Here is a 230,686-nt window from a genome sequence, read left to right as displayed (position 1 = left end):
TGGCAACATGAACCTGCAAAGTATGAAATGAATTTTGAAAAAAATCCCGAATCTGCTGATCAAAACATCTTTACAATAAAATCAGTTCAAAGTAAAATAAAGGGTTTTGGTGCTCTTGGGAAATCCGTAAAATCGAATTTGTATCAGGATAAAATGGTCAAAATGACGGGTTATTTAAAAAGTGAAAACGTAAATTCCTGGGCTGGACTTTGGATGCGTGTCGATTATTATTCTGCTCGTGTGCTCGCTTTTGATAATATGCAGAGCAGACCAATAAAAGGCTCAACAGATTGGACAAAATATGAAATTGTTTTATTTGTGCCAAAGGATGCTACATCAATTACGTATGGAGCTTTGTTAGATGGGACTGGTAAAATTTGGTTTAAAGATTTAAAGCTTGAAGTAGTTGAAAATACTGTTCCAGAAACAGGTTCAAATAAAGGACTAGAACCTAAAGAAATTCCATTTGAAGTAAGAGCAAAAGCGATTGCTGATCAAATTAAAAAAATAACAGAGGATGAAAAAAATGCGTTAAAAGTCGAAGTAGATTCATTAGATAATCAAGTTTCAAAAGGGATAATTTCTAAAGAAAAAGCAGAAGAACTTAAATTAAATAAAGCTAAAGTTCACGCTGCTAATATTGAAACAAATGTTGCTATCGAAGAAAATAAATTAAATCAATTAGTCCAAGATAGAGTTGATGGAAAAATTGATACAGAAAATAAAGACAAAAGTAAAGGTACAAAGTTTATAATTGGCGATTGTGATAATTGTGATAATGAGGATAAGACAATCGTTAACCTCACTTCTATGAAAGTGTACCATGGGCAAAAAGATGTTGATAAACGTCAATCAAAAAGAACTACAACTCAATTTGTTTTTGCTTTCGGAGTAAATAATTTAGTGACTGATAATCAAGTCGCCAATTCGGATTTTAAATATTTGCAGTCTCACTTTTATGAGTGGGGGATAACTGGGAATACTAGGATTTTAAAAGAAGATAATTTGTTGCATTTTAAATACGGAATGTCACTGATGTATAATAATCTTCGAGCGACAGATGATCGCTATTTTGAAAAAAATGGCGCTCAAACCGATTTAGTGACAAGTCCTGTGCATCTGGACGAATCCAGATTTAGAAATGTATATGTAATGGTACCATTGCATTTGGAATTTGATTTTACTAAGAAAGAAGTTCGAGATGGTGTTAATTACTTCAAATCTCATAAAAGTGCCAGATTTGGTATAGGAGGTTATGCCGGATTTAGAGTGAAATCAAAGCAAATTTTATGTTTTGACGATGCGGTTGGAAATGATGTGAAGCAAAAAACAAAGGGCAATTTCAATGTAAACGATTTTAATTATGGATTAAGTACGTATGTTGGTTACAAAGCAACAAGTTTGTATTTGAAATATGATTTACAGCCTTTATTTGAAAAAAATACTATTGATCAAAATAATATTTCTTTAGGATTGCGCTTCGATTTCAATTAAAAATAAAATTAAGTTTAGTTAGTAAAAGGGCATCTCGAGAGAGGTGCTTTTTTTGATTTAAAATACTAAAAATTACAACAAGATTTACGTATTTTTGCTAGCTCTCAACTTTAAAAATAAATTTACGTTTTGATTTCACAAAATACAATTGACACCGTTTTTGAAACTGCTCGAGTAGAGGAGGTTATTGGCGATTTTGTCAATTTAAAACGTGCCGGAAGTAACTTTAAAGGTCTGAGTCCGTTCTCAGATGAACGTTCTCCGTCATTCATGGTTTCGCCTGCAAAAGGAATCTGGAAAGATTTCAGTACAGGAAAAGGAGGGAATTCTGTAAAATTCCTAATGGAACATTCGCAGTTTACTTATCCGGAAGCCATTCGATATTTAGCCAGAAAGTACAATATTGAAATCGAAGAAACTGAGCAAACTGATGCTGAAAAAGCCATGACAGATGTTCGTGAAAGTATGTATTTGGTTTCGGAATTTGCGGCGAAATATTTTCAGGATGTTTTAATAAATTCTGAAGAAGGAAAAGCAATCGGACTTTCGTATTTTAAAGAAAGAGGCTTTACCAATGAAACAATTAAAAAATTCGATTTAGGATATTCTCCTGAAACCTGGGATGCTTTGACTAAAGAAGCATTAGGAAAAGGATATAAATTGGAATTTCTGGAAAGTACAGGTTTGACTATCGCCAGAGAAGACCGTCCTTTTGACCGCTTTAAAGGTCGAGTAATGTTCCCCATTCAAAGTATGTCGGGCCGTGTATTAGGTTTTGGAGGACGTATTTTGACTAACGATAAAAAAGCGGCAAAATATCTGAACTCGCCAGAAAGTGATATTTACCATAAAAGTAAAGTGCTTTACGGAATTTATCATGCCAAACAATCTATAGCCAAACAAAACAACTGTTATCTGGTTGAAGGTTATACGGATGTAATTCAGTTTAGTCAGGCGGGAATTGAGAATGTTGTAGCTTCATCCGGAACGGCTTTAACGCCAGATCAGATTCGTTTAATTAATCGTCTAACCCGAAATATTACGGTACTTTTTGATGGTGATGCTGCTGGTTTACGAGCGTCTATTCGAGGAATCGATTTGATTCTGGAAGAAGGTATGAATGTAAGAGTTTGTTCTTTTCCTGACGGAGAAGATCCGGATAGTTTCGCCCGAAAAAATTCTCATGATGATTTAGTTGCTTATCTGGAAAGTAATAGTAAAGATTTCATACAGTTTAAGGCTTCAATTTTGATGAAAGAAGCTAAAAACGATCCAATTAAAAAAGCCGATCTGATTCGTGATATGGTAACGAGTATTTCTAAAATACCGGATCGTATTCAGCGAGAAGTGTATACTCAGGAATGTGCCCGAATAATGGATATTTCAGAGCAGGTTTTAGTGAGTACTTTGGCACAGTTGATTCAAAAAGATATTGCTGAAGCTAATAAAAAGCAAAAACAGGAACATAAACCTTTTGATGTTGTAAGAAACCAGGCTCCAAAAAATACTAATTTTTCTGGAGGAGATCCCGAAGACCCACGAACGGGTCCGCCAGAAGGGTATGACTATCCGGGAGATATGGGATATCCAGTTCAACAGGCAGAGAAAGTAGATATTTTATATGGTTTTGAAAGAAAGATTATTGAAATATTATTGCTTTATGGAAATGTATTGGAAGATTTTGAAGATGTGTTTTTGAGAGCTGATGAAGAAGGAAATGTAAAAGAGGTTTCTGAAAAAAGAAAATATAAAGTATACGAGAAAGTTTATTTGAGTCTGCAGGAAGATGAGGTAGAACTTTCGAATACATTGTTTAAAAATATCTTTACCGGACTTATTGATTTTTATAATCAAAATGAAACATTTAGTTTAGATAAATATTTAATGCATTTAGAACCTGATTTTGCGCAGGAAGTGACTAATATTTTAATGGAAGACGAAAAATTGGTTGTTCATAACTGGGAAGGGCAGAATATTTTTCCAAAGCATAAAAATGAAACGGTTGAGCAAAATGTTTCAGATACAATATTCTCGATGAGATGGTATTTGATTTCAAAAATCATTCACGATTTGAAGGAATCATTGATGACGGATCCTCAGGATGATAACTCTGAAGTGTTGTCGATGGTGATTGATTATTCTAAGCTTTTAAATAATTTTTCAAGAAAATTAGGGCGTGTTGTAGTTCCTTATCATTCATAAATCAAAAAGCTCTATATTTTTCAATATAGAGCTTTTTTTATGGGTTTGATATTGCAAATGCGATATCAATGTGCCATTTAAATAATTTCTAAAGTTTTCGCTTTGTTTACTAAATCAACTAAATTAGTAACGTTCAACTTTGTCAATAATCTTAATTTGTAAGTACTGATCGTTTTTTCGTTCAGATTTAAGATTTTAGAGATTTCATTGTTTTTCTTACCATCACTTAAGTAACGTAAAACTTCAATCTCGCGATTAGAAAGTTTTCTGTACAAACGCTCGCTTTTGCTTTGTTTCGCAATTAGGGCCATGTTTTTGCGTACAGTTTCGTTGATGATAATTTTTCCTTCGTGTACTTTAATAATAGAAAGACCTAAAGTTTCAAGTTTTTCTGTTTTGTGTACGTACCCGGAAACTCCTGCTTTAATTGCATTTGGAGCATACATTTGTTCAGCGAGGTCACTAAAAATTACAATCTTTGTTTTTGGGAAATTTTTCAGGATTGATTTTACTTCGAAGATACTTGAAAGACCTTCTAGTTCTAAATCTAAGATTAGAATATCGATTTCCTTCGTTTGAAGAATATCTCTAACCATTGAAAAATTGCCTACGTTGGCAACAATTGAAATTTGATCGTGGTCTTTAAAATAAGACTTAACGCCAAAGTGAGTCACAGGATGATTGTCTGCAAGACATACTTTAATCATAATTTTACCTTTTTAGAATTGTTATCATGTTTTTGGAGCTGTAAAATTAATAAATAAATTCTGTAATTAATTACACACAAATGTTAAAAAAAATTATTTTAACGTTTTTGGTATCAAACAAACTGGAATCGATTGCATTTTATGCTTGTTGCTGGTGTTTAATCGTTTATAAATTTCAAAAACAGATTTTTCTCTTCCGTCAAAATCACCTGCCGTCTTTCCTGACTCCGCTGCCAACATTGCCCATTCTAACTCGTCATAACTTGCTCCTAATTGGTCTTCATCGGTTCTGTTATCACCAAATAATCCGTCAGTTGGAGCTGCTGTTAAAATTGATGTAGGAATCGTTAAATATTCCCCAAGAGCATATACATCCGATTTCATTAAATCTGCAATTGGACTCAAATCAACCCCGCCATCACCATATTTTGTATAAAATCCTACACCAAAATCTTCTACTTTATTGCCTGTTCCTGCGACTAATAAACCATGAATTCCTGCTAAATAATACAATGAAGTCATGCGTAAACGGGCACGAGTATTAGCAAATGATAAATTAACTTTTGTTTCATCTTTCGTTACCGGCACTGCGCTTTTAAAAGCTTCAAAAGTGGCGGTTAAATCCGTTTCTACACTTGAAACGTTTGGGAAACGTTTTTTTAATTGCTCAATATGTTCCCTTCCTCTTGAAACCTGAGTTGCGGCCTGATGAATTGGCATTTCTACACACAAAACCTGTAAACCAGTCTGGGCACATAATGTTGAAGTTACTGCAGAGTCAACTCCGCCCGAAATTCCGATTACAAAACCATTTACTTTTGCGTTGTTAGCGTAATCTTTTAGCCACTCAACGATGTGGTTATTTACTTTTTCTGTTTGAATAGTGCTTTTTTTAGCCATAATAGTTCAAGTTTTAAAATACAGGGATGTATATTTGCACAAATAATTTTAAGTGTATAATTTTTAAATTTATGCAACACAAATCTAATTAAAATAAAATGAAAATATATCGCTTTGCAGTGGTTCTGTGCTTGTTTTTTTTGTCTTGTGATCAAAAAAGTAAGGTCGAAAAAGAAGTTGAAGAAATTCCGGTTGATATTAAAGTAGAACGTTTCGATAAAGTGTTTTTTGAATCAAAACCGCAAGATCTGGCTAAGATAAAAATGCAATATCCTTTCTTTTTTCCGGCAGGAAATGATGATGCTGTCTGGTTGAAGAAAATGCAAGAACCAATTTGGCGTGAAGTATATACTGAAGTGCAAAAAAAGTATTCGGATTTTGAACCTGTTCGTGAACAATTTAATTCGCTTTTTCAGCATGTAAAATATTATTTCCCTAAAACTAAAACTCCAAAAGTGATTACGGTAATTGGTGAGATGGATTATAATGCCAAGGCAATTTATGCCGATAGTCTGGTTATTGTTGCGTTAGAATTGTATTTGGGAAAAGAGCATAAATTTTATGAGTTTCCAAATTATATCAAACAAAACTTTGAGGAAAAACAAATTATGCCAGATGTAGTTTCGAGTTTTGCTTACAGAAATATTCCGGCTTATGCGGATAAGAATTTGGTTTCTCAAATGATTTTTGAAGGAAAACAATTGTATGCAAAAGATTTGCTTTTACCTGAATACACAGATGCTGAAAAAATTGGCTATTTGCCGGAACAAATAAAATGGTGTGAAGAAAATGAAGCCTATATGTGGCGTTATTTTTTAGAAAAAGAAATGCTTTACAGTGCAGATCCAAAACTTACGACCCGATTTATTGCGCCGGCTCCTTTTTCTAAATTTTACTTAGAAATAGATAACGATTCTCCAGGGCGTGTTGGAGCCTGGATTGGTTGGCAAATTGTACGTTCTTACATGAAAAATAATAATGTTACTTTGCCGGAATTATTAAAAATTAATGCAAAAGAGATATTCGAAAATTCAAAATATAAACCTAAGAAATAATGTCAGATACTATAAACTCAGAAATTAAATTCAATATAGAACTAGATGAAAATCGTGTTCCGGAAAAACTAACATGGAGCGCTCAGGACGGCGGTGTTCAGGCTGCAGAAGCAAAAGCTATTATGTTGTCTATTTGGGACAGTAAGGTTAAAGAAACAATGCGTATTGATCTTTGGACGAAAGATATGCCGGTAGACGAAATGAAGATTTTCTTTCATCAGACTTTAGTGGCAATGGCTGATACTTTTAAACGTGCTACAGACGATGAAAAAATGTCAGATACAATGAAAGACTTCTGTGATTATTTTGCAGAGAAACTGGAGCTTACGAAATAATTAAATTTCAAATAAATAAAATCCCAAATTCCAATCACTAATGGAGTTTGGGATTTTTTGTTTTTATTTTGTACATTGTCTAGGTAAACCAGATAATATGCTGTTTCCATTTATTGTAAGCCTTGTCGGATTGTTTTTTCTACTTGCTAATGCGATACGATTTTCTGTTACCTGCAAAAACAAAGATGCGCTGTATCGTATCGTTACTGCCTATTTGGTTCTTTTGTTTTGTGTAGAATTACTATGTAATATTATCGGTTTCCTTTATCCTAATTCTAATTTTTTCCTTTCGCATTACTATTTTATTTTTCAATTTGTAACGCTGAACGTGTTTTTCTATAAGAGTTTTTCAAATAAAATTTTAAAGAAAATTATACTAATCGTGTTTGTTTCGGTGTTGCTTTTTTTAGGATGTCAATATTATAACCAACCTTCACTTTATTGGGAATTTAATTTGATTGAAGTAACAATAACGTCAATTCCGTTGCTGTTTTATGCTTTATATCTTATTATGTCAAATTTAAAAAGTAATAAACATAATTACTTCTATTTCTGCAATGGATTAATTATTTACGTAACAAGTAGTGCAGGTATATTTTTATCCGGAAATACTGATTCAGTATTGTTTACTGAGCCATTTGTACTTGATTTGTGGTTTTTTAATTCTCTATTTTATATTCTGTATCAGTTTTTGATTTATAGGGAATGGAAAGCTTTAAATTTTAGAAGAACAACGAAGAGAAAACTTCAATGAAAAAATCCCAAATTTCAATTTTATAAAGTTCGGATTTGAGATTCTTTTGTTGGGGTTTGTTTTTTTTATTTCGTGGATCTTTTATCTAAATCTTTGAATATTTTTTTTAAAGCTTTTGTCATTAATTGGTTGGCGTTTCTGTAAAATGCAATATTGTCGATAAGTTTATCTGATTTTTGGGTCCCCCACACTGATTCTGTAGCTTCTTTTCTCGAAACGCCCACTACATTTTGAGTATAAATTATTTGTTGCAGGTTTAAATCGTAAATTTCAACAATTACTGAAGCTTCGTTTTTTCCTGTTTCCCAATCATTCTGGTATAATTCAATTGAGGAGAAGTCGCTTCTGTTCTTTTTTGTAGAAATATTAATAAAGAAGTCAAATCCTGTTCCTTCTTTAAGTTCTTTTAATTTTGTTTTATTTGGATTCAAAGGGATTTTTCTGGGAACAAGAAGCCCATTTACATCATGAATGTAGGATATGCGATCCTCAAGGTTTTTTCTAAAGAATTCCATTGATTCGGTGGTCAATTGATCTTTGGAGTTTTTAGGAGCATCTATCTCGTTTAATAGCCACTTTCCTGAAGTAAAATCTACTCCAGTTTTCTGAGGTGTTAAGAAGAGAAAAGAAGGTGTACTACATGATAAGAAAATCGAAAGAAGTAAAAGTGTAGCAAGTAATTTTGTTTTCTTCATAAAGAATCAGTTAATTCATTCAAAAATAGATTAAAAATTACGAATCCAAAATAATACTAAAACAAAATCCCAAATTCTAATTATAAAACTTAGAATTTGGGATTTTTATTTTTTTGGAATTTAGAATTTCAAAAAATTGGAATTTTATTAAAATCCTGAATTGTTTTTAAAAACTTCCTGATTTACTTCGTCTATATAAGTTAACAGTTCTTCTTTTCCAATTGACTCTGTAGATGAGGTTACAAAATAATGAGGCATTTCGGCCCAATTGTTTGCATACATCTGTTTTTTGTAAGCTGCAATATGCGAATCGATTTTTACTTTACTGATTTTATCAGCTTTTGTAAAAATAATGCAAAACGGAATTTCGCTTTCTCCCATATAGGACATAAATTCAATGTCAATTTTTTGGGCTTCATGTCGAATATCAATTAAAACAAAAGCGCAAACCAGTTGCTCTCTGTTTTCAAAATAATCTGTAATAAATTGCTGGAAAACCGATTTTGTTTTCTTAGAAACTTTAGCATAACCATAACCAGGCAAATCGACTAAAAACCAGTTGCTGTTGATTTTAAAGTGATTTATCAATTGTGTTTTTCCTGGTCTTCCAGATGTTTTTGCTAAATTTTTATGATTGGTAATCATATTGATCAAAGATGATTTACCAACATTTGATCTGCCTATAAAAGCGTATTCCGGCAAAAATTCGGCCGGGCATTTTGATGCATCAGAATTACTGATAATAAATTCGGCGGTATTAATTTTCATGCTTTTTGTTTTTAAAACCTCCTTAAATTCGAAAGTTAGATTGCTATAATTTTTTCTCGGTAAGCCATTTTTCAAGAATCTCATTAAATTCCTGAGGATGTTCCATCATAGCAGCGTGTCCACATTTGTCTATCCAATATAAAGTTGAATTAGGCAATAATTTATCAAATTCTTCAGCAACATTTGGAGGTGTTACAGAATCATTTTTACCCCAAATAATGCAGGTTTCAACTGGCATTTTTGGTAAATCTTTGGCCATATTATGACGAATGGCGCTTTTGGCAATCGTTAAAGTTTTAATTAATTTTATGCGGTCATTAGCTGTTGCATATACTTCGTCAATAAGATCCGGAGTTGCAATTTTTGGGTCATAAAATACATCTTCAGCTTTCTTTTTGATGTATTCATAATCACCTCTCCTTGGATAACTGTCACCCATTGCGCTTTCGTAAAGTCCTGAACTTCCTGTTATTACAAGTCCTGCTACTTTTTCCGGATACAATTTTGTATGATACAATGCGATATGTCCTCCTAATGAATTTCCTAATAGAATAACTTTATCAAAACCTTTAAAGGCGATGAAATCTTTTACGTATTTAGCAAAGCTTTTTACATTCGTTTTTAAAATGCTTTGTGTGTATATTGGCAAATCCGGGATAACAACTTTGTATCCTTTCGTTGGGAAATATTGCGCTACACCATCAAAGTTACTAAGACCTCCCATTAAACCGTGTAAAATAACGATAGGAGTTCCTTCTCCAGCTTCATAATAGCTGTATTTGCCTTCTTTTTTGTAGTTTTTGTCCATCTAGTTTAATGCCAATTTCAATTTCGACAAATATAGGGTTTAATAAACAAAAATGAATTTTTGCTGTCGTTTTTTAACTACATAATTTGAGTAGAATTTATAAGTATTTAAAAATCAGCTTTTAGGGGCGTTTTTGGTGATTTTTGTAAATGTTAAAATTTTTACATTATAACTATTTTTTTAAGAGAAAGCCTATGTAATTTTTAGAATTGTTAAAGGAATTTATTTTTCGGCTGATTTATGTGTAAAGTATTGATTGTGTATTTGTTAAGCAAAGTGGTAGTAAAGTGGTTAAACTTATTAACAAAGTGGTATATAGTGGTAATATGTGGTATTTTTTTTTATATTTTTGCTGTATAACATGTTAAGCTATTTTTCTTGAATACAATTGTGGGAACATATGAGTGTAAAGTTGATGCTAAGGGGAGGCTAATGTTGCCTGCACCCCTAAAAAAGCAGCTATCAGCTTCTCTTCAGGACGGTTTTGTCTTGAAGCGCTCTGTTTTTCAACAATGTTTAGAATTGTATCCAATGGAAGAATGGAATTTGATGATGGCGAAAATTAACAAGTTGAATCGTTTTGTAAAAAAGAACAATGATTTTATTCGCAGATTTACTGCCGGCGTTAAAGTGGTAGAGATTGATGCATTAGGAAGATTGTTGGTGCCAAAAGATTTGGTGACCTTTTCAGGTATTTCTAAAGATGTTGTTTTTTCATCTGCGGTTAATATTGTGGAGATTTGGGATAAGGATTTATACGAAAAATCAATAAGCGGCGAAGATATGGATTTTGCAGATTTAGCCGAAGAAGTAATGGGAAATATTAATGACGACGACAATGGAATATCATAATCCGGTTTTGCTTCATCCAACAGTAGATGGTTTAAATATTAAACCTGATGGAGTGTATGTAGATGTTACGTTTGGAGGCGGTGGTCATTCAAAAGAGATTTTAAAAAGATTAGGGCCAAACGGAAGATTATTTGCTTTTGATCAGGACGAAGATGCACTTGCAAATGCATTGCCAGACGAAAGGTTTACCTTAATTAATGAGAACTTTAGATTTATAAAAAGATTTCTTCGTTTTCATGGTGTTAAAAGTGTTGATGGAATTTTAGCCGATTTGGGAGTTTCATCACATCAGTTTGATGTTCCGGAGAGAGGTTTCTCCACAAGATTTGACGCCGGGCTGGATATGCGGATGAGTCAGAAAAATGATTTAAATGCTTATCGGGTGGTTAACGAATATGAAGAACAGGATTTACGTCGTGTTTTTTTTGATTATGGGGAGTTGAAGAATGCACCAGCTTTGGCAAGAACAATTGTAGAAGCAAGAAGCGGTTACCCAATCAAAACGACCGATGAACTAAAAGAAGTTTTGGCGAAGTATTTACCAGAAAGGGTTAAAAATAAAATACTGGCTCAGATTTATCAGGCGATACGTATCGAAGTAAATCAGGAAATGGATGTTCTAAAAGAGTTTATTGAGCAGTCTTTGGAAATTTTAAATCCGGGCGGAAGATTTTCGGTAATCTCGTATCATTCTCTAGAAGACAGATTGGTAAAGAGATTTATTAAAAACGGAATGTTTGAAGGAGAACCGGAACGTGATTTTTATGGAAACTTTTCAGTTCCGTTTAAAACTATCGGAAAATTGATTGTTCCTGATGATGCTGAAATCAAAATCAACAATAGAGCAAGAAGTGCAAAACTAAGAATAGCGGAGAAGATATAATATATATAGGTAGAAAATGAAGGGTGGAGTATTTGGAATATTAAAAGCTAGATTTCTAATCAATGATGATGCGGTAAAAAACTGGAGATTCATTGTTTTTATAATTCTGCTGGCCATTTTGATGATCGCAAATACGCAGCGATACGAACAAAAGGTTTTTGAAATTGCAAAACTGAATAATGAAGTAAAAGAATTGAGGTCAGAATTTGTAGATCGACGTTCAGAATTGATGAAGTTAAAAATGGAATCAACGATATCGGATAAAATGCTTGAAAAGCAAATTTTTCCATCAACGGTTCCTCCAATAAAAATAGAAGTTAAAAAAGAAGAAGAAAAAAGTTTCTTTAAAAGAATATGGCAGTAGACGATAAACATATATCCTACAGAATTTACCTCGTAGCAGTTTTCATCTTTTTGATGGCAATTGCTATTGTTGTTAAATTAACCAATATTCAATGGGTTGATGGAGATTATTACAGAAAACTGGCAAAACAACGTACCGTTAGAAATTTTGTAATTCCGGCAAATAAAGGAAATATATATTCTGCTGACGGAAGTTTATTGGCAACTTCAATTCCTAATTATGAGATTAGATTTGATGCCAAAGCACCAAAAACAGAAACTTTCGAGAAACATGTAAAAGCCTTGTCTGATTCATTAGTAACAGTTTTAGGGAAATCAGGAAGTTATTACGAGCAGGAATTAAGAAAAGCAAGAGCAAATAAAAACAGGTATTATTTAATCGCCAGAAACTTAAGTTATACTGAATATGTAAAAATTAAAGGTTTTCCATTATTCAACTTAGGTGCTTTTAAAGGCGGAATTATTATCGAACAGGAAACAGTTAGAAAACATCCTATCGGAAAAATTGCTGAAAGAACAATTGGTTACGACCGTATTGATCCGGCAACAGGAATAGAAGTTGGAAAAGGAATCGAGTGGGCTTTTAAAAGCTATTTGAATGGAAAAGACGGAAAAATTCTGAAACAAAAAATTGCAAAAGGACAATGGAAACCAATTCGTGATGTAAACGAAGTAGATCCGATTGACGGTTATGATGTAGTTTCAACTGTTGATGTTTTTATTCAGGATATTGCGCATCATGCTTTATTGAAACAACTTGAGGATTACGAAGCAGATCATGGTTGCGTAGTTGTAATGGAAACGGAAACGGGTTATATAAAGGCAATTTCTAATTTAGGAAGAGGTGAAGACGGATCGTATACAGAAACTGTAAACTATGCAGTAGCAGAGTCTCACGAGCCGGGATCGACTTTTAAGCTGGTTGATTTAATGGCTATTTTAGAAGATAAAGTAGCTGATACCAGTACAGTTTATGACAGTCACAATGGTGTTGTCAAATATTATGGAAGATCTGTACGTGATTCACATCATGGTGGTTATGGAAAGATTTCATTAGCGCGTGGATTTGAGCTTTCGTCAAATACAGTGATGGTTCAGGCAGTTTATGATAATTATAAAAGTAATCCATCAAAATTTGTAAATCATATCAGAAGTTTTGGTTTGGATAAGCCTTTAGGGTTGCATTTTAAAGGAGAAGGAAGACCAATCGTTCCGCATCCTGGTGATAAAATCTGGTCTGGAATTTCACTTCCGTGGATGGCTTTTGGGTATTCAGTTTCAGTTACTCCGATGCAGACGTTAGCATTTTACAATTCTGTTGCAAATAATGGTGTAATGGTAAGACCGCAATTTGTTTCAGAAATTAAAGAATGGAATAAAACGATTAAAAAATTTGATACAGAGGTAATTAACCCAAGGATTTGTTCGCCTGAAACACTTAAAAAAGTAAGAGCAGTTTTAGGAAATGTGGTAAAAAAAGGAACCGCTTCTAAGTTGTATTCAAAAGATTTTTCGATGGCAGGAAAAACAGGGACAGCGATGGTTAATTATAATAAAGCAGGAAGAGAAGGAATGTATTATGCATCGTCTTTCGTAGGATATTTTCCGGCAGATCATCCTAAATATTCTTGTATTGTAGTGGTTCATAAGCCAAATACAGCCAAAAATAATTATTACGGAGCAGATGTTGCGGGCCCGGTTTTTAAAAGAATTGCCCAAAAAATATTTACAGATGCACCATCAACAAATAAAATAAAACAACTGGATTCTAAAATTGCAAAACAAGAAAGCAGTTATGACAAGTATACGGTTGAAGCCAATAAAAAATTAAGTCAGGTTCCTAATTTAAAAGGAATGCCAGGAATGGATGCGGTTGCGTTATTAGAAAATCTGAGCTTAAAAGTAAAAGTTATAGGTGTTGGAAAGGTTAAAAAACAATCCATTCAGCCAGGACAAAATATTAATAAAAATGCAATTATAGTATTAGAATTATCATGAAAATACTAAAAGACATATTATACAAAGTAGCCATTGAATCTGTAACAGGTTCAACAGAAATTGGTGTTCATAAAATTGAGTTTGATTCAAGAAAAATTGAAGCAAATGATCTTTTTGTAGCCATTCGCGGAACACTTTCAGATGGTCATGATTATATCAGCAAAGCGATTGAGTTAGGTGCTGTGGCAATCGTATGTGATACTTTGCCAGAAAATATCGAAAAAGGAATTACTTATATTCAGGTTAAAGATACCAATACCGCTCTGGCTTTTATGGCTGCGAATTATTTTGGAGATCCTTCTGAAAAATTAAAATTGGTAGGTGTTACCGGAACAAACGGTAAAACAACAATTGCTTCTCTGTTATTTCAATTGTTTCAAAAAGCCGGATTTAAAGTTGGTTTATTGTCAACTGTAAAAATAATGGTTAATGCAACAGAGTATAAAGCAACTCATACAACTCCTGATTCTATCACGATTAATCATTATTTAAATGAAATGATCGAAGCAGGTGTTACGCATTGTTTTATGGAAGTAAGTTCACATGGAATTCATCAGAAACGTACAGAAGCTTTGCATTTTGTAGGCGGAATTTTTACGAATCTTTCTCATGATCATTTAGATTATCATCCAACTTTTGCAGAATACAGAGATGTGAAAAAATCATTTTTTGATTCATTGCCAAAAACGGCTTTTGCATTAACCAATATTGATGATAAAAACGGACCTGTAATGTTGCAAAATACAGTTGCGAGAAAATTTACTTATGCACTTAAATCTTATGCTGATTTCAGAGCTCAGATTTTAGAAAGTCAATTATCAGGTTTATTGTTAAAAGTAAACGATAATGAAGTTTGGGTAAAACTCATCGGAACGTTTAATGCTTACAATGTCTTGGCGATTTACGGAACTGCAATTGAGCTAGGGATGGATAGTCTTGAGGCGCTTCGCTTACTGTCTGATTTAGAAAGTGTTTCGGGTCGTTTTCAGTATATAGTATCAGATTCTAAGATTACTGCGATTGTTGATTATGCGCATACGCCGGATGCTCTGGATAATGTGATAAAAACGATTAATGATATCCGTACTAAAAACGAACAATTAATTACCGTTGTGGGTTGCGGAGGAAACAGAGATAAGACAAAAAGACCAATTATGGCTAAAATTGCTTCAGAACTTAGTGACAAAGCAATTTTAACTTCTGATAATCCTAGAAACGAAGATCCTGAAGTGATTTTAGATGAGATGGAACAAGGAGTTGAAGGTCAGAATTACAAAAAGATCTTAAGAATTACAGACAGAAAACAGGCTATAAAAACAGCTTGTCAATTGGCTCAGCCAAATGATATTATCCTAATTGCGGGTAAAGGTCATGAAACCTATCAGGAGATAAATGGTGTTCGTCATCATTTTGATGATATGGAAACAGTAAAAGAAATTTTAGATCAATTAAGTAAATAACAAAATAAAAAGTCCAAAACCCAATTTGAAGTTGGGATTTAATTCGAAATTGGAATTTAAAAAATAGAAAAATATGCTGTACTACTTATTTGAATATTTAGACAAAACATTAGATGTACCGGGAACAGGAGTTTTTCAGTACATCACTTTTAGATCGGCTTTGGCATTGATGCTTTCATTGCTTTTGTCTACGATTTACGGAAAGCGTATTATCAACTTTTTGCGTAATCAGCAAGTTGGTGAGACCGTTCGTGAGTTAGGTCTTCAAGGGCAAAATGAGAAAGCAGGAACTCCGACAATGGGAGGATTGATTATCATTTTTGCAACCCTTGTTCCAGTTTTGTTATTTGCTCGTTTGCATAATATTTACATCGTATTGCTTATTGTAACCACGCTTTGGATGGGAACAATTGGTTTTGTTGATGATTATATTAAAATATTTAAAAAAGATAAAGCAGGTCTTAAGGGAATTTTTAAAGTTATTGGTCAGGTTGGTTTGGGAATTATTGTTGGAGCGGTTCTTTATTTTAACCCGGCAGTGACAGTAAGAACGGATACTGGAAGAACAGATGTTTTTAAAGCATCGCAAAGTACAACTGTTGTTTTACCAGCTCCTATTGAAGAAAAATCTACGGCAACTACGATTCCTTTTGTAAAAAATAATGAGTTTGACTATGCTGAGATATTAGCATGGACAGGTGAAGGATATGAGAAATGGGCTTGGTTGATCTTTATTCCGGTTGTAATTTTTATTATCACAGCAGTTTCAAACGGGGCAAATTTAACAGACGGAATTGATGGTCTCGCGGCCGGGACTTCTGCGGTGTCAGTTCTGGCACTCGGAATATTTACGTTTGTTTCTGGGAATATCATTTTCTCTAATTATTTAAATATAATGTATATCCCCAATTCGGGTGAAATGACAGTCTTTATATCTGCTTTTGTGGGGGCATTAATTGGGTTTCTTTGGTACAACTCCTATCCTGCATCTGTATTTATGGGAGACACAGGAAGTTTAACCATTGGAGGAATTATTGCAGTTTTAGCAATTGCTGTTCGAAAAGAATTATTGATTCCCTTATTATGTGGAATCTTTTTGGTAGAGAATTTTTCAGTGGTATTGCAGGTTAGTTATTTCAAATTTACTAAAAAACGATACGGAGAAGGACGAAGAATATTCCTCATGTCACCTCTTCATCATCATTATCAGAAAAAAGGATATCATGAAAGTAAAATCGTGACCCGATTCTGGATTGTTGCCATAATGTTAGCCATATTATCAATCGTTACTTTAAAACTAAGATAGATGAGGCTAGTAGTTTTAGGAGGAGGAGAAAGCGGTGTAGGTACTGCTATTCTTGGGAAGAAAAAGGGATACGAAGTTTTTGTATCGGATTTTGGAAAGATAAAAGAAAGCTATAAAGAAGTTCTTATCATTAATAAAATTGCGTGGGAAGAAGAACAGCATACAGAGGATTTAATTCTTAATGCTGATGTGGTAATGAAAAGCCCGGGAATTCCGGAAAAGTCACCAATAGTAAAGAAGCTTGTTGCGGCAGGGATAAAAGTAATTTCAGAAATAGAATTTGCAAAACCTTTTACAGAAGCACTCACTATCGGAATTACCGGAAGTAATGGTAAAACAACAACCACAATGCTTACTCATCATCTCCTTAAATCTGCTGGATTAAATGTTGGTTTGGGAGGGAATATAGGAAAGAGTTTTGCCTGGCAGGTTGCAGAGAATAAATTTGATGCATACGTTCTTGAATTGAGCAGTTTTCAGTTGGATGGAATTATAGATTATAAACCGGACATCGCGATAATAACGAATATCAGTCCGGATCATTTGGATCGGTACGAGTATAAGTACGAGAATTACATCGATTCGAAGTTTCGAATTACAATGAATCAAACCGAAAGTGATTATCTTATTTACGATGCTGATGATGAGGCAAGCACAGAATGGTTAAAGAAAAACAAAACAAAAGCAAAACTAATTCCTTTCTCACTAACTAAAATTTTTGAACAAGGAGCTTCTATAAATAACAACAAAATGGAAATAAAGATCAACCAAGAAGAGTTTACAATGGAAACAGAACACATTGCGTTAGAAGGAAAACATAACATGAAAAACGCAATGGCAGCAAGCTCTGTAGCAAAATTGATGCAAATTAGAAATGCAACAATTCGCGAAAGTTTATCTAATTTTCAAGGTGTTGAACACCGTTTGGAGAAAGTATTAAAAATTCAGAATGTACAATATATCAACGATTCAAAAGCTACAAATGTAAATGCAACTTTCTTCGCTTTAGACAGCATGACAGTTCCTACAGTTTGGATTGTTGGTGGTGTTGACAAAGGAAATGATTACAATGAATTAATGTCATTAGTTCGTGAAAAAGTAAAAGCAATCATTTGTTTAGGAATCGATAACCGTAAAATTATTGAAGCTTTCGGTAATGTTGTGGATATCATGGTTGAAGTAAATAACATGAACGATGCAGTGAAAACTGCTCAAAGATTAACAGAAAAAGGTGATGCTGTCTTGTTATCTCCAGCTTGTGCAAGTTTCGATTTATTCGAAAACTACGAAGACAGAGGAAAGCAATTCAAACAAGCGGTACATAACCTGTAAGAATAGTTTTAAGTTTAAAGTTTCACGTTATGTGGGAACTTGAAACCTGAAACAAAGAAAACCAGAAACAAAATAACAATGAAGGAGCTAGTAAACAAACTAAAAGGAGATAGAGTAATATGGTCATTCGTGGCTTTATTAGCACTGTTTTCGTTTATGCCTGTTTTTAGTGCGAGTAGTAATTTAGCATACATAGGTCACGGAACCGGGAATACACTGGGTTATTTGGTAAAACATCTGGCACATATTTGTATTGGTTTTTCAATCATTTATTGGGTACACAGAGTTCCATATCACTATTTCAGAGCAATTTCAAAAATAGCACTGCCAATAGTGTGGTTCTTGTTGCTTTATACTTTGTTGAAAGGAACTGTGATTGCTGGAGCAAATGCAAGTCGTTGGATTCAGGTGCCATTTATTGGGATCACGTTTCAGACTTCTACATTGGCATCTATCGTTCTTTTTATTTTTGTTGCACGTTATTTATCTAAGACTAAAGAAGAAAATGAACCCTTTCAGGTTTCGTTAATTCAGCTTTGGTTACCAGTTTTTATTACACTGGTGCTTATTTTACCAGCGAATTTTTCAACTACCGCACTGATATTTTCTATGGTGTTAATGTTAACATTCATTGGTAAATATCCATTAAAGTATATTGGTTTTATCATCGGATCAGGAATTGCAATGTTGGCGTTCTTCCTTTTAGTTGCAAAAGCGTTTCCAGATTCACGATTCTTTAGCAGGGTATCAACATGGGAAAGTCGTATAATGAACTTTACCACAGATAAACCAGATGAAGATGATTATCAAATCGAAAAAGCAAAAATTGCAATAGCATCCGGAAAATTTGGAGGTTTAGGACCAGGGAAAAGTGTTCAGAAAAACTTTTTACCACAATCTTCTTCCGATTTTATTTACGCCATTATTGTTGAAGAGTATGGTCTTGTGGGAGGAGTAGCGATTTTGGTTTTATACTTATTGCTGTTATTTCGATTTGTTATAGCCTCACACAAAGCAAATACATTATTTGGAAAATTAGTCGTCGTCGGGCTCGGGTTTCCGATGATATTTCAGGCGATGATCAATATGGCGGTTGCGGTTGAATTATTACCGGTAACAGGACAAACGCTTCCTTTGATAAGTAGTGGGGGAAGTTCGATTTGGATGACTTGTCTAGGACTCGGAATCATCATTAGTGTTACCAAAAAAGAAGAAGAAATTGCTGAAGAAAAGGAAGAGAAAGAGAGAAGGAAAGAAGCACTTCAGCGATTAATCGATAAAGAATTAGCAGAAGAAGATTTACCTGCTGATGAAAAAATATACGAGGAAGAAGAAATGTATTCAATAGAAGACAATTCAAGAAATCCAATGAATGCAGTTTTAAATAAATAATTAAAGGATAAAATAGTTTAAACAATAACTATTAAAAATATGACAAAGTATAAATTCATACTAAGCGGAGGAGGAACAGGAGGACATATTTATCCTGCAATTGCGATTGCAAACGAATTAAAATTACAATTTCCTGATGCGGAATTTCTTTTTGTGGGAGCTCAGGATAAAATGGAAATGCAAAAAGTGCCTCAGGCAGGTTATGAAATAAAAGGGCTTTGGATTGCCGGTTTACAAAGAAAACTGACTTTGCAAAATTTGATGTTTCCTTTAAAATTAGCATCAAGTTTATTAGAGTCAAGAAGAATTATTAAAAAGTTCAAACCAAATGTTGTAATAGGAACAGGTGGTTTTGCCAGCGGCCCATTGTTGCAGGCGGCTGGAGGAGCAGGAATTCCAACCGTTATTCAGGAACAGAATTCTTTCCCGGGAATTACGAATAAATTGCTAAGTAAAAAAGCAAATGCAATATGCGTTGCTTATCAGAATTTAGAACGTTTTTTTCCTAAAGATAAAATTGTTTTAACGGGTAATCCGGTTCGTCAGGATTTAATTGATATTGCCAGCAAGCGTGATGAAGCTGTTGCTTTTTACGGCTTAGACCCGAATAAGAAAACATTGTTGATTTTAGGAGGAAGTTTGGGGGCGAGAAGAATCAATCAGTTAATTGAAAAAGAATTGCAAAATTTCCTTTCGCAGGATGTTCAGATAATCTGGCAATGTGGTAAGTTATATTTTGAAGAGTATAAAAAATACAATCAACCAAATGTAAAAGTGGTTGATTTTATAGAAAGAATGGATTTTGTTTATGCAGCTGCAGATGTCATAATTTCACGAGCAGGAGCTTCGTCAGTTTCAGAATTATGTATTGTTGGGAAACCGGTAATTTTTATTCCGTCTCCTAATGTAGCTGAGGATCACCAGACTAAAAATGCGGAGGCAATTGTAGATGAAAAAGGAGCAATTTTGTTGAAAGAATCTCAGTTGGAAAGCGAGTTTAGCATTGTTTTTGAAGCGCTGCTGAAAGATGAAGGAAAACAAAAACAATTGAGTGATAATATTAAAAAACTGGCAATGCCAAAAGCGACAAAAGACATTGTTGCGGAGATTGTAAAGCTGATTAGGCAATAAGCTTTAAGCTATAGGCAGTAAGCTTGAGATTGCTGTCTAAAGTGTAAATGAAGTTTAAAAGGATAAAAGGGAATTAGAAAATAAAGACAAAAGTTATAGGCTTAAAGCCTAAAGCTTACGGCTTATAGCAGAAAAAGAAATGAATTTAAATCAAATACAAAACGTTTATTTTATAGGTATTGGAGGCATCGGAATGAGTGCCCTGGCTCGTTATTTTAAATATATCGGGAAGCAGGTTTCAGGTTACGATAAAACGTCATCAATGCTTACAAGTGAATTAATTGAAAGTGGTATTGATATTCATTTTGAAGATAATATTTGTTTGATTCCGAGCGATTACCATGTAGAAAATACGTTGGTAATTTTTACTCCGGCTGTGCCAAAATCACACTCAGAGTGGAATTATTTTAGTGAAAGAAATTACGAAATTAAAAAACGTGCCGAGGTTTTAGGAATTATCACCAAAGACACTTTTAGTTTCGCTGTTGCAGGAACACACGGAAAAACAACAACATCAAGTATTCTTGGTCATATTTTATACGAAAGCGGAGCAGATGTTACGGCATTTGTTGGAGGAATTGTAGAGAATTACAATTCAAATTTAATTGGTACAGGAAAAACTGTAACAGTTGTTGAAGCTGACGAATTTGATCGTTCGTTTTTACACCTTCATCCAAATATTGCCTGTATAACTTCTATGGATGCCGATCATTTGGATATCTACGGAACAAGTGAAGCAATCGAAGCTTCGTTTGTAGAATTTGCTGCCAAAGTTGAAGATAAAAATAACTTGTTTATCACTAAAGAATTGCCTTTGGAAGGTGTTCAGTGTGCGATAAACGAAGACGCTGTATATAAGGCATATAATGTTCGAATTGAAGATGGAAGCTATGTTTTTGATGTGCAGACGCCATCAGAAATTATGAAAGATCTTCATTTTGGATTGCCTGGAAAACACAATTTAATGAATGGATTGATGGCTATTGCGATGGCAAAAACTTTCGGCACCCCGACCGGGTCAATTGCAAAAGCCATTGCTTCATTCAGAGGAATCAGAAGACGTTTTTCTTATCAGATAAAATCAGATAAGTTAGTTTATATAGATGATTATGCACATCATCCAACAGAAATAAATGCTGTTCATCAGGCAGTTAGTGAATTATATCCGGGACGAAAAGTTTTAGCGATTTTTCAGCCGCATTTATTCAGCAGAACAAAAGATTTTGCTGACGGATTTGCAGCAAGTTTATCTCAGTTTGATGAAGTGTTTTTAATGGATATTTATCCGGCCCGTGAATTACCAATGGAAGGAATTACATCGGAATGGCTGTTGGGTAAAATGACAAATTCGAACAAAAAAATTGTTGCAAAAAATGATTTATTAGCGGAAATCAAAGCCAGTGATGCGCCAGTAATTGTAACAATAGGAGCTGGTGATATTGGAGAAATGGTACCATCAATTAAAAAGATGCTGAATGAAAATATTTAATTGGACAAATATTCGATTAATACTCATTTGTGGGTTGGTACTTTTTTTGTATTCATTCGCGCAACATCGAAATGGAGACAGAAAACTGAAAAAATCCATGGTCGTTTTTGTAGGAGAAAATACTCTTTTTGTGAAGCCGGAAACGGTTAATAAATTGTTGATAGAAAATAAAAGAGACGCTTCCAGTATTAGAAAAGATGAAGTAGATTTGAATAAGATAGAAAAAACCCTTGATACGCAAGACATGATTGAGAAGTCGGATGTTTTTGTAAGTATCGACGGTGTTCTAAAAGCGGTAGTAAAACAGAAGACACCAATAGCAAGAATTTATGATGGTGACCAATCTTTTTATATTGACTATGAGGGAAATAAAATGCCCTTATCTGACAATTTTACAGCGCGAGTTCCTCTTGTTTCAGGGGCAATAATTGAAAAAAATAACGAAGATTTAGCTGCTTTATTTCGCACAATTTATGACGATGCGTTTTTGAGAAAAAACATCATTGCAATTCAAATTATGCCTAATGGCAGCCTAAAAATGTTTAATCGAAACTTTGATTACTTCATAGATTTCGGCAGAACGATGAATGTTGATAAGAAATTTAGAAACTATAAAGCCTTTTTTCAAAAAGCAGTTTTAGATAGTTCGTTATACAAATACAAAAAGATTGACCTTAGGTTTACGGAACAAGTAGTTTGCACAAAATAATAGAAAATGGAAAAAGATAACATTGCAGTAGGTCTAGATATTGGAACAACCAAAATAGTTGCCATGATAGGCAAGAAGAACGAGTATGGTAAACTTGAAATTTTGGGCATTGGCAAATCCAAAAGTTTGGGTGTTGCGAGAGGAGTTGTAAACAACATAACGCAAACAATTCAATCGATTCAGCAAGCGATAATCGAAGCAGAAAATAATTCAGGTTACAAAATAAAAGATGTTGTGGTTGGTATCGCCGGACAACACATCAGAAGTATTCAGCATACAGATTACATCAGCCGTAACAATCCGGAAGAAGTAATTGGCGAAAAAGACATTCAGTTATTAATCGATCAGGTAAATAAACTGGCGATGTTACCTGGAGAAGAAATTATTCACGTTCTGCCACAAGAATTTAAAATCGACGGGCAGTCTGAAATTAAAGAACCAATCGGAATGTACGGCGGAAGATTAGAATCTAGTTTTCACGTTGTGGTTGGACAAGCATCCTCTATCAGAAATGTTGGAAGATGTATTCAGAGTTCAGGAATAGAATTATCAGGATTGACATTAGAACCATTAGCTTCTGCAGATGCTGTTTTAAGTCAGGAAGAAAAAGAAGCTGGTGTTGCGTTAATCGATATCGGAGGCGGAACAACAGATTTAGCAATTTTCAAGGATGGTATCATTCGTCATACAGCTGTAATTCCTTTTGGAGGAAATGTAATTACAGACGATATCAAAGAAGGATGTTCGATTATTGAAAAACAAGCGGAACTTTTAAAAATAAAATTCGGATCGGCATGGCCGGGAGAAAATAAAGATAACGAGATTGTTTCTATTCCTGGTTTAAGAGGAAGAGAGCCAAAAGAGATTTCGTTAAAAAACCTTTCTAAAATAATTCACGCACGTGTTGTTGAAATTGTAGAGCAGGTTTTTGCAGAAATAAAAGCTTACGGACACGAAGATCCTCGCAAAAAATTAATTGCAGGTATCGTTCTTACAGGTGGTGGAGCACAATTAAAGCATATTAAGCAGTTAGTTGAATATATCACCGGTATGGATACCAGAATTGGATATCCAAACGAGCATTTAGCAGGAAACTCAAGTGAAGAAATTTCTAGTCCGTTATATGCAACAGCAGTTGGATTAGTAATGAATAGTATCGAAAACAGTACACAAAGTGCTGTTAGAATGGAGATTGTAAATGAGCAGCCAAAAGTGGTTTACAGAAATGTTCCGCCACCAGTTCAGCAACAACGATACGAAGTAGAAGAAAACTACGTTGAAAGAGTAGAAACTATTGAAGAACCTAGAGAAACGAGAGTAAACAAGGTTGAGGCAGAGTCTACAGAAACAAAAATAAGAAGATCATTTTTTGATCGTTATGTCGATAAAATCAAAGATTTTTTAGACAACGCAGAATAAATATAATAAGAGAAAAGGATTACTTTTTGCCCCAAGTCAAGAAGTAAAAAATGTACTAAATAAGAATTTCAAAAAACCAAAAAGATGATGAGCAACTCAGAATTTGGAAGTATTTCATTTGATTTACCAAAAAACCAGTCAAATGTTATCAAAGTAATAGGTGTAGGTGGAGGTGGTAGTAATGCTATCAACCATATGTTTAAACAAGGTATTAAAGGCGTAGATTTTATCGTTTGTAATACCGATTCACAAGCACTACAAAATAGTTCAGTGCCTAACAAGATTCAGTTAGGTATGAATTTAACAGAAGGTCTTGGAGCAGGAGCAAACCCTGATGTAGGACAACAGTCTGCTATTGAAAGTATCGCCGATATTGAAAAAATGTTGGATCGTGGTACTAAGATGGTATTCATTACTGCTGGTATGGGTGGAGGAACCGGTACTGGTGCAGCTCCCGTTATCGCACAATTAGCAAAAGAAAGAGAAATCTTAACAGTGGGTATCGTGACAATTCCGTTTCAGTTTGAAGGGAAAGTACGTCAGGAGCAGGCACTTTTAGGTATCGAAAAATTACGTAAACAAGTTGACTCGTTAATCGTAATTAATAATAATAAATTAAGAGAAGTTTACGGAAATCTTGGTTTCAAAGCCGGATTCTCGAAAGCGGACGAAGTTTTGGCAACGGCCTCAAGAGGTATTGCTGAAGTAATTACACACCACTATACTCAAAATATCGATTTACGTGATGCTAAAACAGTTTTGGCAAACAGTGGAACGGCTATAATGGGATCTTCGGTATCAGAAGGAGACAACAGAGCAAAAGATGCGATTGTATCGGCATTAGATTCTCCGTTGTTAAATGACAATAAAATTACAGGAGCCAAAAACGTATTGTTGCTTATCGTTTCTGGATCTAACGAAATAACGCTTGACGAAATCGGAGAAATCAACGATCACATTCAGGCAGAAGCAGGTTACAACGCAAATATTATCATGGGAGTTGGTGAAGACGAAACTCTTGGTGAGGCTATTGCTGTAACTATTATTGCAACTGGATTTGATGTTGAACAACAAAACGAAATAGTAAATACTGAGCCTAAAAAAATCATTCATACGTTAGAAGATGAGCAAAGAAGTGTTCATAATTTAACAAACAGACCATTGACTTCTTTTGATTTAAATGCTGAAACACCTACTGCAAAATCTGAAGAAAAAGTTGTTTTTGAATTAATGGAAGATACGGTTGCTCCCGTAGCTCAAACTCCTGTTGCTCCGGTAACAACACCAACAATCAATCAGGAAGAATTAGTGGTAATGTCTGAGTTTATTAAAAACCTTGATGTTACTTTCGAAATTGTTTCGCCAATAACAGATATTGATTTTAAAATTTCAACTCCTGAGGTACCAGCTTATCAAAAAGTAGAGCCAGTACAGCAAAGAACTTTTGAAAGAGAAGAACAAACGACTTTTTCATTTGATTTGCCACTTTTCAGATCAGAGCCTGAAGTTAAAAAAGAACCGGTTGCAGAACAGGAAACAAAAATTTTGTTTGAGTTGTCAAACGAAACACGCAATATTAAGGTAAATGATCCGGTTTCATATGTACCGGTAACGGAACTTTCGGATAACGGAATTATCAAATATTCGTTAGAAGAATATATGGAAGTTGAAAACGAATTGACTGCTTCTAAACCAGTTGAAAAAGTAATCGAAGATGTTGTTCCAGAGGAATTAAATATCACTTTGAAATCAAGAGCTGATTTTGCAAGTCAGGCTGATTACACTACAACTTCTGAAGTTTCTCCGATGGAATTAACAATTGAGGAAACTTTACGCTTAAGAGCTGAAGAAAGAAGAAAGAAATTAAAAGAATTTAATTATAAATTCCATAATAACGTTTCAAGAATTGACGAGTTGGAAAAAGAACCAGCTTACAAAAGATTAGGAATAGACTTGTCTAATTCTCAGTCAGGTAACAACAATTCAAGAATTTCAGTTGGAACAGATAGTAATAATGATTTGCAATTGCGTTCAAATAATTCATTTTTGCACGACAACGTAGATTAATTTTACAATCATAATATTAGGGTAACCCGAAAATTGGATTTAATTTTCGGGTTATTTTTTTTATCTTCGCACAGAATTTAGAAATTTGACTTCTTTAATAGGTTTTTAAAGTGAATCTAATGGTCAGTTCGGGTGAAGTCAAGAATAAATTTCAAATTAATATATCAATTGTATAGGCATTTGCTTATTTAAATAAAAAATAAAAGATGAGTTTACAAGCACAAATTATGGACGAGATCAAAACGGCCATGAAAGCAAAAGATACTGTCGCTTTAGAATCTTTAAGAGCAATTAAATCTGAATTGTTATTAGCTTCAACAGCTTCAGGATCTAAAGAAGAATTAACTGAAGACGAAGAAATTAAATTACTTCAAAGATTAGTAAAAACCCGTAAAGAAAGCGCAAGAATCTTTACAGAGCAAAATCGTCCTGATTTAGCTGAACCAGAATTGGCTCAGGTAGCAGTAATCGAGAAGTTTTTACCAGCACAATTAAGCGAAGAAGAAGTAGAAGCCGTGATTGCAAAAATCATTGCTGAAACAGGAGCTTCTGGAATTGCTTCAATGGGTAAAGTAATGGGATTAGCATCTGCTCAATTAGGGGGAACTGCTGAAGGAAAAACCATTTCTACAATTGTAAAAAAGTTACTTTCGTAATAAATTCCAAATATTAGAAATTCCAAATTCCAATTTAGCGTTGGAATTTGGAATTTAAAAAATTGAAATTTAAAATATTGACCGCGTAGTTCAACTGGATAGAATATCAGATTTCGGCTCTGAGGGTTGGGGGTTCGAACCCCTCCGCGGTCACTTTAACCATTGATTTTAAAGGGTTTTAGTCAACATTTAGTCAACAAGTTTGGTTAATGGAGATTAAAACCTTTTTTTATTCGAGATATTTATAAGTCCAAAGTATGATTTTGTAATTAAATAAGTGTGTAAATTCTTAAAATAAATTATATTAGCTAAATTGTAATTTATATTTTATTAAGTAAAGCTGATTAAGCTATGAGAAAAATTAGAAAGGTAAAAATTGATGGTTTTTGGGGGGATAAAACTGTCGACTTAAAATTTGATGAAGAAATAAACTTCTTGATCGGTGTCAACGGTTCTGGAAAGACAACAATAATTAATCTAATTGCGGCATCTTTAAACGCTGATTTCGCTACTTTAGATAAAATTGAATTTAATAAAATAAAAATTAATTTTTTTGATTTAGAGGATAGTGATGGTAAAATTATTTCATCGTCATATATAGAGGTTGAAAAAACTGATAATATTGCTTCGCCATACAGTAATATTTTATTTAAAATTAAAGCAGACGCAAAAACTAAAATTAAGACATTCAAACTTAATGATATCGAAGAGGAGAATCTTTTTAGATATAGTCATAATTATCTTAACGATTACCGCGTATTTAAAACACAACGAAGTGTTAAAGCTGAGAGGGATATTAATATAGCTCTTAAAGGTTTTGTAAACCTTACTTGGTTATCAATTCACCGAACAAATAATCTAAATAGAAATAACGAAGAAAAAGGTTTTGAATCTACAATAGATTTAAAGGTTAAGGAGTTATCAACAGAATTAGTTAAATATTTTGGTATTCTAGATAAAAGGTATTCTCTGGAAACAGAAAAATTTCAAAAGAATATTTTCTTATCATTAATTGAGGGAGAATCTAAAAGTGATATTTTTTCTATATCAACTGAACTTGAGCCAGAACATGAAAAAGAAGCATTAAAACAGATCTTTTTATTGTTTAAACTTCAAGAAGATGAATTTACCAATAAGTTAGACACTCATTTTAATTACTTTGAGGACTCAAAAAAAGCCATTACTCAAAAAGAAACGGTTACTTTGAATCATTTAGCTTCACTTGTTAGTACCCAAAGAATACATTCAATTGTGCAAGAATGGAAGCTACTTAATGAGATGAAAATAAATATTAATAAACCTAAATTTATTTTTATTGATGAAATAAATAATCTTTTCCAAAGAAAAAAGGTATTTATAAATGAAAGAAATGAGTTACTTGTTGAGACCGATAGCGGTAAGGTTTTTCAATTATCCAATCTTTCTTCTGGTGAAAAACAATTATTAATTATTTTAGGACAAAGTTTACTTCAAGAAAATTGCAGTAATATTTATATAGCCGATGAACCCGAACTTTCTCTTCATGTGGATTGGCAAGAAAAGTTAGTCAAAAATTTAAAGAATGTTAATCCAAACTCTCAAATTATTTTTGCAACACATTCTCCTGATATTGTTGGTCGTTTCTCTGATTTTATAATTAAAGTTGAGGAAGCCATTATATGAGTAGTTTTACAAGAACAAGAACCGGATTAAATAATCAACACTTATTTCACGATGTTGATTTCATTATGTTTTTGGAAGGTGGAAAAAAGAGTTTTACAAAGGCAGAAGCTTTGGCTGGAAGTTATAATGAAGAAACGGAAGATATTATTTTTTGGAAAAACATTTTTGATACATTCGCTAATGATAAAAGAATAAAATTCAAATCAATTGGTTCAAAAGTAGTGATCAAGGATATGTTGGTGGATATTGTCGATGGTAGATTAACTACGATCCTTCTTGCAATGGATAATGAATTTGATGAGATATTTAATAGGCGAATAAATCACCCTCAAGTATATTATACATATGGGTACAGCTGGGAAAATGATGTTTGGAATCATAATGTAGTAAAATCTGTAATTGAAGGTCTTACAGCCGTGAAAATTACAAACGATGATATAGAAAAAAATCTAAATAATTTTTTAGCAAAAATAAAAGTTGCTGTTAATGCTGACGGATATCTATTTAAAAAAGGGGCTTCTTTTCTTCCTCGCAAGACGGGTATCTTTTTTTGTGTAGAATGTGCTCCCGTTGATCTTCCATATGTAAGAACAAATGATGTAAATGAAAGACTTGAATTAAAAGGGTTGAAAAGAAGTACAGTAAATAGTTTTGGAAGAAGATATTTAATAGATCCACATAAGTTTTGCTATGGACATTTATTAGCAGATTATTGTTGTCAGGTGATAATTCATTATATAAGGAAGCGTCATTTACTTCCGACTATGCATAAAGATATAATTTACAGAATGGGCATAAATAAATTTTTTGAATCGTATTTTGAAGCTGGGCATATCTATGACTATTATTCAAATATGTTTCAGCAAAAACAACTTTTAGATTAAATTGTTTAATTAGGATTTGAACCAATGAAATATAATGATGTTGTAATATTTGAGAAGAATAAAGAATATAAATTTATTAAAGAGGTTGGTCAAGGAGGTACTGGGAGAACAATTTTAATGAAAGATGAAACAATTGAAGAAACATAGAATAATTTTAGAGATATAGACTATTTTTTTAATGTTTGGATTTGTAGCGTCTAAAAATCAATCTTTGGAAATTACAAATATTATTAATTTTCAAAAACTCAATTTTTGGAATAGAATCTCTCGTTATAATATTAAAACCGAAAAGCATTATAGTATGAATTCAGACTTGCCTTTAATAAACAGTGAAGACGATAAGTTAGGAAGATTTTCATTTGCAACCGAAATTGCTTCGGGGTTGGTAAAATCATTTAAAGATAATAACGAGAGTATTGTTCTAGGAATTAATGGAAATTGGGGATCAGGTAAGTCAACTTTAATTAATTTTATTATAAGCGAAATAGAGCGATTATCTGAAGAAAATAGTGCAGAAATCATAGTTCTTAAGTTTAACCCTTGGATGTTTTCTGGGCAAAAAGAACTTCAGGGTATCTTTTTGAAAGAATTAATTTTAAAGCTTGAAAATAATAAAGAAAAATTAAAAGGAATATCTAACAAGATAGCTGACTTCTTAGTTCATTTAAATTGGCTTAAATATGTTCATTCAGGTGCTGGTGAGATGGTGGCAGATGCTAAAACATTTTTAGAAGGACTAGGTAAGGAAAAAGACGTCTCGAAATTAAAAGAAGATATTGATCAGATATTAATAAAAGCCAATATTAAGCTATATATTACTATTGATGACATTGATCGATTAACCCCTTCAGAAATAACGGATATTTTTCAATTAGTGAAATTGAATGGTAATTTTGCTAATACAGTATTTATTCTTGCTTATGATCAAGGGATTGTTGCAGATGCATTAAAGCGACAATTTGGTGAAAATGGCAAAAAATATATTGAGAAAATTGTACAAGTCGATTACACACTTCCTTCAATTTCTAAACAAAATCTTTCAAGAATATTTATGGATAGTTTATCTTCTTTATTTTCTGAAACTGAATTAAAAGAAAAAATAAATGAATTTTCCGATACTATAAAGTTTTCTCCCTTTATTGGTTTTTTTACTTCATTAAGAGATATTTATAGATTTAATAATAGTTTAAAACTGAGACTTCCAGCAATTTATATTGATTTAAATGTAATTGATTTCTTATTAGTGGAATCTTTAAGAATTTTTAATTATAATGCTTACGAATTTGTTATTCAAAATAAAGAGATTTTTGTTTATCAAGAGGAAGGAACAGTTAGATTGAATGTTCCTAAGAATAAAGGATCAGTTTCTAATTTTATAACTCAGTTGCCTTATGATGATCTCACAAAACTAATTTTAAATAATCTCTTTGTACATGGTAATTCAGATTCTTTCAATTCAATTAATTCGCATGATTTAATAAGGGGAAAGAGAGTGTGTAACACTAATTATTTTGATAGATACTTTAATCTTCAACTTAGCTCATTTGACATACAAGAAGTAGTTTTTGAAAATTTTATAAATGGTGATGATTTAAAATCAAGCTTATCAACTTTGGAAAAGGTTTTAGTAGAGAAAAAGTTGTTTGGATTTTTAAATTGGGTAGAAATTAAAAGTAAGAATTCAGATTTAGATACAATTAAAAAAATAATTAGTCTATATCTACAATTTTCTAACTCAGTAAAATTTACTAAAGAATCTTTATGGGGACGTGATTCAGATTATTTGACAATTTTAAGGTTTGTTGTGCAAATGTTCAAAAGAATCCCTGATTTGAAAACTCGAAGAGAATTGATATTTAACTATTTTAAAACTTTTAAAGACGACTTTTCTTTTTCTTCTTTTTATATATCAGATCTTCTTTTATATACTAAGGATAAACTAGAAGATAAAGGGTTGTCTGGTAGTGGTTTGTTGAATATATTATTTGATAATGGCTTCGAATCTCTTGAAGAAAGGGGAGAAAAAAAGTTTGAAAAAGAAATAAAAAGAGTTCAAAATTTGAGTAGCCGATCGCTTTTTCAAAAGCAGGTTTTAGATAATGATTTTTTAAGTGAAGATGAACTTTCTTATATTTTAAATTTTGTCAAACAAAATCATAGTAAAATTTATACTGAGAGTTTCTCTTTATTAATTACTAGGGATGAAGATTTAATAAAACTTTTGTGGATGTCAATAAAAAGGAGTTATATGACAGTAAATGATCAAATTGGTTATCAGTTAGCTACATATCAATTTTTCCCTGGAATGAATCCTAAAAAAATCAAATCTAGATTAGCTAAAATTAACAAAAGTAGTTTGACGGAAGATGAAAATATAGTAGTTAATTTATTTTTGAAGGCTTATAAAGATGGTTTTCAGGAAAAAAGATATTATAATATAAAGACTTTAGATATTATGGAAGATTAACGTCTCAGGTCAAATTAATATGTGCGCGCGTGTATTAATTTGTTCTATACAAAAATGTCTTAAAATGCTAATCTTAAAACTTTTATGGTTTTTTAGAAAAAATCAGTTAGAAGATATTTGCAAGCACTTTCGAACAAAATATTTCGAAGTTCTTTTAAATAAATAGTAATGAAAAAATACCTTTTAATTTTTAGTACTGTAGCAATTTTACTTTCCTCTTGTAATAAATATGCTTCTACTGAAAATAATATAGCAGTAACAAAAAGTATTGCACATCCTAAACCTCCAAAAAGCTCCGGACCTCCTCGTATATTATTTATTGGAAATAGCCAGACAGAATATTTTGTAAGTGCTCCAATATTGTTTAAAGAGTTTTGCAACGCAAACAATCTGTCAGTCAATGTTGATCAATTAATAACTGTGGGTGTTTCATTGCAAAAAGTTTATGAAACAAACAAAACAGAAGCGAATCAAATTTTTTCCAACAGGGATAAAGATGGTAATTATTATGATTATGTAATTATTCAGGAGTCAACTACCGTGGTTTTAAATGAAACTGAAAATTTTAAAGCGAATGTAAAAATGATCGTAGAGAAAATACATAAAAATAGTCCGGATGTTGCGGTTTACATTTATCAGGGAATATCACCGGCATCTTATACAGATTCTGATTTTATGAAATACCATAATCAATTGCGCAAAAATGCCATTGCTGTTATGGGATTTATAAAAAACGCTGGTTTATTACGAGTTGGAGATGCTGTTAAAGATGCTTATGATGGCAAAGATGGTTATGAATATTTAGTAGCAGGTAAGGATAATTTACGCTACGGAAAACATACTCTTCACCTTATAAACGATGGTGGCTTTTTGCAGGCTGTTTTACTTTATGCTACTATTTTTAACGAAAAACCAATTATTCCCAAGAAACTTTTATTGATCACAGGAACCGGATATTTTGATAATCTAAGAAAACAAGAAGTTGTCAACGCAATAAGCAACCCAATCGCCTTAGAGAATATAGCTTTCGATAATCGTTAGTTTATTTTTATAGTATTTAAATGAGCGTAAAGTATAGAACTGTATATAAAAAAAGACTTGTTTAATTTTCGATGATTTCTATTTTTACAAAAACAACGCCACCTTTTTTGTTAGATGCAATATCCATAAATGCCTTTTTACTCAGGTCAATTTCTCTTCCATTTACAAATGGTCCTCTATCATTAATTATTACAATTACTGATTTTTTGTTTTCTTCGTTTGTGATTTTAAGTTTTGTGCCAAATGGAAGTTTTTTGTGAGCAGCAGTTAGTTTACTATTATCAAATCGTACTCCGCTTGCTGTTTTTCTTCCATTAAATTTATCATGATAGTAAGAGGCGTGAGCCTTTTCTTTATACAGTTTCAGGTTTTTGATTTGTATGTTTTCCTTTATTGAATCCTGGCATTCTTGTGCAGCAGCAGAAAGAGAAAAAAGGAAAACAATATATAGAAGTAGTTTTTTCATTTCTTAAAATTTGCGCAAAGAGAAGAAATTTAAATAGGTTGAATGCCTCTGGAAAGTTGTATTCATATCAGAAAAAGCCATATTTACATGATATTTTTTATCTTTAAAAATCAGATTTTTTAATCGGAATAGCTTTATCTTTGAGCTTGTAGAAAAATAATAATCATTATGGAACAGAAAATTCATCAGGGAAGAAACGTAAAACGTTTCAGAGAAATGCTTAACATAAAGCAAGAAGGATTAGCTTATGATTTGGGAGAAGAATGGAACCAGAAGAAAATTTCTATGCTGGAACAAAAAGAAGTGATTGAAGAAAATTTGCTTAAACAAATCTCAGCAATATTAAAGATTCCTGTTGAAGCTTTTCAGAATTTTGATGAAGAACAGGCGGTGAATATTATTTCGAATACGTTTAATATTGAAAAAGATGCTTTTATAGGAAATGCTAAGCCCGTATTTAACATCAATCCATTGGAAGAATTAAAAAAACTTCATGAAGAAAAGATCGCTTTGTATGAAAGGATGTTAAAAGAAAAAGAGGAGATGATGCAAAGGCTTGAAAAACTAATCAAATAAATAATTCGAAAAATTATTGCTTCGAATGCTGTAGCCTTCGTGATTACTATAAAATAAAAAAGCCTGAGAATTTATGTTCTGAGGCTTTTTTTATGTTTTCTATAGTTTGCTTTTTAAATCCATCATTCCATGAAGGATTCTTATTATTTCTATTTCGTCATTTGAAATAATAGAGTAGAAGATAATATGTTCGCCTGATTTAGCCATTTGTTTTTTTTCTTGCTTTTAAAATATCAAGATGTTTTTTAGCATCAAAATCTACCGCACGTCCACTTTCGATTCCATCATTGATTGCTTTTCTTAAAGCTAAAATTTTATTTTCCTCATCTTCTAAAAGACGAAAACCTGCTCTGATAACTTCACTTGCGTTATTGAATCTTCCATCATTTATACTGTGTTCGATAAAATTTTCGAAATGATTACCAAGTGATATAGAAGTATTACGTCCCATAATTTTTTTAGCTAAGCTACCAAAAAAATGCTAACTTCTTAAATGTTATTGATTTTTTTAAATGTAATATAACGTTCCAGTACTACAGCAGGTTTAGTAATAAATTAAGCCCATTCTTCGGATTTATAAATTATCCTAAATAAGAAACCATTTTTCCATTAAGCCAATTATTCAAATCTTTTGTAGTAGCTGTTATGCCTAGTATTTTTTGTACTTATAAAAAACAATTTGTCTTTGTGGTAAATTAAGTTTTACTATTCCACTTCTAATTCCTAAATAAACATTTTTCTCATCTATTATTGCAATTGAAGTTGGATACAGTCCACTCCAAAAAGCATCTTTGAATATCACTTCTTTTTTAAAGTTATCAATTCTGTAGAAGTTTTGATAACCAACAATATAAATGTTGTTTTTGTAAATGCTAAACGCTTCTGGCGAATCTTCAAAATGTATAATTTTTTTATAAGTGAATTTATTTTCCGAATAGTTTAGTTGATATAAATCTCCATAATTAAAGCTTCCATGCGCTAAACCTTCAATGAAGTAAATATTATTTTGAAATAGAAAAACAAATTTCAGGTTTCCTTCTTTGATAGCTATTTCACTTTGATTTTTATCATCAGGAATAAATATTAGTTTGCCTCCCCATTCTCCATGATTGCTTCCTATAAGTGTTCCATTCGAAATTTTGAGTATGCTTTTACTATTTGATTCGGCTTTATTGACTTTTAATTTATTATTCAAAATTTGCACGTCAAACCCATCTTTCGAATAATTGAGCTCGCGCTTTTCGGAACTATTTGATTTAGGTTGTTGTGTTTCCACAAAATTTGGAGGAACCATATTCTGACTACAACTTGACAAAGTAAAAAATAGCAAAAGCAATAAAATTATTTGATGTTTCATCTGATGTTCTTTTGCATTAGGTATAGCTAGTATATACTACTGACAACATGAGATATATCACTCTTAAATTGGGTACATATGTCTGATAAACGCCAAGGTATATTTATTATCAAATATATAATAACAAACTTATAAATCATCAAAAAGATTTTTAATTTGTCGAGTACTTTTTTTGTAATAACATTTTAGAAAATGGAGCCATCTAACTTTAAACTTTTCCTATTTTAAAATCATACTATTCAAATAATTTAACCAGTTCTCTTTATAACTATTCCCAATCGGAATTTCTACATGGTTTATTTCAATTTCATTTTTAGAATACGCATTCAGTTTCTTCGTATGGATAATAAATGAACGATGAATTCGAACAAAATCAGGATTCAGCAATTTCTCAAAAACTGAAATATTTTGTTTAATATGATACGATTTTTCGTTTTCAAGATGAATCGTAATGTAATCTTTCAGGCTTTCGATGTATAGAATTTCATCAAAGACAATTTTAATATTTTTATTGCCGCTCGTAACAAAAATATGATTGTCAGTTATTGTATTTGTGTTTTTTTTAGAAACTTGTAATTGCCTGAATTTTTCAATTGAAACAAAAAAGCGATCAAATGTAATCGGCTTCAAAAGATAATCTATTACGTTGAGTTCGTATCCTTCAAGGGCGTATTCTCTGTAAGCGGTCGTAAAGATTACTTTTGGCGGATTTTTCAGTTTTTTCAGAAAATCATTTCCTTTAAGCAAAGGCATTTCGATATCTAAAAAAATCAAATCGACTACATTTGTTTCCAGAAAAGTATACGCTTGTAAAGCATTTTCAAAAGAATCGATTAGCTCAAAACTTTCAAAATTTGCTAAATGCGAAGCAATTAATTCTCTCGCTAAAGGTTCGTCGTCGACAATAATACATTTGTGTTTCATTCAAAAAAGAATAAATAGTTACGAATTCTAAAAATCTAATTTAGCAGTTTTGGATTGTCTTTTGTAATTCTTGCTAAAACTTCTTTTCCGTTTTCATTTTCAGGATTTAGCTCGATAGATTTTTTATACATTTTTATAGCTTCTTCTTTTTGATTTATTTTTAGTAAAGACTCGCCATAACTATCATAGGCATTTGCACTTCCTGGATTTATTGTCAAATTCAACTTAAAAACTTCGGATGCTTTTTTGTATTCATTTTTTGTCAGTAATTGATAACCCCAGGTATTTAAGTCGTCTTCAGAATTATTGAAAGCTAAATCTGCTGCCTTTTCTTCGTTATTGGCTGTAATGGCATATGCTAAAGCACGCTCTTGAATTTCGGTTTTCTGTTTAGAAGTATTCGCATACATTTTTGCAATGGTTGTAATTACCAAAGGCGGATTTCCCATCCAGATTCCGTGACCGCAATCATTTGCCGTAATTCCGGTAACATTTTGATTATTGGCAACGTATTTTTTATGGCATTCTTTCCAGCGCTCGATTTCTTCAGGAGTTTTTAAAAAAGGAATTCCGTTAACAAAATCTACAACAGGAATATTTTGAGGAATCGAAATCTTGCTCATTATTTTGACAGTTTCCAGAATCGTTGCCGACATAAAATAAGTGCCTTTATTATTGATTTTCCATTGCGGAATCAATTTTTCTTGTTTTAATAACTCCTTTTCAATTACGCCATCTTCAAAATAATTATGATTCACATCAATCAGAACAATTCCTTTTACCAATTTAGGATGTCTTGAGGCATAAAGTTTGGAAAGATAACCACCGTAAGAATGCGAAACCAAGATTATTTCTTTATCGTAACCCAACTTTTTCAAACCAATTTCTAAATCTTCAATACTGCTCATAATACCGTGTTTCGATTCGTCAGTCTGCAAAGTATCAATAGTACTTTTGCCAAAACCGGCGCGGTCGTAAGTAATAAGAGTTGCGTTTGTAATTTCGGAAGTTTTGTCTAAAATCGAGTTCCAAACCGATCCGTCATTTCCTCCGCCGGAATCAAAAAGTATCGGAGCACCTTTTCCTTTTACAATCTTAAAATGTAGTTTATGATTTCCAACATCAACCAAAGTATCTATGGTTTTTGATTGCCCATTTGCAGCAATAAAAAAGCATAATAAAGAGATATTCAATAAAAGTTTCTTCATAGAATTAAAGCGTAAGATAAAGTTTAACGGCATATTTGGTTTGGGTTTCTTCAATTTCCAACTGATGCTTTTTGGGATATAATAAATCAAGTTGTTTTTGAACATTTATTAATCCAATTTTTGATTTGTCTGAGATTTTCGAAAACTCATTTTTAGGTTTTGTATTTTCAATGCTAAATATGATTTGTTGTTTTTTGCTTTCTAAATGCAGCCGAATTATTGCTTTTTCGGTTTCATTAATTACACCGTGTTTAAAAGCGTTTTCGATAAATGTCAGCACAATTAAGGGAGAAATTTTATTGTTTTCCTGAATGTCTTTGGTAAATAAAATATTCAGTCTGTTTTCGCTGTAGCGGAGTTTTTCCAGTGCGATATAATTTTCAATTAAAGCAATTTCCTTTTCGATTGATACATAATCTTCGTTGCAGCGGTATAAAACAAAATCCAGAATTTCAGATAATTTGGCAATAACTTCGGGTGCTTTATCGTCTTTTTTTAAGGTTAACGTGTATAAATTATTCAGCGTATTAAATAGAAAATGAGGATTTAACTGATTCTTTAAAACCTTAAGTTCCATTGATTTTTTTTCTTCTTCTAATTTTAAAAGACGTTGCTGTTTGCGGTTAAAACTTATAAAACCTAAAATAATAATGGGATAAGTGATAAAAGAAAACTCTCTTAAAATCAGTTTGCCAGAAGTCAGTCTTTCAGGAATTGTCATTTTATGACCAAGCCAGTCTGCAAAAAAATCAGGAAATTTTGGTTCCAGATAATAAAATTTTAAGATCATTAAAAGAGCAAAAACAAAGTAGATCCAGCCAACTGCAGCTAGAATAAAAAGCAGATATTTTTTCTCATTTAATGTTTCGGGAATGATAAAATAAATCAGACCGTAGCCAGCAGTTGCCTGCGCGATAATTTTAAAGGAATAAACAAAAAGAAACGGATAAGATCCTTCGTCATCAGACTTATTAGAATAATAAAAAAATAAAAAGAAAACCCAGTATAAAAAATGAAATGCGATTCTTTTTAAATCAAGCTTTTGGAGAAAATTCATAGCGTATTTTAATTGTGAGCAAGGTAATAAAATATAGAAGCAAGAATTATTATTCGCTATAAATAATGGGTTTTTGCCTTTAAAAATGGCATCTCAGCATACGAACTCACTTTTCATTTGTTTTACATTATTTGAATGCTAAAATGGCTTTTTTATCTGCGTAAGCAAATGCGCATTCAATATGAATTTATATTCGCTAAAAAATAATTATGATCAAACTTATTCTTTTACTGGTCGCATTTCTCTGCAATGCGCTAAAATGAAAATCTTTAAAATAAAAACTAAAACCGAATGAAAAGTAGAATTAAAAATGGCATTGGAATTCTGATTTTAATGAGCGCAGTAAATTTATTTTCGCAAGAAAGTAAACAGGAAATTAAATACGATACAACTTCAAAATTAATAAAACCCACTTTGTTTGCCGATTTGGGCGAGACTTGCCAAACTCCCGACGGGATGGCATTAGATAAAAACGGGAATTTATTTCTGTCAATCACTAATCCGATTACATTTGATAAATACGGGAGCAAAATTCTAACGTTTGATAAAAACGATAAACCGATAATTTGGTTTGATAAACTGCCATTGCATCCTGTTACTAAAAAAGTGCATCCGATGGGAATGGAATTTGGACCTGACGGAAATTTATATGTTATGGATAATCAAATGTTTGCCGATAAAGAAAATTTTTCAAGATTGATCCGTATCAATGTAAAAGCCGGAAAGCCTTTAAATGCCGAAGTTGTAGTGGAAGGTTTTAATTTTGGAGAAGCGGTAAGATGGTCAAAAGATCGAGTTTATATAACCGATGCATTATTTGAAAATAGAAGAGAAAGCGGAATTTACAGTTTTTCGTTAGCGGAAGTAAACCAAAAAAATATTGTTTTGAATTCATCAAACAAAGAAAAATTTCTGGTTGCCACTTTTACACTCAAACCAACTGTGACAAAAAGAACGATAGGAATTGACGGAATTGCTTTTGATAAAAAAGGCGATTTGTATGCAGGAAATTTTGGCGACGGCGTTATTACTAAAATTGAGTTTTTTAAAGATGGAAAAGTAAAATCTAAAAAGGTTGTTTTTGATTCGGAACAGTTAAAATGTTGCGATGGATTTTATTATGATACAAAACGAAATTCTATTTTTATTGCCAATTATGATAACAATAGTGTGCATCAATTCAATTTAGACACCAATACAATTTCTCTAATTTGGGAAAATGGAAATGAAAATGGAGCAGACGGACAATTGGATAATCCTTGTGAAACTATTATTTATAAAGGAAAATTATTGGTTGTGAATTATGATACTTTTAAAGGAGAAAAAAATACAGAAATTGATAGTTTTCATACTATTTCAAGTTTTGAATTGTAAATTCAGATAACTAAAATAGATTTTTCTTAATATAAATTGATTTGAAAAAAAGCCTGTAAAATCATCTGATTTTGCAGGCTTTCCTATTTTAAAACGGAACATGTTTTTTACAAACAATAGTATTCATTTTAGTCTATTTCGATGTATTCAGATTGTCCTTTTTCGTTTCCATTTGTGAGCCATTGCCAGTTCAAAGCCAGTTTTATTTTGGAATTCTCGGTCAAAGTAATTTGTGCTACAGCTTTACCAGCTTTCAATTGATTGTCTGTTGTCAGACATTGATACAGCATGTTTAATTGATCATCCTTTAATTCAGCAATAATTTTTCCGTATTTTACGGTGCCTCCAAAATAGTCAGCAGTTACAAGGTTTTCTTCTTGCTTATAATTAAAAATGGTTTCGGTATTTACTTGTCCGTTATCGGTATTTTGAATGAGAGCAAATCTTTTATTATTAAAATCAAATGGATTCATTTTGTTGGTTGGTTTTATTCTGATTTAGTATTTAGTTTCTTTTTGCGGAGTTTTTGAAGATGTAAAAAACTGAAAACACAAAAACAATTATATAAATAACAGCCAGTATTGGTTTTTCAAATTTTAGATGCTCAAAATCGAATTGCTTATACAAAACGACACCTAGAATAATTGCGATAATCCAAAAAGCGAATAATATAGATTTTTTATTTTCCATGTTATTAGTGTTTTACAAATTTAACTTCATTGTTTGTTTTTAGTTTATGTGATTTTTACTACTAACGAATATAGGAAATATTATCAGGTCACAATTTAAAATAGTGTATTTTTTGTACATTTAATCGCTGAGAAAAGTACTTTAAGAATGAAATTATACATCAACAATCAGCATTTAATACATACGATTGAATATCCCGAAAGATATCGGGCAGAGAATTTGTTCAAAAGTGCTCTGGTTGTTTTTGTGACTCTTTCTGTTTTTCTTCTGTTGTTTACGCCATTTGGAGTATACGAGCCCGAGCACAAAATGAATTATTTCTTTATTTGTGCGCTGCATGCATTTTCTCCTGCCTTGATTCTCTTTGTTTATTTCTCTATTCTGAATTATTCAAGAAAATTAAATACAACCGAAAATTGGAATTTGCTGAAGGAATATATACATATCGGAACTTTTCTGGTTTTGGCCGGAATTGCTAGTTTTTTAATGCGTGATCTTATCTACAATAATGATGGTAATTGGTCTTTGCGCTATTTATGGGAAGAAATTAGAAATTGTTTTGTTGCGGGAATCTTTTTTTACTTTTTTCTCAGAGTAGTAAGTTTCTATTTTCAATCGCATAAAGATTCGCCGTTTGTTCTCCATTTTAAACCACTTAAAGTTGAACCGGAGAAAAAAGTCATAGAATCAGTGGTTTTTATTCAGACACAGGTAAAACAAGATGATTTTAGCCTGGATACAGACAGTTTGTTGTTTGTAAAAGCGGAAGGGAATTATATTGTATTGACAAAAATGATCAACGGTAAAATTGAGACCGAATTAAAAAGAATTTCATTAACCCAATTTGAAAATCAAATTTCGGCTTGTTCTTATTTTTTTAGATGTCACAGAGCCTATTTAGTAAATATGTTTAAGGTTCAAAAAGTAACTGGGAATTCGCAAGGTTATCTATTGTCTTTTGAAAATACTACCGAAAAAGTTCCGGTTTCAAGAAAACAACTGGATAATTTTAATAGTTGTTACGAACAACTCAGACATAAGGGTTTAGCTTAAACTTGTTCCTCATCACAAAGGCTTGTTGTTGGTAACAAGGCTGATTTTTGTGACTGTCTCTTGTTGTAGGTTTGCATCAGTAATCGATAGACGGTTATAAAAAGCAACTATAAACAACGCTATAATGTCAGCAACAATTTCGACTTCTGGTTCGTCAAACAAATTAGTTTACATCGACAATATCAAAATTATACTTACGATATTGGTTATTCTTCATCACACTGTAATTGCTTACGGAGGTTCGGGTGGATGGTATTATACAGATAAAACCACTTGTTTTGGGGCTCTGGTTCCTATGACCATGTTTGTGAGTATAAATCAGTCGTTTTTTATGGGCTTTTTCTTTTTGTTGGTGGCTTATTTCACAGATTCGTCTTATTTTAAAAAAGGAACTTCCCAGTTTATAAAAGATCGTTTAGTACGATTGGGAATTCCCTTGTTGTTTTATTCTTTTGTTCTGTCTCCAATAATCAGTTATTTGGTGTATTATTTTGAAAAAGGACATCCTATTACATTTCTGGAATATCTTTTTGGTTACGACAGCTGGATTGATTTTGGGGTGATGTGGTTTGTAGCAGCGTTACTTGTTTTTACAATGTTGTATGTTTTGGTGCAAAAGTTTTTTAAAACAGCATCCAATACAATACTACCTGCTCCGAAAGCGTGTAAAATCATAGCATTTGCCGTTGTTTTAGGAATAATCAGTTTTGTGGTGAGAATTGTATTTCCGGTAGGATGGGTACTTGAACCAGTAGGTTTTCAGTTAGGTCATTTTTCACAATACATCGCTTTATTTATAATCGGAATCATAGCATTTAGAAACAATTGGTTGGAACAAATCACAGAGCAAACCAGAAAGCGCCTTAGTTTATCTATAGTATTGTGTTTATTGTTTTTTCCGGTATTCTTTGTTATTCACGCTAAATTAAAAATGCCTATTGAATGGTATTCAGGAGGGTTTCACTGGCAATCTTTATTGTATGCAGTCTGGGAACAATTAATAGGGATTTCTATACTAACCGTATTTTTAATAAAAGGAAGAAGAAGCTGGAATACCTCTTCTGCAATGCTTACAAAAGTATCCCGTATTAGTTTTGCTACTTATATTTTTCATCCAGTAATAGTGGTTTCTTTAACATTGATGGTCAGAAACTGGACAATTGATCCCGCATTAAAATTTCTGGTAATTGCTCCATTTGCGGTTTTAGGTAGTTTTGTATTTGCAGCACTCATTTTAGTAATTCCTGGCGTGAAGAAAATTATTTAAAAACGAGAAAAGGTTTAATCAGCAACAATATGCCGATTAAACCTTTTTTGAATTAAATTAACCTGTTCGTTGGGTGAAATTCTTTAACACATAGATACGTAGTTTTTCTTGTCAACAAAAGGCGTTTCACTTTTTTAAATGGCTATTTCTGCCAAATTTTGATTTTCTTTTATTTTTCCTAACTGAATCGTTTGCAGTTTTCTTTCGGTTACACCATTTTTCGTGATGTAGATTTCAACCATAACAGTTGTAGGGCCATTTTCTGTTAAAGCACTTTCACCATAATAATTCGTTTTAATGATGTAGTTACCTTTTACCGCATTTCTTAATAAATATTGTTCAGGACCATAACCCTGAGTAAAATCTTTAGAGAAACGAGCGCCCATTTCAGTATCGCGATGTCCGTAATAACATTCTTCGTTTGTTGGCTCTATAACATGCAAATCAATATCGGTATCCATTTGATTCCAGTTCAGGATGATTCTCACATCAACCGGCATTTTGTTTAAATATTTTTTATCCAATTTGTCCGTTTTAATGTCTTTGTGCTGTTGTATCATTCGGTTTAAATCCATCAAAATAATATCTTCAACACCGGAATATTGTCCGCTCATTTCTCCGTAATAATTAACCTCCAATGCTTTAATCAATTCATCAAAACCAGCCTGATATTGTTTATTATCTTCCAATGTTAAACCTAAATCTCTATGCGCCTGAGGTTCCTGTTCTCTCCATTTTGCTACTTGGTTTGCGGCAAACAAAGCATCTTCATACGCTTCCCATTGACGTAATAAATACGTTAATGATTTATATAACTGATGATTTTCTAAACCTAAATCAGCAATATTACTTAATACTAATAAAGCTTTTTCTTTGTCACCATTGTCATAAAAATGATTGGCAACATCAAAATAAAAACTCGGATTATTAATCTGATCGTTTCTTAACTCCAGATACAATTCATATTTTTTATCTTTAGGTGCATTAGCCAGAGCTTTAAGATAAACACGATCCGGATTCCATTTATTGATTTTAGTTTTATCAGCAGTAAAATAGCCAGCTTCAACATCATTCATTTCAAGATAATCACCTTTTTTATCTTTATTCTTCGCATTTTCATCTGAAGAAACAACAGCATCAGAAGAAACTGCCACTCCGGCAACTTGTCCGGCCAAAGCTTTTTCAGCATTCATGACAGGAGCAGCCAATGATTCAGATCTTACAGTCATTGCTGAATAGGATACACTACGTTTCACTCTTTGCTGATCATTTGCATCTTCTTCCTGTTCTTCACGTTGCTCGCGGCTCACTCCATATGCTGTAACCACAACTTCCTGTAGATTCTGATCGGAATCAACCAACTGAATGTTATAATTTTCACCTCTTCTTATTTTGATTTCCTTACGTTTCATCCCTACAAAGGAAACTACGATTGTTTGTCCTGCAGTGGCATCAATGCCAAATCTTCCGTCAAAATCGGTACTCGTTGACCTACTAGTTCCTTTTATCTGAATAGTTGCACCAGGTAAAGGACCGCCATTAGAATCAGAAACTGTTCCCTGAACACTGCCCATTATTTTAGGGTTTTTAGGATTTTTAGGTTGTGGCGCTTTATATTTTTTGTCTGAATTCCACCAGGTTAAAAGTTGCTCATAATAGGTTGCTACATTTTCCCAGTTACTGTATTTTTTAGCTTTTGCAGCTTCGATTTGTTGTTTCATCGCCTTGTCAAATTCCTCTCTTAATTCAGCCGGAGGAACAATCTCATACTGAATATAATCGTGCAGACTTTCTAAAACAATAAGTGAGGTATTTTGGGTTGCAATACCATATTTTTTGCCCAGACTTTCAATTTCATCTGCATTGTTTTTGTACTGAATTTCAAGATTAGCAATTTTCTTTTGCGCCCAAAGTTTTTCAATATTAACTTCATTTGAAACTGAATTTGAAGCCACAATATGAATTGTTTTCTCTAATACAGGTTTTTCATCATAACCAAAAAGTAACACAACATCATTAGTATTTTTTAATGAAATTCCGGCAACACTAAAACTTCCTGAAACCGGAGTACCAGCCATTGGATATAAATCGGTTACCATATAATTTTCTTTGATGCCTAAAAACTTCAGACTTTGGTACATCAATTTATCTGAAGCTTCAGTCACTTTAAGCTGATTCAGATTGATGAAACTTCCGCCTGTTTTTATTGCATTAAAATTCAGAAAAGCATAATCAGACGAAATAGACGAGCTTATCGTATAAATTGGTTTTTTTGTAGTTGCAAAAATGTTGCTGCTTAATGAAGATAGTCCATCCGTAAAGAATAAATATTCATCATGAACCGGAAGTTTGATTTTAGAAAAACGGGTTCCTCCATCATAAATCACCTTATCTAAAGCCAGTTTTAAAGCCGTCCAATCCCCGTTTTTAATGACATAAGTATTTTTCTTTTCAAAATTATAACCGGCAAAATACAGGTTTACTTCAACATTTTTTAAAGTGCTGAAATAAGTATCCAGCAATTGTAATTCTTTTTTAAGATTACGGTTTTTACAACTCAAAGACACATCCCAGATTAAACCAATTGAATTTGGATTTTTCTTAAGTATTTTAGGATTATCCAAAATCGTGTTGGCATAAAAATAATGCTGATTATCTTTGCTTTGTACCACAACACTTGGTATTTCTGATCGAATCGGAATTATGATTTGTAACTTATCATTCAGCAAATAATTTTCTTTTTTAACAGAAGTTACATAAAACTGATTGCTGTTTTCGAATGTTAAAATACCTTCGGTAGTAGAAATAGAAGGTTCAGCAATGGCACCCACAACGGCAACATTCAAATCAAATACATCTAATTTTCCAGAATAGCTGCTTAACATTTGATACGATAAATGCGTGGCATCATAACTACTCAATTCCTGCTCGTAGCCAATAATTACAATACGCTCGTTATTGGGCATTAAAGGATAAATGCGGGTTTTAAAATTATTTCCCTCGACTTTTTCAAGCAATCCCGGATCAACTCGTCTGTGTTCTACAGCTTCAAAAACCTGTTTCCCTTTATTTTTATTTACAGGAACTGCTTCGCGCATTTTCCCGTTAATGTCAATTGCATATCTTGAAACCGAAACACCTTCAGGAAGTGGAAACAGTAATTCGGCTTCCATTTGACGATTTGTACCGTTAAAAAAATGCATTTCGGTGGTCGTGTACGCAATATTACCCACGATTTTTACCGAAACTTTAAGCTGATTCAGACGTACTAATGCTGAATCTTTCCCTTTTACATTTAATTTTGGGCTTTGAGCCTGAGTAAAAAGGCCAAGGCAGAATAGCGAGATTAGGAAAATGTTTTTCATAAAATACAAATTTTAGTTTTTTAGCAAAGCGGCTATATAACTATAGAGTTTCTATTTTATAAAAAGGTTGGGAAGGTGAATAAAAATATTTCTTTATTCTGATTCAAATGCTGATTTTTAATGGTTTATGTTGGGATTAATTTTGATAATTTTTAAACTTCGGAAATTGGTTTTTAAAATTTCCGAAGTTATTTTGGTTTTTCAAAGTCCTGATAAATTATTACAGAATACTAAAATGATCTATTTTCCAGAGCAGTTTTGTATATTACTTTGTATTCTCTAAAAAAATATCAATATAATTAACCACCAGATTTACATGTTCATGTTGCGGTGCATGTCCCGTTTGTGGTAACAGAATAAGTTGAGATGTTGGCAACTGACGGGTTAACGGATACCAGTTTTCTACAGCAAAACTCGTATCATGATCTCCGGAAATTATTAAAATTGGTGTTTTTGTTGTTTTTAGTTTCTCCCTAAAATTATCATTATCCTGAGATGCAGCTTCGCCTCCGGCGAAATAAAGCTGAAAAACTTCCATTGTAGAAGGAATTTTTGAAACATCAATTCTTTGAGCAATTCTGTCATGAGAGGCTTTTGCAGCCTTTTTACTTGCTTCAGATTCGGGTTCGAAAAAAAGCACGATTTCATCCTCTAAATCATTAATCGGTTTTAATGCATGATCCAGAAAAGACTGTTCTAACGGGACAACTCTTTTTCCCATCGGACCGGTTCCTAACAATATGGTATGTGTTGTCAGCTCAGGATATTGATGCATTGCGGCCTGCGCTACCAATCCGCCATAGGACCAGCCCATTAAAATGGCTTTTTTAATTTTTAGAAAATCAGCAAGATCTTTTACATCTTTAGCCACTTCTTTAGTATCGGTTGGCAGTGTTCCTGTCGAATATCCAATTCCCGAATAATCAAAAGTAATTACTCGATATTTTTCGGCAAGCAAATCTAAAAATAACGGATCCCAAGTGTCGATTGTTCCTCTAAAACGGTTAATTAAAATAATCGGATTTCCTTCGCCTATAGATCGATAAGCAATTTTTCTGCCCGGTAAATCAGCAAATTCAGTTGCTGCATTTACAGCATTTGTTTTGTGTGCATTCATAATAGATTAGTTTAATGCAAACTTCAAAGAATAGAGAGATTTAAGACCTTTCTGTTTTTGAGTTTTGGTTATTAATGAATAAAATGAAAACAATTTCAGTGCCTTATAAAAAATATTTTAGAAACAGGCACTTAACACAATATGGGAATTATTATTTAGTTTTATTTCGCTTATTAAAATGAGAATTAGCGATATTCAGAAAAATTAAATGTCAATTGTACTTCCAATTTTTGGCAAATAGAGGTTTAAATTGGCATTTGTAAAAGCGTCAGTTGCTTTTTGATGATCCATTACAATAAAACCAAACGTATCATAATGTACGCCTAAAATTTTATTGACTTCAACAAGTTTAGAAGCTTCAATTGCTTCCTCAACACCCATTGTAAGTCCGTCACCAATTGGGAAAACAGCAAAATCTAATTTGGTGAATTGCGGAATCAGTTTCATATCTAAGGTTAAAGCTGTGTCACCGCTGTAATAAAAATTCCCGTCGACAGTTGTGAGAACAAAACCAGTTGCAATTCCGCCATAACTGCCATCCATAAAACTGCTCGGATGCTGTGCAATAACACATTTTACACGTCCGAAATCAAAATCAAATTTACCGCCCGGATTAATCGGATGCGCATTTTCGATTCCGTTTTTTAAAAGCCAGTTGTAGATTTCAAAATTCCCAAGAACTTTGGCTCCAGTGTTTTTTGCGATTCGTTCAACGTCGAGTATGTGATCGTAATGAGCATGAGAAATAAAGATATAATCGGCTTTTATTTCATCGACATTAATGTCTTTTGCTAATTCGTTTGGAGTAATAAAAGGATCGAAGAGAAGGTGTTTGCCATTTGCTAAAACCGAAAAGCAGGAATGTCCATAATACGTTACTTTCATGATAAATACATTTAGAAATTAATAACTATTTTAAAAATCTGGTGAAAACAATTGATAAACACATAGAAACATAGATTTTTTTTTAAATGAAAGAATGTTTAAAAAAAACACGTTTTTAACACATAGCTATGTGCATTTGAATTAGTGAAACGCCTTTTTTTAAGTTTCCAATATCTATGTTCCTATGTGTTAATAATATAACCAACAAGTAAACTTAATGTCAAACGATATGCCTTTTTATTCTTCCAGTATTTTTTCGGTATCTACAGCATTATTTTCCTGATATAATTTTTGACCTATTTTTCCCTGATCTCCTAGGGCTCTTCCTTTTATCAACCAGGCAATTCCAAAAGCAAAAAGTGCAATGGCTTCAAAAACCAAAGTTGAATAGGAGAAGAGGTTTAAATATCCGGAAACGGGAACCATAATTAATGCAGCAAGAATCAAATAGCCACAAACTTTATAGATATTATTTTCGTTTAAAATGCTTTTAGGGGCTCTGGTTTCGTTTGCCTGACCAATAGTAAAAACATTTATAGCAAGCAAAGCCAGTATCAAAAAGAAAATACCGGCAAAACCATAATGAAGCCAGCCCAGCCAACTTTTTGTGGATGGAATAAAAGTGTAAATTTTCTGACAAATTTTTGCCGGATTTGTTGGAACCAATGCAACTCCAATCGCCATGATTCCGGCAATATTAGTAAGGAGATTGTCGTTTTTCCAGAAAGAAATATTACCGTGACCTTTATACCGAATAAGAAACAACCCGACAGCGCACAAAGTCCCTGTAAAGATTTCTCTTAAATTGGTATAATAATAATCACTAATCGACGGCTGTATCCGGGTTTCAAAAAAAGAAATTAAAGAGAATCCAACCAAAAGTATGGGCAGGCTTATACCCAAATACCCAATCGCGCGTCTGATGCGTCTGTAGGTAAAAATATCATAATTTTCAATTTTGATTTCTTTTTTATCCATCCTTTCAATATTGAATTTACAGAAGGATAAAGTTAAGAGATTAAGTTGTAACTAATTGAAAATTAATAAGTAATAAAATTCATTTTTATTTTCTGGAAAATAAATTCTCGACAACCCAGGCTGGTCCAATTAATAAAAACTGAAGATCTTTTAAGAATGAAGGTTTCTTGCCCTCAATGTTATGACCGTAAAACTGACCAATCCAGGCGATTACAAAAACACCAATAGAAAACATCCAAAGAGGAACAAATTGTCCGACATAATAATTTACAATTAGACAAATTGCAGAGAAAACAGCAATTTTTGCCGCCATAGCAACTGACAATCTGATATAGAAAACAAGAACAAAAAGCAGGACAACAAAAGCCCAGTTTTCGATAATTGGTATATTCAATTTTAGAGAACCCGAGATAATACCGCTTGGAATACTCATTATTAAACCCACAATCGAAAAGAAAATCGCCGGAACACAAATATAGTGTATCGCTTTGTTTGTTGGATTCTGATGACTTACGGCATATTCTGCAAACCATTGGTCTAATGTTCTCATTTTTTTGGTTTTAAGGTTAGTTACGTAAATCTAATAAAATTTCTTTTAGGTTTGACTTTGCATTATTTTTAGCAGATGTAATGATAATATCTTTTTTGACTTTTATGTTGTTTTTCTAGTCTGTTAGAAATTATTATTTGATGAGATTAAAGAGCATTAAAAAAGCACAATTTTACAAAAATTGCGCTTTTTTATTCTTTATGTTTAATAAGCTAATTCTTTATGATTTTTAAATTGGAGTCTAAAATTTTCAAGAAATAAATACCAGTTGGTAAATCGCTAATTTGTACTATGGAATGCTCTGATTCTAATTTTCCGGTTTTAAGCAGTTTTGAATATTGATCATAGATTTTATAATTAGAACCGATAACATTTGAGTCTACATTTAAATTAATGAAATCCTTTGTTGGATTAGGATAAAAACTAAAAGATTGACTCACAGTTTTTTCAGGTACTCCTAAATTATTTCCCAGATTTACTATCCAAATGTCATTTTTTCCATTGTTAGTTAGTAAGTCACCATCATTTGATTCCGAATATCCAATTACAGTATAATTTTCATTTCCGGTTTCAATAATTCCACTGGCGGTATCATGATTAGATCCTCCCAAGGATTTACTCCACTCTACATTTCCATTATTTGATAATTTGATTATCCAGAAATCAAAATTAAATTCAGTACCATGATGGCCAGTGGCATCACCATCGTTTGAAGAAGTATCTCCTGCAAGGACATAGCCTCCATCTAAAGTCTGAACAACAGAATATAAGTAATCTCCTCCTAACCCGCCAAGCGATTTTTGCCAAACAATATTTCCATTAGAATTAAGTTTAACCACCCATGCATCTCCGCCATCTTTAGCATTTGTAATATCACCATCACTTGAGCCAGTGTAGCCTGTAACGATATAATTTCCTTCTGAGTCTTGTATTGCAGATACAGCATTATCAAATTTTTTCCCACCAAGTGTTTTTTGCCATTCCATTTCTCCAAGGCTATTAAGCTTAACAACCCAATAATCAAAGTCATCATGATATCCAGTAACATCTCCATCAGATGATGTAGTATTTCCACTTAATATAAAACCACCATCAGAGGTTGGTGCTATAGAATTACATTCTTCTCCATTTTTGCCACCATATGATTTTTCCCAAATAAGATTACCACTAATACTTACTTTCACAACCCAGAAATCAATATTACCACTACCAGGAGGGTACTTAGAACTTTTTACATCTCCATCATTAGATCCAACTGTTCCACCAATTACATATCCATCTGTTACAGCGACTATTCCAACTCCGGCGTCAGTAGCTGAACCACCTAAGCTTTTTTGCCATTCTAGTTGACCATCAGATGCTATTTTAAGAAGCCAAAGATCAGTATAATCTGTGGTACCATGATGTCCGGAAACATCTCCATCTGCAGAATAAGATTCTCCTACAATAATGTAACCACCGTCTTTTGTTTCTATAATTGAGCGGCCTGATTCTAGTTTACTTCCGCCATAAGATTTTTGCCATTCAATAGTTTTTGCACTATTTAGTTTTATAACTACAATATCATAACTACCATGATTATCGGCCATATTGCCATCAGTAGATGAGGAATATGCCAGAACGATATAACCGCCATCTTTGGTTTTAAGTATTTTAGAGCCAACATCTTCTAGTTGGGCGCCAATCGATTTTTGCCATTGTAAGGATGTTTGTCCGTATAAGGTAAAGTTTAATAAGAATAAGAAATAGAGTAAAGTTTTTTGCATAGGTTATTTTAGTTTTGATAATAGTAAGTTTTATCCTGAAAAGGCCTAAGAAAACCAATATTCAGGATTAAGAGGCAAATATCATTATTAACTACTTATTCTAATTACGGGAAACCACATTTTGGTCTTTTTTATTCAACTAATTTCTGATTATACTCAAAAATACTATCCCATAACTGATCAATTTGAATAAGCGCCTGATTTAACGGAAGAACATTCCATTTTCCGTTAGTTTCTATTCCTAAACCAATGCTTTTTAGTTTCAGTAAAGCATCATTAACATCAAAGTCTAAATCGGTTTTGAGATGGGTTTTAAACCAGGATTCAATTTGCGAATCAAGTTCTTCGGCTGTTAAAGGTTTTTCACTTTGATATAAAAAAGTATAAGCAAGAATAGTTTCCTTTAAAACCTCTTCTTCAGAAGAATTCAAAAGCGAATAAAATGCACCGCTATTATTACCAAGATTCTTAAAATACAAACTGTCTGAAAGCATTTTAGAATATCTGATCTTTTTGTTTATAAAGTTATTGTACTGACGAAAGCAGTAAGCCGACAAAAATCCGAGAGCAATTAATCCCTGGTTTAAAGAAGTTTTACTGTTTAGTAAATCGATAGTTTCTCCGGTTTGATACGCCTGATACATATTAATCAAAGCCGGAATTACTTTGGCACTTAATAACGAAAGTCCACCAAAAATTCCCGGAACCCAAAGCAGCATTTTGTCTTTAATAGACATTTTAGGAATTGCATTGGGGAAAATCGTTTCGAGATCATTTTTAGGAACACGCTTAAAGATTTTTAGCGCAATAGAACCCGGATCAATGGGCATTTTTCCTAATTTGACTTTTTTTGCATGTAGAAAATCGGCATCGCTGTAATTCAGGTAAATAAGTACACGATCGTAATATTCGATTTCAACTTCCTTTTTCCAGAAAAAATATTTTTTGACCTTTTCCTTTGCTTTATGATGACCACGGGCATACACTTCGTAATCTTTAAAAGCATTAAAATCAATTGCCAGATTCAAACCAATCAAATCAGATTCTTTAAACGCCGATGTTAAAGTTTCCTGATCAATTCTATAATAGTTACCACGTTCTAAAACCGTAAGCAAAGTTTCCTTAAAAATGGGAAAATTGCTTTTACCTATAAATCGTTTACGTTCTTTTTCGCTTAAATCCGGGTCGAATAAAGCATAGTTTTGCTTTAGGTTTCGGTTTAAATTAAAAGATTCATAATGAAAATAATGTTCGATAATATCGAAAAGATTTTTAAAATCAGCTGCTTTTTCAGGATCTCCGGCAAAAGCTGCTAATTGCTGCTCCAATAAAAATTCTTTATGGAATGGTATATAATGTTCTAGGATCATTTTCAATTTCTGGGCTTTAATATCGTGGCGTTTAGAGAGTGCAAAAATACTGCCTGAAATTTGATTTTGAAAAGTTTTTTTGTGTGATATTGAATAATCTTACACGATTGCAAATAAAATTTGAGCACTTTCAAGTAAATTTTTAAAGCATAAAAAAAGTGGGATTTCGTAACCGGTTCCAGCGATTTGAAATCCCACTTTTGTTCCAAAAAAAAAGTGACAAAATTTATACTGTTTCCTTGCAGAAACAATATTCTAATTAAAAACTATTCGGTGCAATTTTACCACTAAATAATAGGTTGGCTATGCGTATTTATACCTGTTTTTTTAAAGATCCAAAGTTTCATAGTAACAAAGTTTCAAAGTGGCTAAAAACTAAGAGGTTTTGTCTGTGTTGGGAATCATTCGGGGATTTCTTTTTTAATTGAGTTTCGCTTTTTTTAATTCGATTATTCCCTGAATGTATTTTATTAGTTCCTGTTTGTTTACAGAAAAATGCGCTTTTTCTTCCTGAGTATTTAAATATAAATCGGCAATATTTTCGGCATCCATATTTTGAGTTACATATAGATTTTCGGCATATTTTATAAGATTGTCTACAAAAAGCTCGCGCTGTTTTCCTTTTGCAATGGTTTCAGGATCTCCGTTTTTTATTTTTTCGACTTCCAGATCTGGTAAATCAATCGTAAGGTAAGTGCAGTCTACCGAGACTTTAGAAAGCATTTCTTTGTCCGTTTTTCCCGTAGCATTACAATAAGCGCAGGGAGCAGGAGTCCATTTTAATTGTTTATTTAATCGATTAATATCTTCCCAATCAACAAATCCTTTTCCGAGACATCTGGGGCATTCTATCTCTGATTTTCTAAATAAATTAAAAAAAGACATTTTTTTGAAAATTTTGGTTAGTGGTTGATGGGTGCGAAGATACTTATTTATGTAAGAAAATTAGTTTGAAGATGCTCTTTTTTAAAAGAAGAAAGATATCTAGAATATTTCCTGTTATATAAACCTATTTAGCGACGTTTTATTTTATTGATAGTTAAACAAAATAGTATAAATTTTGACGCGGATTAGACAGATTCGTTATCACGAAAACGCGGACAAAAACGGATTTGTAGAAAGAATTTAAAAAAATCCGTTTTTATCCGCGTCTTTACGAAGTAAATCCGTTTAATCCGCGTGCTATTTTATTCAAAGGAGCATTTTTAAATAATTACACCCAACGGGTAGATAGTTAAATTTAAAATTGTACGAAAAGTTATATTTTTGTTTGCTGACTTATTACATATTTGTATCTTACGAATACTAAAGTGGTAATTTACCAAACAGAAAAATTTCTCAAAAAAATTAAATATCTTTGATTTATGGATACAATAGCAAAACCAAAACATATTGGCCGAAATATCAGCCGAATTAGAGAGCTTAGAGGAATGAAGCAGGAAGCTTTGGCAATTGAAATTGGCTTAAGTCAACAAACTATTTCTAACATTGAAGGAAGTGAAATTGTTGATGAGGAAAAACTAAAGAAAATTGCGGAAGTTTTAGGTGTTTCTCCTGAAGCAATCAAGAATTATAGTGATGAAGGAATAATCAATTATTTCAACACTTTTAATGATCCCGATTTTAGTAACAGTCAAGGTGCATTCGGTCAAAATAATAATTGCTCATTTAATCCATTAGATAAGGTTGTAGAACTTTATGATGAAAATAAAAAGCTTTACGAGCGTTTATTAGAATCTGAAAAAGAGAAGATTTCTTATTTGGAGAAGTTAATTAAATAGAAATATATTTTTGTAAAGATTATAAAATGAAAAGAGACTTTTTAGAAAGTCTCTTTTTTTTGTTTTTAGGACAAAAGGTAATTTTATTCATCTTTAACAAACTTCGTAACTTTTTTAAAATAATTAATAGAAAGAATTTACTTATAATTTAGCTTTGATTCTAAAAGTTTTTGCCTAATTTTAAAAAATTAAATGCCACGAGATCTTTTTTTAAGAAAAAGAGTTAAAATAAAAAGTTATGGTTGTTGAGGTTTTTAAAACAAATGTCCAGAAAGAATCAGATAAAAATTATGTCATCGCCGTTATACAAACTCAATTTCCGGATTATAAAATAAATTTTGATCTGGAAGATTGCGATAAAATATTAAGGGTCGAAGGCATAGACCTGCAATGCGATAATATTATAGATTACGTAAATTGTTTGGGATATACTTGTGTTAGATTAGAGTAGATTTTGGTTAATTATTGAAAATCAGGTGTAAGTACGCAGTTGTGTTTTCTTTTTTGTAAGTAATTTTGCGTGCTAATTTATTTTTTAAAATTAATAACTAAGATGATCAGTTTTATTCTTACGGTTTTCATTTTACTTTTAGAACAGTTAGTTTAATTTAGAAAACATAACTTTTATATTCTTTCCTGTTTCTTATTAGTTCCAGAAAGGTTTGTTCTTTTTTTGCGCATTATTTTTTTAATTTTGTGCTCTATGAAAAAAGCATTCCAACTCTTCGATTTTACTCAGAAAGTCAATTACAAAAATGAAATTTTAGCGGGTTTAACAGTGGCAATGACTATGATTCCGGAATCTTTGTCGTTTGCTATTTTAGCCGGATTTCCGCCTTTGGTTGGTTTATATGCGGCATTTATTGCAGGATTGGTAACGGCTATTTTTGGAGGAAGACCGGGAATGATTTCGGGCGGGGCAGGAGCAACCGTGATTGTTTTAATTGCCTTGATGAAATCGCACGGTATAGAATATGTTTTTGCAGCTGTTGCACTTGGCGGTGTAGTTCAAATTTGCATTGGCCTTTTTAAACTCGGTAAATTTATACGATTAGTTCCCCAACCCGTAATGTTTGGTTTTGTAAACGGTTTGGCGGTTGTTATTTTCATGTCGCAGTTAGAACAGTTTAAAACTGTTGTAAATGGGCAGGTTTCCTGGCTTCAGGGAACACCTTTGTATATTATGCTGGGTTTGGTAGCTTTAACCGTTGCAATTGTTTTAATTTTTCCTAAAATTACAAAAGCAGTTCCGGCTTCTTTGGTGGCTATTATGGTTGTTTTTGCATTGGTAATTGTGTTTAATATTGAAACTAAAACAGTAGAAGATATCGCATCTGTACAAGGCGGATTTCCTCCTTTTCATATTCCGAATATTCCATTTTCTTTTGAAACTTTAAAAGTGATATTTCCTTATTCGGTTATTGTTGCAGCTGTTGGTTTGACCGAAGGTTTGCTTACGCTGAATTTAGTCGACGAAATTACCGGAACACGCGGAAACAGTAATCGCGAATGTATTGCACAAGGAAGTTCGAATATTTTAAACGGCTTTTTCTACGGAATGGGCGGTTGCCCGATGATTGCGCAAACATTGGTAAATCTTGGAGCTGGTTCTCGTGCAAGACTTTCAGGAATTATTGCTTCGTTAACCATATTAATTATTATCCTTTTTGGAGCTCCGGTTATAGGCAAATTGCCAATGGCAGCTTTAGTTGGTGTGATGATGATGGTCGCAATTACCACTTTTGAATGGGCAAGTTTCAGAATTATAAACAAAATGCCCAGACATGATATTTTTGTTGGAATTTTAGTTGCCGTAATTACAATTGTACTGCATAATCTTGCTTTGGCGGTTTTAATTGGGGTTATACTTTCGGCTTTGGTTTTTGCCTGGGAAAGTGCCAAAAGAATTCGTGCTAAACATTATATCGATGAAAACGGTGTAAAACATTACGAAATTTACGGGCCATTATTTTTCGGATCTATAACTGCTTTTGTAGAAAAGTTTGATATTCAAAACGATCCTGTTCGTGTTATAATTGATTTTAAAGAAAGCCGTGTTTCTGATATGTCGGCAATTGAAGCTTTAAACAATCTGACAAAAAAATACAGTCAACAAAATAAAATAGTAGAATTACAGCATTTAAGCGAAGACTGCAGACAATTACTAAAAAATGCCGATGCAGTTATTAATGTAAATGTAATTGAAGATCCAACTTATAAAGTGGTTTCTTAGTTAATTAGATAATGTGCCAATTTGAGAATGTGCCAATTTGAGAATGTGTCAATGAGATAATTTGTCAATGAGATAATTAGTAAATGGCTATATAAAAACGTTTATATTCGTTGGTAAACCCGACAGGTTTTTAAAACCTGTCGGGTTTGTTTTTTGAATTGCCTTCAGCTTTAGCTGGAGGAATCAAGATATGATAAGAAAAAGGCTTTAGCCGAACTACAAAGTTTGGCTAAAGCCTTTTTTTGTGACTTTATATGACCTCCAGCTGAAGCTGGAGGCAATTGATCTATCATATTGCTTCGGCATCGTTTAAACTCGTCAAGTTTTATCCCGATGTTTCGGGACTGTCGGGTTTGGTTTTTTATAATTGATTAAGTTTTGTCAGGCTGAGCGTAGTCGAAGTCCACGTGCCAATTGGAGTGCCCTTCGACTACGCTCAGGGTGACAATTATCTAATTCTCTAATTGACAAATTTGCTAATTAGCGAAGCGTCGATTCTACATCACTTAATTTACCATCAATTTCACCGATTTGTAAACCTAAAATATGAGCGATTAAAGGATAAACAGAAACATTCTGAAATGTTTTTACTCTTTTGTTTACTTTAAAAGCGGGGCCTTTTGCATAAAATATAGCGTGCATATCTTTTTCATTATTATCATAACCGTGCGTTCCGCCTTTTATATGAGTGCTTTCTTTGCTTACTAAACTCCATCCTTTATCGGCTTCAACAACAAAATCGTGAACACGAGGATTAGTTCCGTAATGCAATCTTTCAGGAACTTCAGTTGATTTGTAGAATTTAATATGTGGTACTTTTTTCAAAGCATTTGCTATCGAATCCTGAAATCCTGCTTTTGCCTGCAAGCTCATAATTGGGTTAATTACATCTTTGTAACCCAGCCATTCTGGTTTTAAATAATCTAAAACTGCTACTTTTTTATCATTGCTGATATTGGCCATTCCGTGATCAGAAACAATGATTAAATTGATTTGTTTTCCGATTGGTAATTGATCCAGTCTTCGGGATATTTCACCCATAATTGAATCCATTTTGATAACCATTTTTTTATTTTCCGGCGAAAGAGGTCCAAAATTATGTCCCGTATGATCTGGTTCATCAAAATACAAAGTTACCAGATGAGGTCTCTGTTTCTCAGGAAGCTGTAACCATTTCATAACCGTATCGATTCTGGCTCCGTACGGAATTTTACCATCGTATTTTTTGAAATAGCTTGGATTTCTTTGATCAATATCAGAACCCGGCCAGAAGAAAGAAGCCGTTTTTACTCCTTGTTGCTCGGCTAGATTCCAAATCGGATTTCCACCATAAAAACGCGAATCATTTTTTGCATCGCTTGATAACGAAAAGGATTCGTTTAAAGCAGCATCATAAAAAACGTTATTGATAATTCCGTGATGATCGGGATAAAGTCCCGTTACAATAGAATAATGATTAGGGAAAGTTTTACTTGGGTAAGAAGGTTTCATCGATTTGGCATGAGCGCCTTCTTTTTCAATCTGTTTCAAATTCGGAAGATTGAATTGCTTTCCATAATCCCAACGAAATCCATCCATAGAAACTAAAACAACATAATTGTCTTTATTTTGAGCTTGTAAAAAAGTTGTAAGAAGTAAGAATGTAAAAGGTAAAAGGTGAGTGGTGAATTTTCTCATTTTGTAATTTTAAATAGAACTGCAAAGTTATTAATTACAGCGTTTTTAATGAAAAACAGAATGTTAAACAATCATAAATAAAAAAAGTTTGCCACGAATTACACGAATTAGCACAAATTATTTTTTCTAATTATTGCGTATAAAAATTAGTGGAAATTCGTGTAATTTGTGGCAAACAAAAAAAAGCGCCAGATAAAAATATCTGACGCTTTTAAGTTTCAAGAAGAGAATGAATTACATCATTCCTGGCATTCCGCCACCCATTGGCATTCCGCCAGCGCTTTCTTCTTTAATATCAATTAATGCACATTCCGTAGTTAAGATCATTCCAGAAACAGATGCAGCATTTTCTAATGCAACACGAGTTACTTTTTTAGGATCGATAATTCCAGCTTTTAGCATGTCTACGTATTCGTCAGTTTTAGCATTATAACCAAAATCACCAGAACCTTCACCAACTTTTGCTACTACCACAGAACCTTCAAGACCTGCATTTTCAACAATAGTTCTTAATGGAGATTCAACAGCACGAGAAACGATTTGGATTCCAGTTGCTTCGTCAGCATTGTCAGCTTTTAAGTCAGCTAAAGCCAATTTAGCTCTTAATAGCGCTACACCACCTCCAGCAACGATTCCTTCTTCAACAGCAGCACGAGTAGCGTGTAATGCATCATCAACTCTGTCTTTTTTCTCTTTCATTTCAACTTCAGAAGCTGCACCAACGTAAAGAACTGCAACACCTCCGGCTAATTTAGCCAAACGCTCTTGTAATTTTTCTTTATCATAATCAGATGTAGTAGTTTCCATCTGACCTTTAATTTGGTTTACTCTGTTTTTGATAATATCAGCCTCACCAGCACCGCTTACGATAGTTGTATTGTCTTTATCGATAGAAACTCTTTTTGCGTTTCCTAACATTTCGATAGTTGTATTTTCAAGAGTATAACCTCTTTCTTCAGAAATTACAGTTCCACCAGTTAAGATTGCGATATCTTCTAGCATTGCTTTTCTTCTGTCTCCAAAACCTGGAGCTTTTACAGCAGCAATTTTAAGAGCACCTCTTAATTTGTTTACTACTAATGTAGAAAGAGCTTCTCCGTCAACATCTTCAGCAATAATCAATAATGGTTTTCCTGATTGTGCAACTGGCTCTAAAACCGGAAGTAATTCTTTTAAAGAAGAAACTTTTTTGTCGTATAATAAGATGTATGGAGAGTCTAATTCAACTTCCATTTTCTCTGGATTTGTTACAAAGTATGGAGAAAGGTATCCTCTGTCAAACTGCATTCCTTCAACAACATCAACAAAAGTGTCAGTTCCTTTAGCTTCTTCAACAGTAATAACTCCTTCTTTTCCAACTTTAGCGAAAGCAGTAGCGATTAATTCACCAATAACTTCATCATTGTTAGCAGAAATAGAAGCAATTTGTTTGATTTTGTCAGAGTCACTTCCAACAACTTTAGCTTGTTTAGCAAGGTCAGCAACGATAGTTTCTACCGCTTTGTCAATTCCGCGTTTCAAGTCCATTGGATTTGCACCTGCAGCAACGTTTTTCAAACCTTCTTTTACGATAGCCTGAGCTAAAACCGTAGCAGTTGTAGTTCCGTCTCCAGCTAAATCATTGGTTTTAGAAGCAACTTCTTTCACCATTTGAGCTCCCATGTTTTCTAATGGGTCTTTTAATTCGATTTCTTTCGCAACAGAAACACCATCTTTAGTAACCGTTGGTCCACCAAATGATTTACCAATAATTACGTTACGACCTTTTGGTCCAAGAGTTACTTTTACAGCATTTGCTAATGCATCAACACCACGTTTTAAACCGTCACGTGCTTCAATATCAAATTTTATATCTTTTGCCATTTTTATATTGCTTTAGGCAGTAGGCTTTAAGCTTTATGCTTTTCTACTGCTGATTAGTGTTTTATTTTTTGCTTTAGGCTTTATGCAGGCTCTAGGCTTTGTTGGAAAGCTTAAAGCTTATAGCGTATGGCTTACAGCTTAATTAATACTTGCTTTAATTTGTAAATTTTGCTTTTAATATTATTGATTTTTTCTAATTGATTTTCGGCAATTTCATTGTTTAGGTATTGCAAATCTTTAGCTAAAATCAATAGGTATTCTGTTTCATTTGCAGAACCCAAAGCTATATTGAGAAATTGATTAAACTCTTTGTCACTGTTTCTTCCGCATCCTTCACTTATGTTAGTTGGAATTGAGGAGGAAGCCCTTCTAATCTGACTTGTTAATCCGTATAATTCTTCTTTCGGAAATGAAGAAGTCAATTTATAGATTTCTAAAGTTAAAGAATGACTTAGCTGCCAAATGTCGTATTTTTTAAAATCTCTCATTTTTTGTTGGCTTTAAGCTTTATGCAGTAGGCTATACGCTTTTTAGGAAGCTTAAAGCTTATTGCTTACAGCTATTTAAATAATTGCTAAGATGTCGTCTTCGCGCATAATCAAATAATCAGTTCCTTCTAATTTTAATTCAGTTCCTGCATATTTTCCGTAAAGAACAGTATCGCCCACTTTTACAGTCATTGTATGATCTTTAGATCCGTTACCTACTGCAACTACAGTTCCTTTTTGTGGTTTTTCTTTGGCAGTGTCCGGAATAAAGATTCCTGAAGCAGTTTTAGTTTCAGCTGCAACTGGTTCGATAAGTACGCGGTCTGAAAGCGGTTTTATGTTTAAAGCCATGATTTTATAGTATTATAAGTTATACGTTTTTTAATGTTCTATGAACTTTCAGAAATTATGCCATGCTACTAAAACTGACATTTTTTCTTAAAAAAAATGCCAGCTTTGACAGGCTGGCATTTTAATTTATATCAAAATTATTATTTTGCTGCAGGTGTAGCCGGAGCAGGAGTTCCTTGTGCTGGTGCAGCTGGTGTAGTTGCAGCAGGAGCTTCTGTCTTTTCTATAATTTTAGATCCTGTATCGTTTAATGATCCTGTGAAGCTTAAGCTTGAAAGTAAAATTAAAACAATCAAAATAGTTGCTAGTGTCCAAGTACTTTTATCTAGAAAGTCAGTTGTTTTTTGTACACCACCCAACATTTGAGTTCCGCTGATAGTAGAAGATAATCCTCCTCCTTTAGGGTTTTGTACCATAATAACTACGATCAATAGAAAACAAACTATTGTGATTAAAACTAAAAAAATTGAAAATGTGCTCATTACTTAATTATTGTTATTGTTATTTTGTTGTAAAATCTTTATATCCGATATGCGGTCTGCAAAGAAAGTAATTTTTTCTGGATATTTCAAAATTAATATTTCATATGCCTGAATTGCTTTTGTATATTTTTTTTGCTCCAAATATACTCGTGCTAAAGTCTCTGTCATTAAATAGGAACTGTCGTCTTTATTGATGTCAAGCTGAATTGCGGCTGTAATTGCGGTTTGTTTTATCGGAGAAATTTTTGGATTTGTTTCTATAAAACGATCAATTATTTCAGCTTTTTTCTTTTTCTCTTCTTCAATTTCTTCTATTTTTTCGACTTTTTCAACAACTCCAATTGTTTTTTCTGCTTTTTCAATTGGGTTTTCTGTCAAATCTTCGGCTATTGGAGCTTCAATAGTTCTGTCAATAGGTTCATTTCTTGATAATTGCAGCCATTCCTGAAAAGAATGTTTCTCGAACACAGAAAAATCTAAAGGCTTTCCGATCTCTAAATTTTCTTCGGCTGTTTTTACTGTTTCTTCAATTTCTTTAGGATCTTCGATAGCCTCAGTTTCTTCAGAAATTATTGTCGTATCCAGAACTTCAGTTTCCTTCGGTGCTTCAAAAGTTTTTGTTTCCTGAATCTCAATTTCTATCGTTTCTTCAGGAATTTCAGTTTGCTTAACTTCGATTATAGTTTCCGGAATTTTGATTTCTGTTGCTTCTTCCGGAGTTTTAGCTTCTTCAAAAACTACATTTTCTGCTTCCTTAATAGCATTAAATACTGATGCTTCAATTGGATCTATTCTAATGCTTGGAATTTCATCATCTAATCTGTCTTCCAGAAAAGTACGGCTTGGTTCCTTAATTATAGGAGTCTCTTCTTTAACGGGGGTTTCTGTCGCTGGTTCTTCAATTATAGATTCTATTGCTTTTTCCTGGGTAGTTACCGGTTCTTCAAAAGTTACAGTTAGTGTTTCCTGAATAGCATCTAAAGTAGATTTTTCAATAAACTCAATTGGTTTTTCTTCAATTTTAACTGGTTCTTCAAAAGTAACGGTTGTTGCTTCTTTTATAGAATCTAAAATTGACTTTTCAATTGGATCAATTCGTACTTCGATCGGTTTCTTCTTTTCTTCTGCCAGAACAATTTCGCTGTCAAATACAGTAATATTTAAAAGCTCTTTAAGTTTACGTTCATAATATTCTCCTTGTATTGGAGTATAAGATTCTGAGGTAATAAAATCAAATAAAACAGAACGATCTGTTGTATGTGCGGCTGTAACCTTTAAGGCATAATTATACTTAAAGCTGTTTTGATTGTAAAGCCCCTTAAGTCGTAATGCGCGTGCACTCTGAAAATATGGAAATTCATTCAAAACACTGCCTAACGCTTCTGCCTGTGTTTCTGTTACAGTATCAGGGTTGTTTATTAGGTATGTATAATCGGTTACGTTCATTATTTTTTGTTTAATCGTTTTAAATGTTTAATCGTTCATTTGTTAATTGTTTAATCGAGTAAACGGTTTTACGATTAAACGATTCAACAAACAAATTACCATTTAGCTAATGATTCATTGAAAATATCCTGAGTAATTCTCTCAAAAATAGTCTGAATCGCTGTATTTAAAACCGCTCCAGTTGGTAAATCGGTTCCTGGGAAGTCATTATAAAACTCGAAAGTTTTTTCAAAATTGTCAGTATCTTTTTTTCTATTTGAGAATCTTACATTCACTCTAATTGATAGACGGTTTTGTGCTGCTCCTGCTTCACCATTTGCTCCTACAGCAGTTGCAGTCATTGGAGTAATTCTGTAATCTACAATTTCACCTTCATAAACTAAGTCTCCACTATTGCTAACTAAATTTAAATTCGTCTGATTTTGAATTAAATCCTGTAAAGCCAATGTAAAAGTTCTGTCAATACCCGGTTCAATCAAATCGGCATTGTTCTGAAAAAAGTTAACCTGAAATGTTTTGGCATCAATTTTCCCAGTTCCTGTAAAGTTGTAATAACCACAACCGCTTAAAAGGAAAAGAGACATTAATGCAAGTAAAGAATATATTTTTTTCATAATGTGTGTTGGGAAACTACAATTGTTTTAAAATTCCAAATCTGGTCAAATATAATCATTGGAATCTGGAATTTAAAAATTGTAATTTAATTATTTTTATAAATCAAATTGTTTAATTTTTCTATATAAAGTTCTTTCAGAGATACCTAGTTCATCTGCAGCAGCTTTACGTTTTCCTTTGTTTTTTTCTAATGATTTTTTGATCATTTCGATTTCTTTCTGTTCCAGACGTAAAATCTCTTCTTCCTCGATTGTTTCGGCAAACAAATAATTGTCGTCTTGTATCTGGTAATTGTCTTCACGATTTGTTGGAGTCATTACAGCAGTTCTTGGTTCTTCTTCAAAATCAATTTCGCTGTCATTTTCCTGAGAACCGTATATTTTCTGAATTAAATTTGGATTGATATCCTGCACTTTTGAAGAACCATTTTTCATTAATTCTAAAGTCAGTTTTTTCAAATCATTCAAATCGCTTCTCATATCAAAAAGCACCTTATATAGTATGTCTCTTTCGGTACTAAAATCGCTTTCTTTTTTATTGTCGTTAATTACAGAAGGTAAATTGCTTCCTTCGGCAGGTAAATACGATTGAAGTATTGGTAGTGTAATATCACGATTGGTTTCTAAAACAGAGATTTGCTCCGCCACATTTCGAAGCTGACGAATGTTACCGCTCCATCGGAATTTCTGTAAAAGCTGTACCGCTTCATCATCCAGTCTTAAAGGCGGCATTTTATATTTATGAGCAAAATCGGCTACAAATTTTCTAAATAGTAAATGAATGTCTTCATTTCGCTCACGCAAAGGCGGTAATGTAATTTCTACTGTTGTTAAACGATAGTACAAATCTTCACGGAATTTTCCTTTCTCGATGGCATTAAATAAATTCACATTGGTTGCAGCAACAATTCTCACGTTGGTTTTCTGAACCTGAGAGGAACCAACTTTTATGAATTCACCGTTTTCAAGAACACGAAGTAATCTAACCTGAGTTGTTAAGGGAAGTTCTCCAACTTCGTCAAGGAAAATAGTTCCGCCGTCTGCCACTTCAAAATAACCTTCACGAGTGCTTGTAGCGCCTGTAAAAGCCCCTTTTTCGTGTCCGAAAAGCTCACTGTCAATTGTACCCTCCGGAATCGCTCCGCAGTTTACAGCAATATATTTACCATGCTTTCTGTGTGAAAGGGAATGTATAATTCTAGGAATATTTTCTTTACCAACACCACTTTCTCCAGTTACCATAACCGAAATATCAGTTGGAGCAACCTGAATGGCTTTTTCGATAGCACGATTTAATTTCGGATCATTACCAATAATCTCAAATCGTTGTTTTATTGCTTGAACTGTTTCCATGTGTGTTTTGTTTCAGGTTTTTGTTTGTTTCAGGTTTTACTGTGACCTTAAACTAATTGGCTTGTATTTTTTTTGCCACGAATTTCTCGAATTTCACTAATTTTTGAAATAATGGTCAATGAATTACTCTTTTGTGTTGTAATGTCTTTTTATTAAAATTAGCGATAATTCCTAAATCACCATCTGCTAATCTTAAATAATTTATTGTTTGTGCGATATGTTCATCAGCTATTTCTTTAGAAGCTTTAACTTCTAAAATGATTTCGTCATAAACTACAAAATCGGCAAAGAATTTATGTGCTAGAACAATGTCTTTGTATTGAATATCATATTTTTTCTCACGTTCATATGGAATATTATGTTTTCTAAATTCATATTCTAATGCATCTTTATAGACAATTTCCAAAAGACCGCCGCCTAATATTCTATGAACTTCCATGCAAATTCCAACTATTCTGTAATATTCTTCTTTTCTGTATAATTCCATAATTTTGTTATTTAAACAAATCTACAGAAATAAAGAAAGAAAATTCGTGCTAATTAGTGGAATTCGTTGCAAAAGAAAAAAACTAATTCATGCTACTCAATCCCACAGCTTCGCCCTTAAGGGTTCCACTCGTGCAGCTTGTGATTTTTACGTTTACGAAATCTCCAATTTTATAATTCTCTTTCGGGAAAACAACCGTAATACTTTGTGAATTTCTTCCTGAGAATTCTTCTTTTGATTTTTTAGAAACTTTTTCTACTAAAACTTCCACTGTTTTTCCAACAAATTCCTCACTTCTAAACCAAGCGTGTTTTTGTTGTAAGTCGACAATTTCCTGTAATCTTCTTGCTTTTGTTTCTTCTTCAACATTATCTTCCATTTTTCTTCCGGCAAGAGTTCCAGGACGTTCAGAATACGAATACATATAACCAAAATTATATTTTACATATTCCATCAAACTCATTGTGTCTTGGTGATCTTGTTCAGTTTCTGTTGGGAAACCTGCAATCATATCTTGCGAAATCGAAGCATCCGGAACAATTGCTCTGATTTTATCAATCAAAGCCATATATTCTTCACGAGAATGCAGACGATTCATTTCTTTCAAAATTCGGTTACTTCCAGACTGAACTGGCAAGTGAATGTGCTTGCAGATATTCGGATATTTCGCAATTACATGCAAAATACTTTCGTGCATATCCTGCGGATTAGAAGTCGAAAATCGAATACGCATTTTAGGGAAACCAACAGCAACCATTTCAAGTAATTGATCAAAATCAACTGCAGTTGCTTTTTGCATTTCAGAAGCGTTTACGAAATCTTTTTTCAAACCGCCTCCGTACCAAAGATAACTGTCAACGTTTTGACCTAAAAGAGTAATTTCCTTGAAACCTTTATTCCATAAATCCTGAATTTCAGTCATAATACTTTGAGGTTCACGGCTTCTTTCACGTCCGCGTGTAAAAGGCACAACACAGAAAGTACACATATTATCGCATCCACGAGTAATTGAAACCAAAGCTGTAATTCCGTTGCTCATCAAACGAACAGGCGAAATATCTCCGTACGTTTCCTCTTTCGATAAAATTACATTGATGGCGTCGCGTCCTTCCTCAACTTCAGCTAATAAATTTGGAAGATCTTTATAAGCATCAGGACCAACAACAAGGTCGACTATTTTTTCTTCTTCCAAAAACTGACTTTTTAAACGCTCGGCCATACAGCCCAAAACGCCTACTTTCATTTTCGGATTAATTCGTTTTACTGCATTGTATTTTTCCAGACGTTTACGAATCGTTTGTTCCGCTTTGTCTCTAATCGAACATGTATTTACCAAAACCAAATCAGCTTCTTCTAAAACCGAAGTGGTATTATATCCTCCGTCAGATAAAATGGAAGCTACGACTTCACTGTCCGAGAAATTCATCGCACAGCCGTAACTTTCTATAAAAAGTTTTTTAGTATTCTCAGGTTTATTTTCTAAAACAAGACTCTCGCCTTGTTTGCTTTCTTCAATAATCTTTTCCATTGTAAAATTTCAAAGTGCAAAGATAGGGTAATTGTGCTAAATATGACAAGATGGCAGAAAAGAATTTTAGATTTGTAATTTTGGATTTTACATTGAAAAACAAGGAGGTTTTCTCTTAAAATATTTAAGGTGTAGGATTTAAATTCCCAATTTGTGTTTTAAAATAGGAGATCTAAAATCGGAATTAAAAAGCGATTTCTCGGTCATAATACTTTAAAAGTTACACCTATATATATAATAGGTGAGAATACAGATAAATCTGCAATTTTGAGAAACATAATATTAAAATAACTCAAAAATTGATTCATAAGGTTAATATTTAAAAAAAATAAATACTTTTGTTGCAGAAAAATAGAGCAATGGCAAAGAATTTAGTAATAGTGGAGTCACCTGCAAAGGCGAAAACGATCGAGAAATTTCTTGGAAACGATTTTCAGGTGGAGTCAAGTTATGGTCACATAGCCGACTTACCATCAAAGGAAATAGGAGTAGATGTAGAGAATGGTTTTAAACCTAAATATGAAGTTTCTCCGGATAAAAAAGCCTTGGTAAGTAAACTGAAAACACTATCTAAGAATGCCGAAATGGTTTGGTTAGCAAGCGATGAGGACCGCGAGGGAGAGGCTATTTCATGGCACTTGGCGGAAGAATTAAAACTGGATACGAAAAAAACCAAAAGAATTGTTTTTCACGAGATTACAAAATCTGCGATTCTTAAAGCAATTGAGAACCCAAGAGAGATTGATTATAATTTAGTAAATGCACAACAAGCGCGTCGTGTTTTAGACCGTTTAGTAGGTTATGAATTATCTCCGGTTTTATGGAGAAAAATTAAAGGCGGACTTTCTGCCGGACGTGTACAATCTGTTTCTGTACGTTTAATTGTAGAAAGAGAACGCGAAATTCAAAACTTTAATGCAGTTGCAACTTATTCTATCGTTGCTGAATTTGTAAACGAAGCTGGAAAAGCTTTTAAAGCAAAACTGCCAAAAAACTTCAATACTAAAAAAGAAGCCGAAGATTTTTTAAATAAAAACATTGGATCTAAATATAAGGTAGCAGATTTAGAAACTAAACCTACTAAAAAATCTCCAGCAGCACCTTTTACAACTTCTACGCTTCAACAAGAAGCTGCAAGAAAATTGTATTTGCCGGTTGGAATCACAATGCAATTAGCACAGCGTTTATACGAAGCGGGACTTATTACTTATATGAGAACTGACTCGGTAAATCTTTCAAAAGATGCGATGAATGCTGCCGAAGCAGAAATCATAAAATCGTACGGAAAAGAATTTTCTAAACCGAGAACTTTTGCAACTAAAAGTAAAGGAGCGCAAGAAGCTCACGAGGCAATTCGTCCTACAGATATGTCACGTCATACTGTAAATATTGATCGTGATCAAGCTCGTTTGTATGATTTGATCTGGAAAAGAACTTTGGCTTCGCAAATGAGTGATGCACAATTAGAAAGAACAAACGTAAAGATTGAAGCAGATAATCATAATGAGCTTTTTACAGCTTCAGGAGAAGTTTTGCTTTTTGAAGGTTTCTTAAAGGTTTATTTGGAAGGGCATGATGATGATGAGGAAGAGCAAGAAGGAATGCTTCCGGCATTAAAAGTGAACGAAAAGCTGGCTAATAACTATATTACAGCCACAGAACGATATTCAAGACCACCGGCACGTTACACCGAGGCATCTTTGGTTAAGAAACTAGAAGAACTTGGAATCGGACGTCCGTCAACTTATGCTCCAACTATTTCAACGATCATCAATAGAAATTATGTTGAGAAAGGAACTTTAGAAGGTCAGGAGCGTAATTATACACAACTTACTTTGCAAAATAGTAAAGTAGGAGAAAAAGTCTTAAAAGAAAATACAGGTTCTGATAAAGGAAAGTTAGTTCCAACAGATATCGGAACAATTGTTACTGATTTCTTAGTTAAGAATTTCGGAAACATTTTAGATTATAATTTTACTGCAAAAGTAGAGCAGGATTTTGACGAAATTGCCGAAGGAAATATTGACTGGGCAAAAATGATGCAGGAATTCTATAATAAATTCCATCCAAATGTAAAAGAAGTAGAGGCAAACGCTGAACGTGAAAGTGGGGAAAGAATTTTAGGAAAAGATGCTGACGGAAGACAAGTTTCTGTTCGTTTAGGAAAATTTGGACCAATGGCTCAAATTGGAGAAGCAGATGATGAAGATAAAAAGTTTGCCAGTTTAATGGCAGATCAGAATATTGGAAATATTACACTGGGAGAAGCTTTAAACTTGTTTTTGTTACCTAAAAATTTAGGTGAATATAAAGGAGAAGAAGTAGAAGTGAGTAACGGTCGTTATGGGCCTTATGTGCGTCACGGAAGTGTATTTATTTCTTTACCTCGAGGAGAAGATCCTCTTGGAGTTTCAAAAGAAAGAGCTCAGGAATTGATTGACGAAAAAGCACTTGCCGATGCGCCAATTGCAGTTTACAAAGGAGAACCTGTTCAAAAAGGTGTTGGGCGTTTTGGTCCTTTTATTAAATGGAATGGTCTTTTTGTGAATGTGAGCAAAAAATACAATTTTGATAATTTATCGCAAGCTGATGTTGAGGAGTTAATAGAAGATAAATTACAGAAAAACATTGATAAAGTTCTTCATAACTGGGAAGAAGAAGGAATTTTAGTTGAAAAAGCCCGTTGGGGACGCTCAGTGATTACTAAGGGTAAAATCAAAATTGAATTGAGTAAAGATGTTGATGCAACAAAATTGACATTGGCAGAAGTTCAGGAGATGATCGCTAAAAAAACACCAGCAAAAAAGACTCCTGCGAAAAAAACAACAACAGCAAAGAAAGCTCCTGCGAAAAAACCAGCAGCTAAAAAGAAATAATTTAAGTACTATAAATGGAATTTGATTTTCTAGAACCAGTTAACGAAGGGATTGTAAAATTTATCAGTTCGTTGTCTTCGCAAGAATTGGGTAGTAAAATAGTTTTGCATACTCAGGAGCAATTTCCGGATATAAGTAAAATAAATATTGCTATTATTGGTGTTCTGGAAGATAGAAGAAACATTAATATGGTAAATGAAGTTAATCTTACGGCTGTTCGTAAGAAGCTTTATGGTATGTTTCCTGGTAATTGGGATGCTTCAATTGCTGACCTTGGCGATATTTTAGCGGGTGACTCTGTAGAAGATACTTATTTTGCAGTAAAGAAAGTTGTTTCTTCTTTAATTAAAAATAAAGTCATTCCTATAGTCGTGGGAGGTTCCCAGGATTTGACCTATGCTTTATATCGTGCTTATGATGATTTGGAGCAAATGGTAAATATGGTTTCGGTTGATAATCGCTTTGATTTTGGTAAAGAAAACGAAACTATTTCTGCAAACTCTTATCTGACAAATATTATTATCGACGAACCAAACAATCTGTTTAACTACTGTAATATTGGGTATCAAACCTATTATAACTCTCAGGAAGAGATTGATTTGATTGAGAAATTATTCTTTGACGCTTATCGTTTAGGGGAGATTTCAAACAAGATAACTTTGGCAGAGCCTGTTTTTAGAGATGCTGATTTGGTTTCTATTGATTTGAACTCTGTAAAGTCTTCGGCTTCAGCAAATATGATTTCTTTTGAGCCGAATGGATTTAATGGAAAAGAGATTTGTTCTCTAGCCAGATATGCTGGTATTAGTGATAAAGTATCGTCTTTTGGGATTTTTAATCACAATAGCACTATGCCGGAGGCCGTTATTATGGCTCAGATTATATGGTATTTTATAGAAGGATATCATTATCGTTCAAAAGAGTATCCTTTTGGTAGCAGAATTAATTACTTAAAATATATTGTTCTGATAGAAGATGAAGAACTTATTTTTTATAAAAGTGATAAAACAGACCGTTGGTGGATTGAAATTCCCTTTGAATCAAGTGGTCACAATAAATTGAAAAGAAACACGTTATTACCGTGTTCTTACGATGAATATTTGAGCGCATGCAATCAGGAATTGCCAGAAAGATGGTGGAAAGCACAGCGAAAAAATGCTTTATAAAGCATTTTTTTAATGAAAATCTTAAATTTTTAAAGTTTAAGAAAATTTAGTTAACAAATTTAGTAAGAAATAAGCTATATCTATAAAAAATTAACGCTTTACGTCGATTTTTTTAGTTAGTTTATCGATGAAATATTTTTTTTTTATTTTATTTAACATTATTTTTGAACGGTAAAATAAAATTCGCAACTAGTATTGTTTTTTAGATAAATAATAAATACGTTTACGAACTATAATAATGAATAGATAATCCAAATTTATATGAAGAAGTTTATTGCATTTGCGGCAATGTTAACACTGGTAATTGGCTGTGGTAAATCAGGTGACAAAGGTGAGTTAGTTGGTGTTACAGGAGGGAAATGGCATCCTGAAAAACCTTATGGAATGGCTTTGGTTCCGGGTGGATCTTTTATTATGGGTAAATCGGATGCAGATTTAGCTAATGTAGAAGATGCTCCGACTAAAACTGTGACAGTTCGTTCATTTTATATGGATGAAACGGAGATCACAAATAGTGAGTACCGTCAGTTTGTAGAGTGGGTAAAAGACTCTACAATGAGAGTTCGTCTTGCGATCTTAGCAGATGAAACTGGGCAAAAAGCAACCGGAGATTCTAAAGGAAAAAAAGGTGGTAGTATTGCTGATTATGCATTTAATGATTCAGAGCCGGATAAAATGACGGCATATGATAAATATATGTATGATAACTATTATAGTGTAGGAACTAAAGATGATCCTTATGCTGGTAGAAAATTAAACAAAAAAGTAAAGCTTGTAAAAGATACTAAAGCTTATCCGGATGAATATTACACTGAAGTAATGGATTCTATGTATTTACCTATCGAAGAATCATATAATGGTTTAAGAACGATTGATGTAAATAAATTGAAATTCCGTTATTCTTGGATGGATATTCAGGCTGCTGCAAAAGCAAAAGTTGGAAAAAGAAAAGATTTCGTTAAAACAGAGCAAGTAAGTGTTTACCCTGATACTACAGTTTGGATTAAAGATTTCGCTTATTCATATAATGAGCCTATGCACAATGATTATTTCTGGCACAAAGCTTACGGAGATTATCCTGTAGTTGGAGTTACCTGGAAACAAGCAAAAGCATTTTGTGCTTGGAGAACTTTATACAAAAACAGTTTTATTAAATCTAAGAAAAAAGGACGTGACTTAGTAAATGCTTTCAGATTACCAACAGAGGCAGAATGGGAGTATGCTGCAAGAGGAGGTCTGGAATCTGCAACTTACCCTTGGGGAGGTCCTTATACTAAGAGTGACAGAGGTTGCTTCATGGCAAACTTTAAGCCGAGTAGAGGAGATTATGCTGCTGACGAAGCTTTGTATACTGTTGAAGCTAAATCATACGAAGTGAATGGATACGGATTATACAATATGGCAGGAAACGTTTCAGAATGGACAGATTCAGCTTATAATCCAAATGCATACGAATATGTTTCTACAATGAACCCTAACGTTATTGACGGAAACAATCAAAGAAAAGTTGTTCGTGGAGGATCTTGGAAAGATGTTGCTTACTTCCTACAAGTAAGTACTCGTGATCACGAATATGCTGATTCTGCTAGAAGTTACATTGGTTTCAGAACTGTACAAGATTACATGGGAACTCAGGTAACTGGCGGAAAAAAGAAAAAGTAATTTATAAGTAAATTAAATATAATAACCAAATCGAATCTATTTTAAAATTAAAACCTAAAAAAAAGTATTATGGCATTATTAAGTAAAAAAGCAATGAATTTCGCTTATGGTATGGGAGCGGCAGTAGTAATTATTGGAGCATTATTCAAAATTACTCACTTTGAGATTGGACCATTAACAGGAACATTGATGCTTTCTATTGGATTAGTTACAGAAGCATTAATCTTTGCACTTTCTGCTTTTGAACCAGTTGATGAAGAATTAGACTGGACTCTTGTTTACCCAGAATTAGCTAACGGACAAGCTAGAAAAAAAACTGAGAAAGTTGAAACTCCAACTGATGCCCAAGGTTTATTGTCTCAAAAATTAGACACAATGTTGAAAGAAGCTAAAATTGATGGTGAATTAATGGCAAGCTTAGGAAACTCAATCAAAAACTTCGAAGGAGCTGCTAAAGCAATTTCTCCAACAGTTGATTCTATTGCAGGACAAAAGAAATATGCTGAAGAAATGTCTATGGCTGCTGCACAAATGGAATCATTAAACAGTTTATATAAAGTTCAATTAGAGAGTGCTTCTAGAAATGCACAAGCAAACAGTGAAATCGCTGAAAATGCGTCTAAATTAAAAGAACAAATGCAATCTATGACTGCTAATATCGCTTCTTTAAACAGCGTTTACGGTGGTATGCTTTCTGCAATGAGTAACAAAGGATAATTAGTTTTTAACTATTATATTAAAATTATTAATAAGAACTAATTAGAAAAAAATGGCAGGAGGAAAATTAACCCCTAGACAGAAGATGATTAACCTGATGTATCTGGTTTTCATCGCAATGTTAGCAATGAATATGTCCAAAGAAGTTTTATCTGCTTTTGGATTAATGAATGAAAAATTTGAAAGCGCTAATACTTCTTCAGTTGCAAATAACGCAAGTATGTTGTCTTCATTAGATCAAAAGGCAGCTGAAGCAAAAGGAGAATTTGCAACTGCAGCTATTACAGCTCACAAAGTTGAAACAATTTCAAAAGAATTTTATGCATACATCGGTTCTTTAAAAGGAGATGTTTTAAAAGGATTCGAAAGTGATAAAGAAACAGGAAAATTACCTTATGAGTCTATGGACAAAGGTGATAATATCGACAACTGGTTTACAGGTGAAGGATATACTGCTAAAGGTAATGATATCATTTCTCATATCGAGAAATATAAAGCAGATATGAAAGCTGCTTTGGTTGATCCAAAGAATAAATATGGAGCTATTATCGCAGAAGTTGAAAAGAAATTTGATGTTTCTGACGTTAAAAATAAAGAAGGTTTAAAAGATAAATATTTAGCTTACCACTTTAAAGGATTTCCAGCTGTTGCTTCATTAGCTAAACTTTCAGCTTGGCAAAATGACGTTCAAAAAGCAGAATCTGATGTTTACAGTGCTGCTTTAGGAAAAGCCGCTGTTGCTGCTGCTTCTTACAGCAACTATCAAGCAATTGTTGTTTTAGATAAAAATGCTTACTTCCAAGGAGAAAAAGTTACTGGTAAGGTAGTTTTAGGTCGTTATGACGAAAACACTAAACCAACATCTTTCCAAGGTCCTGGACAAATCGTAAACGGACAAGCTGTTATCTCATTAACTGCTGGTGGTGTAGGAGAGCAAGATATCAATGGACAATTTACATTCTTAGAGGATGGAAAAAATATCCCATTAAAATTTAAAGGAACTTACGTTGTAGTACCAAAACCAAATTCAGCTACTATTTCTGCTGATAAAATGAATGTTGTTTATAGAGGTGTTGTTAACCCAATCTCTGTTTCATTCGCTGGTGTTGATGCAAACAAAATCGTTGCTAGTGCTCCGGGATTAGCTTCTGCTGGTAAGCCTGGAAAATATAACATGAACCCAGGTTCAGGTACTGAAACTACAATCGCTGTAACTGGTACATTACCAAACGGAGATAAAGTTACAGATAAGAAAACATTCAGAATTAAAGGTATTCCTGGACCAACAGGAACAATTAGAGGGGAAATGGGAGTTGTTAAAGGTCCTAAATCTAACTTAGAAATTGCTACTATTGGTGCTAAATTACTTGATTTTGATTTCGAAGTTGGTTTAGATGTTGTTGGATTTAACTTGAAAATTGCTGGACAACCTACAGTTGTTGTTACAGGTAACAGATTAAATGCACAATGTAAATCAGTTCTTTCTAGAGCAGGAAGAGGAGATCAGGTTACTATTTCTGAAATTAAAACAAAACTTGTTGGAGCTGGTAGTTATTTATTGCCAAGAACTGCTCCGGTAATTTATGAAATACAATAATAAAGTAGGTAAAACTACGTTCAATATCTTATAATAATACCACGATGAAAGTAAGAAATTTTTTAATAGCTGTTGTTTCTATCGCTGGAGGTCTAACTTCTAATGCGCAATCTAATTTGCTTAATGCGAAAACACCTGCACAGATTGGACTTAAAACTCCTGCACAACTTATCTCAGACAATGATAAGCCTTTAGCTTACGGTTATGTAGATGACAGAGATGTTTTGATGGGAAAAACAACTTGGGAGATTATTGATTTGAATGAAAAAATCAATTTTCCAATGTATTTTCCAATAGATACAGCTAATATTGGGCCTGATAGACGTTCTCTTTATGACGTTTTGACGAAAGCTATCAAAAAAGGTAAAATAACTGAAGTTTATACCGATAGCTACTTCAATACTAAAAAATCTATGAAAGACATCGAAGGATCATTATCTCGTATAGATACTACTGATGCTGGTAGAGAACTTATTAACCAATATCCTGATGACTACAAAAGTCACGTTGTGAAGAAAAAAGTAGTTACAGGAACGGGTAAAAAGAAAGTTGTAACTTATGTAGATGAAACAGTTGGAGCAACAAGAACAGTTCCTTCAGAGTATATCTTGAAGCAAGATTTAACTGCTCAGGATGTTACACAATACAAAATAAAAGGATACTGGTACTTTGACAAACGTCAAAGTGAATTGAAATATCGTTTACTAGGTATTTGTCCTGTAACTCCGGACGTTTATACAATGAATAGTGACGAGAAAGATTATATTGAGTTGTTTTGGGTTTTCTTCCCAAATGCCAGAGAAGCACTACATGAAGCAAAAGCTTTTAACGATAGTAACTCTGCTCTTCCAATTTCTTTTGATCAGATTTTAAATTCTAGACGTTTTAACGCTGTACTTTACAAAGAAGAAAACTTGTACGGAGATCGTGAGATCAAAGAATACATGAAAGATAACGCTCAAAATCAGTTGTTAGAATCTGAAAGAGTAAAAGAGAAGATCCGTAATTTTGAACAAGATATGTGGAATTACTAAGCTTCTAAATAATTTATTAGAAAACTCTTACTACCTTTGTAGTAAGAGTTTTTTTTTGGAGAACGCCCATCTTTAAAAAATCATAGGAATATTGTAAATTTTAATTACTTTTGTGATTTTAATTTATGTAAGAAAAATAGCAATAAACAATTAAATAATGCGTTTAATTTCTTATAATATTTATGATGATGAAAACAAGATTTTTTTTAATAGCTGCCTTTCTAATAGGTGTAAGTTGTACTTCTAGTGCCCAATCTAATTTGCTCAATGCAAAAACAGCCGGAGAAATAGGACTGAAGACACCTGCACAACGTATCTCGGATAATGATAAACCCCTAGCTTATGGCTATATAGACGATAGGGATGTTTTGATGGGGAAAACAACCTGGGAGATTATTGATTTAAACGAGAAAATTAATTTCCCTTTGTATTTTCCCGTAGATACTGCTAATATTGGTGCCGACAGACGCTCTCTTTATGATGTGCTGACTAAAGCAATTCGACAGGGAAAAATTACTGAAGTTTATACCGATAGTTATTTTAACACCAAGAAGACGATGAAAGACATTCAGGGCTCTTTGTCACGAGTTGATACAACAGATGCCGGTCGTGAGCTGATAAATCAATATCCGGATGATTACAGAACGCGTGTTGTCAAGAAAAAGGTGGTTACCGGTACTGGTAAAAAGAAATCTGTAACTTATGTAGACGAAACTGTTGGACCAAAAAGAACAGTTCCAGCAGAGTATATTCTAAAGCAAGATCTGACTGCTCAGGACGTAACGCAATACAAGATTAAAGGATATTGGTATTTTGACAAACGGCAGAGTGATTTGAAATATCGTTTACTTGGAATTTGTCCTGTAACTCCCGATGTTTATACGATGAATAGTGATGAGAAAGATTATATCGAGCTTTTTTGGGTTTTCTTCCCAAATGCCAGGGAAGCATTGCATGAGGCTAAAGCATTTAATGATAAAAATTCTGCAGTTCCAATTTCATTTGATCAGGTTTTAAATTCCAGACATTTTAATGCAATTATTTATAAGGAAGAAAACATGTACGGGGATCGTGAAATCAAAGAATACATGAAAGATAATGCTCAGGCTCAATTATTAGAATCTGAAAGAGTAAAAGAGAAGATTCGCAACTTCGAAGAAGATATGTGGAACTACTAAGTACCTAAATCTAAAATTATACGAAAAACTCTTGCTACCTTTGTGGCAAGAGTTTTTTATTTTATATACTACACAATGCTTGATTATTTAATCGTCGGATCTGGATTAGCTGGAATTTCTTTTGCTGAAGTTGCTTTAAAGAACAATAAATCTATTTTAGTAATAGACAATATGTCTCAGGTATCTTCAAGAGTGGCCGGAGGATTTTATAATCCTGTTATTTTAAAGAGATTTAGCGAAGTTTGGAATGCACAAGAACAATTGGTTATAATGAATGATTTCTATAATCGAATTGAGGATAAACTACAAAAGAAGTTTAATTTTAAACTCCCTATATTAAGGAAATTTTTCTCTATAGAAGAACAAAACAATTGGTTTGCTGCTTCGGATAAAAGAAACCTAGCTCCATTTTTGTCTACAAAATTAGTTCTGAAAAAATATAAAGGAATCAACTCACCTTATGATTATGGCGAAGTTCTGCATACCGGTTATGTAGACACAATGCTGTTATTAGATACTTATCGTGAATATCTGCAAGAGAATGATTTGCTTTTATCACAATCTTTTGATTGGGGATATATTGAGTTTTTAGATTTTGGAATTCAGTATAAAAATATCAAAGCACGTCATATTATTTTTGCAGAAGGATTCGGTCTGCATAAAAATCCCTTTTTTAATTACTTGCCATTAGATGGTACTAAGGGTGAGATGTTTGTAATAAAAGCTCCTGATTTAGATTTGGATGTCATTATGAATACAAGCGTTTTTATATTGCCTTTAGGGAATGATTTGTTTAAAGTAGGAGCGACATACAACTGGCAGGATAAAACAGATTTACCTACTGCAGAAGGAAAACGAGAATTAATAGATCGAATAAAGGAAATTATTGACTGCGATTTTGAAATCGTAGAACATTACGGAGGTGTTCGTCCTACAGTAAAAGACAGAAGACCTTTAATAGGAACTCACGAACAGTTTAAATCACTTCATTTACTAAATGGCTTAGGAACTCGAGGAGTCATGCTTGGACCAGCAATGGCTCAGGTTTTATATGATTATATAGAAAGTGAAGTTCCTTTAGATCGTGAAATCGACATTAAGCGTTTTCATAAAAGATATTTAAAAAGCCTTAATTCTGGCCAGCCTTAGGATCGTAAGAAACAAACATATTAATGTATAAATTTCTGGAAAGTCTCAGGACAAACGGAAATAATAGAATTAATGTAATAACTATCGCAATAAACGATTGTTCTATACTTGCACCAAAAAACACAAACGAAACAATGAATGCGGCAATTCCGACAGCCACATTTAAACCGTAACTTACATACATTGCACCATAAAAAAACGAAGGTTCAATTTGATATTTTAATCCGCAGTGACTGCAATTTTCGTTCATTTTGAGAACTTTAGTCAAATGAAGCGGATTTTTGTCCGAATACATGCTTTCATTTTGACATTTTGGACAACTTCCTGTTAAAATACTATTTAGTTTCGATCCTTTTTTTAACATTTGCAAAAAATTTAGTTTTACCATTAAACTGGTAACGCAAATTTACAATTTTCATTCTCTGTTTAAGGTATCAAAAACATGAAACTTTAAACTTTAAACAACAAATTAATGCTTAATATACACAATCTTTCGGTTTCTTTTGGAGGAACATATTTATTTGAAGAAGTTACTTTTCGTCTTGGTGCCGGAGACCGAGTTGGTCTTGTTGGTAAAAACGGAGCTGGTAAATCGACAATGCTAAAAATGTTGGCAAGGGATTTTGCCCCGGATTCTGGAGTTATTTCTCAGGAAAAAGATATTCGAATGGGTTTTTTACGTCAGGATATTGATTTTGAACGTGGAAGAACGGTATTAGAAGAAGCGTATGAAGCATTTACCGAGATTAAAATTGTAGAAAAAAAACTGGAAGAAATCAATCATCAATTGGTTACCAGAACCGATTATGAAAGCGAAGAATACGGACAAATCATCGAAGATTTATCTGATTATACACACCGTTTTGATCTTTTAGGAGGTTATAATTATGTTGGAGATACTGAGAAAATTCTTTTAGGTTTAGGTTTCAAGAGAGAAGTTTTTAATAACCAGACAGAAACATTTTCCGGAGGATGGAGAATGCGTATCGAGTTGGCCAAATTACTTTTACAATCAAACGATGTACTACTTCTGGATGAGCCAACCAACCACTTAGATATCGAAAGTATTATTTGGCTAGAAAGTTTCCTTCGTAATTATCCTGGAGTTGTGGTAATTGTATCGCACGATAAAATGTTCCTGGATAATGTTACAAACCGTACCATCGAAATTTCATTAGGAAAAGCATACGATTTTAATAAACCCTATTCTCAATATCTTGAATTACGCCATGAAATTCGTGAGAAGCAATTAGCAACTCAAAAAAATCAGGCAAAAAAGATTGAAGAAACAGAAAAATTAATCGAGAAATTCCGTGCAAAAGCTTCAAAAGCTTCCATGGCACAATCGTTAATTAAAAAATTAGATAAAGTTGAAAGAATTGAAGTTGATGAAGACGACAATTCGGTAATGAATATCTCTTTTCCGGTTTCTAAAGAACCAGGTAAAGTTGTAGTTGAAGCAGAGCACGTTACAAAAGCTTACGGAGATAAAGTTATTTTAAAAGATATCGATTTGTTGGTAGAACGCGGTAGCAAAATTGCTTTTGTGGGTCAAAACGGACAAGGAAAATCGACTTTTATTAAAGCCATTGTAAATGAATTTGAATATCAGGGAAATATCAAATTAGGACACAACGTACAATTGGGTTATTTTGCTCAAAATCAGGCAGAATATCTGGATGGAGAAATCACATTATTGCAAACTATGGAAGATGCGGCAACAGACACCAACCGTTCTAAAGTTCGTGATATGTTGGGATCTTTCTTATTTCGCGGTGACGATGTAGAGAAAAAAGTAAAAGTACTTTCAGGAGGCGAGCGTAACCGTTTGGCGCTTTGTAAATTATTATTGCAGCCTATAAACGTGTTGTTAATGGATGAGCCTACGAACCACTTAGATATTAAATCTAAAAACGTTTTAAAAGCGGCGCTTCAAAAATTTGGAGGAACTTTATTATTGGTTTCTCACGATAGAGATTTTCTTCAGGGAATGTCGAATATTGTTTACGAATTTAAAGATCAGAAAATCAGAGAATATCTTGGAGATATCAACTTTTTCTTAGAGCAGCGTAATTTAGAAAATATGCGTGAGGTTGAGAAAAAAGATGTTGTAAAAGCAGCAGCTCCAAAAGAGAATAACAAGACCTCTTACGAAGATCAGAAAAAAGGAAAAGCACTTCAAAACCGATTAAGTAAAGTAGAAAGTCAAATCAAACAATTAGAAAAAGATATTCAGCACGACGACAAAATGCTGGCTTCTAATTACGATAAACACATCGAAGATGCTTCATTTTTCACTGCTTACAACAAAAAGAAAGCAGATTTAGATCAATTATTATCAGATTGGGAAATCGTTCAGGAAGAAATTGATAATTTTAATGCTTAACATAAGTTTCAGGAGCTAATCCAGCTTTCCGTTACTAGTCCTCATAAAAAAAGCAAAGTTTCTAATGTTCTAAAAAGAGCTTCCGTTGGTCGCTTTTTTAGAACAAGAAACTTTTGCTTTTTTTATTCCGGGCTATTCACTTCAATCTGGGCTAGGGAATAGGTTTCAAGTTTCAGATTTCAAGTTCTGTGCAACGTGAAACCTGAAACTTGAAACAAAAAAGTACTATTTAATAATTCCAATAGATTTAGAGTGTGTAATAGCGTCGCTGCTATGTTTAAAATAGCAAACTGCTACATCCAGACTTTCTAGATTCTTCATTATTTTCCGCACCTCTTTTTTTTGAGATTTACCGGTTTGCCTAATATAAACGGCAATTACCGTAACGGGAAATATTTTACAGATTCGTTCGTACAAAGCAGGATCGTGTTGTGAATCATCCCCCAGTAAAACATATTTTAAATTCGGATAAAATTCCAGGACATGTTTTATTTTATCAAACTTATGATCGTGATTTCCGCGGCCGCTCATAAAGAAATCAGTAATTCCTCGTCTAATATCTTTTAGTAAAATAACAGCCCTTGGTAAATTATGAATTCGGGTAAATTTTACAATAAAACGATATAAATTCCATTCGCTGCTAGAAACATAAAAAAAAGCATTTTCTTCTTCTTTTTTGTTTCTTCCGGCAGAACTTAGCGCTTGATAATGCTGAACAACATCTTTAAAAACCCGTCGGTCATTTACATTCTTAAAAAGAAGAATATACATTTTCTTAAAAATGTTAGGAGTATGCGAGATTAAAAAAGTATCATCAATATCAGAAATAATTCCTAACTGACCTTTATGAGGTCGTATAAAAGTACCTTTTGAAGTAATCGTGTTTGCTTCGTCTTTAATAAAAACCTCATATTCAATCCACCCAAAAGAGGTTTCTTTTTCCAATGGAATGCAAAACTTAAAATAGCCGTCATCAAGTGTTTTGGTGTGAATTTCTTTTTCGCCAAACTTCAGGTAAACATCAAAATTCTGAATTGTTTTTATTCGAAACTGGTTAATAATTGAGCTGGCATTTTTAAAGTTTTTCTTTTGAAAATCATAATCATACGTTCTTTTAAAGACATGTCCCATTACAATTAATTCTTCTTCATTGGCATAACCTCGATATAATTGTAAAATTGGTTTCATTAATTGCGTATATTTATGTAACTGTAATTTACTTAATTTAATTGGTTTAAAAATAAAATTTTGAAAAAGAATATCCTCTTTGTTGTCAATCCTATTTCCGGAGATCTTGATAAAAGCGATTTAATCGAGGCAGTGGAAGAGTTTGCGTCTACAAATAATTTTGATTTAGAAGTATATGAAACTACCGGTAAAGACGATTTGCGGAAGATTCAGATTTTGTACAATAAATATACGCCGGAACGAATAATTGTTGCGGGTGGTGACGGCACTATAAAAATTGTTGCCGAAGCTGTAGAGGAATTTGATGTAATTATTGGAATTTTGCCAGCCGGTTCTGCAAACGGACTTTCTGTTGATTTGAACCTGCCAACAGACATAGAAGCAAACCTTAAAATAGCATTTCTGCATCATTACATCGAAATGGACATGATTTGCATCAACGGAAAAAAAAGTATCCACTTAAGCGATTTGGGATTAAATGCAAATCTGGTCAAAAATTACGAGCAAAGTGATGTTCGCGGTTTCTGGGGTTATGCACTACAGGCGTTTACAACATTAACAGAATCTGAAGAGCCATTTGTGGCAACAATTTCAGCGAATAATAAAAGCGTTGAACACACGGCCAGAATGATCGTAATTGCCAATTCTCAAAAATACGGAACAGGTGTAATTATCAACCCTAATGGTGCGATGAATGATGGTAAGTTTGAACTCGTAATTCTAAAAAGCCTTGACTTATTATTAATCGGAAAAATTATTACAGGCAATATGCCAATCGATTCAGACGATATTGTTATTATTTCAACAGATAAAGCAACGATCAAAATAGATTATCCTGTAAATTTTCAAATTGACGGAGAATATTGCGGAGCACAAACAGATCTGAATATTTATATTCTGCATAAGCAAATGAAAATCGCTGTTCCTTAGTTTTTACTTAAAAGGATTTCGTTCCTGCCATTCTGTTTTCGGTTCCAGGTAATTGAAAAATTTAGAAATGTTATGATTAATAAGCGCATTACTATGTGTAATTAAGCCATACATTTTTACAGGTTTTGCACCAACAGAACTTTTAATTTCGAGTGCAGTTCTTGCAAAAACAATTTCCTTAAAACCTTGATTGATTGAATAAGCTATCATATCATAAAGCATGTTTAGGTACAACATTTTCTCACGTTGAATACTTTCGTTGTAACCAAGAAAATAAGTATCCATAACAGCTCCGTTTTTAATAAGTGTATTAAATCCAATCAATTTTCCATCCAGAAAATAGCCATAAAATAAAAAGTTATCTTTCATGATTTCTTTAAAAGTACTGAAATGATTTCGTGCTAAAAAGAAAGTATTAAAAGGAGCGTTTTTAGCCACATGAAAATACAAATCATATATAATATCTTCATATTTTAAAATGTCGGCTAAAGACATTTTTTGTTTTTCGATTCCTTCTGCTTTTTTACGGGCACGTTTGTATTGATCCCGATATTTTTTAGAAAGAGCATCAATATAGTCCTGTTCTGTTTTCCAGCTTTCATTGATATTAAAAATCATATTGGGTTGCGTCGAAAAAGTATAATTGTTTTTAAATTCAGCCTGCAAAGGTTCTATTTCAGCTTTTGTAAAATCTTTTATACTCGTAATATGAACGTTTTTTCCGGTGGCTTTTAAATCCTTTTTTAGTTGCGTAATAGCTTTATGAAGTGTTTTAATAGCTTTGGATTGATTTACGTTTTCATCAAATACAAAAGCATTTTGTCCGGTAAGCATATTATTTCCAACAAACAATACATGCGAAGCAAAATTTTTAAAGGCAAAATTTCGAACCGAAGTTTTTAAGCATTTATCTCGTTCGCCAAATGATTCTAATTTCTCGGCAAATAAAAACTGAGTGACAACAAGACCAACAAGTTTTTTGGCTTCAAATAGTCCAATAAAATGACAAATCATATTTACGGGACAAGAATTTTCAAGAATTTGAAGATACTCTTTGGTTAAAAAAATATTTTCAGAACTAAGCGAGTTCCATTCATTAGGAAGAGAAGAGGCACGATTGTATATTTCGAAAGAATAAGTTGTATTCAAGAGTCTGAGCTAATTTCTTCAAAATTAGATAATATTTATAATAACTCACTTGCTTTAAGTTATTATTAAGAAAAACCCGTTTGCGTTTAAAATCAAACGGGTTTCTGTATTTTATTATTTATGCATAGGCGCAGATAATTCCGCCCATTAGCATAAGAGTCAGTATCCAGTAACCTGCGTGAATGAAGATATATTTCCATGATTTTCTTTCAAATAAGCCATTGATTCCAACAATAGGCAAAGCAAAAAATAGACCCGACATAAAACCATGAAGCGCACCATGCTTAAAAGTTCTGTAAGCAGTACCATAATCGGCCATAAATGCTGCAAACGATGGTTTTGCATTGGCCAGCATTGGAGGTCCGCCAACCATTCCTACAGCTCCGGACTGGTGAATTGTTAAAGCCATTAATATTACGGTAATCATTAAAGAAAATACATACGTAAATCCGAAGATTTTTAGCATATTTCCTGTTTTTAATTGTTCTTGAGTGAAATTATTTTCTCTCATCCAGATCGTTCCAAACACTTTTGGATGATACCAAACAAAACCAGTTACTAATGTGGTAATAGCGGCTAATAATAGCGCGACGAAGTTAATTTCCATAATATGAGGTTTTTATAATTAGTTGATCAAATTTAGGTAAAAAAGTATCAACTTGTAATTTTTCTTTAAAGTAAATAAAATCGTACTAAAAATATACTTATTAACACTTTATCGACATAATATGCATTATAGCTACGAAATGCTTACTTTTGGAATAATAACAAATCCCAAATCTGTTATGAAAAGCGTTATCACATTTTTTTTAATTTTTGCATTTTCCTGCAATTGTTTAGCTGATGCAGTTTCTGATAAAGAAAAAGAGGCTCTCATAAAATTATATTATACAACCAACGGTGCAAACTGGAAAATAAAATGGGATTTATCCCAATCTGTTTCAACCTGGTATGGTGTTCGTGCCGAAAATGGAAAAGTGGTTGCCTTAAATTTGGCAGATAACAACCTGGAAGGGGAGTTGCCGGCAACATTTTGTGATTTAGTATATTTAATTGAGGTCGATTTACATAAAAACAAACTGCAAGGACAATTGCCTGAGGAAATAGGCAAATTAAGCCAGTTGGAAACTCTTGCCTTGTTTAATAATGAAATCGAAGGGTCATTGCCTGCTTCGTTTTATAGTATTACAACATTAAAGGTTTTACTTTTAAACAGTAATAAATTATCAGGGAGTCTGAGCAATGAAGTGGAGAATTTTAAGGCTTTGCAAAATTTTAGTTTGTTTGATAATAGGTTTGAAGGAGAGATTCCGGCAGAACTTGAAAAATTGCACAATTTGTCTGAGATGAATTTGTCTTATAATAAATTTAAAGGTTCGGTTTCAAAAAGCCTTACAATATTAGATTCGTTAAATATGACCATGTTTGACGAGAATGGAAATCCGTTTTTGCTGGAGGTAAACGAAGAAAAAGAACCTGCAAATATTACCGTAAATTAATCGTGCTTATGAATGAATTTTACTCGTTGAAAAAAGTTGATTAAATATATTTAGTTAATTGTTTAAAAACCGCAATTCGTTGCGGTTTTTTTACGTCTAATCGGAAGACATTATTTAACTTTACAGAAAATATTTTAAGTGTAGTTTAATCACTTTTACTTTTTTTTCATAACTTTAAATTAGTATTCAATTTGAAAATTGAAGCGATGAAAAAATAGTCAAACCTTTTTTAATAAAATAAGATCATGGTAATACAATATCAAGGCGAGCAACACGGAAAAGCAACCACATTTACATTACGAATCATTGGTAACAACTTGTCAAAAAGTAGTTCTAATTATCAAATAGATCTTTTGGTTGGAGACAAAAAAGTACCAACTTTTACCAGTGAAATACACCAAAGTCTTTCGAATTGCTTAAAAGAAATTTATTTGTTTAGAAAATATAACGGAATCCAGTTTAATGAAACATCAGAGAAAATTACATCTCTGTATGTGCCTTACGACAGGGTTTTGTTTAACTACAATAAATATGCTTTATTTAGAGCGTAAGTTTTAAGTTTAGTTGAGAATTATAAAGACCGTCCTTTTGGGACGGTCTTTTTTTAAATTTATATTTATTTAAAAGGACGCAAAGTTACTCCCTAAAGCTTTCGGGATTGCGCAGCTTTTCAGTTGAACTCTTTGGAGAGCGGGTTATGTTAAAAATACAGATGGTGCGCTTTCGTATGTATTTCAATACAAAGACCATCTAGGAAACATACGTGTAAGTTATGCCAAAAATGCACAAAACGTTCTTGAAATTATCGAGGAAAACAATTATTATCCTTTTGGTTTAAAACATAAAGCGTATAATGATTTGACGGGTACTGATAATAAGTATAAATACAACGGCAAGGAACTCCAAGACGAGAGTATTGGAGGGAATCAGTTGAATTTGTATGACTATGGTGCAAGAAATTATGACCCAGCACTTGGTCGTTGGATGAACATTGACCCACTAGCTGAGCTTTCAAGGAAATTTAGCCCATATGCTTATGCTCTAGATAATCCTGTCTTCTTTAGTGACCCTGATGGAATGAGTGATTATAATTTTCAAACTGGACAATACGCAAGTGGTTCTTTTGAATCTGCCATGGCTAATTAAGGATTAAACACTGATGGAAGTGAAAAGAAAGAAAATAAAAAGACAGATGAAAATGCAACGGAAGGAATTGACCCTCCTGCTAAGGGACAAAAGGTCAATAATAGAGCATTTAAATCAGCTAGTGTATTTGCAGTTGCTTTAGCCGCTGATGATGTAACGGGAGTCGGAGCTTTAGATGATGTTTTAATACCAGTCGGGTATGGTGTAGCATCAGGTGTATGGCTTTACGACAATAGAGCATTAGCTGCTAAACAAGCATATGAAATTAAGAAAATTTTAGATAAAACAATGAAACCTTCTGGTTTTACCTATGAATTAAGAGTTAATCAAGCAGGAGAATATCTTGATGTTCGAGGAAATACAGTAACTTTGAAGGCAGGTGATGTATGGAAATATGGTGAGACATCTAGCGGTATGAGTAGATATTCGGATAAAACATTAAAGGATATGGTACCAGGTGGTGTAAAGATGTTCCCTATATTTTTTGGAAATCAAGTTGAAATAAAAGTGCAAGAAAAAATTATGATATATGCACATGCAATGTTACATGGAAGTTTGCCACCTGGAAATAAAATATTTAGATAAAAATTATGGAATTTAGTATAGGAACACAGTTTTCGAGAGAGTTTAGCTTTGAAGACACATTAATAGCTGATGATTTAAAGAATACTTTAAATAAATATTTTGATGAAAAGAAATATGACGCTAAAACGCAAAAAATTTATTGTAGTTTTATTTGCGTATCTAAAGGATTCGAGCCCTTTTTTATGGTAAGACCTTTAAAAATATACAGGACAGAACCAGCAATTGAATATGAGATAAAAATTGAGTTTGAGCCTTTTTTTAAATCAAATAATGAAGAAAGAAGTAAAATATTATCTAGTGAGTTCTTGAAGTGGTCTAAGGAAATTCTTAACGATAAAAAAATGAAAAATTTTGACGTTGAAGAATTTGTGAGTGATTTAGAGAGATGTTTATCATCTGTGAAGTAGATTAAAATTCTGATACTCCAAAATAGAATCAAAAAAGCCATTCCATAACGGAGTGGCTTTTGATTTATCATGTAATGATGTTATTACGGAATAGCCGTAAATGTACCTGTAGTGATATCCCGCTCTCCGAAGAGTTCAACTGAAAAGCTGCGCAAATGTCTCTGACTTTGCGCAATTTTTTTACCTCTACTGAAATTTAAATTTCATAAAAGTCTCCCGACTTTTTGCGTTAACTTCTTGAAGAACATAAAAAAATATGTAAAATCTTATATTTTTGTAAGAAAAAACAAAATATGAAAGAAGGCTACGTAATAAGAGACCAAAAATTGCCACATTTTATTACAGCGACTATTGTAGATTGGGTAGATGTTTTTACACGTCAAGCTTATAGAGACACTGTTATAGATTGTTTTGACTATTGCATAAAAAATAAAGGCATGATCTTGTATGGTTATGTCATAATGAGTAATCATATTCACTTGATTGTACAATCTGAAGATGGAAAATTATCAGATTTAATACGGGATTTTAAAAAGTTTATTGCAAAATCTATTTTAGACAAAATACAAAACAGTCCAGAAAGCCGTAGAGAATGGATATTGGATCGATTTCGGTTAGCGGCACAAAAACATCAGCGAAATAAACAATATCAATTTTGGCAATACGGAAATCATGCCGAAGAAATATACTCAAGCAAATTTATGTGGTGTAAACTAGATTATATACATCTCAATCCAGTAAGAGCCGGACTTGTAGCAAAAGCATCAGATTATCTATATTCTAGTGCCGGTAATTATGTAAATAATACAGGTTTACTGGAAATCGAAAAGGTCGATAATCCAATTGTCAATGTTTTAGATTCTTCATCATTTACTAAATATAATCAGTATTAAAATTCTTTATGAAAGATGTTTAGTTAATAAGTCAGAGACTTAAAGAAATTTTCGATTTTAAATTATATTTGTGAAAAAGCGCAAAGTCGGAGACGTTTGCGCAGCCCCTATAAGAACACTTAGGAGAGCCGGTGAAATTATTAAATTCAGTGATATTGCAAAAAAATAGGACTTTAGAACCCAAATTATGAAAAAGAAAATATATTTAATTGCCATATTTTCATCCATACTAAATGGATGTGATGATATTAAAACAGATTGTGGGTTTTTTGAAAAAATTCGTAAAGAAGAAAATTGTATAATGATTGTTGATATTCCTCCAACACCTTCTTCTGTTTATTTTAATGTGGAAGGTAAAAATCTTGATAAAACAAAAGAATGTAAATGTGAAGTAGAAAGTCGATGGTGGGCAATATTTAGTGAAAAAATAAAAAAAGGTGATACGATTATAAAAAGGAAAGGAGAATTAGTTTTCGAAATTCGAAAAAAAGATACTATTTTTAAATTTAGATGGGAATGTAAAGATGGACTGTATGTGGACGTCCCACCAGAAATATTAATTCGAAAATAACGTAGTGTTTCAAAGTTAGTGATATGAGATTTTGAAATTCTTACCCGCTCTCCGAAGAGTTCAACTGAAAAGCTACGCAAATGTCTATGACTTTGCGCATTTTTTTTACCTCTACTGAAATTTAAACTTCATAAAAGTCTCCCGACTTTTTACGTTAACTTCTTGAAGAAGTTTTTTTATATTTCCCGAAACAATTCCGAAATCTCAACATTCAAAGCTTTGCTAATACGTATAAGCTTGTCTAATACTTTATAAAAAAACTGCTCGAATCGCTCTGATAAGCAATTTTAACAGACGTATATGACTGGACAAATACGTTCCTCTTTTTTATTTATATCCTTTATAACTTTGTAAGATAATTACATCTGTATTTGTTTGACAATATATCTGTTGTTGAATCTAACATACAGCACCAACATCTAATGATTAAAAAGTAAAAATTATGGAAGTAGAAAAAAGAGAAACAGTTACAGATTTTGTAGAATTATTAAACAAAGTAAAGTACTTTAAAAAACTAAAACCAGATCCTAAAAACGACAACTCGTTTAATGTATGGGTAAAAATAGCTTCTTGCAGCGAATTAAACCTCACGATTGCGTCTTTGCTTAAATCAAGTATTAGTGTATTAAAAGAAGAGCCAACCGAAGCAGGAATGGATGTATTGCTTTTGCTCGAAATGGCGTTGCAGTTGCTTACCAGCGACGAGATGGAGTTGTTGGATATTATTAATCAACTTCCACCTTCGGCAAAAAGTGCTTCATGAAATGGTATAAAACAAAAAAGCTTCAGATTTCTCTGAAGCTTTTTCTTAGTAGCCCGTAGCGGAATCGAACCGCTCTTACATGGATGAAAACCATGCGTCCTAACCGATAGACGAACGGGCCTGCTTTGTTATTGCGGGTGCAAAAATGCAACTATTTTTAGAATACACCAAACTAATTTCGACAAAATTTTTTGGCAGTTACTAGTAAAACTTCCTATTTATAAAAAACAGAAGTCAGGTAAATGGAGTTAGTGATAATGTATTTGTTTGATTAATAATTGGTTGTTTTATGTGTAGAAACTAAAAAAAGAGCTTTTTTGTTTTTTAGATTAAAGTGAATATTTTTTAATAAAAATGAAGTTATATTGTTTTTTAAAGAATAATCTTATGTGTTTGGAGTCTGTTTTACGATATTATCACAGAGAGAATTTGTGCTAAATCTGAATTTTTATCTAAAATAGTAGCAAAAGGATGAATTACATTTTCTAAACGGGGTGATAAGTTTGTTTAAAAAGCAAAAAAAGCCACAGATTTCTCTGGGGCTTTGTCTGTAAGTCAATTCTCGAACCGTTTATAGGTATGATTTAAAAACTTTACAATTTTAGATGTTATATCGTCCTTTTATTCCTGCCCAATTTAAAATATTATACTCGCTCTATTTTAAAATAGGCTAACTCTTCTTCATTTCTCATTAAATTATTTAATCGTTCAAATCCGGCTTTTTGTAGTACGTTTTGCGATCCGGTATTATCGAGATCTGTTATCGCAACAACTTCTTTAGTGTTTGTGTTTGCAAAACTATATTGCGTTATTGCCTTGCATACTTCTGTAGCAATACCTTTTCCCCAATATTCCTGGCTAAGTACATAGCCAATCTCTATTTGCTTGGTGTTGTGTACAAAAATACGAGCGACACACATTCCTATAAAATTATTATTTGTAGTGTCAAATATTGCCCATCGACTAAGATCTTTCTTTTCGTAATTTTCAAGTAATTCATGAAACATTTCTACATATCTTTCTGGTGAAGTTTCCGGGAGGTATTGTGTAACTTGATTATCTTTAAAAAGATCTAAAAAAGTTTGTTGTTCCTGAGGTAAAAATTCTCGAATAATTATTCTTGGGCTTTGATAAAGAGTAGACATTGATTGTTTTTAGATAAATGATTTAGAAGTTCTTTGCTAAAATTATTAGCAAATTTTTTTTATTTGCAGATAAAATCAAATTTACAAAAAATAAATAGTACAAGTTTTCTGTTCTTCAAACTTTATAGGGTTAAGTATTTTTTTTAAAATTAATACAACGAAAATCAGATATTAAATTTGGATAACTTTGTGTGTAGTTTACCACAAATTTGATAGTAATTTTTAAAAAGACATTATGAAAATACAAATATTTATAATCTCCCTGGCGTTTTTGGTATTTACTTCCTGTAAAGAAGACAATATTGACTGGGTTTTTGTAGATGGAGGGACTTTTGAACAAGGCAAAAATCAAATCATCATTACTCCAAAAGGTGATACAATAAATGGTTTTACAAGTCCAAACCGCATGGTCGAACTTGATGATTTTTATATTAGCAAATATGAAATAACGGTTAAGCAGTTTAGGGAGTTTTGTGAAAACACAAGTAGAAAAATGCCTGAAGCACCTATAGAAAATGCACACGGAGTAAAAGTCTATTATAAATGGATAGATGAAAATCCGATGCTTGCAACTTGGGATGAAGCAAATGAGTATGCAAAGTGGGCAGGAGGAAGATTGCCAACAGAAGCAGAATGGGAATATGCCGCTAAAGGAGGTAAGAAAACTAAAAACTACAAATATAGTGGCAGTAATAATCCAATTGAGATTGGTTGGGTAAAAGAAAACTCAGACGGCATTTTTCATAAAGTTGGACTTCTTAAGCCGAATGAATTGGGGATTTATGATATGACTGGAAATGTTGGTGAATGGGTTTCTGATTGGTATAATCCCGAAAAGGATAGTTTAGTAAGTAAAAAAAATCCACAAGGGCCAACAGAAGGAGAAGGGTCGTATAAAATCTCGAAAGGTGTTAGTTGGTTTTACGAAACCCAAGGTGCAGATGGAAAACCATTAGAATACGGAATTCATATGCCTGAAGTTAGATATCAATCTCCAATAAGCACACGAAATGACGGTTTTGGATTTAGGATTGCGAAAAATAAATAATAAGACTTCACTTATCGCAATGTCTTTATGAAGAGTTTTATGAATATCTTCTAACTTCGAAGCTGAAATCAAAATCAAATTTTCAGAATAAAAAAAGCTCCAGATTTCTCTGAAGTTTTGTTGTTTTTAGTGGGAAGTATTGAAATATCTAACCCGTTTTTTTGAGGATTATTCTATTTATACTTACTCAAATCCAGATTAAGAATAGTGCCAACTCTGCTAAACTCTTCGTTAATCTTTGCATTCAGGATTAGTTGCTCATTTGTTATTGGATGATTAAAAATTAATTGATGTGCATGAAGCATCATTCCTTTCAGGTCATAATTCTCTAGCCATAATTTATTTTGTTTGTTACAACCATGCGGACGACTTCCTAAAATGGGATGAAAAATATGTTTGAAATGTTTTCGTAATTGGTGCATACGTCCCGTTTCGGGAATAGCTTCTACCAGACAATATCTTGAAGTTGGTTTGTTGTTAAATTCTAACTCAATTTCGACTTTTTGCAAGCGATGAAAGTAGGTTATTGCATTTTGTTTAATGTCATCATCATTGGTTAAATCATAATCAATCGTAAGTTCTTCGGGTGACCAGCCACGTAAAATTGCCAAATATTTTTTTTCGACTTCGCGTGTGGCAAAACGATCATTCATAATTTTTAAAACGGCTGCGTCCAATGCAAATAACAAGACGCCAGATGTTTTTCGGTCTAACCGATGAATAGGATAAACGTGTTGACCTATCTGATTTCTCAATTCCTGAATAGCATACACTTTTGCATCGCGTGCATAAAATGATTTGTGAACCAGTAATCCGCTTGGTTTATTAATTGCTATGATATATTCGTCCTGGTAAAGAATTTCTAACATTTGGCAAAAGTAGAAGAGATTTCGATTAAATCACTTTTATAACTTATTTTATTTCTTTGAATACCTGTGCGAATGTCTCTTGACTTTGCACTACTAATCTTAATTTGGAAGTATTCTGTAAATCTAAACAAGCAAAAAAAAGCTTCAGATTTCTCTGAAGCTTTGTCTTAGTAGTTCGCCGCGCGAAGACTCGAACCTGTGTCCGCCGCGGTGGATATGTGCCTACGAATCTGTTAAAACAAAAAAAGCTTCAGATTTCTCTGAAGCTTTTTGTCTTAGTAGCGGGAACAGGACTCGAACCTGTGACCTTCGGGTTATGAGCCCGACGAGCTGCCTACTGCTCTATCCCGCGATGTTTCGGGTGCAAAGATACGCCGATTTTTGAGAAATCCAACGAAAACTTAAAAAAATGTTTTATTTTCTGTATTAACTTGATATGACTACCTTTGCAAAATAAATTATTCACAAATGTCACATAAAGCAGGTTTCGTAAACATCATCGGAAATCCAAATGTTGGAAAATCAACATTAATGAACGCTTTCGTTGGAGAGCGATTGTCGATCATTACATCAAAAGCACAAACTACACGTCATAGAATTTTAGGAATCGTAAACGGAGAAGACTTTCAGTTAGTCTTGTCGGATACTCCCGGAATCATCAAACCGGCTTATGAAATGCAGGAATCGATGATGAACTTCGTGAAATCGGCTTTTGAAGATGCAGACATTTTAGTTTATATGGTCGAAATAGGCGAGCAGGATCTTAAAGACGAAGCTTTCTTTAATAAAATCATTCACGCTAAAATTCCGGTTTTATTACTTTTAAATAAAATCGACAATTCAAACCAGGAACAATTAGAAACTCAGGTAGCTTTCTGGAAAGAAAAAGTGCCAAATGCAGAAATTTTCCCAATTTCGGCTTTACAGAACTTCAATGTACCAGAAGTTTTCGGACGTATTATTGAGTTATTGCCAGAATCTCCGGCTTATTACCCAAAAGATCAGTTAACAGACAAACCGGAACGTTTTTTCGTAAATGAAACCATCCGTGAGAAAATCTTGTTGAATTACAGCAAAGAGATTCCGTATGCGGTTGAAATCGTAACAGAAGAATTTTTTGAAGACGAAAAAATTATCCGTATCCGTTCGGTAATTATGGTGGAACGCGATACTCAAAAAGGAATCATTATTGGTCACAAAGGTGCCGCTTTGAAAAAAGTAGGAACAGATGCCCGTGCCGATTTAGAGAAATTCTTCGGGAAACAAATTCACATTGAACTTTATGTAAAAGTCAACAAAAACTGGAGAAGTAATGCCAATATGTTAAAACGATTCGGCTATAATCAGTAATATTATTTGGGCGTGTCCCTCCGGGTCGGGCTATACGTTGCAATCTTTTGTTCCATTTCATTACACAAAAGGATTTCCACTTCTATCCCTCACGCAAACAGAGTTAGCAAGAAAAGTAGTTTTAAAATAGAATAAATGAAAATTAAAAAGATTACTCTTCTGATAATTTCAGTTTTGGTTGTGGGTTTTGCGGGAATTAAAGTTGTAAAAAAAGCAAATCTAAATCGCGACTATAAAATAGGACAGATACTGGATAGCTTAAATGGAGTGAAAGTATATTATAATGGTGGTGTAGACCATGTTCTGGAAAGAAACGTTACAAAAGATAATTACAATTTAGGTCTTAAATACCAGTGCGTTGAGTTTGTAAAACGATATTATTATGAACATTACAATCATAAAATGCCGGATGCATACGGTCACGCCAAAGATTTTTTTGACCCAAAAGTAAAAGATGGTGATTTGAATTTGAAACGTGGTTTAATTCAATACACCAATTCAAGCAAATCGAAACCTGAAACAGGAGATTTGGTCATTTTTTCAGGATCGGTTTTAAACAGATTTGGACACGTCGCCATAATTTCTAAAGTTTCTGAAAATGAAATTGAGATTATTCAGCAGAATCCCGGACCATTTAGCAGTTCGAGAGAAGTAATTGCGTTAGAAAACCACGACGGAAAATATAAAATCGAGAATAAAAGGCTGCAAGGCTGGTTGAGAAAAGGGTAGATTTTTAGCGAAAATATTCCTGAAACCGGGATGCCCTAGCCCTGATAGTAGTGGAAATCCTTTTGTGACGCTTCTTTAGCGGAACAAAAGATTGTAACGGATAGCAGGATTAGCTCCCGAAATAGCTGGAAAAACAATTAAAATCTTAGTCCCGATAGCTATCGGGATAGAAACTTAGCATCTTAGCGACTTTTTTACTTACCTTTGCAAAAAATTTAAATAAAGCATTTTGGATTATAAGTGATTAGGTTCTTAAGAAATTAAGAATCTGAGATTTGAAATCTAAAATCTAAAATTCAAAAAAATGAGTAATAACATTGTTGCGATAGTAGGAAGACCTAATGTGGGGAAATCAACCCTTTTTAATAGGCTGATACAAAGAAGAGAAGCTATTGTAGATTCAGTATCTGGGGTTACCCGTGATAGAAACTATGGTAAAAGCGAGTGGAACGGAAAAGAGTTTTCTGTGATTGATACGGGTGGATACGTTCGCGGATCTGATGACGTATTTGAAGGTGAAATCCGTAAACAAGTAGAACTTGCTATCGACGAAGCCGATGTTATTATTTTTGTTGTTGATGTAGAAGAAGGTATTACACCAATGGACGAAACGGTTGCCAAATTGTTGCGTAAAGTAACAAAACCGGTTTTATTGGCTGTAAACAAAGTAGATAACGCAATGCGTGAAAAAGATGCGATTGAGTTTTATAATCTTGGTTTAGGAGATTATTATACTTTCGCAAGTATTTCAGGAAGCGGAACCGGAGATTTATTAGATGCTTTAATTGAAGCTTTTCCGGAAAAAGAACCAGTTGAGGTTACAGAAGAATTGCCTCGTTTTGCTGTTGTAGGGCGTCCGAATGCAGGTAAATCTAGTTTTATCAATGCTTTAATTGGTAAAGATCGTTATATTGTTACCGATATTGCAGGAACAACTCGTGATGCGATTGATACAAAATTTGACCGTTTTGGTTTTGAATTTAATCTGGTAGATACTGCTGGTATTCGTCGTAAAGCAAAAGTTAAGGAAGATTTAGAATTTTATTCTGTAATGCGTTCTGTAAGAGCAATTGAGCATGCAGATATTTGTATATTGGTTATCGATGCAACCCGCGGATTTGAAGGTCAGGATCAGAGTATTTTCTGGTTGGCAGAAAAAAACCGTAAAGGTGTTGTAATCCTGGTAAACAAATGGGATTTGGTTGAAAAAGATACCATGTCTTCTCGTGATTACGAAGAGAAAATTAAGAAAGAATTAATGCCATTTACAGATGTGCCAATTTTATTCGTTTCGGCTTTAACAAAACAACGTTTATTGAAAGCACTTGAAGCTACAGTTCAGGTTTTTGAAAACAGAAAACAAAGAATTGCGACTTCAAAATTCAACGAATACATGTTGAAAGTAATCGAAGCTTATCCGCCACCAGCAACAAAAGGAAAATATGTAAAAATTAAATATTGTATGCAATTGCCAACTCAAACGCCTCAATTTGTGTTTTTTGCCAATATGCCACAATATGTTAAAGAACCATATAAAAGATATCTTGAAAATAAAATTAGAGAAAACTGGGACTTTTCAGGAGTGCCAATTGATATTTATATTAGAGAAAAATAAAAATGAAATCCCTGCTAAGTCGGGGATTTTTTTTTGCTTTATAATAGTTGTATTTTTAATATTCGATTTACGATTAAACCTTTGGCTTTTTATTGGGTCTAATATTTTCTAACCAACTTTTTTATGACCAAATACTTCTCGTTTCTACTGTTTTTTCTTTTTTGCTTTGCAGCAAAAGCTCAAAATGATATCGTTATTAAAGGAACTGTTATTGACATAAATACGCAGTTACCACTCGAAATGGCTACAGTTTATTTTACAACCGTAAAAGATTCTGCAGTTATCGAATATGCAACGACAGATAAAAACGGAACTTTTAGAATTCAAACCAAAAAGATAGAGAAACCTGTTTTTCTAAAAATCAACTATATGGGCTATCAGCCTTTGGTTGAAGAAAATAAAGAGATTCTGGAAAGCAAAGATTTTGGAAAACTCTATATGCTTGAAAATGTAAATGCATTAGAAAATGTAATTATAAAAACCGAAGCAGCTCCAATTACAGTCAAAAAAGATACATTAGAGTTTAATGCTTCGTCTTATAAATTCCGTCCCGATGCCAATGTCGAGGCTTTGCTAAAACAATTGCCCGGAGTTGATGTAGATAATGATGGAAAAGTGACTGTAAATGGGAGGGAAGTAACGCAGTTTTTAGTCAATGGGAAAGCATTTTTTGATAAAGATGGCGCACTTCTTCTAAAAAATATGCCAGCTGATATTATCAAAAAAGTGCAGGTTTCGGATTTTAAAACCAAGAAAGAAGAACTCGCAAAACAAGAATCAAGTTCTGATAATTCATCTATTAATTTTACGATTGACGAAAAGAAGAACAAAGGTTTTTTTGGAAAAATGTTGGGAGGTTACGGTTCTGATGATCGTTATGAAAGTAGTCTGATGCTGAATTTTTTTAATAACAATCAAAAGATTAGTGTTTTGGCTTCGTCAAATAACATTAATTCGACTGGTTTTTCTATGGATGATGTTTTTGATAATATGGGCGGAGGAAGAAATAACAATGCCAATCGCGATAATACAACCAGCGGAAAAGGAATTACGCAATCTAATCTGGCCGGAATTAATTATTCCGATGAATGGTTTAAAGACTTTTCGGCGTCAGGAAGTTATAATTTCTCCAACACCATAACCAACAACGACAGTAAAGCAGATCAGTTAAGTTTTTTACCAACGGGAAATATTTTGACCTCTTCTGATTCTAAAACCAGAAATGAAAATACGGGAAATAAAGCCAATTTTGAGTTCGAATACAAACTCGATCCTAACACCCGAATTGTCTTTACACCAAAATTCAATCAGACACGTGTAAACAGTGATTCGGCTTCCTCGAGTTTTTCAGAAGATGAAAACGGAGCATCTTTAAACGAAAGTACAGCCGCATCTAAAAGAGAAAATACAACGACAAATTTTGCAAACACGCTGAACTTTAACAGGGCTTTTGAAAAAAAGAACCGTAATCTGAGTTTTGTTTTTGATAATAATAATTCAAATGCGATTACGGATGCATTGAACCTTTCGGAAACAATATTTTATCAGGATAATAAGCCAAACGACGAAAGAAATCAAAAGAGTAAAAATGATAATACCAATGATGCTTATTCGTTAGATATTGAATACACAGAGCCTATTACAGACTCTTTACGCATAAGATTTGGTTCTGATTTTGACTGGCAAAGAGAAATTAAAGATCAAAAAACGTATGATTTTGATGCCGGAAATCAGTCGTACACCGATATAAATGAATCTTTGACTACCTATACAACTTCAAAACAAAATTCGGTTAGCCCAAAAGTGGGAATCACATTGCAGAAGAATAAATTTACTGTAAATCTGGATACTAAAACTTCAATTATCGATTATGATAACCATGCTTTGTATTTGGATAAAGTAACCGATTTAAATAAGAAATATGCTTTACCTTTTGCCAGCGCTCAGTTTAGATATAAATTTAGCCGCTCAAAAAATATGTCTTTTAAATACGATTATTCTAATGCGCTTCCTGCATCGAGTCTTTTATTGCCTGTTGCCAATTTGAGCAATCCACTGAATACCATTATCGGAAACCCTAACTTAACGCCAATTGAAAAGAATTCGGCTAGTTTTAATTTTAGAAACTTTGATTTCCGTACCCGTTCGGGATATAGTTTATTTGCCAGAGGAGAATATTACAGCAATGATATTTTCTCTACTTCGTTTTATGACGATAGCGGAAAAAGAACCACAACTTATGTAAATTTATCGGGGACTTATGCTTTTTCAGTTGGAGGGAACTGGAATCAATCGGTTAAAAAAGATGCGCATACACTTCGATATGGTTTGGCTTTAAACGGCTCTTACAACTTTGATAAAGGATATACAAATGCAGTTTTGTATAATGCAAAATCTACAGCGGTAACACCAAAAGTATATTTGTCTTATGAATACGGAGATTTATTGGTAATTGCACCATCGTACAGTTTATCATACAACGAAACACAGTATGAAAACTATACCCGTGACGCGACATCAAATGTTGTGCATAGGATTAATTTACAAACAACAAGTTATTGGCCTGATAAATTTATTTTCGGAAATGATTTTGGATATACTTATAATTCGAATATTTCGAGCGATTTCAAAAAAGACTTTTATCTGTGGAATACGAGTTTGTCCTATGGTTTTTTAGACAAAAAACTCTACGCAAAAATTAAGGTTTATGATGTTCTGAATCAAAATCAAAGTGCGACAAGAACTATCTCAGCAACCTCAATTCGGGATGAAGAAAATACAGTTTTAAAGCGTTACGTAATGTTTTCGCTTGCTTATAAAATTGGAAACTTTGCAGGAAATGAAAAAGGAGGTAAGAAGAGACAGAGGGAGTTTTAATTTTAAGCTTCTAAGTTGCTAAGATTCTAAGGTTCTAAGGTTTTAAAATTGAAAGTCTTAATTAAAATTTCATTTGCTTTTTTATCACTTAAAACTTTCGATTTATTCTGTGATAAATTGTAAAGCGAATAATATCACGATCATAAAAGTCGATACCACTGGCGCGTCTCTGAAAGTTTTTCAGATAACCTAATTCCAGTCCTATGTTGGGATTAAAATGATAACGAAGCGCTATGTAAAATCTATTTTGATCAAAGGTATTTCGTTTGTTGTCTTTTCCAAAATTGAACATAACTTCATCAGAAATAGTTCCTTTTAGGCTTCTGTTTTCTTTTTTCCAAAGATCAAAAGTCGATTGTAATCTGTAACGAAATCTAAAAGCAAAGGAAAAATCATCAAGCAATTCGGTTTTATTAGCTTTCTGAATAAAACGTTCTTCAAGCTGAAAACGATTGTGGAAAGTAATTTTAGCAATGTCATTTATTAAAGTAACATCCTGTTGCGCCCGATATTCCGGAATTGAATAATCGGGATCGATATTTGGGTTTTGTGTATTGACATTAAAATAGGCAAAACCTCCGCCTAAATCTACCAATTTAGTAGCGCGATATCTTCCCTGAACTCTTATTACAAATAAATTTTCATGCACCGGATCTAAAAAAGCACGATTATCAAATTCGGAATGCAACGCCCATTTTTCAGATAAAGGTAAAATGTTGTAATAACGAATCCAGGCCAGTGTTTGCTGATCTGTTTTCCTGACATTTTGTGCCGATAAAAAAGGACTTACTAAACCTAGTAAAAATAGTAATTTGAGAATTTTCATTTAACCCTATAAATTCAAGCTGCGAATTTATATAAATGTTACGGGTTTTGGGAAAAATAAAATAGGTTTAAAAAATTAATTTGTGATTTCAATTCAACGCAAGAAAACGAGATCCATTCTTACAATGAATCTCGTTTCATGACTTAAACTAACTAATTTAACTACTTACAGAGAATACTTTAAAGTAACTCCGTAAGTTCTCTGGTCACCAATTACACCAGCATATTGTCCTGCGTTCCCACCGGCAGGCAATAATTGTTCGTAATAATCTTTGTTCAATAAGTTACGTCCCCAGAAGTGAACAGATAACCCTTGTGAAGCGCGGAAACCTAAACGTGCATTAAAAATTGCATAACCCGGTACCACTAAATATTTTGAAGCCGAAGGGCTTGATGAAAATTCTGAACGTGCATAAGAATCAATTGCAAGGAATACTTTTCCTGAATTTCCGAAGAATTGTGCTTTATTAGAAAGTTCACCTCCCAATGATCCTGCCCATCTTGATGCACCCGGTAAATCAGTTCCTGAAACATCTTTAAAAGCTACCGGAGCTCCCGTTTCTTCCAACGGAAGTGGTGCATTTGTAAATTTCACATATTTACCATCTGTATAAGTTGCAGCAGCATTTATAGTTAAATGTGTATTGACAACAAAACTCGCATCTAGTTCAGCACCTCTTACACGTACTTTATCAGCATTTGCTAGATATCCACGGTTTACACCCAATTCAGCTGCCTGAACGTTGGTTTGGAAATCTTTGATATCTGTATTAAAGAATGCCAAATTGAAGATCGAATTTTTGAATGGTGAAGTTTTTATTCCAAACTCATAGTGATATACTTTTTCTGGTTTAATTACAGCAAGATCAAGTAGCGGCTGACCTTTAGAATCAGACGGAAGTCCTGCAACGTTTACCCCAACCGGTTTGTAGCTTTTTGCAAAAGTAGCATAAGCATTAATTCTGTCTGATGCTTTGTAAGTAAGTGTAATATTTCCTGAAAAATCTGTTTTGTCTGTGTCTGAATCAAATGCCTGATCAGAGTAAACCGATTTTTTCAAAGCCAGCAATGCCGGATCTGTAGTTTGTAAACCTCCGTAAGTTGTACGGCTGTAGTGAGCATCTTTCTTGTCGAAATTATATCTCAAACCTGGTAAAACGTGGAAACGCTCTGTAATCGCCCAGTCAATTTGTCCAAAAACTGCCGCACTTGAAGCTCTGATGTTGGCATCGGTTTTGATACCATATCCTTCAAAAAGTCCCGGAGTTTTCCATAAAGGGCTTGTTGAGCTTTGAGAGAATCTCCATTGTGCATTTCCGGATTCTTCTGTACCGTCTGTTTGTGATGTTTGATCAATAAAGAATACACCAGCAACTCCGCTAATTTTTGAAGTAATCTGACCCGCGTAACGAACTTCCTGAGTTATTTGTGTTTGTCTTGTTGGGTTTTGAGATTTAGCTAAAACCTGTAATCCTGTAAAATCTCTGTCATTTGACGGATCCCAGTTCCAAAAACGCCAAGCTGTTGTTGACGTAAGTGTTCCTCCGCCAATTTTGGTATCAACATTCAAAGAGATACCTCCCATGTCTTGTCCGGAACGCCATGGGGTATCGTGATCTATTTTTCGGTCGAAAGCATTTTGACTTGGCAGTTGATAATTTAAATCTTTAATAATGGCATCAAACTGGCGATAAGCAGCTCTTTGTGTTGGTGCAACACCAGCAACAACCTGCGCATATCCGTCAGGACGCTGTGTTGTAATATCAGCAGCTAAAATAACATTTGTGTTTACAGTCGGAGTCCAAAGTAATTGTCCTCTAATCCCTTGATTATTTAATGTATTTGTTGGTCTTCCTGTAGCAATATTGTCAATTAAACCATCTCTTTGAGTTCCTGAAAAAGAGATACGACCAGCTACTTTTTTGCCTAAAGCTCCAGTAACAGATGCTTTGGCCTGTAGAAAATTATAGTTTCCGTAGCTTACTTCAAAATCTGCACCTGTAGTAAAACTTGGTTTTCTTGTCGTGATATTAAAAGCTCCTGAAGTGGTATTTTTTCCAAATAAAGAACCTTGTGGTCCGCGTAATACTTCGATTTGTTCTACATCGATAAAATCTAAAGTTGTGGCAGCCGGACGTGCATAATAAACTCCATCAACATAGAAACCAACACCTGGGTCAATTCCGTCATTTGTTAATCCGAATGGAGAACCTAAACTACGAATGTTAATTCCCGTATTTCTTGGATTTGATGAATATAACTGAACAGATGGAACAAGCTCTTTAATACGGTTTACGTTGAAAGCTCCTGTTTGCTCTGCTTGTTTACCTGTAATAACAGAAATTGCGATTGGCACATCCTGAACTTTTTCAATTCTGCGTCGGGAAGAAACGACAACTTCAACAAGTTCGTTTTCTTCATTAAGCGTTACTTGTAATGGTGCCGTTGGCAAATCATTAAGTTCCAACTCTGTAGTTTTGTAACCTACGTATTGTACCAAAAGTGTTATTGGAAGTTTTCCTCTTGAATCAATGCTAAACTTTCCGTTTGCATCTGTGGTAGTATTTGAAGTAGTTCCTTTTATAACAACATTAGCAGCTTCTAAAGGTGTATTTTCACTGGTTTTAACTACACCTTCGATGTTCTGTGCAAATGAGATTGAGAATATTAAGAAGGCTAGTATTGTAAGTATATTTTTTATAGAATTTTTCATTTTTATATTAAGTATATGTGATTAGTAGAGTTTAAAAATAAATTTTTTTTACCAACACATACACATTCCAAATGAATTGTTTTTCACGTTTGTGAATTGCTTATTTAAGTTTCTTTGCAAAAGATTTGCCACACCTGATGGACTAGAATGTTCTTTCATGGGTTAAAATTTTGTAAATGGTTTGTTAATTATTTTTGGCAAATATATGTATTAATTCTATAGATTTACTAGGAATTAAAAAATATTTTTTTATTTCTTCACTAATGAAGCTATTGTGATGCCTTCCATAGCCTTTAAAGTTTTGTCTCTAATAAGCATCAAACCGTGACGCAGACTGCATTCAGACTCGGTTTTGCAATCAGAGCAAGGCTCGTAAAAATTTAAAGAAGCGCATGGCAAAAGTGCAATTGCACCGTCAAATAATCGGTGAATTTCTGCCAAAGTAATCTCATTTTTGGATTTTATCAGATAATAACCGCCAAATTTTCCTTGCTTGCTGCTCACAAAACGTCCACGTTTTAGGTCTAATAAAATTTGTTCCAAAAACTTTTTAGGAATATTAGCACCATCAGCAATTTCCACAGTTCTGGAAATGTGATTTTCGTCTTGTTCAGCTAAATAAAGTAAGGCCTTAAGGGCGTATTTTGCTTTATGTGATAACATCTACTATTTTTAATTATGAATTGTAAAAGTATGAAAATAAATTAAAGTTTTTCTAAACTTGAAACCTGAAACAAAAGTAACCTGAAACTTGAAACAAATAAAACTTGAAATAATAAAGTTTTACCAGCCTCCGCTAGAACCTCCACCAGAGAAACCTCCGCCTCCAAATCCGCCACCGAAGCCACCGCCTCCGCCAAAACCACCACCAGATGATCCTCCGCCGAAACCGCCAAATCCACCGCCGCCACTTCTTCCAAGATTACTCAGAATAATAACATCGAGCAGGCTAGGGCCGCCACCGCCATTGTTGCCAGAATTTCCTCCTCCACCTCTTTTATTTCGAGAAAGCAGAATCAATATAACAACAACAATAACTATGAATGGTAATATCGGAAAGTCTTTTTGTTTGGTTTGCTTTCTTTCACCTTTAAATTTTCCTTTAAAAACATCAATTATTGCATCGGTTCCTTTATCAAGACCGTTGTAGAAACTTCCGGCTTTAAATTCCGGAATAATAATATTTCTGATTATGGTTCCGCCAATTCCTGCAGTTAAGCGATCCTCAACACCGTATCCTGGGTTTATGGCAATTTTCTTTTCATTTTTAGCCAGTAAGATTACAACACCATTATCATCTTTTGCGGTTCCTCCAATTCCCCAGGTTTGTCCCCATTTTGTAGCTAACTGACTAACATCTTCACCCTTTAGACTCTCAATTGTAATTACGACAATTTGAGTTGTTGTTGAGTCTGAATAACGAATTAGTTTTTCTTCTAATTGTGCTTTTTCAGAAGCACTTAAAATGTTGGCATAATCGTAAACAGAAGTCTGTAAAGTTGGTTTTTCGGGAATGGTAAATTGTGCAAAAATAGTATTGCTGATGAAAAACGCGATAAACAAAAGTGTAATCTGAAAAATTCTATTGGAATTTGGGATTTTATTATTGGAATTTTTCATTATTTATCCTTTTGAGATTTCGTTAGATAATTCATTGGTGTCGTCTTCCGACCACGGAAAGTATTTTTTTAATTGTTCGCCGGCATTCAGAATACCGTCAACAATACCTTGCTTAAAGTTTTGAGCTTTAAATTGTTCTACCATTTTATCTTTGGTACAGTCCCAAAAATCATTGGCTACAAGGTCATTGATGCCTTTATCTCCGCAAATGGCAAAACTTTTATCTTCTACAGCAAAGTAAAATAAAACCCCGTTTTGCTGTTGGGTTTCATTCATTTTTAAATCATGAAAAACTTCTAAAGCCCTTTCAAAAGGAACTTTAGAAGTTGTTTTTTCTATATGTACTCTAATCTCTCCGGAAGTATTTTTTTCAGCCACGCGAATAGCTTCAACAATTTCTTGTTCGTCTTCTTTGGATAAAAAATCTTCTACTTTTGACATCTGAGTAATTTTAGATTATTGATTTTAGATTTCAGATTTAATTTGGAATCTATTTAGAATTTTACTTCAACAGGTTTATCAGCTCCTGCAACAGCTTCGAAGTATGGTTTTTCTTTGTAATCTAAGAACCATTTGTTTGGGATTGCAAGAATATAACCATTGTAATCTTGTACAGCTTCGTTAAAACGAGTTCTTGCTGTTAAAATTTGGTTTTCAGTACTTGCTAATTCATCTTGTAATTTCAGGAAGTTTTCGTTTGCTTTCAAAGTTGGATATTGTTCAACAGAAACCAATAATCTTGATAAAGAGGAAGATACACCACTTTGTGCCTGGTTATATTGCGCTAATTGTTCAGGAGTTACATTACTTGGATCAATTGTAACAGATGTAGCTTTTGCACGTGCTTCAATAACTGCTGTTAATGTTGATTTTTCGAAATCTGCGGCACCTTTTACGGTATTTACTAAATTCCCGATAAGATCATTTCTTCTTTGGTAAGTAGTGCTTACATTACCCCATTCTTTGTTAACTGCTTGGTTTTTTTGCAAACCAGTATTTTTAATTCCAATTGACCAAAATGCGATAATAGCAATAAGTGCTATAATAATTCCTACAGGGATTAACCACTTTTTCATATTTGTTTTGATTTAAGTTTATTTCTATTTTTATTTAATTACAATTCGTTTTTGATGTCGTTTAATTGCGTTTTTATGGACTCTAATTTACGTATTATTTCGAATTTATCTAATGTTTTCTTTTGTCCTTCTTTTAAATGAGTTTTGGCTCCTTCAAGCGTAAAACCTCTTTCTTTAACCAAATGATAGATCAATTGCAGGTTGGTAATATCATCAGGAGTAAACATTCTATTGCCTTTTGCATTCTTTTTAGGTTTTAGAATATCAAATTCGCTGTCCCAAAAACGTATCAATGATGCATTGACATTAAAAGCTTTGGCTACTTCGCCAATGCTGTAATATCTTTTATCTTTTGAAAGTTCAATATGCATGTTTTTTAATTTTCTTTAATTTATTTCAAAAATAGTACTTTTTGTACGATTAATCTAATGATTGGTTTTCCTGATTGGCCATTTGTGAAATTGCCACATATTCTACAGCAGAAATATTTCCGTAATAAAAATTCAACGGATTCACGACTTTTCCATCTTTATGAACTTCATAATGACAATGCGGACCTTCAGATCTTCCGGTACTTCCTACATAACCAATAACATCGCCGCGTTTTACATGCTGACCAGGTCTGCAATTGTATTTGCTTAAATGCGCATACAAACTTTCGTATCCAAAACCGTGCCTGATAACGACATGATTTCCGTAACCAGATGCGTTACTGTCGGCTCTATCAATTACACCATCGCCTGTGGCATAAACGGGAGCGCCGGTGTTGGCAGTAAAATCCATTCCGTTATGCATTTTTCTCACTTTCGTGAAAGGATCAAGTCTGTATCCAAAACCTGAAGCAACACGTTTTAAATTCTCATTCTGCACAGGCTGAATTGCCGGAATTGCCAATAATAGATTCCCTTTTGTACTTGCCAGTTTTAAAATTTCATCTAAAGATTTAGATTGAATAGCTAATTCTTTAGAAAGTTTATCAACTCTTTTAGTCGTATTTAAAACCAATTGCGAGTTATTATATCCTTCTAATATTTTGTATCTCTCGGGATTTCTAAAACCTGCTTTTCTGATTGAATCAGGAATTTCGGTTTTATTAAAATATACTCTGTAAATATTATTGTCACGGTCTTCAAGAGCTTCTGCTGCAGCATCGATTTCGTCCATTTTTTTATTCAAAATAGCATAATTCAGCTTCAAATTCTCAATTTCGCGAGCCTGTAAACGATCTTTTGGAGTTTCGAAGTACGAAGTATTGATTAAAAGTATAAAAACTAAAAAACCAAATAATGCTGAAGCTACCAAAAACAACAATGCATAGCCAAATTTTGCCCTTTTTCTGGTTTTTATTTTCGTATAAGCCAGATTTTCTGAGTCGTAATAATATTTTACTTTCGCCATATTTTAAAATACCCTATTTTTGCAGCTTGTAAAATGAGTTAGTCGAACAAAATTACTAAATGTTTCAGTTGTTCGGGACTTTTTTTCAAGAATAAAAGCAATTAGATAATTGAGTCAATTAGATAATTAGATAATGTATTAAATGGGTAATTTATTGTTTTGAGCTATTAATTTTAGTTTAAAATTATCTAATTGTCACATTATCAAATTGACACCTTTATTTATTGGCATATTATTCAAATTATCACATTATCAAATTGACACATTTTCTAATTTTAATATGAAATCACAAGACGTACGTAAACAATTTTTAGATTTTTTTGAGAGTAAAGGACATACTATTGTTCCTTCGGCTCCTATTGTACTTAAAGACGACCCAACCTTAATGTTCAATAACTCGGGTATGGCCCAGTTTAAAGAATTTTTCTTAGGAAACGGAACTCCAAAAAGCAAAAGAATAGCCGATACGCAAAAATGTCTTCGTGTTTCAGGAAAACATAATGATCTTGAGGAGGTTGGTATTGATACGTACCACCATACTATGTTTGAGATGTTAGGAAACTGGTCTTTTGGTGATTATTTCAAAAAAGAAGCAATCAACTGGGCTTGGGAACTATTGACAGAAGTGTATAAAATTCCAAAAGAGAATCTTTATGTTTCTGTTTTTGAAGGAAGCAAAGAAGATAATGTTCCGTTTGATCAGGAAGCTTGGGATATCTGGAAAACTTTAATCGACGAAGACCGAATTGTTCTAGGAAATAAAAAAGATAATTTCTGGGAAATGGGAGATCAAGGGCCATGCGGGCCTTGTTCTGAAATTCACGTTGATTTACGTTCTGCAGAAGAAAAAGCTCTGAAACCAGGAAAAGGAGAAGTGAATGGGGATAATGCTCAGGTTGTTGAAATCTGGAATAATGTATTCATGGAATTCAACCGTAAAGCGGATGGTTCTCTGGAAAAACTTCCAGCACAACACGTTGATACCGGAATGGGATTTGAACGTTTGTGTATGGCATTACAAGGAAAAACATCGAATTATGATACTGATGTTTTCATGCCTCTAATTAGAGAAATTGAAACGATTACTGGAGCAAAATATACATCTAATGAAGTAACAAACATTAGTGATGAACAAAACAAAATGAATATCGCTATTCGTGTTATTGCAGATCACGTTCGTGCTGTAGCTTTTGCTATTGCTGATGGTCAGTTGCCTTCTAACACTGGAGCTGGTTATGTAATTCGTAGAATTTTACGTCGTGCAATTCGTTATGGATTTACTTTCTTAAATACTAAAGAAGCATTTATCTATAAATTGGTAGAAACTTTAAGCGAGCAAATGGGAGATTCTTTCCCGGAAATCAGAACGCAGAAAGCACTTAGTTCAAATGTTATTCGTGAGGAAGAGAATTCTTTCTTAAGAACATTAGATCAGGGATTAATTCTTTTGGATGCTGTTATTTTAAATAATACAGGAGATACAATTGATGGTAAAAAAGCTTTTGAATTGTATGATACTTACGGGTTTCCAATCGATTTAACTGCTTTGATTCTTTCTGAAAAAGGATTAAAGTTAGATGAAAAAGGCTTTCAGGAGCAATTGCAATTACAAAAAGAAAGATCTCGTGCAGCATCAAAAGTCACTGCCGGAGACTGGAATGTAATTATAGAAGATGATATTCAGGAATTTGTTGGGTACGATCGTTTATCACAACAAGTGAAAATCACTAAATACAGAAGAGTTGAAAGCGCAAAAGACGGAGAGATTTTTCAATTAGTTTTCAATGCAACTCCTTTTTATGGAGAAAGCGGAGGACAAACTGGTGATAAGGGATATCTTGAAGCGCAAAACGGTGACATTATTTATATTATCGATACTAAAAAAGAAAATAACCAAACGATACATTTAGCAAAATCGCTTCCGGATAATATTACGGGAACATTTACTGCTGTTGTTGATGCTGTTCAAAGAGCTAAAACTTCGTCAAATCACTCGGCTACGCATTTATTGCACCAGGGTTTACGTAAGATTTTAGGAACACATATTGAGCAAAAAGGATCTATGGTTCGTAATGCTTCTTTACGTTTTGACTTTTCTCATTTCTCTAAAGTTTCTGATGAGGAATTACTGGAAGTAGAAAACTTTGTAAATGCAAGGATACGTGAGAGTTTGCCATTAATCGAAAAAAGAGCGATTCCAAAAGATCAGGCTCTTGAAGATGGTGCAATTGCTTTATTTGGTGAGAAATACGGAGATTTAGTTCGTACCATTAAATTTGGTGATTCTGTCGAATTATGTGGAGGAACACACGTTGCAAATACATCTGATATCTGGCACTTTAAAATTGTTTCAGAAGGAGCAGTTGCAGCCGGAATCAGAAGAATTGAAGCAATTACAAGTGAAGCTGCAAAAGAATATTTTGAATCTCAGGCACTTTCTTTCATCGAAATTAAAGAAGCGCTTAAAAATGCTCAGGATCCTGTAAAAGCGATTCAGGCATTACAAGATGAGAATGCACAGTTGAAAAAACAATTGGAAGTTTTATTGAAAGATAAAGCTAAAAATATGAAAGGTGATTTGGCTAAAGAATTACAAGATATTAACGGAATTCAATTCTTAGCAAAACAAGTGGATCTAAATCCGGAAGGAGCAAAAGATTTGGCTTACGAATTAGGTAATACATCTAAAAATCTGTTTCTTGTTTTGGCTACAGTTAATGACGGAAAACCAATGTTAACGTGCTATATCTCTAAAGAATTAGTAGTAGAGAAAAACCTAAACGCTGGACAAGTTGTTCGTGAATTAGGTAAATATATCCAAGGTGGAGGAGGAGGTCAGCCTTTCTTCGCAACCGCAGGAGGTAAAAATGCTGATGGAGTTGCTGAGGCGCTTTCCAAAGCAGTGGATTTTGTTAAATAGGTACTAAGATGCTAAGGTTCTGAGGGACTAAGTTTTTATAAATCACAACAAACCCGACAGGTTTTTAAAACCTGTCGGGTTTTGTATTTATAATCAAGAAGATAATTAAAATTTAATAGCGTCCAACTAAAGCAGAAGGCTATAAAAAAAAAACTTAGAACCTTAGCATCTTAGTAACTTAAAAAAAAAAACTATTTACGTTCCCCAATCTGCTGGCGCCACATGGCGTAATACAGACCTTTTTCTACAATTAAATCGTCATGTTTACCTTGCTCGATGATTTTACCTTGTTCAAGAACAAATATTCTATCGGCGTGCATAACGGTAGACAAACGGTGTGCAATTAAAACCGTAATTCTATTTTTGTCGGATATATTTCTGATTGTAGCATTAATTTCCTCCTCCGTAATAGAATCCAAAGCAGAAGTTGCTTCATCAAAAATCAATAAATTCGGATTTCTAAGAATAGCTCTGGCAATCGATAAACGTTGTTTTTCTCCGCCGGAAACCTTTATTCCACCTTCACCAATTGTGGTGTTTAAACCATCTTCGGCACGTTTTAGCAGTTTTTCACAGCTCGCTCTTTTTAAGGCGTCATATATTTCTTCGTCTGTTGCATTTGGTTTTACAAACAATAAATTTTCGCGAATTGTTCCTGAGAATAATTGAGCATCCTGCGTTACAAAACCCAATTGTTTTCTAAGATCCAATAAATCAATTTCGGTTGAATCGATTTCATTATAAAAAACCTGACCTTCGGCGGGCGTATATAAACCAACTAATAATTTTACTAAAGTAGTTTTACCTGAACCAGACGGACCAACAAAGGCAACGGTCTGTCCTTGCTTGATTTCGAAATTAATATTTTCAACCGCTTTAAATTTGGCTGTTTTATGTTTGAAACTCACATTCGAAAACAATAAGGACTGAATTGCTCCAACATGTTTTGGATCTTTAGGACGAAATTCTTTCGGAGCATTTAAAAGTACTCTGAAATTTTCCATTGAAACTTTTGTTTCATTAACCGTAATGATAAAGTTTCCAAGTTCCTGCAATGGACCAAATATAAAGAAGGTAAAAAAGACCATCGTCAATAAATCACCCACAATAATTTTTCCTCCAAACAAGAAATAGTACAAAGTAAATACCACGCAGGTTCTTAAAAAGTGAACGGTTGTTCCCTGAATAAAACTTAAGCTTCGTATGTAGCGAACTTTTTCCAGTTCAAGGTGTAAGATTTTAAAGGTATTTAAGTTCAGACGTTTTTCTTCCTGATACGTTAAACCAAGACTTTTTACAAGTTCGATGTTTCTTAAACTTTCAGTTGTAGAACCTGCCAAAGCATTCGTTTGATTTACGATTTTTTTAGAAACGACTTTAATCTTTTTTCCTAAATAAGAACTCACCAACGCAATAATAGGTGCGGTAATTAAAAAGATTAGCGAAATACGAAAATCAATTCTCGCTACATAAAGAATTACAAAGATGAATCCAATAATAGTTTGGAAAATCAAAGAAATCGAAAGTGTGATTAATTTTTCAGAATCAGATCTTACTTTGGTTAATTTACTTAAAGTTTCACCGCTTCGCTGATCTTCAAATTCAGCATAAGGCAAGTCAAGTGATTTTTTTATACCGTCAGTATACATTTGAGCACCGGTTCTCTGAATTACGATATTGGTGAAATAGTCCTGAAAGTTTTTAGTAATTCTGGAAATCATGGCAGCACCAAGTGAGAGCGCGAGCCAGAAAGACAACGATTTGATAAAACCAGCTGCATTTCCGTCATATTTATGCAGTCCGACACCGCAGTCCTGCATTAATTTACCGGTAATAATAGAGTCTGACAAACTGAAACAAATGTTTATAGAGGCCATAATCAAAGCAAAAAACAAAAGCATTTTATGTTTGATTATATAAGAATATAGTAATTTCATATACGATTTTTAGAAAAGTGCAAGATACAAAAGTAAGGAATTGTTTGGGTTTGTAAAGTTCATTTGGGTTAATTAAAATGTAAATTTATTATTGTTCTATTTTTTAATTTATTGGTTAATAATCCTGTTTCAACTTTAAGAAAAAGGTGTGTATTTATGTACTATTTATTTTTAGTTAAATCTTTTTCTAGTTCTTTGTTTGTATGTTGATTGTTATTAGTCTGTTATGTAATTTCGGAAGTAAGTTTTGTGTTGTAATGAGGAATCCCGTAAGGTTTTAATTTTTGGATGTGTTATGTTTGCGGCAATAATCAATTTTAACAAATCAAAATGAAAAAAGTTTTATGCCTTTTTAGCGCTTTAGCACTAGTTTTAACATCTTGTTCAAGTGATGATAATCAGGAAGGAAGTGCTATTTTACCAAAAACAATTAAATATTCTAGTGTAGCATATCCTTCAGAGAATTCTACGTATGTAGCAACTTACAGTGGTACTAAAATTGTAAGCATGAAAGATGAAGCAGGGAGAACTGACTATACTTACGATGGTAACCTTGTGGTAAAAGAAATTAATTATGATACTGAAAGCGGTAAAGATATTATTAGTGACATAACAACTTATAAATATACAAACGGAAAGCTTACAGAGTCTGCATTTGCAGAAGGTTTTTCGACAGCATTTCCTAATGGTGAATATAAAAGTAAAATAGTATTTATGCATAACGCAGATGGAACAGTAAAAAGAGATCGATATAATATAAATGGTACTACAGAAACAAAAAGTATTTATTCTGAAGTGTTAACTTTTGCGAATGGAAATCTAGTTAAAAGTGTCCAAACAGATTCAGAAACAGGTAGTGTATTTACAGCTGCATATGAGTATGACAATAAGAACAATCCATACAAAAACATTGCAGGATTCAATTTGTTAATAGACCATAGTGAAGGTGAAGGTTCTATATATAGCTCTGTAAACAATATTGTTAAGTATACAGCATCTTATTCAAATGAAACAGCAAATGTATACAAAAGCGAAATTGTATATGATGCAAATAATTTCCCGTCAAAAATTACTAATTTCACAAAAGACGGAAAAGCTGTTGAATCAAATGACTATACGTACTAATTAAAAGCATACTTTATTATAGAAACCAAATACTTTTTGTATTTGGTTTTTTTATTGGTAAAAATTGATGAAATTCGTGGTATAAACTAGAAATCATGCAATTCAGAACTCAAATTCCAATTTCAAAAAGTAATAATCCAATCGATTATAATTCGAAGATACTTTCTGTTGGTTCCTGTTTTGCAGAAAATATGGCGGAGAAATTCGATTATTTTAAATTTCAAAATGAAACCAATCCTTTTGGAATTATTTTTAATCCGGTTTCAATTGAGAATTTGTTTCGAAGAGTTTGTGAACAGAATTTCTTTCAGGAAAAAGACGTTTTCTTCCATAATGAACGCTGGCATAGCTTTGAAGTACATTCCGATTTAAGTAACTCAGACCGACAAGAATTATTAGAATCGCTCAATAAAGCAATAACAGAAACTCATAAACAATTAAAAGAAGCGACCCATATAATAATCACTTTGGGAACTTCCTGGATTTATAGAAATATTGAAAGTGATGAAATTGTAGCCAATTGCCATAAAGTACCTCAAAAGCAATTCTCTAAAGAATTATTATCGGTTGAAGTTATCCAAAAGAGCATTCAAAATACTATTGATTTAATTCAGGGTTTAAATCCTGAGATAAATTTCATTTTCACCGTTTCACCTGTACGCCATATAAAAGACGGTTTTACAGAAAATCAACTAAGTAAATCACATTTATTTACAGCATTGCATAAGACTTTCGACTTTCGACTTTCGGCTTTCGACTATTTTCCTTCGTACGAAATCATGATGGATGAACTTCGTGATTATCGTTTTTATAATGAAGACATGCTTCATCCTAATCAAATTGCCATTGATTATATCTGGAAGCTTTTTAGCGAAAATTACATTTCAGAAAACAGTTTTTTTGTTATGAAAGATGTAGACGAAATTCAAAAAAGTCTTCGTCATCGTAGTTTCAATCCAGAATCAGAACAGCATAAAAAATTCTTAGAAAATCTTCAAAAGAAGATCAGTCTTTTAGGAGAAAAACTGCCACATATAAAATTCTAATTGCCAAAACCTTTGTGTCTTTGAGCCTTTGTTAGAAGTAAGAAATTAACTATTTGTCAGTAAAATTTTAGAATAATTGCGCATAATTGTGTAAATTGTTAAAATATAAATTCTCCAATTTTGTAGAATCGATAATATGGCTTTTCCAAAAGCACAATTTTAATCTAACGTGTTTTGTTGACGTATGAATAAGAAACCGAAACATTTTCTAAAAAAAATACTTCGTGTGCTATTGTGGTGCGTGGTTTCTATAGTTGCACTTTTATTACTTCTCATTGTTTTAATTCAGGTTCCGTCAGTACAAAATTTCGTTAAAGATAAAGCGATAACGTATCTTCAGGATAAGATAAAAACCAAAGTTTCTTTAGATCATATTTCGATAGAATTCCCCAAAGATGTAGTGCTGGAAGGTTTCTATTTTGAAGATCAAAAAAAAGATACTTTATTGGCTGGTAAAAGATTAGAACTTGATGTTGACCTTTTTAAACTAGTCAGCAGTGAGCTTGAAATCAATTCGGTTTCTTTAGAAAATACCAAAGCTAATATTTCCAGAGATAAAAATGGCGTTTTCAATTTCGATTACATCGTAAAAGCATTCGAATCTAAAGAGCCAAAAGTTGAAGATTCCGATGCTAAACCTTTCCAAATATCAGTTGTAAAAGTAAATCTCGATAATGTTAAATTCAATTTTAAAGATGATTTTTCGAAGAACGATATTCGAGTGAATCTGACCCATTTTGATACTAAGTTCAAGAAATTCGATTTAGATAAAATGGATTTCAATATTCCGAATATTAATCTGGATGGATTGAAAGTAGTTTTGAATCAGGATGTTGTGGAAAAAATTGCAGAGGTTTCAGTGAAAACCGTTGATACCATTTCGAAGCGTCAAGATTTCAATTTGAATCTCGAAAAAATTAGTCTTTCCAAAATTGATATTTTATACGATAATAAAGATTCAAAACTAAATTCCGGAATTAGTTTAGGCAATCTGAATTTATCGGTAAATAAAATCGATTTGAATAAGCAGCTTTTAGATTTTGAAACTTTTGAAGTAAAAAACTTAAGCGGAAACTTAAGATTAGGGGCAAAAGACAAACAAATTCAAACTCCTGATTTAGATTCAACAGCCATTAAACAATCTGGATGGAAAGTTAAATTAAATGAAACTAATCTGGAAAATATTGCTTTCAAATTTGATGATATGCAGTCAAAACCAGTTTCGAAAGGAATGGATTACAGTCATCTGGATTTAGATAAATTCAACTTTAAAGCCGAGAAACTATACTACGCAAATGATACCATTTCTGGAAATATAAAAACACTAACGGTAAACGAAAAAAGCGGCTTGCAGATTCAGTCCCTAAAAACCGATTTTTTCTACGGGCCTAAAAATACCTATTTGAATAACTTATATTTAAAAACGCCTCAGACACTTCTTCAGAATAAAATTAAAGCCGAATATAAATCGCTCGAAGCACTTCAAAAAGATATTGCCAATCTTTCTATTGATGCCAATGTAAAAGATTCGAAAATAGGTTTTAAGGACATTTTACTTTTTGTACCCGATTTACAAAAAACAAATCCGTTTAAAAGTAATCCAAAAGCGGTTTTGGCGATAAATGCACGTGTAAAAGGAAAAGTAAAAGACTTGGATATTTCGCAGTTTGAAATGAGTGGAATAGGAAGTACAAAAGTTTCCCTTTCGGGGAAAATAAAAGGATTGCCGGATGCGCAAAAAGCCTATTATGATTTGAATATTAAGAAGCTTTCCAGCACTTCAAAAGATATCAATTCATTTGTACCAGCCGGAACAATTCCAAAGAATATTCAAATTCCTTCACAATTAAGTTTGCAGGGAAAGTTTAAAGGTTCGGTTCAGAATTTCAAAACAAATCTGGCTTTAAACAGCAGTTTCGGAAATGCCAAAATCGATGCTTTATTTGATCAAAGAATTAAAAAAAGAGAAAAATACGACGCCACAGTTTATTTACTGGATTTTGATTTGGGTCGATTAATTAAAAACGATTCCATTGGAAAAATTACGCTTAAAGCGAAAGTAAAAGGAAACGGTCTAGACCCAAAAACGGCAAATGCTGCAATTGATGGTTTGGTTCAGAAAGCAGTTTTTAACCGATATACGTATAAAGATTTAGCGCTGAAAGGAAATATCGAAAACGGTTCCTTTGCTGTAAAATCAGGAATGAAAGATCCGAATTTGAATTTTGATTTAACAGCAAGCGGAAGCACAAAAGATAAATATCCATCAGTTCAATTAAAACTGAATCTGGATATTGCCGATTTGGAAAAACTGAATCTTCATGCCGGGCCAATGAAACTTCGCGGAAATGTTGATGCTGATATTGCCAATAGTAACCCTGATTTTTTAAACGGAAAAGTATTTCTTTCTAACATTCAGATTTTACAAGATACAGAACCAATTGTTTTAGATTCGGTTCGTGTAATTGCTTTTTCAGATAATACCCGAAACAATATCAAAATTTCATCTCAGTTTTTAAAAGCTGAGGTTGACGGAAAGTACAAATTAACCACATTAGCGGCAGCGATAAAAAAATCATTATCGAAGTACATTGATTTGAAAACTCCGAAACATAAAGGAGAATCAGACGAGCAAAGACTGGCATTTACAATTTCGGTAGATAATGATCCGATTCTGTTTAAATTGATTCCGAAACTGACAGGTTTAGAACCTCTTAAAATTACCGGAAAATATAATAATGTCACGGATTCATTAGAAATAAAAGGAACAATTCCGAGAATCGTGTATGCAGAAAATACCATTTCTGATGGAAAAATAAATATTGAAGCCAAAGGAAATGCTTTGGAATATGCCATATCTGTAGCAACAATCGAAAGCGGATCTTTAAAAATTCCGTTTACAAGTTTGTCAGGAAAAGTCGAGAATAATATTCTGGACTATGCACTTGAGGTAAAAGACGCAAAAGACAAACAACAGTATTTTGTTGGCGGAGAATTTAAAGCCGAAGATTCTAAAAACATCTTCAAAATTGATGCAGAGAACTTTGTGCTGAATTATGATAAATGGAATATTGATCCGGAAAATGCTATTGAATTTGGCGAAAAGCGACTTTATATCAACAAGTTCTTTCTGGAAAATTCAGGAAATGAATTAAAAATTCAATCACAAGGAACACAGAATAATGCACCGATTCAGGTTGATTTTGCAAACTTCAAAATCGAAACTATCATGAATATCGTCAAAAAAGACGAATTACTTATGCAGGGTTTGATTAACGGAAATGCTGTGGTCGAAAATGTGATGACAAATCCAGTTTTTACTTCAAACCTAAAAATTGATGATTTTACTTTTAAAGGTGAAAAAGTAGGTGATTTAGAAATAAAAGTAGATAATAAAACCGCCAATGTTCTGGCTGCCAACGTACAATTGAGCGACGAAGGAAATGATGTAAGTCTTAGCGGAGATTACGCAATAGAGGCAGGAACTTTTGATTTTGATGTTGCGATAAATAAACTGAATATTAAAAGTATTCAGGGTTTTAGCATGGATAATATTTCTGAAGGAACGGGTTATTTATCCGGAAATTTTAAAATTCAGGGAAATGCCGATGCGCCTAAAGTTAATGGAGAACTGAACTTTAATGATGCGGCTTTTAGAGTAAAACAGCTGAATTCGTATTTTAAAATAGGAAAAGAAAAAATCACTTTTGATAATGAAACCATTTCATTTGATAAGTTTTCAGTATTTGATGAAAATGACAATGAATTGTTTGTAAACGGAAATATAAAATCAGCCGATTTTAGAAACTATACTTTTGATCTGGTTGTTGAAGCCGATGATTTTAGAGCAATACATTCTAAAGAAACAGACAGCGATTTGTTTTACGGTGATTTGTTTTTGGATACCAAATTAAACATAAAAGGAGATTTGGAAAGTCCGGTTGTTGGCGGAACAATTAAGATTAATAAAGAAACCAAATTTACGGTAGTAATGCCGCAGTCAGATCCTTCGATTGCAGATCGTGAAGGAATTGTAGAGTTTGTTGATGAAGATAATATGTATTTAAAACAGACGGTTGATCTTCAAAACAAACTGGATCAGTCTGAAATAAAAGGAATGAATGTTAATGTCGCGATTTCGATTGACAAAGAAGCCGAATTGACTTTATTAATTGATAAAGGAAATGGGGATTATTTAAAATTAAAAGGCGAAGCGGAATTAGTTGGAGGAATCGATCAGTCGGGAAAAACAACTTTGACTGGGAAATATGAGTTTTCGGACGGTTCTTATGAAATGAATTTTAACGGAATAAAAAGAAAATTTGACATTCAGAAAGGAAGTTCTATCACCTGGAATGGTGAACCCACGATGGCGACTCTAAATATTACAGCAATTTATAAAGTAAATGCGGCACCAATTGATTTGATCGGAAATCAGATTAAAGATAGACCTATTACAGAACAAAATACATACAAGCAAAAACTTCCTTTTCAGACTTTATTGAAAATGAATGGGGAATTACTGAAACCGGATATTTCATTTGGAATTGTGCTTCCGGAAGGGAATTATGATGTTTCGTCGAACGTTGTAGATCTTACGCAAAGTAAATTAAAACAACTGGAACAAGATCCGGCAGAAATGAATAAACAGGTTTTTGCACTTTTAATATTGAACCGATTTGTTGGTGAAAACCCATTTGCGAGCGAAAGTGGCGGCACAAATGCAGAATCAATTGCAAGACAAAGTGTGAGCAAAATTCTTTCGCAACAGTTGAATAATCTTGCGGGTGAATTAATTACAGGTTTTGAGGTAAATTTTGATCTGGAATCTACCGAAGATTACACCACAGGAACGATGGAAAACAGAACAGACTTGAACGTGGGCGTTTCGAAAAAACTTTTAGATGACCGTTTGAAAGTTACTGTTGGAAGCAGTTTTGCAGTAGAAGGTCAGGAGCGTGCTAATGAGCAAAGTACTAATATTGCCGGCGATGTTGCTCTGGATTATCAACTTACTAAAGACGGCCGATATATGCTTCGTGCGTATCGAAAAAATCAATATCAGGTTGCTGTTGAAGGGCAGGTTATTGAAACAGGAATCGCTTTTATTATCACGATGAGTTATAATAAATTCAGAGAGCTTTTTCATCGTACCGAAAAGGAAAAGCAAATGATTAAAGAAGAAAAAGCTCGTAAAGAAAAAAATAAGCGAATAGAGAAACAAGAAAAAAAGCTTGAAGAAAATCAAATTGAAGGCAATGAACAAAAAACATAATCATATAAAAAATCTTTTTATAAAGTGTTCTGTACTGCTCAGCCTGCTTTTTGTTTTAGGCTGTAGTAACACAAAATACCTGCCCGAAGGCGATTTGCTCTATACAGGAGGCTCTGTAACGGTTAAGGATTCGATATTAAAGAAGAAAGAAAGAAAAGCGCTGGAAACCGAATTAGAGGGACTTTTAAGACCAAAACCAAACAAACAATTTTTAGGTTTGCGTCCTAAATTATGGTTTTATAATATTGCCGGAGTGCCTAAAAAACAAAAAGGATTCAGGTATTGGCTTCGAACAAAAGTAGGCGAAGAACCAGTACTTTTTAGCAAAGTCGATTTAGATTACAATGCTTCTCTTTTAAGAAATTTTACAGAAAATAAAGGCTTTTTTAAAACCCGCGTAAGTGCAGATTCTACTGTTCGAAACAAGAGAGTTACCGCTGAATATACCGTAGTACCAAAAAAACAATACATTATTAAAAGCGTGACTTTTCCTGATGATTCGCTTGCAATGTCCAGAATTATAGGAAGATCTAGTAGAAGAAGTTTGCTAAAAGTGGGCAAACCTTATGATCTGGATGTTATAAAAGCCGAAAGAGAAAGAATCGATGCGAGATTAAAAGAAAGAGGATATTATTATTTTAATCCCGATTATATTTTGGCAAAAGTAGACAGCAGCAAAGGCGATCACGAAGTAAAAATAAGATTGGTCATAAAAGATGATGCTCCGCCAAAAGCGCTAACGGCTTATAAAATCAATAAGATCTTTGTTTATCCGAATTTTTCCATTTCAAAAGACAGCGTAAAATACAAGCCTGAAGATGTTGTACAGTACAAAGATTTCACCATTATTGATTCGGCAGATACTTTTAAGCCGAGAGTTTTTGATCGGACCATATATTTTAAAAAAGGGGATTTATACAATCGAAAAGATCATAATCTAACCTTAAACCGATTTGTAAATCTGGGAACTTTTAGTTTTGTAAAAAATGAATTTAAACCTTCAGACAGCATAAAAAATGCACTGGATTCTTATTATTACTTAACGCTTTTACCTAGAAAATTTATTCGTGTAGAAGTTTTAGGAAAAACAAATTCGGCGAGCTATACTGGTTCAGAAATTAATGTAAACTGGAACAATCGTAATTTATTTCACGGAGCTGAGTTATTTACCGTTTCCGTTTTTGGTGGTGCCGATTTTCAGCTTTCGGGAGTAAATAAGGGCAAAAATATCTATAAATTAGGAACAGAAACAAGTTTGACCTGGCCGCGATTTATTACGCCTTTTCATATTGAAGGTTCAAGCGAATATGTGCCAAGAACGAAGGTATCGCTACGTTATGAGTTTCAAAACAGAACTCAATTGTACGCTTTGAATTCATTTAAAACAGCTTTCGGTTATTTATGGAAAGAAAATGCCCGCAAAGAACATCAATTGAATGTATTTGATATTACCTATGTAAGTCCAAATCATGTTACACAGGAATATCTTGATGACATTAAAGATGATCCATCTTTGGAGAAAGTAATTGAAAAACAATTGATTTTTGGTCCAACATACTCATTTACATACACGAATACAATGCAAAAACGTAAAAAAAATACGTTTTACTTTAATGGAGAATTGGATTTAGCGGGAAATATAACGGGTTTAATTACTGGAGCGAATGTCAAAAAGAATGATGAAGTCAAAATTTTTGATGTTCCGTTTAGTCAATATGCAAAAATAAGAGGAGATTTCAGGCACTATTTAAAATTAGGAAAAGAAAGTCAATTGGCCAGTCGTATTATTGTCGGAGCCGGTATTCCTTATGGAAATTCAAGTGTTCTGCCAACAGCAAAACAATTTGTAGTTGGAGGAACAAATAGTATTAGGGCCTTTAGAGCAAGATCAATCGGGCCGGGAAGTTTTGTTAATACAGCAACAACAAACGATTATCTTCCGGATCAATCTGGAGATTTAAAATTGGAATTCAGTACCGAATATCGGGCAAAACTTTTTAGTATCGTTCGTGGTGCCGCTTTTATTGATGCAGGAAATATTTGGCTTGTAAACCCAGATCCTGATAAAGCGGGCGCGGAGTTTTCTAAAAATTTCATGAAAGAAATTGCTGTAGGCGCTGGTGTAGGTTTACGATTTGATGTTTCTTTCTTTATTCTGAGAACCGATTTGGCCTTTCCATTAAGAAAACCTTATTTACCTGACGGAGAAAGATGGGTAATCAAAGATATTGATTTTGGAAGTGGCCCTTGGCGAAAAGAAAACCTGATTCTGAATATTGCAATTGGTTATCCATTTTAATTTTTTTAGCCACGAATTTCACGAATTAGCACAAATTCTTTTTTGTATTTATTTTTAATTTCGCGAATTTGAACTAAATCACATTTGGAGTATAAAAATTAGCGTAATTAGTGAAATTCGTGGCGAAAAAAAAAATCGTGGCTTAAAAGAGCAAAAAAAGAAGTAAATTCGTCTAAATATTATATTAGAATGCAAAACTTAGTTAAAAGAATCATCGGAGTTGGAGTTATTGTTTTAGTCATTGTTCTGGCTTTTAAATATTGCGAGTTTAAAAAAGACGATGATTCTACAATCGATTATAATACCAATTTAATTCAGCAACAGATACTTAATGTTGGAAAATTGGTGGTTACCGAAGGCCATTTTTCTGAAGTTATCACTTATAAAAATCAGCAGAAATATTTAATGGACATGGTTTCTTTTGAGAAGAAAGCACTTGTTGTTGTAAATGCAAATGTTACGGTAGCGTATGATTTGCATAAAATGAAATACGATATTGACGAAAAAAATAAAACCATCACGATTCTTAATATTCCAAAAGAAGAAATTACCATCAATCCGGATATTCAGTTTTATGATGTAGAACAAAGTAAGCTGAATCCGTTTACGGGAGATGATTACAATAAAATCAACAAATCGGTAAAAGCGAATCTGGCGAAGAAAATCGAAACATCTTCACTTAAAACCAACGCACAAAACAGATTAATCAGCGAATTATCGAAAATCTTAATCATGACAAATTCAATGGGCTGGAAACTGCAGTATAATGGAAAAACGATTGAATCTGAGAAAGAGTTGAATCAGGATTTGAAATTATAGGCAGAGGTTCAAAGAGACAAAGTTACAAAGGGTCAAAGCTGTAAAATTTATATAGATTTCGCAATCTTGTCATTTCGACGAAGGAGAAATCACACTAGAAACTCGACAAAGATTGACGATTCTCTTTGCGTAATCCCGCGTGTGATTTCTCCTTCGTCAAAATGACATAAAATGAGGGAAAAACTTCGCGCCTTAGTGTCTTTGTGGCAAAGAATTATCAAAAATCAAATCCAATCCACCGGAAATTAAATGCGCCACTTCAGGACGTCTTTCTTTCAGTTGATCCAAATAAACCAGTACTTCCTGTAAAAGCTGTTTTTCATCTGAATCTTTCAGAAGTTCAGCAATTTCAACAGACAGTAACCAGTCGTTAGCATGATTGGTTTTAACTTTCTCGAATACAGATTGTAATTCTGTTTTTGAATCTTTGTTATTTCGGATGTTTCGAACCGTTGCATACAAAAGTTCTAATTCATCACGTTCATTTGTATGTTTTGCTTTAATAGTTTTAGTTGTCGGAACAATATTGATCAGGTCAAAACTATTCACATCGGCTGGACCGGAAAAAGCAGAAACTACTTTTTTTCCAATTGCCATATCATAATTCCCCCATTCCGGCTGAAACAAAACAGTTTCGCCATGCGTTACAGTACAATTTCTAAAACTAATTAAGATGATTTCACCATGTAGGTTTCGTGAGCCTGTAATGATTTCACCTTCAACCTTAATATTACCTTCAAATTCCAGTTTAACCGTTTCATTTTCAACAATACTGTACGCCTGTAAATCCTTTGGACTCATATCTTCAATCGCTAAATTGAAGCCTTTTAATTTTCCAATCGGACTTCCAAATCCATGCGGATGTGTCAACGTTCCGTGGCCAACTAATTCTTTTTCACGGTAAGAAAGAGCCGTTTTTCCCGTTGTCTGAATGTAAATTGGTTTGCCTTCTTCTTCAATAACATTGGTAAAAACTCCCGAAACTTGTAAACCTGTACTTAATTCGATTGTTCCTAAAGCGTTTGATTGTATTAGTTTCTGAATTCCGGATAAACCACCAGTTCTCAAAGCCATTTTATTGGCAAACTCTTCTAAAATCAAACTTAGGTAAGAGAAGTTTGGTGTTACATAAAGTTGAGGTTGTAACTGCGTAATATCAAAATTCTGATTTGCGGCAGAAATATCGTAAGGGATTTTTTTAACATTATCGGTCATACAATGGGCACTTTCACCAATTGAAGAAAGTAATCCGGCACCGTAAATTTTTGGGTTTTCAACAGTTCCGATTAAACCGTATTCAACAGTCCACCAATGCAAATTACGAATCTGAGCCATTTCAGATAATTCACCCATATTGTTTTGTAAATCGGCAACCGCTTTTTCAGCTTCGTCAATTTTTTCCTGCGGAGTATCTTCAGCTTCTTTCAAAATAGAAAGCAAACGTATTGCTTCATACATTTGATAATCTTTATGAGAGGAAATCGCTTTACAGCCAATTTCGCCAAAACGTCGCAAGTATTCAGCATATTCAGGATTGGCAATAATAGGAGCGTGGCCGGCACCTTCGTGAATAATGTCTGGTGCAGGTGTATATTCAATATGTTCTAATTGTCTGATATCTGAGGCAATAACCAAAACGTTATAGGCCTGAAATTCCATAAAAGCATTTGGCGGAATAAAACCATCAACGGCAACAGCAGCCCAGCCAATTTCAGTCAGAATTCGGTTCATTCCGTACATACTTGGAATAGAATCGATTTCAATTCCCGTTTTACGTAAACCTTCTAAATAAGAACTATGAGCAACTTTAGAAAGATAATCTACGTTTTTACGCATTACATAACGCCAAACCGCCTGATTTATAGGAGTGTAATCGCTATAATCCTGAGGTTTAATAAATTGCTTTAAATGTTTAGGCAATCGCTCTAATAATGGATTTGTTTCTATAGATGCATTCATTTCGAAAACGTTGTAGATTAGAATGTAAAATTACGAATTTAAGACTCGGTTTTTTGCTATTCCTCACAATATTTTTATTCGAAAGTATGTTTTATTGCGTTTTTATAGATTTTGAAGTTGATTTAAAAAGATGCATTTTAACAGTCATTATTCTCATAATTCACTTTTTCCAATGTTTTTTCATGGTTTTCAAGCTCTTTTTTGGTCATTACAGCTTCTTTAAGATCAACCTTTAATTGTTTTTTTGTGTCTGAACTAATCCATAATCCGTTAAAGGCATTTCCGGTTTTTTTCAGAATAAGTACACCGCTAAAACCATGTTCAACTAAAACAAATTCATTTTCATTCTTTACATTCTGAGTAATATCCAGCTGAATCCATTTGTTTGATTTGTTATAACGATACATTGAGGTGTACATTAAATCGGCAGTACAAGGATTTTCTTCTGTTTTGATGTAAACGGTAATCGGAGTTTTTCCGTCCAGAGTACCTTTGTATAAATTTGAAGTTGGAGATGTTTGGGCTTGGGTATGGCTTAAAAAAGAAAAAGTGAATATAAAAAACAGAAGCATTTTTTTCATGCGGAAATTATTTAATTGGTTTTAGTTAGTACAGATTGATTTTTTGACTAACCAAATTTATTCAAAAAATAATAGTTCCGTCTGTTTTTTAAGGTTACTTTTTCAAAGAATTTTTAAGCTCGTTTTCAGCATTTCTAAAGTATTCGATTTTATGACTAAACATAAAAGCCATATTGGTAGCACGCATTTTTGCTTCTTCAGTAACTACACCTGCAAATTGCGCATCAATGTTACTATTGAAAATCTGAATCCATCTGTCAAAATGCGTTTTATCTACAGGCAATTGTTTATGCGGCGGAAATGGCGTTCCTGAATAAGCACGAACATCAAATAAAATAGTCTGCCAGAAACCATACATTTTTTGCAAATGCTCTGCCCAGCGATCTTGCAATTTATCATTAAAGATGGGACCTAGAAGATCATCTTTTCGCACATTGCCATAAAAGCTGTCTACCATTTGTTTAATATCTTCTAAAGTCGAAATATCTTTAAGCGTTTCCATGTTCTTCTGTCTAAATTGAATTACAAAAATACAATTTCGTATACTGTTTATTCCATGATATTTATCATTAGGAAAACATTAACCTATTAATTGTGTAAAAAGATCCTGATTATCATTTAAATACTGAAACTCAAAACCATTTTCAGTCATTTTTAATTTAATTGGCATGATATCATTTTTGTTTTTTAATTCCAGACCTACAACAACAGAACCAACTTCGCGACTGTTTTTCTTTGCAAACTGAAAATAAGTGATATCGTCATCGGGACCTAAAATGTTGTTTACAAATTCTTTCAAAGCTCCGGGACGCTGTGGAAACTGAATCATGAAATAATGCATTAAACCTTCATAAAGTAGGGAACGTTCTTTTATTTCGGCAGTTCTTTCAATATCGTTATTGCTTCCGCTTACCACACAAACCACATTTTTACCTTTAATTTTGTCTTTATAAAAGTCTAATGCAGCAATTGTTAAAGCTCCTGCAGGTTCTACGACCATTGCTTCTTCATTGTAAAGACGCAAAATAGTGGTGCAGACTTTTCCTTCGGGAACCAAAATAATATCTTCAAGATTATATCGGCAGATTTCAAAAGTCATATCACCAACTTGTTTTACTGCGGCGCCATCTACAAATTTATCTATTGTTTTTAGAGCCGTATTTTTATTCTCTTCGATGGAAGTTTTCATAGATGGTGCACCTTTTGGTTCAACACCAATAATTTTTGTGCTCGGACTTAAATGCCTGAAAACTTCTGATAAACCAGAAGCAAGTCCGCCGCCGCCAATCGGGACAAAAACATAATCAATTGGTTCTTTAAAACTTTCAAGGATTTCTAAGCCAACAGTTCCCTGACCGGCAATTACTTTTTCATCATCAAAAGGATGAATAAATATTTTGTGGTTTTTGATCGCGTCTGCCGTTGCCGATGCGTAAGCGTCATCAAAAGTATCACCTGTAAGTACAATTTCAACAAACGATTTTCCGAATAATTGTACTTGTTTTACTTTTTGTTTTGGAGTTGTTTTAGGCATGTAGATCTTGCCTTTTATTTTAAGAAGATTACAGGAATAAGCAACTCCTTGTGCATGATTTCCTGCACTGGCGCAGACTACACCAATTTGTTTTTCAGCATCAGTTAACGAAGAAATCTTATTATAAGCTCCTCTGATTTTATATGATCTTACAATTTGCAAATCTTCTCTTTTTAATAAAATAGTAGACTCGAATTCGTCTGAAAGATTTAAATTCTGAGTTAGTGGAGTAGCAGCAACTACATTTTCGAGTTGCTTTTTGGCATTAAGTACTTCGTTAAATAAATTCATGATGTCTGTTTTTTTGTTTTGCCACGAATTGCACAAATGAACACGAATTATTTTTATTTAGTATGACTAAATTAGTGCCAATTCGTGTAATTCGTGGCGATTTAAATAAAAAGACCTCCCAATTGGGAGGTCTTTATAAATTATATTTTACTTATTTATATAACACCTCGCCATTATTGCTGAATTGCAATAATGCTGATAATAGCGATAATAATGTTACTAAAGTTTGTCATTTTTAACTTATTTGAACAACAAATGTAATTAATTATTTTTTTACCGGAGGATATTGAGCTAAAATTTTGCCCACAAATTCGGCTATTTTTTCGTCTTTTTTATCAACGTTTTTGGTCAAAGTACCAACACCTTCACCTTGCCAGATCATTTCTTTCTTTTTAGCATCAATTAAATCAATATACAAAGTTCCTTCAGTAGAGCTGGAAACAGTAGTTGTTCCTCCGTACATCATGTAAGGATTCCATCCATATCCCCATCCATAACCCCAACCGGCGTTAAATTGGTTTACATCTATTTGCTCTCTTGATTTTGTAAAAATATTTACCAATAAATCAGGATTCTCGCTTTTAGTAAATCCTTTAGCTGCCATTTGATCGTCTATGGCACGAAGAATACGTCTTTTATCCAAATCAGAAATCTCAACCTTATCAATCCCCGGCTTAAAAAAGGCATAAGTTTTATAAGGTGCAAAATTTACGTTTTTGTCATAATCAGAATAAACACTGATGGTATCGCATGACGCTACAAGAAGTAAAAGCAGAAAAACGGGTACTAATTTGAATGTTTTCATATATTTAAAATTTAATGTTCTCATTTTTAATTAAATAAGAAATCTTTAGACTAAAATAGAGTTTCGTCGACTATATTAGGCAAAGTTACTTTTAGTAAAGGCTGAACTTCCATAGCTCTTTTTATAGCAAAAATAGCTTCGTCATTTCTAGCCCAGCTTCTTCTTGAAATTCCGTTGTTAACATCCCAGAAAAGCATTGATGCTAAACGTTTTGAAGCCTCTTTAGAACCATCAAGAACCATACCAAATCCGCCGTTTATAACCTCTCCCCAGCCAACTCCGCCGCCATTATGAATCGAAACCCATGTTGCGCCTCTAAAGCTGTCTCCAATCACGTTTTGAATCGCCATATCGGCTGTAAAACGAGAACCGTCGTAGATGTTTGAAGTTTCTCTGTAAGGAGAATCTGTTCCTGAAACATCATGATGATCGCGTCCTAAAACAACTGCTCCAATTTCGCCTTTTGCAATTGCCTGATTAAAAGCTTCTGCAATTTTAATACGTCCTTCTGCATCTGCATATAAAATACGAGCCTGAGAACCTACAACCAATTTATTTTCCTGTGCACCTTTGATCCATTTGATGTTATCCTGCATTTGTTGCTGAATTTCATTTGGAGCTGTTTTTGCCATTTCTTCCAAAACCTGACTTGCAATAGCATCTGTTTTTTGCAAATCTTCTGGTTTTCCGGAGGTACAAACCCATCTAAAAGGCCCAAATCCGTAATCAAAACACATTGGTCCCATAATATCCTGAACGTAACTCGGATATCTAAAATCGATATTATTTTCGGCCATTACATCTGCTCCGGCACGTGAAGCTTCAAGTAAAAAAGCATTTCCGTAATCAAAAAAGTAAGTTCCTTTTGCAGTGTGTTTATTAATTGCAGCGGCGTGACGACGTAAAGTTTCCTGAACTTTTTCTTTGAATAATTCGGGATTATTAGCCATCATTTCATTTGCTTCTTCAAAGGAAATTCCAACCGGATAATAACCTCCCGCCCAAGGATTATGTAATGAAGTTTGATCCGATCCTAAATCAATTTTGATGTTTTCCTGATCAAAACGTTCCCAAACATCTACAACATTTCCTAAGTAAGCAATAGAAACGGTTTCTTTATTGGCTTTCGCTAAAGCTACTCTGGCAACCAATTCATCTGTAGAAGTAACTACTTCATTAATCCATCCTTGCTCGTGACGAATTTTAGTGATTTTCGGATTAACTTCGGCACAAACCGTGATACAGCCCGCAATATTTCCTGCTTTAGGCTGTGCGCCCGACATTCCGCCCAATCCGGAAGTAACAAATAAATTACCTTCAGGATTTTGTTTTATTTTTCTAAAACCATTCAAAACTGTAATTGTTGTTCCATGTACAATTCCTTGTGGGCCAATGTACATATAACTTCCTGCAGTCATTTGTCCGTATTGCGAAACGCCTAAAGCATTCATTTTTTCCCAATCGTCCGGTTTAGAGTAATTCGGGATTACCATTCCGTTTGTTACCACAACTCTTGGTGCTTCAGTATGCGATGGAAATAATCCCATCGGGTGTCCAGAATACATTGTTAAAGTCTGCTCATCTGTCATTTCAGATAAATACTGCATCGTCAGTAAATATTGCGCCCAGTTCTGGAAAACAGCTCCGTTTCCGCCATAAGTAATCAACTCATGCGGGTGTTGTGCTACAGCATAATCCAGATTATTCTGAATCATGTGCATAATGGCTTTTGCCTGCAATGATTTTCCCGGATATTCGTCAATTGGACGTGCATACATTCTGTAATCCGGACGAAGACGATACATATAAATACGTCCGTAAGTTTCTAATTCTTCAGAGAATTCCTGAATTAATTCGGCGTGATGTTTAGCTTCAAAATAACGTAATGCGTTTTTTAAAGCCAGTTTTTTTTCTTCTGCCGAAAGAATTTCTTTTCGCTTTGGCGCATGATTAATGGCTAAATCGTATTCTCTTTTTGGAGGTAGTATTGAAGGGATTCCTTGTTGTATTTGTTCTTTGAAAGTCATTTTTTTTAAGGTGCTAAGGTGCTAAGATTCTAAGGTACTAAGGTTTTGTACTTAATGTAAAGAAATTAGCTAATGTTTTTTTCTTCTTTTTAAATTATAATCGCCCTGCTGGGGCTCAAATGTGACTGATGATAAAAAATGAAAAATTTGTATAGACGGCGACAGCCATCAATTCAAAAACTTCAATTAAGTAATGTATTTAAATTGTTTATTTCAATTGGAATTTGGAATTTAAAATTTGGAATTTATTTTAATTGTCACATTTTCTAATTAAAAAAAAACTAGGGATAACGGATATCCGACCTGTGATAGGATTTGTGGATTTTAATCCTGAATTTTTGTGAATGGATATCCATATAATATTTATAATTTTAGACTATTGATTTTTAAATTACCTAATTGACATATTGCCAAATTATCTAATTAACTTTTCTTCCTGATTTCACCTGTTCTTTTATCAAATCCGTATGGGCAATGACGACAGCCGCTTTTACAGCAATAACCACGTTTTAGATGGTGTTTTTCGGTAAAGCATTTATAACCTTCCGGTGTATAGTAAAAATCTTCACCTTCGATTAATTTATTTTCATTACTTTGCTCTTTCATAAATCTGCTTACGATTCAGTTTCAATTAGACCTAAAATCAAAAATAAAAATATTTGATTATGATTTTGTTGAAATGAAACAATTTTATAGCTACAAATTTATAAATTTTACAGCCAATGTTTCTGATTGTTGCTAAATATTTAATTCCGAAAGGATATAGGGGAATGGCTGTGTTTCCGTTTGTTGTTATGAAATATGGTTTTGATAAAACGAATGGAACGTTTGTAAACCATGAAAAAATACATTTAAGACAACAATTAGAACTTTTAGTAATTCCGTTTTTTGTCTTGTATTTTGCAGAGTTTTTACTTCGTTTAATTCAGTATAAAAACAAGGATTTGGCCTATCGGAATATTAGCTTTGAAAGAGAAGCTTATGCCAACGAAACCAATTTAAATTATCTAAAAAACCGATCTTTTTTTCAGTTTTTGCAATATCTTAATAGCAATAAATTTTAAAGATATTTATTGTCACTTTCGACTTTCAAACTTAAATCAATGAAACCAGTTTTCAATCAGCCCATTAATATCGATTTCCCGAATGCTATTTCTTTGGCAATTAAGCGGGAAGATTTAATTCATCCGTTTGTTTCCGGTAATAAATTCAGAAAGTTAAAATATAATTTACTTCAGGCGAAATCCGAAAATAAAACTACGTTACTAACATTTGGCGGAGCATTTTCGAATCATATTGCAGCTGTGGCATTTGCAGGAAAAGAACATGGTTTTAAGACCATCGGAATCATTCGCGGAGATGAACTTTCGAATAAAATTGCAGAGAATCCAACGCTGAAATTTGCTCAGGAAAACGGAATGAAATTTGAATTTGTTTCGAGAGAAGAATATCGTTTAAAAAGTGAGGATTTTTTTATTGAAAAGCTGAAAAATAAATGGGGTGATTTTTATTTAGTACCCGAAGGCGGAACAAATGAATTGGCAGTAAAGGGCTGCGAAGAGATTTTAACAGCAGAAGATTCGGTTTTTGATTATGTCTGTTGTGCAGTCGGAACGGGCGGAACAATCTCCGGATTAATAAATAGTGCAGCGCCAAATCAGAAAATTTTAGGATTTCCGGCTTTAAAAGGTGACTTTTTAAAGGATGAAATTCGTATTTTTGCAAGAAAAGATAACTGGAATTTAATTTCTGACTATCATTTTGGAGGCTATGGCAAGATAAATTTAGATTTAATCGAATTTATTAATGCTTTTTTTGAAGAGAATAAAGTACCCTTAGATCCAATTTATACAGGAAAGATGGTTTTTGGCGTTATAGATTTAATCGGCAAAAAATATTTTCCTGCGTATTCAAAAATTTTACTCATTCATACCGGCGGATTACAGGGAATTGAAGGAATGAACATAAAATTGATGCAGAAAAAATTACCAATACTCAAAACCAATGATTAAAAAAATTGTATTACTTGTCGTAATATTAGCTTTAGCAAGTTGCTCCTCAAGTAAGCCTGCTATAGCGACGACTAAAAAAGCGGCAGCAGTTCAGGCCAGAACAGCTTCGACAAAAAGGAGTAATCCTGTTAAACCCATCGGAAAAAATTACCCTTCTACAAATAATACAACTGAGGTTATTCAGTCTACTTCAAAAACAGTTGTTACCAGCGATTTAGTTAATAATTATATTTTGCAGTTTAAAGATATTGCAATGGGAAATATGCAGAAATATGGTATTCCTGCAAGTATTATTCTGGCTCAGGGAATTTTGGAATCGGGTGCAGGAAGAGGAGATTTGGCGGTTGAAGCCAATAATCATTTCGGAATAAAATGTCATAAAGACTGGCTCGGAGAAAGCGTACGTCATGACGATGATTCGGCTCAGGAGTGTTTTAGAAAATATCCCGAAGCTTCAGAATCTTATCGCGATCACGCTTTGTTTTTGGTTGGAAAAAACAGATATGCTTCTTTATTTACTTACGAAAAAGATGATTATAAAGCCTGGGCAAAAGGATTAAGAGCTTGTGGTTATGCTACAGATCCTAATTATCCGGATAAATTAATAAGTTATATCGAGCGTTATAATCTACATCAATACGATTGTCAGATTACAGGGAAAAATTATACGCCAATTAATAAAACAGCTCCAACAAAGAGTTCATCATCGGTAGCAACGTCTTATCCGAAGACAAATTCAAATTCAAACGATCCGAATTTGTATGAAGTTCAAAAAGGAGATACATTATATTCTATTTCAAAGAAATTCAATGTATTGGTTGATGATTTGAAACAGAAGAATAATTTAACTGATAATGCCATTTCAATTGGACAGAGATTGAAGGTGAAGTAATAATTGTGAGTTGTTAATTGTAAATTGTTAATGAAAAAGAAAATTACAATTGGAGTTTTTGCTTTTGCAATAGTCATTACAATTAGACTTTTTTGTGGGGTTTATCATCACGATGAATTTGCAGAAAAATATTTTTTTATAAAATACAGACCGGTCTGGAAATGGACTTTTTATTCACCAATAGGAATGTCGGACAGAAAAATAGAAGAGCTTTCAAAAGAAGAACAATTAGAACAAAAATATTTCAATGAGTTTATAACAGATAAAGGATTAAGTAGATAAATCTAAAATCTGAACTCAAAAATCTAAAATAAAGATGTTATATAAAAGAAGTAGTCAGCTTTTTGCTGAAGCAGAAAAAGTAATTCCGGGAGGCGTAAATTCACCAGTTAGAGCATTTAAAGCAGTTGGTGGAACGCCAATTTTTGTAAAAAGTGCCAAAGGTGCTTATTTATTTGATGAAGATGGGAATAAATTAATCGACTATATCAACTCTTGGGGACCAATGGTTTTAGGTCACGCTTATCAGCCGGTTGTTGATGCTGTGATTGAAAAAGCAAAATTGGGAACTTCATTTGGTATGCCAACAGAACTGGAAACTGAAATCGCTGCTTTGGCTGTTTCTATGGTTCCGAATATTGATAAAATCCGTTTTGTAAATTCAGGTACAGAAGCTTGTATGAGCGCGATTCGTTTGGCTCGCGGATTTACAAAGAGAGATAAAATTGTAAAATTTGCAGGTTGCTATCACGGACATTCTGATTCATTTTTGATTCAGGCAGGAAGTGGAGCCGTAACTTTTGGTTCACCAAACAGTCCTGGTGTTACAGAAGGAACAGCAAAAGATACTTTATTGGCAAAATACAATGACTTAGAGAATGTGAAAACTTTGGTTGAAGTTAATAAAAACGAAATTGCAGCAATTATTATTGAACCAGTTGCAGGAAACATGGGCTGTATTCCGCCTCATGAAGGATTTTTGCAAGGTTTAAGAGATTTGTGTACAGCAAACGGTATTTTATTAATCTTTGATGAGGTTATGACAGGTTTCCGTTTGGCTCGTGGTGGAGTTCAGGAATTATTTAATGTGGATGCAGATATTGTAACTTTCGGAAAAGTAATTGGAGGAGGACTTCCGGTTGGTGCTTTTGCAGCGCGTGAAGAAATTATGAATTATTTGGCACCTCTTGGGCCTGTTTATCAGGCTGGGACATTGTCTGGAAATCCGTTAGCAATGGCTGCGGGATTGGCAATGTTGCAATCTTTAGATAATGACAGAGCAATTTTTACCCGCTTAGAAGAAAAAACAGCTTATTTAGAAGCTGGAATAGACAGGGTTTTAAAAGCAAATAATGTTGTTTTTACCATCAATAGAGTAGGTTCTATGATTTCGGTGCATTTTGATGCAAATCCTGTTACCGATTTTCAAACGGCAGCAAAAGGAGATAACGAAACGTTTAAGAAGTTTTTCCACGGATTGCTTCAGGAAGGTGTTTATATTGCACCTTCAGCTTATGAAACCTGGTTTATTACAGATGCATTGACGTATGAAGATTTAGATTTCACAATTAATGCGATTGATAAAGTTTCAAAAACATTTTAAATAAAAAAAGGAGGCGCTAAGCCTCCTTTTTTATTGGTATTATTTGTTTTCTTTTCTGTATTCTTTCATTTTTTCTTTTGCTTTGTCTTTGTTCTCTTCCTGAATTTTTTTCCATTTTGTGTATTGGTCAGCATTCAGAATTGATTTCATTTTAGCATCATTGGCATCTCTTTCAGCCATTACTTCTTTTTTAAAGGCCTCTTTTTCGGCTGCGGTTGGTTTTACTCCACTGTCTTTTTTGTCTTTACGTGCTTCTTTAAATTTTTCTGCTTTAGCACTTCTGTCAGCCAAAAGTTGTTTAACCTGTGCTTGTTGGTTGGCATCTAAATTTAACTCAGTTGTTAATTTTTTCAGATGTTTTTCGTTACGTTGCTCCGGAGTTAATCTTTCTTTTTGATCTCCAGTTGGTTTTTGAGTGGCGTCTTGTGCAAAATTTGCTACTCCAATGAATAACAAAACTGCCATAAATAATTTTTTCATGATTTACTTCTTTTTTTAAGGTTATAGCTTTTAGACTGGGTAAGCTGAAATAAGTTTAATCTGATTTTTAAAATTATATTTTATTTAACATATTGATAAACAATGTCTTTAGTTGAGAATAGACCAATAGTTGATTTTTAATCTGATATTCTTTCTCTAAGATTATTATAACGCGAAATAAAATACTGTAAGTATTTTATTTTAGATATTTTTTTTTAATTTTAAAGAAAGATTGTTTTTTGTCAAAATCAAGAGACCATTTTTTCGATTTCCCCATACGCAGTAATAAATTTTCCAAAAACAATTTAATACAATATTCTATGGCAGATCTTTCCCAATCTCATCGTATTCTTTTTTTAAACACTTTAGCATTTGCAATTTGTTTCGCCTGTTGGACTCTTAACGGAGTACTGGTTACTTTCCTTGTTGATAAAGGAATTTTTAACTGGAGTGTAGTACAAATTGGCTGGCTTTTAGGAATTCCAGTCCTTACGGGATCTATTATGCGATTGCCAATGGGAATCCTGACTGATAAATTTGGTGGTAAAATTGTGCATTCAGCGTTATTAATTCTGGCTTCGATTCCTTTATTTTTATTGCCCTTTGCGACTTCTTTTACGATGTTTGCCATTTTAAGTTTTTTGTTCGGAATGGTAGGAACGAGTTTTGCTGTGGGCGTAGCTTCGACTTCTGTCTGGTATCCTAAAGAATGGCAGGGAAGAGCATTAGGAATTTTCGGAATGGGAACGGCAGGAGCTTCTATAACGCCTTTTTTGGCACCATCTCTCTTAAGTAAATTTTCAGAAAGTGATCCTGTTAACGGTTGGAAATGGATTCCTGTTATTTATGGTTCAGCTTTATTATTTGTTGGTATCATATTTATAATTTTTGCAAAGAATAAGAAAGTCGATGCTCAGTCCAAAACGGTAAAACAGCTATTGCAACCTTTAAAAAGTGTTCGTGTCTGGCGTTTTGGAACGTATTATTTTCTGGTATTTGGTTCATTTGTGACTTTTTCGCAATGGTTACTTCCTAATTTTATGAATGTTTACCACACTTCATTAATTCTGGGCGGAATTTTCACTTCGTGTTTCAGTTTGCCTGCTGGTGTTGTTCGTGCCTTTGGAGGGTTTCTATCGGATAAATTTGGGGCAAGAAAGGTTATGTATTGGGTTTTAAGTTCTTCGGTTGTTTTAAGCTTTTTATTGTTATTTCCAAAAATGGATATTACCACATCGGGTAGCGGGCTTTTAGCCAGTAACGCAGGAACGGTTACGTCGGTTTCTCCGGAAAAGATTACAATTGATGATAAAGAATATAAAATCAGTAAAAAGGATGAAAGTCACGAGCATTCTAAATTCTTCCCTTCCAAAAAAACATGGCAGGAAGTTGTAGTTGCAGAAAACCAAAAAGTACAGAAAAAAGAACTGCTGGCAGAAGGAATCACACAAATTCATTTTGAGGCCAATATGTGGATTTATTTGGTATTGGTTATTTTAATTGGGATTTCATGGGGAATTGGCTCCGCTGCGGTGTTTAAACATATTCCGGATTATTTTCCAAATGAAGTAGGTGTTATTGGTGGAATGGTTGGTTTACTCGGAGGTTTGGGAGGCTTTTTTGGCCCTATTATTTTTGGATATTTACTAACACTTACCGGATTCTGGACAAGTTCATGGTTATTTATTCTGGCTTTATCATTAACTTGTTTAATATGGATGCATCGTGTTATTGTAAAAATGACAAAAGAAAAATTGCCGGAAATGGCTAAAGATATCGATCGAAAGTAAAGGCATATTAAGAAAAAATAGTTGAGTAGAAAGCTTATAGTTTCTTGTCTGAGTGTCGATTTTAATGTAATTTGGTTAATGTCAAAATTGCATACAAATTAGAGACAAATTAAAATTTAAAAACAGATACATTATGAGCCTTAATTCTATTTCAGAAAACAATAAAATTGCTTTTTTTTCTACGCAACCTTATGATAAATCATTCTTTAATAAATACAATGCAGATTTTGGTTTTGAATTGGATTTCTTCGAAACGCAACTTAATCCGCAAACTGTAATTTTAATTGAAAATGCTTCGATAGTTTGTGTCTTCGTAAATGATATTGTGAATGAAACAGTAATTGAGCAATTAGCAGAAAGAAACGTGAAGATTATTGCTTTGCGTTGTGCAGGCTTCAATAATGTTGATTTAGAAGCAGCAAAGAAATATAATATTAAAGTATGTCGCGTTCCGGCTTATTCACCAGAGGCAGTTGCAGAACATGCAATGGCAATGATTTTAACCTTAAACCGAAAAACACATAAAGCATATAACAGAGTTCGCGAGCAGAATTTTTCATTAAATGGATTATTAGGTTTTGATTTATTCGGAAAAACTATCGGAATTATTGGAACAGGAAATATAGGGAAAGCGTTCGCTAAAATTGCTTCAGGTTTTGGATGTAAGGTCCTAGCTTATGATATTGTTGAGAATGAAGAAATGGTAAAAGATGGAGTTTCATTTGTAGGCTTAGAAGAAATTTTCAAATCGAGTGATATTATTTCGCTTCATTGTCCATTAAACGAACAGACGAAACATGTAGTTAATAAAACATCGCTTTCTTTTATGAAAGACAATGTGATGATTATCAATACAAGTCGCGGCGGATTAATCGAAACATCATCAGTTATTGAAGGTTTGAAGGAAGGTAAAATTGGTTATTTAGGAATCGATGTTTACGAACAGGAAGAAAAACTGTTTTTTAGAGATCTTTCTGCAGATATTATTCAGGATGATGCCATTCAGCGTTTAATGAGTTTTCCGAATGTTTTGGTAACAGCACATCAGGCCTTTTTTACCAATGAAGCTTTAACGCAGATTGCTTTGGTTACTTTTAATAATATCAAATCATTACTAGATAACAACGATATTGAAAACAAGGCAGCGTTGTTGGTTTAAAATGCCTTATTTACAAAACTGTCAGTTTTAGACTTAAAGAAGAATTTAAAATATAAGATTATGAAAAATAAAATTTTAATACTAATTGGAGTTTTGGCTTTGTATTCCTGTCAAAATAAGAATGAGAAAAAAAATATCATTAAAACTATTGTTCAGGATACATTATCCAAAACTCTTGGAGGAACAGCAAATTTAAGTGAAGCTCCGCCCAGAGACGACAAAGCAGTGGAGCTAATTCGTAAACAATTAAATGTTTTGCTGAAAAAAGATCTTCCGGCATTGACAAAAGATGAACGCTTATTTTACTACGAAGAATTTGATTTAAACAATGACAAGAAAAACGAATACTTTGTTGGTTTCTCTAATTCCTATTTCTGCGGAAGCGGAGGCTGTTCAGGTTATATTTTAAATAATGACGGAAGTGTGATTAATCATTTTACAGTAACCGATTTTCCAATTTATGTAACAACTACTTCAACCGAAAATTTTTATGATTTGCTATTTGAAAGCGGTGGTAAATTGCATTATCTAAAAATGAAGAATGGAAAATATCCCTCAAATCCTTCTGTGCAGGAAGTTTATAAAGAAACAATTCCAAAAGAAAGTACAAAGGTTTTGAATATTTTGGATAAAAAATATGAGAAGTATTCATTTTAGAGAATAACTTCATAAACAATAAACCTGACGGTTCCCAAGTTTTGGGGTAAAACTTGTCAGGTTTTTGTTTGAAATAAATGCAGTTTTGCTTTGTTTAATTATAATTCTTTATTTGAACTGGACTGAAGTCCAGCTCTACAATATGTATCGAGCTAAAGCTCTCTTCTAGTTCCGAAGGAACAAACCATATTGTAGAGCTGGACTTCAGTCCAGTTTAGAATAATTAAAATTGAATCTATTTCTATTCCCAACAAAAAACCGATAAGCTAAAACTTTTTTCTAGTTCCGAAGAAACAAACCATATTGTAGGGCTGGACTTCAGTCCAGTCTGGTTGTGGGGTTCCGGTTAGATTAGTCGTTGATTAGATTGAACATATAAAATGTAAATAAAAAAACCCGACAGGTTTTTAAAACCTGTCGGGTTTGAAATATTATAGGTCCAATTGGAATTTGGAATTTTAGGATTGAAATTTACTCAGCTAGTTCCACAAATTTAAATTCACCATCTACAACAACTTTTGTCAAACCATGTTTAGATAAATTCTTCATAGATGCATCCCATTTTTTACCGCTTAAATTAGCCGTAATTTTTAATTGCGTTAGATCCATTCTGTTTTCGTTTCCTTTCAATAAATCAACGATAAATTTCTCTTCATCAGAAAGTTCAACTGTTTGTTTTTTCTCAGGACGCATTTGTGGGAACAATAAAACTTCCTGAATAGAAGCATTATTTGTTAAATACATAATCAAACGATCCATTCCAATTCCCATTCCAGAAGTTGGGGGCATACCGTACTCAAGAGCTCTTAAGAAATCCTCGTCGATAATTCCGTTTGCTTCATCATCACCTTTTGCGGCCAAACGCATTTGATCTTCAAAACGTTCTCTTTGATCAATCGGGTCGTTTAATTCAGAATAAGCATTTGCGATTTCTTTACCGCAAACCATTAATTCAAAGCGTTCCGTCAAGTCTGGATTATCGCGGTGCTCTTTACAAAGCGGAGACATTTCTTTTGGATAATCAGTAATAAAAGTTGGCTGAATATAATTTCCTTCGCATTTTGCTCCAAAAATTTCATCAATCAATTTTCCTTTACCCATTGTGTTGTCAACCTCAATTCCCATTCCACGAGCAGCTTCAAACAATTCCTGTTCTGTTTTTCCAGAAATATCAAAACCAGTAAAATGTTTGATAGAATCTGTCATTGTCACACGAGCATAAGGCGCTTTAAAATTGATTTTGTGTTCACCAAAAGTAACTTCACTAGTTCCATTTACAGCAATTGCACAATGCTCAAGTAAACCTTCAGCAAATTCCATCATCCAGTTGTAGTCTTTGTAAGCTACATATATTTCCATTGCAGTAAACTCAGGATTATGCGTTCTGTCCATACCTTCGTTACGGAAGTTTCTGGAAAACTCATAAACACCTTCAAATCCACCAACAATTAATCTTTTCAAATACAATTCGTTCGCAATACGCATGTAAAGCGGAATGTCAAGCGAATTATGATGCGTAATAAAAGGTCTCGCCGAAGCACCACCAGGAATTGACTGTAAAACCGGAGTATCTACTTCTAAATATCCTGCATCGTTAAAATAACCACGCATTGCAGTAAATAACTTGGTACGTTTAATAAAAGTTTCTTTAACCTGTGGGTTTACAGTTAAATCTACATAACGCATTCTGTAGCGTAATTCAGCATCTTTAAAAGCATCATGTACATTTCCGTCTGTATCTACTCTAGGTAGAGGAAGTGGGCGTAATGTTTTACTTAAGAAAGTAAGGCCGCTAACGCGAACACATTGTGCACCAACTTGTGTTGTAAACAATTCACCTTCAACACCAATAAAATCACCTAAATCGGTTAATTTTTTAAATACTTGATTGTACAAAGTTTTATCGTCACCTTCACACAAAACATCGCGATTCACGTACAATTGAATACGTCCTTCGCTATCTTGCAACTCAGCAAAACAAGCTTTACCTTGATCACGAACACTCATCAAACGTCCAGCAACGATCACCTTCTTACCCTCTTCAAACGTTTCCTTTATCTGCTTCGAAGTATGATTTACAGGAAAAAGATTAGCCGGATAAGGATTGATTCCTAAGTTGCGTAAGTTTTGAAGTTTTTCTCTTCTAATGATTTCTTGTTCTGATAATGCCATTTTGTGCTATTTTTTTACGTGTGCAAAGATAGTTTTTAAGTCGCAAAGTTGCAAAGTCATAAAGTCTAAAGTTTTAGAAAAGAGTAATGTTTTTTATTAGGAGCACAAAAAGAGTTTTTTCAGGAACGTTTTGTCCCGCTATCCGCTTTATCTTTTCCTTGCTAAAGAAGCAAGAAAAAGGATACCGCTTCTATCGGGGCTAGTTTAGAAGTTTTGTTTTTTATAAGAAGTTTGGGTTGGAGTGTTTTTATGATTTTTAAATAAATAGATTCTGTAAGAAATCAACTAAGAATCTTAGTATCTTAGCCACTCAAAACCTTAGTATCTTTAAAATAAATGAAATATTTATCCGCCTTTCTATTCCTAATTTCTTTTGCAAGTTGTCAGATTACAGAAACAATTATTATCAATCCAGACGGAAGCGGCGATATAGAAGTTGTTCAGCTTAGAGATGAAAACAGTTATATGCAAATTGCGGGTGAAGAATATTCTAAAGAGAATGTATTTCAGGATACTACTTATATTTTTAAAGAATACATTAATAAATACAATGAGACATTTTTAAAATATACGCCCGAAGAGCGACAACTATTTCAAAAATATGCCAATGTAAAAGTGCAACTCAAAAAAAGCTCTTTCGAAAAAGAATACAAAAATGTATTTTCACTACACTTTGATAAAGTTTCCGAAATTCCCGATTTATACAAAACCGAAAATTATGCCTCAGACATTCAGCATAATTATGCTTTAACAGCAGAAAATCATTATTACCGAATTGGATATTCTTTAAAAGAGAAAGTTTTTAAACGTACAGTATCCATTATAAATACTGAAGAATTAGAAAAAGCTAAAGTTGAGTGTGGAAAATTTGAAGCGAAATTCGGTTCGATGCCTTTAATACAATCCTATGTTTTAAAATATCATTTTCCACAAAAAATAAAATCATTTTCAAACGAAAAGGCAATTGTCAGTTCGGATAAAAAATCGTTAACGATAGAATTTCAGCTTTCCGCTTTCTTGCGAAATCCTGAAAGTACAAATCTTGAAGTGATTTTAGAATAATCCATTAATATAAATATTTAAAGAAAAGAATGAAGAAAATTTTAGTTTGTTTAGTTGTTGTTTTGACGGTTTCCAGCTGTGTTATGAAAGAGAAAATGGTGATAAATGAAGATGGTTCCGGAAGTTTTGCATACGGATTTGATTTGGGCGGAATATTTAAAATGGGTTTAAAAAGTATTGACTCGGTAAAAAAACAACAGCCAATAGATACTGTTTTTACTTTTAAAGAAGTCTTTGCAAAGCTAAAAGATAGTATTGCCAAATTACCGGAGGCAGACAGAGAAAAGATAAAAATGCTTGAGAATTTTAAAGTAATTGTTAAAGCAAACGAGGAAGAAAAACAGCTAAAAATGGACATGGAATATAATTTCCCGTCAATAGATAGTCTTAAAAACATGATTTCACCTTTAGAAGGTCTTGAAGCAATGCCAAAACTTGGACCGGGTAAACAATTAGGTGCGCTAAATGCTGTTCCTGAAGAAGAGAAGAAAAAAACAAGATTTTCTTATAGCTATGACGGAAAGGTTTTTGAGAAAAAAATTCTGATTCCTGAAGAGAATAAGAAAGGAAATAAAGAGAAAAAGAAAAAAGAAAAAAATCCCGATAATGATTTTTCAAAGAAAATGGATGAGATTTTTAAGGAATGTAAATATTCAATAGAATATCATTTTCCGAAAAAAATAAAGTCAGTTTCATTGAAAAACGCTGTCATTGCAAAAGACAGAAAAAGTTTTACTATGGAAATTCCAATGCAGGATTTTCCCGATGACGAAGAAAAATTGGGATTCAAAGTGTTATTTGAAAATTAATAGCAGACTATAAAATCGAGAATAAAACAATTAGAAATAGAGTTCGTATATTTGATAAAAAATTACACGACGATGAAATTATATAAACTCCTGATTTTTTCTTTCTTATTGGCAACATTAACAAGTTGCACTTTTACCGAAAATATTTATGTTAACGATAATGGTTCAGGTAAATTCTCTGTAGATATGGATGGTTCTGCTTTGATGGAAATGGCAGGAGACCAGATTGGAAGTCAAATGGGAGCCGATGCAAAAAAAGACATCGATTCTACTTTTACATTCAAACAATTATTTGAAGAGAAAAAAGATAGTATTGCAAAGCTTTCGCCGGAAACCCAAAAAGAGCTTAAAAAACTGGAGAACTACGTAGTGGCTACAAAAATGAGTTCGACTAAGAAACAATTCTTAATGACTGTGTCAACAGATTTTAAAAATGTAAACGAGCTTCAGGATATTCTGCAAACAATGGGGACACTTCAGAAACTGGAAGGTGCCGGAAGTGCAAACCCAATGGGAAGTAGTTTTGGAGATAATAGCAGTAAATTAAGTTATACCTACGACGGAAAGAAATTTACCAGAAAAGCAATAATTGATGAACAAAAACGAGCGGCTAAAGCTAAAGATTCTGCTGCTGATATGTCTAAAATGATTTTTGCTTCATCGAATTATATTTTAAAATATCACTTTCCAAAAAAGATAAAGAAAGTCTCTAATCCGAATGCACTGTTTAGTGACGATCGAAAATCAATTACAATTCAATACACTTTTACGGATTATATGGAGAATCCTGACAAACTTAACTTTGATGTTGAGTTTGAAAAATAATTAAAATGAATAAAAAAATCCAACTTCAGGATCTGGGCAACAGAGATTACAAATCGACCTGGGAATATCAGGAAGAACTTTTTAAAGCTATTGTCGATTTAAAAATAAAAAACAGAAGAGAAGAATTAGATCTGCCAACTCCAAATTATTTATTGTTTGTAGAGCATCCGCATGTTTATACCTTAGGAAAAAGCGGTGATTTTGAAAATCTATTATTAAACGAAAAACAACTCGAAGCCAAAGGAGCGACTTTTTATAAAATAAACCGTGGTGGCGACATTACATATCATGGTCCTGGACAAATTGTTGGCTATCCGATTCTTGATCTGGAAAATTTCTTTACCGATATTCATAAATATTTGCGTTTTCTAGAAGAATCAATCATTCTAACTTTGGCAGAATACGGGCTGGAATCGGGCAGAAGTGATGGGGAAACCGGAGTCTGGTTAGGAGTTGGAACGCCATTTGCACGTAAAATATGCGCAATGGGTGTTCGTGCATCACGCTGGGTAACCATGCACGGATTTGCATTAAATGTAAATGCAGATTTAGGTTATTTTGATAATATTATTCCGTGTGGAATTCGCGGAAAAGGTGTTACCTCTTTAAACGTTGAACTTGGCGTTGAGGAAGTAGATGAAGAAGAAGTTAAATCTAAAATCATTAAACATTTAGCAGACTTGTTTGAGGCAGAATTTGTTTAAAGATTTTCTCCTATAAAAAACCGTTTCAGATATTTTTTGAAACGGTTTTTTTATTTTCATTCCTATAGAATTTAACAGACGATAAATTATAATAGTAATGTAATTTTCTCATCTATTTATGCTAAATTTGAGTAGAAGCTTTTTTGTAAAGTTCCAATTAATCTAAATCTATCGGCTTATGAGAAAAATTTACTTTGTTTGTTTCCTTTTCGTGCTAAATGGTCTTTTTGCTCAAAAGAAAGATAAATTATATCCTGTTACCGCATATGAGAAAGTATGGCAGGAAAAAAATAGCGATGCCAGATTAAAATTGATTAAATCGATTTGGTTAGACGATAGTACTTTTGAAGATCCTTCGGCTTCTATAAAAGGAATTATTCCCTTTAACAATGTTATAAATGAGTTTTACAAAAAGAATCCGGATGCTGTATTAACATCAGGAGCTAAAATTGTAAAAGATAATTATGTAACCTGGGAATGGAAAATTCTGGATTCAAAAAATAAGTTAATAATGGCTGGCAGGGACTTTGCCCGATTAAACGGAAAAGGGCAAGTTAGTAAGATTATTAGTTTTTGGGATACTACTGCAACATTATCAGAGGCTGATACTCTTAAAAATCTGGAAACAGAGAATCTTAGTGTGGTTGCAAAGTATTATGAATGTCTATTTAAAACAAGAGATTTTAATACGATGGCAACTTTAATTGAAGATGGTGCCGTTTATAATCAGGCTATTGGTTTGCCTTATGGCGGAACATATGTTGGTTTTAGTGAATGGACTAAAATGTTTACAAAATCAGGTGAGTTTTTTGATTTGCAAATAGAAAAAGAACCGACCTATTTTAGTGATGCTTCCAAAAATGAAGTAATTATTTATTTCACCATAAGCTGTAAAGCTAAGAAGTCCGGAAAAACAATGTCCGTACCCATATCAGAGCATTTTGATTTGAAGAATGGAAAAATTACTGCCGTTAGACCATTTTATTTTGATACTAAACAGTTTGCTGAATTTTTGAAAAGTAAAAAGTAAAAAGTAAAAAGCGAATAAAAAAACGACCTGATTTTATCAGGTCGTTTTTTTATTCGAAGAAATCTAAAGTGAGTTGTTCCGGTAAAAGCCTGAAACTCATTCTGTGATATTTTGTTGGTCCGAACTCTTTTATCGCTTCCCGATGTTCTTTTGTTGGGTAACCTTTATTTTGTTTCCAGTTGTACATTGGGAACTCTTCATGAATCTGATCCATGTATTCATCCCGATAGGTTTTAGCCAAAACAGAAGCCGCAGCAATACTCAAATATTTGGCATCTCCTTTTATAATACTTTGATTTGGAATCGATTTTAGAAGCTCAATTTCAGTTGCTGAGAATTGTTTGCCAAAAGTATTTTTAAGACCGAGTTTAGCATTCAAAGCACGGTTTCCATCTACTATAATATATTCAGGAGTATGTTTTAATTTCAGAATACATTCCTGCATTCCTTTCATCGATGCATTAAGAATGTTTATTTCATCGATTTCTTCAGGAAATAAATGGGTAACGGCAAAGCATAATGCCTCTTTCTCCAGAATGGGTTTTAAAAGCGCTCTTGTTTTTTCGGATAGCTGTTTACTATCGTTTAAAGTTTGATTCTCAAAATCGGCTGGCAGAATTATAGCTGCAGCAGTAACTGGTCCGGCGAGGCACCCTCTTCCGGCTTCATCTGTTCCGGTTTCCAAAACAAATCCTGAGTAATTCTTTTCGAGCATTTTTTAAGTTTTAAAAGACAAATATTACGTTTTTTTTTTCAAAAAAGCATTAGTTAAGATCTAATGCAGGAAAGATAGGTATTTTGATTTTTTAATATTGATTTCTAAAAGTGAAAAATACTGCAAAATTGGTGATAATCTAAAATGATTTTTAGTTTGTAAACTATCGTAAATACTGAGAAACTGTTTAGGTTTTTATGAATTTTTTTGCAGAATAATTAATTACGAATTTTTAAAAATTGAATAAAAAAGGGTGAAATTAAGAGAATGTAAAACTTAGAAGAATTGAATTACAATTTATTACAGTTAAATGATGATTTTTAATTTTAAAAATGGTCAAATAAAACATTCGCAGTCGAAATTGTTTTATTTGACTGTTGTTTTTATAAGATAATAGCTCTTTTTAATTTATTTTTCGCTTCAATTTTTTAAGGTTATTCTTCTTTTAAATGTTAATTAAATGTTAAAAGATGCGTTAACAAAATAGCAGTATTTTATGCTTAAAATTTCATATAGTGCTAATTTAGTGCTAATTAAATGTGCTTGTATAAACATATGTTAAAATAATATTAAAAAAAGGTTAGATTGTATTAAGAAATTGCATTGTTGTTTTAAGAAAATATTATGATGTTTGCCGCATACTAATTCAAAATTTATAAAATGAAACTAAAGTTTAATGGATTCTTAGTGCTACTACTAGTACTTATGGCGCATCTTACTTTTGCGCAAGAAAGAGCTGTTTCAGGAATTGTTTCCGATAATGCAGGAATGCCCCTACCAGGTGTGAGTGTGTTAGTTAAAGGAACAAAAGGTGGAACGCAAACCGATTTTGATGGAAAATATTCTATCAAAGCATCACCAAGCCAAATCTTGGTATTTACTTACATTGGGATGAGAACCCAGGAAGTGGCAGCAAGCTCAACTTCAGTAAATGTAAAATTAATTAGTTCATCAGTTGAACTGGAAGGTGTAGTAGTAACCGCATTAGGGATTAAAAGAGAGAAAAAATCTTTAGGTTATGCTTCACAAGAGATTAAAGGTGCTGATTTGAATTCAGGACTTTCTAGTGGAAACTTTCTTAATGAGCTTTCTGGAAAAGCTGCTGGTGTAAATATTAGAAAAAACACCAACTTTGGAGGTTCTACAAACGTGGTTTCCAGAGGTGTTAAAAACTTAACAGGAGATAATCAAATGCTTATTGTTATTGATGGTATGCCTATCAATAATGCCAATACGAATTCAAGTGCAGGAAAACAAACTGAAGGAGCACGTAACACATACGATTATGGTAATGCTGCTATGGATATTAATCCGGACGATATTGAAACATTAAACGTTCTTAAAGGTGCTGCAGCTGCGGCATTGTACGGATGGCAGGCTGGAAATGGTGTAATCATGATTACAACAAAAAAAGGAAAAGCTAAAAAAGGAATGGGAATTACTATTTCTAGTGATTTTTCTGTAGGTACTGTAGATAAAAAAACATTCCCTGTTTATCAAAACAAATACGGTCAGGGTTATGGACCGACTTACGATGCTAATGGTAATCCTAAAGGTATTCCGGTTGGACCAACTGGTGCTTTCTTTACTATTGACAGTAACGGAAACCAAGTTGCAACAACAACAGATGATGCTTCTTATGGTGTAGCTTTTGATCCAAGTCTTTCTGTTTATCAATGGGATGCATATTCTTTATATTCTCCAAACTACGGTAAAAAAACAGAATGGAAAGCTGCTAAAAATGGTCCTGTTACCTTTTTTCAAGCTGCAACTACATTCAATAACGCTGTCTCTATAGAGGACGGTAATGACAAAACTAATTTTGTTTTGAACTACAATAACTATAAAGAAAATGGTATTTTACCAAATAGTGAATTGAAGAAAAATAATGTTAGTATAAAAATCAATCATAAGTTTACAGATAAATTATCTGCTAATGTATTTGCAAATTATATGACTCAAAATACTGTTGGTAGAAATACAACAGGATATGGTGGAGATAATATCATGGGATCATTCCGTCAATGGTGGGCAACGAATGTTGATATTCAGGCTCAAAAAGATGTTTATGAAAAATCTGGAGGACAAAATATTTCATGGAATATGGCAGATCCTGCAAACGGAAATACTAGTCCTAAGTATGCTGATAATCCTTATTTTACAAGATATAAAAATTATCAGTCTGACGAGAGAAATCGTTTTATCGGTTATGTTCAGTTAGATTATAAAATTGCAAACTGGTTATCTGCAACTGGAAAAGTAAGTACAGACAGTTATTCTGAATTGCGTGAAGAAAGAAAAGCGGTAGGTTCTTTACCTGCTACTTTTGGAATAAACAGATTAGCAGTAGGTTCAGGATACCAAAAATACAGTGGTATGTTTTCTGAGCAAAACTATCAGCTTAATTTGAACTTTAACCAAAAATTAACGGAAGATATTTCGTTAAACGGTTTAGCAGGTCTTAATGCTTTAAGAACAAGACGTACTTCCACGCTTGGTTCTACAGATGGAGGACTTATCATTCCTGGAATTTATTCATTATCAAACTCTTTAAATCCTGCTCCATATTCAATAGAAGCTGAAGATAATTCAGGAGTAAACAGTGCATATGCATCTGCTTCTTTAGGTTACAGAGACTTTTTATACTTAGATGGTACAGTACGTAATGATGCATTTTCTACTTTACCAAAAGGAAGTAATTCAGTAAATACATTCTCTACATCTGCTAGTTACGTTTTCACTAAACTTGTAAACAAAGAATGGTTGACTTTTGGAAAATTAAGAGCAAGTTATGCTGAAAACCCACAAGGAAATATCGACTTGTATGCATTACAAAGTGTTTTTAGTAAATTCAATAACTTCGGATCAAATCCATTGTATTCAAGACCTGACATTAGTGCTAATCCTGATTTACATACTGTAAAAACCAAATCTCAGGAGATTGGTTTAGAAATGCAATTCTTTGATAGAAGATTAGGCTTTGAGACAAGTATTTACAAAAGTTTAAGTTCTGACCAAATCTTCCCTGTAGATTATTCTACTTCATCAGGATATTCTTCAAGATATGCAAATGCTGGTTCTGTTGAGAACAGAGGTATTGAGGTTCAATTTAATGCTACTCCGGTAAGAACAAAAGACTTCCAATGGGATATTTTTGTAAACTGGTCTAAAAACGAGAACACTGTTGAAGCTTTATCTCCGGGAATTGAGACATTAACTTTAGGAACATTCCAGGGTGGTGTAAGTATTATTGCAAAACCAGGTCATGCTTATGGTGATATCATTGGTAAAGATTATGTGTATGCAGCAGACGGACAAAAAGTTACTAAAGGAGGAACTTATTTAATGACTGAATCAGTTACTAACGTAATTGGAAATGTTACTCCGGATTGGATTGGAGGAGTACGTAACAAACTTACCTACAAACAAGTTTCTCTAGGATTCTTAATTGATATGCAAAAAGGTGGTGATATCTTTTCTTTAGATCAATACTACGGACAAAACTCAGGTTTATATGAGTCTACAGCCGGAGTTAACGAGTTAGGAAACCCAGTTAGAAATACATTAGCTAACGGTGGTGGAGTTATTCTTCCGGGAGTAAATCAAGACGGTACACCAAATACAACAAGAACACCATCTCCAGAAGTAGCGGGAGGTATCTACGGATATACTAAAAACCCACAAAAAGCATTCGTTTACGATGCAAGTTATATTAAATTAAGAGAAGTATCTCTTGCTTATAGCTTCCCTTCAACATTGGTTTCTAAATTAAAATTGACAGATTTAAGACTTGCTTTAGTTGGATCTAACTTATGGATCATCCATAAAAACCTTCCAGATGCAGATCCGGAGAGCGGAATGAGTTCAGGTAACTTATCTGCAGGTTATTCAGGAGGATCACTACCTACAACAAGAAACATTGGTTGTAATCTAACATTAAAATTCTAAATCATGAAAAAAATACTTTTATTAATTTCTTTTATCGGTATTGCTACTTCATGTAGTACTGATATTACAGATATGAACGTTGATCCTAAAAGACCAACTTCAACCAAACCAGAATACATGTTTACTAATGCTGAAAAGAAATTAGTAGATCAGATGGCAAGTACAAGTGTTAACTTAAACGTTTTTAGGTTGTTTTCTCAGCAATGGGCAGAAACGACTTACCCTAATGAAAGTCAATACGATCTTACAGCCAGAAAAATTCCTGATAGTCATTTCCGTGTTTTATACAGAGACGTTTTAGCTGATTTTTATGATGCTAAAGGAATGATCAATGCTCAGGTTACTGAATCTGATGAAGCGGCTAACGTTAAACAAAACAAATTAGCTCTTATTGATGTTTTAGAAGCTTATACTTATAGTATTCTTGTAGATACTTTTGGAAATGTTCCTTACTCACAAGCAGGAGATATTGTAAAATATCCGTTACCAGTTTATGATGATGCGCAAACAATTTACAAAGATCTTATTAAAAGATTAATAGCAGACGTTGCGGTATTGAAAAAAAATGCAGCAAGTCCTAACTTTGGTGGTTCTGATATTATTTATGCAGGTGATGCAGCAAGTAATGGAAAGTGGGTAAAATTTGCAAATTCATTAATCGTAAGATTAGCAGTAAATCTTTCTGATGTAGATCAGGCGTATGCAGCTACTCAGGTTCAGGCAGCTATTGCTTCTGGAGTAATGACAGCTAATGCGGATAATACTAAATTAGTTTACTTGACAACTTCAGGAAATCAAAACCCTTTATATGCTGATTTAGTAGTTAGCAAGAGAGATGACTTTATTCCGGCTGAAACTTTTGTTGCTGCAATGGATGCTGTAGTACCAGGTGGTGACCCAAGGATGACGAAATATTTTGTTAATGCAACTAAACCGGCTCCGGTTATTCCTGCAGGAAGAACTTTTGTTGGAGGTACTTATGGTGAAGCTAACGTTTTTGCAACATATTCACATATCACTGCTACACTAAACAATCCGGCTTACCCTGCTACAATATTTGACTATTCTGAATTACAATTTTTATTAGCTGAAGCAGCTGAGAAAAACTTAATTCCAGGTGGTTCAGCTCAGGCTAAAGTTCATTACGATGCTGCGATTACGGCATCTATGACAGACTGGGGAGTTGCACCGGCAAGTATTACAACTTACTTAGCACAGCCTAAAGTAAGTTATACAAACCCATTAAGTGGAGCAACTTATAAAGAAAAAATTGGAATGCAGGCTTGGTTTGCTCTTTACAACAGAGGATTTGAGGCATGGACATCTTACAGAAGATTAGATTTCCCAATTTTGAAATCACCAACTACTGCTGTAAACAAAAACATCCTTACAGTTCCTGTTAGATATACATACCCAGGAGTTGAGCAGTCTGTTAACGGAACAAACTACAAAAAAGCTGCCAGCGATATTGGTGGAGATTTAATGAATACAAAATTATTCTGGGATAAGTTTTAATGTTGCCATAGAATAGTAAACAATAATTATTTTGAATTTTAGGACCCCGGTTGCAACTTATGTGATCGGGGTTCTTGCTTATAGTAGTATAGGTTGAGATTTTATATTATCTATTATGTTTTTTTATTTATACATATTTATCTTTTACCTTTGCTTCACTAAATTTTTCGAAATAATTTTATATAAAGCCATCAAATGAGAATATTCATTTTTCTATATCTATTAGTTGTACCTGCATTATTGTTTTCTCAAGAAAAAACTACTTCTAAAAAGAGTTTAGACATGAATTCAAAATATTCAAGTATAACCGATACAGTAAAAAAGAAAAAAGCAAAAATTGCAACAATAGATCAATATCAAATAATTACATTAGAACACGATACGACTTATGTTGATACCTCTTTAACAATAAAAAGTGCCTACAGACAAAACTATCTTCGAAAAGATAATTTTGGATTACTGTCATTTTCAAACATTGGACAAACTTATAATACATTACAATACAGTCTGACCAGTTTTTCTCCTTATCCGGAAATTGGTTTTTCAGGAAAACATTTTGATTACCTACAGGCAGAGGATATTAGATACTATTCGGCAGCGACTCCATTAACAGAGCTATTTTTTAATACCACTATAAATAAAGGACAAAACGTAGATTCTTTTATTACATTAAATACATCAAAAAATCTTAATTTTTCAATTGCTTACAGAGGTTTACGTTCAGAAGGGGACTATATAAATCAATTAGTAAGTGTCGGGAATTTTAGATTTACAACCAGTTATTTCACAACAAATAAACGATATGCCCTAAATGCTCACGTGACGTATCAGGATGTGACCAATGAAGAAAATGGAGGAATAACGACACCCTCAGATTTTGAAAGTGATAATAAGGACTATAAAAACAGGCAGCGTTTACAGGTTTATCTAACAGATGCACAATCCTTATTAAAGGGACAGCGATTATTTTTTGATCATGCATTTAGGATAAATCCAAATGAAGGAGCTAATAATTTGTATTTAACACACCAATTTAATTATGAGCACAAATATTTTGAATACAAACAACCAACATTACTTTCAAATGTTGGAACAACTTCTGTTCAGCGTTTTGGTACATCATATGTAACGGGTAATATTAATGATCAGACTCGTTTTGAGAAATTATATAACAAAGTTGGTTTGGCATACGAAAATGTACTTTTGGGGAAGTTTAATTTTTTTGTTGACGATTACAGATCCAATTTTGAATACGATAGAATTATTGTGAAAAAAGACGGAACAGTTATTCCTAATAATTTATACCTGCAGATTAATAATGTAGGGGGGCAATATGAATATCAGAAAAACAAATGGAATGGTCGTTTCTTATATACACGCTCCATTACAAATCAGTCACTTTCTGATTTGGATGCAAAGCTGAGATATGATTTAAATGAAAAAATTCAGTTTGATTTCAGATTTAGAAACATTAATAAACTTCCAAACAATAATTACAATTTGTACCAAAGTAGTTATGTAGAATACAATTGGTCGAATAATTTTAAGAATGAAAAAATCAATCAGTTAGGAGCGAACGTTTTTACACCTTGGTTAAATGCTGAAGTACAATATTCAGTACTAAAAGATCATTTATATTTTGCAGATGTTTCGACCCCGGCTCAGGCAGCGGCAAATGTTCAGATTATAAATCCGGCACAATACGGAAATGCAATTAATTATTTTTCTGTAAAAGCAAGCAGAGAGTTTAAGTTCGGAAAATTTGCATTAGACAACACACTTTTATATCAAAAAGTAGATCAGTCTGATTTAATTTTAAATGTGCCTGATTTTGTAACGAGAAATACGTTGTATTACTCAACCCACTTTTTCAAGAAAGCATTGTTTATGCAGACTGGTATTACATTTAATTATTTTACCGAGTACTATGGAAACAGTTATAACCCGGTGGTTGGAGAGTTTTTTGTTCAGAATACAAAAGAAATTGGAAACTATGCCAATTTTGATTTTTTTGTAAATGCAAGAATTCGTCAAACCAGAATTTACTTAAAAGCAGAGCACTTTAATGCAGCTTTTTCACAAAGTAATTATTACTCAGCGCCTAATAATCCTTATCGTGATTTTGTTATCCGATTTGGTTTAGTTTGGAATTTCTTCCAATAAAAAGGCATTGATTTATATTTAAAACCAAATAATAAAATTTAAATAAAATGGACTTTTCAAAAAATATTTTAGAAACAATAGGGAATACGCCACTAGTAAAACTCAACAAAATTGTTGCTGAAATTGATGCATTAGTATTGGCAAAAGTCGAAACTTTTAATCCTGGAAATTCTGTAAAAGACAGAATGGCCGTTAAGATGATTGAAGACGCAGAGGCTGATGGAAGATTAAAACCTGGTGGAACTATTATTGAAGGAACTTCCGGAAATACCGGAATGGGATTGGCACTTGTTGCAATTGTAAAAGGATATAAACTAATCTGCGTTATTTCTGATAAGCAATCTAAAGAGAAAATGGATATTCTTCGTGCTGTTGGAGCCAAAGTTGTCGTTTGTCCGACAGATGTAGAGCCTACAGATCCACGTTCATACTACTCTGTTTCAAAGCGTTTAGCAGAAGAAACACCAAATTCATGGTATGTAAATCAATACGATAATATGTCAAATTCTTTGGCGCATTACGAGCAAACAGGACCAGAAATCTGGAAACAAACAGAAGGTAAAATAACTCATTTTGTGGTTGGAGTAGGAACTGGAGGAACTATTTCTGGTGTTGGAAAATATTTAAAAGAGAAAAATCCAAACATCAAAATTTGGGGAATTGACACTTATGGATCTATTTTTAAAAAATACCACGAAACTGGAATTTTTGATGAAAACGAGATCTATTCTTATATAACTGAAGGAATTGGGGAAGATATTCTACCTAAAAACGTTGATTTTTCTTTAATTGACGGTTTTACAAAAGTAACAGATAAAGATGCAGCGGTTTACACCAGAAAGATTGCACTTGAAGAAGCTATTTTTGTTGGAAATTCTGCCGGAGCTTGTATTAAAGGATTATTGCAGTTGAAAGAACATTTTAAGCCAGATGATGTGGTTGTGGTTCTTTTTCACGATTCAGGAAGCCGTTATGTAGGTAAGATGTTTAATGATGATTGGATGCGTGAGCGTGGATTTCTTGAAGAGAATGTTACCAAAGCAGAAGACGTTATTAAAGATCATATAGATAAAGAATTAATCGTTGTTCGTACAGAAGAACTGGTATCGCATGCTATTGAGCGTATGCGTAAATACAAAATTTCTCAAATTCCGGTTGTAGATATAAACGGATTTGTAGGTTCTGTTGATGAAACGGATTTATTCAGAAGTTATGTAGCAGATAAAAATGTTGCCGAAAAACCAATTAAAGATGTAATGGGAAAACCTTTTCCAATTGTAAAAATGGGAACTCCAATAGAAGAAGTTTCAAAACTTTTTACAAAAGAGAACGATGCCGTTTTAATTGATTTAGGAAATGGACATCATCATATTATTACTAAATACGATATAATCGGATCAATAAAATAGATCTTTAAAAATAGAATTAATCCATAAATCTGATTGAGTACCGCAATTAGGTTTATGGATATTTTTTTAAATATAAAAAATGAATTTTACCGCAATAGATTTTGAAACCGCAACAAGCTATCATCCGTGTTCAGTGGGAATTGTTACTGTACAAAACGGAATAATAGTTGACGAATTTGTAACTTTAATAAAACCACCAAACAATATATACAATCCGTATACTATTCAGGTACACGGTATTTATCCTCGGGATACCGTTAACGCAAAATCATTTACACAAGTATATCCGGAAATCGAAAAAAGATTAAAAAACAGAGTTGTCGTGGCTCATAATGAAAGTTTTGATCGTAATGTTTTAATGAAGTCAATGCTGCTTTACGGATTGAATTATGAAGATTTAAACATTGCCTCAAAATGGGAATGTACTGTTAAAATATACAAGGCAAAAGGCATTAAACCTACAAAACTAAGTGATTGTTGTCGTGAAATGAATATTCAGTTAAACCATCACGAGGCATTATCAGATGCTAGAGCATGCGCTAAATTATATTTACTTCAATAAAATTTATATTTGTAAGAATAATATTAAAATTTTAGTAATTTAGATTTTGTAATAAAACAAAATCTAATATGAGAGAAGACTTTCTTCATTATCTCTGGAAATTCAAAAAGTTTGATACTTTGAATTTAAAGACTGCACAAAATGAATTGATTACCATCATTAAAACAGGTGATTACTTAGAATTGGCAGGTCCGGATTTCTTCAACGCACAAATAAAAATTGGAGAGCAAAAATGGGCGGGAAATATCGAAATTCATTTGAAATCCTCCGATTGGTATTTGCATCACCACGAAAAAGATAACGCCTATGACAATGTAATTTTGCATGTTGTCTGGGAACATGACGCAGAGATATACAGAAAGAACAATTCTGAAATTCCGGTATTAATTTTGAAAGACTATGTTTCATCTGATATTATTGCAAATTATCAGTCCCTAATTAGTGCCAAATCCTGGATATTTTGTGAAAAAGAAATTGCTGATGTAGATAGTTTTGTCTTTAAAAACTGGCAGGAAAGACTATTTTTCGAGCGTTTAGAGCGTAAATCAAAATTTATTTATGACTTGCTCAAAGAAACAAACAATGATTGGGAAGCTGTTTTATTTTGTCTTTTAGCTAAAAATTTTGGACTTAATACAAATGGAGAATCTTTTTTTCAGATTGCAAAAGCTATTCCGTTTACTATTATTAGAAAAGAAAGTTTTGAAATTGAAAATCTTGAAGCTTTGCTTTTTGGAGCTTCCGGTTTATTAGATGCTGAAAAAGAAGATGTCTATTTTTCCGATTTAAAATTTAGATATTTTTATCTCTTGCATAAGTATCAATTAGAAAGGACTTATGTTAATCCGCTTCAGTTTTTTAAACACCGTCCGGATAATTTTCCCACCATTCGACTTTCGCAATTAGCAAATTTATATCATACTTATCAAAACTTATTTTCTAAGGTAGTTCTTTTAAAATCTGTCAAAAGTGTTTACGATTTACTTTCGGTTGCAACGAGTTTATATTGGCAAAATCATTATCAATTCGATAAAGAAAGCCCGAAGAAATTGAAGTCTTTATCAAAGCAATTTTTAGATCTCATTATTATAAATACAATAATCCCGTTACAATTTGCTTATTCAAATGTATTGGACGAATCAATTTCTGAAGATCTGGTCGCATTTATGAATGAAGTATCTGGGGAGAATAATGCAATAATTACAAAATTTGAGACCTTTGGTATTATGCCAAAAAATGCTTTTGAAACTCAGGCATTAATAGAACTAAAAAATGAATATTGTAATAAAAAAGCATGTTTAAACTGTGCAATAGGAATGGAGTTGATGAAAAATAATTAGAAAATTAGAAAATCAAATGAAGAGATAATTTGTATTTTTGTTTTCAAATAAAAAAATAAAAGCAAAAATGTCTGCAATTTTAAAACTTAAATTCTTTTTCGAAAAATACGGTTTTCATGTCTCTTCCAGATTGGCAGATAAGCTGGGAATGCGAGTAACAAGTGTTAGATTATTTTTTATTTATATTTCATTTGTTACCGTTGGTTTAGGATTTGGAGTATATCTTACTCTGGCATTTTGGATTCGCCTTAAAGATTTAATCAGGGCAAAAAGAAGTTCAGTTTTTGACTTGTAAATCGAATTTAAACATAAAAAAAAGGATCAGAAAATATTTTCTGATCCTTTTTTTTATGTTTCTATGTTTCGAAAAATTATTTTTCTGGATTGTTTAATTTACTGTTTTTCTTACCGTAAACAAAATAAATAATAATCCCTAAAGCCATCCAGATTACAAGTCTCGCCCAGCTTTCGTTTGGCAAAGCATACATTAAAGCAAGGCATATTAAAATACCGGCAACTGGTACAAAAGGAACCAAAGGAGTTCTAAAAGCTCTTGGTGCATCTGGCATTTTATGGCGCATAACCATAACTCCAATACATACTAACACGAAAGCCAATAATGTACCAATACTTACCATATGTCCTAAATCACTTACCGGCACAAGTCCTGCAAATAAACTTACGAATACAAGGAAGAAAAGGTTAGTTTTCCATGGAGTACGGAATTTTGCATGTACTTCACTGAAGAAAGGAGGTAATAAACCATCTTTACTCATAGTATAGAAAACACGGCTTTGCCCCATAAGCATTACCAATATTACAGAAGTGTAACCAGCTAAAATTGCAATTATTAAGCCAGTTTGTAAAAAGTCATATCCGGTAACAGCAAACGCAGTCGCAGCAGGTTTCGCATCTCCGGCAAATTTATAATAAGGCACAAGTCCCGTCATTACGTGAGAGAACAATACATACAATATAGTACAAATTACTAGTGAACCTAAAATACCAATTGGCATCCCTTTTTGAGGGTTTTTAGCCTCTTGTGCAGCAGTTGAAACAGCATCAAAACCAATAAAAGCAAAAAATACAGTACCAGCTCCGGCTGCAATTCCTGACCATCCAAATTTCCCAAAAACACCAGTGTTTTCTGGAATGTAAGGAACATAATTAGTTGGGTCTATAAATTTCCATCCTAACACAATAAAGATAATAACGACAGCTACTTTTAAAACAACTAAGAAATTGTTTAATGAAGCCGATTCTTTAGTTCCTTTAATTAATAATAAAGAAAGAAGAGAAACAATAAAGATTGCTGGTAAATTGATAATTCCGCCTTCAATTACTGTTCCGTTACTTAGTGTTAAAGTTTCCCACGGCGAACAAATTAGTTGAGGAGGAAGATGTATGTTAAATTTGGCGAGCAGTTCTAGAAGATAACGAGACCAGCTTACGCCCACCGTGGCAGCTCCTAATGCGTATTCTAAAACTAAATCCCAACCAATAATCCAAGCCATAAATTCTCCCATAGTTGCGTAAGAGTACGTATATGCACTACCGGCAACAGGAATCATTGAAGCAAATTCAGCATAACAAAGTCCTGCAAATGCACAACCTATTGCAGCTAAAATAAAAGAAATTGTAACGGCCGGACCTGCATGATCTGCAGCTGCAATTCCAGTAAGCGAAAAAAGTCCCGCTCCAATAATTGCTCCAACTCCAAGTGCAACAAGCGAACGTGAAGATAAGGTTCTTTTTAATCCTTTTTCAGATTCGGATGCTTCACCAAGCAATACCGAAAGAGGTTTAGTTTTCCAAATTGACATACTATAATATTGGTTTATTTGTTATTAAGCTCCAAATGTATTGTTTTTTGTAAAAAATAAAAACAATTATCATGTTTTAAGTTATAAAATGTTTAAAATGTTAATAAAAGTAAGGCTTTACGATCTTTATAGCCTGTGATTTATCAATTTATGACAGTATAAATTTTGAATAATATAATTCTGTATAAAATTTTAACCAAAGTAATTTTCTTACAAATGTAAAAATAATTTGCTTTTATTTGTAATCAATATGAAATTAGATACAAATGAAGAAAAGTTATTTTAGAGCTTTAAAGCAATATTGTAAATTTACTAGTCAGGAGCGGATTGGACTTTTTTTACTTTTTTTAATCATAATTGTGTTGCAGATGGTTTACTTTTTTGTGGATTTCGGACAGAATACTCAATCTTTTACAGAAAAAGAGGAATGGATGGCTTTACAGATTAAAGTGGATTCTCTTCGTTCAGTTAAATATGATCAAAAGCCCAAAGTGTATACTTTTAATCCAAATTTTATTTCTGACCAGAAAGGATATAAACTAGGAATGTCTGTTGAAGAAATTGACAGATTGTTAAGTTTTCGAAAACAAAATAAATATGTAAACTCAGCCGAAGAATTTCAGGAAGTAACAAAAGTTTCAGATTCGTTATTAAAAGCTATTTCACCTTTCTTTAAATTTCCGGATTGGATTAGTAATAAATCAAACTTTAAAAGTGAGAAAAAGGAGTATCCTCAGAAAACGGATTTCAAAAAGGAAAAGATTAAGGTTTTAGATCTTAATCAGGCAACTCAGGAAGATTTGATTAAAATTTACGGAATTGGTGAAGCACTATCCTCACGGATTTTAAAACAAAAAGAAATCTTAGGTTGTTTTGTTTCTATGGAGCAACTAAATGAAATTTGGGGACTATCACCAGAGGTTTTGGTAGAATTAAATTCTCATTTTAAAACGGTAGTGCCTTCAGACTTAAGAAAAATTGCTGTAAACGATGCTTCACTAAAGGAGCTAGCGCAATTTTCGTATTTTAAATATGCATTGGCAAAACAAATTGTGACGTATAGAAGTATGAACGGAAATTTTGAAAATATTGAGGATTTATCAAAAATTAAAGGTTTTCCTGTTGAAAAAGCAAAAATAATTAGTTTATATTTGGAGTTCTAAAAAAATAGCCACAATGAATTTTGAATACAACGAAACACAGTTAATGATTGCGCAGTCTATTAAAGATTTTGCCGATAAAAACATTCGACCAAATATAATGGAGTGGGATGAAGCTCAAATTTTCCCTATTCCATTATTTAAACAGTTGGGAGAAATGGGATTTATGGGCGTTTTGGTGCCGGAAGAATATGGAGGATCCGGATTGGGTTACCATGAATACATTACTATTATAGAAGAAATTTCAAAAGTTGATCCGTCAATAGGTTTGTCTGTTGCGGCTCATAATTCATTATGTACAAATCACATTTTGACTTTTGGAAATGAAGAACAAAAGAAAAAGTGGCTGCCAAAATTAGCTACAGCAGAATTTATCGGTGCATGGGGATTAACGGAACATAATACAGGTTCTGATGCTGGGGGTATGAATACTACTGCTGTTAAAGATGGCGATTCATGGATAGTTAACGGAGCAAAAAATTTTATTACACACGCGATTTCAGGAGATATTGCTGTGGTAATTGTTCGTACTGGAGAGAAAGGTGATTCAAAAGGAATGACTGCGTTTGTTTTTGAAAAAGGAATGCCGGGATTTTCTTCAGGAAAAAAAGAAAATAAATTAGGAATGCGCGCAAGTGAAACCGCTGAATTGGTTTTTGATAATTGTCGTGTACCCGATGCAAACAGATTAGGTGAAGTTGGACAAGGATTTGTTCAGGCAATGAAAATTTTAGATGGAGGTAGAATTTCTATCGGAGCATTGTCTTTAGGAATTGCAAAAGGAGCTTACGAGGCAGCATTAAAATATTCAAAAGAAAGATATCAGTTTGGGCAGCCGATAAGCAGTTTTCAGGGAATCTCTTTTAAATTGGCCGATATGGCAACAGAGATTGAAGCTTCAGAACTATTATTACATAAAGCAGCATATTTAAAGCAGCAACATAAACCAGTTACAACATTAGGCGCAATGGCAAAAATGTATGCGTCAGAAACTTGTGTAAAAGTTGCAAACGAAGCGGTTCAGATTCACGGTGGTTACGGATATACAAAAGATTTTCCGGTAGAGAAATTCTATAGAGATTCTAAACTTTGTACAATTGGAGAGGGAACTACTGAAATTCAAAAGTTAGTTATTTCAAGAAATTTGCTAAAAGAATAAGGTAAAGTTTCTCTTAGATTTTAAACTCTTTTTTCTTTTTTTGAAAAATAATTGACAATTTATAACTCATAATTAATAATTAATATTTACTTTTGCAGCCTTAACGAGAGGAGGTGTCTATATTATGTTAATTATACCAATTAAAGACGGAGAAAATATCGATAGAGCATTAAAGCGCTATAAAAGAAAATTTGATAAAACAGGAACTGTTCGTCAATTAAGAGCGCGTACTGCTTTTATTAAGCCTTCTGTTATCAAAAGAGCTCAAATTCAAAAAGCTGCTTACATCCAAGGCTTGAGAGATAGTCTAGAAAGTTAATATAAAGCTTTTTAAAAATAAATACCGTTAGTAATCAATATTTTGATGCTAACGGTTTTTTTTATGCTTAATTTTGAGGTAGAAAGTTTTTCGTTTGTTGTGGTATATAATATAGGTTCTGATGAAATCAAATAAAGATGCTTTTCGAGATTATCTTCAATTAGAGAAAAAATACTCTGATCATACCGTTTCTGCTTATTTGAATGATATTGAGTTCTTTGAGGAGTTTAATAAAATGCATTTTGAGCAGGATAATGTGGAGAAAGTGAGTTATGGTCAGATTAGAAGTTGGATTGTTTCTTTGGTAGATCAAAATATTTCTAATGTTTCTGTTAATAGAAAAATGGCTTCCTTGAAGTCTTTTTATAAATTTCTTCTTAAAACGAAACAAATAGAGATTAGTCCTATGTTGAAGTATAAGGCGTTAAAGACTCCTAAAATTGTTCAGATTCCGTTTTCTGAAAAAGAATTAACGGATTTAATGAAGGAAGTGAATTCTCCTGTTGGTTTTGAGGAAATTCGGGATAAGTTGATTGTAGATCTTTTTTATACCACCGGAATGCGTCGGGCAGAGTTGATTCATTTGATGATTTATAATGTTGATATGTCTTCAAATGTGGTTAAGATTTTGGGTAAAAGAAATAAGGAGCGTATAGTTCCGGTTTTGCCTGTTATTATTGATCAGTTTAAAGTTTATTTAGAAGAACGTGCTTTGATTGAAAATATAGTTGATGATGATTATTTTTTTATTTCGAAAAAAGGTTTAAAAATGAGTGAATCTTTTGTGTATCGATTAATAAATTCTTACTTTAGTAGGGTCTCTGAAAAGGTAAAAAAAAGTCCTCATGTGCTTCGGCATACTTTTGCGACTCATTTATTAAATAACGGAGCAGATTTAAATTCAGTTAAGGAATTATTAGGGCATTCGAGTTTGGCTTCTACGCAAGTTTATACTCATAATAGTTTAGCGGAGCTTAAGAAAGTATATGGTGATGCGCATCCTCGAAACAAATAATAGTTTCTGAAATGTTTAACCCTAAAATTAGTATTATGAAGGTAGATGTTCATGCAGTTAACTTTACTGTTGACCGAAAATTGGTGGATTTTATCCAGGAAAGAATGGGTAAATTAGAAAAGTATTATGATCGAGTTGTTTCGTCTGATGTTTTTCTAAAGGTTGAGAGAACAAGTGATAAGGAGAATAAAGCAGTAGAGATTAAGATTAATGTTCCGGGAGATGATTTTTTGGTGAAAAAGCAGTGTAAAACATTTGAAGAGGCGGTTGAACTTTCGGCAGAATCGTTAGAACGTTTGCTTGTAAAAAGGAAAGAAAAAATAAGAGCACATATATAATTGAAATTTTTTTCAAAAAATGTTTTGATTAAAAGATAAAATAGCTACATTTGCAGTCCGTTAGAAATAGCGGACTTTTTTATTGATATTGCCAGCGTAGCTCAGTTGGCTAGAGCAGCTGATTTGTAATCAGCAGGTCGTGGGTTCGAGTCCCTCCGCCGGCTCTAAATATTTCAAATGCGATTTGAAATTGTTCATGCAATTATTGATAAAATAGGGGAGATACTCAAGCGGCCAACGAGGGCAGACTGTAAATCTGCTGTGTGAACTTCGCAGGTTCGAATCCTGCTCTCCCCACAATTTTGATTTCGTAAGTCTGAAATCTAAAATTAAAACTCTGCCGGTGTAGCTCAGGGGTAGAGTGCTTCCTTGGTAAGGAAGAGGTCTCGGGTTCAATTCCCGACATTGGCTCAAGTAAGTAGGAAATTGAAAATTAATATATAACTAAGATTAAAAATTAAGTAAAATGGCAAAGGAGAATTTTAATCGTTCCAAACCGCACTTAAACATAGGTACAATTGGACACGTGGATCACGGAAAAACTACATTAACTGCTGCAATTACAAAAGTATTGTCTGATGCTGGTTACTGTCAAGCAAAATCGTTTGATCAAATCGATAACGCTCCAGAGGAGAAAGAAAGAGGTATTACTATTAATACATCACACGTAGAGTACGAAACTGCTAACCGTCACTACGCTCACGTTGACTGTCCAGGTCACGCGGATTACGTAAAGAACATGGTTACTGGTGCTGCTCAAATGGACGGAGCTATCTTAGTAGTTGCTGCTACAGATGGTCCAATGCCACAAACTCGTGAGCACATCCTTTTAGGTCGTCAGGTTGGTATTCCAAGAATCGTTGTTTTCATGAACAAAGTGGATATGGTTGACGATGCTGAATTGTTAGAGCTTGTTGAAATGGAAATTAGAGATTTATTATCTTTCTACGAATATGATGGAGATAATGGTCCTGTAGTTCAAGGTTCTGCTTTAGGAGGATTGAATAATGATCCTGCTTGGGTACCAAAAATCATTGAATTAATGGAAGCTGTTGATGCTTGGATCGAAGAGCCAGTGCGTGACGTAGCTAAGCCATTCTTGATGCCGGTTGAAGACGTATTTACAATTACTGGTCGTGGAACTGTTGCTACAGGTCGTATCGAAACAGGTATTGCTAATACAGGAGATCCAGTTGAAATCATTGGTATGGGAGCTGATAAATTAACTTCTACTATTACAGGAGTTGAGATGTTCCGTAAAATCCTTGATAGAGGTGAAGCTGGAGATAACGTAGGTTTATTGTTAAGAGGTATTGATAAAGAATCTATCAAAAGAGGAATGGTTATCATTAAGCCAGGATCAGTAAAACCACACGCTACTTTCAAAGCTGAGGTTTATATCTTGAAAAAAGAAGAAGGTGGACGTCATACTCCATTCCACAATAACTACCGTCCACAGTTCTACGTACGTACAACTGACGTAACAGGAGTTATTACTTTACCAGAAGGAGTAGAGATGGTAATGCCAGGAGATAACTTGACTATCAATGTTGCTTTATTAAGCCCAATCGCAATGAGCGTAGGTTTACGTTTCGCTATCCGTGAAGGTGGTAGAACTGTAGGTGCAGGTCAGGTAACTGAAATCGTAGGTTAATCCTATAAAAACTATAAAAGCCAGTGGATTTTCTTAACTGAAGTCACTGGCTTTAATTACGGGCGTAGTTCAAGGGTAGAATAGCGGTCTCCAAAACCGTTGATGGGGGTTCGAATCCCTCCGCCCGTGCAATAAAAAATATATCAAATGACAAAAGTTACGAATTATTTATCAGAGGCTTTCGGAGAGTTAAAGTCTAATGTTACTTGGCCTGTTTGGGCTGAGGTTCAAAAATTGACAATTGTTGTGGCTGTATTTTCGATTCTTTTCGCTTTGGCAACATGGGGAGTAGACGAATTTTTTGCAAAAGCTTTGGCTGGATTTTTTAACTGGTTAAAAGGATAATTTTTTTGTGATGGCAGATAATAATGTGAAAAAATGGTATGTAGTTAGAGCAGTAAGCGGTCAAGAGAATAAAGTGAAAGCTTATATCGAAACTGAAATTGCCAGATTGGGTATGGAGGATTATGTTTCCCAGGTATTAGTTCCTACAGAAAAAGTAGTAACTGTAAAAGAAGGGAAAAAAATGTCTAAGGATAAAGTTTATTTTCCTGGATATGTAATGATCGAAGCTAACTTGGTTGGTGAGATACCTCATATTATTAAATCTATTACAAGTGTGATTGGATTTTTAGGTGAGATTAAAGGAGGAGAACCTGTTCCTTTGAGATTGTCGGAAGTAAATCGCATGCTAGGAAAAGTAGATGAGTTGGCTGTTAATACAGATACTCGTGCTATTCCATTCAACTTAGGTGAAACTGTTAAAGTGATCGATGGTCCTTTCAACGGATTTAACGGAACGGTTGAGAAAATAAATGAAGAAAAGCGTAAACTTGAAGTAATGGTGAAAATTTTCGGAAGAAAGACTCCATTAGAATTAAGTTTTATGCAAGTTGAAAAAGTATAATTTTTTGTTACATATATAATATCCATTGTAATCGCTTCCATTGATTACAGTGTTAAATTTTTTAAAAATGGCTAAAGAAATTAGTAAGGTAGTTAAACTACAAGTTAAGGGAGGTGCTGCGAACCCGTCGCCACCGGTTGGACCTGCTTTAGGAGCTGCTGGGGTAAACATCATGGAGTTCTGTAAGCAATTTAATGCTAGAACTCAGGATAAACCTGGCAAAATTTGCCCAGTGCAAATCACTGTGTATAAAGACAAATCATTTGATTTTGTCGTTAAGACTCCTCCAGCAGCGGTTCAGTTAATGGAAGCTGCAAAGCTAAAATCTGGTTCTGGTGAGCCTAATCGTAAAAAAGTAGCTAGTGTTACTTGGGAACAAATTAGAGCTATTGCTGAAGACAAAATGCCTGACTTAAATGCTTTTACAGTAGAAAAAGCAATGAGTATGGTTGCTGGAACAGCTAGATCTATGGGTATAACTGTATCAGGAGATGCTCCTTTTTAATTAAGAAAAAGACATGGCAAAATTAACAAAAAAGCAAAAAGAGGCTGCTTCAAAAATTGAAAAGAACAAATTATACTCTCTAAAAGATGCTGCGGCATTATTGAAAGTTGTTGCTTCAGCAAAATTTGATGAGTCTGTTGATATCGCAGTTCGTTTGGGTGTAGATCCAAGAAAAGCGAATCAAATGGTTAGAGGTGTAGTTACATTACCTCACGGAACAGGTAAAGATGTTAAAGTATTAGCATTAGTTACTCCAGATAAAGAAGCGGAAGCTAAAGAAGCTGGTGCAGACTATGTTGGTCTTGATGACTATTTACAAAAAATTAAAGATGGTTGGACAGATGTTGATGTAATCATCACTATGCCAGCTGTTATGGGTAAATTAGGTCCATTAGGTCGTATTTTAGGACCTAGAGGTTTAATGCCAAACCCTAAAACAGGTACTGTAACTATGGATGTTGCAAAAGCTGTTCAAGAGGTTAAAGCTGGTAAAATTGACTTTAAAGTTGATAAAACTGGTATCGTTCACGCAGGAATTGGTAAAGTTTCTTTTGGAGCTGAGCAAATTGTTGACAACGCACACGAAATTATTCAAACATTAATAAAACTTAAACCAACTGCTGCTAAAGGTACTTACATTAAAGGTATTCACTTAACTAGCACTATGAGTCCAGCTATTGCATTGGATCCAAAAGCAGTATAATTGGTAGTTAAAAATTTTTAGTATGACTAGAGAAGAAAAATCAATCGCGATTGAAAATTTAACTGCGCAGTTAGCTGGTACAAATATTATTTATGTATCGGATATTTCTGGATTAAACGCAGAAACGACTTCAAACTTACGTAGAGCTTGTTTTAAAGCAGGTATCAAATTAGAAGTTGTAAAGAACACTTTGCTTGCAAAAGCAATGGAAGCTTCTTCTACTGATTATGGTGATTTACCTTCAGTTTTGACAGGTAATAGTGCTATCTTCATTTCTGATGTAGCTAATGCTCCTGGAAAAATCATCAAAGATTTCCGTAAGAAATCTGATAAACCAGTTTTAAAAGGTGCTTTCATTAACAATGAAATTTATATTGGAGATAATCAATTAGATGCATTAGCAACTATTAAATCTAAAGAAGAACTTCTTGGAGAACTTATTGGATTATTACAATCTCCAGCACAAAGAATTATTTCTGCTTTACAAAACAAATTCGCTGGTAGCGAAGAAGAAGCTGAAGCATAATAATTCAAGCAGGGAATATTTCCTTGTTGCTTAAATAGCGCACAATAAACAAAATATAATTTTACAAATCATTTTAAACGATAGAAAAAATGGCAGATTTGAAACAATTCGCAGAACAATTAGTTAACTTAACAGTTAAAGAAGTTAACGAATTAGCAACAATATTAAAAGACGAGTATGGTATCGAGCCTGCTGCTGCAGCTGTAGTAGTTGCTGCTGGTGGTGGAGAAGGTGCTGCTGAAGAAGCACAAACTGAATTTACAGTTGTATTAAAAGAAGCTGGTGCTTCTAAATTAGCAGTTGTGAAATTAGTAAAAGAACTTACAGGTTTAGGTTTGAAAGAAGCTAAAGATGTAGTTGACGGAGCTCCAAGCAACGTTAAAGAAGGTGTTTCTAAAGAAGAGGCTGAAGGTCTTAAAAAATCATTAGAAGAAGCTGGAGCTGTAGTTGAATTAAAATAATTCAACTCGGTTTTAAGAACTAGGTTTAGGTCCTGAGTTAACACTCAAAGGCCTAAACCATTTTTCGTATAATAAAATACATTAAATTTTATTATCAAATTAGTTTAAAATACGAAAAAGTTTTTGATCAATACGAAGAAAAAAAATTGAACTGAATTCTTGGTTTATTTTTAAAGATGTATTGGTTTTAAAAAGAAAGTATAAACTACGCAGTGTGTTTTTACACAAAAAAAATTACTTTTTTTTAATCAAAATTTTGTCCATTGATGATAACAAATCAGACTGAAAGATTGAATTTTGCCTCTACAAAAAATATTCCTGACTATCCGGATTTCTTGGATGTTCAGGTTAAATCTTTTAAAGATTTCTTCCAATTGGAAACGAAATCAGACGAAAGAGGCAACGAAGGGTTATACAATACCTTCATGGAAAACTTCCCAATTACAGATACGAGAAATAACTTCGTATTGGAATTCCTAGATTATTTTGTTGATCCGCCACGTTATACAATTCAAGAATGTATAGAGAGAGGTCTTACTTATAGTGTGCCTTTAAAAGCTAGGTTAAAACTATACTGTACAGATCCAGAACACGAAGATTTTGAAACAATTGTACAAGATGTTTATCTTGGAACAATTCCTTACATGACTCCAAGTGGTACTTTTGTAATCAATGGTGCCGAGCGTGTTGTAGTATCTCAATTACACCGTTCTCCAGGGGTTTTCTTTGGACAATCATTCCACGCAAATGGAACTAAACTTTATTCTGCCAGAGTAATTCCTTTTAAAGGTTCTTGGATAGAATTTTCTACAGATATCAACAGCGTTATGTACGCGTATATCGATAGAAAGAAAAAATTACCTGTTACAACTTTATTCCGTGCTATCGGATTCGAAAGAGATAAGGATATCCTTGAAATTTTCGACCTTGCTGAAGAAATTAAAGTTTCTAAAACTGGTATTAAGAAATATATTGGAAGAAGACTTGCTGCGCGTGTATTGAATACATGGCATGAGGATTTCGTAGATGAAGATACTGGAGAGGTAGTTTCTATCGAACGTAACGAAATCATCCTTGATCGTGACACTATTATCGACAAAGATAATGTTGAAGAGATCATCGATTCTAACGTAAAATCTATTTTGTTACACAAAGAAGATAATAATCAAGCAGATTATGCTATTATCCACAACACGTTACAAAAAGATCCAACTAACTCTGAAAAAGAAGCTGTAGAGCACATTTACCGTCAGTTGCGTAACGCTGAACCGCCTGATGAGGAAACTGCTCGTGGTATTATAGATAAATTGTTCTTCTCTGACCAACGTTACAACTTAGGTGAAGTAGGTCGTTACAGAATGAACAAAAAATTAGATTTAGATATCCCTATGGATAAGCAAGTGCTTACTAAAGAAGATATCATTACAATCGTTAAATATTTGATCGAATTGATCAACTCTAAAGCAGAGATTGATGATATTGATCACTTATCAAATCGTCGTGTTAGAACAGTTGGTGAACAATTGTCTCAACAATTCGGTGTTGGTTTAGCACGTATGGCTAGAACTATTCGTGAGAGAATGAACGTTAGAGATAACGAGGTGTTTACACCAATTGATTTGATTAATGCTAAAACATTATCTTCAGTTATCAACTCTTTCTTTGGTACTAACCAGTTATCTCAATTTATGGATCAAACGAATCCATTGGCTGAGATTACACACAAAAGAAGACTTTCTGCACTTGGGCCAGGTGGACTTTCGAGAGAGAGAGCTGGTTTCGAGGTTCGTGACGTTCACTATACTCACTATGGTCGTTTATGTCCGATTGAAACTCCTGAGGGACCAAATATTGGTTTGATTTCATCTCTTGGTGTTTATGCAAAAGTTAACGGAATGGGATTCATTGAAACTCCTTACCGTAAAGTAACTAATGGTGTAGTTGATTTAGAAAGTACTCCAATTTACTTAAGTGCTGAAGAAGAAGAAGGAAAAATGATTGCTCAGGCAAACATTGAAATGGATGAAACTGGTAAAATTACAGCTAGCAATGTTATTGCTCGTGAGGAGGGTGACTTCCCGGTTGTTGAGCCAACAGTAGTTCATTATACAGACGTTGCTCCTAACCAGATCGCTTCGATTTCTGCATCTTTGATTCCTTTCTTGGAGCATGATGATGCGAACCGTGCGTTGATGGGATCGAACATGATGCGTCAGGCCGTTCCTTTGATCCGTCCTGAAGCACCAATTGTAGGTACAGGTTTAGAGCGTCAGGTAGCTTCAGATTCAAGAGTATTAATCAATGCTGAAGGGCATGGTACTGTTGAGTATGTTGATGCAAATATCATTACTATTAAATACGATCGTACAGAAGACGAGAGAATGGTTAGTTTTGATGCTGATGAGAAAACGTACAACCTTATTAAATTTAGAAAAACCAATCAAGGTACAAGTATCAACTTGAAACCAATCGTAAGAAGAGGTGACAGAGTTGTTCCTGGACAAGTATTGTCTGAAGGATATGCTACTCAAAATGGTGAATTAGCTTTAGGTAGAAACTTAAAAGTTGCGTTCATGCCATGGAAAGGGTACAACTTCGAGGATGCGATTGTAATTTCTGAGAAAGTAGTTCGTGATGATATTTTTACTTCTATCCACGTTGATGATTATTCATTAGAGGTTAGAGATACTAAGTTAGGAAACGAAGAGTTAACAAACGATATTCCTAACGTTTCTGAAGAAGCTACTAAAGATTTAGATGAAAACGGTATGATTAGAATTGGAGCAGAGGTTAAACCTGGCGACATTTTGATCGGAAAAATTACACCAAAAGGAGAATCAGATCCAACTCCAGAAGAGAAATTGCTTCGTGCAATCTTCGGGGACAAAGCTGGTGATGTGAAAGATGCTTCATTAAAAGCTTCTCCATCTTTACACGGTGTAGTTCTTGACAAAAAATTATTTGCAAGAGCCGTAAAAGATAAACGTAAACGTACTCAGGATAAAGATGCTTTAGGCGCTTTAGAAATGGAATTTGAAACTAAATTTGTTGAATTAAAAGACAGATTAGTTGAAAAATTATTCTTGATCGTTAACGGAAAAACATCTCAGGGTGTAATGAATGATTTGGGTGAAGAAGTTTTACCAAAAGGTAAAAAATATACTCAAAAAATGCTTTACGCAGTAGAAGATTTTGCTCACTTAAGCAAAGGTCAATGGGTTGCTGATGACGCTACTAATAAAATGGTTAATGATTTGATTCATAACTATAAAATTAAGCTGAACGACTTACAAGGATCTTTAAGAAGAGAGAAATTTACTATTACAGTTGGAGATGAATTACCATCTGGAATCTTGAAATTGGCTAAGATTTATATTGCTAAGAAACGTAAGTTGAAAGTAGGGGATAAAATGGCAGGACGTCACGGTAACAAAGGTATTGTTGCTAGAATCGTTCGTCATGAAGATATGCCTTTCCTTGAAGACGGAACGCCAGTTGATATCGTGTTGAACCCACTTGGAGTACCTTCACGTATGAACATTGGTCAGATTTATGAGACTGTATTAGGTTGGGCTGGAATGAACTTGGGTAGAAAATTTGCTACTCCAATTTTTGATGGTGCTTCTCTAGACGAGATCAACGCTTTGACTGATGAGGCTAACGTACCACGTTTTGGACATACTTACCTTTATGATGGAGGAACTGGAGAGCGTTTTGCACAAAAAGCGACTGTGGGTGTAATTTACATGCTTAAATTAGGACACATGGTTGATGATAAGATGCACGCACGTTCTATCGGACCATACTCATTGATTACGCAACAACCACTTGGAGGTAAGGCTCAATTTGGAGGTCAGCGTTTCGGAGAGATGGAGGTTTGGGCACTTGAGGCTTATGGAGCTTCTAGTACACTACGTGAAATCTTAACTGTTAAGTCGGATGACGTTATTGGTAGAGCTAAAACTTACGAAGCTATCGTTAAGGGAGAAACTATGCCAGAACCAGGTTTACCAGAATCATTCAATGTATTAATGCACGAATTGAAAGGTCTAGGATTAGATCTTCGTTTGGAAGAATAAATAAAAGTTTTGTAATCAGTCTCATTTTTTAATGGGACTGATTACTCATTTATATCAGTTTTTAAAGATTTATACCCGTAACCCGTTCCGATTTTTTATAACAATGCGATGCATTTTATAACTAGCGCTTCAAATAAAGTTTGAAGTTTAGAGAAGTAACCCGAGGTAGTAGCGAATGATTAACTCTTTTCTTTTAAAGAGTAGATTATAAATCTAAATTCAATTTTTTAATTGTAAATAAATCAATAGTAAAAACTATGATGAATAACAGAAACAATAAAGATAAGAATCCAGTAAAAAGATTTAACAAAATTTCTATTGGATTGGCTTCACCAGAATCTATCTTGAAAGAATCAAGAGGAGAGGTTTTAAAGCCAGAAACTATTAACTATAGAACGCACAAACCAGAGCGTGACGGACTTTTCTGCGAAAGAATCTTCGGACCAGTAAAAGATTTCGAATGTGCTTGTGGTAAGTATAAAAGAATTCGTTACAAAGGTATCATCTGTGACCGTTGTGGTGTTGAAGTTACTGAGAAAAAAGTACGTAGAGACAGAGTAGGACATATCAACCTTGTTGTGCCAATTGCTCACATCTGGTATTTCCGTTCTCTTCCAAACAAAATTGGTTATATCCTTGGTCTTCCATCTAAGAAATTAGATATGATCATTTACTACGAAAGATATGTAGTAATCCAAGCTGGTATCGCTAAAAATGCAGATGGAGAATCATTACAAAGATTAGATTTCTTAACTGAAGAAGAATACTTAAATATTTTAGATACTCTTCCGCAAGAAAATCAATATTTAGATGATATGGATCCTAATAAATTTGTTGCCAAAATGGGAGCAGAATGTATTATGGATTTATTAGCTCGTATCGATTTAGATGAGTTGTCTTACCAATTAAGACACAGCGCTAATAACGAGACTTCTAAACAAAGAAAAACTGAAGCTTTAAAAAGATTACAAGTTGTTGAGTCTTTCCGTGAGTCTAACTTAAACCGCGAAAACCGTCCAGAATGGATGATTATGAAAGTGGTTCCTGTTATTCCGCCAGAATTACGTCCGCTTGTGCCACTTGATGGAGGTCGTTTTGCAACTTCAGATTTGAACGATTTATATCGTCGTGTAATCATCCGTAACAACCGTTTGAAAAGATTAATGGAGATTAAAGCTCCAGAAGTTATCTTAAGAAACGAGAAACGTATGTTACAAGAATCTGTAGATTCATTATTCGATAACACACGTAAAGCTTCTGCTGTTAAAACAGAATCTAACAGACCATTAAAATCATTATCTGACTCTTTAAAAGGTAAGCAAGGACGTTTCCGTCAAAACCTTTTAGGAAAACGTGTGGATTATTCTGCTCGTTCGGTAATTGTTGTTGGTCCAGAGTTAAAATTATATGAGTGTGGATTGCCAAAAGATATGGCATCTGAATTATACAAGCCTTTCGTTATCCGTAAATTGATAGAAAGAGGTATTGTAAAAACGGTAAAATCTGCTAAGAAAATCATTGACAAAAAAGAGCCAGTAGTTTGGGATATCCTTGAAAATGTAATTAAAGGTCACCCAGTATTACTTAACCGTGCTCCTACTTTGCACAGACTTGGTATTCAGGCATTCCAACCTAAATTAATTGAAGGAAAAGCAATCCAGTTACACCCATTAGTATGTACGGCATTCAACGCCGATTTCGATGGTGACCAGATGGCGGTTCACTTACCATTAGGACCAGAGGCTATTTTAGAGGCGCAATTATTAATGTTGGCTTCTCACAATATCTTGAACCCTGCAAATGGTGCTCCAATTACTGTACCTTCTCAGGACATGGTCTTGGGTCTATATTATATGACCAAAGAGCGTATTTCTACAGAAGATCACAAAATTATTGGTCAGGATTTGACTTTTTACTCTGCTGAAGAAGTAAATATTGCATTAAACGAAGGAAGATTAGAATTGAATGCTCGTGTGAAAATCCGTGCAAAAGATTTTAATGACGCTGGAGAATTAGTGTATCAAATTGTTCAAACAACTGCAGGACGTGTATTATTTAACGAAGTAGTACCTGAAGCAGCTGGATATATCAATGACGTATTGACTAAGAAAAACCTTAGAGATATTATCGGACACATTTTAAGCGTGACTGATGTACCTACAACGGCAGCTTTCTTGGATAATATGAAAGATATGGGTTATAAATTTGCATTTAGAGGAGGTTTATCATTCTCTTTAGGTGATATTAGAATTCCAGAACAAAAAACTAAATTGATTGCAGATGCCAGAGAACAAGTTGAAGGTATCTCAACCAACTATAACATGGGTCTTATCACCAATAACGAGCGTTACAACCAAGTTATTGACGTATGGACTTCTGCGAATGCTCAGTTGACAGAATTAGCAATGAAAAATATTAGAGAAGACCAACAAGGTTTCAACTCTGTATATATGATGCTTGACTCTGGGGCGAGGGGTTCTAAGGAGCAGATTCGTCAGTTAACTGGTATGCGTGGTTTGATGGCTAAGCCTAAAAAATCTACTGCCGGTGGTGGTGAGATTATTGAAAACCCGATTCTTTCTAACTTTAAGGAAGGTCTTTCGATCCTTGAGTACTTCATTTCTACTCACGGTGCTCGTAAAGGTCTTGCGGATACGGCTCTTAAAACAGCCGATGCTGGTTACTTGACAAGAAGGCTTCATGACGTTTCTCAAGATGTTATTGTAAACATCGAAGATTGTGGAACTCTAAGAGGTGTTGAAGTTGCGGCATTAAAGAAAAATGAGGAAATCGTTGAATCTTTAGGAGAGAGAATTTTAGGACGTGTTGCATTACAGGACGTAATTAATCCTCTTACTAATGAAGTAATGGTTCAATCAGGTCAACAAATTACTGAAGCAATTATGAGAACTATCGAAGCTTCTCCAATTGAAAAAGTAGAAGTTAGATCTCCATTAACTTGTGAAGCTTTAAAAGGTATTTGTGCGAAATGTTACGGTAGAAACTTAGCTACTGGTAAGATGACACAAAGAGGTGAAGCTGTCGGAGTTATTGCTGCACAGTCTATTGGAGAGCCAGGTACACAGTTAACACTTCGTACGTTCCACGTTGGAGGGGTTGCAGGAGGTATTTCTGAAGAATCTAGTATTGTTACAAGATTTGCAGGTAGACTTGAGATTGAAGATTTAAAAACTGTAAAAGGTGAGGACAGTGAAGGTAATGCGGTAGATATCGTAGTATCGCGTTCAACTGAGTTAAAATTAGTTGATGAGAAAACTGGAATCGTTTTAAATACACATAACATTCCTTACGGTTCTAGTATTTTTGTTAAAGATGGAGAATCTGTTGCTAAAGGAACTGTAATCTGTAAGTGGGATCCATATAATGGTGTAATTGTTTCTGAGTTTACTGGTAAGATTGCTTACGAAGATTTAGAGCAAGGACAATCATTCATGGTGGAGATCGATGAGCAGACTGGTTTCCAGGAAAAAGTAATTTCTGAGGCTAGAAACAAAAAATTAATCCCAACTTTATTGGTTTACGGTAAAGAAGGTGAATTGATTCGTTCATACAACTTACCAGTAGGTGCACACTTAATGGTTGAGAATGGTGAGAAAATTAAAGCAGGTAAAGTATTAGTAAAAATTCCTCGTCGTTCTTCTAAAGCAGGCGATATCACGGGAGGTTTACCAAGAATTACTGAGTTGCTTGAGGCTCGTAACCCTTCTAACCCAGCGGTTGTATCTGAAATTGATGGTGTTGTATCTTTCGGTAAAATCAAAAGAGGTAACCGTGAGATCGTTATTGAGTCTAAATTTGGTGAGATTAAAAAGTATTTAGTTAAACTTTCCAGCCAAATCTTAGTACAGGAAAATGACTTCGTAAGAGCGGGAGTTCCATTGTCTGATGGTGCAATTACACCAGATGATATCTTAAGAATTCAAGGTCCGGCTGCTGTTCAACAGTACTTGGTAAATGAAATTCAAGAGGTTTACCGTTTACAAGGGGTAAAAATTAATGACAAGCACTTTGAGGTAGTTATTCGTCAAATGATGCGTAAAGTAAGAGTTCAGGATCCAGGTGATACTTTATTCTTAGAGGATCAATTAATTCACACTAAAGATTTCATCGTTCAAAACGATAAATTATATGGTATGAAAGTAGTTGAAGATGCTGGAGATTCTTCAGTATTGAAACCAGGTCAGATAATTTCTCCTCGTGAGTTACGTGATGAGAATTCATTATTGAAACGAAATGATAAAAATCTTGTTGTAGCAAGAGACGTAATTACTGCAACTGCAACGCCAGTTTTACAAGGTATTACAAGAGCTTCGCTACAAACTAAATCATTCATTTCTGCGGCTTCATTCCAGGAGACAACGAAAGTACTTAACGAAGCTGCTGTAGCTGGTAAAGTAGATGATTTAGAAGGATTAAAAGAAAATGTAATTGTTGGACACAGAATTCCTGCGGGAACTGGTATGAGAGAATATGATAACACTATCGTAGGATCTAAAGATGATTACAATGAAATGATGGCTAATAAAGAAGAATATATTTATTAATTAGGAAACTATGAGTAATCCGAAACAACAACAAGAGCAAATTAATATTGAGTTAGATGAAACTATTGCAGAGGGGATTTATTCTAATCTTGCAATTATCAATCACTCTTCATCAGAGTTTGTTTTAGATTTTGTCAGCATTATGCCAGGTATTCCTAAAGCCAAGGTAAAGTCAAGAATTGTCTTGACGCCACAACATGCTAAAAGATTATTGAGAGCAATTGGTGAAAATATCCATAGATTTGAAGCCGCTCATGGCGAAATCAAAGAAACGGAACAAGCGCCTATACCGCTTAATTTTGGTCCTGCGGGACAAGCATAAATTTTAAAAGCCCCAGCAATGGGGCTTTTTTTTGCGAAAAATAGTTTAACTGTAGTTTATCCGATTTACCTTTCCGTTTATCGACTAAATTTCATTCTTAGTTGAGATTTCTATATTTTAGTAATTCCTAATTAGAAAGGACTATTTTTTTGGAATGTAAAGACAATGAGGTTGGAATTAATTCAAATAAAGAAAAGCGCTAATGATAAGTTAGCGCTTTTTTTATGCAATAGAATTTAGAAAAAAATAAATTTCGTTCCCAACCTTTATATTGAAAATGTACTCTATATAGTTAAGAATCATTTTGAAAGATTTTAATTTTAAAAAGTACACTATGAAAAAGAAATTCACCTTAGAGATAACAAATCCTTGTTCTGAAAATTTTGATAAAATGATTCCGAATTCAAATGGTTCATTTTGTAATTCTTGTATGAAAAATGTAATTGATTTAAGCAAAAAATCAAATTCGGAAGTGGCCAGATTTATTGCCGAAACTAAAGATAAAAACATTTGTGCCAGAATTAAATCAACACAATTGCAGGAGGAATTTGAGTATAATGAGATTTCTAAAATCAATAATTTAAAATATGCGGCAGTTGCAGCGTCAATTTTATTAGCTTCAAATGTTTCCGGACAGGAAAAAACACCTGTTAAAACCGAGATAAATTCGCCAAAACCGAATAATCACATTGTAGGCAAGGTAGCTTATAATCAAAATATTGAGCAAGAAGTTTCGATTCTGATTAAAGGAAAATTATTAGATGCTAACACTAATAGACCTTTAGATAATAATAGATTTCCAAATTTAGTTTTTACTATTAATGGTTCTCAGAGTGCTTCAAAAATAAATCATAAAACGGGTGAGTTTTCTATTCCAGTTACGATTTTAAAAAATACGAAAACGCTAACCATTACAATTGAAGGAGATGATCATTATTATTCACAAACAATACCTTTTGATATAACGAAAGTTCAAAATAATACATTAATGCAAAATATAGTTGTTCCCTCAGAAGAATTTTCTAAAGTTAAAATAATGATGCAAGGTGGATTAGGAATTAATTATATTGATAAAAAAGAAGTAAGACAGATTTGAGCAATATATGAAATGAAAAAAGACCTTCTAAAATTTACTTTTCAGAAGGTCTTTTTGTTTGTTTAAAAGATCAATTAATCAAATTCTGAAGTAAAGAATAACTTCACTGTTGGATATTTACTTTGCGTCATTTGAATAGTAAAATCAGAATCGGCAAGAAATACCAATTGACCATATTTATCATGTGCTAAGAATTTTTGTTTGATACGCTTAAATTCTTTGAATTCTTCATTTTTAGCATCGTCTGGTTTAACCCAACAAGCTTTATGAACCGGGAAGTTTTCGTATGTACATTTAGCTCCATATTCGTGCTCTAAACGATATTGAATTACCTCATATTGAAGTGCTCCAACCGTTCCGATAACTTTACGGTTATTCATTTCAAGTGTAAATAACTGTGCAACACCTTCGTCCATTAACTGATCGACACCTTTATCTAATTGCTTCGCTTTCATTGGGTCGGCATTATTGATATATCTAAAGTGTTCCGGAGAGAAACTTGGAATTCCTTTGAAACTCATTATTTCACCTTCAGTTAAAGTATCTCCAATTTTAAAGTTTCCTGTGTCATGTAAACCTACAATATCTCCAGGATATGAAATATCTACAATTTCTTTTTTCTCAGCAAAGAAAGCATTCGGGCTAGAGAATTTTAAATTTTTCTTTTGGCGAACGTGATAGTAAGGTTTGTTTCTTTCAAAAGTTCCGGAAACAATTTTTATAAAAGCAAGACGATCTCTGTGTTTAGGATCCATATTGGCGTGGATTTTAAATACAAATCCAGTCATTTTTTCTTCTTTAGGATCTACTAAACGTGTTTCAGAATCTTTTGGTCGAGGAGATGGAGCAATTGTAACGAAACAATCTAAAAGCTCACGAACTCCAAAGTTATTTAAAGCAGAACCAAAAAAGACAGGTTGAATTTTTCCGTCTAAATAATCCTGACGCTCAAATTTTGGGTAAACTTCATCAATTAATTCTAATTCTTCACGAAGTTTTTCAGCAGCTTTCTGACCAACAATCTTATCTAATTCAGGATTGTTTTGAACATCAGAAAAAGCGATTGTTTCTTCTATATTTTTACGGCTGTCTCCACTAAAAAGATTAATGTTTTCTTCCCATAAATTATAGATTCCCTGAAAATCATAACCCATTCCGATAGGGAAACTTAAAGGTGTAACTTTTAAACCCAGTTTTTGTTCCACTTCATCCATCAAGTCAAAAGCATCTTTACCTTCACGGTCTAATTTGTTGATGAAAACAATCATCGGAATGTTACGCATTCTACAAACTGCAACCAGTTTTTCAGTTTGTTCCTCAACCCCTTTTGCAACGTCGATTACAACAATAACACTATCAACAGCCGTTAAAGTTCTAAAAGTATCTTCAGCAAAATCCTTGTGTCCAGGTGTATCAAGGATATTGATTTTTTTGTCTTTATAATTAAAAGCAAGAACAGATGTAGAAACCGAAATACCTCTTTGGCGTTCGATTTCCATAAAGTCACTCGTTGCTCCTTTTTTAATCTTATTGTTTTTTACAGCTCCAGCTTCCTGAATTGCACCTCCAAATAAAAGTAATTTTTCAGTTAAAGTTGTTTTACCGGCATCGGGATGCGATATAATTCCGAATGTTCTTCTGCGTTGTATTTCTTTTAAAAAGCTCATATTTCGTATAAATAGGTTGCAAAAGTACTATTAATTACGGCTTAATAAAAATATTAGTTTCTTAATTAAAGGCTTCAATTTACAAGTGTCAGTTTCGGAATAGTTTTTTTGCCACGAATTATTCGAATTATCACAAATTTAATAGTGCAAATTAGTGTAATTCGTGGCGAAAAAAAGCTACTCAAAATGAGCAGCTTTGTATAGTTATTTTGTAAATTACTGGTTAATCGACCACACTGAATATCCTTTTGGAGGACATTGTATTTTTACCCATTTGTCTGCCTGAGTTGTTGGATACCAGGATGAGTTTCCTGTAAAATCTTTAATTTGAGTATTTGCCCAATTGGTTTGAATCCATCTTTCCTGCCATGAGTCTGAATTGTTAATGTAAACAACCAATCCCGGGTTTCCGTTATATCCGTTTCTTCTGGCAACATATTCATCATTATCAGAATATAAAATAGAAGTTGTTCCGGTTGCTTTATTGTTATGAATCCAGATTAAGTTATTTAACTTGTTTTTATCCAACCATTCTTCATAATCTCTGTAGAATATTGTTGGATATCCTTCATGCGTAAGGATATAAGAATATGCTAATAACTTATTCGAAATTTCATCTGTATCATGATTAGTTACAAAAGTTACTGCTTTATATGGATTTCTTTTCCACATCATGTCGTCATTTAGCAGTGCTAGATTATTTCCATCAAAAGCATCATTCATTTTATAATAACAAGCAAAATCGAAAACAGAACTATTAGCATTATTTGCCCAATCGTTTAATACGTTTACATTAGAATCCCATAATTCTCCAACAGAAAATCCACCAACATTGGCATTCCAGGAATTTACAACCCACGCACCAAAACCTTTTACATAGTCAAATCTCCAGCCATCAAATTTCATGGTATTTTTATAATATTTACCAACACCATCAGTTCTAAGCCAAAGCCAGTTTTGGACGTTTGGAGCCGCGTGGCATAAATCTGGAAAACCTCCAAAAGACCCTTCGTCATTATTTCCATAACTATTTTTATAAAAATCATTATAGGTACGAGGAAATTTACCCGAAGCGACTCCTGTAAAATTAGTCCATGTATTGGTTCCTGTAAAAGGATTTGCCTCCGATTGTCCACCACTGTTATGATTAATTACGATATCGGCATATACTTTCAAGTTTTCAGTATGTGCATTTGTAATCAAACTAACTAGCTCAGCTTTTGAGCCAAATCTTGTTTCAGTACTTCCGTTTTGATTATAATCACCAAAATCAAAATAATCTGTTGGATCATATCCCATAGAAAATGCTCCGTTTTGTGCTTTAGAAGCTGGAGGTAGCCAAATAGAGCCGATTCCTGCATTACCCCAGGCCGTAACTTTACTGCTTACGGTATTCCACCACGTTCCACCTGCAGGAACATCCCAGTAAAAGGCCTGCATCATTACGCCTCCGCCTGGATTATCGACATATTTTCCTGTGGATGAAGTTCCTGTACTAAAAGGTTTTCCACTGTGATGTGTAACGTTAATAATTTCAAATTTCTGACTTTCAGCTTTTGAATCTGTTTCTAAAGTTTCATTTTGCGAACATGAGCTTAAAAATGCCGCAATCATCCCAATGAATAGAAATCTTACTTGTGGTTTTTTCATAATAGATTTGGTTAAGATTAATTAATAAAGTTTGTAATTATTCAATTTTTGCATCTATAATGGTTGATATTCTTAATTTTAGATGTTATAATTTAAAAATTACGCATCTAAAGTATGTGTTTTTTGAGTTGATTGCTTTTTATAAGAAAATATTTATGTTACGAAAACGTTGTAGTGTTGAAAACTTATTTTTATCCGGTTGTAAACTAATAGTTTGCGATTTTGCGTTTACTAAAGTAAAAGGTTTAATGGAAGTGTTTTAATAATCAAATTTTTAAAATTTAATCGAAAATAATCGTCAGGAAATTGGTTCATTTTGAAAAATTAAAATACTCTCCATATAATTTTTTGTTAATAGTATAGCTGATAGTTGTATTATGTAATTGAATTGTTATTTTTGTTCGTTATAAGTTAAAAAGAGCTAGGTCTTAATTCTTTACTATTTTGGAGATAATCCTTAAAATTAAGAATAGAAAGATTTTAGTTTAAAGAAGAATTTCTAAAGCAAGACCTTACATTCAAATTAAATTTAAAATAATGTTATTAAAAAAATTACAGCTAAAAACAATTGATTTCAAGTTAGCATTGACAATGTGTTTTTTACTTTTTTTCAGCTCACTTGTTTCAGCTCAGGAAATTATTCCGGATGTTGTAGCTCAAAAACCAGCAGAAGTTCCTTCTGGTAAAAAGCAAAAAGTTGACGGTATTATTGCTACGGTTGGAGATTATATTGTTTTAGACTCAGATATTGATAAAGGTTTTTTAGAAATTTCTGCTCAGGGTGGTAGTATCAAAGATATTACAAGATGCCAGATGCTTGGTAAACTTTTAGAAGATAAATTATATGCGCATCAGGCGATTCAGGATAGTATTATTGTAAGTGATGCCGAAGTAAGAGGTATGATGGAAGACCGTTTAAACTATATGATTAAGCAGGTTGGTGACATTAATAAAGTGGTAGAATATTACAAAAAAAGTTCTGTAGAAGAGTTTAAAACCTATTTTGCTGATATCCTGAAAGAACAAAAGTTGGCTTCAGAAATGCAGAAAAAGATTGTTGATGGAGTAGAAATCACTCCTGAAGAGGTTCGTAATTTCTTTAAAAAAATACCAAAAGACGAATTACCAACTTTTGGAGCTGAAATGGAAGTAGCTCAAATTGTGGTTGAGCCTAAAGTTTCTAAAGAAGATAAGCAAAAAGTAATAGACCGATTAAACTCTATTAGACAAGATGTTTTAGATGGTTCTAGTTTTGCAACAAAAGCAGTATTATATTCTCAAGATCCAGGTTCTTCTGCAAATGGAGGTTATTATAAAATGACCAGAAAAACCCCTTTCCTAAAAGAATTTAAAGATGTTGCTTTTAGTTTACAGGAAGGTGAAATTTCTCAGCCTTTTGAAACAATTTATGGATATCATATTATAATGGTCGATAAAATTAAAGGCCAAGAAGTAGAGTTACGTCATATTTTAATTTCGCCAACTGTTTCTGAAGCGGCGTTAAAAGAAGCTAAAGAAAGAATTACTAATATTCGTACTAAGATAATCAATAAAGAGATTTCTTTTGCCGATGCCGCCAGAACAGAATCTGATGAAAAAGAAACAAGAGCAAACGGAGGAACTTTAGTAAATCCAAATACTCAGGATACCCGATTTGAGTTGACAAAAATGGATCCGACTTTATATGGTCAGGTTTCAAATTTAAAAGATACCGAAATTTCTCAGCCACTTTTAAATGTAGATGACAAAGGCAAAAAAACGTACAAGTTAATTACAGTTACGAACAGAATTGATGAGCACGTAGCAGATTATGCAAAGGATTATACAAAAATTAAAGAACTTGCATTAAAAGAAAAACAAATCAACGCAATTGCAAAATGGTTTGACACTAAAATAAAAGATACTTATATCAAAATTATTGGTGAATACAGAGATTGTACTTTTACAAACAACTGGTTAAAAAAATAATTTTTATTAAATAAAGAAAAAGAGTTAGTTTTATGAATTCATAGAGCTAACTCTTTTTAATTTAAAAAACATACTTAAATGTCTGACGTAGCAGCAATTCATAATTTAGTTCAAAAGCGAAACGAATTAAAATCAGAAATAGCAAAAATTATTGTAGGCCAGGATGCAGTTGTAGATCAAATTTTACTGTGTATATTTTCAGGAGGACACGCCTTATTAATCGGAGTTCCCGGTTTGGCAAAAACATTAATGATAAATACTTTATCACAAGCTTTAGGTTTAGATTTTAAAAGAATTCAGTTTACACCGGATTTAATGCCTTCTGATATTTTAGGAAGTGAAATTCTGGATGAAAACAGACAGTTTAAATTTATCAAAGGACCTATTTTTTCCAATATAATTTTAGCTGATGAGATTAACAGAACACCGCCAAAAACGCAGGCCGCTTTACTTGAAGCAATGCAGGAGCGTTCTGTTACTATTGCAGGACAGAATTACAAATTAGATTTACCTTACTTTGTATTAGCAACTCAAAATCCAATTGAGCAGGAAGGAACTTATCCGTTACCGGAAGCACAATTAGACCGTTTTATGTTTGCAATCAAATTAGAATATCCAACATTTGAAGAAGAAGTTCAGGTTGTAAAACGCACAACATCGGATGTTAAAACGACAATTAATCCATTGTTTTCAGCACAGGAAATTATAGATTTTCAACATCTGATCAGAAGAATTCCTGTAGCAGATAACGTTATTGAATATGCTGTTACCTTAGTAAGCAAAACACGTCCTGATAATAAACTGGCAAATGATTTTGTGAAAAATTATCTGGATTGGGGAGCAGGACCAAGAGCTTCTCAGAATTTAATTTTGGCTGCAAAAGCACATGCAGCTTTTCACGGTAAATTTTCGCCGGATATTGAAGATGTAAAAGCAGTTGCAACCGGAATTTTGCGTCACAGAATTATTAAAAATTACAAAGCAGATGCTGAAGGAATAACAGAAGATATTATTATTCAGAAGTTATTGTAGATGTAAAGACAATTTATGAAAAAATCCTGGTAATTTATTGCCGGGATTTTTTTTGCTTTTCTACATTCTTTAAATTATGATTAAATTTTCAAATCAGAAAATAGTGTTGAAGTCACGCAAAAAAGTTCAACTATAACGTTATAATTAGTTATTTAGAAAGATTCTTCGTTAAAATAGGGGTAAAATCGTACTTCCTTTTTAATGTTAAATTTCGACTTTGCTAAAGAAAGGATTTTAAAATGCCAAAAATTCATTTTTTTAATTCAAAATTGAGGTTTTGTCAAAAACTAACAGTGAAAATCGTTTTTTAGCAATAATAATTTTTGAAAACACGACTTCTATTATATTATTTTTAATTATCGGCATTAATGCTTAAATTTGCGTAAAAAAATAAATCTGCCTTAATTATGAATATTTATAAGGATTATATCCAGGAAATTGAAGAAAGAAAAAGCCAGGGACTTCACCCTAAACCAATTGATGGCGCTGAATTATTAAGCGAAATCATTGCACAAATTAAAGATTTGAATAATGAGTATCGCGAAGATTCTCTTAAGTTTTTTATTTACAATACTTTACCGGGAACAACAAGTGCTGCTGGAGAAAAGGCAAAGTTTTTAAAAGAGATTATTTTAGGTGAAGCTGCAGTAAAAGAAATTACTCCGGCATTTGCATTTGAATTATTATCACATATGAAGGGTGGACCTTCAATTGAAGTATTGCTTGATTTAGCTTTAGGTAATGATGTTACTATTGCTAAACAAGCTGCTGAAGTTCTTAAAACACAAGTTTTCCTTTATGATGCTGATACAGATCGTTTAAAGGAAGCATTCAGAAATAACAATGAAATTGCTAAAGAGATTATCGAAAGTTACGCAAAAGCGGAATTTTTCACTAAACTTCCTGAAGTAGCAGAAGAAATAAAAGTAGTTACATTTATAGCTGGTGAAGGTGATATCTCTACAGATTTGCTTTCTCCTGGAAATCAGGCGCACTCGCGTTCAGATCGTGAACTTCACGGTTTATGCATGATTACTCCACAGGCGCAAGCAGAAATCAAAGCATTACAGGCACAACATCCTGATGCAAGTGTGATGTTAATTGCTGAGAAAGGTACTATGGGGGTTGGATCTTCTAGAATGTCTGGTGTAAACAACGTGGCACTTTGGACAGGTAAACAAGCTAGTAAATATGTTCCGTTTGTAAATTTTGCTCCAATTGTTGGAGGAACAAATGGTATCTCTCCAATTTTCTTAACAACTGTAGACGTTACAGGTGGTATTGGAATTGACCTTAAAAACTGGGTTAAAAAAGTAGATGCAGAAGGAAATATTCTTCGTAACGAAAATAATGAACCGATACTTGAAGAAGTATATTCTGTGGCTACAGGAACAGTTCTTACTATCAATACAAAGACAAAAAAACTGTATAAAGATAATGAGGAATTAATTGATCTTGCTAAATCATTTACTCCTCAAAAAATGGAATTCATCAAAGCAGGTGGCTCTTATGCTATTGTATTTGGTAAAAAACTTCAAACATTTGCATCAAAAGTTTTAGAAATTGAAATTGCGCCAGTTTTTGCTCCATCAAAAGAAATTACGATTGAAGGACAAGGACTTACTGCTGTAGAAAAAATCTTTAACAGAAATGCTGTTGGTGTAACTCCGGGAAAAATTTTACACGCTGGTTCAGATGCACGTGTTGAAGTGAATATTGTCGGATCACAAGATACAACTGGTTTAATGACAGCTCAGGAATTGGAAGCGATGGCTGCTACAGTTATTTCCCCGATTGTAGATGGTGCATACCAATCAGGTTGTCATACTGCTTCTGTATGGGATAAAAAAGCTCAGGCAAACATTCCTAAGTTAATGAAGTTCATGAATAACTTCGGACTTATTACGGCTCGTGATCCAAAAGGTGGTTATCATGCAATGACTGACGTTATTCATAAAGTACTTAACGATATTACAATAGACGAATGGGCAATCATCATTGGTGGTGACTCTCATACAAGAATGTCTAAAGGTGTTGCTTTTGGTGCAGATTCAGGAACAGTTGCTCTTGCACTTGCTACGGGTGAGGCTTCAATGCCAATTCCGGAATCAGTAAAAGTTACTTTCAAAGGAGACATGAAGAGTTACATGGATTTCCGTGATGTGGTTCATGCTACACAAGCTCAGATGCTTCAAAAATTTGGTGGTGAAAATGTATTCCAGGGAAGAATTATCGAGGTTCATATTGGAACTCTTAATGCAGATCAGGCATTTACATTTACAGACTGGACTGCAGAGATGAAAGCAAAAGCTTCAATCTGTATTTCTGAGGATGATACTTTGATCGAATCTTTAGAGATTGCAAAAGGTAGAATCCAGATCATGATCGACAAAGGAATGGACAATGAGAAACAAGTTCTTCAGGGATTGATCAATAAAGCTGATAAGAGAATTGCAGAGATTAAATCTGGTGATAAACCAGCACTTACTCCAGATGCAAATGCTAAATATTATGCTGAGGTTGTTGTAGATCTTGATCAGATTGCTGAGCCAATGATTGCCGATCCAGACGTAAATAATATTGATGTTTCTAAACGTTATACTCACGATACTATCAGACCATTATCATTTTATGGTGGTGTGAAAAAAGTAGATCTTGGATTTATTGGATCTTGTATGGTTCACAAAGGAGATATGAAAATCCTTGCTCAAATGTTGAAAAATGTTGAAGCGCAAAATGGAAAAGTTGAATTCAATGCTCCGCTTGTAGTTGCTCCACCTACTTACAATATTGTTGATGAGCTTAAAGCTGAAGGTGACTGGGAAGTTTTACAAAAATATTCTGGTTTTGAATTCAATGATGATGCTCCAAAAGGTGCAGCACGTACTGAATATGAAAACATGTTATATTTAGAGCGTCCAGGATGTAATCTTTGTATGGGTAACCAGGAAAAAGCGGCTAAAGGAGATACTGTAATGGCAACTTCTACTCGTCTTTTTCAAGGAAGAGTTGTTGAAGATAAAGAAGGTAAAAAAGGAGAATCATTACTTTCATCTACTCCGGTTGTAGTTTTATCTACAATTCTTGGTAGAACTCCTACTATCGATGAATATACTGCTGCTGTAGACGGAATCAACTTAACTAAGTTCGCGCCTTCTCACAAACAGTTAGTTATGTAATACATAATTTATTAAGCATATTTTAAAGCCCGAGTCATAAAACTCGGGCTTTTTTTGTAATAGTAGCTCTATTTTTTTGTATCTTGTGGTGTTCAAAAAAAAACAACAAAAACAATTATATCTTATGGCTTTTGATATTGAAATGATTAAAAAAGTGTACGAAAACATGCCGGGCCGTGTTGATAAAGCACGCGAAATTGTTGGTCGTCCACTTACTTTAACAGAGAAAATTTTGTACAATCACCTTTGGGATGGAGCTCCGTCTCAGGCATTCGGAAGAGGGGTTGATTATGTTGACTTTGCACCAGATCGTGTTGCTTGTCAGGATGCGACAGCACAAATGGCATTGTTGCAGTTTATGCATGCTGGAAAATCAAAAGTTGCAGTTCCTACAACGGTTCATTGCGATCACTTGATTCAGGCAAAAGTAGATGCTGTAACCGATTTGGCCAGAGCAAAAACACAAAGTAATGAAGTTTTCGACTTCTTGTCGTCAGTTTCTAATAAATACGGAATTGGTTTCTGGAAACCAGGAGCCGGAATTATTCACCAGGTAGTACTTGAAAATTATGCATTTCCGGGCGGAATGATGATTGGAACCGACTCTCACACTGTAAATGCAGGTGGTTTGGGAATGGTCGCTATTGGAGTTGGTGGAGCCGATGCTGTAGATGTAATGTCTGGTATGGCTTGGGAACTTAAATTTCCTAAATTAATCGGAGTAAAATTAACGGGTAAATTATCAGGATGGACAGCCCCAAAAGATGTTATTCTTAAAGTTGCAGGTATTCTTACTGTAAAAGGTGGTACCGGAGCAATTGTTGAATATTTTGGAGAAGGCGCAACGTCTATGTCTTGTACTGGTAAAGGTACGATTTGTAATATGGGAGCTGAAATTGGAGCTACAACTTCAACTTTCGGTTATGACGATTCAATGAGCCGTTACCTGCGTTCTACAAACAGAGCCGATGTTGCTGATGCTGCCGATAAAGTAGCTTCTTACTTAACAGGAGACCCGGAAGTATATGCAAATCCTGAAAAATATTTTGATCAGGTAATCGAGATCGATTTGTCTACATTAGAGCCACACTTAAATGGACCTTTTACACCAGACTTAGCGACTCCAATTTCTAAAATGAAAGAAGAGGCAATCAAAAATAACTGGCCTTTGCAAATTCAGGTAGGTTTAATAGGTTCATGTACAAACTCTTCTTACGAAGATATTTCGCGTGCTGCTTCATTGGCAAGACAAGTTGCTGACAAAAATTTAAAAACCAAATCACAGTTTACAATCACTCCGGGTTCTGAAGTAGTTCGTTCTACGATCGAAAGAGACGGATTTATTGATACTTTTCATAAAATTGGAGCAACGGTCTTCGCGAATGCCTGTGGACCATGTATTGGTATGTGGGATAGAGAAGGAGCTGAGAAAGAAGAAAGAAATACTATTGTTCACTCTTTCAACCGTAACTTCTCAAAGCGTGCAGATGGTAACCCAAATACTTTAGCTTTTGTAGGTTCTCCGGAATTAGTGACAGCTTTGGCAATTGCAGGTGATTTAAGTTTTAATCCATTAACAGATACATTAATCAACGAAGATGGAGAGGAAGTAAGACTTGATGCTCCAACAGGAGATGAGTTGCCTTCTAAAGGTTTCTATGCGGAAGATCCAGGATTCCAGGCTCCGGCTGCAGATGGTTCAGGAGTTCAGGTTGTAGTAAGTCCTACTTCAGAGCGTTTACAATTATTAGCTCCGTTTGTTGCCTGGGATGGTAAAAATATCACAGGTGCTAAATTGTTAATCAAGGCATTCGGAAAATGTACTACAGATCACATTTCTATGGCAGGACCATGGTTACGTTTCCGTGGACACTTAGATAATATTTCTAACAATATGTTGATTGGTGCTGTAAACGCTTACAACCAAAAAACAAATTCAGTTAAAAATCAATTAACTGGGGAATATGATGCTGTGCCAGCTGTTGCCCGTGCATACAAAGCGGCTGGAGTTCCGTCGATTGTAGTTGGAGATCACAACTATGGTGAAGGTTCTTCTCGTGAGCATGCAGCAATGGAGCCACGTTTCTTAGGGGTAAAAGCGGTATTGGTGAAATCTTTCGCTCGTATTCACGAAACAAACCTTAAAAAACAAGGTCTTTTAGGTTTAACATTTGCTAACGAAGCTGATTATGATAAAATTCAGGAAGATGATACAATTAACTTTACTGACTTAACTGAGTTCGCTCCGGGTAAACCTTTAACATTAGAATTTGTTCACGCAGATGGAACAAAAGATGCTATCCTGGCAAACCACACATACAACGCAGGTCAGATTGGCTGGTTTGTTGCAGGTTCTGCATTAAACTTAATTGCTGCTGGAAAAGCTTAATATTTAGATTTATATAGTAAAAGGGCCCTGTGAATAACAGGGCTTTTTTTATGTTTAATGAATTTTGTTGTGTCTGTTTAGTTTATTTTAGAAAAACTCAACCCAGAAGACAAAACTTTGATATGATTAAGTTGTGTTTTGTCAAATTCTTCAATGTCGATACTGTATACATTTTTAGAAGGAGTAGAAGAAAAATCATTTTGAGTACTTCCGCCTAGTATATATAATTTGTTATTATAATAATACATGCTGGAATTTTTTAATTGAATATCGACTAAATATTCTTTCAATTGCTTTGATTTAATGTCGTAAAGATACATTAGATTGTTTTCAAAAAAATAAATGATATTTTCATGAAAGGTTACTGCTGGTTTTTCTAATCCTGTAAATAATTCTCCTTCCGTCTGCCATTTTTCAGTTTTTAAATCAAAAGATTCAATTTGAGACAAAGGGTTTTCGTTGCTTCCTCCAATTAAATAAATTTTATCATTTATTAGAACGCCCGAAGTTTCTTTGGCGATTGGCATACTTGCGAGTTCGTACCAATAGCCAGAAGTGATGTTGTATTGGTGTACTTTATTGGTAAATGTCTTTATGTTTTTATCATTCATTTTTACTGAACCTCCAATTATAATAATATTATCATTGTAAGTAAATGTGGCAGCATTGGATGCTTGATGAGGATTTGTTTTGTCAATTGTAATGGTTTGGTTTTTAATATCAAATACTTCAATTTCATTTTGTAAATATTCGAAAATTCCATTATCAGAAATTTTTTTTCCCCCTAAAATGTAGATTTTGCCATCATAATAGTTTAGATTATGAAAGGCTCTTTTTTTGAATTTTACATTTAAATCTTCCCACGAATTATTTTGTATATCGTATGCCAATAATTTTTCTTTATAAGAGAAATAATTTGGATTAGTGCGAATTTCTCGCAAATAGTCTCTTAAAGTAAAATCTGGTCGTTCTCTTTTAACTTTTTCCCAAGGATCAACTACCAAACTTGCGTCTCCGCCTGTAACGTAGATTTTGTTGTCAATCAGAAGTGATCCAAAGGAAGCGATGTTGTAATTTAGAGAGGCTAACTTGGTCGAGTTTAATTTAGACTTTAATCTTAATTTATGATTAGCTGCAATAACCAGGCCTTTTAAGTTTTCTATATTTTCAGGAAGTAAAACTTTGAAGTTGGAATTTTTTAAATCTTTTAAAGCAATTTTTGTAGTTATAAAACCAACATGAGAAAATTGCAAACTATCAATGTCTTTAAAGTTGGATGGAAGCGTTATAGAAAACGCTCCATTTTTATCAGTCAAAGTTCCGGTGTTGGCGGGTAGCAGAGAAATATTTGTGTCTTCTACAGGTAAGTTATTCTTTTTAGAAATAACAACTCCTTTGATGTTCTGCGCTATTGATAAAAAAGGAAAAAGAATGAGGATTACAAGTAGTTTTTTCACAAGTTTTCTGGTTTTTAAGTTGATTTAAGCTAGTTAATAGTGGTTTTTTTGTAAAATCAACGGTTTCAAAAAGTTGGCTCAATTTCTATGCCGAGCTTGTTAATTTGAGGTGAATTAATTGTTAAAAATCATTGTTTTTATAGTTTTAAAAGTTAAATTCGCCTTTGGAGTAATATATTTGTGATTTTTAAGTTTAGATAGTATCAAATTTAAAAAATGGATGACAAATTTTAAAGGATAAATATGGTTTTTAGATTCATAATAGCATTGTTTTTTTTAAGCGTTGGAGCTTTTGCACAAGATAATTTCGTGAAGCACAAAATCTCGCAAGGAGAAAACCTTTCTGTTATTGCTAAAAAATACGGAGTAAAAGTAAAAGATATTACAGATGCTAACCCAAACGCTCCAAAAGTCTTAAAACTAAATTCAGTACTTTTAATTCCTGGTAAAAGTAAAAAGAAAACGACAGTTGCAACTACAACAAAACTCAAACCAGACGAAGTTGTTGTAAATACTTCTTCAGATACTCACGAAGTTGCACCAAAAGAAACACTTTGGGCAATTTCAAAAAAATATAATGTTTCTGTAGATGAATTGAAAAAAGCAAATCCATCATTAGAATCAGATGGCTTAAAAATTGGACAAAAACTTGCAATTCCTTCCAAAAACGCAATCGCACTTTCTGATAATAAAGTAAAAGCGGAAGAAATTTCAAAAACAGAGATTGTGCCGTCATCTGATGTGGAGGTAATTGTTGAGGTTCAGCCAAAAGAAACCAAATATGCCATTGCTAAAAAATACGGAATTACAGTTGCAGAACTGGAAAAGCAAAATCCTTTTATTAAAGGAAAACTAGCAGTGGGTTACGTTTTAAAAATAAAAACTTCTAAAGAAAAAGCCGATGCGGCTGCTGCTTTAAATCCAGTTCAGGATACCAATGAAATGAAGCCTCTTCAGGAAATTAATGTTCAGGTCGCTGATAATACAAGTGTTAAAAAAGATACAGCGTATGTTCGTGTAAGTAATCATTCAGAATTAATTGACCAGTTAATTTCAAACGCAACGCAAAATATAGGAACCCGTTACCGCTCTGGTGGAACTACTAAGGCAGGTTTTGACTGTTCAGGTTTGATGTTTTGTACTTTTGGTAATTTTGATATTAAGTTGCCTAGAAGTTCTATCGAACAATCGCGTATTGGTAATAAGGTGAATTCAGATTTGGCACAGAAAGGAGATTTAATTTTCTTCAGAACCAACGGAAGACGTCACATAAATCATGTTGGAATGGTTGTAGATGTTAACGATGGTGAAATTAAATTTGTACATTCTTCTACACATGGAGGTGTTATGATTTCTTCTACAAAAGAACCTTATTACGAAAGAGCTTTTTCACAAGTTAATCGTGTTTTAGAAGAAGATCTTAAGAAGCTATAGGATCTTCCCGATAAACTATTTTTTTGAATTCCTCTATAGGAAATGGTTTATTCAGAAGTTTATAGACATATTTGTTTTCATTAATCCGGTTAATTTCATCCGGATCCAGCGTTGAAGAAAGGACATAAATCTGAACTTCCTTTTTTAATTTATCATCAAGTTGATCAAACGCATCTAAAAAATCAAAACCATTCATTAAAGGCATCTGGATATCAAGAATAATGATCAATGGTTTGTTGGTTCTATTGTTGTCCCGAAGCCATTGAAGTCCTTCATATCCATCATTAGTAATGTGGATTTCCTCTATAAAAAGCATTTTTTTCAATAGCTGTTTAATGACAAGCTGATCAATCAAATTGTCTTCAATTAATAAGAATGAGAGTTTAGATTCCATAAAAATTGGGTATTGTTACGGTGAATTTACTTCCTATTGTACTCTGTGAGCATACGGATATGCTGCCTTTTATGTTTTCAACTGCTTCTTTTACAATGTAAAGTCCCAATCCGGAGCCTTTATTTTTATTAGTGCCAAAATACATTTGAAAGATGTTTTCTTTAAATTCATCTTTAATCCCGATTCCATTATCAGATACTTCGATTTTATGAAAACCATCGGTAAGCGATGTTTTAATAGAAATAAACATTTCCTGTTTACTATCATCAGCATATTTAATGGCATTAGAAATCAAATTTGAAATAATGATTTTCAGTCTTAAACCATCACTTTGAATTTCATCAACTAATAATTCTTGGGTAAAAGTAATTTTGTTGGCATTTTCAATATGCATTAACTGAGAAATAGCTTCTTCAAATAATTCTTTTAAACTTACCGGCTCCATGATGATTTGTGCTCTCTTATTTTTTGAGTAATCGATAATGTCGCTTATAAATTGATCTTGTTTCACAAGGCTTTGCTGCATTAAAGTCAGGTAATCTTTAATTTGATCAATATCATCTTCTAATTGCGTAATTTTTATCAAGCCTTTTAATGATGTAATAGGAGATCTTAAATCGTGTGATGCACTATAAACAAAACGATCCAATTCATGATTGGCCAGTATTAGATTTTCGTTTTTTACTTCAATTTCTTTTTTAGAAGTAATTAGGCGTTTTACCATTATAGAGTAATAGAGACAAACACTGCAAACAATAATTAAGATGAAAATAATATTTGCTTTAATAAGTAAATCTTTAATCTTACGGGTTCCCTCTCCTAAAGTATTAGAAAAGTTACGCTCGTTAATGGTAAGCTTTTCGCTGATAGAGCCAATTTGCTCCAGAAATTTTCTTTGCTCTTGGGGAGTTAGTGAATTATGAGTGATTTTTGCATTGATTTGTGTTCCAATAACAAATAATTCAAAGATTAAATTATCGCCTTGTTCCCATTCATGAATTGCTTTTGCTAAAAATGAAACGTGCTTAAAATTGTCGAACAACCAGACGATATCATCTAAATCATCCTGATGATTTCTTCCAATCAGGAACCCTTTTCGGGCAATTTTGTTGTCGCCCACTTTTAGCAACGTTATTCGAGCCAGACCATCACCTTGTGGGACTTTTAATTCTTCAAGATATAATTTCCATTGTTCCTGATCCTGAGTGTATAGATAGGTAATAAGATGTCTTGAAGCATCTTTTTGTCCCTTTGAGTAATGAGATTCGCCATTAACGTAAGCTCGATTGGCAGAAAGTATTTTAATGGTGAAAAAATTGATACAAATCAATAAAGCACAGGAAATAAATACGATTAACAAAAGTATAAATACATTTGGAAATCGTAACTTTTTTATAATTAGGATCTTGCGCATAGCTTTTTTTTGTAGGTTAATAATTTGATATACTTGTCAATGACAAATTTGTTCGCATTCGTTTTTTTTCTATTTAGATAATCGCTGGGGGATTGATTACTTAATAGTGTGAAAAATAAACAAATGTTAATAAAATTGATACTGTTTTATGATTTGATCCTTTCTATCAAATTTAATAAAAAAATAATGCAGTTTAACGAATAGTTGTTAATTTTCTTCTTGATATCGAAATTTCAGAATTAACTAGTTGATTTTAAGTGCGTTGAATTATATTAAGCATTATTCTTTCTCCTTTTTTAATTAAAAGTTAAAAAGAGGAAATACTTTGAATGCAAAAGACAGGGGCGATTTTTCTTCTTTTTTTGTTTAACGACAAAAATGCTTTGAGATTAGATGTTTTTTATAAATGGTGGTTTAGTTTTTATTTAATATAATGAAAAAAGAATGGGATTAAATTGTAGGAATTTGATCGTTTTTATTTTGTGGTAAACTTTTGTAAATGAAAAAGCTGTAAGTTTTTAGACTTACAGCTTTTGTTTTTAAATTGAGTTGGTTATTAAGTTTAATTATTGTCCCAGTATTTGGCACTAAGTTTAGGAAACATGACTTTTAAATCGTCGCTGTTTTCGTTCCATTCATTTCCCGTTGTATCAAATTTTTCCTGAAAAGTATAAGGCATTTTTTGACCTGTAAGTTCTTCAAAAACTATTCCGGGTAAGTAACCAAAACCTTCCCAGTCAAATTCTTCAATTAGATCTGTTTCGATTTCCACAAGAGATTCAGGATCATGTATAACTTTGTAATAAAAATTCTTGCCTTGCGCAATGACCCATTCGCGAAAATCGATAAAGTTATCGTCACTACAACCTCCATGAATAATATAAATTGCACCCCAAAGTTCCCAGGTATTAGCAAGACCTCTAAAATGTCTAAAACTATTGTCAAATAAAATTAACTCATCTGGTGTTAGTTTTCGGAGTTCGTTTGCTAATCCTTCCTGTTGTTCTTCAAAATTACCATTAGAGTCATCTTTTGTTTTTTGAATAATTTCCCAAAATAAATCTTCTTCCATTAATATTTCAAAGGCTGAAACATCTATCGTTTTGATATATTCTGAAGCCTCAGCTTTTTGCGTTTTGCCAAAAAATTTATCAAATATTCCCATAATCATTTTGGTGTTAGTTTTTAAAATATTTGAATATTAAAAGTTTTGTATTTCTATGCTTAACTTATTTGGGTAAATATTGGCTGTTATCTTCGTTTTCGAATTTTGATACTGCAATTTCGTCTTTAACAAGAACTAATTTTGATTGCTTTTGCGCAGCGGCTTTTTCAAATTGCGAACCTTTTATGACCGAATTTTTAATTTTAAACAGATTAATGCAAAAAAAGGCCAGACTTCCTATTCCTATTAATGCAAGTAGTATGTTTATAAAAATATCAGTTCCCGTTCGGTCTAAATTCTGAGCTAAAATAATCAGTCCCAATGCCGTAAAAATTAGACCCCAGTATTCCATTTTGATCCAAAAAAGAGTATGGTTGCTTTTGAAATTAATCTCTTTTCCTGTTTCTTTATCTATAAAAACGCGAAGAGTAGTATTCCATTTGATTCCGAAAATATAGCTAAAAATCCCCGCAATATACAATGGTACAATAAAAGTTAAGTCTATATAAGACTCTGGAAAAATTGAAATGCAAGTAAAAATTGCTATAAATAAAATTAATACAGAAAGAATACCTCTGCCGGACCAAACTATCATATTTGTTGTTTTAGTAAATTTGCTTACTTCTGTTTAAAGTCTTTTTTCAGCTTAGTTGGACTTTTTTGTTGATAAAAGGAAATTATATGGCTTAAGAATATACATTAATGAGGCCTTTAAAAAACTGAATGCCGCCAAATAAAATAGCGCCCCAAAATATAAAACCAATATCTGCAATTGTCAAAATTGAGCCTCCGCAAAACCATAAAGCGCCGTAAAGCATATCTTTTCTCGCTTTTTCATATTTGGCCTCCTGTATCTGAATCTCGAGATTTTCAACGATTAATCCGGGAATTTCTGCGCTTAGTCCTTGCTCAGTAAGTTTAGCTTTGGTTTCATAAGATGATTTGTTTTCATGCAAAAGCATGTTAGCCGCATAACTATAAAATTGATTGGCAACATCATCGTGCGATTCGGGTTTTGTGGTTTCCATGAATTGGTTTGGAGTGGTTTTGGTTTGGTTTATAGTTTTGTTTCCCAAATATAAATAGTTGAAATTACATATTTTTACGGGAAGCCGTAAAAGTAAATTTTTGAGCATAAAAAAAACTTCAAATTTTAAAGTTTGAAGTTTTTTTCCTTATTTATATAGGGTTTCCTTTGATATTTTTTTATAGGAAATTTATCTAATTTTGTTATTTTGTCTTAAAAAGTCGCATACATGAGCAATCGCTTAAAAGCATAAATAGAAGGAACATTTGGAAAAAATTGATTGATTCTTTTCTTAAATTCAGTTGATAATTCATTAAATTCCTCATAGCTTAAACGTTCCTGATAAACGGTTAATGCCGAACCGGAAATAAAATCAAAAAAAGAATCCTGATGAGTAGAAATAAGAGGATATACTTTTTGATATAAGACTAAATCTTTTCCTCCGCAATCAAAAAGAATTTTAGCATATTCATCTAAAGTAAGAACGGGCGAAGGTCTTGTCCAATAGTTTAAGTAAGAACCATAGGGTTCTTCCTGAACTAACTCCAGTAGTATTTTATTAAGAACATTTTCGGTTTGCTGCGGCATCTGTACAGCCAATTGGCCACCAGAATTGAGTCGTGATATTATTTTAGGGAAAAGGTCGTTATGATTATCTACCCATTGCAAAGCAGCATTAGAGAAAATCAGATCCCATTTTTTTTCCTGATCTAGTTGCTCCGGAATTGATAGTTGTTTAAATTGAATATTATCCTGAAGAGGCGTTTTTGCCAGCATTTCAGCAGAAGAATCAATACCTAAGACGTTGGCATTCGTTAACATGTTCGATAACTTCTGCGTTAGCTCACCAGTACCACAACCCAAATCGATAACTTCAAGATTTGGTTTGTCAACTATATGATTTGTCAGATCTTCAAACGGCTTATACCTGTCCTCTTTAAATTCGTTATATTTTTTAGGGTCCCAAGTCATGATTTTTCTTTTGTGAAGTTATAAATGAAAAGATAAGCCACTCTAAAAAGTTAGATTAACATAAGTTTTAATAAATTTAAAGCTGATTTTTTAAAAATCCAAGAATCTAACAATGGAATGATAAAATTTTAAAAAAAAGTATATCTTTAGCCAACCCAAAACCACAAAAAATGCAAGAAAACGACCAAGAACATTTTAAAAGAGAACTCGGATTATTAGACGGAACCATGCTTGTTGTGGGATCTATGATCGGATCTGGAATATTTATCGTAAGTGCAGATATCGCCAGACAAGTCGGATCAGCCGGATGGCTTACACTTATTTGGTTAATCTCGGGATTAATCACGATTATTGCTGCAGTAAGTTATGGCGAACTTAGTGCTATGTTTCCAAAAGCCGGAGGACAATATGTATATCTTAAAGAAGCCTACAATAAATTAATTGCCTTTTTGTACGGCTGGAGTTTTTTTGCTGTAATACAGACCGGAACGATCGCAGCTGTAGGGGTAGCATTTTCAAAATTTGCGGCTTATCTCTATGAACCTTTGAGTGACGAAAATGTACTGTTTCAATTGGGTTCGTTTAAACTCAATGCAGCACAAATTGTTTCAATTTTTACAATTGTATTACTAACGTACATAAATAGTCGTGGGGTAAAAAATGGAAAAATTCTGCAAACCGTTTTAACCATTATTAAAATTTTATCATTACTTGGACTAATCGTTTTTGGATTTACACTAGCTGCAAAAGCTTCTGTTTGGGATGCTAACTGGACAAATGCGTGGACACCTCGTTCTTATAATCCCGAAAGTGGTTCATGGTTTCCAATTGGAGGAAAAGCATTGATTACCGGAATCTCGGCAGCAATGGTTGGATCTTTGTTTTCAAGTGATGCCTGGAATGGCGTTACGTTTATTGCCGGAGAGATTAAAAATCCAAAACGTAATGTTGGTTTCAGTTTATTTTTGGGAACTTTTATTGTTACAATTATATATGTTTTAACCAATATCATGTATTTGGCTGTTATTCCGTTTGACGAAATTGCTACAGCAAAATCAGATAGGGTAGCAGTGGTAGCGTCACAATATATCTTTGGAAATATCGGAACCCTGATTATCGCCATTATGATTATGATTTCGACTTTTGCGTGTAATAACGGTTTAATTATGGCAGGAGCAAGAGTTTATTATACAATGGCTAAAGATGGTTTATTCTTTAAAAAAGCAGCTGTTTTAAATGGATCAAGTGTACCTGCATGGGCGCTTTGGGCACAGTGTGTTTGGGCGTCGGCTTTATGTTTAACAGGTAAATATGGAGACTTATTAGATTTCGTAATCATAATTGTATTGATTTTTTATATTCTGACGATCTACGGAATTTTCATTTTAAGAAAGAAAATGCCAGATGCAGAAAGACCATATAAAGCTTTTGGGTATCCTTTTTTACCATTTCTTTATATTATTACGGCAACTGCAATTTGTATTTCCTTATTGATAACAAAATTCTCAACCTGTGGCTGGGGTGTATTAATTATGTTAACCGGAATTCCGGTTTATTATTTAACCAAACCAAAAGAAGAATAGGGTTTTGTTTGAAATTTAAAGTATCATGTTAAAGACCTTATAGATAAAAAAGGCGTCTTGTTTTTAGCAAGACGCCTTTTTGTTTTATGTACATTTTAAAAGTTTGTTATCTATTTTGATTTGTAAAATTTGCATGTAAAAACAAAAAAAGAACACTTCGGTTAAGAAGTGTTCTTTTTAAATGTAAATAATCTCAACGAGCTTGTAGTTTATACTTCTACAGTCTCGTTTACAGATGATTTTATTGTTGAATTAATAATAGACAAAGTAAGAGGATCTGATTCTCCGGTAAAGAAAGCATCCAGTATTTCCTGAAATACAGGATTCGTATTTTCAACCATAGAAAAAAGTGTCATTGATGAACGTAATTTACGAGCATCTAAATCTCCTAAAATCCCATCAGCAGATTTCATCCTGAAGGTTAACAAAAGTTCTGAAATTTCAATTAGATGTTTTCCTAATATCGGATGTTCCAAAAATTCAGTTGCTTCCTTTAAATCGGCAATTGCATAAAGATTGGCTGTATCACTTTTTCCTAACCCTTTTATTTGCGGAAAAATGAACCACATCCAGTGTGTTTCTTTTTTCCCTTTACTGATTTCAGAAAAGGCGGTAAGGTAAAGTTTGTTCTGCGCATCTAAGAAACGCGATAAATCATTGTTAGAATAAGCCATTATGGTATTGTATTTAAAAAAAGGTTGCAAAAATAGTAAAAAAGAAAGGGTCTGCCTAATAAAAGGTTCATACAGTGCGTGTTTTAACTTTTTAAAGAAGTAATATCTTACGGTTTTTTTAGAACAAAAAAATATTTTAAGCGATTCAATTCTATAAAAATCAAAGATTTCGATTGGTTCTTCTAAAGGTAAGATTGATCCTTGGCAAAACATCTCGTGCTGTTTTCGGAACCTGATGCTGCCAAAAACTATTGGTTGTTCCGGCCATTAATAAAAAAGAACCGTGATGCAGCGGAATCTCAATTTGAGGTATATCTTTCCTGAATTTATGTCGGAGTCTGAACATTCTGGTCTCTCCAAAAGTTACAGAAGCAATAATAGGATTTGGGCCTGAATTATGTTCCTTATCGCTATGCCAGGCTACACTATCATTACCGTCTCGGTACAAATTTAACAAGAGACTATTAAAATCTACTTCCGTTTCTTTTTCTACGCGACCCCGAATAGTTAATAAATCATAGGTCCAGTCGGGACCTTTTTGATCGGCGCCGGGATTGTCTTTGTCTTCATACCAGGAAATCATTCTTGGGGCTGTAACGATTTTATCAAACATTTCCATTTCGTATTCTCTCCATTTGGTTTGGTGGAGTAATTTTTCATAAAAACGATCAGATTCTTCTTTGCTAAAAAAATTATCAATTAAAATTAATTCGCAATCAGGCAGATCGTATATAATTTTGCCACTGCTGCCTGGTGTAAATAATTCGGTATCGCTAAATAGTGTCATAATTCAGATTTTAGTTTTACAGCTCTATTTTAAATTTTATTCGGTTTAGGAAGCTTTATTTAGAAATTGTTTGTTAAAAAACACTTTGCCCGGATGTTTTTCAGCGTAAGCAAAAATTAAATGTTCAATATATTGATTGCTCTTATAAGGCGTAACATAACTTTTTACGTCTTCAGGATCATGAATAGCAACATCTCTCGGAATATAGCCCATTCCATGAAAATGCCCGTTTTCAATCCAGATACAGCTTCGCTCGTCGTTAGATCTTCCTTTGTCAATTATGGCAAAACTCGGTCGGTTGTTTAATAAATAATCAATTGCATTGTCTACTTGTTCGTTATGTATAATTGGATCAGGTAATTCTTTTTGCTCATTATTGTAGAAAAATTCACCTTCTTCGGGTCTTGAATATTTACAAAAGCGATGATCGATTTCAAATTGTTCTGCCAGACTTCGCAATAAATGAATACCGGTATATTGGTTATTAAATTCATGAATACAGATTTGAAATTTACTCACTTTCCCAATTGCCAGATATTTGTAGCCGTTCCGGGCTTCGTATTGATAGATACCAAATTTGGCTTCAAAACGTTTTAAAGCCCTGTTATAAGTCGGCCATAGTTTTTTGATTTCGGTACATTCTAAAAGCAGTGCCATTAACTCGGTTGCACAAACTTCAAAAGAAATCCCATGAATATCTCTTAAAAAATGCTGTCTCTGCGGATTGATATTATTGCCCGTAAAATGCGATGTTACCCGTTTTTTTAAATTAATGGCTTTTCCAACATAAATCACTTTTTTTGCCTGATTGTAGAAATAATATACTCCGGGTTTATCAGGTAAATTATTAAAATCATCTGGCGAAAGATTTGGCGGTAATCGTTGGTCTGGTGCTGTTTTTTTAATCATTTTATCGATTTCTCCAGCATCATCCCATTCCAATAAAAGAGAAAATAATAAAGCAGTTGCATCGGCATCTCCGCCAGCGCGGTGTCTGTTTTCTAAAGCAATATTTAAAGAATTGCAGAGATTTCCTAAACTATAAGAACCTAATCCCGGTTTGATTTTTCTGGCAGCACGAACAGTACACAACTTTCTCGCCGTCCATTTAAAACCCGCTTGTTCCAATTGATGATGTACAAACGAATAATCAAAATTGACATTATGCGCAACAAAAATACGATCTGTCAACATCTCTAAAACTTTCTCAGAAATGTCATCGAAGATAGGCGCATTGGCCACCATTTCGTTATTAATTCCCGTCAATCCAAAAATAGAAGGCGGTATATCCTGCTCTGGATTAACAAGCGTTTCATAACGATCAAGGACATTTGTACCGTCATGAATAATAATGGCAATTTCTGTAATACGGCTTCCACTGGCATTACCGCCTGTGGTTTCGATATCGACTATGGCATATTCCTGATTCTTCATTTGTATATAACGTAAAATGTTCTATTTCTGTTGTTTACTAATTATGGCGCCTAAACCCATAAGTTGTTCTTTTTTAATCTCGCAAAGTCGCAAAGTCGCAAAAGCTTTCTCTTTTTTTCTTTAAGTTTTATAAATAAAAACTTTGCGCCTCTGCTTCCGATAGCTATCGGGATTGCGAGCAATTTTTTTCATCGCTTAAGAATTAAATTTCATTCGATGTCTCGGAAGATTAATTTCATGTTCCGATGGATAAGGCTTTCTGTGTGTCATGCTGATATCTTCTTTAATCTGATTTTGTGTTCGATACTGATCTTTAGCATCCATATATCGCGGATCTGGAATAAAAGGCATTTTTGCCATTTTAGTAATCGTTATGGTAGGGAAGTGGTAATCGACTTCGACATTGCCTAACAAAAGATAACAGCCTCCGCCCTGAAACGGATATTGCGCCAGACTATCTGGAAAATGTACCGTATCAAAATAAGTGCCTTCGTGATCAATCCAGGTTCCAAAATACATTGCTCCTTTTTTTGTCGGAACGTGTTTTCTCGAAATTAAATACGCCAGCATTCTGATTTGCTTTTTATGATATTTTACTAAATCTTTCGCCATAATATCACCGCGATGTTTGGTTTGTAAAAGATCGAAAACCGTACATGAAACCGGAAAACTCAAAAGTTCGATTTCATCAAAAGCATCTTCAAAAATAGAACGTTCTAAAACGGGCAGTTTAAACTCTTTGGCGGGTTCTTGTAAAAGTTTTAAGTTTCTGTTTTCGGGTTTGTAATTGTTTAAAAGCAAACTCGCAACCACCAAAAGCTGATTTTTTGTTTTTCCTGTAAAGCGGAAAGCGCCAATAAAAATCAATATTTTAACACCTTCAATTCCAATTGGAATGCGATTAATGAAATTTTCTAGAGAAAGATATTCGCCATTTTTATCTCTTTCAGATTCTATTAAATGTGCCGTTTTTGATTCTAGACTTTGAACGTGCATAAACCCTAAATAAATGTCTTTTCCGTACAAAGTCGTTTGATATTCGCTTTTATTCACACACGGATTATGGACAGTTCCTCCAGACATTCTGGCTTCGTGTACATAAACTTCAGTTCTGTAAAATCCGCCTTGATTGTTAATTACCGCTGTCATAAATTCGACTGGATAATTGACTTTCAAATACAAACTCTGATAACTTTCAACAGCATAAGAAGCAGAATGTGCTTTACAAAAAGAATATCCCGCAAAAGATTCAATCTGACGGTAAATTTCCTGACTCAGACTTTCGGGATGCCCTTTTTGAGCACAACTTGCAAAGAAATTATCTTTTACTTTTTGTAAAGCTTCCAGAGATCTTCCTTTTCCAGACATGGCACGACGCAGAATATCACCATCAGGAGCGGGAAGTCCGCCGTAATGTTGGGCGATTTTAATTACATCTTCCTGATAAACCATAATGCCATACGTTTCGCCAAGATGCTCCTTAAAAACGTCATGAAAATATTCAAACTGATTTGGATTATTATGACGAAAAATATACTCTTTCATCATTCCGGATTGTGCAACGCCGGGACGAATGATAGAGGAAGCAGCAACTAGAATTTTATAATTATCACAATTCAATCGGCGTAATAATCCGCGCATTGCGGGACTTTCGATATAAAAACAGCCAATTGTATTTCCTTTTGCCAAATAAGAATTGCAAACGGCTTCATCTTTAGAAATCGAAGTATTGCGAATATCAACTTTTACACCGCGATTTTTTTCAATCAGTTTTACGCTGTCGTCAATATGTCCGATACCGCGCTGACTTAGAATATCAAATTTGTCAAAACCAATTTCTTCGGCAATATGCATATCAAAAAGCACAATTGGAAAACCTTTTGGAGGCATTTCCAGCGGTGTGTAATTGGTAATAGGTTCTTCAGAAATAATGATTCCACACGCATGCATACTACGCTGATTTGGATATTTGTTCATCATATGTCCATATTCCTGAACCATTCTGACAATTTTATTTGTAGGATGAAGCTCTTCAGGATTTTTTGCCAGAATATCCAATTCTTCTTTCGGAAGGCCAAAAACTTTTCCAACTTCCCTGAAAATTGACCGGTATTTAAATTCAACATTAGTTCCGCAGAAAGCGACATGATCTTTACCGTATTTTTCGAAGATATATTCTAAAATTACATTGCGTTCCTGCCAACTCCAGTCAATGTCAAAATCAGGTGGACTTTTTCGGTTAAGATTTAGAAAACGCTCAAAATACAGATCGAGTTCGATAGGGCAGATATCGGTAATTCCGAGGCAATAAGCAATAATGCTGTTGGCGCCACTTCCACGCCCAATGTGCATAAAACCTTGACTATTGCTGTATTGAATAATATCCCAGGTAATTAAAAAATAACCACTAAATACCAGTTCATCAATAACTTTTAATTCTTTTTCTACGCGTTTTTTAGCAATTGGATTTTCTTTTCCATAACGCCATTCAAAACCTTTTTCGGCTAATTCAGTTAATTTTTCTAAATCTTTTTCACGGCTTCCAGTAAAGAATTTTTTATTTCTTTTAATTGAAAAATCATATTGAAAATTGCATTCGTCAATGATACGCTGTGTATTCGAAATGATCTCAGGATATTTTTCATAAAAAGGCAAAAGAGCGTCTAAAGGTTTTATAAAATCAGAAGTTTTGCAATAATCCGTTTCGGTAAGTTTTGACAGAATGATATTCGTGTCAATTGCTCGAAGTACTTTATGTAGATTATATTCTCTTTTATTGCTAAAAGTCACGGGTTGTAAAACCACCATTTTAGCGATTTTATTTTTATGTTTTGAAGTTAGAAGCCCTGAAACTTCTTCGGGACGAACTCCGATATATTCATTTTCATGAAGCATTTCCGGAGCATTTTCTAAAGTATAAAACACAAAAGCCGATTCAAATTTTGGAGCGCGGAATGGCAACGTTTCTCCGCTAAAATTACGGTCCGTTAAAAAACGATTCATTTCGGCTAAACCTTCGGCATTTTTAGCCAAACCAATATATCGGAATTCATGATTGCAGCGAAATTCCATTCCGACCAAAGGCTTAATGCTTACTTTTTCACATGCTCTTATAAAATCATAAATTCCCGTAACGGTGTTAATATCAGTCAAAGCCATTGCTCTTAAACCATGCGAGACAGCCTGCTCGATAAGTTTATCAAGCGGAATCGTGCCATAACGCAGAGAATGGAAAGAATGACAATTAAGATACATTATTTGGTACGTTTTAAAATTTCGTCTTTAGTATTAGGTTTAAAATGCGCTCCGGCGCAACGCATTACGGCATCAAAACCGTAACGGCTTTTCATTTTATCCATTGCTTCATAAAGTGCCAGCATTTCCTGAGTATCTTCAAAAAGATCAATTTGATACGTTCCGCGCACCAATCCGCTAAAGCGAACGCCAATCAAGCGCAGACGCATACGACGCTGGTATACTTTTTCAAAAAGCTCCATTACAGCTTTAGTCAAAATATGATCGGCAGAGGTATAGGCTACTCGACATTGTTTGGTTTCGGTATCAAAATTGGCGTAACGAATTTTAACCGTAACCGTTGAAGTCAGCCATTGTTCTGAGCGCAATTGAAAAGCCAGTTTTTCGACCATTCCCAAAAGCACTCTTTTCAGTTTTGCAATATCAATAGTATCTTGAGAAAAAGTATTTTCTGTCGAAATAGATTTTCTTTCGCTATAAGGTTCAACAGGCGTATGATCTATTCCGTTGGCTTTTTTCCAAATATCTAAGCCATTTTTTCCAATCATTTGCTGTAAAACTTCAGCAGGCATTTCGGCTAAAGTTTGAATTTTACGAACACCAATTCGGGACAAAAGCTGAAATGTTACGGTTCCGACCATCGGTATTTTCTGAATCGAAAGCGGATTTAAAAAAGTCTGAACACCTTGTTCCGGAATTTCAAGATTTCCTCTAGGTTTACCTTCGCCTGTTGCAATTTTAGAAACCGTTTTATTAACGGATAAAGAAAAACTAATTGGAAGTCCGGTTTCTTTAATTACTCTTTGTGCCAGTTCATCCGTCCATTTGTAACTTCCGTGAAAACGGTCCATTCCGGTAATATCCAGATAAAATTCGTCGACGCTTGCTTTTTCTAAAACAGGCGCTTTTTCCTGAAGAATTTCGGTCACATCATGAGATAATCGGGAATACAATTCCATATCACCTTTGATAATTTTTGCCTGTGGGCAAAGTTTCATAGCCATTGCAATTGGCATGGCAGAACGAACTCCAAATTTTCGGGCTTCATAAGAACAGGAAGCCACAACACCGCGATCTCCACCACCTACAATAAGCGGAATTCCATCGAGTTGCGAATTTATGAGTCGCTCACAGGATACAAAAAAGGTATCCAGATCCATATGTACAATTGCCCGTGCCATTTTTCCTTTTGTTTTTGTATGGAACAAAATTAGTACAGGTGATAACAATTTTTTGTATATTTGCTGTTCCAAATTATAACAAATTTATTATGTCCTTATTTTCAGACAACATCAGAGCGTTAAGGGTTAAGCATAAAATATCTCAGGAAAAATTAGCTGAAAACCTTAGCATTACCAGAGGCAGATACGTAAAATATGAAGACGGAACTTCAGAAGCTCCGTACGATATTTTGAAGAAGATTGCGTTATATTTTCATATGAGTATCGACTTGATATTATCTGTCGATATTCGAAAAATTGATGTGCAAAATTTGATAAAGCTCGAAGGCAATCGACTTATTTTACCCATTCAAGTGGATAGTTTTGGAGAAAATTTTATTGAAATTGTATCTCAAAAAGCAAAAGCAGGTTATCTAAACGGCTATGCTGATCCGGAATATATTGAAAGTTTACAGCAGATTACACTTCCGTTTTTAGGACCTGGAAAACATCGCGGATTTCCCGTTGAAGGTGATTCAATGCCTCCACACGAAGATGGTTCTATTATTATTGGCCGTTATGTAGAAAAGCTTGGAGAGGTGATGGATGGAAGAACTTATATTCTGATTACCAAAAATGAAGGAATGGTCTATAAGCGTCTCAATAAAAATAAAAAGAACGCCTTGGTTTTAGAATCCGACAATAGCTTTTATCCAAATTATGAAGTGAAAGCTTCTGATATTTTGGAGATTTGGGAATACGAATGCAACATTGGTCGTTCAGATAAAAAACAGGAAATGACAGAAACCGGGGCAATGAAAGATTTGCTTTTAGAATTGAAACGTGAAGTTCGAGAGATTAAGAATAATACTTCGAATACATAAAATGTCAATGACAATTTCAAAAATCAATTTCAATTTTCAACAATAAGAAAATAATCAATTCTGGTTTTAAAGTCCCGGAGGGACGATTTATATTGTAGAGCCGGATTTTAATCCGGTTTTTTTTATGGAACAATATAATCGTCCCTACGGCTTTGTATATTTGACTGGATTAAAATCCAGCCCTACAATATTTACCAAACCTGCGGTTCTTTTATTTAAAATTTAAATTTCATGAATTCTGAAAGATACAAATGGACAATACGATTTTTAATCTTAACGCCCCTTCTTTTATTAGCTACAATGATTATCGCGGGTGGAGGACATGGATTTATTCAGCCTGTTTTTGCTTTGTTTCCATTCGCGACTTTCCAATGTATTTGGTCAAAAGATCTTTCTTTTATAAATTTTATAATTGGGGTTGTTCAGTTTCCTATTTATGGTTTATGTATTGACAAATCAAGTAATAAAATCAAAACATGGATTATAATTTTAATTCTGCATATTTTACTAGCAGGATTGATTTTTGTGTTTGCGAGTGAAAATTGGAAGTAAAATATTTTTAATTCCCCTTCACAATTGCCGATGCAATTTGCCCGCAATGATGCGAATTATGAAAAAGAATGATAGAAAGTAATTTCATTCTGGGAACCGTTCCTAAAAATGAAGTTTCGACATCTTCAAACCAATCCTGATCAGAGGAATTTTTTATCAGATCTTCGAGCGTTTTGTATCCTTGTTCCATAAAAGTATGACTGGTTTGAAGATCATAATTTTTTCCTGTATCAGATTGCCCGATTGTTGTGTTTTCGACATCCGTTTTAACTCCGAAGAACTCTCCTAATATATTTGCCGTTTCGCCAATATGTCTGTAAATAAATCCAACCGAAGCCGTTTTTTCATTCAATCGAAAACGACTGTTTTCAGGAGTTATTTTTTTAAATGTGGCATTACAGACAAAGCGATTATGATCTAAAAGATCAAGTAAGATTTGTTTTTGCATGATTTCTAATTTGTTTAATTAATCTTTCTTTTTATTTAAAATAGTTTCCAGTCTGCTAAGTTTGTTTTCCCAGAACTGGTCAAAATGACTAATAAGCGCTTTAACATCATTAAATCCTTTTTGATTTAAAACACAATGGCGCTCCCGTCCAATTTCCTGAATAGAAATAAAACCTGCCTGCTGCAATATTTTAATATGTTTTGAAACCGCAGGACGGCTCATATCAAAGTTTTCAGCCAACGCATTTATATTATACGTCTCTTTAGTAAGCAATTGCAGAATTTGCCTGCGGCTTGGATCTGCAATTACTTGTAAAGCATCAAGATTAGGTAGTGACATTATTTTTCATTTAAAAGATTCTCTACTTTTTCCATTTTTTTCAACCAGCCTTCTGTCATTCCGGTTAGGATAGAAACATTTTCGTCTTTAAATCCGGTATGAAGCAGATACAATTCGGTACCCTTATCTTTCTTTTCCAAAGTCCATTCGACAATAGTATCAAAGATAGTTTCATCATTTCCTGGTCCGCCTTTCCAGCTGTAAACAAGCTTTTTGAAAGGAACGATCTCTAATATTTTACAATGAAAAATTCCGTCAAGATTTAAACTTGGAATGGGATTGGTGCGAAATGTAAAATGATGCCCTAAAACGAGTTTAAAATCATTTGGCATAATCCATTGTGCAATTAATTCTGTCTCCGTAAGATACATCCATATTTCTTCAGGAGATTGGTTATAAAACCATTTGTGGTTAATTTCTGTTTTCATAGTTAAGTAACTTTAAGGTTACGCAAATTTATATGTAACTTTTGAGTTACGCAAATATTTTTAAATATTTTTTTATGAAGGCTATTCAGTATAAACTATTTAACTTTACTGATTAGATGAAAAAAAGAGATAAATGAACATCCAAAAAGCCATAACCGAAGATAATATTTTACTAACAAAAATCACCAAAAAGTCAAAAGGCTATTGGGGATATTCTGAAGAACAAATTTTGAAATGGAGTAACAATCTAACAGTAACTGCAAATTATATTGAAAAGAATAATGTTTTTAATTTAGTTGATGAGAATCAGATCATAGGTTATTATTCGTATCTAAAATTGGAAAATGATCAGGTAGAATTAGATAACTTATTTATTTTGCCCGAATATATTGGGAAAGGATTGGGTTCGTTCTTAATGAATGATTTTCTGGAAAGAATGCGAAATGAAAAATGCAAAAGAGTTATTTTGGACTCAGAACCCAATGCCGAACAATTTTATCAGAAAATGGGATTTGAGAAAATCGGTGAATTTGAAACTTCAATAAAAAATAGATTTATGTCGATTATGGAAATGAATTTTTAAAGGTTCTAAGGGACTGAGATACTAAGGTTCTGAGGTTTTGTTAGGATTGAATAAAAAAATTTCGCCACGAATTACACGAATTAGCACAAATTTTTATTTTAAAATTAACTAAAAATATAATTCGCGAAAATTGGTGTAATTCGTGGCGAAAAAGACATAAAAAAAAATCTTTGTAATCCTTTTAATCTGTGGCTAAAAAAAATTAAAAAACCTTCACAAACCCCAAACCATATTGCTGTCCATTATAAAAAGGCATAATCATAGAAGTCGATTTATTTTCTGCAGACGATTTGAAGAGTTTTTTTGTGATATACGGATTAATCCAATACGCAATTTTGGTACTCATAATTCCGATTCCCGCTCCGGCAGCAACATCGGTCAGCCAATGGCGATTGTTGTAAATTCTGAAAAGTCCGGTTCCGGTTGCAACAGCGTAACCTGCAATTCCGTACCAAATCGATTTGTCTTTATATTCCTGATATAAAAATTCGGCTCCGGCAAAAGCAGTTGCTGTATGTCCGGAAGGGAAGGAGTTGTTTGAACTTCCGTCAGGTCTTTCTTCATGCACAATCGATTTTAAACCCAAAACTGTCGAAGCCATAATAACATACGAAGTCACAAATATAACCGAACGATCGCGCATATTATTTTTTCCTTTTATACCAAAAGCATTCAAGGCATAAACAGATGCTGCAGGTGCATATTGAGAAAAGTCATCAATTGTGATTTTCTCATCAATATCTTCAGTGACTTCTTTTTTGATCTGCGAGTTAAAACTCAAAAGCTGATCACTTTCTAAACCAATTACGCCATAACCAATTAATACTGTTGGAATAATTAATTGTTTGTAGCTAAATTTTAAAGGATTGGAAGTACTGTCAATTTTTACAATAGAATCATTTTGCTGTGCATTTGCAGAAAATAATCCGAAAAGAAATACCAGAGAAATCGTTTTGTAAAACATCTTTCGTTGTTGTTATATAGTACAAAATTAACGAATGTTCGATCCAAGTATTTTGGCCTTAATTGAACCTTAAGCGAATATTAATCAAGGCAATGGCAATGACAAATTTCAATAGAAAAAAATGTTGGGTGTAATTATTTTGAACACATAGAAACATAGATTATTATAAATATTGCTAAAAAGGTTTTAAAAAGAAACTAGTTTCTAACACATAGCTATGTTTGTTAATGCAAGTGAAACGCCTTTTTATAGGCAAAAAAAGCTATGCTTCTATGTGTTAAAAGTTTTTTTTTAATTACATCCAACGGGTTAGAAAAAATAAATTTAAACTTTCAACGTAAACCAAAAAGTACTGCCTAAACCTAAATTACTTTCTACGCCAACATTTCCGTTTTGAGCTTCAATAAATTCTTTACTAATGGCTAAACCCAATCCTGTTCCGGATTTCTGACTGCCCGGAATTTGAAAATATTTATCAAAAACTTTGTCTTTATATCTCGGTTCAATTCCTTTTCCTGTATCGATAACCTGAAAAACCATCTGACTATTTTCTTCTTTTAATTTAATAAGAATCGTACTTTTTTCAGAAGAATATCTGATAGCATTCGACAAATAATTAATCAAAACCCAGCCTGTTTTTTCGGCATCGGCTTTTACATTTTTAAGATTTTCATTTGCATCAATAATCAATTGAATTTGCTTTTGATCGGCCTGAACTTTTACGGCTTCTACAGCATAATTTACAATTTCATGCGGATTGCTTTTTCCGATATTTAACTGAATATTTCCGGTTTCTAACTGCGATAAATTCAGTAATTCTCCTGTGATTTTCAATAAACGCTGACTATCGTCTTTAATGCTTTCCACCAATTGTTTCTGATCGTCGTTCATATCGCCCGTTTTGGCATTTTCAAGCAATTGAAGACTTAACTTTATAGATGCAATCGGCGTTTTTAATTCATGAGAAACGGTGGCAATAAAATTGGTTTTAGCAAAATCCAGTTCTTTAAAAAGCGTAATATTTCGCAGAATAATAACGTCACCAATATTAATTTCTTTTTCTTCTCCAGTTGGCGTTATCGTGATACTGTGAATTTCTTTTTCGAAATAACTTTCCTTTCCGTGAGCAAAAATTTTGAGAGGTTGTTTTTTCGGAGTTTCACTTTCTTTCAGAATTAAAGAACGAATTAAATCATTAGAAACAGCCAATTCAGACGCAGATTTCCCGATTATATCTTCCGATTTCAAACCAATAATTTTCAACGCTTCATCATTGGCAAACAAAATAAAACCTTCATTATCTAAACCAATAATCGGATCATTCATATTATTGATCAGCGTTTCGAGTCGTTTTTTCTCAAAAAGAAGTTTATAAACATTACTGTCGTGATATTCTTCGAGTTTTTGCGCCATGGTATTAAACGATTTGGCAAGATCTCCAAATTCGCTATGACTCGTAAAATGAACACGTTCTGAATAATTTTTATTAGCAATTTCTTTAATACTCAGCGTTAATTCCTTAATCGGATTTGCAATATTATTAGGCAGATTAACCAATAAATTAAAAGCAATTAAAAAGCACAAAGTTCCCACGATAGCGATCGAAAGATTAGCCGTTTCAGCAGTATGTTTTGCAATATCGCTTTTCTGTTTTATGGCATCGAGATTCAGTTTCATGATCGCAAAAATATCCTGACGAATTTGCGTTTTTACAGCTTCATCAGCACTATTTCTAGCTAAAAGAGTAAAACTTTCTTTCAGTTTTTCGGTCGCTTGTTTTTCGCCTGGTTCCGTAATATTTTGAGTTTGCTTTTCGAGATTCTCTTCAAAATTCTGAATTGTTTCTTTAGAATTTGATTTCATTCCGTCCAAAGCAAAAATCATATTTCTGGAATATTCCAGCGTATTATAATTCGATTTTAGAATATTCTCGGTGTCCTGCTTAATCAAAAAAACAGAATAAGCACTCACTAACGAGAGAATGATGATCATTAAAAATAACAATCCAACACCCAGATTCAATTTGGTTTTAATTCTCATAAGAGTTGTTTTTAAAACAAGTTTTTTTATTTTAACATTAAGGAATTAAGTGAGTTAAGCTTTTCTTTGGTTGAAGATCATTAAACTTAATGTCTTAAGGTTTTGATTATATTCAGCACTAAATCTTAATTTTCTTAATCTCTTAATGGTGAAAAATTAAGACAAAATAACAAGATCGACATTTGATAAAGACAGTTTGTTTAACAGACGCCTGAAAATTGTTGTAGACAAAATTACTTTAAATAAATTCAAATGCGGTTTCCCGATGCAGACAGTTGTAATCTGTTTTTCCACGACAGTTGTCAAAATCGCATTGGCAATATTTGAATTTTCTACTTTAATAACTTCCGCGCCCAGTTGAACAGCGAGTTTAAAGTTATTAATTAAATGCCGTTGTTTATCAAGAGCAATTCGTGTACTGCTTTCCTGTGGAGTTTCGACATACAAAACATACCAGCTTCCGTTGTAATAACTGGCCAATCGAGCTGCTTTTCGAATTATAATTTTAGCGGTTTTATCGTTACTGCTAATACAAGCTAACAATTTTTCGTGCCTTAAAGCATGTAGATTAGGAACTTCACTTTCTACTTTTCGAACCACTTGGCTTGCGACTTCTTTCAAAGCCAATTCACGAAGTTGTAGAATTTGTTCCGACTTAAAAAAGTTCGTTAAAGCCGTCTGAATTTTATCTGCCGTATAAATTTTACCTTCCTTTAAACGGGCAATCAAATCTTCCGAAGTCAAATCAATATTCACTACTTCATCAGCCAGACGCAAAACATTATCAGGAATTCTTTCCTGAACGTGAATTCCGGTTATGCGTTTCACAGCTGAATTTAAGCTCTCAATATGCTGAATATTAACGGCCGAAATCACATTAATTCCAGCTTCCAGAATCTCCAGAACATCCTGCCATCGTTTTTCGTTTTTGCTTCCCTCGACGTTTGTATGCGCCAATTCATCAACGATAACCACTTCTGGTCTAAGGTTGATGATCGCCTGAACATCGAGTTCTTCGAGTTCTTTTCCTTTATAAAAAATAGTCCGCCTCGGAATAATCGGCAGACCAGACAATAACTCATGCGTTTCCTTTCGCATATGCGTTTCGATGTAGCCAATTTTTACATCGATTCCGTTTTTCAATAACGAATGCGCTTCCTGAAGCATACGGAAAGTTTTGCCCACACCAGCGCTCATTCCAATGTAGATTTTAAATTTTCCTTTCCGTGATTTCTGAATCAAATCCAGAAAATGCTGTGCGTTATTTTCGTTTTCCATTTTTTTGGGTTTTAACCATTAAGACATTAAGTGAATTAAGCTTTTCTTTGTGTATAGAACATTAAGCTTAATGTTCTTTATTCTAGATTAAAACTAGACGCAAAAACTTAATTTACTTAATGTCTTAATGGTAAAATAATTTCAATGTTTAGAAAGAAATCGCCAAAGCAGTTGTTACAAAAGTATTCGTATCTGTTGGCAGATTGTTTTTGGTAAAAATTTCATCCTTGCTGGACAAGTTTCTCGCTTCAATTCTAAACATAACATTGTCAGTAATTAAGTAATCAAAGTTAGCTGAAAATCCGTAAGTTTTAAATCCGTTTGGCGTTTCTGTAGCGATAATTACACCTTTTTCATCACTGTAATATTCACCTCGTGCCGCCAGCTGAATCTTATCTGTCGGTTTGTATTGCAGAATCAAAACAGGCGAAAACCAAGTATCATATTTATTACTGTTTTTAGCCGATTGTTGTGAACCAACATCAAAACCAGCCGTTACATTTGTTTTATCGGTTACTTTAAATTGTCCGTAAAAGTTGTTGAAGTAGCGCCATCTTTTATCAATATCTGGTTGCTCATTTCCAACATAGGTACTCCAGTTCAAAATAACTCTGTCCGAAGGTTTGTAGGTAACCTGCGTTCCAAAAGCCGGAGTTTGATTTCCGTCGATTTTCTGAATTCTCTGCCAGCCGTTCAAATACATCGCAGCCAAATACCATTCGCCGGACTCAGATGTATAACCAATTTTCACACCCGCTTCATAATAAGGCGAATTCTCAGCAAGAATACTTCTGGTTAAAGTTGGGCAGTCTTTTCCAATTGCACTTTCAAAACCAATGTGTGCTGGCATAATTCCCGCATCAATCCATAAATTATGCTTTTGAGAAATCTTCACACCAACATTCGCTTCATAAATATTTTTAAGTAAATCCTGTTCAGCCGACATATTATATTGTGCATAAGTTCCCGCCATCAAAGCAAAATTTCCTCGCACATTTCCTTTTGAGTAATTCACTTTCGCCAAACCCAAATTAAGGTTCACTTCATTGCTTCGGTTATAATTATAAAAAAATCCGGGACGCGTATGATCTTCCGGCTTCCCAAAATCATAACTATAATAAACATCTACATATCCCGAAAATGTAAACGGACTTTTAGATTCTTCTTGTGCATTTAAATTGCTAAAACCAAAAGCGATTAAAGCAGTAAGTATAATTTTTTTCATTGTTAATTGTGGTATTCAAACCCAAAAGGGCTAATTAATTATTTAGTAGATTTTTTAGGAGCTAATCCCGCTATCCGTTTCAATCTTTTTCTGGCTAAAGGAGCCAAAAAAAGGATTTCCACTACTATCGGGGCTAGGGCATTTGGGGTAAAAAAGGCGTGTCATTTCCTGCAAGGTTTTTAAAATCTTGTAGGTATTTAATTTTTTAAAGCTTAGTTTTTACGTTTAGTTTGTCATTTCGACGAAGGAGAAATCGCACTAGAAACTCCGCACAGTTAATGGCCAATCTTTGTCGATTTACGAGTGTGATTTCTCCTTCGTCGAAATGACATAAAATGACTGAATAACTTCGCTAAACCTACAAGGTTTTGAAAACCTTGCAGGAGACTTAGAATCTTAGCGACTTAGTACCTCAGAACCTTTATTTCAATTGATCCAAAGCCATATTCAACTCCAAAACATTCACCGTTTCAGGACCAACAACAGCCGTATTAATTTTAGATTCCACCAAAGCTTTTACTTTGGCTTCTGCTAAATGACGTTCTTTCGCAACACGTTTAACCTGAACTAAAGCGCCTTGCGGAGAAATATTCGGATCTAAACCGCTTCCTGAAGCTGTCACCATATCAGCTGGAATTTCAGCCTTTTTCAAGTAGGGATGAACAACAAGGAAAGTATCGATTCTCTTTTGAACCAAAGCTAAATACTCAGCATTGCTCGGACCTTTATTGCTTCCTGCACTTCCTGCAGCATTGTAATCAACAGCAGAAGGTCTTCCCCAGAAATAATTCGATTTATCGAACTTCTGTCCGATTTTTTGATAACCAACTACTTTTCCGTTAACCGAAATAGTTTCTCCCTTTCCTTGATTCGGCGCAATTTGTACGATTCCGTAAATCGCAAGAGGATAAATAACTGCGAATAAGATTAAAGTAACCGCAGTAAGTTTTAATAGTGAAAATATTGTTTTCATTTTTTTTGAGGTTCTAAGGTTCTGAGACGCTGAGGTTCTAAGGTTTTTTCTTTGAACTTAGCAATTCAGAACCAATATTTTTATTTGAGTTTTTAATAGATTCTAGTTTTTTACGATTCTAAAGGAAACCTTAGTCCCTTAGAATCTTAGCACCTCAGAACCTTACATAAAGATTGTAACGATTAAATCAATTAACTTAATCCCGATGAAAGGAACAATTAATCCTCCTAAACCATAAATCAAAAGATTTCGTTTTAAAATCGCGCTCGCACCAATCGGACGGTATTCGACACCTCTCAAAGCAAGTGGAATCAAGATCGGAATGATAATCGCATTGAAAATTACAGCCGATAAAATTGCACTTTCAGGACTGTGCAAATGCATAATATTCAAACCTTGCAATGCCGGAATCGCAGTAATAAAAAGAGCGGGAACAATCGCAAAGTATTTGGCAACGTCATTAGCAATTGAGAAAGTAGTTAACGTTCCTCGAGTCATTAAAAGCTGTTTTCCGATTTCGACAATCTCGATTAGTTTCGTTGGGTCATTATCAAGATCGACCATGTTTCCCGCTTCTTTAGCAGCCTGCGTTCCGCTGTTCATGGCAACACCTACGTTGGCTTGGGCAAGGGCAGGAGCATCATTTGTTCCATCACCCATCATCGCAACCAGACGACCTTCAGCCTGTTCTTTTCTGATGTAATTCATTTTATCTTCAGGCTTCGCTTCAGCAATAAAATCATCAACTCCGGCTTTCTCAGCAATAAACTTAGCTGTCAGCGGATTATCTCCCGTAACCATAACCGTTTTGATTCCCATTCTGCGTAAGCGCTCAAAACGTTCTTTCATTCCGGTTTTTATAATATCCTGCAATTCGATAACACCCTGAACTTCGTTGTTTTTAATAACGACCAAAGGAGTTCCTCCGTTAGAAGAAATTGTAATTACCTGTTGTAAAGTATCTTCAGGAAAAGCATTCCCAGCTTGTTCTGCGATTTTTTTAGCAGCGTCTTGAGCGCCTTTTCGAATGTTGGTTCCGTCTTTCAAAATTACACCCGAAGTTCTGGTTTCAGCAGTAAATTTTATTGTATGTGAAATGTCAGAGGTAGTTTGTAAAAAGCTGGCTTTCGTTTCATTTTTTACATCAATCATTTCGCTTAATTCCAAAATACTTTTTCCTTCGGGAGTATCATCGGCAAGTGAACTCAATACAGCAGATTTCACAAAATCATCAAACGAAATTCCTTTTGTTGGATAAAAATTAGTTGCTTTTCTGTTTCCGATGGTGATTGTTCCTGTTTTATCCAAAAGCAAAACGTCAATATCTCCAGCAGTTTCAACCGCTTTACCCGATTTGGTAATTACATTGGCGCGCAAAGCTCTGTCCATTCCTGCAATTCCAATTGCAGAAAGTAATCCTCCAATTGTGGTTGGGATTAAACAAACGAACAATGCAATAAAAGCAGCAATCGTAATAGGAGCGTTGGCATAATCAGCAAAAGGTTTTAAGGTAACGCAAACAATCACGAAGATTAAGGTAAATGCGGCTAACAAAATAGTCAACGCAATTTCGTTTGGCGTTTTCTGACGGCTTGCACCTTCAACCAAAGCAATCATTTTGTCCAAAAAGCTTTCACCAGGTTCAGAAGTTACTTTTACTTTTATTTTATCCGATAAAACTTTTGTTCCTCCGGTAACAGAAGATTTATCTCCACCCGATTCACGTATTACTGGAGCGCTTTCACCTGTAATGGCACTTTCGTCGATTGTTGCCAGACCTTCAATAATTTCTCCGTCGGCAGCAATTAAATCACCCGCTTCACAAATGAAAATATCGTCTTTTTTTAATTGAGAAGAACTGATATTTTTGATTTCTCCATTTGGCAGAATCTGTCTTGCCGGAGTTTCTTCACGGGTTTTTCTTAAACTGTCGGCTTGCGCTTTTCCTCTGGCTTCGGCAATAGCTTCGGCAAAATTGGCAAACAAAAGCGTTACCAATAAGATTAGGAAAACAATTAAATTGTAAATAAAGCTGCCCTGATCGGTCGCGCCCATTAAGATCGAAACGCAAACAGCAAACATAATTGCAGTTCCTATTTCTACGGTAAACATTACCGGATTTTTTATCATCATTTTTGGATTCAGCTTAACAAAAGACTGCAGTAAAGCTTCTTTTACCTGTTTGCTTTCAAACAATGATGTGGATTTATTAGTTGTCATTTTCTTGTAAAAAGTTAAATGTTATTTGTAAATGTTATGCGAAACAAACGCACAGATGATAGTACATAGCTCACGGTTTCAACCGTTGGGTCGCAACGTATATCACAATCGATGAAATTGTCAGGACGTTATCCTAATCTTTGTCCCCATGGTTGAAACCATGGGCTATGTTTTAAATACTTTGTGGATATTCAAATCGAGCATTATTTCAGTGTAAAATATTCTGCTAATGGTCCTAATGCCAGCGCTGGAAAGAAAGATAGCGCTGCAATAATTGCGATTACAGCAAAAATCATGATTCCGAAAATGGTAGTATCCGTTTTTAAAGTTCCTGCACTTTCTGGAATGTATTTTTTGTTGGCTAATAAACCTGCAATTGCCAAAGGCCCAATAATCGGAATGAAACGGCTTAACAGTAAAACAATTCCCGTAGTGATATTCCAAAACGGATTATTATCTCCCAAACCTTCAAAACCAGAACCGTTATTGGCAGCACTCGAAGTATATTCATATAACATTTCAGAGAATCCATGATTTCCAGGATTGTTGAGCCAGCCCGTTGCATTTCCGCTAAACCAGTAACCCATTGCAGTATCATGTGCAGCAAAATAAGAAGCTAAAGCTGTTCCTGCTAAAATCAGTAAAGGATGAAGAATAGCAATAAAAGCAGCAATTTTGACTTCTCGGGCTTCAATTTTCTTTCCGAAAAATTCAGGTGTTCGCCCAACCATTAAACCAGAAATAAATACAGCCAGAATAATGAAAATGTAGAAGTTGAGGTAACCAACGCCGCATCCGCCATAAAAAACATTGACCATCATGGCCAATAATTGCATGGCGCCAGACATTGGCATCGAGCTATCATGCATACTGTTTACAGAACCTGTAGAAATCACCGTTGTCGCAATACTCCAGAAACCTGAAATAGCGGGGCCAAAACGGACTTCTTTTCCTTCCATTGCTCCATTTAACTGTGAAATTCCCATTTTTTCGATAGCAGGATTTCCGCTGATTTCGCCTGACATTGTTGGAATCACTAAGAGTAAAAATCCAACGGTCATGACTCCAAAAACAATATAAGAGAATTTTCTTTTATTAAGGAAGAAGCCAAGCGCGAAGATCATCGCAAAGGGAACGATCATTTGCGCCCAAAGTTCAACAGCATTTGTAAAATAAGTTGGGTTTTCTAAAGGATGAGCTGAGTTAGCTCCGAAGAATCCACCACCATTTGTACCAATATGTTTAATGGCGATAAAAGCAGCAGCTGGTCCTCGTGAAACTTCTACATGATCACCTTGTAAAGTAGTGATCGCATCTTTTCCTTTAAAAGTCATTGGAGTTCCGCTGAAAACTAAAGAAGTAGCAACAATTACAGAAAGCGGTAATAATATACGAGTACAGCTTTTGATAAAATAATTATAGAAATTCCCCAGTTTGTCTGTGGTTCTTTCTCGCATAGCGGTAAAAACCATTGCTGCAGCAGCGATTCCGACACCAGCCGAAACGAATTGTAAAAACATTAAGACCATTTGCGACAGATAAGAAACACCAGTTTCGCCAGAATAATGCTGTAAGTTGCAGTTCACAACAAATGAAATGGCGGTATTAAATGCCAAATCGGGTGACATTGATGGATTATTATCTGGGTTTAGTGGCAACGAAGCCTGAAATAGTAAAACAAAAAAGCAGAGAAAGAACCAAACCATATTGATGCTTAAAAGCACTTTTAAATGCTGTTTCCAGTTCATTTCTTCAGCTGGATTGATACCGCTGATTTTAAAAATAAATTTTTCAATTGGATTGAAAATCGGGTCAAGAAGCGTTTTATCTCCTAAAAAAACTCTAGCTATGTATTTCCCTAAAGGAATGGCTAAAACAATGGTTAGGAGGAAAATACCAATGACACCTAGTAATTCTGTATTCATAATTTTTTATTTTTTGTGAAATGTGAATCGTAAAAAGTAAAAGGAGAGATTTCTAACTTTTACATTTTACTTTTCACTTATTAAAATTTTTCAGGTTTGATTAATACATAAATCAAATACACGAAAACGGCGATTGAAACAATAAAGAGTGCTGTCATGATTTAGATTTTTTCAAAGAATTCGACAGAAAGAAAACATATAGCAAATAATAAAACGGCTAGTCCGAGTAAAAGAAAAGTGATCATAAGAGGAATTTTAGATTTAAGATTGTAGATTATTGTGCGCAACGATTAAACAATTAAACAGTTAACCGATTAAACATTACACGCCAGAAGTATTAACTTGTTTGATATACTCTGCTTTAAGCGATTGCGGAAAAAGATGAGAAATATTGCAGTGACGCATTTCCATAAAAGAAGAAACTGAAAAAATGTACACATTTGAAATAGCATTTTTAGTTTCGATGCTTCCTGTTATAAACAACCGTTCAGCAAGTGCTAAACACTTTTTAGCACGAACGATATTACCAGATATAATTGATTTTTTTGTGATCTCAGCAAAGCGTTCAGCTTGTTTGTAGATTGAGGTGACTTGATTTTTCATTTGGATGAAATTTTAATGTTCTTCCTCCTTATGCCAAAATATGTTCCGAAAATGTGGTGCAATGTGTAAAGTGTTGTAGAATAAGAGGATATTGTTTTGTGCCAAAAATCAGGTATAAAAAAAGCCTATCAAAATGATAAGCTTTTATTAAAACGATAAGGTTTATTTTTACTCGTCTCCTGCAAGGTTTTTAAAACCTTGCAGGAACGTAAACGATGAAATGATTTTAAAAGTGAAGTATTGGAATTTGGAATTTTAAAAATTTGGAATTTATTCTATTGAATCCCATATTCTTCAATCTTTCGATACAAAGTCGCAATTCCAATTTCCAATAATCTTGCCGTTTCAGCCTTATTTCCTTTAGTATAATTTAAAACCTTTTGAATATGCAGTTTCTCAATACTTTGCATAGAAAAAGCCGACATCGATTTGGTGCTTTTTTCTGTTTGATTCTGAATTTCATAAGGCAAAACATCAGAAGTCAAAATATCTCCATTGCTCAAAATAACCGATCTCTCGATAACATTTTTGAGTTCGCGGATATTTCCCGGCCAGGAATAATTCTCTAGTTTTTCAATAAAATCAGTTGAGGTTTGTAAAGTCTTTTTATTCGTTTTTTCAGAAAACTGTTTCACATAATAATTAGCCAGCAATGCAATATCTTTTACTCTTTCACGAAGTGAAGGTAATTTGATTTCAAAAATATTCAAACGGAAATACAAATCAGAACGAAAACGATGTGCTTCACTTTCTTCTTTTAAATCTCTATTTGTGGCTGCAATTAGCCTGAAGTTTGATTTTTTGGTCGTTGTATCTCCCACGGGAATATATTCGCTGGTTTCTAAAACGCGTAATAATTTTGCCTGAAGATCAATTGGCATTTCTCCAATTTCATCCAGAAACAAAGTTCCACCATTTGCTTCTTCAATAAACCCTTTTTTATCTTTCAAAGCTCCTGTAAAAGCTCCTTGTTTATGACCGAAAAGTTCGCTTTCCAGAATTTCTTTGCTGAAAGTGCTGCAGTTTAAAGCCACAAAAGATTTTCCTGTGCGATTACTGTTTTCATGAATCGCCTGGGCAAAAACCTCTTTTCCGGTTCCGGTTTCTCCGGTAAGTAATACAGTCGAATCAGTTTTGGCCACTTTTTGCGCCAGATCAATAACCTGTTCGATTCCTTTTGATTTTCCTATAATTGTACTGAAAGAATATTTATCGCCAATACGTTTTTCAAGCTGTTTTACTTTTTTCTGTAAATGTACTTTTTCGACTGCTTTATAAAGAAGCGGAATAATTTTGTCGTTATCATCGCCTTTTACAATATAATCGAAAGCACCATTTTTCATGGCCTGAACGCCGTCGGGAATATTTCCGAAAGCGGTTAAAAGAATAACTTCCGTCAAAGGAAAATTTCCTTTTATATTTTGAAGAAAATCAACGCCATTTCCGTCAGGAAGTTTTACATCACACAAAACAACATCAATATCAGTTTGCTCGAGTTTTTTAAAACCCGATTTTAAATCTTTCGCTTCAAAAACTTCAAATCCTTCCGATTTAATAATGCGAACCAATAGACTTCTCAGCTTTTCTTCGTCGTCTATAATTAAAATTTTGTGTGTCATTTGCAGATATGCTAAAACCAATTTTGGTATTTTGATGTACAAATTTAGTTTTAAAATCAGTTCATTTTTTTGAATCAACAGAAATTATTTTAGACCATAATCTCTTTTCAAATATTTGTTTCGAAAAGAAATGTAATTTTAAGACGAAAAAGAACCACTAAAATTTATGTCAAAACAAATACTTCTTATACTAACTGTCCTAATTTTTGGCAGTTTCAATGGTTTTTCAAATGGAATTATTGAACAAGATTCTTCAAAAACGAAAACCATTTCATTCAAAATAAAATTAGAATCGGCTGATAAAATAAAAATTGCCGTTTCTCCTTTAAAATACAACAAACATTTTGCCTATAGTTTTACGCTCGACGATGGATATCGCTCGGCTTATTTAACTGCTTTTCCTTTATTGAATGGCGGAAAAATTAGTTCTTCTTCAATTAATGAATGGAAAATCGATCAAGGCGGAGACGGAACAACTTCAGAAGGTCTTTTCTATTCAGACAGAATGGGAAATAAAATTCCGTTTAAATTAGCATTAGCAATTAATGGAGCAGCGATTCACGATTCTCCAGAAAACCGTGGACATCTTTCATGGCCAGAAGTAAAAGAAATGTACAATGGAGGTTGGGATATTTTGAACCACGGTTTTCATCACGCCACAAAACACGGAACAAATTATTTGACAGAAGTAATCGAAAATACAACTTCAATAAAGCAAAATTTAGATTTCAAAATGTCACATTTTGTAGTTCCAGGCGGAGAAGGCGATGAGAAATATTATTTGGAATACGAAAAAGACGCGCTTAATAACGGACATTTTTCAGTAGCATCTTATTATGGTGTCGGTCCAGTTTTTAAAGTGGATTCAAAAGTAGATTTAGATAAAATGATTTCTGCCCGAACTTTTGTGCAAAGTTCGAAAGATACCACAGATTTTAAAACCATGGATAAATATCTTAAAACTATAGATTCTATAGTAAAGCAGCCAACACCAGTTTGGTTTAATGAATTTACACACGGAACAGGAAATACAAATCTGTGGAATTTAAGCATGCGTTTTCCTGATTTTAAATATTACATGACGACACTTGCCAATAAATACGGATCAAAGGGAAATGACTCAATCTGGATGGCGCCGTGGCAGGAAGTTTACGAATACGTTTGGTTAAGAGACAGAATCAAAATTGATTTTCAGCAGAAAAACAAGGAAGTAATCGTAAATATTCAGCTACCGAAAATTCCGGAAACGTTTAGAAATCGAGATATTTCATTGAATATAAAAACTGTATCAAAATTTGAAATAGAATCCGATAAAGATTTGAAAATAAATGATGACGGAAAAACAACTCACAAACAGATTTTTATTCAATTAAAATAAAAAAATATATAGCCACAGATTTAAAGGATTATTTGGATTTTAATTTCAGTGCAAGCAAAAAAAACTTTTAATCTGTGGCTAAAAAAAACTTAATCAATCTCTTTTTCATTGTCCTTTATAAAAGTATCAATATTCATTAAATAAGGATCAATAACAATTCGTTGAGGTTTGTTTTTGATTTTAATTTTGCCTTCAATTTTATTGTCTTTAACTGGAAAAGTATAACGAAATAACTTTCCGTTTTCATCATAAATTCCAATATCGATTGTTACATCGTTGGCAATTTGTTTCCGAACTCCTGTCGCGTTTTCGAGATATTTTTTAGATTCTGCTTTAAAAGAAATTTCATAAAAACCGTTCTTTTTCAAACTTTCAACTTCAGAAATTTTAGAAGAATAGGTAATGATTTTTTTAAACATTTCGTCCAATTTTGGATAAAGCTTAGAATCTGTAACCAAATAAATCTCTTTCAATAAATCTTCCGAATCCGGAATTGCATTTGGATATTTATAATGACTCAGAAAATTCTGCAAAGCCAGATTTACTTTTTCTTCTCCAATTAAGATTCTTAATTGATGCATAACCAGCATTCCTTTATCATAAGGTAAACACGGCGTTTCGTAATTTGTTTTATGCAATGGCGTTTCGGGATCATAACTTCGGCTGCTCAAATATAAATCGAGATGAATTTTTAAAGTTTCTAAAGCTTTTTCTAAACCATGTTCTTTTTCATACAACATCAATTCGGTGTATTGCGCGAGTGTTTCAGTCAAAATCCAGCTTCCTTCTTTTTGTTCTGGACTTATTTGCGCATTTCCCCACCATTCATGTGACAATTCATGAGCCGTTAATTGATTGATGACATCTTCTTTGTCTTTTGAAAGAGTACTGTAAAAACCGAAATTCTCTTTCATGAAAACCGTCGATGGATAGGAAGTCGCCGCAAATCCATCAGCGAAAGCAGAAACTTCGGCATATCGAATGGTTTTGTACGGATATTTTCCAAAGTTGTTCTGGCAATAATCCAAAGTGTTTTTTAGATCTTTAATTAGTTTGAAAACATTTCTGGAATGTCTCTTATCGTAATAAACTTCAATTGAAATTCCTTTATAATTTGTTTTTTGAATTTGATATTCAGCCGAAGAAAAAGCAAATCGAAATGGAATCTTCCCATTAGATTTATAATGAAAATAATTGCGGTTGTCTTTTTTCCAACTTTGAATTAAATCTCCAACTCCAATTGCCGTTTGATTTTTTGAAGTCGAAACCACAACATCATAATCAATAAAGTCATTTTGGAATTCTGATTTATCTTCAAGTTTTTTAAGAGGTGTCTGCGGTTTTAAATGCCTTTTTGTTCGTTCTTTTTCACTGCTGATTTCATTAGAATCCTGATAACCAAAAGTTGGAAAGTAACGGCTTATTCGCATAAACGAACCATTTTCAATAATCGAATTAAATGCAGTATGACCTTTAAATGGCGACCAGGTTGAGGTAAAAGCAAAACTCATTTTTATTTTTTGTTGAGGTCTTAAAGGTTTTTTAAATCTGTACCAATAATGTTGAAATTTGGCAACATTATCGAGGTTTTTGGCATTTTCAATTTCGACAGAAGTCAGTTTCGAATTTCGATCTATATATAGGAGTAAACTATCAATTGCTTTTTCAGAATTATTGACCAATTCATAAGTGCCTTTCACTTCATAACGATTTTCTTCAGGAAACAAATCGACTTTACTTTTTACAGCAAAAATAGTTGGCTGAGCCAGATTCGTATATTTTTTAAACTGCTTTTCGTACTGCTCGCTCCAATTGTTCTGATCGTCTTTCGTCAAATATGGATATTCAATATTCGTTTTATAAAAAAGATAACTTCCAAAACCAATGAAAAGAATACTTCCAAAAGCAAAAGTCGTTTTTTGAAAAGCATTAAATGAATTTCTGCGAATGGTTTTTAGAATCGTAACATTTCGTTTCCACAGAATTCCAGTTAAAGTAAGCAGAATCAAAGCCAAACCAAAATTGTACAACATCGAAATATGAAACGGAAAAGTATAACTTCCAAAACCATTCAAATCAAAATATTCTCTTTTAAAAGAATCTCCAAATCGAAATAACGGATGAGAAATTCCTAACTGTTCTCCAATTCCCGTACAAAATAAAAGCACGATAAAAGCAGAAATTGCCAATCCTAAATATCTGTTTTTAATGAAAGTCTGAATCGAAATCACTAAAATCGAAATGAGAAATAATGGAAATCCGATATAATAAAACATCGAAAGATAAAGTCCAGTTTCAATTGGAGCCTTTGCATTTATGATTTGAAAACCAATTCCAATCAGAATACTAATTCCAATTAAGATGAGCGGAATTACATAAAGTGCCGTTAATTTGGAAAGCAACACTATAAATGGAGAATAAGGCGCGGTATTTTCAAGCATTTCAAATTTCGAATTCTCACTTCGATTTAATAATTCACTGCTGTAAAAAAGAAGAATGAGAATTAAAATAAAAGGTATACGATCCATAATGGTTGAAATCATCAAAGCCGTATTCGTAATATTTTCAGCCAAACGGATTCCGCCATCAATTTCATCCGAAATCTCAATCATTAATAATCCAGAAAATAAAAGTGCAATCAGTAAAAACGGAATTCCTTTCAGAACCAAATAAATATCCATTTTCAAATTGCTTTTAAAAACTGCCCAATTATGTTTTGAGGTTTTAAATTCTTGTTTCGGAATTGAAACAGAAAAGACTTTTATCTCTTTCGTATCGGTTTTTATCGTCTTTACCTTTTTAGTTTTTGTTTTTCGAAATGAAAACAATTTATACGAAACAAAAAGTAAAAGGAAAGAAATGAAAATCCACAGAATCCGATTGAATAAAAAGTTGCCAGAAAGTGAAATCAGTTGAGTGTTTTTTTGGATGGAAGTCCAATATCTGGTTTGTTCCAAAAAAGCAGCCAAACCAAAAGGATCTATTTTTGCAGCCAAAGACATCGCTTTCGCGGAAGATGGAGAAGCATTTGCAAATAACGGCGAATTAGAAAAAATCGAACCCGCTATATATAATATGTAAATGAATAATCCGCCAACGTAAATAAAAAGTTTACTTCGCGTAAGCCAGGCCAGCGTTGCAAGAATCGAAAGACACAAAAGAATATTGGGAATAACAATTACCAGATACGGCCAAATGTAGTTTAGAATTTCAAAAGGACCAATTTCACCTTTTGGAAACGATGAAAGCTGATGTCCCAAAATCATTCCGATAATAAACATTCCGAACGAAGAAACTGCAATTACAAAAGCCGTGATAAATTTACTTCCTAAAAAATGAAATTTAGAAATAGGAGTAGAGAAGATTATCGCATCAAATTTGGTTTCGTATTCCTTTAAAAAACTTTGTGCAGCTTGAAGCGTGGCCGAGAAAATCGTCATCAGCGATAGTAAACCAATGGCATAAGTCAATACAAACGGACTATTTTTATAAGCGCCCGAAAACGAAAAGTTCGCAAAAGCACTCACAAAAAAGCCAAGAATTAGATATATAATATAGGAAGCATAAAAGGTCCAGTTTCTGGTGTTGTTATGCCATTCAAATTGAATAAATTTAGAAAGCATAACGTTATTTTTTAAGTTGATTTTGAGATAAAATATTGAAGTAAACGTCGCTCAAATCTGGAGAAGTTAATTCAAATCCAGAATCAGGCTGTTGATCAGCAAAAACATGAATGTTGATTTTCCCTGAATTTAAATGAGAAGAAATAATATTAAAATGTTCCTGATGCGTTTTCAATTCTGTTTTATGAATTGCTTTTGTCCAGATTTTATCTTTTAAAGAATTGACTGCATCGTTTGGATTTCCTTCCAAAAGCAATTTTCCATTTGCGATAATTGCCATTTTGGTGCACAGATCGCGTACATCTTCTACGATATGCGTTGATAAAACCACAATGATGCTTTCGCCAATTTCACTTAAAAGATTATTGAAACGGTTTCTTTCTTCAGGATCAAGTCCAGCAGTCGGTTCATCAACAATAATAATCTTCGGATTTCCCAACAAAGCCTGCGCAATTCCAAAACGCTGACGCATTCCACCCGAAAAAGAATGAACCGCTTTGTCTTTGTGTTGTACTAAATTGGTTTGTTGCAATAAGTACAGAATCTGATCGTGACGTTCTGTTTTATTGATGATTCCTTTCAAAATTGCCAAATGATCCAATAAGCGATAAGCAGAAATTTTTGGATAAACACCAAATTCCTGAGGAAGATATCCAAGATTCTCCCTAATAAACATTGGATTTTCGAGAATATTAATTCCGTTAAACTCGATAATTCCCGAAGTTGGTTCCTGCAAAGCGGCAATGGTTCTCATTAAGGTTGATTTTCCAGCGCCATTCGGTCCCAGTAAACCAAACATTCCGTTTGTAATTTCAAGCGATAAATGGTCGATCGCTTTGGTGCCGTTCTCATAGGTTTTGCTGAGATTTTTGATTGATAAACTGTTCATTTTTTGATTGATTTTTGATGATTATATAAATGATGATTTGAAAATTTTAGGCAATAGAATGCCTTTCGGCCTTAAAAGCCGATTTTTAGTTTTAAAAAATTTGATTAAATGAAGTTACTCGCTTACATATTCTAAAATATCGCCGGGCTGGCAATCCAGAATTTTGCAAATAGCTTCAAGCGTGTCAAACCGGATACCTTTTGCTTTTCCGGTTTTTAGAATCGATAAATTAGCAGGCGTTATATCTAATTTCTCTGCCAATTCTTTACTCTGCATCTTGCGCTTGGCAAGCATTACATCAACATTTACAATTATTGGCATAGTTATATAAATAAGTCTTGTTCGTTCTGAAGATTTAATCCTTGTTTAAAAATGGCTGCTAAAAAGTACGCGAAAACACCAAGCATTCCGTGCAATAAAATAAAAATGGAAACTTCATTATCCAGCGGAACAAAAAAGAAAGCCACAAATAGTACCGCACTTGGAATTAATAAATTGGATAAATAGAAACGCCTTAAATGTGAAATTCCGTTTATGGTAAATAATTTTGGCTGATAAAATACTTTAAACACATTACTACTCAATAAAAAGAAAAGCCCATAAAGACTCAACGGAGCAAGAAAGTCAAAAAGAATATACGGCAGATTGTAATCGCCAAGCATTAATGGATGCGTTGTAAAAGGATAACAAATCTGAAAATATTTACCATTGTCTTTAAATGTCAAAAACAAACCTGTTAATAAGGTAAAAACAGAATACGTAGCCAGAAAAAAATAAATGGCGGATAGAATTCGGGTAAAATAAAATAATATCTTCGAAACAATATGCGTGGTCTTCATGGGTTGAAAAGTTAGATTGATATTGCAAATGTATAATTAATTATTGTAAAACGATAATTAATTATTAAAAAATGATTATTTAAGATAACTAAAGAATATTATAATTCTATTAACAGTAGAAAGCAAAAGGCATTCATATAAATGACTTAATTTTACACCTTAGCATTATTTTATATGAAAAACCCAATTTCAGTCTCTTTATTAGAGCTCGCTATCATTACTCAGGATAGCAATGCCACAGAAACATTTCAAAAAACAAAAGACATAGCGCAATTAGCAGATAATCTAGGATACAAACGCTTTTGGCTGGCAGAACATCATAATATGGCGCATGTTGCTAGTACAGCAACAGTTGTTTTAATAGGTTATGTAGCAAGTCATACAAAAAACATTCGTGTAGGTTCTGGCGGAATAATGCTTCCGAACCATTCTCCTTTAGTAGTGGCGGAACAATTTGGAACCCTGGAAACGCTTTATCCAAATAGAATTGATTTAGGATTAGGTCGCGCTCCTGGTACAGACCAGCCAACGGCGGAAGCCATTCGTAAAGACTTTTTCGAACAGGCACAGCGATTTCCGCAAAATGTAAGTAAGCTTCAGGAATACTTTTCAGCTGAAAATGCCACAGGAAAAGTTCGTGCATTTCCGGCTGAAGGTCTGAAAGTTCCAATCTGGATTTTAGGATCCAGTATGGAAAGTGCTGCTTTAGCTGGGGCTTATGGATTACCTTATGCTTTTGCAGGACATTTTGCTCCACGTTTAATGATTCAGGCATTCGAGTTTTACAGAGAAAATTTTCAGCCATCAGAGTTTTTGGACAAGCCTAAAACAATGTCGTGTGTAAATATCATCGCAGCCGATACAAATGAAGAAGCAGAATTACTTTCTACAAGTTTATATCAAATGTTTCTGAACTTAATTAGAAACGATCGCAAAGGATTGCAGCCACCCGTTCCTTCTTTAGATGATATTATGAGCGAAGAAGAACGCTTTCATGTCAATCAAATGACAGCCGGAACCTTTACAGGAAACAAAGAACAATTAATAACCGACTTAAAGAAATTTATTGATTACGCCCAAATAGATGAACTTATGGTTACAAGTCCAATCTTTGATCATCAGGCAAAACTAAAAAGCATTCAAATTACCAAAGAAGTAATAGATGCTATAAATAAATGATACTTATATATAGTATAGTTTTTCTCCACCACATAATATAATAAGAGTAAAAACACATTTTCCAACCCGACAGGTTTTCAAAACCTGTCGGGTTTATTTTTATGTATACATATATAGTATATAAGAGTAAGATGTCCGGCAGATGAAAGCCGAAGCCTTTATGGATTTAAAGATCTGTAATAATATTGATAATAATAAGGAGCTAGATCCCGCTATTCGCTTCAATCTTTTTGTTTTGAACCCCAAAACAAAAAGGATTTCGCTGCTATCGGGGCTAGGGAGTGAGTTTTCAGAAGAAAGAGAAGGGAAAACTTAGCGACTTAGCGCCTTTGCGAGATTAAAACAGAAGAAAAATCCACCTCGAGCTAATAAGAAACGCTAAAAAAAGCGAAGCAAAGCGAGAAAAAGCATAAAACACCACCCGAAAAACGGGCAAAAAATATCAAAACGACACCTAAAACAAGAAAAATCGTACACAGAATCAAAAAAAGACGATCTGTAAAGTATGTGTTATCAGAGTATTAAGAAAAAGGGCAAAAAAAACATTAAAAAAAGGGGATTAAAAAGCTTGCTCAACTGGAATTGTTGTGTACTTTTGCACCCGCAACAACGCAGACGTTCACAGAAATACTGACAAGAAGACTAATTGAGAGAAAAGAAATT

General features: G+C 33.5%; 193 protein-coding genes and 7 tRNA genes (1 of these 200 cut by a window edge). 111 read left to right on the top strand and 89 right to left on the bottom strand.

Translation table 11 applies throughout. From position 1 onward, the window contains the following. Both KHA98_RS01000 and dnaG read left to right on the top strand, forming a co-directional pair. On the top strand, positions 1-1,494 hold the 3' portion of the coding sequence (locus KHA98_RS01000) for a porin family protein (protein ID WP_213254470.1). 105 nt of this gene lie to the left of the window's left edge; 1,494 of the gene's 1,599 nt are visible here — the last part of the coding sequence; the start codon falls outside the window, past its left edge; its stop codon occupies positions 1,492-1,494. 129 nt (positions 1,495-1,623) lie between these two features. Next, positions 1,624-3,696 (top strand): DNA primase, encoded by a 2,073-nt coding sequence (dnaG, locus tag KHA98_RS00995; protein ID WP_213254469.1) that lies wholly within the window; start codon positions 1,624-1,626, stop codon positions 3,694-3,696. 77 nt (positions 3,697-3,773) lie between these two features. Here the strand turns inward: dnaG and KHA98_RS00990 are convergent, their stop codons facing one another. Further along, on the bottom strand, positions 3,774-4,403 hold the full coding sequence (locus tag KHA98_RS00990) for a response regulator transcription factor (protein ID WP_026730588.1): 630 nt from the start codon (positions 4,401-4,403) through the stop codon (positions 3,774-3,776). Positions 4,404-4,496: 93 nt separating this feature from the next. Then, positions 4,497-5,303 carry an NAD(+) synthase gene (nadE, locus tag KHA98_RS00985; RefSeq protein WP_213254467.1) on the bottom strand — a complete coding sequence of 269 codons (807 nt, stop codon included), beginning with the start codon at positions 5,301-5,303 and terminating at the stop codon, positions 4,497-4,499. 98 nt (positions 5,304-5,401) lie between these two features. On the opposite strand from nadE, the gene gldB reads away from it, so the two are divergent. Then, a complete protein-coding gene (gene gldB, locus KHA98_RS00980) occupies positions 5,402-6,358 on the top strand; it encodes a gliding motility lipoprotein GldB (protein WP_213254465.1) in 957 nt (318 codons plus the stop codon). Next, on the top strand, positions 6,358-6,693 hold the full coding sequence (gldC, locus tag KHA98_RS00975; protein ID WP_213254463.1) for a gliding motility protein GldC: 336 nt from the start codon (positions 6,358-6,360) through the stop codon (positions 6,691-6,693). Before gldB ends, gldC begins: the two co-directional genes overlap by 1 nt. A gap of 819 nt (positions 6,694-7,512) precedes the next feature. Here gldC and KHA98_RS00970 read toward each other — a convergent pair. The 3 genes from KHA98_RS00970 to KHA98_RS00960 all read right to left on the bottom strand — a co-directional run bounded on the left by KHA98_RS00970 (position 7,513) and on the right by KHA98_RS00960 (position 9,718). Next, on the bottom strand, positions 7,513-8,142 hold the full coding sequence (locus KHA98_RS00970) for a hypothetical protein (protein WP_213254461.1): 630 nt from the start codon (positions 8,140-8,142) through the stop codon (positions 7,513-7,515). A gap of 147 nt (positions 8,143-8,289) precedes the next feature. Further along, the gene (gene yihA, locus KHA98_RS00965) at positions 8,290-8,910 is read right to left on the bottom strand and encodes a ribosome biogenesis GTP-binding protein YihA/YsxC (RefSeq protein WP_213254459.1); all 621 of its coding nucleotides are present in this window, start codon (positions 8,908-8,910) and stop codon (positions 8,290-8,292) included. Between the two features lie 43 nt (positions 8,911-8,953). Continuing rightward, the gene (locus KHA98_RS00960) at positions 8,954-9,718 is read right to left on the bottom strand and encodes an alpha/beta fold hydrolase (protein ID WP_213254457.1); all 765 of its coding nucleotides are present in this window, start codon (positions 9,716-9,718) and stop codon (positions 8,954-8,956) included. Between the two features lie 378 nt (positions 9,719-10,096). On the opposite strand from KHA98_RS00960, the gene KHA98_RS00955 reads away from it, so the two are divergent. From KHA98_RS00955 to KHA98_RS00865, 20 genes are all read left to right on the top strand, one after another. Further along, the gene (locus KHA98_RS00955) at positions 10,097-10,570 is read left to right on the top strand and encodes a division/cell wall cluster transcriptional repressor MraZ (RefSeq protein ID WP_213254455.1); all 474 of its coding nucleotides are present in this window, start codon (positions 10,097-10,099) and stop codon (positions 10,568-10,570) included. Next, a complete protein-coding gene (gene rsmH, locus KHA98_RS00950) occupies positions 10,545-11,453 on the top strand; it encodes a 16S rRNA (cytosine(1402)-N(4))-methyltransferase RsmH (RefSeq protein ID WP_213254453.1) in 909 nt (302 codons plus the stop codon). Before KHA98_RS00955 ends, rsmH begins: the two co-directional genes overlap by 26 nt. Before the next feature lie 16 nt (positions 11,454-11,469). Beyond that, on the top strand, positions 11,470-11,817 hold the full coding sequence (locus KHA98_RS00945) for an FtsL-like putative cell division protein (protein ID WP_213254451.1): 348 nt from the start codon (positions 11,470-11,472) through the stop codon (positions 11,815-11,817). Beyond that, positions 11,808-13,814, top strand: a complete 2,007-nt coding sequence (locus tag KHA98_RS00940) for a penicillin-binding protein (protein WP_213254449.1) — start codon at positions 11,808-11,810, stop codon at positions 13,812-13,814. Before KHA98_RS00945 ends, KHA98_RS00940 begins: the two co-directional genes overlap by 10 nt. Further along, positions 13,811-15,274, top strand: a complete 1,464-nt coding sequence (locus KHA98_RS00935) for a UDP-N-acetylmuramoyl-L-alanyl-D-glutamate--2,6-diaminopimelate ligase (protein ID WP_213254447.1) — start codon at positions 13,811-13,813, stop codon at positions 15,272-15,274. The genes KHA98_RS00940 and KHA98_RS00935 overlap by 4 nt, the downstream gene beginning before the upstream one ends. A gap of 73 nt (positions 15,275-15,347) precedes the next feature. Continuing rightward, positions 15,348-16,580, top strand: a complete 1,233-nt coding sequence (gene mraY / locus KHA98_RS00930; protein WP_213254445.1) for a phospho-N-acetylmuramoyl-pentapeptide-transferase — start codon at positions 15,348-15,350, stop codon at positions 16,578-16,580. Then, positions 16,581-17,912, top strand: coding sequence for a UDP-N-acetylmuramoyl-L-alanine--D-glutamate ligase (gene murD / locus KHA98_RS00925; RefSeq protein WP_213254443.1), 1,332 nt, complete (start codon positions 16,581-16,583; stop codon positions 17,910-17,912). It abuts the gene before it with no gap. Positions 17,913-17,990: 78 nt separating this feature from the next. After that, positions 17,991-19,304, top strand: coding sequence for an FtsW/RodA/SpoVE family cell cycle protein (locus KHA98_RS00920; protein WP_213254441.1), 1,314 nt, complete (start codon positions 17,991-17,993; stop codon positions 19,302-19,304). Positions 19,305-19,343: 39 nt separating this feature from the next. Beyond that, complete coding sequence (gene murG / locus KHA98_RS00915) at positions 19,344-20,435, top strand: undecaprenyldiphospho-muramoylpentapeptide beta-N-acetylglucosaminyltransferase (RefSeq protein ID WP_213254439.1); 1,092 nt, start codon at positions 19,344-19,346, stop codon at positions 20,433-20,435. A 139-nt stretch (positions 20,436-20,574) separates the two neighbouring features. Further along, entirely contained in the window at positions 20,575-21,924 is a 1,350-nt protein-coding gene (murC, locus tag KHA98_RS00910) for a UDP-N-acetylmuramate--L-alanine ligase (RefSeq protein ID WP_213254437.1), read from the top strand. After that, complete coding sequence (locus tag KHA98_RS00905; RefSeq protein WP_213254435.1) at positions 21,911-22,633, top strand: cell division protein FtsQ/DivIB; 723 nt, start codon at positions 21,911-21,913, stop codon at positions 22,631-22,633. The genes murC and KHA98_RS00905 overlap by 14 nt, the downstream gene beginning before the upstream one ends. Before the next feature lie 6 nt (positions 22,634-22,639). Then, positions 22,640-24,052 carry a cell division protein FtsA gene (ftsA, locus tag KHA98_RS00900; RefSeq protein ID WP_213254433.1) on the top strand — a complete coding sequence of 471 codons (1,413 nt, stop codon included), beginning with the start codon at positions 22,640-22,642 and terminating at the stop codon, positions 24,050-24,052. Positions 24,053-24,136: 84 nt separating this feature from the next. Further along, entirely contained in the window at positions 24,137-26,119 is a 1,983-nt protein-coding gene (ftsZ, locus tag KHA98_RS00895) for a cell division protein FtsZ (protein ID WP_213254431.1), read from the top strand. Positions 26,120-26,325: 206 nt separating this feature from the next. Then, positions 26,326-26,775 carry a GatB/YqeY domain-containing protein gene (locus tag KHA98_RS00890; protein WP_213254429.1) on the top strand — a complete coding sequence of 150 codons (450 nt, stop codon included), beginning with the start codon at positions 26,326-26,328 and terminating at the stop codon, positions 26,773-26,775. Positions 26,776-26,854: 79 nt separating this feature from the next. After that, positions 26,855-26,928, top strand: a tRNA-Arg gene (locus KHA98_RS00885). 198 nt (positions 26,929-27,126) lie between these two features. Next, positions 27,127-28,437 carry an AAA family ATPase gene (locus tag KHA98_RS00880; protein ID WP_213254427.1) on the top strand — a complete coding sequence of 437 codons (1,311 nt, stop codon included), beginning with the start codon at positions 27,127-27,129 and terminating at the stop codon, positions 28,435-28,437. Further along, entirely contained in the window at positions 28,434-29,321 is an 888-nt protein-coding gene (locus KHA98_RS00875) for a DUF4435 domain-containing protein (RefSeq protein WP_213254425.1), read from the top strand. The genes KHA98_RS00880 and KHA98_RS00875 overlap by 4 nt, the downstream gene beginning before the upstream one ends. A 24-nt stretch (positions 29,322-29,345) precedes the next feature. Then, the gene (locus tag KHA98_RS22980) at positions 29,346-29,468 is read left to right on the top strand and encodes a hypothetical protein (RefSeq protein ID WP_262898981.1); all 123 of its coding nucleotides are present in this window, start codon (positions 29,346-29,348) and stop codon (positions 29,466-29,468) included. A gap of 64 nt (positions 29,469-29,532) precedes the next feature. Beyond that, the gene (locus KHA98_RS00870) at positions 29,533-31,788 is read left to right on the top strand and encodes a KAP family P-loop NTPase fold protein (RefSeq protein WP_213254423.1); all 2,256 of its coding nucleotides are present in this window, start codon (positions 29,533-29,535) and stop codon (positions 31,786-31,788) included. Positions 31,789-31,956: 168 nt separating this feature from the next. Next, positions 31,957-32,829, top strand: coding sequence for a hypothetical protein (locus KHA98_RS00865; protein WP_213254421.1), 873 nt, complete (start codon positions 31,957-31,959; stop codon positions 32,827-32,829). Positions 32,830-32,890: 61 nt separating this feature from the next. Here KHA98_RS00865 and KHA98_RS00860 read toward each other — a convergent pair whose 3' ends face one another. After that, positions 32,891-33,295 carry a septal ring lytic transglycosylase RlpA family protein gene (locus KHA98_RS00860; protein WP_213254419.1) on the bottom strand — a complete coding sequence of 135 codons (405 nt, stop codon included), beginning with the start codon at positions 33,293-33,295 and terminating at the stop codon, positions 32,891-32,893. A 168-nt stretch (positions 33,296-33,463) separates the two neighbouring features. On the opposite strand from KHA98_RS00860, the gene KHA98_RS00855 reads away from it, so the two are divergent. After that, on the top strand, positions 33,464-33,871 hold the full coding sequence (locus KHA98_RS00855) for a helix-turn-helix domain-containing protein (RefSeq protein ID WP_213254416.1): 408 nt from the start codon (positions 33,464-33,466) through the stop codon (positions 33,869-33,871). A 199-nt stretch (positions 33,872-34,070) separates the two neighbouring features. On the opposite strand, the gene KHA98_RS00845 is transcribed toward KHA98_RS00855, so the two are convergent. The 5 genes from KHA98_RS00845 to KHA98_RS00825 all read right to left on the bottom strand — a co-directional run bounded on the left by KHA98_RS00845 (position 34,071) and on the right by KHA98_RS00825 (position 38,417). Then, the gene (locus tag KHA98_RS00845) at positions 34,071-34,322 is read right to left on the bottom strand and encodes a type II toxin-antitoxin system ParD family antitoxin (protein WP_213254412.1); all 252 of its coding nucleotides are present in this window, start codon (positions 34,320-34,322) and stop codon (positions 34,071-34,073) included. Positions 34,323-34,520: 198 nt separating this feature from the next. After that, positions 34,521-35,228: a hypothetical protein gene (locus KHA98_RS00840; RefSeq protein ID WP_213254411.1), complete on the bottom strand. Its 708-nt coding sequence runs from the start codon at positions 35,226-35,228 to the stop codon at positions 34,521-34,523. Between the two features lie 219 nt (positions 35,229-35,447). Next, entirely contained in the window at positions 35,448-36,152 is a 705-nt protein-coding gene (locus KHA98_RS00835) for a LytR/AlgR family response regulator transcription factor (protein WP_213254409.1), read from the bottom strand. Positions 36,153-36,187: 35 nt separating this feature from the next. Further along, complete coding sequence (locus KHA98_RS00830; RefSeq protein WP_213254407.1) at positions 36,188-37,360, bottom strand: alpha/beta fold hydrolase; 1,173 nt, start codon at positions 37,358-37,360, stop codon at positions 36,188-36,190. A 4-nt stretch (positions 37,361-37,364) separates the two neighbouring features. Further along, a complete protein-coding gene (locus KHA98_RS00825) occupies positions 37,365-38,417 on the bottom strand; it encodes a sensor histidine kinase (RefSeq protein ID WP_213254405.1) in 1,053 nt (350 codons plus the stop codon). A 291-nt stretch (positions 38,418-38,708) separates the two neighbouring features. Here KHA98_RS00825 and KHA98_RS00820 point away from each other — a divergent pair, with 291 nt between their 5' ends. Further along, positions 38,709-39,791, top strand: coding sequence for an NHL repeat-containing protein (locus KHA98_RS00820; protein WP_213254403.1), 1,083 nt, complete (start codon positions 38,709-38,711; stop codon positions 39,789-39,791). A gap of 128 nt (positions 39,792-39,919) precedes the next feature. Here the strand turns inward: KHA98_RS00820 and KHA98_RS00815 are convergent, their stop codons facing one another. Next, positions 39,920-40,264, bottom strand: coding sequence for a hypothetical protein (locus KHA98_RS00815; RefSeq protein ID WP_213254401.1), 345 nt, complete (start codon positions 40,262-40,264; stop codon positions 39,920-39,922). Positions 40,265-40,628: 364 nt separating this feature from the next. On the opposite strand from KHA98_RS00815, the gene KHA98_RS00810 reads away from it, so the two are divergent. Both KHA98_RS00810 and KHA98_RS00805 read left to right on the top strand, forming a co-directional pair. Further along, complete coding sequence (locus KHA98_RS00810) at positions 40,629-41,534, top strand: LytR/AlgR family response regulator transcription factor (RefSeq protein ID WP_213254399.1); 906 nt, start codon at positions 40,629-40,631, stop codon at positions 41,532-41,534. 124 nt (positions 41,535-41,658) lie between these two features. Continuing rightward, a complete protein-coding gene (locus KHA98_RS00805; protein ID WP_213254397.1) occupies positions 41,659-42,801 on the top strand; it encodes an acyltransferase family protein in 1,143 nt (380 codons plus the stop codon). 134 nt (positions 42,802-42,935) lie between these two features. On the opposite strand, the gene KHA98_RS00800 is transcribed toward KHA98_RS00805, so the two are convergent. From KHA98_RS00800 to KHA98_RS00765, 8 genes are all read right to left on the bottom strand, one after another. Continuing rightward, positions 42,936-46,166, bottom strand: coding sequence for a VIT domain-containing protein (locus KHA98_RS00800; protein ID WP_213254396.1), 3,231 nt, complete (start codon positions 46,164-46,166; stop codon positions 42,936-42,938). Between the two features lie 265 nt (positions 46,167-46,431). Then, the gene (locus KHA98_RS00795) at positions 46,432-47,283 is read right to left on the bottom strand and encodes an alpha/beta fold hydrolase (protein WP_213254394.1); all 852 of its coding nucleotides are present in this window, start codon (positions 47,281-47,283) and stop codon (positions 46,432-46,434) included. Positions 47,284-47,487: 204 nt separating this feature from the next. Then, a complete protein-coding gene (locus KHA98_RS00790; protein ID WP_213254392.1) occupies positions 47,488-48,168 on the bottom strand; it encodes a metal-dependent hydrolase in 681 nt (226 codons plus the stop codon). Positions 48,169-48,405: 237 nt separating this feature from the next. Then, a complete protein-coding gene (locus KHA98_RS00785; protein WP_213254390.1) occupies positions 48,406-49,146 on the bottom strand; it encodes a hypothetical protein in 741 nt (246 codons plus the stop codon). An 85-nt stretch (positions 49,147-49,231) separates the two neighbouring features. Further along, positions 49,232-49,696, bottom strand: a complete 465-nt coding sequence (locus KHA98_RS00780) for an Mpo1 family 2-hydroxy fatty acid dioxygenase (RefSeq protein ID WP_213254388.1) — start codon at positions 49,694-49,696, stop codon at positions 49,232-49,234. A gap of 212 nt (positions 49,697-49,908) precedes the next feature. Further along, entirely contained in the window at positions 49,909-51,462 is a 1,554-nt protein-coding gene (locus KHA98_RS00775; protein WP_213254386.1) for a T9SS type A sorting domain-containing protein, read from the bottom strand. Positions 51,463-51,593: 131 nt separating this feature from the next. Then, the gene (locus KHA98_RS00770) at positions 51,594-52,832 is read right to left on the bottom strand and encodes a TMEM143 family protein (protein WP_213254384.1); all 1,239 of its coding nucleotides are present in this window, start codon (positions 52,830-52,832) and stop codon (positions 51,594-51,596) included. A 420-nt stretch (positions 52,833-53,252) separates the two neighbouring features. Beyond that, positions 53,253-53,717, bottom strand: coding sequence for a hypothetical protein (locus KHA98_RS00765; protein ID WP_213254382.1), 465 nt, complete (start codon positions 53,715-53,717; stop codon positions 53,253-53,255). Positions 53,718-54,196: 479 nt separating this feature from the next. On the opposite strand from KHA98_RS00765, the gene KHA98_RS00760 reads away from it, so the two are divergent. Both KHA98_RS00760 and KHA98_RS00755 read left to right on the top strand, forming a co-directional pair. Then, positions 54,197-54,613 (top strand): helix-turn-helix domain-containing protein, encoded by a 417-nt coding sequence (locus KHA98_RS00760; RefSeq protein WP_213254380.1) that lies wholly within the window; start codon positions 54,197-54,199, stop codon positions 54,611-54,613. 703 nt (positions 54,614-55,316) lie between these two features. Continuing rightward, positions 55,317-56,846 (top strand): SulP family inorganic anion transporter, encoded by a 1,530-nt coding sequence (locus KHA98_RS00755; protein ID WP_213254378.1) that lies wholly within the window; start codon positions 55,317-55,319, stop codon positions 56,844-56,846. A 480-nt stretch (positions 56,847-57,326) separates the two neighbouring features. On the opposite strand, the gene KHA98_RS00750 is transcribed toward KHA98_RS00755, so the two are convergent. From KHA98_RS00750 to miaB, 10 genes are all read right to left on the bottom strand, one after another. Next, positions 57,327-58,523, bottom strand: a complete 1,197-nt coding sequence (locus KHA98_RS00750; protein ID WP_213254376.1) for an alkaline phosphatase family protein — start codon at positions 58,521-58,523, stop codon at positions 57,327-57,329. A 234-nt stretch (positions 58,524-58,757) separates the two neighbouring features. Next, on the bottom strand, positions 58,758-60,386 hold the full coding sequence (gene groL, locus KHA98_RS00745; protein ID WP_213254374.1) for a chaperonin GroEL: 1,629 nt from the start codon (positions 60,384-60,386) through the stop codon (positions 58,758-58,760). A 131-nt stretch (positions 60,387-60,517) separates the two neighbouring features. After that, positions 60,518-60,874 (bottom strand): four helix bundle protein, encoded by a 357-nt coding sequence (locus tag KHA98_RS00740; RefSeq protein WP_213254372.1) that lies wholly within the window; start codon positions 60,872-60,874, stop codon positions 60,518-60,520. Positions 60,875-60,949: 75 nt separating this feature from the next. After that, positions 60,950-61,225, bottom strand: a complete 276-nt coding sequence (locus KHA98_RS00735; RefSeq protein WP_012023920.1) for a co-chaperone GroES — start codon at positions 61,223-61,225, stop codon at positions 60,950-60,952. Between the two features lie 140 nt (positions 61,226-61,365). Beyond that, positions 61,366-61,707: a preprotein translocase subunit SecG gene (gene secG / locus KHA98_RS00730; protein WP_213254370.1), complete on the bottom strand. Its 342-nt coding sequence runs from the start codon at positions 61,705-61,707 to the stop codon at positions 61,366-61,368. A gap of 3 nt (positions 61,708-61,710) precedes the next feature. Then, positions 61,711-63,153, bottom strand: a complete 1,443-nt coding sequence (locus tag KHA98_RS00725) for a tetratricopeptide repeat protein (RefSeq protein ID WP_213254368.1) — start codon at positions 63,151-63,153, stop codon at positions 61,711-61,713. A 95-nt stretch (positions 63,154-63,248) separates the two neighbouring features. Further along, entirely contained in the window at positions 63,249-63,767 is a 519-nt protein-coding gene (locus KHA98_RS00720) for an LptE family protein (RefSeq protein ID WP_213254366.1), read from the bottom strand. A gap of 96 nt (positions 63,768-63,863) precedes the next feature. Continuing rightward, on the bottom strand, positions 63,864-65,120 hold the full coding sequence (locus KHA98_RS00715) for a sigma-54 interaction domain-containing protein (protein WP_213254365.1): 1,257 nt from the start codon (positions 65,118-65,120) through the stop codon (positions 63,864-63,866). Positions 65,121-65,235: 115 nt separating this feature from the next. Further along, on the bottom strand, positions 65,236-65,607 hold the full coding sequence (locus tag KHA98_RS00710; RefSeq protein ID WP_213254363.1) for a GxxExxY protein: 372 nt from the start codon (positions 65,605-65,607) through the stop codon (positions 65,236-65,238). A gap of 82 nt (positions 65,608-65,689) precedes the next feature. Next, on the bottom strand, positions 65,690-67,135 hold the full coding sequence (gene miaB, locus KHA98_RS00705; protein WP_213254361.1) for a tRNA (N6-isopentenyl adenosine(37)-C2)-methylthiotransferase MiaB: 1,446 nt from the start codon (positions 67,133-67,135) through the stop codon (positions 65,690-65,692). Between the two features lie 359 nt (positions 67,136-67,494). On the opposite strand from miaB, the gene topA reads away from it, so the two are divergent. The 8 genes from topA (at position 67,495) to KHA98_RS00665 (ending at position 78,514) form a co-directional block, all read left to right on the top strand. Continuing rightward, entirely contained in the window at positions 67,495-70,011 is a 2,517-nt protein-coding gene (topA, locus tag KHA98_RS00700) for a type I DNA topoisomerase (RefSeq protein WP_213254359.1), read from the top strand. A gap of 14 nt (positions 70,012-70,025) precedes the next feature. After that, complete coding sequence (locus KHA98_RS00695; RefSeq protein ID WP_213254357.1) at positions 70,026-71,177, top strand: formimidoylglutamase; 1,152 nt, start codon at positions 70,026-70,028, stop codon at positions 71,175-71,177. A 261-nt stretch (positions 71,178-71,438) separates the two neighbouring features. Beyond that, entirely contained in the window at positions 71,439-72,839 is a 1,401-nt protein-coding gene (gene porK, locus KHA98_RS00690; RefSeq protein ID WP_213254355.1) for a T9SS ring complex lipoprotein PorK/GldK, read from the top strand. 69 nt (positions 72,840-72,908) lie between these two features. Beyond that, positions 72,909-73,556 carry a type IX secretion system motor protein PorL/GldL gene (gene porL, locus KHA98_RS00685; RefSeq protein ID WP_213254353.1) on the top strand — a complete coding sequence of 216 codons (648 nt, stop codon included), beginning with the start codon at positions 72,909-72,911 and terminating at the stop codon, positions 73,554-73,556. Positions 73,557-73,608: 52 nt separating this feature from the next. Next, positions 73,609-75,153 carry a type IX secretion system motor protein PorM/GldM gene (gene porM / locus KHA98_RS00680; RefSeq protein WP_213254352.1) on the top strand — a complete coding sequence of 515 codons (1,545 nt, stop codon included), beginning with the start codon at positions 73,609-73,611 and terminating at the stop codon, positions 75,151-75,153. A 44-nt stretch (positions 75,154-75,197) separates the two neighbouring features. Next, positions 75,198-76,187 carry a type IX secretion system ring subunit PorN/GldN gene (gene porN / locus KHA98_RS00675; protein WP_213254351.1) on the top strand — a complete coding sequence of 330 codons (990 nt, stop codon included), beginning with the start codon at positions 75,198-75,200 and terminating at the stop codon, positions 76,185-76,187. 188 nt (positions 76,188-76,375) lie between these two features. Then, positions 76,376-77,365 (top strand): type IX secretion system ring subunit PorN/GldN, encoded by a 990-nt coding sequence (porN, locus tag KHA98_RS00670; protein WP_213254350.1) that lies wholly within the window; start codon positions 76,376-76,378, stop codon positions 77,363-77,365. A 75-nt stretch (positions 77,366-77,440) separates the two neighbouring features. After that, the gene (locus KHA98_RS00665) at positions 77,441-78,514 is read left to right on the top strand and encodes an NAD(P)/FAD-dependent oxidoreductase (RefSeq protein WP_213254349.1); all 1,074 of its coding nucleotides are present in this window, start codon (positions 77,441-77,443) and stop codon (positions 78,512-78,514) included. Here the strand turns inward: KHA98_RS00665 and KHA98_RS00660 are convergent. Next, positions 78,495-78,878, bottom strand: a complete 384-nt coding sequence (locus KHA98_RS00660; protein ID WP_213254348.1) for a DUF983 domain-containing protein — start codon at positions 78,876-78,878, stop codon at positions 78,495-78,497. The two genes, KHA98_RS00665 and KHA98_RS00660, sit on opposite strands and share 20 nt — an antisense overlap. 108 nt (positions 78,879-78,986) lie before the next feature. On the opposite strand from KHA98_RS00660, the gene KHA98_RS00655 reads away from it, so the two are divergent. After that, a complete protein-coding gene (locus KHA98_RS00655; RefSeq protein ID WP_213254347.1) occupies positions 78,987-80,900 on the top strand; it encodes an ABC-F family ATP-binding cassette domain-containing protein in 1,914 nt (637 codons plus the stop codon). A 225-nt stretch (positions 80,901-81,125) separates the two neighbouring features. Here KHA98_RS00655 and KHA98_RS00650 read toward each other — a convergent pair whose 3' ends face one another. Beyond that, positions 81,126-82,088 (bottom strand): App1 family protein, encoded by a 963-nt coding sequence (locus KHA98_RS00650; RefSeq protein ID WP_213254345.1) that lies wholly within the window; start codon positions 82,086-82,088, stop codon positions 81,126-81,128. Positions 82,089-82,148: 60 nt separating this feature from the next. Here KHA98_RS00650 and KHA98_RS00645 point away from each other — a divergent pair, with 60 nt between their 5' ends. Then, entirely contained in the window at positions 82,149-83,018 is an 870-nt protein-coding gene (locus KHA98_RS00645; RefSeq protein WP_213254343.1) for a diacylglycerol/lipid kinase family protein, read from the top strand. A gap of 3 nt (positions 83,019-83,021) precedes the next feature. On the opposite strand, the gene KHA98_RS00640 is transcribed toward KHA98_RS00645, so the two are convergent. Then, entirely contained in the window at positions 83,022-84,167 is a 1,146-nt protein-coding gene (locus KHA98_RS00640; protein WP_213254341.1) for a peptidogalycan biosysnthesis protein, read from the bottom strand. A gap of 118 nt (positions 84,168-84,285) precedes the next feature. Then, positions 84,286-84,774, bottom strand: a complete 489-nt coding sequence (locus KHA98_RS00635; protein ID WP_213254339.1) for a DUF1761 domain-containing protein — start codon at positions 84,772-84,774, stop codon at positions 84,286-84,288. Between the two features lie 178 nt (positions 84,775-84,952). Between KHA98_RS00635 and KHA98_RS00630 the strand changes: the two genes are divergently transcribed. From KHA98_RS00630 to KHA98_RS00595, 8 genes are all read left to right on the top strand, one after another. Next, a complete protein-coding gene (locus KHA98_RS00630) occupies positions 84,953-85,666 on the top strand; it encodes a leucine-rich repeat domain-containing protein (protein WP_213254337.1) in 714 nt (237 codons plus the stop codon). Between the two features lie 245 nt (positions 85,667-85,911). Further along, a complete protein-coding gene (locus tag KHA98_RS00625) occupies positions 85,912-86,217 on the top strand; it encodes a hypothetical protein (protein WP_213254335.1) in 306 nt (101 codons plus the stop codon). Between the two features lie 208 nt (positions 86,218-86,425). Continuing rightward, positions 86,426-86,812, top strand: a complete 387-nt coding sequence (locus tag KHA98_RS00620; RefSeq protein ID WP_317192560.1) for an RHS repeat domain-containing protein — start codon at positions 86,426-86,428, stop codon at positions 86,810-86,812. Between the two features lie 288 nt (positions 86,813-87,100). Beyond that, positions 87,101-87,397, top strand: a complete 297-nt coding sequence (locus KHA98_RS00615) for a hypothetical protein (protein ID WP_213254333.1) — start codon at positions 87,101-87,103, stop codon at positions 87,395-87,397. Positions 87,398-87,402: 5 nt separating this feature from the next. Then, positions 87,403-87,804, top strand: a complete 402-nt coding sequence (locus KHA98_RS00610) for a hypothetical protein (RefSeq protein WP_213254331.1) — start codon at positions 87,403-87,405, stop codon at positions 87,802-87,804. Positions 87,805-88,097: 293 nt separating this feature from the next. Next, the gene (locus tag KHA98_RS00605; protein WP_213254329.1) at positions 88,098-88,697 is read left to right on the top strand and encodes an REP-associated tyrosine transposase; all 600 of its coding nucleotides are present in this window, start codon (positions 88,098-88,100) and stop codon (positions 88,695-88,697) included. Between the two features lie 187 nt (positions 88,698-88,884). Next, the gene (locus tag KHA98_RS00600) at positions 88,885-89,268 is read left to right on the top strand and encodes a hypothetical protein (RefSeq protein ID WP_213254327.1); all 384 of its coding nucleotides are present in this window, start codon (positions 88,885-88,887) and stop codon (positions 89,266-89,268) included. Positions 89,269-89,710: 442 nt separating this feature from the next. After that, the gene (locus KHA98_RS00595; RefSeq protein ID WP_213254325.1) at positions 89,711-90,031 is read left to right on the top strand and encodes a hypothetical protein; all 321 of its coding nucleotides are present in this window, start codon (positions 89,711-89,713) and stop codon (positions 90,029-90,031) included. A 49-nt stretch (positions 90,032-90,080) separates the two neighbouring features. Here KHA98_RS00595 and KHA98_RS00590 read toward each other — a convergent pair. Together KHA98_RS00590 and KHA98_RS00585 are read right to left on the bottom strand one after the other, a co-directional pair. Continuing rightward, positions 90,081-90,152 (bottom strand) — tRNA-Glu (locus KHA98_RS00590). Between the two features lie 523 nt (positions 90,153-90,675). After that, positions 90,676-91,176, bottom strand: coding sequence for a GNAT family N-acetyltransferase (locus tag KHA98_RS00585; RefSeq protein WP_213254322.1), 501 nt, complete (start codon positions 91,174-91,176; stop codon positions 90,676-90,678). A gap of 235 nt (positions 91,177-91,411) precedes the next feature. Between KHA98_RS00585 and KHA98_RS00580 the strand changes: the two genes are divergently transcribed. Continuing rightward, complete coding sequence (locus KHA98_RS00580) at positions 91,412-92,224, top strand: formylglycine-generating enzyme family protein (RefSeq protein WP_213254320.1); 813 nt, start codon at positions 91,412-91,414, stop codon at positions 92,222-92,224. A 173-nt stretch (positions 92,225-92,397) separates the two neighbouring features. Here KHA98_RS00580 and KHA98_RS00575 read toward each other — a convergent pair whose 3' ends face one another. Both KHA98_RS00575 and KHA98_RS00570 read right to left on the bottom strand, forming a co-directional pair. Continuing rightward, positions 92,398-93,093: a pseudouridine synthase gene (locus tag KHA98_RS00575; protein ID WP_213254318.1), complete on the bottom strand. Its 696-nt coding sequence runs from the start codon at positions 93,091-93,093 to the stop codon at positions 92,398-92,400. 279 nt (positions 93,094-93,372) lie between these two features. Beyond that, positions 93,373-93,445, bottom strand: a tRNA-Met gene (locus KHA98_RS00570). 116 nt (positions 93,446-93,561) lie between these two features. On the opposite strand from KHA98_RS00570, the gene era reads away from it, so the two are divergent. From era to KHA98_RS00550, 4 genes are all read left to right on the top strand, one after another. After that, a complete protein-coding gene (gene era / locus KHA98_RS00565; protein ID WP_213254316.1) occupies positions 93,562-94,443 on the top strand; it encodes a GTPase Era in 882 nt (293 codons plus the stop codon). Positions 94,444-94,578: 135 nt separating this feature from the next. After that, positions 94,579-95,172, top strand: a complete 594-nt coding sequence (locus KHA98_RS00560) for a CHAP domain-containing protein (protein WP_213254314.1) — start codon at positions 94,579-94,581, stop codon at positions 95,170-95,172. Between the two features lie 304 nt (positions 95,173-95,476). Then, positions 95,477-96,787, top strand: coding sequence for a ribosome biogenesis GTPase Der (der, locus tag KHA98_RS00555; protein ID WP_213254312.1), 1,311 nt, complete (start codon positions 95,477-95,479; stop codon positions 96,785-96,787). Between the two features lie 123 nt (positions 96,788-96,910). Further along, entirely contained in the window at positions 96,911-99,664 is a 2,754-nt protein-coding gene (locus tag KHA98_RS00550) for an outer membrane beta-barrel protein (RefSeq protein ID WP_213254310.1), read from the top strand. An 88-nt stretch (positions 99,665-99,752) separates the two neighbouring features. On the opposite strand, the gene KHA98_RS00545 is transcribed toward KHA98_RS00550, so the two are convergent. From KHA98_RS00545 to KHA98_RS00510, 8 genes are all read right to left on the bottom strand, one after another. Then, the gene (locus KHA98_RS00545) at positions 99,753-100,490 is read right to left on the bottom strand and encodes a DUF2490 domain-containing protein (protein WP_213254309.1); all 738 of its coding nucleotides are present in this window, start codon (positions 100,488-100,490) and stop codon (positions 99,753-99,755) included. A 165-nt stretch (positions 100,491-100,655) separates the two neighbouring features. Continuing rightward, positions 100,656-103,202 carry a TonB-dependent receptor gene (locus KHA98_RS00540; protein WP_213254307.1) on the bottom strand — a complete coding sequence of 849 codons (2,547 nt, stop codon included), beginning with the start codon at positions 103,200-103,202 and terminating at the stop codon, positions 100,656-100,658. 249 nt (positions 103,203-103,451) lie between these two features. Then, entirely contained in the window at positions 103,452-103,865 is a 414-nt protein-coding gene (locus tag KHA98_RS00535) for an RrF2 family transcriptional regulator (RefSeq protein WP_213254306.1), read from the bottom strand. Between the two features lie 120 nt (positions 103,866-103,985). Beyond that, a complete protein-coding gene (locus KHA98_RS00530) occupies positions 103,986-104,822 on the bottom strand; it encodes a TPM domain-containing protein (RefSeq protein WP_213254305.1) in 837 nt (278 codons plus the stop codon). A gap of 3 nt (positions 104,823-104,825) precedes the next feature. Then, positions 104,826-105,263: a TPM domain-containing protein gene (locus KHA98_RS00525; protein WP_213254304.1), complete on the bottom strand. Its 438-nt coding sequence runs from the start codon at positions 105,261-105,263 to the stop codon at positions 104,826-104,828. Positions 105,264-105,316: 53 nt separating this feature from the next. Further along, entirely contained in the window at positions 105,317-105,898 is a 582-nt protein-coding gene (locus tag KHA98_RS00520) for a LemA family protein (RefSeq protein WP_110837347.1), read from the bottom strand. Between the two features lie 38 nt (positions 105,899-105,936). After that, positions 105,937-106,269, bottom strand: a complete 333-nt coding sequence (locus KHA98_RS00515) for a MerR family transcriptional regulator (RefSeq protein WP_111364203.1) — start codon at positions 106,267-106,269, stop codon at positions 105,937-105,939. A 49-nt stretch (positions 106,270-106,318) separates the two neighbouring features. Then, entirely contained in the window at positions 106,319-107,296 is a 978-nt protein-coding gene (locus KHA98_RS00510) for a peptidoglycan DD-metalloendopeptidase family protein (protein WP_213254303.1), read from the bottom strand. Between the two features lie 280 nt (positions 107,297-107,576). On the opposite strand from KHA98_RS00510, the gene alaS reads away from it, so the two are divergent. Further along, positions 107,577-110,216, top strand: coding sequence for an alanine--tRNA ligase (gene alaS / locus KHA98_RS00505; protein WP_213254302.1), 2,640 nt, complete (start codon positions 107,577-107,579; stop codon positions 110,214-110,216). A 191-nt stretch (positions 110,217-110,407) separates the two neighbouring features. Here the strand turns inward: alaS and KHA98_RS00500 are convergent, their stop codons facing one another. Continuing rightward, positions 110,408-112,153, bottom strand: a complete 1,746-nt coding sequence (locus KHA98_RS00500) for an ABC transporter ATP-binding protein (RefSeq protein ID WP_213254301.1) — start codon at positions 112,151-112,153, stop codon at positions 110,408-110,410. A 330-nt stretch (positions 112,154-112,483) separates the two neighbouring features. Here KHA98_RS00500 and KHA98_RS00495 point away from each other — a divergent pair, with 330 nt between their 5' ends. From KHA98_RS00495 to KHA98_RS00475, 5 genes are all read left to right on the top strand, one after another. Further along, a complete protein-coding gene (locus KHA98_RS00495) occupies positions 112,484-113,278 on the top strand; it encodes a hypothetical protein (protein WP_213254300.1) in 795 nt (264 codons plus the stop codon). 95 nt (positions 113,279-113,373) lie between these two features. Then, positions 113,374-114,324, top strand: a complete 951-nt coding sequence (locus KHA98_RS00490) for a GSCFA domain-containing protein (RefSeq protein ID WP_213254299.1) — start codon at positions 113,374-113,376, stop codon at positions 114,322-114,324. A 184-nt stretch (positions 114,325-114,508) separates the two neighbouring features. After that, the gene (locus KHA98_RS00485; RefSeq protein ID WP_213254298.1) at positions 114,509-119,599 is read left to right on the top strand and encodes a translocation/assembly module TamB domain-containing protein; all 5,091 of its coding nucleotides are present in this window, start codon (positions 114,509-114,511) and stop codon (positions 119,597-119,599) included. Continuing rightward, entirely contained in the window at positions 119,583-121,898 is a 2,316-nt protein-coding gene (gene tamL, locus KHA98_RS00480; protein ID WP_213254297.1) for a translocation and assembly module lipoprotein TamL, read from the top strand. Before KHA98_RS00485 ends, tamL begins: the two co-directional genes overlap by 17 nt. A 189-nt stretch (positions 121,899-122,087) precedes the next feature. After that, positions 122,088-122,717, top strand: a complete 630-nt coding sequence (locus tag KHA98_RS00475) for a DUF4230 domain-containing protein (RefSeq protein ID WP_213254296.1) — start codon at positions 122,088-122,090, stop codon at positions 122,715-122,717. Between the two features lie 192 nt (positions 122,718-122,909). On the opposite strand, the gene KHA98_RS00470 is transcribed toward KHA98_RS00475, so the two are convergent. The 4 genes from KHA98_RS00470 to ilvA all read right to left on the bottom strand — a co-directional run bounded on the left by KHA98_RS00470 (position 122,910) and on the right by ilvA (position 127,082). Beyond that, complete coding sequence (locus KHA98_RS00470; protein WP_213254295.1) at positions 122,910-124,676, bottom strand: aromatic amino acid hydroxylase; 1,767 nt, start codon at positions 124,674-124,676, stop codon at positions 122,910-122,912. 137 nt (positions 124,677-124,813) lie between these two features. Then, complete coding sequence (locus tag KHA98_RS00465) at positions 124,814-125,257, bottom strand: hypothetical protein (RefSeq protein ID WP_213254294.1); 444 nt, start codon at positions 125,255-125,257, stop codon at positions 124,814-124,816. A gap of 94 nt (positions 125,258-125,351) precedes the next feature. Then, a complete protein-coding gene (locus KHA98_RS00460; protein ID WP_213254293.1) occupies positions 125,352-125,759 on the bottom strand; it encodes a group III truncated hemoglobin in 408 nt (135 codons plus the stop codon). Positions 125,760-125,837: 78 nt separating this feature from the next. After that, positions 125,838-127,082, bottom strand: coding sequence for a threonine ammonia-lyase IlvA (gene ilvA, locus KHA98_RS00455; RefSeq protein WP_213254291.1), 1,245 nt, complete (start codon positions 127,080-127,082; stop codon positions 125,838-125,840). A gap of 62 nt (positions 127,083-127,144) precedes the next feature. On the opposite strand from ilvA, the gene KHA98_RS00450 reads away from it, so the two are divergent. Continuing rightward, positions 127,145-127,321, top strand: coding sequence for a hypothetical protein (locus KHA98_RS00450; RefSeq protein ID WP_213254289.1), 177 nt, complete (start codon positions 127,145-127,147; stop codon positions 127,319-127,321). A 26-nt stretch (positions 127,322-127,347) separates the two neighbouring features. Here the strand turns inward: KHA98_RS00450 and KHA98_RS00445 are convergent, their stop codons facing one another. The 3 genes from KHA98_RS00445 to KHA98_RS00435 form a co-directional block, all read right to left on the bottom strand. Further along, positions 127,348-127,887, bottom strand: coding sequence for a DUF4136 domain-containing protein (locus tag KHA98_RS00445; RefSeq protein ID WP_213254287.1), 540 nt, complete (start codon positions 127,885-127,887; stop codon positions 127,348-127,350). A 50-nt stretch (positions 127,888-127,937) separates the two neighbouring features. Further along, positions 127,938-129,914 (bottom strand): urocanate hydratase, encoded by a 1,977-nt coding sequence (locus KHA98_RS00440; protein ID WP_213254285.1) that lies wholly within the window; start codon positions 129,912-129,914, stop codon positions 127,938-127,940. A gap of 423 nt (positions 129,915-130,337) precedes the next feature. Beyond that, a complete protein-coding gene (locus KHA98_RS00435) occupies positions 130,338-130,520 on the bottom strand; it encodes a DUF5522 domain-containing protein (RefSeq protein ID WP_213254283.1) in 183 nt (60 codons plus the stop codon). Positions 130,521-130,636: 116 nt separating this feature from the next. Here KHA98_RS00435 and KHA98_RS00430 point away from each other — a divergent pair, with 116 nt between their 5' ends. Genes KHA98_RS00430 through hemL form a run of 5 tightly spaced genes read left to right on the top strand, consistent with a single transcriptional unit; the run spans position 130,637 to position 134,421 of the window. Then, positions 130,637-130,978 carry a hypothetical protein gene (locus KHA98_RS00430; protein WP_213254281.1) on the top strand — a complete coding sequence of 114 codons (342 nt, stop codon included), beginning with the start codon at positions 130,637-130,639 and terminating at the stop codon, positions 130,976-130,978. A 39-nt stretch (positions 130,979-131,017) separates the two neighbouring features. Continuing rightward, positions 131,018-131,926: a 1-aminocyclopropane-1-carboxylate deaminase/D-cysteine desulfhydrase gene (locus tag KHA98_RS00425; protein ID WP_213254279.1), complete on the top strand. Its 909-nt coding sequence runs from the start codon at positions 131,018-131,020 to the stop codon at positions 131,924-131,926. Next, complete coding sequence (locus KHA98_RS00420; protein ID WP_213254277.1) at positions 131,919-132,818, top strand: glucosaminidase domain-containing protein; 900 nt, start codon at positions 131,919-131,921, stop codon at positions 132,816-132,818. Before KHA98_RS00425 ends, KHA98_RS00420 begins: the two co-directional genes overlap by 8 nt. 30 nt (positions 132,819-132,848) lie before the next feature. Next, entirely contained in the window at positions 132,849-133,100 is a 252-nt protein-coding gene (locus tag KHA98_RS00415) for a hypothetical protein (RefSeq protein ID WP_213254275.1), read from the top strand. A 34-nt stretch (positions 133,101-133,134) separates the two neighbouring features. Further along, complete coding sequence (gene hemL, locus KHA98_RS00410; protein WP_213254273.1) at positions 133,135-134,421, top strand: glutamate-1-semialdehyde 2,1-aminomutase; 1,287 nt, start codon at positions 133,135-133,137, stop codon at positions 134,419-134,421. A 39-nt stretch (positions 134,422-134,460) separates the two neighbouring features. Here hemL and KHA98_RS00405 read toward each other — a convergent pair whose 3' ends face one another. Further along, entirely contained in the window at positions 134,461-134,901 is a 441-nt protein-coding gene (locus tag KHA98_RS00405; protein WP_213254271.1) for a hypothetical protein, read from the bottom strand. A gap of 320 nt (positions 134,902-135,221) precedes the next feature. Between KHA98_RS00405 and KHA98_RS00400 the strand changes: the two genes are divergently transcribed. The 3 genes from KHA98_RS00400 (at position 135,222) to KHA98_RS00390 (ending at position 138,507) form a co-directional block, all read left to right on the top strand. Continuing rightward, positions 135,222-136,691 (top strand): MFS transporter, encoded by a 1,470-nt coding sequence (locus KHA98_RS00400; protein WP_213254269.1) that lies wholly within the window; start codon positions 135,222-135,224, stop codon positions 136,689-136,691. Between the two features lie 133 nt (positions 136,692-136,824). Next, the gene (locus KHA98_RS00395) at positions 136,825-137,850 is read left to right on the top strand and encodes a 2-hydroxyacid dehydrogenase (RefSeq protein ID WP_213254267.1); all 1,026 of its coding nucleotides are present in this window, start codon (positions 136,825-136,827) and stop codon (positions 137,848-137,850) included. A 60-nt stretch (positions 137,851-137,910) separates the two neighbouring features. Further along, positions 137,911-138,507, top strand: coding sequence for a hypothetical protein (locus KHA98_RS00390; protein ID WP_213254265.1), 597 nt, complete (start codon positions 137,911-137,913; stop codon positions 138,505-138,507). 471 nt (positions 138,508-138,978) lie between these two features. Here the strand turns inward: KHA98_RS00390 and lysS are convergent, their stop codons facing one another. Next, positions 138,979-140,679 carry a lysine--tRNA ligase gene (gene lysS / locus KHA98_RS00385; protein ID WP_213254263.1) on the bottom strand — a complete coding sequence of 567 codons (1,701 nt, stop codon included), beginning with the start codon at positions 140,677-140,679 and terminating at the stop codon, positions 138,979-138,981. Positions 140,680-141,015: 336 nt separating this feature from the next. Between lysS and KHA98_RS00380 the strand changes: the two genes are divergently transcribed. The 5 genes from KHA98_RS00380 (at position 141,016) to KHA98_RS00360 (ending at position 145,109) form a co-directional block, all read left to right on the top strand. Then, a complete protein-coding gene (locus KHA98_RS00380) occupies positions 141,016-141,741 on the top strand; it encodes a hypothetical protein (RefSeq protein WP_213254261.1) in 726 nt (241 codons plus the stop codon). A gap of 29 nt (positions 141,742-141,770) precedes the next feature. Next, positions 141,771-142,550, top strand: a complete 780-nt coding sequence (locus KHA98_RS00375; protein ID WP_213254259.1) for a hypothetical protein — start codon at positions 141,771-141,773, stop codon at positions 142,548-142,550. Between the two features lie 72 nt (positions 142,551-142,622). Next, a complete protein-coding gene (locus KHA98_RS00370) occupies positions 142,623-143,375 on the top strand; it encodes a hypothetical protein (protein ID WP_213254257.1) in 753 nt (250 codons plus the stop codon). A gap of 5 nt (positions 143,376-143,380) precedes the next feature. Beyond that, positions 143,381-144,079 (top strand): lipoyl(octanoyl) transferase LipB, encoded by a 699-nt coding sequence (gene lipB / locus KHA98_RS00365; protein WP_213254255.1) that lies wholly within the window; start codon positions 143,381-143,383, stop codon positions 144,077-144,079. 178 nt (positions 144,080-144,257) lie between these two features. Further along, the gene (locus KHA98_RS00360; RefSeq protein ID WP_213254253.1) at positions 144,258-145,109 is read left to right on the top strand and encodes a nuclear transport factor 2 family protein; all 852 of its coding nucleotides are present in this window, start codon (positions 144,258-144,260) and stop codon (positions 145,107-145,109) included. Positions 145,110-145,158: 49 nt separating this feature from the next. Here KHA98_RS00360 and KHA98_RS00355 read toward each other — a convergent pair whose 3' ends face one another. Beyond that, on the bottom strand, positions 145,159-145,824 hold the full coding sequence (locus KHA98_RS00355) for a ribonuclease HII (protein ID WP_213254251.1): 666 nt from the start codon (positions 145,822-145,824) through the stop codon (positions 145,159-145,161). 660 nt (positions 145,825-146,484) lie between these two features. Here KHA98_RS00355 and KHA98_RS00350 point away from each other — a divergent pair. From KHA98_RS00350 to KHA98_RS00320, 7 genes are all read left to right on the top strand, one after another. Continuing rightward, positions 146,485-149,772, top strand: coding sequence for a SusC/RagA family TonB-linked outer membrane protein (locus tag KHA98_RS00350; RefSeq protein ID WP_213254249.1), 3,288 nt, complete (start codon positions 146,485-146,487; stop codon positions 149,770-149,772). A 3-nt stretch (positions 149,773-149,775) separates the two neighbouring features. Next, positions 149,776-151,287, top strand: coding sequence for a SusD/RagB family nutrient-binding outer membrane lipoprotein (locus KHA98_RS00345; protein ID WP_246522091.1), 1,512 nt, complete (start codon positions 149,776-149,778; stop codon positions 151,285-151,287). A gap of 195 nt (positions 151,288-151,482) precedes the next feature. Next, on the top strand, positions 151,483-153,450 hold the full coding sequence (locus KHA98_RS00340; protein ID WP_213254247.1) for a putative porin: 1,968 nt from the start codon (positions 151,483-151,485) through the stop codon (positions 153,448-153,450). Between the two features lie 47 nt (positions 153,451-153,497). After that, on the top strand, positions 153,498-154,859 hold the full coding sequence (locus KHA98_RS00335; protein WP_213254245.1) for a pyridoxal-phosphate dependent enzyme: 1,362 nt from the start codon (positions 153,498-153,500) through the stop codon (positions 154,857-154,859). Positions 154,860-154,938: 79 nt separating this feature from the next. Beyond that, entirely contained in the window at positions 154,939-155,421 is a 483-nt protein-coding gene (locus KHA98_RS00330) for a 3'-5' exonuclease (RefSeq protein WP_213254243.1), read from the top strand. Between the two features lie 68 nt (positions 155,422-155,489). After that, a complete protein-coding gene (locus tag KHA98_RS00325; protein ID WP_213254241.1) occupies positions 155,490-156,761 on the top strand; it encodes a DUF2851 family protein in 1,272 nt (423 codons plus the stop codon). Positions 156,762-156,828: 67 nt separating this feature from the next. After that, positions 156,829-157,056, top strand: a complete 228-nt coding sequence (locus tag KHA98_RS00320) for a PspC domain-containing protein (protein ID WP_213254239.1) — start codon at positions 156,829-156,831, stop codon at positions 157,054-157,056. Positions 157,057-157,132: 76 nt separating this feature from the next. Here KHA98_RS00320 and KHA98_RS00315 read toward each other — a convergent pair whose 3' ends face one another. Then, positions 157,133-158,584 carry an amino acid permease gene (locus KHA98_RS00315; protein ID WP_213254237.1) on the bottom strand — a complete coding sequence of 484 codons (1,452 nt, stop codon included), beginning with the start codon at positions 158,582-158,584 and terminating at the stop codon, positions 157,133-157,135. Between the two features lie 368 nt (positions 158,585-158,952). Between KHA98_RS00315 and KHA98_RS00310 the strand changes: the two genes are divergently transcribed. The 20 genes from KHA98_RS00310 to KHA98_RS00215 all read left to right on the top strand — a co-directional run bounded on the left by KHA98_RS00310 (position 158,953) and on the right by KHA98_RS00215 (position 177,393). Next, positions 158,953-159,747, top strand: a complete 795-nt coding sequence (locus KHA98_RS00310; RefSeq protein ID WP_213254235.1) for a ComEA family DNA-binding protein — start codon at positions 158,953-158,955, stop codon at positions 159,745-159,747. A gap of 13 nt (positions 159,748-159,760) precedes the next feature. Continuing rightward, positions 159,761-160,903 (top strand): acyl-CoA dehydrogenase family protein, encoded by a 1,143-nt coding sequence (locus tag KHA98_RS00305; RefSeq protein WP_213254233.1) that lies wholly within the window; start codon positions 159,761-159,763, stop codon positions 160,901-160,903. A 124-nt stretch (positions 160,904-161,027) separates the two neighbouring features. Further along, positions 161,028-161,222, top strand: a complete 195-nt coding sequence (rpsU, locus tag KHA98_RS00300) for a 30S ribosomal protein S21 (RefSeq protein ID WP_115889621.1) — start codon at positions 161,028-161,030, stop codon at positions 161,220-161,222. Positions 161,223-161,343: 121 nt separating this feature from the next. Beyond that, complete coding sequence (locus KHA98_RS00295; protein ID WP_213254231.1) at positions 161,344-162,237, top strand: tyrosine-type recombinase/integrase; 894 nt, start codon at positions 161,344-161,346, stop codon at positions 162,235-162,237. A gap of 35 nt (positions 162,238-162,272) precedes the next feature. Continuing rightward, positions 162,273-162,575, top strand: coding sequence for a ribosome hibernation-promoting factor, HPF/YfiA family (gene hpf / locus KHA98_RS00290; protein ID WP_213254229.1), 303 nt, complete (start codon positions 162,273-162,275; stop codon positions 162,573-162,575). 90 nt (positions 162,576-162,665) lie between these two features. Continuing rightward, positions 162,666-162,739: transfer RNA gene (locus KHA98_RS00285), tRNA-Thr, on the top strand. A 52-nt stretch (positions 162,740-162,791) separates the two neighbouring features. Beyond that, positions 162,792-162,872, top strand: a tRNA-Tyr gene (locus tag KHA98_RS00280). A 42-nt stretch (positions 162,873-162,914) separates the two neighbouring features. After that, positions 162,915-162,986, top strand: a tRNA-Thr gene (locus tag KHA98_RS00275). 55 nt (positions 162,987-163,041) lie between these two features. Then, positions 163,042-164,229 (top strand): elongation factor Tu, encoded by a 1,188-nt coding sequence (gene tuf / locus KHA98_RS00270; RefSeq protein ID WP_031456758.1) that lies wholly within the window; start codon positions 163,042-163,044, stop codon positions 164,227-164,229. A 58-nt stretch (positions 164,230-164,287) separates the two neighbouring features. Beyond that, positions 164,288-164,358, top strand: a tRNA-Trp gene (locus KHA98_RS00265). 18 nt (positions 164,359-164,376) lie between these two features. Then, the gene (gene secE, locus KHA98_RS00260; protein ID WP_213254227.1) at positions 164,377-164,574 is read left to right on the top strand and encodes a preprotein translocase subunit SecE; all 198 of its coding nucleotides are present in this window, start codon (positions 164,377-164,379) and stop codon (positions 164,572-164,574) included. A 10-nt stretch (positions 164,575-164,584) separates the two neighbouring features. After that, complete coding sequence (gene nusG / locus KHA98_RS00255; protein ID WP_026730431.1) at positions 164,585-165,136, top strand: transcription termination/antitermination protein NusG; 552 nt, start codon at positions 164,585-164,587, stop codon at positions 165,134-165,136. Positions 165,137-165,203: 67 nt separating this feature from the next. Further along, positions 165,204-165,641: a 50S ribosomal protein L11 gene (gene rplK, locus KHA98_RS00250; protein ID WP_026713295.1), complete on the top strand. Its 438-nt coding sequence runs from the start codon at positions 165,204-165,206 to the stop codon at positions 165,639-165,641. A 13-nt stretch (positions 165,642-165,654) separates the two neighbouring features. Next, on the top strand, positions 165,655-166,344 hold the full coding sequence (gene rplA, locus KHA98_RS00245) for a 50S ribosomal protein L1 (RefSeq protein WP_035619180.1): 690 nt from the start codon (positions 165,655-165,657) through the stop codon (positions 166,342-166,344). 22 nt (positions 166,345-166,366) lie between these two features. Next, positions 166,367-166,870 (top strand): 50S ribosomal protein L10, encoded by a 504-nt coding sequence (gene rplJ / locus KHA98_RS00240; RefSeq protein ID WP_213254224.1) that lies wholly within the window; start codon positions 166,367-166,369, stop codon positions 166,868-166,870. Positions 166,871-166,959: 89 nt separating this feature from the next. Beyond that, entirely contained in the window at positions 166,960-167,331 is a 372-nt protein-coding gene (gene rplL / locus KHA98_RS00235) for a 50S ribosomal protein L7/L12 (RefSeq protein WP_007807437.1), read from the top strand. 266 nt (positions 167,332-167,597) lie between these two features. Further along, on the top strand, positions 167,598-171,410 hold the full coding sequence (rpoB, locus tag KHA98_RS00230) for a DNA-directed RNA polymerase subunit beta (RefSeq protein ID WP_213254222.1): 3,813 nt from the start codon (positions 167,598-167,600) through the stop codon (positions 171,408-171,410). Between the two features lie 257 nt (positions 171,411-171,667). Further along, complete coding sequence (gene rpoC, locus KHA98_RS00225) at positions 171,668-175,975, top strand: DNA-directed RNA polymerase subunit beta' (protein ID WP_213254220.1); 4,308 nt, start codon at positions 171,668-171,670, stop codon at positions 175,973-175,975. A 10-nt stretch (positions 175,976-175,985) separates the two neighbouring features. Then, positions 175,986-176,297: a DUF3467 domain-containing protein gene (locus KHA98_RS00220; protein ID WP_012024017.1), complete on the top strand. Its 312-nt coding sequence runs from the start codon at positions 175,986-175,988 to the stop codon at positions 176,295-176,297. 334 nt (positions 176,298-176,631) lie between these two features. Continuing rightward, positions 176,632-177,393 (top strand): hypothetical protein, encoded by a 762-nt coding sequence (locus KHA98_RS00215; protein WP_213254218.1) that lies wholly within the window; start codon positions 176,632-176,634, stop codon positions 177,391-177,393. A 74-nt stretch (positions 177,394-177,467) separates the two neighbouring features. On the opposite strand, the gene KHA98_RS00210 is transcribed toward KHA98_RS00215, so the two are convergent. Continuing rightward, positions 177,468-179,060, bottom strand: a complete 1,593-nt coding sequence (locus tag KHA98_RS00210) for a peptide chain release factor 3 (RefSeq protein ID WP_213254216.1) — start codon at positions 179,058-179,060, stop codon at positions 177,468-177,470. Between the two features lie 216 nt (positions 179,061-179,276). Further along, complete coding sequence (locus KHA98_RS00205; protein ID WP_213254214.1) at positions 179,277-180,710, bottom strand: alpha-amylase; 1,434 nt, start codon at positions 180,708-180,710, stop codon at positions 179,277-179,279. Positions 180,711-181,247: 537 nt separating this feature from the next. Here KHA98_RS00205 and KHA98_RS00200 point away from each other — a divergent pair. From KHA98_RS00200 to KHA98_RS00185, 4 genes are all read left to right on the top strand, one after another. Next, on the top strand, positions 181,248-182,678 hold the full coding sequence (locus KHA98_RS00200) for a peptidylprolyl isomerase (RefSeq protein WP_213254212.1): 1,431 nt from the start codon (positions 181,248-181,250) through the stop codon (positions 182,676-182,678). 78 nt (positions 182,679-182,756) lie between these two features. Next, a complete protein-coding gene (locus KHA98_RS00195; RefSeq protein WP_213254210.1) occupies positions 182,757-183,710 on the top strand; it encodes an AAA family ATPase in 954 nt (317 codons plus the stop codon). 407 nt (positions 183,711-184,117) lie between these two features. Next, positions 184,118-186,889, top strand: a complete 2,772-nt coding sequence (locus KHA98_RS00190; protein ID WP_213254208.1) for a bifunctional aconitate hydratase 2/2-methylisocitrate dehydratase — start codon at positions 184,118-184,120, stop codon at positions 186,887-186,889. Positions 186,890-187,013: 124 nt separating this feature from the next. Next, on the top strand, positions 187,014-189,278 hold the full coding sequence (locus KHA98_RS00185) for an aconitate hydratase (protein WP_213254206.1): 2,265 nt from the start codon (positions 187,014-187,016) through the stop codon (positions 189,276-189,278). Positions 189,279-189,355: 77 nt separating this feature from the next. Here the strand turns inward: KHA98_RS00185 and KHA98_RS23040 are convergent, their stop codons facing one another. Next, positions 189,356-190,735: a kelch repeat-containing protein gene (locus KHA98_RS23040; protein WP_213254204.1), complete on the bottom strand. Its 1,380-nt coding sequence runs from the start codon at positions 190,733-190,735 to the stop codon at positions 189,356-189,358. A gap of 243 nt (positions 190,736-190,978) precedes the next feature. Here KHA98_RS23040 and KHA98_RS00175 point away from each other — a divergent pair, with 243 nt between their 5' ends. Beyond that, the gene (locus tag KHA98_RS00175; protein ID WP_213254202.1) at positions 190,979-192,169 is read left to right on the top strand and encodes a C40 family peptidase; all 1,191 of its coding nucleotides are present in this window, start codon (positions 190,979-190,981) and stop codon (positions 192,167-192,169) included. On the opposite strand, the gene KHA98_RS00170 is transcribed toward KHA98_RS00175, so the two are convergent. From KHA98_RS00170 to KHA98_RS00145, 6 genes are all read right to left on the bottom strand, one after another. Beyond that, positions 192,156-192,563: a response regulator gene (locus tag KHA98_RS00170; RefSeq protein ID WP_213254200.1), complete on the bottom strand. Its 408-nt coding sequence runs from the start codon at positions 192,561-192,563 to the stop codon at positions 192,156-192,158. The two genes, KHA98_RS00175 and KHA98_RS00170, sit on opposite strands and share 14 nt — an antisense overlap. Then, entirely contained in the window at positions 192,553-193,977 is a 1,425-nt protein-coding gene (locus tag KHA98_RS00165) for a sensor histidine kinase (RefSeq protein ID WP_213254198.1), read from the bottom strand. Before KHA98_RS00165 ends, KHA98_RS00170 begins: the two co-directional genes overlap by 11 nt. 562 nt (positions 193,978-194,539) lie before the next feature. Further along, a complete protein-coding gene (locus KHA98_RS00160) occupies positions 194,540-195,148 on the bottom strand; it encodes a DUF4240 domain-containing protein (RefSeq protein WP_213254196.1) in 609 nt (202 codons plus the stop codon). Between the two features lie 58 nt (positions 195,149-195,206). Further along, a complete protein-coding gene (locus tag KHA98_RS00155) occupies positions 195,207-195,737 on the bottom strand; it encodes a hypothetical protein (protein WP_213254194.1) in 531 nt (176 codons plus the stop codon). Between the two features lie 91 nt (positions 195,738-195,828). After that, positions 195,829-196,170: a hypothetical protein gene (locus KHA98_RS00150; protein ID WP_213254192.1), complete on the bottom strand. Its 342-nt coding sequence runs from the start codon at positions 196,168-196,170 to the stop codon at positions 195,829-195,831. 212 nt (positions 196,171-196,382) lie between these two features. Further along, positions 196,383-197,141 (bottom strand): methyltransferase domain-containing protein, encoded by a 759-nt coding sequence (locus KHA98_RS00145; protein ID WP_213254191.1) that lies wholly within the window; start codon positions 197,139-197,141, stop codon positions 196,383-196,385. A 170-nt stretch (positions 197,142-197,311) separates the two neighbouring features. Here KHA98_RS00145 and KHA98_RS00140 point away from each other — a divergent pair, with 170 nt between their 5' ends. Further along, positions 197,312-198,724 (top strand): APC family permease, encoded by a 1,413-nt coding sequence (locus KHA98_RS00140; RefSeq protein WP_213254190.1) that lies wholly within the window; start codon positions 197,312-197,314, stop codon positions 198,722-198,724. Positions 198,725-198,933: 209 nt separating this feature from the next. Here the strand turns inward: KHA98_RS00140 and KHA98_RS00135 are convergent, their stop codons facing one another. From KHA98_RS00135 to dinB, 5 genes are all read right to left on the bottom strand, one after another. Next, complete coding sequence (locus KHA98_RS00135) at positions 198,934-199,398, bottom strand: DUF1810 domain-containing protein (protein WP_213254189.1); 465 nt, start codon at positions 199,396-199,398, stop codon at positions 198,934-198,936. A 160-nt stretch (positions 199,399-199,558) separates the two neighbouring features. Continuing rightward, positions 199,559-200,185, bottom strand: coding sequence for an alpha-ketoglutarate-dependent dioxygenase AlkB family protein (locus KHA98_RS00130; protein ID WP_213254188.1), 627 nt, complete (start codon positions 200,183-200,185; stop codon positions 199,559-199,561). A gap of 45 nt (positions 200,186-200,230) precedes the next feature. After that, a complete protein-coding gene (locus tag KHA98_RS00125) occupies positions 200,231-201,619 on the bottom strand; it encodes an exonuclease domain-containing protein (protein ID WP_213254187.1) in 1,389 nt (462 codons plus the stop codon). Positions 201,620-201,814: 195 nt separating this feature from the next. Continuing rightward, on the bottom strand, positions 201,815-204,874 hold the full coding sequence (locus tag KHA98_RS00120; protein WP_213254186.1) for a DNA polymerase III subunit alpha: 3,060 nt from the start codon (positions 204,872-204,874) through the stop codon (positions 201,815-201,817). Then, on the bottom strand, positions 204,874-206,055 hold the full coding sequence (gene dinB / locus KHA98_RS00115; protein WP_213254184.1) for a DNA polymerase IV: 1,182 nt from the start codon (positions 206,053-206,055) through the stop codon (positions 204,874-204,876). The genes KHA98_RS00120 and dinB overlap by 1 nt, the downstream gene beginning before the upstream one ends. 89 nt (positions 206,056-206,144) lie before the next feature. On the opposite strand from dinB, the gene KHA98_RS00110 reads away from it, so the two are divergent. Both KHA98_RS00110 and KHA98_RS00105 read left to right on the top strand, forming a co-directional pair. Continuing rightward, a complete protein-coding gene (locus KHA98_RS00110; protein WP_213254182.1) occupies positions 206,145-206,918 on the top strand; it encodes an XRE family transcriptional regulator in 774 nt (257 codons plus the stop codon). A 231-nt stretch (positions 206,919-207,149) separates the two neighbouring features. After that, positions 207,150-207,470, top strand: coding sequence for a hypothetical protein (locus tag KHA98_RS00105; protein ID WP_213254180.1), 321 nt, complete (start codon positions 207,150-207,152; stop codon positions 207,468-207,470). 7 nt (positions 207,471-207,477) lie between these two features. On the opposite strand, the gene KHA98_RS00100 is transcribed toward KHA98_RS00105, so the two are convergent. From KHA98_RS00100 to KHA98_RS00090, 3 genes are read right to left on the bottom strand one after another with little or no spacing between them, the layout of a single operon-like run. Next, a complete protein-coding gene (locus KHA98_RS00100; protein WP_213254178.1) occupies positions 207,478-207,918 on the bottom strand; it encodes a DinB family protein in 441 nt (146 codons plus the stop codon). Positions 207,919-207,936: 18 nt separating this feature from the next. Continuing rightward, positions 207,937-208,257 (bottom strand): ArsR/SmtB family transcription factor, encoded by a 321-nt coding sequence (locus KHA98_RS00095; protein ID WP_213254177.1) that lies wholly within the window; start codon positions 208,255-208,257, stop codon positions 207,937-207,939. Beyond that, complete coding sequence (locus tag KHA98_RS00090; protein ID WP_213254175.1) at positions 208,257-208,685, bottom strand: SRPBCC family protein; 429 nt, start codon at positions 208,683-208,685, stop codon at positions 208,257-208,259. The genes KHA98_RS00095 and KHA98_RS00090 overlap by 1 nt, the downstream gene beginning before the upstream one ends. 133 nt (positions 208,686-208,818) lie before the next feature. On the opposite strand from KHA98_RS00090, the gene KHA98_RS00085 reads away from it, so the two are divergent. Then, positions 208,819-209,268, top strand: a complete 450-nt coding sequence (locus KHA98_RS00085) for a GNAT family N-acetyltransferase (RefSeq protein WP_213254172.1) — start codon at positions 208,819-208,821, stop codon at positions 209,266-209,268. Positions 209,269-209,470: 202 nt separating this feature from the next. Here KHA98_RS00085 and KHA98_RS00080 read toward each other — a convergent pair whose 3' ends face one another. From KHA98_RS00080 to KHA98_RS00035, 10 genes are all read right to left on the bottom strand, one after another. Continuing rightward, complete coding sequence (locus KHA98_RS00080; RefSeq protein WP_213254170.1) at positions 209,471-210,232, bottom strand: phosphatase PAP2 family protein; 762 nt, start codon at positions 210,230-210,232, stop codon at positions 209,471-209,473. Positions 210,233-210,556: 324 nt separating this feature from the next. After that, positions 210,557-212,272: a sensor histidine kinase gene (locus KHA98_RS00075; RefSeq protein WP_213254168.1), complete on the bottom strand. Its 1,716-nt coding sequence runs from the start codon at positions 212,270-212,272 to the stop codon at positions 210,557-210,559. A 156-nt stretch (positions 212,273-212,428) separates the two neighbouring features. Beyond that, positions 212,429-213,550 carry a sensor protein KdpD gene (locus KHA98_RS00070; protein WP_213254166.1) on the bottom strand — a complete coding sequence of 374 codons (1,122 nt, stop codon included), beginning with the start codon at positions 213,548-213,550 and terminating at the stop codon, positions 212,429-212,431. 148 nt (positions 213,551-213,698) lie between these two features. Beyond that, a complete protein-coding gene (locus KHA98_RS00065; RefSeq protein WP_213254164.1) occupies positions 213,699-214,775 on the bottom strand; it encodes a porin in 1,077 nt (358 codons plus the stop codon). 421 nt (positions 214,776-215,196) lie between these two features. Then, a complete protein-coding gene (locus tag KHA98_RS00060; protein ID WP_213254162.1) occupies positions 215,197-215,748 on the bottom strand; it encodes a K(+)-transporting ATPase subunit C in 552 nt (183 codons plus the stop codon). A 162-nt stretch (positions 215,749-215,910) separates the two neighbouring features. After that, positions 215,911-217,968, bottom strand: coding sequence for a potassium-transporting ATPase subunit KdpB (gene kdpB / locus KHA98_RS00055; RefSeq protein ID WP_213254160.1), 2,058 nt, complete (start codon positions 217,966-217,968; stop codon positions 215,911-215,913). 203 nt (positions 217,969-218,171) lie between these two features. Then, on the bottom strand, positions 218,172-219,893 hold the full coding sequence (gene kdpA, locus KHA98_RS00050; protein WP_213254158.1) for a potassium-transporting ATPase subunit KdpA: 1,722 nt from the start codon (positions 219,891-219,893) through the stop codon (positions 218,172-218,174). 80 nt (positions 219,894-219,973) lie between these two features. Then, entirely contained in the window at positions 219,974-220,051 is a 78-nt protein-coding gene (gene kdpF, locus KHA98_RS00045; RefSeq protein WP_073418200.1) for a K(+)-transporting ATPase subunit F, read from the bottom strand. A gap of 163 nt (positions 220,052-220,214) precedes the next feature. Next, on the bottom strand, positions 220,215-220,496 hold the full coding sequence (locus KHA98_RS00040) for a DUF7674 family protein (RefSeq protein WP_213254156.1): 282 nt from the start codon (positions 220,494-220,496) through the stop codon (positions 220,215-220,217). A gap of 275 nt (positions 220,497-220,771) precedes the next feature. Continuing rightward, positions 220,772-222,115 carry a sigma-54-dependent transcriptional regulator gene (locus KHA98_RS00035; protein ID WP_213254154.1) on the bottom strand — a complete coding sequence of 448 codons (1,344 nt, stop codon included), beginning with the start codon at positions 222,113-222,115 and terminating at the stop codon, positions 220,772-220,774. Positions 222,116-222,281: 166 nt separating this feature from the next. Between KHA98_RS00035 and KHA98_RS00030 the strand changes: the two genes are divergently transcribed. After that, the gene (locus tag KHA98_RS00030; RefSeq protein WP_213254152.1) at positions 222,282-223,493 is read left to right on the top strand and encodes a polysaccharide deacetylase family protein; all 1,212 of its coding nucleotides are present in this window, start codon (positions 222,282-222,284) and stop codon (positions 223,491-223,493) included. An 89-nt stretch (positions 223,494-223,582) separates the two neighbouring features. Here KHA98_RS00030 and KHA98_RS00025 read toward each other — a convergent pair whose 3' ends face one another. The 4 genes from KHA98_RS00025 to KHA98_RS00010 all read right to left on the bottom strand — a co-directional run bounded on the left by KHA98_RS00025 (position 223,583) and on the right by KHA98_RS00010 (position 228,844). After that, positions 223,583-227,116 carry an ABC transporter permease/M1 family aminopeptidase gene (locus KHA98_RS00025; protein WP_213254150.1) on the bottom strand — a complete coding sequence of 1,178 codons (3,534 nt, stop codon included), beginning with the start codon at positions 227,114-227,116 and terminating at the stop codon, positions 223,583-223,585. A gap of 4 nt (positions 227,117-227,120) precedes the next feature. Continuing rightward, positions 227,121-228,005, bottom strand: coding sequence for an ABC transporter ATP-binding protein (locus tag KHA98_RS00020; protein ID WP_213254148.1), 885 nt, complete (start codon positions 228,003-228,005; stop codon positions 227,121-227,123). A gap of 114 nt (positions 228,006-228,119) precedes the next feature. Next, on the bottom strand, positions 228,120-228,326 hold the full coding sequence (locus tag KHA98_RS00015) for a helix-turn-helix domain-containing protein (RefSeq protein WP_008466864.1): 207 nt from the start codon (positions 228,324-228,326) through the stop codon (positions 228,120-228,122). A gap of 2 nt (positions 228,327-228,328) precedes the next feature. Next, a complete protein-coding gene (locus KHA98_RS00010) occupies positions 228,329-228,844 on the bottom strand; it encodes a DUF2975 domain-containing protein (protein WP_213254146.1) in 516 nt (171 codons plus the stop codon). A 174-nt stretch (positions 228,845-229,018) separates the two neighbouring features. Between KHA98_RS00010 and KHA98_RS00005 the strand changes: the two genes are divergently transcribed. Beyond that, entirely contained in the window at positions 229,019-230,023 is a 1,005-nt protein-coding gene (locus tag KHA98_RS00005; protein ID WP_213254144.1) for an LLM class flavin-dependent oxidoreductase, read from the top strand. Positions 230,024-230,686 lie beyond the last annotated feature (663 nt).

It is taken from the genome of Flavobacterium branchiicola, assembly GCF_018383905.1.
Classification (GTDB): Bacteria; Bacteroidota; Bacteroidia; order Flavobacteriales; family Flavobacteriaceae; genus Flavobacterium; species Flavobacterium branchiicola.
The sequence above is the reverse complement of the archived record's forward strand: the minus strand, read 5'-3'. Positions and strand labels throughout refer to the sequence as shown.

Bases quoted from the DNA above. Each gene is read 5' to 3' on its own strand.
- KHA98_RS00945 (WP_213254451.1), top strand. From the start codon at position 11,470: ATGAAGGGTGGAGTATTTGGAATATTAAAAGCTAGATTTCTAATCAAT.
- KHA98_RS00350 (WP_213254249.1), top strand. From the start codon at position 146,485: ATGAAACTAAAGTTTAATGGATTCTTAGTGCTACTACTAGTACTTATG.
- mraY (WP_213254445.1), top strand. From the start codon at position 15,348: ATGCTGTACTACTTATTTGAATATTTAGACAAAACATTAGATGTACCG.
- rplJ (WP_213254224.1), top strand. From the start codon at position 166,367: ATGACTAGAGAAGAAAAATCAATCGCGATTGAAAATTTAACTGCGCAG.
- KHA98_RS00600 (WP_213254327.1), top strand. From the start codon at position 88,885: ATGAAAAAGAAAATATATTTAATTGCCATATTTTCATCCATACTAAAT.
- KHA98_RS00490 (WP_213254299.1), top strand. From the start codon at position 113,374: ATGCAATTCAGAACTCAAATTCCAATTTCAAAAAGTAATAATCCAATC.
- KHA98_RS00500 (WP_213254301.1), bottom strand. From the start codon at position 112,153: ATGAAATTACTATATTCTTATATAATCAAACATAAAATGCTTTTGTTT.
- KHA98_RS00370 (WP_213254257.1), top strand. From the start codon at position 142,623: ATGAAATTATATAAACTCCTGATTTTTTCTTTCTTATTGGCAACATTA.
- KHA98_RS00340 (WP_213254247.1), top strand. From the start codon at position 151,483: ATGAGAATATTCATTTTTCTATATCTATTAGTTGTACCTGCATTATTG.
- nusG (WP_026730431.1), top strand. From the start codon at position 164,585: ATGGCAGATAATAATGTGAAAAAATGGTATGTAGTTAGAGCAGTAAGC.
- rsmH (WP_213254453.1), top strand. From the start codon at position 10,545: ATGACGACGACAATGGAATATCATAATCCGGTTTTGCTTCATCCAACA.
- KHA98_RS00430 (WP_213254281.1), top strand. From the start codon at position 130,637: ATGTTTCTGATTGTTGCTAAATATTTAATTCCGAAAGGATATAGGGGA.
- lipB (WP_213254255.1), top strand. From the start codon at position 143,381: ATGAATAAAAAAATCCAACTTCAGGATCTGGGCAACAGAGATTACAAA.
- KHA98_RS00525 (WP_213254304.1), bottom strand. From the start codon at position 105,263: ATGTCAAAAGTAGAAGATTTTTTATCCAAAGAAGACGAACAAGAAATT.
- KHA98_RS00440 (WP_213254285.1), bottom strand. From the start codon at position 129,914: ATGACTTTCAAAGAACAAATACAACAAGGAATCCCTTCAATACTACCT.
- KHA98_RS00085 (WP_213254172.1), top strand. From the start codon at position 208,819: ATGAACATCCAAAAAGCCATAACCGAAGATAATATTTTACTAACAAAA.
- KHA98_RS00190 (WP_213254208.1), top strand. From the start codon at position 184,118: ATGAATATTTATAAGGATTATATCCAGGAAATTGAAGAAAGAAAAAGC.
- KHA98_RS00615 (WP_213254333.1), top strand. From the start codon at position 87,101: ATGAAACCTTCTGGTTTTACCTATGAATTAAGAGTTAATCAAGCAGGA.
- der (WP_213254312.1), top strand. From the start codon at position 95,477: ATGAGTAATAACATTGTTGCGATAGTAGGAAGACCTAATGTGGGGAAA.
- KHA98_RS00155 (WP_213254194.1), bottom strand. From the start codon at position 195,737: ATGATAGTTTGGTCCGGCAGAGGTATTCTTTCTGTATTAATTTTATTT.
- KHA98_RS00345 (WP_246522091.1), top strand. From the start codon at position 149,776: ATGAAAAAAATACTTTTATTAATTTCTTTTATCGGTATTGCTACTTCA.
- KHA98_RS00310 (WP_213254235.1), top strand. From the start codon at position 158,953: ATGGTTTACTTTTTTGTGGATTTCGGACAGAATACTCAATCTTTTACA.
- KHA98_RS00940 (WP_213254449.1), top strand. From the start codon at position 11,808: ATGGCAGTAGACGATAAACATATATCCTACAGAATTTACCTCGTAGCA.
- ilvA (WP_213254291.1), bottom strand. From the start codon at position 127,082: ATGAATTTATTTAACGAAGTACTTAATGCCAAAAAGCAACTCGAAAAT.
- KHA98_RS00790 (WP_213254392.1), bottom strand. From the start codon at position 48,168: ATGAAAGTAACGTATTATGGACATTCCTGCTTTTCGGTTTTAGCAAAT.
- KHA98_RS00580 (WP_213254320.1), top strand. From the start codon at position 91,412: ATGAAAATACAAATATTTATAATCTCCCTGGCGTTTTTGGTATTTACT.
- rplL (WP_007807437.1), top strand. From the start codon at position 166,960: ATGGCAGATTTGAAACAATTCGCAGAACAATTAGTTAACTTAACAGTT.
- KHA98_RS00420 (WP_213254277.1), top strand. From the start codon at position 131,919: ATGATTAAAAAAATTGTATTACTTGTCGTAATATTAGCTTTAGCAAGT.
- KHA98_RS00120 (WP_213254186.1), bottom strand. From the start codon at position 204,874: ATGTATCTTAATTGTCATTCTTTCCATTCTCTGCGTTATGGCACGATT.
- yihA (WP_213254459.1), bottom strand. From the start codon at position 8,910: ATGAAAATTAATACCGCCGAATTTATTATCAGTAATTCTGATGCATCA.
- KHA98_RS00160 (WP_213254196.1), bottom strand. From the start codon at position 195,148: ATGATTATGGGAATATTTGATAAATTTTTTGGCAAAACGCAAAAAGCT.
- KHA98_RS00810 (WP_213254399.1), top strand. From the start codon at position 40,629: ATGAAATTATACATCAACAATCAGCATTTAATACATACGATTGAATAT.
- KHA98_RS00200 (WP_213254212.1), top strand. From the start codon at position 181,248: ATGTTATTAAAAAAATTACAGCTAAAAACAATTGATTTCAAGTTAGCA.
- KHA98_RS00960 (WP_213254457.1), bottom strand. From the start codon at position 9,718: ATGGACAAAAACTACAAAAAAGAAGGCAAATACAGCTATTATGAAGCT.
- KHA98_RS00425 (WP_213254279.1), top strand. From the start codon at position 131,018: ATGAAACCAGTTTTCAATCAGCCCATTAATATCGATTTCCCGAATGCT.
- era (WP_213254316.1), top strand. From the start codon at position 93,562: ATGTCACATAAAGCAGGTTTCGTAAACATCATCGGAAATCCAAATGTT.
- KHA98_RS00750 (WP_213254376.1), bottom strand. From the start codon at position 58,523: ATGAGAAAATTCACCACTCACCTTTTACCTTTTACATTCTTACTTCTT.
- KHA98_RS00990 (WP_026730588.1), bottom strand. From the start codon at position 4,403: ATGATTAAAGTATGTCTTGCAGACAATCATCCTGTGACTCACTTTGGC.
- KHA98_RS00765 (WP_213254382.1), bottom strand. From the start codon at position 53,717: ATGTCTTTTTTTAATTTATTTAGAAAATCAGAGATAGAATGCCCCAGA.
- KHA98_RS00335 (WP_213254245.1), top strand. From the start codon at position 153,498: ATGGACTTTTCAAAAAATATTTTAGAAACAATAGGGAATACGCCACTA.
- porK (WP_213254355.1), top strand. From the start codon at position 71,439: ATGAAGAAGTTTATTGCATTTGCGGCAATGTTAACACTGGTAATTGGC.
- KHA98_RS00795 (WP_213254394.1), bottom strand. From the start codon at position 47,283: ATGAATGCACACAAAACAAATGCTGTAAATGCAGCAACTGAATTTGCT.
- KHA98_RS00355 (WP_213254251.1), bottom strand. From the start codon at position 145,824: ATGCTCGAAAAGAATTACTCAGGATTTGTTTTGGAAACCGGAACAGAT.
- KHA98_RS00010 (WP_213254146.1), bottom strand. From the start codon at position 228,844: ATGAAGACCACGCATATTGTTTCGAAGATATTATTTTATTTTACCCGA.
- KHA98_RS00585 (WP_213254322.1), bottom strand. From the start codon at position 91,176: ATGTCTACTCTTTATCAAAGCCCAAGAATAATTATTCGAGAATTTTTA.
- KHA98_RS00035 (WP_213254154.1), bottom strand. From the start codon at position 222,115: ATGACACACAAAATTTTAATTATAGACGACGAAGAAAAGCTGAGAAGT.
- hpf (WP_213254229.1), top strand. From the start codon at position 162,273: ATGAAGGTAGATGTTCATGCAGTTAACTTTACTGTTGACCGAAAATTG.
- KHA98_RS00130 (WP_213254188.1), bottom strand. From the start codon at position 200,185: ATGACACTATTTAGCGATACCGAATTATTTACACCAGGCAGCAGTGGC.
- KHA98_RS00510 (WP_213254303.1), bottom strand. From the start codon at position 107,296: ATGGCGAAAGTAAAATATTATTACGACTCAGAAAATCTGGCTTATACG.
- ftsA (WP_213254433.1), top strand. From the start codon at position 22,640: ATGGAAAAAGATAACATTGCAGTAGGTCTAGATATTGGAACAACCAAA.
- KHA98_RS00485 (WP_213254298.1), top strand. From the start codon at position 114,509: ATGAATAAGAAACCGAAACATTTTCTAAAAAAAATACTTCGTGTGCTA.
- KHA98_RS00650 (WP_213254345.1), bottom strand. From the start codon at position 82,088: ATGAAACCAATTTTACAATTATATCGAGGTTATGCCAATGAAGAAGAA.
- KHA98_RS00305 (WP_213254233.1), top strand. From the start codon at position 159,761: ATGAATTTTGAATACAACGAAACACAGTTAATGATTGCGCAGTCTATT.
- kdpF (WP_073418200.1), bottom strand. From the start codon at position 220,051: ATGACAGCACTCTTTATTGTTTCAATCGCCGTTTTCGTGTATTTGATT.
- miaB (WP_213254361.1), bottom strand. From the start codon at position 67,135: ATGGAAAAGATTATTGAAGAAAGCAAACAAGGCGAGAGTCTTGTTTTA.
- tuf (WP_031456758.1), top strand. From the start codon at position 163,042: ATGGCAAAGGAGAATTTTAATCGTTCCAAACCGCACTTAAACATAGGT.
- tamL (WP_213254297.1), top strand. From the start codon at position 119,583: ATGAACAAAAAACATAATCATATAAAAAATCTTTTTATAAAGTGTTCT.
- KHA98_RS00845 (WP_213254412.1), bottom strand. From the start codon at position 34,322: ATGGGACGTAATACTTCTATATCACTTGGTAATCATTTCGAAAATTTT.
- KHA98_RS00710 (WP_213254363.1), bottom strand. From the start codon at position 65,607: ATGGAATTATACAGAAAAGAAGAATATTACAGAATAGTTGGAATTTGC.
- KHA98_RS00150 (WP_213254192.1), bottom strand. From the start codon at position 196,170: ATGGAAACCACAAAACCCGAATCGCACGATGATGTTGCCAATCAATTT.
- KHA98_RS00630 (WP_213254337.1), top strand. From the start codon at position 84,953: ATGAAAAGCGTTATCACATTTTTTTTAATTTTTGCATTTTCCTGCAAT.
- KHA98_RS00435 (WP_213254283.1), bottom strand. From the start codon at position 130,520: ATGAAAGAGCAAAGTAATGAAAATAAATTAATCGAAGGTGAAGATTTT.
- KHA98_RS00320 (WP_213254239.1), top strand. From the start codon at position 156,829: ATGTCTGCAATTTTAAAACTTAAATTCTTTTTCGAAAAATACGGTTTT.
- KHA98_RS00835 (WP_213254409.1), bottom strand. From the start codon at position 36,152: ATGAAACACAAATGTATTATTGTCGACGACGAACCTTTAGCGAGAGAA.
- KHA98_RS00005 (WP_213254144.1), top strand. From the start codon at position 229,019: ATGAAAAACCCAATTTCAGTCTCTTTATTAGAGCTCGCTATCATTACT.
- KHA98_RS00390 (WP_213254265.1), top strand. From the start codon at position 137,911: ATGAAAAATAAAATTTTAATACTAATTGGAGTTTTGGCTTTGTATTCC.
- KHA98_RS00195 (WP_213254210.1), top strand. From the start codon at position 182,757: ATGTCTGACGTAGCAGCAATTCATAATTTAGTTCAAAAGCGAAACGAA.
- KHA98_RS00220 (WP_012024017.1), top strand. From the start codon at position 175,986: ATGAGTAATCCGAAACAACAACAAGAGCAAATTAATATTGAGTTAGAT.
- KHA98_RS00560 (WP_213254314.1), top strand. From the start codon at position 94,579: ATGAAAATTAAAAAGATTACTCTTCTGATAATTTCAGTTTTGGTTGTG.
- rpoC (WP_213254220.1), top strand. From the start codon at position 171,668: ATGATGAATAACAGAAACAATAAAGATAAGAATCCAGTAAAAAGATTT.
- KHA98_RS00060 (WP_213254162.1), bottom strand. From the start codon at position 215,748: ATGAAAACAATATTTTCACTATTAAAACTTACTGCGGTTACTTTAATC.
- KHA98_RS00175 (WP_213254202.1), top strand. From the start codon at position 190,979: ATGGTTTTTAGATTCATAATAGCATTGTTTTTTTTAAGCGTTGGAGCT.
- KHA98_RS00740 (WP_213254372.1), bottom strand. From the start codon at position 60,874: ATGAGAGATTTTAAAAAATACGACATTTGGCAGCTAAGTCATTCTTTA.
- KHA98_RS00325 (WP_213254241.1), top strand. From the start codon at position 155,490: ATGAGAGAAGACTTTCTTCATTATCTCTGGAAATTCAAAAAGTTTGAT.
- secG (WP_213254370.1), bottom strand. From the start codon at position 61,707: ATGAGCACATTTTCAATTTTTTTAGTTTTAATCACAATAGTTTGTTTT.
- KHA98_RS00460 (WP_213254293.1), bottom strand. From the start codon at position 125,759: ATGGAAACGCTTAAAGATATTTCGACTTTAGAAGATATTAAACAAATG.
- KHA98_RS00855 (WP_213254416.1), top strand. From the start codon at position 33,464: ATGGAACAGAAAATTCATCAGGGAAGAAACGTAAAACGTTTCAGAGAA.
- KHA98_RS00125 (WP_213254187.1), bottom strand. From the start codon at position 201,619: ATGAAGAATCAGGAATATGCCATAGTCGATATCGAAACCACAGGCGGT.
- murG (WP_213254439.1), top strand. From the start codon at position 19,344: ATGACAAAGTATAAATTCATACTAAGCGGAGGAGGAACAGGAGGACAT.
- KHA98_RS00610 (WP_213254331.1), top strand. From the start codon at position 87,403: ATGGAATTTAGTATAGGAACACAGTTTTCGAGAGAGTTTAGCTTTGAA.
- KHA98_RS00395 (WP_213254267.1), top strand. From the start codon at position 136,825: ATGAGCCTTAATTCTATTTCAGAAAACAATAAAATTGCTTTTTTTTCT.
- porN (WP_213254350.1), top strand. From the start codon at position 76,376: ATGAAAACAAGATTTTTTTTAATAGCTGCCTTTCTAATAGGTGTAAGT.
- KHA98_RS00595 (WP_213254325.1), top strand. From the start codon at position 89,711: ATGGAAGTAGAAAAAAGAGAAACAGTTACAGATTTTGTAGAATTATTA.
- KHA98_RS00030 (WP_213254152.1), top strand. From the start codon at position 222,282: ATGTCAAAACAAATACTTCTTATACTAACTGTCCTAATTTTTGGCAGT.
- KHA98_RS00830 (WP_213254407.1), bottom strand. From the start codon at position 37,360: ATGAAGAAACTTTTATTGAATATCTCTTTATTATGCTTTTTTATTGCT.
- KHA98_RS00445 (WP_213254287.1), bottom strand. From the start codon at position 127,887: ATGAAAACATTCAAATTAGTACCCGTTTTTCTGCTTTTACTTCTTGTA.
- KHA98_RS00465 (WP_213254294.1), bottom strand. From the start codon at position 125,257: ATGAAAAAAATGCTTCTGTTTTTTATATTCACTTTTTCTTTTTTAAGC.
- KHA98_RS00725 (WP_213254368.1), bottom strand. From the start codon at position 63,153: ATGAACGTAACCGATTATACATACCTAATAAACAACCCTGATACTGTA.
- kdpA (WP_213254158.1), bottom strand. From the start codon at position 219,893: ATGAATACAGAATTACTAGGTGTCATTGGTATTTTCCTCCTAACCATT.
- KHA98_RS00605 (WP_213254329.1), top strand. From the start codon at position 88,098: ATGAAAGAAGGCTACGTAATAAGAGACCAAAAATTGCCACATTTTATT.
- KHA98_RS00775 (WP_213254386.1), bottom strand. From the start codon at position 51,462: ATGCAAAAAACTTTACTCTATTTCTTATTCTTATTAAACTTTACCTTA.
- dinB (WP_213254184.1), bottom strand. From the start codon at position 206,055: ATGGCACGGGCAATTGTACATATGGATCTGGATACCTTTTTTGTATCC.
- ftsZ (WP_213254431.1), top strand. From the start codon at position 24,137: ATGATGAGCAACTCAGAATTTGGAAGTATTTCATTTGATTTACCAAAA.
- KHA98_RS00210 (WP_213254216.1), bottom strand. From the start codon at position 179,060: ATGAGCTTTTTAAAAGAAATACAACGCAGAAGAACATTCGGAATTATA.
- KHA98_RS00405 (WP_213254271.1), bottom strand. From the start codon at position 134,901: ATGAAAAAATTATTTATGGCAGTTTTGTTATTCATTGGAGTAGCAAAT.
- KHA98_RS22980 (WP_262898981.1), top strand. From the start codon at position 29,346: ATGAAATATAATGATGTTGTAATATTTGAGAAGAATAAAGAATATAAA.
- KHA98_RS00785 (WP_213254390.1), bottom strand. From the start codon at position 49,146: ATGGATAAAAAAGAAATCAAAATTGAAAATTATGATATTTTTACCTAC.
- KHA98_RS00935 (WP_213254447.1), top strand. From the start codon at position 13,811: ATGAAAATACTAAAAGACATATTATACAAAGTAGCCATTGAATCTGTA.
- KHA98_RS00825 (WP_213254405.1), bottom strand. From the start codon at position 38,417: ATGAATTTTCTCCAAAAGCTTGATTTAAAAAGAATCGCATTTCATTTT.
- KHA98_RS00020 (WP_213254148.1), bottom strand. From the start codon at position 228,005: ATGAACAGTTTATCAATCAAAAATCTCAGCAAAACCTATGAGAACGGC.
- KHA98_RS00770 (WP_213254384.1), bottom strand. From the start codon at position 52,832: ATGATCCTAGAACATTATATACCATTCCATAAAGAATTTTTATTGGAG.
- KHA98_RS00665 (WP_213254349.1), top strand. From the start codon at position 77,441: ATGCTTGATTATTTAATCGTCGGATCTGGATTAGCTGGAATTTCTTTT.
- KHA98_RS00360 (WP_213254253.1), top strand. From the start codon at position 144,258: ATGAGAAAAATTTACTTTGTTTGTTTCCTTTTCGTGCTAAATGGTCTT.
- KHA98_RS00860 (WP_213254419.1), bottom strand. From the start codon at position 33,295: ATGAAAAAACTACTTCTATATATTGTTTTCCTTTTTTCTCTTTCTGCT.
- porL (WP_213254353.1), top strand. From the start codon at position 72,909: ATGGCATTATTAAGTAAAAAAGCAATGAATTTCGCTTATGGTATGGGA.
- KHA98_RS00065 (WP_213254164.1), bottom strand. From the start codon at position 214,775: ATGAAAAAAATTATACTTACTGCTTTAATCGCTTTTGGTTTTAGCAAT.
- KHA98_RS00330 (WP_213254243.1), top strand. From the start codon at position 154,939: ATGAATTTTACCGCAATAGATTTTGAAACCGCAACAAGCTATCATCCG.
- gldB (WP_213254465.1), top strand. From the start codon at position 5,402: ATGAAAATATATCGCTTTGCAGTGGTTCTGTGCTTGTTTTTTTTGTCT.
- KHA98_RS00400 (WP_213254269.1), top strand. From the start codon at position 135,222: ATGGCAGATCTTTCCCAATCTCATCGTATTCTTTTTTTAAACACTTTA.
- KHA98_RS00040 (WP_213254156.1), bottom strand. From the start codon at position 220,496: ATGAAAAATCAAGTCACCTCAATCTACAAACAAGCTGAACGCTTTGCT.
- porN (WP_213254351.1), top strand. From the start codon at position 75,198: ATGAAAGTAAGAAATTTTTTAATAGCTGTTGTTTCTATCGCTGGAGGT.
- KHA98_RS00545 (WP_213254309.1), bottom strand. From the start codon at position 100,490: ATGAAAATTCTCAAATTACTATTTTTACTAGGTTTAGTAAGTCCTTTT.
- KHA98_RS00530 (WP_213254305.1), bottom strand. From the start codon at position 104,822: ATGAAAAATTCCAATAATAAAATCCCAAATTCCAATAGAATTTTTCAG.
- KHA98_RS00475 (WP_213254296.1), top strand. From the start codon at position 122,088: ATGCAAAACTTAGTTAAAAGAATCATCGGAGTTGGAGTTATTGTTTTA.
- KHA98_RS00720 (WP_213254366.1), bottom strand. From the start codon at position 63,767: ATGAAAAAAATATATTCTTTACTTGCATTAATGTCTCTTTTCCTTTTA.
- KHA98_RS00205 (WP_213254214.1), bottom strand. From the start codon at position 180,710: ATGAAAAAACCACAAGTAAGATTTCTATTCATTGGGATGATTGCGGCA.
- KHA98_RS00295 (WP_213254231.1), top strand. From the start codon at position 161,344: ATGAAATCAAATAAAGATGCTTTTCGAGATTATCTTCAATTAGAGAAA.
- KHA98_RS00880 (WP_213254427.1), top strand. From the start codon at position 27,127: ATGAGAAAAATTAGAAAGGTAAAAATTGATGGTTTTTGGGGGGATAAA.
- murC (WP_213254437.1), top strand. From the start codon at position 20,575: ATGAATTTAAATCAAATACAAAACGTTTATTTTATAGGTATTGGAGGC.
- KHA98_RS00635 (WP_213254339.1), bottom strand. From the start codon at position 84,774: ATGGAAATTAACTTCGTCGCGCTATTATTAGCCGCTATTACCACATTA.
- KHA98_RS00905 (WP_213254435.1), top strand. From the start codon at position 21,911: ATGAAAATATTTAATTGGACAAATATTCGATTAATACTCATTTGTGGG.
- KHA98_RS00170 (WP_213254200.1), bottom strand. From the start codon at position 192,563: ATGGAATCTAAACTCTCATTCTTATTAATTGAAGACAATTTGATTGAT.
- murD (WP_213254443.1), top strand. From the start codon at position 16,581: ATGAGGCTAGTAGTTTTAGGAGGAGGAGAAAGCGGTGTAGGTACTGCT.
- KHA98_RS00760 (WP_213254380.1), top strand. From the start codon at position 54,197: ATGGATACAATAGCAAAACCAAAACATATTGGCCGAAATATCAGCCGA.
- KHA98_RS00415 (WP_213254275.1), top strand. From the start codon at position 132,849: ATGAAAAAGAAAATTACAATTGGAGTTTTTGCTTTTGCAATAGTCATT.
- alaS (WP_213254302.1), top strand. From the start codon at position 107,577: ATGAAATCACAAGACGTACGTAAACAATTTTTAGATTTTTTTGAGAGT.
- KHA98_RS00185 (WP_213254206.1), top strand. From the start codon at position 187,014: ATGGCTTTTGATATTGAAATGATTAAAAAAGTGTACGAAAACATGCCG.
- KHA98_RS00920 (WP_213254441.1), top strand. From the start codon at position 17,991: ATGAAGGAGCTAGTAAACAAACTAAAAGGAGATAGAGTAATATGGTCA.
- KHA98_RS00090 (WP_213254175.1), bottom strand. From the start codon at position 208,685: ATGAAAACAGAAATTAACCACAAATGGTTTTATAACCAATCTCCTGAA.
- KHA98_RS00495 (WP_213254300.1), top strand. From the start codon at position 112,484: ATGAAAAAAGTTTTATGCCTTTTTAGCGCTTTAGCACTAGTTTTAACA.
- KHA98_RS00655 (WP_213254347.1), top strand. From the start codon at position 78,987: ATGCTTAATATACACAATCTTTCGGTTTCTTTTGGAGGAACATATTTA.
- KHA98_RS00840 (WP_213254411.1), bottom strand. From the start codon at position 35,228: ATGAAACATCAAATAATTTTATTGCTTTTGCTATTTTTTACTTTGTCA.
- KHA98_RS00095 (WP_213254177.1), bottom strand. From the start codon at position 208,257: ATGTCACTACCTAATCTTGATGCTTTACAAGTAATTGCAGATCCAAGC.
- KHA98_RS00735 (WP_012023920.1), bottom strand. From the start codon at position 61,225: ATGGCTTTAAACATAAAACCGCTTTCAGACCGCGTACTTATCGAACCA.
- KHA98_RS00080 (WP_213254170.1), bottom strand. From the start codon at position 210,232: ATGTTTTACAAAACGATTTCTCTGGTATTTCTTTTCGGATTATTTTCT.
- KHA98_RS00890 (WP_213254429.1), top strand. From the start codon at position 26,326: ATGAGTTTACAAGCACAAATTATGGACGAGATCAAAACGGCCATGAAA.
- KHA98_RS00540 (WP_213254307.1), bottom strand. From the start codon at position 103,202: ATGAAAAATTCTATAAAAAATATACTTACAATACTAGCCTTCTTAATA.
- KHA98_RS00820 (WP_213254403.1), top strand. From the start codon at position 38,709: ATGAAAAGTAGAATTAAAAATGGCATTGGAATTCTGATTTTAATGAGC.
- KHA98_RS00535 (WP_213254306.1), bottom strand. From the start codon at position 103,865: ATGTTATCACATAAAGCAAAATACGCCCTTAAGGCCTTACTTTATTTA.
- KHA98_RS00105 (WP_213254180.1), top strand. From the start codon at position 207,150: ATGAATTCTGAAAGATACAAATGGACAATACGATTTTTAATCTTAACG.
- KHA98_RS00780 (WP_213254388.1), bottom strand. From the start codon at position 49,696: ATGAGAACATTAGACCAATGGTTTGCAGAATATGCCGTAAGTCATCAG.
- hemL (WP_213254273.1), top strand. From the start codon at position 133,135: ATGTTATATAAAAGAAGTAGTCAGCTTTTTGCTGAAGCAGAAAAAGTA.
- topA (WP_213254359.1), top strand. From the start codon at position 67,495: ATGGCAAAGAATTTAGTAATAGTGGAGTCACCTGCAAAGGCGAAAACG.
- KHA98_RS00755 (WP_213254378.1), top strand. From the start codon at position 55,317: ATGAAAAAAGCATTCCAACTCTTCGATTTTACTCAGAAAGTCAATTAC.
- rplA (WP_035619180.1), top strand. From the start codon at position 165,655: ATGGCAAAATTAACAAAAAAGCAAAAAGAGGCTGCTTCAAAAATTGAA.
- KHA98_RS00550 (WP_213254310.1), top strand. From the start codon at position 96,911: ATGACCAAATACTTCTCGTTTCTACTGTTTTTTCTTTTTTGCTTTGCA.
- KHA98_RS00515 (WP_111364203.1), bottom strand. From the start codon at position 106,269: ATGCATATTGAACTTTCAAAAGATAAAAGATATTACAGCATTGGCGAA.
- KHA98_RS00660 (WP_213254348.1), bottom strand. From the start codon at position 78,878: ATGTTAAAAAAAGGATCGAAACTAAATAGTATTTTAACAGGAAGTTGT.
- groL (WP_213254374.1), bottom strand. From the start codon at position 60,386: ATGGCAAAAGATATAAAATTTGATATTGAAGCACGTGACGGTTTAAAA.
- kdpB (WP_213254160.1), bottom strand. From the start codon at position 217,968: ATGACAACTAATAAATCCACATCATTGTTTGAAAGCAAACAGGTAAAA.
- KHA98_RS00805 (WP_213254397.1), top strand. From the start codon at position 41,659: ATGTCAGCAACAATTTCGACTTCTGGTTCGTCAAACAAATTAGTTTAC.
- rplK (WP_026713295.1), top strand. From the start codon at position 165,204: ATGGCTAAAGAAATTAGTAAGGTAGTTAAACTACAAGTTAAGGGAGGT.
- KHA98_RS00865 (WP_213254421.1), top strand. From the start codon at position 31,957: ATGAAAAAATACCTTTTAATTTTTAGTACTGTAGCAATTTTACTTTCC.
- KHA98_RS00800 (WP_213254396.1), bottom strand. From the start codon at position 46,166: ATGAAAAACATTTTCCTAATCTCGCTATTCTGCCTTGGCCTTTTTACT.
- KHA98_RS00575 (WP_213254318.1), bottom strand. From the start codon at position 93,093: ATGTTAGAAATTCTTTACCAGGACGAATATATCATAGCAATTAATAAA.
- KHA98_RS00215 (WP_213254218.1), top strand. From the start codon at position 176,632: ATGAAAAAGAAATTCACCTTAGAGATAACAAATCCTTGTTCTGAAAAT.
- KHA98_RS00375 (WP_213254259.1), top strand. From the start codon at position 141,771: ATGAAGAAAATTTTAGTTTGTTTAGTTGTTGTTTTGACGGTTTCCAGC.
- KHA98_RS00025 (WP_213254150.1), bottom strand. From the start codon at position 227,116: ATGCTTTCTAAATTTATTCAATTTGAATGGCATAACAACACCAGAAAC.
- KHA98_RS00875 (WP_213254425.1), top strand. From the start codon at position 28,434: ATGAGTAGTTTTACAAGAACAAGAACCGGATTAAATAATCAACACTTA.
- KHA98_RS00140 (WP_213254190.1), top strand. From the start codon at position 197,312: ATGCAAGAAAACGACCAAGAACATTTTAAAAGAGAACTCGGATTATTA.
- KHA98_RS00070 (WP_213254166.1), bottom strand. From the start codon at position 213,550: ATGGAAAACGAAAATAACGCACAGCATTTTCTGGATTTGATTCAGAAA.
- rpsU (WP_115889621.1), top strand. From the start codon at position 161,028: ATGTTAATTATACCAATTAAAGACGGAGAAAATATCGATAGAGCATTA.
- gldC (WP_213254463.1), top strand. From the start codon at position 6,358: ATGTCAGATACTATAAACTCAGAAATTAAATTCAATATAGAACTAGAT.
- KHA98_RS00625 (WP_213254335.1), top strand. From the start codon at position 85,912: ATGGTAATACAATATCAAGGCGAGCAACACGGAAAAGCAACCACATTT.
- KHA98_RS00970 (WP_213254461.1), bottom strand. From the start codon at position 8,142: ATGAAGAAAACAAAATTACTTGCTACACTTTTACTTCTTTCGATTTTC.
- KHA98_RS00135 (WP_213254189.1), bottom strand. From the start codon at position 199,398: ATGGCTTATTCTAACAATGATTTATCGCGTTTCTTAGATGCGCAGAAC.
- lysS (WP_213254263.1), bottom strand. From the start codon at position 140,679: ATGGCATTATCAGAACAAGAAATCATTAGAAGAGAAAAACTTCAAAAC.
- KHA98_RS00110 (WP_213254182.1), top strand. From the start codon at position 206,145: ATGTCCTTATTTTCAGACAACATCAGAGCGTTAAGGGTTAAGCATAAA.
- KHA98_RS00015 (WP_008466864.1), bottom strand. From the start codon at position 228,326: ATGCCAATAATTGTAAATGTTGATGTAATGCTTGCCAAGCGCAAGATG.
- KHA98_RS00165 (WP_213254198.1), bottom strand. From the start codon at position 193,977: ATGCGCAAGATCCTAATTATAAAAAAGTTACGATTTCCAAATGTATTT.
- KHA98_RS00520 (WP_110837347.1), bottom strand. From the start codon at position 105,898: ATGAAAAAGTGGTTAATCCCTGTAGGAATTATTATAGCACTTATTGCT.
- KHA98_RS00695 (WP_213254357.1), top strand. From the start codon at position 70,026: ATGGAATTTGATTTTCTAGAACCAGTTAACGAAGGGATTGTAAAATTT.
- KHA98_RS00100 (WP_213254178.1), bottom strand. From the start codon at position 207,918: ATGCAAAAACAAATCTTACTTGATCTTTTAGATCATAATCGCTTTGTC.
- KHA98_RS00715 (WP_213254365.1), bottom strand. From the start codon at position 65,120: ATGGAAACAGTTCAAGCAATAAAACAACGATTTGAGATTATTGGTAAT.
- porM (WP_213254352.1), top strand. From the start codon at position 73,609: ATGGCAGGAGGAAAATTAACCCCTAGACAGAAGATGATTAACCTGATG.
- KHA98_RS00145 (WP_213254191.1), bottom strand. From the start codon at position 197,141: ATGACTTGGGACCCTAAAAAATATAACGAATTTAAAGAGGACAGGTAT.
- KHA98_RS00450 (WP_213254289.1), top strand. From the start codon at position 127,145: ATGACTAAATTAGTGCCAATTCGTGTAATTCGTGGCGATTTAAATAAA.
- rpoB (WP_213254222.1), top strand. From the start codon at position 167,598: ATGATAACAAATCAGACTGAAAGATTGAATTTTGCCTCTACAAAAAAT.
- nadE (WP_213254467.1), bottom strand. From the start codon at position 5,303: ATGGCTAAAAAAAGCACTATTCAAACAGAAAAAGTAAATAACCACATC.
- KHA98_RS00380 (WP_213254261.1), top strand. From the start codon at position 141,016: ATGAAATATTTATCCGCCTTTCTATTCCTAATTTCTTTTGCAAGTTGT.
- KHA98_RS00315 (WP_213254237.1), bottom strand. From the start codon at position 158,584: ATGTCAATTTGGAAAACTAAACCTCTTTCGGTATTGCTTGGTGAAGCA.
- KHA98_RS00815 (WP_213254401.1), bottom strand. From the start codon at position 40,264: ATGAATCCATTTGATTTTAATAATAAAAGATTTGCTCTCATTCAAAAT.
- KHA98_RS00075 (WP_213254168.1), bottom strand. From the start codon at position 212,272: ATGAGAATTAAAACCAAATTGAATCTGGGTGTTGGATTGTTATTTTTA.
- KHA98_RS00470 (WP_213254295.1), bottom strand. From the start codon at position 124,676: ATGAATGCATCTATAGAAACAAATCCATTATTAGAGCGATTGCCTAAA.
- secE (WP_213254227.1), top strand. From the start codon at position 164,377: ATGACAAAAGTTACGAATTATTTATCAGAGGCTTTCGGAGAGTTAAAG.